Below are 225,289 nucleotides of genomic sequence, written 5' to 3'. Positions count from 1 at the left end.
GCGCGGTGCGCGGCGGCGGCCACGCGTGCGTGCAGCGCGGCGGCGGTCCGGAGCCTGACGGCCACCGGCTCCGGCTCACCGAGCGCGTACGTCGCCGCCTCCGCGACCGGCCCGGCGACCACGGCGCCGATCGCGGTCAGCAGGTCGAGGGTCCTGGCGTGCAGGGCGGCGCCGTACCCCGTGAGAGGGCAGCGGGCGACGGCGGCGGGCCAGCTCGCCGGGGTGTACGCCCCCGCCAGGTCGGCGAGGACGGTCACCTGGTCCGGGAACATTTCGGCGGGGCTGACGAACACCGTCTCCTGGGGGCGGTGCAGCGTGTCGCCCCAGGTCTCGTCGCTGATGATGTGCAGGCCCTCGGAAACCGCCGCCTCGCAGACCTCGTGCACGAGTTCGGGCGGGGCGACGGTGGCGGTCGGGTCGTCGGGGACGCACAGCAGCAGGAGGCGCGGGTCGCCGCCCTCGTCACGGACCCGTCGTACGGTCTCAAGGAGTGCGAACGGATCGGGTACGCCGCCGCACTCGGCCGGCGTGGGCGCGTGGTAGGCCGCCCGGCCGAGCATCGTGGCCTGCGGCACCCACCAGGCGGGGCAGGGCCGCGGCAGCAGGACGTCGCCGCCGACGGCCGCCATCAGCGCGAACAGCAGCGGCTGGGCGCCGGACGCGGCGGCCACGCAGCGCGCCTCGGCGTGCAGCCCGCGCCGCCACCAGTACGCGGCGGCGGCCCCGCGCAGGGCGGGCCCGCCGCCGGGGGGTTCGGCGTGGGTGCGCCCGGCGGCCGCGGCGAGGACGGCGGACAGCTCCGGCAGTACGGGCAGGCCGGGGCCGGGGGCGGGCGACCCGATACGCGGACCGGGCCGCGTCCTTCCTCGGCCGTCCGCTGCATGCGCTCACCTCCTGGCCGATCGGCTGGCCCTGAATACGGTTATACGGGTGGTTCGGGGGCGGCGCTTGCGGGCGCGGCCCAGCAGGCGACCCGCGCACCAGGCCGGCGGCCCTCAACCGCCGGAAGGACTTGATCTACGCGGGCAAGGGCACACTTTCCCCGGGGAAGGCGGTGCATGCCACCCACCGGTCAACCCGGCCGCCGCCCATGCGGCCCGTCCGGCGACTGAGGACACGCGCGCGGAAGAGGGCGCGTGAGCAGGCGCCGCGGTGGTGAGCCGCGCGGCTCGTCGGGCGTAAGGCCGGGCCGGGGGTTTGCGGGCGTACGGCACGGATGAGCGGTGCCGCTGCGGCGATACGTCGCCGGGCACGGCCGGGTACGACGAGACGGGCTCACCCCGCCGGGCGCCTTCACCGGCCTGTGGTCGTCCCCGCCCGGCAGAACGGGCGCAAGCCGCCCTAGCCGCCCTAGGGCTGCTGCGTGAGCCGGGCCAGGGTGCTTTCCAGGCCGCTCCCCTTGCCCGCGACGACCGTCTCCGCGACCTCCGCCAGCTTGCGGTTCGACCGCTGCGAGAGCTGCCGCAGCACCGCGAACGCCTCACCGCTGTCGCAGCACAGCACATGCATGACGATGCCGCAGGCCTGGTCGATGACAGCGCGCGAGCGCAGCGCCGTCTCCAGCTGGTCCACCTCGGCCAGGGCCTGGCGATAGCGCCGGTCCCGGACCAGACCGGCGGTCACCTGTTCGCCGAGGACGCCCACCGGGCCGTACGCCGCGCGCTCCAGGGCGCCGGGGCGGAAACTGTAGAGGCTGACGGTGACCTCGATGCCGGTCCGGCAGAAGGGAAGGGTCACACTGGCCCGTACGCCGGAATCGAGCGCCAGGGCCCGGTACTCGGGCCACCGCTCCTCATGCAGCAGGTCGTGCGCGTCCACGGGCTCGCCGCGGTCGATCGCGGTCGGGATCGGCCCGTCCCCCACGGCCAACTGGAGGGAGGCGAGTGCGGCCAGATCCGGGTGGGTCGCCGTGGCGCGCCGTTCCGTGCCGCCGTCGGCCATCGTCGCCACGGCGCCGCAACTGGCGGGGGCGCAGCGTGCGGACTGTTCCGCCAGCTCGGAGAGCCTGCGCACCGCGGATTCAGGCTCCAGTCCATGGACTTCCGGCTCGGGATGCATGTGGCGTCCTCCCTTCCTTGTGCGGCTTCCCACCACCCGGTCCGCAAAACGGCCGGACCCGTTAGCTTTCTCGTATGACGCAGACGGACGACTTCGGCGCGGAGCTGGCAGATTTCGTCAGACGGGTCGGCGAGTTGAGGGCAGCGCGTGCGCTGCCGCCCGACGAGCACCTCGCCGTCCTCGACGCGGCTCTCTTCGAACTCCGGCACGTGGCCGACACGTTGTGGCCCCGTTACGAGCGACTGAAGGCAGCCGCCCCCAACGCCTCCTCCCCCGACCGGCAGGAGCGACAGGAGCGGCAGTTGCTCAAGGCCCTGTTCCAGCGGCTGCCGATGGCGGTCGCCCTGGTGGACAGGGACACCGTCGTACGGCGGATGAACTTCGCCGCGACGGGACTCACCGGCGTACGCGCCGGGTACGCGACCGGGCGCCCGCTCGCGGCGCTCCTGAGCCCCGGTGACCGGGGCGCGTTCCGGTCCCAGGCCGCGGCCGTGGCGCGCGGTGAGGGCGACCGGAGCCTGTTCGTCCATCTCCAGCAGCGGCCGGACGAGCGGCTGCTGGCCACCCTCACCGCGCTGCGCCCGCCGGACGAGCCGCATCCGGCGGTGCTCGTCGTCTTCCAGACCGGGGTTTCCCCCGGCGCGGCTCTGCCCGGTGAGAGGTCGCGGCCCGCGGGCGCCGTCGCGGCGGTCCGGCGGCGCCCCGCGCTGCCGGACCTCGCCGAGACGACCCGGCACACGGAGCTCCTGGACCTGGTCGACGCGATGACGACGGAGCTGCTGTCCGTCGTGCCCGGGGACCAGGAAGCCGCCCTGGGAGGCGCGGCCCGAGTGCTGCACGAACGTTTCGCCGACTGGGTGATCGCCGACACCGTCGCCGGAAAGCCCCTCAAGCGCACGCTCGTGCTCGGCCCAGGTGGTCCGGGCGACGAGGCGCTCGTACAGGTACTGGCCGGGCAGGACCCGGCCGGCTGCCCGCTGGTGACGGAGGCCGCCCGCGGCGGCTCCGCGAGCCTCCAGGTGCGGCCGGAGGACACGGAAGGCTTTGGTCACGACCCGGCGGGTGATCCGGTGCTCGTACGGGCGGACGTCACCTCACTGCTGTGCGTGCCGCTGACGGCGCCGGGCGACGGCGGGGCCACCGGGCCCGTACAGGGAGTGCTCACCCTGTTCCGTACGGGCGCCCGCAGGGCGTTCTCCATGGCGGAGGGCCAGGTCATGGACCTGATGTCGCGCCACGCGGCGCTCGCTATGCGGCGTCCCGCAGAGCCTCGTCGCGCAGGCGGGTACAGCAGCGGCTGATCAGCCGGGAGACGTGCATCTGGGAGAGCCCGAGGTCCTCGGCGATGCTGCTCTGCGTCATGTCGCGGAAGAAGCGCATGTAGAGGATCTTCTTCTCGCGCTCGGGGAGCCTGTTGAGGGCCGGCTTGACGGCCTCGCGGTCGACGACGACGTCGAGTGCGCCGTCGGGGCCGCCGAGGGCGTCGCTGAGTGAGTACCCGTCGCCCGTACCGGGCAGCTGGGCGTCGAGGGACAGCGCGGTGAAGGAGTCGAGTGCCTCAAGGCCGGTGGCGGCCTCCTCCTCGGTCATGCCGGCCTTCTCGGCGATCTCCGCGACGGTGGGGGCATGGCCCGAGACGGTCGCGGACAGCTCCTGGCTGGCGGCGCGGACGCGGTTGCGCAGGTCCTGGACGCGGCGCGGCACGTGGAGGGTCCACATGTGGTCGCGGAAGTGGCGCTTGATCTCGCCGGTGATGGTCGGTACGGCGTAGCTCTCGAAGGCCGAGCCGTGGTCCGGGTCGTACCGGTCGACGGCCTTGACCAGGCCGAGCGCGGCCACCTGGCGCAGGTCCTCGATGGCCTCGCCGCGGTTGCGGAACCGGCCCGCGAGCCGGTCGGCCATCGGCAGCCAGGCGTTCACGATCTCCTGGCGCAGCGCGTCCCGCTCCTCGCCCTCGGGCATGGCACACAGGCGTCGGAAGGCCTCGGTGGTGTCGGGGGCGTCGTGGTGCGGGTGTGTCCTGCGGACGGTGGTGGTACGCATCTTCGTTGCAACTCCCTGAACGGTGCAGACGTCGGACGGTTGTCACCGCGGGGAGGGTTGCCGGGGCTCCAGGACGTGACACGCCCGGAGCGCCAGACTGCCGCTCCCACGGACGTGCCTCCGGTCCGAAGCACATGGAGCACGTGCCCCCGCTCATGGACCCCAAACGGGTCGGGTTTCGCGTGCGGCCGGTTTCCATCACCGCCTGCCTGGTACTCGGCAGAGTGCTGTCTTTGTCCACCCGCACCGCCCCGTAGGAGGCCCTCATATGAGCACCGACGTCGCCGACCGCATCCTGTCGCGCCTGCGCGAGTGGGGAGTCGAGTGCGTCTTCGGCTATCCGGGTGACGGCATCAACGGCCTGCTGGCGGCCTGGGGACGCGCCGACGACCAGCCGCGTTTCATCCAGTCCCGGCACGAGGAGATGTCCGCGTTCGAAGCGGTCGGGTACGCGAAGTTCGGGAACCGGCTCGGTGTGTGCGCCGCGACGTCCGGTCCCGGCGCGATCCACCTCCTCAACGGCCTGTACGACGCCAAGCTCGACCATGTGCCGGTGCTGGCCATCGTCGGGCAGACCGCCCGCAGCGCGATGGGCGGCTCGTACCAGCAGGAGGTCGATCTGCACTCGCTGTTCAAGGACGTCGCCTCCGACTTCGTCGAGACGGTGACCGTGCCGGAGCAGCTGCCGAACGTACTGGACCGGGCGATCCGTACGGCGTACGCCCGGCGCTGTCCCACCGCTGTCATCGTGCCGGCGGACGTCCAGGAGCTGGAGTACACGCCGCCGCCGCACGCCTTCAAGATGGTCCCCTCCAGCCTGGACCGCAGTAGCTGGACCGCGATGCCCTCGCCGGACGCGCTGCGGCGGGCGGCCGAGGTGCTCAACGCCGGCGACAAGGTGGCGATCCTGGCGGGTCAGGGCGCGGCGGGGGCGCGCGCGGAGGTCCAGGAGATCGCGGAACTGCTGGGGGCGGGCGTCGCGAAGGCGCTGCTCGGCAAGGACGTGCTGTCCGACGAGCTGCCGTACGTCACGGGCTCCATCGGGCTCCTCGGCACCCGTCCGTCGTACGAGATGATGCGGGACTGCGACACGCTGCTGACCATCGGCTCCAGCTTCCCGTACTCCCAGTTCCTGCCCGAGTTCGGCAAGGCGCGGGCCGTGCAGATCGACATCGACCCGCACATGATCGGGATGCGCTATCCCTACGAGGTGAACCTCGTCGGCGACGCGCGGGCGACGCTGCGCGAGCTGATCCCGCTGCTGCGGCGCAACGAAGCGCGCGACTGGTTCGACGAGATCTGCGCGGGCGTCGAGCGGTGGACGGAGATCATGGAGCGGCGGGCCGCCCTGTCCGCCGACCCCGTCAACCCGGAGTACGTGGCGGCGCAGCTGTCACCGCTGCTGCCGGACCACGCGATGGTGACGGCGGACTCGGGGTCGGCGACCAACTGGTACGCGCGCCATGTGCGGCTGCGCGGCGACATGCGGGCGTCGCTTTCGGGGACGCTGGCCACGATGGGGTGCGGTGTGCCGTACGCGATCGGGGCGAAGTTCGCGCATCCGAACCGTCCCGCGATCGCGCTCGTCGGTGACGGGGCGATGCAGATGAACGGCATGGCGGAGCTGATCTCGGTCGCGAAGTACCGGCACCTGTGGGAGGACCCGCGCCTGGTGGTCGCCGTCTGGAACAACCGGGATCTGAACCAGGTGACCTGGGAGCTGCGGGCGATGGGTGGCGCGCCGTCGTTCCTCCCGTCGCAGTCCATCCCCGATGTGTCGTACGCGGACTTCGCGCAGTCGATCGGCCTCACCGGGATCCGGGTGGAGAAGCCGGAGCAGGTGGAGAGCGCGTGGCGGACCGCGCTGGAGGCGCAGGGGCCGGTGGTACTGGACTTCGTCACCGACCCGTCGGTGCCGCCGATCCCGCCGCACGCGACGTGGGACCAGATCGAGGCGACGGCGTCGGCGCTCGTGAAGGGTGACGCGGAGGCCGGCGCGGTGATGAAGCAGGGCCTGAAGTCGAAGCTCCAGGAGTTCCTGCCGGGCAGCCCCCGGCCGGGCGCGGACGACTGAGAAATTCGCCGCTTCCGGGAAGTCCGCCGCTTCCGGCGCCGGAACCTCATTCGCCGGACGGGCTCACCACCGGGCCTGTCCGGCGATGGCGACGGCGATTGCCCTTCGCCTCTGTCGCTGCCGCTGTCGGCAGGATGAATTCCTCGTAACGGCCGAGCGCGATGATCACGCCCAGCATGAGAACCGGAATGAGTACCGGGATCAGCACGGCTAAGCCCACCATGGCCCTGTCCTTCCTTGGGACGGCCTGTGTGCCGGGTCACCAGCACGGCGGTGCGCAAACCCCCTGGAAGCAATGCTTTCGGGCACGGGAACGCTCCGGGCGCGGCCCGCACCGCCGCCGTTCGAAGCGGTGCGGGACGCGCCCGGAGACTCATCCCATTTCCCAGTGGCCGCTCAGCCGCGCACCGAGTCCCCCGTGCGAGGGGGCTCAAACACCACGGGCCGGCGAATGTTTGCCGCCCGCGCCACGGGTACCCGCGCCGTAGCCGACAGCGCGAGCGAAGACGCGAGTGAAGAGAGATGAGGCGGACAGCCATGGCTCAGTTCGTGAGGGAAGTCATGACGGCAGGTGTCGCAGCCGTACGGCCCGATGCCTCGCTCGTCGAAGCGGCGCAACTGATGCGCGCGCAGGACATCGGTGATGTGCTGGTGGCGCGGGACAACCAGCTGATCGGTGTGCTCACCGACCGGGACATCGCGTTGCGCGCGGTCGCGGACGGCGTCGATCCCCTCACGGTCAGCGCCCAGTCCGTATGCACCCCGGCGCCGGTGTGCGTCGGACCGGACGACGAGGTGTCGACGGCCGTCGCCCTGATGCGGCAGCACGCCATAAGGCGGCTTCCCGTCGTCGAGGACGGCCTGCCTCTCGGCGTGGTGAGCATCGGCGATCTCGCGGAGTTCCAGGACCCGCAGTCTGCGCTCGCCGACATCAGCCGGGCAGCGCCCAGCGCGGGCCCCGGCACCGGCGCCTGAGACACCGGCGGCACGGTACAGACAGCACGGCATGAACAGCACGGCATGAGACAGCACAACACCACGGAACGCAGTTCCGGGGAAGGAGCACGATGCGGATCGCGTTTCTCGTGGCGCCGGAAGGCGTCGAGCAGGTCGAACTCACCGAGCCCTGGCAGGCGGTGACCGACACGGGTGACACACCCCGGCTGATCTCCACGAAGCCGGGCAGGATCCAGGCGTTCAAGCACCTCGACAAGGCGGACACCTTCCCTGTCGACCAGGTGGTCGGCGACGCGTCCGTCGACGAGTACGGCGGCCTGGTGCTTCCCGGTGGCGTCGCCAACCCGGACTTCCTGCGCATGGACGAGAAGGCCGTGGCGTTCGTACGCGCCTTCTTCGACGCGGGCAAGCCGGTCGCGTCCATCTGCCACGGCCCCTGGACGCTCGTCGAGGCGGACGTCGTACGCGGCAGGACCCTGACCTCGTGGCCCAGTCTCCGTACCGACATCCGCAACGCGGGCGGCACCTGGGTCGACGAACAGGTGAAGGTCTGTGACGCGACCCCCGCCACCCTGATCACCAGCCGCAAGCCGGACGACCTCAAGGCGTTCTGCGCCACCTTCACCGAGGAGTTCGCCCGGTCGGCCAAGCCCTGACCCAGCCTTGACCGAGCCCCAGCCCCGGCCCGGACCCGGCGAGTCCGGGCCGAGCGGGCCCGGTGGCATGGCGCGGGCGTCAGACGCGGCGCCCCAGCAGCGAGAGCAGCTTGGTCTGCACGTCGGCTCCCGGCGGCGGCTCCACCGGAGCGGCGAACAGGCCGCTCTTCTCCAGCTCGGCGGAGTACGGCCCCACTTCGCGCACCGCGAAGTTCACCAGGTCGTCGGGCAGCCGCTCGTCCGCGCCGATCGCCCGCGCCAAATCCCAGGCGTGCACCACCAGGTCGGCCACCATCTGCGAGCAGTACGCCGAGCAGGGGGTCTCCCCGTACGACAGCCGCACGGTCCGCTCCAGCGCCCCCGGCGCCGTGAACGCCTCGCGAGCGCCCGCCGCCGCCCGGTCCCAGACAGCCACCGGGTCGTCGCCCAGCGCGTCGCCGTCGGGGTCGAAGCCGAAAGCGCCGCCGGCGCCCTCCTCGGTCGTGCGCTGGTCCGTCACCAGCGGGGGTACCCATAGCTGTTCCACGGTCAGGTGGTTGACGAGTTCGCGCACCGACCAGTCGGTGCAGGGGGTCGGTGCCTGCCACTGGTCCTCGCGTACGGCGTGCACGTGACCGCCGAAGAGGGCGAGCGCCTCGCCGTGACGCGTGAGGAGCGGATTCAGGTTCGAGTCCATAGTGTTCATGGTTCACCTTCGGGTACCCGGCGTGCACGTCCTGCCAGACATCCCGGAGGGAGAAATGGACCTCTCATTCCTCACCCCACTGTACGAACGTCCCGGCCCGTGGGCTTCCGTATACGCCGCTACGTCGACCGTCGACGAGGCCACACCGGAACAGCGCGAGCTCGCTCTCGCGGGTGAGGAGCCGGTGTGCCTGCTGGCGTACGTCGACCGCAAGGGCGCCGATTTCGAGTTGGAGGAGAGCCGGGCGGGTCTGGTGGTCCTGGCGGGCGACGAGCGCGAGCGTCGCGCCGTATACGACGCTCTTCCGCTGCGGCTTCAGCCGCTGACCGTCGAGACGGACCACGGCGGCCGGTCGGCCGGGGCGGACTCCCGGCTGCTGGACGAGGACGTGGAACGGGCCAGGCAGGAGCACGCGCGCCGGCGGGCCGCCGCCGAGCTGGAGCGCTTCCGGGCGGCACGCGACCCGTCGGCGGACGGCGGCATCGTCATCGCGGCCGAAGGGGTGCCGGCGCTCGTGGACGCGGCGCGTGAACACCGGATCTCGGAACTGCTGGTGGACCCCGACGGGCCGGACGCCGGCCGTGAGGTGTGGGTGGGCGACGAACCCCACCAGTTGGCGGTACGCCGCACGGACGCGCGCTACCTGAGCGACGGCGAGCCGCACACCGCCCGCGCCGACGACGCCCTGCTGCGCTCGGCGGCCATGACCGGCGCCGAGGCGATCCGGGTCCCGCCGGCCGACGGCACCGCCCCGGTCGCCGGACCCGCGGGCGGCCTCGGCGCGCTGCTGCGGTGGGCGTGGCCGGACGGGACGTAACAGCGGGGGCATAGCCGTGCCGGAGGGGTCGGCGGGCGTGGCGTTGATTCGGAAGGCTTCGCGCCGGGTACTCGCGTGCCATGTCTTCTGCGTATTCAGCACGCACGCATGTCCCGCCCCGGGCGCCGGGGCGGATCGCCGCCTGGCTGAGCGCCCGTGACCGGGCGCTCTTCCATGGCGTGGCCACCCATCACTGGCCGGGCGCCGACCGCGTCCTGCCGCGACTCAGCCATGGGGCGAACCACGGTCTGCTGTGGTTCGGTACGGCCGCCGGGATAGCGGCCGTCGGCGACAGCACCCGCGCCCGCCGGGCCGCCCTGCGCGGGGTCGCCTCGCTGGCACTGGCCTCGCTGGCCGTCAATACCGTGGGGAAGCGTTCGGTACGCCGGGTGCGGCCCGTCCTGGACGCGGTGCCGCTGATCCGGCAGCTCAAGCGCCAGCCGATCACGACCTCCTTCCCCTCCGGCCACTCGGCGTCCGCCGCCGCCTTCGCCACCGGTGTCGCGCTGGAGTCCAAGGGGTGGGGTGCGGTCGTGGCGCCGGTCGCCGCGTCGGTGGCCTTCTCCCGCATTTATACGGGCGCGCACTATCCGAGCGATGTACTGGCCGGCGTGGCGCTGGGCGTCGGAGCGGCGTTCGCAGTGCGCGGGCTCGTACCCACGCGGGCGCAGATCCCCGCGCCGGGGAGGCCGTACACCGAAGCGCCTTCTCTGCCCGGCGGGCAGGGCCTGATCGTCGTCGCCAACAAGCGGTCCGGTTCCTCGGCCGCGAAGGCGGCGATGGTGCGGGACGCCCTGCCGCGCGCCGAGGTCGTCGAGTGCGAGCCCGACGAGCTGTCGGCCGAGCTGGAGAAGGCCGCGCAGCAGGGCCGGGCGCTCGGAATCTGCGGCGGGGACGGCACGGTGAACCAGGCCGCGGTCGTCGCCGCCCGTCATCGGGTACCGCTCGCCGTGTTCCCCGGCGGCACGCTCAATCACTTCGCGTACGACCTGGGCATCGAGGAAGTCGACGACACCTGCCGGGCCCTGGCGTCCGGTGACGCGGTCAAGGTGGACCTGGGCCGGTTCACGCCAGGGCCGGGGCCGGGCGGGGAGCCGGGCTATTTCCTCAACACCTTCAGCCTGGGCGTCTACCCCGAACTCGTACGCATCAGGGAACACTGGGCCCCGCGCATCGGCGGCTGGCCCGCCGGCGTGCTGGCGGCGGCCGAAGTGCTGCGCGCCGAGCGGCCGCTGGAGGCGAACATCGGGCAGCACAAGGGCCGCCACCGCAAGTTGTGGATGCTGTTCGCCGGCAACGGCATGTACCAGCGCTTCGGCCCGACCCCCGGCCGGCGGCACAACCTGGCCGACGGGCTGCTCGACGTACGCGTGGTGCACGGCGGGCGGCTGCCCGGCCTGCGGCTGCTGGCCGCGGCGCTCGCCGGGCCGCTGAGCCGCTCTCCCGTGCACGCCGCCCAGCGGCTGCGCCGGGTGTGGATCTCGGGCCTGGCGCCGGGCACGCTGCTCGCCTACGACGGTGAAGTGGCCGAGGCTCCACGGGAGTTCGTCATCGACAAGGCCGACGAGGCGCTCACCGTATACCGTCCGCTACCTCTGTAACGGCTTCGGACGGGGCCTCCGTGACATCGAGAAAGACCTGGTCGGCATGCGGCCAGGTCTTTTTCACAGCCCGCTTGATGCGCACGCAGACGAGTTCCACCTCCTCGCTGTCCATCCCCGGCATCAGATCGACACGGGCCGCCACCAGCAGCGAGTCGAGCCCGAGCTGCATGGTCAGCAGCTCCGCGACGTTGTCGATCTCCGGCTGGGCCTCGATGAGTGCGCGGATGTCCGCGCGCAGTTCGGCGTCGGCGGCCTCCCCGATGAGCTGGGCACGGGCGTCCCGGCCGAGCAGGTAGGCGACGTACCCGAGGAGCAGGCCGATGGAGAACGACGCGACGGCCTCGTAGACCGCGTCCCCGGTCACCATGTGGAGTCCCATGCCGGCGGCGGCGAGGAGCACTCCGACCACCGCTGTGCCGTCCTCCGCGACGACCGTGCGCAGGGCGGGGTCCTTGCCGAGACCGGAGCCCGGCTGGCGCCGCGCCTGGTAGAGGGCTCGGACCAGGGACGCGCCCTCGGCGAGCAGGGCGACGCCGAGGACGGCGAGCCCGGCGACGTAACCGGTGTGCGACTCATTGCCGCCGGTCCCGCTGAGGGCTTCGAAGCCCTGGAAGAAGGAGAAGCAGCCGCCCATGAGGAAGATGCCGACGGCGGCGAGCAGGGACCAGAAGTAGCGCTCCTTGCCGTATCCGAAGGGGTGTTTCCGGTCGGCCGGACGGCGGCTGCGGCGCAGGGCGGCGAGCAGGAAGACTTCGTTGACGCTGTCCGCGACGGAGTGCGCGGCCTCGGAGAGCAGGGCGGGTGATCCCGATATGAGTCCGCCGACTGTCTTGGCGACGGCGATGACGAGGTTGGCGGCGAGTGCCACAAGCACGGTGTTCCGGGTCTTGCGGTCGGATTTTCCGGTCACATCAGCTCTCAGTGTGTGCAGTGTACGAGGACAAATTCCGGGCACTCGGAGCTCAGGAGGTGCACACAATGGTTCCTATTCTTCTGGTTCTTCTTCTCGCACTTATTCTCTTCGGTGCCGGTTTCGCGGTGAAGGTGCTCTGGTACGTCGCCATCGCGGTCCTTGTCATCTGGCTCCTCGGGTTCCTGATGCGAAGCACTTCGGCGTCGGGAGGCAGGTCGCGTTGGTACCGGTGGTAGAGAAGTCGAGATAAGTGGGGCGGCGGCCTTCGGGCCGCCGCCCCTTTCTTATTTGCTTATTATTTGCTTTCGCTCTATTCGCCTTTGGGCAGCAGCGGTCCCAGGGGGCCCAGGTCAATATTGAGGTCCTCGGGTTCGAGACCGAACCGGGTGCGCAGGACGTCCATCCGGTCCTCCAGGAGCATCAGTGTCATACCGATCCGCTCCTCCTGCTCCTCGCTGAGATCCCCGGTCTCCACACGGCGCAGCGCCTGGCGTTCCATCAGCTGGCGCAGCAGCTCCACGACCGTCAGGACGAGCTTGACGAGGTCGCGTTCGACGGTGTCGGCGTCGAGCTCGACACGGCGGCGCCCTTCGGTGGTTTCGGTGGTCACAGGGACTCCTCCTCCTCGAACGGGGACGGCACGTTGACGTTGACGGAGCTGATGAGGGCGTTGAGGTCGACCCGTACGAGATCGACGTCGGCGATACGCAGGGTCAGGTCGCCCGTGATCACGACTCCGCCGGCCAGCAGCCGGTCCAGCAGGTCCACGAGGGCAAGCTGGCGCTGGGCGAGGGGGCCCGTTCCGGTGACCGGCTGCGCCGTCATCGGGCCGCCCCTGCCTCTTCCTGCCCTGCCTGCCCTGCCTGCCCCGCGAAGGAGTACGGGGCCCAGGGGCCGGTGAGTTCCACCCGTACGCCCTGTTCCTCCGGCGCGAGCCGGCGGACCTGCGCCACGAACTCCTCGCTGTGCTCCCGTGGCACCAGGTACGCCGCGTTCAGGACGTTCTGTCCCCGCGCCTCGGAAAGCCGGGAGTCCTGCGGGCGGTGCAGGGCGGCGGCCTGTGCGCGCTGCGAGAGTTCCGCGTGGAGCGTGCGCGACAGGGCGTCGGCGCGCTCCCAGACGCTCTCGCGCGCCTGGCGCATGCTGAGGCGCCGGCGCAGGTAGTCACGGCCGGACGCCGGGGCGGCGGCCGGCGCCGCCTGCGGCGCCCCGGACGGAGCGGGCTGAGAGCTCGGGTCCGGTTCGGGATCGGCATACACCTTGACGCCCCACTCGACCCGTCCGTCCAGCCGCTCCAGTGTCTGTACGAACCGGTCGTGGCCCGCGTCGAGCAGCCTGCGTACGCCGCTGTCGTCCAGGCACACCGTGGCCAGACGCAGCGGCACGGGGCAGGTGACGGTGGTCATGGCGCCGATGACGGCCTCGTGGACGCGGGCCGTGGCGGTGAGCCAGTCGAGGTTCTCCAGGTGCGCCTTGAGCGGCGCCTCGGCGAAGTCCTCGGCAGGTACCGGGCTGACCACGGCGACGAGGTCGCCGTGGTGCAGCAGCCGGGGCGGCTCACCGTCGAGGCCGCACACACCCTGGGGGAGGACGCCGTCGAAGGGCCGGGTGACCGCGTACACGTAGCGCAGTTCGTTCATGCCTCGTCGTCCTTGCGCTCTGCGAGTGCGGGCGCCGCCTCCAGGTCGGCGATGCGCCGCTGCAACCGCTCGTTCTCCTCGGCGAGTTCACGGCGACGGGCGCCGGTGGAGAGAGACGGGTCGTCCTCCCACCAGTCGATGCCCATTTCCTTCGCCTTGTCGACAGAAGCGACGACGAGGCGCAGCTTGATGGTGAGAAGTTCGATGTCGAGGAGATTGATCTTGATGTCTCCCGCGATGACGACACCCTTGTCCAGTACCCGCTCAAGAATGTCGGCGAGATTCGCGCTTCCATTGGCGGCGTACGGGTCGGGAAGTCTGTTCGGCGTCGTCATCGGCGGCCCCGGATTCCGCTTTCCGCGGTGAGGACGCCCTGTGCGGGGTCATTGGCCGGCTTGTCGTTCATGGCGTCGGGTTCCTCTTCTCCAGCCGGTCCAGGAGTTCGTCCTCGCGGCGGTCGAATTCGGCCTCGTCGATCTCTCCGGCCTGCAATTGCCGTTCCAGTGCGGCGAGTTCGCGCTGGATGGCCGACGGGTCGTAGTACTGCCGTTCTGCCTCCGTGACCACCTGCCGCAGCACCCATGAGGTGCCGCGGACAGGGGCCAGCGGCAGGAGAAGCAGCTCTCCCAGGAGACCCATCGTCGCGTCACTCCACGAAGCTGTAGGGCGGCAGCGGGCCGTTGACCTGGAGTACGAGGTGGGGGTGCTCCTTGCGCAGCGCGTCCACCGCCTCCACGAAGTCCGCTGTGTGGTCGCGGTCGACGAGGAAGGAGACGTTCGCCAGCCAGCCGCTGCTCTCGGGCCCCGGACTGACGGCTTCCGCCGCCCCCTCCAGGGCCTGGCGCACCAGTTCGCCGTCGCGCTTCTCGCGCTGCTGCACCGCCGCCACGACACGTTCACCGAGCCGCAGCTTCTGCTCGTACGTGCCGCCGCCGGCTGCGCGGTTGGCTTCGTTGAGCGCCCGCAGTTCGGCGTCGTCCGCGAGTACCTGGTGCAGGACGGCCTCCTCGTCGTGCGAGGCCTTCACGTTGTACTCGACCTTCTTGTCGAGTGCGTCGAGCCGCTCCAGGTAGTGCTTCTCGCGTTCGGCGAGCACCGTGCGTACCGACTCGTCGTCGGTCGACAGGCTCCCGAAGCGCATCGGCAGCACGGCGCCCACGGCGCCGGCCTCCGCGAGCACGGTCTGGTGCGCCAGCAGATCGCGCCGCTTGGGCCGCAGGTCCTGGGGCGCGTCGCTCACCAGGGCGGTCAGCTCGCCGGTCCTGAGGGCGCGTACGGGCATCGGCGGGTCACCGACCCCGTTCGTGGGCTGGGGCAGTTCGGGGTGGTCGCCGCGTGCGATGCCGTAGACGTACGTACTCACTCCTGCTCCTCCTTCCGGCGGGACGTGGTGCTGCGCCGGGCGCGCGGCTTGGACTCGGACTGCTCGTCACCGCCGCCGCGGACCTGCTGGAACGCGTCGGAGATGGTCTCGGCGGCGCCGGACAGCGCCCCCTTGGACTTGCCCTTGGCGCCGGACTCGGTGACCTCGCCGACGATTTCGGGGAGGCCGGGGCTCTTGTTGGCGCCGGTTTCGAGGTCGAGGCGGTTACAGGCCTCCGCGAAGCGCAGGTACGTGTCGACGCTCGCCACCACGACCCGGATGTCGATCTTGAGGATCTCGATGCCGACCAGGGAGACGCGCACGAATGCGTCGATGACGAGCCCCCGGTCGAGGACGAGCTCCAGGACGTCGTAGAGGCCGCTGGTACCGCCGCCGCCTCCACCTTGCTGTGCCGGGACTACGGTCATGCCGACCGGCCCTCCTTAGTGTGGGAGTCTGGGTGTTTATGAACGGTCTGCCCTGCCGCGCTCGTAGCGGCGGACGCGCCGGTAGCCGGTGAGCGCCCCGTAGGCGTCGAGGGTGACTTCGTACGACGCGAGAAGGCTCATCGTGTCGGGGACCCGGGCCAGTTCGAGCACCTCGATCCGCAACATCCAGCCGTCGTCCTCCATGCGTTCGAAGGACGAGACCGATTCGGCCTCCATGCCGGTGAGCTCCGCCAGTTGTGCCCGCGCTCCGCGCAGCACATCCATCGGGCCCGGCAGACTTTCCGTCTTGCTGCTCTGTGTCTTGCTCGGTGAACTCTGGTTGTCTTTCGGCTCGTTCTCGGATTCCTCGGACGTATCTGACTTTCCGGATGTACCAGATGTATTTGCCATTGCAGCCTCCGACATCGGGTAACCCGTGACGCCGGGTCCAAACTCCGCGACGCCTGAACGTCGTTCGAAACCGCAAGACCGCGTGACGGGTCCGCTCAGCGCAGGCGGCCGGGGCCCGTCAACGACGAGCTGCGGGCGGCGAGTTCCTTGTACTGGCGAAGCGGCCGCGGGAGAGCGGCTCGTCGAGCTGGTCCGGGAGCGCGTGTACGCGGGGGCGATGACCAGCTTCAACCACTACGCCCTGGACTGGCTCTACAAGGTGGCGGCCGGGATCCGGCCGACCGAACCGCAGTTATGCGCGTATCCGTTTCACCCCGAAGCCCGGCCCCGGTCTGGCTGAGGCGTCACGCACGTCCGGTGCGGCGGGCGTAGGCGCGGGCGGCGCGGGCGCGGTCGCCGCAGCGGGTGGAGCACCAGTGGCGGCGGCCGTGGCGGAGCAGGTAGCGGTTGCAGGGCGCGGAGGCGCAGGCGGTGAGGCGCCCGGCTTCGGGGCCGGTGAGGAGGTCGGCGGCATCGGCGGCGAGCGCCGCCAAGGCGTGGTCGACGAGCTCCGAGGTGGGGTGGGGCATGGCGCGGTAGGGGCCGCTCTTGTCGTCCCAGGCCAGCAGCGGGGCGGTGGGAACGCGGGTCAGGGTGTCGTTGATCGCGGTGACGGCGGCGGGCAGGGCGGGGAGCCCCGCGACACGGGACGCGAACAGTGCCCGGACCTGCTCCCGCAGGGAGCGCAGTTGCGCGGCGCACATGTCGAGCATGCCCGCGTCGACCGGGGTGAGGCCTTGCTGCGTCAGCCACTGGTCGGCTCCGGCAGGCGTGCCGAGCTGGTCGACATAGTGCCCGCCCGGTAGCGCGATGGCGCTGTTGACCAGGGCGAGCGAGGGATGCCGCTCGGCCCCCGGCGCCGGCGGCAGCCCGGACTCGGTGATGAGGCTCTCTTCCATACCTCTCATGGTACGACTTGCCCGCAACCATGACTCACGGTTGAACTTGCCCACATCCGTGATGCCTGCTTATAGTCGCATCACGGTTCAAGCAAATCTATCCGTGAGGTTTTGGTGTCTGCTTCCCCTGCGACCACGCAGTTCCCCGTCCGCGTCTTCGGCGGCCCCACGGCCCTGTTCGAGTACGGCGGGCTGCGCTTTCTGACCGACCCGACCTTCGACGCCCCGTGCTCCTACCCGGCGCCCCCCGGCGCCCCGGCCCTGACCAAGACCGCCCCCTCCACCGGCACCCCCGCCGACCTCGGCCCTGTCGACGTCGTCCTGCTCTCCCACGACGAGCACGACGACAACCTCGACAACGCCGGCCGCGCTCTGCTCGCCGACATCCCGCTCACCCTCACCACCACCGGCGGCGGCGAGCGCCTCGGCCAGAAGGCCAAGGGGCTGGCCGACTGGGAGTCCATCGAGCTGGACCGCCCCGGCGGCGGCACGCTCACGGTGACCGCCGTCCCCGCCATCCACGGGCCCGGCACCCGCGAAGAGGTCGAACCGGTCTCCGGACAGGTCGTCGGCTTCGTCCTGACCGGCGAGGACCTGCCCACGGTCTACGTCAGCGGCGACAACGCGTCCCTCGACGCCGTCAGGGAGATCGCCGAACGCTTCGCCCCCATCGACACCGCGATCCTCTTCGCCGGCGCGCCCCGCTTCGCCGAAATCTTCGACGGCGGACTGATCGTCCTGGACAGCGCCCAGGCCGCCGAGGCCGCCCAGATCCTCGGCGCCCGCCGCGTGGTGCCCGTCCACTTCGACAGCTGGTCGCACTTCACCGAGGGCCGCGAGGAACTGGAGGCCGCCTTCACCGCCGCTGGTCTGGCCGACCGCCTGCAGCTGAGCTGAGCCAAACCAGCCCGCTTCCCTTCCTGTGGGGGGTACCCGGTTCGCCGGGTACCCCCCACAGGCCACAGAGCCGCATCCGACGCCGGCCTGGCGAACGCCCGCACGCAAGAGCGCGTCCTGACCGTGCTGTTCGCCTCCCAAGTGCTCAACGGCCTCGGGCTCGCCGCGGGCACCACCGTCGCCGCCCTGCTGCCCGTCATCATCGCCACCGTCCGCAAGCGGTGACACCTCACCAGAGCGGATCACCACCCCGCCGGACAGAAGGTCTCACAGCGGGCCCGCTCGTGGCGGGCCCGCACGGCGCGGGGAGGGTGGCGGGATGTTCAGGGCATCCCGCCACCCACTCCCCGCCGCGCTCTCACCGTACGATCACCTTCTCCGCAAGCAGCTTCACGGCGGCCGCGATCGAGTCGGCGTCGATCCCCGAGGCGCTCAGTTGTTCCTGCTCCGTGGCCGAGCCGGGCATGTTGCCCACGGCCAGGCGGACCAGTCGCGGCACGGGCCGTCCGTCGGAGAACACCTCGGCGACCGCGTCGCCGAGGCCGCCCTGCGGATGGTGGTCCTCCACCGTCACCAGGCAGCCGGTGCGTTCCGCCGCCTCCTGCACGGCGCGCTCGTCGACCGGCTTGACCGAGTACAGGTCGACGACCCTCACCGGCACACCGCCCTGCGCCAGCAGGTCCGCGGCACGCAGCGCCTCATGCACCGTAACGCCCGCTGCCAGCAGGGTCAGTTGGTCGTCGTCGCTCGCGCGCAGCAGCTTGCTTCCGCCGACGGGGAACTCCTCGTCGGGCCCGTAGATGACGGGCGTGGCGCCCCTGCTGGTGCGCAGGTAGCGTACGCCGCGGCTCTGCGCGTCGCCCTCCGCCATCGCGGCGACAAGCTTGGCGGTCTGGTTGGCGTCGCAGGGGTACAGGACGGTGCTGCCGTGTACGGCGCGGAACAGCGCGAGGTCTTCGAGTCCCATCTGGGAGGGGCCGTCCTCACCGATGGCGACTCCGGCGTGCGACCCGGCCAGGTTGATGCCGGCCCTGCTGACCGCCGCCATGCGTACGAAGTCGTGCGCGCGGGTCAGGAACGCGGCGAAGGTCGAGGCGTACGGGACGTAACCGCGTGTCTGCATCCCGACCGCCGCCGCGACCAGTTGCTGTTCGGCGATGTAGCACTCGAAGAACCGGTCCGGGTGCTCCTTGGCGAAGAACTGCGACCGGGTCGAGTCGCTCACCTCGCCGTCGAGGGCCACGATGTCGCCGCGCGCGGACCCGAGCGCGGCGAGCGCCTCGCCGTAGGCGTTGCGGGTGGCGACCTCGTCGCCCTTCTCGTAGCCCGGCAGCTTCAGCTTGCCGTTACGGGCGGCGCGCAGGCCGGAGCTGCGCGCCGCGGCCGGCTTCTCCACCTCCACGTGGACGAACCGGGGGCCGCCGAGCTCCTCGATCGCGCTCCCGGCGTCCTTCAGCGGCTTGCCGTGCATGCCTTCCTTGTCCTCCACGGCGGCGACACCGCGCCCCTTGCGGGTGCGCGCGATGACCGCGGTGGGCCGGCCCGTTGTCGAACGCGCCTCGTTGAAGGCGGTGTTGATGGCCTCGACGTCGTGGCCGTCGACCTCGATGGTGTGCCAGCCGAAAGCGTGCAGCCGGCGGCTGTAGGCCCCCAGGTCCCACTCGTGGCGGGTGGGACCGCGTTGCCCGAGCCGGTTGACGTCGATGACCAGGGTGAGGTTGTCGAGGTGCTCGTGGGCGGCGTGCTCGACGGCCTCCCACACCGATCCCTCGGCCATCTCGCTGTCGCCGCTGAGCACCCACACGCGGTACGGGACCCGATCCAGCCGCTTTCCCGCGAGCGCCACTCCGACGCCGACCGGCAGGCCCTGCCCGAGCGAGCCCGTCGCCACGTCCACCCAGGGCAGCCTGGGCGTGGGGTGCCCTTCGAGGCGGCTGCCGCGCCGCCGGTAGGTGAGGAGTTCCTCGTCGTCGATGGCGCCGGCCGCCCGGTACATGGCGTACAGCAGCGGGGAGGCGTGGCCCTTCGAGAGGATCAGCCGGTCGTTGCCGGGATGGTCGGGCCGGCCGAAGTCGTAGCGCAGGTGCCCGCCGAGGAGTACGGCCGCCAGGTCCGCCGCCGACATCGACGACGTCGGATGGCCCGACTGCGCGGCGTCGGCGGCCCGTACCGCGTCCACCCTGAGCTGCTGCCCGAGCTGGATGAGCTGTTCGCTGTCCATGTCACTCCCTGTGGTCACTCCTTGTGGTCATCGGTCGGGTTCACTCTGCTCCGCCCGGCCGCGCGCTCCGGGGACCCTGGCCAGTTCCGGTGACGCCGTGTCGAGCGGGACGGACCAGGACCGTACGAGTCCGAGCTGCACGGCCTGGCGCGGCAGTACGGCGTCGAGCATCCAGTCGGCGGCGACCCGCACCCGGTTGCCGGGCATGGCGGCGAGGTGGTAGCCGCGCGTGACCGCGCCCGCGACCGGGCCGGACAGGGGCACGCCGAGCGGGTTGGCGGCGGCCTTGACCCCGCCGAGGTCCACGACGAACCCCAGATCGTTGTGCCTGTACTGCTGCCGCTCCCCGTGTCCGAGGGAGGCGGCGACATTGCGGCCAGCCACCTTTCCCTGCCGGGCGGCGTGCTGCGCGGTCATCGGCGTGAACTCCCCCGGCCTGGTGAGGTCGGGCACGGCCGCCGCGTCGCCGCAGGCGAAGACCTCCGGATGGCCGGGCACTTCGAGTGTCGGCTCGACGAGCAGCCGCCCCCGTTCGACGGGCAGGCCGACCTCCGAGACCAGCGGATCGGGACGTACGCCGACACACCAGACCAGAGTCCGCGTGTCGACGAACTCCCCGTCGTCGAGCAGCACCCCCGCGCGGGTGGCCTCCTTGACGGACGTCCCCGTCCGTACGTCGACTCCGCGCCCGCGCAGTACCTTGTCGGCCGTCCGTGACAGGCGCCGGTCCAGCTCGGGCAGGACGCGCGGCGCGATGTCGAGGAGCAGCCAGCGCGGCTTGTGCCCGGCGTGCCGCCAGGCGCGCTGCTTGCGCACGAGGGCGTCGGTGAACATCTGGCCCTGGGCCGCGACCTCGGTCCCGGTGTAGCCGGCGCCGACGACGACGAAGGTGCAGCGCGCGGCGCACTCGTCCGGGTCGCCGGTGGCGGCGGCCAGTTCGATCTGGCGGGTCACGTGGTCGCGCAGGTAGAGGGCCTCGGGCAGGCCGCGGAACCCATGGGCGTGCTCGGCGACGCCGGGGACCGGCAGCAGTTTGTTGACGCTGCCGACGGCGAGCACGAGGCGGTCGTACTCCAGCTCACCCTTGTCGTCCTCGGGCCCGGTGTAGTGCACGCGCCGGGCCGCCAGGTCGATGTGGTCCGCCTCGCCGAGGACCAGCCGTACCCGCGGAAGCGTCGCGGGCAGCGAGACCGTGACGCGGCGCGGTTCGAGGATGCCGGCGGCGACCTGTGGCAGGAGGGGGAGGTAGAGGAAGTAGTCGGTGGGGTTGAGGAGGACGATCTCGGCGTTGTCCCTGAGCTGCCGGGAGAGGGTCTTCGCGGCCTGGTGGCCGGCGAAACCCGCTCCGACGATGACGATGCGGGGACGGTTACGGGTCACTGCGTTCACCTCGTAGGCGGGGCGGTTGCGGTGGACCTTCCCGGTGCCCCTGTCCCCCAGGGCCAAACACGGGGTGACGCGAGTTTCCCGGCTTACGCGCCGGATTACCCGCCGTACAGCAACCGCTCACCCGCGAGGCACCGCTCCTCATGACCGAGCACACATGCGCGTCTCGCATGCCGGGATTGCCGTCTCAGATCCCGGCATGGCGGCGTACCGTACGGCGTACCGCTTCCACCCGCTCGGACGCATTACGGAGAAGGAGTACGGCCATGCCGGAGGAGACAGCCGTCTACACCCACGGACACCACGAGTCGGTGCTGCGCTCGCACAGTTGGCGTACCGCCGCCAATTCCGCGGCGTACCTCCTGGGCGAACTGCGGCCGGGGCTCGGCGTCCTGGACGTGGGCTGCGGCCCCGGCACCATCACCGCTGACCTGGCCGCACTCGTCGCCCCCGGCCGGGTGACGGCGGTCGACGCGGAGCGGGACGTGCTCGGGCGGGCGCGTGAGGTCGCGGCGGAACGCGGTTTGGACAACGTGGAGTTCGCGGTGGCCGATGTCCACGCGCTCGACTTTCCCGACGACTCCTTCGACGTCGTCCACGCGCATCAGGTACTCCAGCACGTCGGCGATCCGGTGCGGGCGCTGCGGGAGATGCGCCGCGTGTGCCGTCCGGGTGGCGTCGTCGCGGCGCGCGACAGTGACTACGCCGCCATGACGTGGTTCCCGGAGGTGCCGCTGATGGACGACTGGCAGCAGTTGTACGGCCGGGTGGCCCGCGCGAACGGCGGCGAACCGGACGCGGGCCGCAGGCTCCTGTCCTGGGCGCGCCGGGCCGGCTTCACCGACGTGCGGGCGTCGGCGGCGACGTGGTGTTTCGCCACGCCGGAGGAGCGGACGTGGTGGAGCGGCCTGTGGGCGGACCGCACGACAGCGTCCGTGTACGCCGAACTGGCGGTGGCCGGCGGCCACGCGACGCGGGACGACCTGTCGGCGATCGCCGGGGCGTGGCGGGAGTGGGGCGGCCGGGAGGACGCGTGGTTCATGGTGCCGCACGGGGAAGTGCTGTGCCGCGCGTGAGGCGCTTGCACCGACTGCGTCGCGCCCGTTTGCGGCTCCGCCGCGTGAGCGGCGCTGCCCCACACCCCGCTCCTCAAGCGGCGGAGGGGGTGGGCGTGCCCGTGGCGCTGGAAGTGCGAATGGCGCTGGAGGTGCCAGAGGAGACGGGGGTGCCAGAGGAGACGGCGGTGACGCCCACGCGTCCTGGAAGGCGCCGAGACTTACGGGGGATGCCGTCGGGTGACCGATTTTCGCTGAGCGCGGCTCATCGAGCCGCGCTCAGCCGGGAATATCCAGCCCGTCCGGCGTTTGAGGACACGCCCGTAGGGCGTCCGGGGTCCGGGGCAGCGCCCCGGTTCGGGAAGGGGCGGGGTGGGGAAAGCCTCCGGCAGGGACCCTTGGCGTACCCCCATCGGCCCGGCACATGACCAACTACGCTGACCCCCATGGAGATCCTCGGAACCACGCTGCGCATCTGCGTCGACGACCTGGAGGCCCCGGTCGCCTTCTACGAACGCCTCACCGGGACCCGCGCGCTGCGCTTCGAGCGCGGCGGCGTATCCGTCGCCGCGGTCGGCTGCTTCCTCCTGATGAGCGGCCCCGAGTCCGAACTCGAAGTGCTGCGCAAGGTGTCGGCGACCATCGCCGTCAAGGACGTCGACGAGGCCAGCGCGGCCCTGACCGGGGCGGGGGCCCGCATCATCGCGGGCCCTGTCCCGACCCCAGTCGGCCGCAACCTGATCGCCGCGCACCCCGACGGCTCGGTCTTCGAGTACGTCGACCGGCGCCCGGCGGCCTGAGCCGGGCCTAACTTCGAGTACGTCGACCGGCGCCCGGCGGCCTGAGCCGGCCCTAATCCGCCGCCGGCCGCATCCGGTAGTCGTACGCGTCGGGCAACGGCTCGTCGCTGACGGCCGCCCACACTTCGCCGAGAATCTCCGCGCCCTCGCGCAGGTCCGGCACCTCGAACCCGGCGTCGAAGACCGCCCGCGCGCCCTCCTTGTCGCCCTCGGCGGCCAGGAGTTGCGCGTCGGCGAGCCGGAAGCGGCCGCTCGCGCGCAGGGCGGGCGGCAGCCCCTGCCAGACTCCGCGCGCCGCGTCCGGCCGCCCCGCCGCGAGCAGCGCGGCGATCGCCTCGCGCCCCAGCGCGGCCGTCGCCGCCGCCCACGCCTCACCCTCGCCCCGCTCGCGGCACAGGTCTTCGAACGCCTCGGCGTAATGATCGGCGGCGCGCCCCGCGTTGCCCGCGTCCCGGTCGGCGACGGCGAGGCAGCGCAGCAACGGCCAGCGCGACCGGGTGACTTTAAGGCCCCGCTCCCAGCTCCGCACCGCCTGCGCCACATCACCCGCGTGCCACTGGGCAACACCCAGGTGGTACTCGGTGAGGGGCTCGGCCGGCGCCGTCTCCAGCATGTCCCGCCAGTGCGGCGCGACCAGGGACGGGCCGGGCGGCGCCACCTCGTCCGACGACGGAAACGTTCCGGTGCGCAGCAACTCCAGCCAGGGCTCCTGCGGTTCGCCGAGCGTCGCCTCACCGAAGGGCGTGCCCGGCAGTTTGACTCCGGCGCGCAGGACTTCGAGGGCGCCCCACCCGGAGCCGGTGGCCAGGGACTCCCCCGGCTCGTGGTCGGCGTACGGCCGCCACGCCTCGTACGCCGACTCCACCCCTGCCCGTGGCAGCGCCTCCTCCAGGCGCGCCTCGGCCTCCGCGCGCGCCGCGGGCCAGTCCGCGCCGTGCACGGCGCCGGGGTCGGCGGCCAGCGGCCCGTACGCCTCCAGCCAGCTGAACTCGGCCCCGGCCTCCAGCGGTACGTGCTCCAGTTGGGTACGGGCGAGGCCGGCCTGGATCTCGGCGTAACCCGGTGTCCCCGGCTCGGTCAGCCACTGCTGCCAGCGCCGCCCGCCCCGTCCCGCGCCCCACAGGAACAGCTTGCGTCCGCGCAGCTCGTCGGTGGAGGTCTGGACGAGGCCCTGCCCGCCGGCGTCGAGTGAGGCGATCCACTTGCGGGCCTCGCGGGGCACTTCGTAGAAGTAGTCGGCGGGGTGTTCGCCGCGCAGCGGGTACGTACGGTCGACTCCGTCGCCGTGGGAATCCGGTACCGGTACGCGCCGCAGGCTGCGCTCGTACCCGAAGTGCCAGGCCTCGTCCGCCGGGGCGAGGACCCTGGTCCCCTCGTCCTCCGGGACCGCGATGTTGGACCACCAGTAGGTGGGGACGGTCCGCTCGTGCGGGTTGCGTATCCGTACGCCGGCGTACAGGAAGTCGGAGTCGGCCGGCAGCCACAGGTCCACCTGGAAGGGCAGGTCGCGCAGCCGTTCCCATTCCCAGAGCCTGACCATGTCGCCGCCGTCGGGGGCGGGGACGATCGCGGCGTGCAGCGGGGCGCAGGACAGCGTCGTGTGTCCGGTGGCGCCGATGTTCCACTCCAGTCCGCCGGAGAACCAGGCGCCGTTGAGCGCGAAGTCGGCGGGCTGGAAGACCGGGTTGCGGTAGAGGAGTTCGCGTCCTGACGGCTTGTGGAGCAGTGAATGCACGCGCCCGCCGAGCCCCGGCAGCACGGTCGCGCGCAGCCGGTCGTTCTCGATGACGATCGCGTCGAAGTCCGTCTCCCGGCGCTCGCGTCCGTACCCGTCCAGGACGCGGACGGGCAGGAGGGTGCGCAGCGGCTCGTATCCGACCTGCCGGGCCATGTCGCGCGGGAGCCTATCCCGCGAGCGCTCGTCGACAACGTGCTGCTCGTCGAGTGGCCGCAGGCCCGGAAGCGGGTTCTCCGGCCCCAAAGGGGCGGCGGGCAGGGTCAGTACGGCACGTCTCACGGTGGTGGCCAAGGCAGCCTCACTCCCTCACACGGGCCGCCGTCCACCGGCGCCCGGCGACCATCGGAACATGCCGGACGCCTCTGTGACCAGGGTGTCCTGCTCGGATCCGGCCACGCGGCACACGTCGTGGCACACGCTGACGCGCGGGACCGGGTCCGGGCGGCTCCCCGGTTTCGGTGGCGGTGGGGTCGGGGCACGGCTTTATTGGGGTGGGGGGTGACCGCCGGGGTTCAGTGCCGCATCTCCGTGGTAATCGCCCATCGCTCGTGGTCGCGCCAGGCGCCGTTGACGTAGATGAAGTCGGGCGAGTATCCCTCCAGCCGGAACCCGGCCCTGCGCACGAGCGCGATGGACGCCTTGTTCGCGGGCTGGATGTTGGCCTCCAGTCTGTGCAGGCCGAGGGGACCGAAGGCCTGGTCCATGACCAGGCCCAGGCCCTCGCTCATCAGGCCGCGGCCCGCCGCGTGCGCGAACGCCCCGTAGCCCAGGGCGCCGCACAGGAAGCCGCCCCCGACGATGTTGTTGATGTTGATGAAACCCGCGATGCGGCCGTCGGAGCGCTCGCACACCAGGTAGCCCGCCCTCGTCGGGTCGTCGATGAGCAGACCCGCGTAGGAGGCGTACGCCGCGGGCTGTTCCGGTGGGAAGAGCCACGGGTGGTGCAGGGTTCTACTCTCGCGCGCCCGCGCGGTGAACTCGTCGGCGTCGGCATGGCTGAAGTGCCGCAGGGCCACCCGCGGGCCCTCGGCGAGGTAGACAGCGCTCTCGGACATCCGGCCAGGCTACTTCCGCCCGCCCCTGAAGCAGCCACCGCCGCACAGCGCGCCGAAAGGGCGGTGGAGGGGGCCGTACAGGTGATACGCGCTGCCTGCCCGGCCCCCGGTGCGGCTCAGCCGAGCGAGCCCCTGACCACCGGGAGCTCCAGCACGCCGGTGTCCTCGGGGGCGCTGGTGATGGTGACCGGCTTGATGCCGCGGTTGCCGTAGTACGCGTCGTCGCTCGCCGCGACGACGAACTCCAGGCGGTGTCCCGCCGCGTACCGGTGCACGATGCCGGGCAGCGAGACCGTGAAGGGGCGGCGCACGTCGGGCACCCGGACCGGCGCGACCAGGCGCTGGACGAGGGTCTTCTCGCCGTCGGGGGCGACGTCGTACAGCTTGGCGAAGAGGACGAGCTTGTCGGCGGCGTCTGTGGAGTTCTGTACGCGCTCGGTCCGCGGGGAGACGACCTTGAGCGTCGCCTTCGGCGCGCCGACCACGTCCACGGGGGCCTTGAGCGGCCCGGTGGACCAGCCCAGGTAGGTGCCGGGGGCGTCGCCCGGCTCGCGGTCGGGCAGGCCGGTCAGGCCGGACAGCGAGTTCTCGGAGTGGCTGGTGGGAAACAGGCGGTTGCGGTATTCGCGGGCGCCGCGCACGACCTTGGAGCGGTTGTCGACGAGCTTGCCGTCGCCGGAGAGGTAGACCTTCCGCGAGAGCGCGGGCGGCGCGGCGGCCGTACCGTAACCGCTCTGCCAGTCGCGGTAGTACGCGAAGGCGGGGCCGGTGTCGGTGCCCTTCTTGCCGTGCAGGTAGCGGTCGAACCAGGCGAGGATGCGCTTGCCGACGTAACTGGTGTCCAGATTGCCCTGTCCGAGGTTGAGTTCACCTTCGGCGGGGTCGGTGAGACCGCCGCTGTGGCCCCAGGACTGCCAGATCATGCGGGTCTCGGTGCCCTGCGCCTTGAGGGTCTTGTACGTCGCCTCGGCCTCGTTGAGGTTGAAGAGGGTGTCGGCCTGGCCCTGGATGATCAGGGTCGGCGCCTTGACCCTGTGGAGGTACGAGGCCGGGGAGACGCTGCGCGCGTACGCCAGCATCTCGGCGGTGCGGTCGGCGGGGTAGCGGCCGGAGGCCAGGAGCCGGGTGGTCTCGCAGGCCTTGGTGACGAAGTGCAGACAGCCGCCGCCACCGGTCCGGGACGGGTCGAGGCCGGGGTTGAGCAGTCCCTGCGCCTCGCCCATGAGGAAGAAACCGGACGTCCACTGGTACTTGTACGCGCCGGGGGTGGCCGGGTCGTTCGCGTTGTTCGGGTCGAGGGAGTAGGCGAGGTCGTTCCAGGTGATGAGGGGCACGAGGGCGTCCAGGCGGCGGTCGTTCGCCGCCGTGGCCAGCTGGATCGTGCCACCGTAAGAGCCGCCGATCATCCCGAGACGCGGGTCGCCGGCGCCGTCCTTGACGACGTAGTCGGCGCGGGTGCCGTCGTCGGCGGCCCGTGTGCCGCCGAGGAAGTCGATGAGGCCCGACGCCGCCCGGCCGTCGATCTCCGGGTCGTTGAGCGAGATGGGGCAGCCGGACTTGCCGAAGCCGAGGCCGGAGTAGGCGAGGGCGACGTAACCGCGGGTGGCGAAGGCCTTGGCGATGACGTCGGTGGAGCCGTCGGCCTTGCTGCCGCCGAAGCCGTTGGTGGTGAGGACGGCGGGCGCGGGACGGGCCTTGTCGGCCCCGGCGGGACGGTAGAGGTCGGCGTCGACGACACACTTCCTGTCGCCCGCCTGCACGGTGAACTTCAGTGGGGTGACGGTGAATCCGGTGCTCGCGCCCGCCGGTCCGGAAGCGGCGAGGGCGAGGGGCGCGGCGAGTGCGGCGCCGGCGGCGAACACGATCGGTCTGCGGAACGCGGAGACGGGGTGGCGGCGACGGCGACGGCGACGGCGACGGGACATAGGGACCTCCACACTGAGGACACGACACCTTACCGACCAGTAATTATCGGCGCCGGTCATGCTGTGACACGTGTCTTACCACTGTCAATGGCTGCCGCGCGGATGATTGATGGAGAGTCAGTGAAGAGGGCGGCGGCTGGGCCGGACGGCGGAGCGCGGAAGGCGTTGTCAGACCCGGCTGTTACGTTCCGGGCATGACGAGGAGAAATGTTCCGTTCACAGGCGGCGAGAAGGAAAGCCTCCAGGTCAGCCTGGACCGGCACCGTGATGCCGTGCTGTGGAAGCTGGACGGGCTCGACGACGAGCGGCTGCGCCGGCCCATGACCCCGTCGGGGACGAGCCTGCTCGGCCTGGTGAAGCACCTGGCGAGCGTGGAATACGGATGGTTCTGCACCACGTTCGGGCGTGAGAGCGAGCCGCTCTGGTTCGATCCGTTCAAGGGCGAGGACATAGTGGTGGCCGACGGCGAGTCGACCTCGGACATCGTGGAGTTCTACGGGCGCGCGCGGGCAGCGGCCGACCGGGCCGTGGCCGAGCTCGACCTGGACACGCTGGGCACTTCGTGGTCGGGCAACACCGTGTCGATGCGCTGGGTGCTCATCCACATGCTGGAGGACACCGTGCGGCACGCGGGCCACATGGACATCCTGCGGGAGCTCATCGACGGGGCGACGGGAGACCACCCCGGCGCCTGAGCCCCGCCGGTCGCCTCAGCGCAGCGCGGGCACGTCGAGGGTGAGGGTGCGGGTGTCCGTGTCGAGTACGGCGGGCACACCCAGCGGCATGGTCAGGGCGGTCGCGCAGTGCCCGAAGCCCAGCTCCTCGACGACCGGCACCCCCAGGGGACCCAGCCGGTCGTACAGCAGCGTCCGTACCTCCTCCGCGTACGGGCCGCAGTCCTCCCACGAGCCGAGGGCGACGCCCGCCACACCGTCCAGCCAGCCGGAGCGCGACAGTTGCGTGAGGATCCGGTCTAGGCGGTACGCCTCCTCGCCGGTGTCCTCAATAAGCAGCAGCCCGCCGCGCGCGCCGGCGCGCGCGTCCGGGGTGCCGAGGCCGGCGGCGAGCAGGCTGACGCAGCCGCCGAGCGTGACGCCGCGCGCCCGGCCGGGGACCAGTACGCCCGCTGTCTCCAGCCCCAGCGTCATGACCGACTCCGGCTCGAACAGCGTGGCCCGCAGCGATTCCCGGGTGCGGGCGTCCTTGAGGAAGGACGTCGTGGCGGCCATCGGACCGTGCAGGGTGGCCAGCCCCAGCCGTACGGCGAACGCTTCGTGCAGCGCCGTGATGTCGCTGTACCCGACGAAGACCTTGGGCCCGGCCGCGCGCATCGCCGCCCAGTCGAGCAGGTCCACGATGCGCTGGACGCCGTAACCGCCCCGCGCGCAGATCACCGCGTCCACCGACGGGTCGCACCAGGCCTCCTCCAGGTCCCGGACCCGCCGCTGGTCCGCACCGGCGAGATAGCCCAAGTCCCGGTGCACGTCCAGCACATGGCGTCCCACCACCGGATCGAGGCCCCAGCCCCGCAGGATGTCCAGTCCCGTCTCCAGCCGTTCCCCGGGGACGGGCCCGCCGGGCGCCACGACGGCGACCCGCGCGCCCTGCCTCAGCCGCGCGGGCCGGGTCAGCGGCGCAAGGGTCATGTGGCGAACTCCAGAGGTGGTACGTCGCCCCGGTCGATGCCGAAGGCCTGCACGTACAGGGAGAGTTCGGCCTCCAGCGCGCGGGCCATGGTCTCGGCCCTGCGGAAGCCGTGCCCCTCCCCCTCGAAGGCGATGTACGCGTGCGGGACGCCGCGCCCCGCCATGCGCTCCAGGAACCGCTCGCACTGCACGGGCGGGCAGATCACGTCGTCGAGCCCCTGGAGCAGCAGGAAGGGCGCGGTGATCCGGTCCGCCCGGTGGGCGGGCGAACGGTCGCGGTAGCGGTCGGCGTAGGCGGGGAGCGGCCCGACGAGGCTCTCCAGGTAGCGGGATTCGAAGTCGTGGGTCTCGCCCGTCGCCCAGGCCGCCAGGTCCAGGATCGGGTAGATGACGGTGCCGCAGGCGTACACATCCGTGGCGGCCAGCGAGGCGGCCGCCGTCCAGCCGCCCGCGCTGCCGCCGCGGATCGCAAGCCTTCGCCGATCCGCGGTGCCCTCCTCGGCGAGGGCTACGGCGACGGCGGCGCAGTCCTCGACGTCCACGACGCCCCACTGTTCGCGCAGCCGGTTGCGGTACTCACGCCCGTACCCCGTCGATCCGCCGTAGTTGACCTCGGCCACCCCGATGCCGCGCGAGGTGAAGTAGGCGATTTCCAGGTCGAGTACGAGCGGTGCACGTTGTGTCGGCCCGCCGTGCGCCCACACGACGTACGGCGGCAGTTCGTCGGCGGGCGCGACGCGGCCCGGATTGTGCGGCGGGTAGATGTGGGCGTGCGTCTCACGGCCGTCGGGCCCGGTGAAGACGCGGATCTGCGGCTCGGGGTAGAAGGACGGGTCGACCGGGTCGTCGTGCGCGGAGCCGATGACCCGCGTGCGCCCGGTGCGGGTGTCGAGTTCCATGACCTCGTACGCGCTGCGCGGGCTCGCGGCGACGCCGACGACCCGGCTGCCGTGCACGGCGAGGGTGGGGGCCCATTCGGTCCAGGGCCCCGCGGAGTCGACGACTTCGCAGCTGGCCGGATCGAGGATGCCCAGCGTGGTGGAGCCGCTGCCGTGGATGACGGCGACAAGGCCGTTGTCCAGCGGGTGGAACCAGCGCAGGCCGGTCTTCCACAGCGGCCCGCCGAACTCCTCGTCACGGGAGCAGAGCGCCACCGTCTCCCCGTGCGTGTCCGCGCGGTAGAGGTTCCACCATCCGGTGCGGTCGCTGGAGAAGAGGAGCTGCCCGTCGGCGGTCCAGTCGACCTGGGCGACCGACTCGTCGGGCCCGCCGAGCAGGCGCCGCGGTTCCTGGAAGGTGCCGTCATCGGCGACGTCCGCCAGAATCACCTCCGTGCCGTCCCAGGGCATCCGCGGATGGTCCCAGGCGATCCAGGCGACGCGGCGCCCGTCCGGGGACACGCGCGGCCCGGTGACGAAGCGGTGCGCGCCGTCGGAGAGTTCGGTTACGGCGGCCCGGTCGCCGGCGGCCGATCCGTCGAGCGGTACGGCCGCGATGACACGCCGTACGTCGGTGGGCCCTTCGCCCGTGAACTCCTCCAGTACGCACCACACCTCACCCGCCGCGCCCCGGTCCATGCGGAGCTGCGGGTCGGCCCAGCGCAGCCCGCCGCCGACCGCCGACACGGGGGTGAGCGGGCGGGGCGCGGCGCCGGGCGCGTCGGGTTCGTACGCGTAGAGCCGCTGGTCGGGGAAGTGGACGAAGACGACGAGCGGCCCGCCCACCGCCCGCTGTGCCCCGGCCCAGGGCTGTCCGCCGTACTCGATGACCCTGCTGCGTACGTTCCAGGGGGCGGGCAGAACCGATTCCTCGCCGCCGTCCGCCCGCCGGCGCACCAGCGCGCGCCGGCCGCCCTCGGTGGGACGGGGAGCCGTCCACCACACCTCGTCGCCTATCACGCCGACGTACTCGGGGTGCCCGTCGTGCGAGGCGGCGAGCTCGGCGCCGATCGGCGACGGCCAGCTTCCGTACGTCCCTGTGGGCACCATGCCTGCCAACTCCCCCTGCCGGGCGGTCTTCCCGCTATGCGGTCTTCAGGTAATGGTCGAGCACGCGCACGCCGAAGTGGAGGGCCTCGACAGGTACGCGCTCGTCGACGCCGTGGAAGAGGGCGCCGTAGTGGAAGTCGACGGGCAGCTTCAGCGGCGAGAAACCGTAGCCGGTGATGCCGAGCCGTGAGAACTGCTTGGCGTCCGTGCCGCCCGACATGCAGTACGGCACGACATGCCCGCCGGGCGCGAAGTGCTCCACCGCCGCGCGCAGTTTCGCGTACGTCGGCGAGTCGGTCGGCGCCTCCAGGGCGGTCTCCCGGTGGTGGAACTCCCAGTCCACCTGATCGCCGGTGAGCCGGTCCAGGGTCCGGCGGAACTCCTCCTCGCCGCCCGGCAGGAACCGCCCGTCGACGTAGGCGGTCGCCCGCCCCGGAATGACGTTGACCTTGTACCCGGCGTCCAGCATCGTCGGGTTGGCGCTGCCCCGTACCGTCGCCTCGACCAGCTCGGCGGCCGGGCCCAGCTTGTTGAGCAGGGCGTCCACATCGAAACCGGGCGCATCGAAATCCGGTACGTCGAGCTGGTGCAGGGCCGCCAGCTCGGTGAGACAGGCCCGGACGGTCGGCGTGAGCCGCACCGGCCATTCGTACGCGCCGATCCGGGCGATGGCGGCGGCCAGCCTGCTCACGGCGTTGTCCCGGTTGACCTTGGAGCCGTGGCCGGCCGTGCCGACGCCGGTGAGCTTGAGCCAGCCGGTGCCCCGCTCCCCCGCGGCGATCGGGTAGATCTCCATGCCGGGGCCGGCGTGGAAGGTGTAGGCGCCGGATTCGCTGATGCCTTCCGTACAGCCTTCGAAGAGTTCCGGGTGAGCGTCGGCGAGGAAACCGGAGCCGTCGACCGCGCTGGCCTCCTCGTCGGCGGTGAAGGCGAGGACGATGTCGCGGCGCGGCCGGGTGCCGGAGCGCGCCCAGGCCCGTACGACCGCGAGAACCATCGCGTCCATGTTCTTCATGTCGATCGCGCCACGGCCCCAGACGACTCCGTCGCGGACTTCCCCCGAGAAGGGGTGCACGCTCCAGTCGGCGGGTTCGGCGGGTACGACGTCGAGGTGGCCGTGGACGAGGAGCGCGTCGGCGGACGGGTCCGTGCCGGCGATCCTGGCCACGACGTTGGTCCGGCCGGGGGTGCGTTCGAGCAGGAGGGGGGCCAGGCCGGCCTCAGCGAGCCGCTCCGCGACGTACTCGGCGGCAGGGCGCTCGCGGCAGTCGCCGCCGCCCCGGTTGGTGGTGTCGATGCGGATGAGCTCGGACGTGAAGGTCACCACCTCGTCGAGCGCGAGCGCGAGCGCGTCGGCCGGCTGCTGCTCACCCATACTGCTCCTCCACGGCGGACGAGACGATCGTCGTGACGGCCTTGAACGTACGAATGCCCTCATACATCGTCGTGCTGGTGTACGCGACACGCCGTTCTCCGGTCGCCTCCACCCCCGGTACCACGGTGGCGGCCCCCGCAAGGTGCTCCGCGTCGAATTCCAGCTCCACGGTGAACGGGCCGCCGCGCACCGGTTCGTGGCGTACGGCGAGAGCCGTCGCCTCCTTGGCCGCGGCCCTGATGTCCGCGGCGGTACGGGCCGGGGTGCGGCAGACGGCGGCGTACCGCGAGACGTGGTCCTTGACCGCGACCTTGCGGGCTCCGGGGGCGTACCCCTCGGCGTCCTGGCAGGTCAGGTCGTCGCCGGTGACGAGAACCACCGGTACGCCGTACTCCGCGACGACGTGTGAGTTGAGCAGGCCCTCACTGGCCCGTACGCCGTTCACCCACACGCCCGTGATGGAGTTGGCGAGGTACGTGTGGGCGAGGACGCCCTCGGTGCCGGCGCCGGTGTGGTAGCCGACGAACGCGATGCCGTCCACGTCCCCGTGCTGCACGCCCTCGACCATGCTGAGGGACTTGTGCCGGCCCGTCAGCATCTCGGCGCGCTCGTCGAACCGCTCCAGGAGGAGGTTGCGCATCGACCAGTGCGCCTCGTTGATGAGGACCTCGTCGGCGCCCCCGTCGAAGAACCCGAGGACGGCCGCATTCACGTCCGACGTGAACAGGGACCGGCAGCGCTCCCACTGCGCGGTCCCCGGCAGTACGTCGGCCGGCCAGGTGACACCGGTGGCGCCCTCCATGTCGGCGCTGATGAGGATCTTCATGCGGCCTCACGTTACGCGCCGGCGCGGGCCCCGGCCAGGACTGTCCAAATCTCCAGAGGTCTGGTCCAGACAAGCCCCGTCACCTTCCCAGCGCGCGGCGCCGCGCTCACGCCCCTGCCGCACCGGAGCCCGCGCCGCCCGGCAGCGTCTGGGTGATCCGCCACAGACGGCGCGGCAGGTCGCCCTCCTCGAAGACGTGGACCTCGCGCAGTTCCCACCCCTCGGCCAGCGCGTCGACCAGGGGGCGGTCGAAGAAGTGCACCGCGAACCCGCCGTGCTCGAAGATGTCGTCGCCGTGGGCGGTGCCCGCCCCGTAGTGGGCGTCGCCGGTGTGCCGGACGGTGTAGACGAACGTGCCGCCGGGGCGCAGTACCCGCCGTACCTCGCCCACCAACTGGCGGATCTCCTGGGTCGACAGGGCCATGCACATCAGCATGTGGGCGAAGACCGCGTCCACGGAGCCGTCCGGCAGCGGCAGCGGGCGCCGCACATCGTGGACCATGACGCTCAGCGAGGACCCGAGGTACGACTCCTCGGCCCTTTCCGTCAGTTGTTTCAGCCCGGCCGGGCTGAAATCCGTGGCGCGGACGGTGAAGCCGCAGCCGGCGAAGTACAGGGCGTCGCGCCCGTGCCCGGCTCCGAGCTCCAGTACGTCCTTGGCGCCCGCCACGCGGAACACGGCGGCGGCATGGACAGCGGCGGCCGAGGGAGCCTCGCCGTACATCCCCGGATGCTCGGCGTACGTCCGCTGCCAGTGCTCGCGCTGCGCGTCGGCCGCGTCCCGGCCCTGCTCCGGCATCGTTGCTCCCTGGGGTCCACCGGCGCCCCGCACCGGGGCCGGGCTCAGCGTAGGACCCGGCCGCGGCCGGGTCCGGCTCAGCGCGCCCGTACCGGCCCGCGAACCCGCGGCGTCACTCCGAACGGCCCACGGCGGGCCGCATGGGGCGGCGTCCCGAAGGGTCAGTCCTCGTGGCCGAGTTGGAGGTCGCGTTCGGTACGCCCGCCTCCCGCGACCTGGAGCACGGTGGCGACCGGCGGGTAGCCCGCGGCGATCACCGTGTACTCGCCGGACGACAGGTCGATGAAGCGGAACAGGCCGTCGGGCCCCGTGGTGAGCGTGTCCACCACGTTGCCCCCGGCGTCGAGCAGCGTCACCCGCGCGTCCTCGACGGGCCGGCCGCCGGTCGCCCGTACGGTGCCGCGCAGCACCGCGCCGCCCGCCAGCTCGATGTCCTGCCGGGTCTCCCGAGAGGCCTGCACGCTCACCGGAAGGGCGGCGGGCCGGAACGCGGGCGCGCTCCCGGCCAGGGTGTACTCCCCCGCCACCAGTTCCGTGATGACGTAGCCGCCCTCACGCCCGCTGCGGGTCGAGGCGACGACCTCTCCGCGTACGTCGGTGAGCATGACGGCGGCGTCCCGCACCGGCGTGCCGTCCGCGGTGTGTACGGTCCCGGCGAGGCGGCCCGCGCCGCCGAGCACCACGTCGAGTTCGACGGGGCGTTCGCCGACGGTGACGGTGACGGCCTGCGGCTGGTGCCCGCCGGCCGCCGCGATCATCACGTACGACCCGGATCCGGCCGCGCTCAGCGCGTACCGTCCGTCGTCGCCGCTCGCACCGCGCCCGACCTGCCGCCCCGATACGTCGATGAGGGTGAGGGCGGCGCGCGGCACGACGCTGCCGTCGTGGTGCTGGACGGTGCCGCAGACGGGAACCCCCGGCGCACCGGGGGAGGCGGCGCGGGCCGCGGGGATGGCGGAGGGCGCGGCTGCGGGGGCGTTGTGGGACACCAGCGGTTTCTCCTTGAGGAAGCAGGCGATGAGCAGGCCGAGTACGAGCACCGGCACGAGGTAGAGGAAGATCCGCGGCATGGTCTCGGCGTACGCCGCGATGTAGGCGTCGCGCAGCGTGGGCTCCATGGCGTGCACGAGCTGCGGGGTGACCGCCGCGGGACCGGGGAGTCCGGCGTCCCCGGACAGGCGCTCGGACAGGCGCTCGGACAGCGCGTCGTCGAGCCGGTTCGCGAGGAGGGTGCCGAAGACGGCGGCGCCGACGCTGCCGCCTACCTGGCGAAAAAGGTTGTTGGCGCTGGTGGCGGCGCCAAGGTCGGCCGGTGGCACGGAGTTCTGGACGGCGAGGATGAGGACGGGCATGACGAGTCCGATGCCGACGCCGAGTACGGCCATCCAGATGCTGTAGTGCAGCCGCGAGGTGTCGGCCTCCAACCGGGACAGCAGCCACATGCCGAGCACCGAGCACGCGCTGCCGACGACCGGGTAGAGGCGGTAGCGACCGGTGCGGCTGATGAGGTGCCCCGAGACGATCGAGGCGACGACGACCCCGCCCGTCATCGGCAGCATCAGCAGCCCGGACTCCGTCGCGCCGGTGCCTTCGACCATCTGGAGGAACGCCGGCAGAAGGCTGACGGCGCCGAAGAGCGCGACGCCGACGACCGCGCCGACGAGGCTGGTGAGGGTGAAGACCGAGTCGCGGAACAGCCCCATCGGCATCAGCGGTTCGGGCACGTAGTGCTCGACGACGATGAACAGCAGAGTCGTTCCGGCAGCCCCGGCGGCGAGTCCGAGGATCACCCGCGAGTCCCACGCGTGCTGCGTACCGCCCCAACTGGTCAGCAGGAGCAGGCAGGTGGACGCGGCGGTGAGCAGCAGCGCGCCGAGTACGTCGAGTCGCCGCCGTACGCCGGGCTTCGGGAGCTTCAGTACGACAGCGATGACGGCCATGGTGAGCAGGCCGAACGGAACGTTGAGGTAGAAACACCAGCGCCAGGACGCGTGGTCGGTGAGGAAGCCGCCGAGCAGCGGTCCCGCCACCGGGGCGAGACCGAAGGCGGCGACAGTGAGGCCAATGAAGCGGCCGCGGTTCCTGGACGGCACGATGTCGGCGGTGATCGCCTGGACGCCGGCCACGATGCCGCCGGCGCCGAGGCCCTGGATCGCGCGGAAGGCGATGAGCTGGTCCATGGTGCGGGACCAGCCGGCCAGCGCGGAGCCGACGACGAAGACGGCGAGCGCGAACTGGAAGATGCCTTTACGGCCGAAGAGGTCACCCAGTTTCCCGTGGACCGGGAGGCTGATCGTGGCGGTGAGCAGGTAGGCGGTGGTCACCCACGGCATCCGGTCCAGGCCCTGGATTTCGCCGGCGATCTCCGGGAGGGCGGTGGCGACGATCACCTGCTCCAGCGCCGCGAGGAGCAGCGCGAGCATCAGCCCGCAGAACACCAGCCGGACGCGGCGCGGACTGAGAGGGCGGCCCTGTGGCCTTTGCCCCACCGGGAGTTCGGCCGGCGGTGGCGACGGCGGCCGGGCGTCGCCCGCCGAGTCCGTCGTCACCAGAGTGCTCCCGCCCACGTACTGCTCCCCTCGTCGCACTGCGCCGCCCTTTTCTCGCATTACGCGACAACTGGGAGCAAGCGGGGCGATCGAGGCGGGAGGCGTACGCGGGCGGCTTCACCCCCGGTGGGAGCCCTGCGGCGCACCACCGGCGCGCCGGGAAGACCACTCGAACCGGTGAGGGCTACTTCTCCACGTGAGCGGCGAGGTTGGCGAGCAGGGCGTCGTAGATCCGGCCGAGTCCCTTGGGCGCGAACGTCTTCTCGAAGAAGCCGCCGATGCCGCCGGCGCCGTTCCACACCGTACTGACGACGGCCTTCGACTTGCCCTCACCGGCCGGGGTGACGATCCAGGTGGTGACCATGGACGAGTTGCGGTCCTTCTCGACGAGCTGCCCGTCGGTCGGCTCGGTCACCTCGAGCAGGCAGTCACGGACGCGCTTGCTGGTGGCCTGGAGCTTCCAGTGGACGAGGGTGCCCTCGCCGTCGCCGCCCTCGCGCACCTCGTACTCGGAGAAGTGCTCGGGCAGGAGCTTCTCACGCGCGCCGCTGTAGTCGGCCAGCGTGTCGAACACCGTCTCCGCATCCGCCGCGATGATCCGCTCTGTGGTGGCCTCGACCTGCGCCATGCCTGTTCCTCCAGCACTTGGGTTTTCAAGGGTGCGGCTTACCCAACCACCTCCGGTACGGCCGCCCAAAATCGGGGTTGCACAAAGGAAGGGGCTGCGACATAAAGGGAACGCATGTTCTATTCTGTGGTCAGTGCTACCGAGGAGGCGCACATGCGCTGGAACAATCTGGCCGAAAACCCCGCCACCACCGGGGAGGCCGCGCTCTTCGGAACGGACGCGGTGACCACCCGCACCTTCGACACCCCCGAGTTCCGGGGGATCACCTTCCACGAGGTGCGCGCCCGTTCGATCGTGAACCGGGTGCCGGGCGCGTCACGCATGCCGTTCGAATGGACGGTCAATCCGTACCGGGGCTGCACGCACGCGTGCGTCTACTGCTTCGCACGCAAGACCCACACCTATCTGGACCTCGACACCGGGCTGGACTTCGACTCGCAGATCATCGTCAAGATCAACGCGCCGGAGCTGCTGCGCGGCCGGCTCGCCTCCAGCCGCTGGCAGGGCGCGCACATCGCGATGGGCACGAACGTCGACTGCTACCAGCGGGCCGAGGGCCGCTACCGCCTCATGCCCGGCATCATCGCCGCCCTGCGCGACCACGCGAACCCCTTCTCGATCCTGACCAAGGGCACGCTCATCCTGCGCGACCTCGACCTGCTGGTGCAGGCCGCCGAGGTGACCGACATCGGCATCTCCGTCTCGGTCGGCTTCACCGACCCGGAGCTGTGGCGCACGGTCGAGCCGGGCACCCCCTCCCCCGAGCGCCGCCTGGACGTCGTACGGACGCTCACGGACCACGGCATCGGCTGCGGCGTGCTGATGGCCCCCGTCATCCCCTTCCTCGGAGACTCCCCCGACGAGCTGCGCGCCACCGTCCGGGCGATCGCCGCCTCGGGCGCGACCTCGGTCACCCCACTCGTGCTGCACCTGCGGCCGGGCGCGCGCGAATGGTTCATGGCGTGGCTCGGGAAGCACCATCCCCATCTGGTGCGGCGGTACGAGCGGCTGTACGCCGAAGTGGCGTACGCACCCAAGTGGTACCAGCGCCGGATCACCCGTCAGGTGCACGAGCTCGCGACGGAGTTCGGCATAGGCCCGTCGGGCCCGGGCGCGCGCCGACGCGTTCCTGCGGCCGCGGAACCGGAACCTCCTGGCCCCACGCAACTCACTCTGCTCTGACGCCACGCCAGTTATAAAACGTTCATATCATCTCCTTCCGGGCCCCTTTCCGGCACGATGCGGCGGGGGCTGTGTCACTCACAGCCACATTCCCCCAGCACGGGAGGCTCAGTGAAGAAACGCGCAGGAGTTCTGTTCGCCGTCGGAGCGACGGCGGCCGGACTGGTCACGGCCGTACCACCCGCGGTCTCGGCGGACGCCGGGGCCACTTCCGCCGCGGCGGGCAGCACGCTCACATGGACCGGCTGCGGCACCAAGAAATATCCGAAGCTCCAGTGTTCGTCGGTCGAGGTGCCCCTGAACCACGCCGATCCGCGCGGCAGGAAGATCACCCTCGCGCTGTCGCGCGTACGGCACACCGCCAAGAAATTCCAGGGACCGCTGCTCGTCAATCCGGGCGGCCCCGGCGGCAGCGGCCTGTCACTGGCCGGTTTCGTGGCCGGAGCGCTGCCGAAGAAGGTGGCGGCGCAGTACGACGTCATCGGCTTCGATCCACGCGGCGTGGGCGCGAGCACACCGGCCCTCGACTGCCGGCCCGGCCACTCCTCGCCCGTACGCCCGGATTCCGTACCGCGCGGCGAGCAGGACGAGCGGGCCAACCTCCGCCGGGCGCAGGCGTTCGCCAAGGCGTGCGGCGACAAGTACGGCGATGTGCTGCCGCACATCAACACCGTGAGCGCCGCCCGGGACCTGGACGTCGTCCGCCGGGCGCTCGGCGCGCGGCAGATCAGCTACTTCGGCTACTCGTACGGCACCTACCTCGGCGCCGTGTACGCGAAGCTCCATCCGCAGCGGGTGCGGCGGCTCGCCCTGGACAGCGTCGTCGACCCGACGGGCACCTGGTACCACAACAACATCGCGCAGAACTACGCGTTCGACGCGCGGCACAAGGCGTTCGCCGCCTGGGTCGCCAAGTACGACGCGACGTACGGGCTCGGCAGCGATCCGGCGGAGGTCGAGGCCAAGTGGTATGGGATGCGCGAGGCGCTGCGCAAGCGCCCCGCGGACAAGAAGGTCGGCCCGGCCGAGCTGGAGGACACGTACCTGTCCGGCGGCTACTTCAACGGCTACTGGCCCCACCTCGCCGAGGCGTTCGCGGCGTACGTGAACGAGAAGGACGCGCTGCCGCTGGTCGGGGCGTACAAGAACTTCGGTGCGACCGGCGTCGGCGACAACGGCTACAGCATCTATACCTCGGTGCTGTGCCGGGACGCCTCGTGGCCGCGCGACTGGGGCACCTGGCGCGAGGACAACTGGGACGTGCACGAGAAGGCACCCTTCTCGACCTGGAACAACGCCTGGTACAACGCGCCGTGCGCCTTCTGGCCCACCCGGTCGCTGAATCCGCCGGACGTCACGAACGACAAGCTGCCGCCGGTGCTCCTGCTCCAGGCGACGGAGGACGCCGCCACGCCGTACGGCGGCGGGGTCACCCTGCACCGGATGCTGTCCCGCTCGGCGCTCGTGGTCGAGGAAGGCGGCGGCAACCACGGCATCGCACTGACCGGAAACGCCTGCCTGAACCGGCATCTGGCGGACTATCTGGCGACCGGCAAGGTGCCGCGCGGTTCCGGCAGCGGTGACGCGGACGCGGTCTGCGACGCGTTGCCCGACCCGAAGCCGCTGCCGCCCGAGAGGGCGGCGATCCCGACCGAGGGCAGCACCCTGCACGGACTGCTCGGCTTCCGCGCCTGACCTACGGGCCGGGGGGCAGGTCGGACAGCAGCAGGGCCGTGCTGTCCGCGGCCAGTTGCTCGGCATGTGCGGGGAGGCTCTCTCCGCCCCGCACATGCCGGCGTACCAGCGCGAGGGGCAGGTCGACGAGCGCGAGGGAGAGGCGCTCCGCCTCGACGCCCCCGGTCACTCCGAGGGCCGGGCCGAGCGCGGAGATGGCCGCGAAGACCCGGCGATTGCCCTCGTCCGCGCGGGCGAGCTGCTCTCGCGGCCACTGGCTCCTGTTGAACGCCTCGGGGCCGTGCAGCAGGCGCCGTGCCCGAGACGCGTTACTTCAGGCGGCTGAGCGCGGCGGACGCGGCGGCGACCAGCCGCGGGTGACCCAGCGCCGCTTCGAGCACCGGCCGGGCCCGCGCGTCCCGCAGTTGCCCCAGGCCCTCGACGCAGGCGAGCGCCACCCGCCAGTGGGGGTTCGCCGGGGCGAGCAGCCCGCGCAGCGTGGTGATCAGCGCCGGTACGGTCTCGGGCGCCCGGAGCTCGGTGAGCAGCCGCACCGGATGCAGCGCGTACGCGGTACGCAGCGAGTTCGTGGCCAGCGCGGCCGCCGCGCGGGCGGTACGCGGGTCACCGAGGCGCGCCAGCGCGTATGCGGCGGCGGCGCACCGCTGCGGATCCCGGTGGTTGAGGAGCAGCACCAGCGTCTCGAAGGCCCTGCGGTCGCCGGCGCATCCCAGCCGGAAGGCGGCCATCTCGCGGGCCCACAGCGGGCGCTGCGTCTCGGTGAGCACCCTGGCCAGTTCGTCCGGGTCGTCGGTGGCGAGCAGCCGCTCGTACGCCGCGGCACCACCCGGCCCGGACCGGGCCTCACTCCGTACCCGGTCGGCGAGCGACCGCAGCTCCTCGTCCATGGCGCAAGCGTATGCAGCGCACAGGCGTCCTAGATCACATCCCGCCAGGTCTGGCGCGCTCGTTACTCGCCGGTTACTCTCAAGTGAGCGGGCCACCCCCCGCTGAATGATCACCTCATGGCGGCCTGGTGACGCAGCCGCCCCGAGTGTTCTGTCGGTTCGGTGTTTTCTTCCGCGACGTGACTCCGGGACAGAGTCCGTCGGCCCCGCAGCTCGACCGCTCCGCGCGTTCCGCGCAACCTCCGCACGCAACTCCCTTGCGCCGTGCGCCCCTTGGCGTACCCCGGCGCGGTGCGTGTGCCCCTCAGTCGTCACTCATCTCCTGGAGTCCCGTGATGGACACCCCTCTCAGTACCGTCGCCGTGGTCGGACTCGGCACCATGGGCACCGGCATCGCCGAGATCCTGGCCCGCGCCGGCCGTGAAGTGATCGGCATCGACATCAGCGAGGAGGCCGCCCGGCTGGCCGTCTCCTCGCTCGAAGCCTCCACCGCACGAGCCGTGGAGCGCGGGCGGATCACCGACGAGGAGCGGCGTGACGCCCTCGCCCGTTTCCGTACGTTCAGCGACCTCCAGGCCGCCGCGGACGCCGATCTCGTGATCGAGGTCGTGCATGAGTCGTACGAGGCCAAGCAGCAGGTCTTCCGCGCGCTCGACGCCATCGTGCGCCCCACGACGGTCCTGGCGACCGGCACGAACGCGCTGTCCGTGACCCGCCTCGCCGCCGACTCCGCGCACCCCGAGCGCGTCCTCGGGATGCACTTCTTCAACCCGGCGCCCGCGATGAAACTGGTCGAGATCGTCTCCTCGGTGCTCACCGCCCCGCAGGCCGTCGAAGCCGTCACCGCGCTCGCCCGCGACCTGGGCAAGGAGCCGGTCGCGGTCGGTGACCGGCCCGGTTTCGTAGCCGACGGGCTCCTCTTCGGCTACCTCAACCAGGCCGCCGCGATGTACGAGGCGAAGTACGCCTCCCGCGAGGACATCGACGCCGCGATGAAGCTCGGCTGCGGCCTGCCGATGGGTCCGCTCGCCCTGCTGGACCTGATCGGCATCGACACGGCCCGTACCGTCCTGGACGCGATGTACGCCGAGTCCCACGACCGGCTGCACGCCCCCGCCCCCATCCTCAAGCAGCTCAGTGAGGCGGGGCTGCGCGGCCGCAAGTCGGGGCGCGGCTTCTACACGTACGAGGCGGCCGGCAGCCAGACCGTGGTGCGTGACGCGCTCACCCCGCTGGAGTCCGCGGGCGTCACGCCCGGCCGGCCGGTGCGGTCGGTGGGAGTCGCCGGGTCCGGGACCATGGCGTCCGGTATCGCCGAGGTCTTCGCGAAGGCCGGTTACGAGGTGGTGCTCGCGGCCCGCAGCCAGGAGAAGGCGGACAAGGCGAAGGCCCGTATCGCCAAGTCCCTTTCGCGCTCTGTCGACAAGGGCCGGATGACGGCCGAGGCGCGCGACGAGACGCTGGACCGGGTTACTCCGGCGGGCTCGCTCGACGCGTTCTTCGACGTCGATCTGGCGGTGGAGGCGGTCGCGGAGGACCTGGAGGTCAAGCAGCAGCTCTTCGCGACGCTCGACAAGGTCTGCAAGCCGGGCGCGGTGCTCGCCACGACCACGTCCTCGCTGCCCGTCGTCGCCTGCGCCCGCGCGACCTCGCGCCCGCAGGACGTCATCGGGATGCACTTCTTCAACCCGGCGCCCGCGATGAAGCTGGTCGAGGTCGTCCGCACCGTCCTCACCTCCGACGCGGTCCAGGCGACCGTCCGCGAGGTGTGCGTGAAGATCCGCAAGCACCCGGTGGACTGCGGCGACCGGGCCGGGTTCATCGTGAACGCGCTCCTTTTCCCGTACCTCAACAACGCGGTCAAGATGGTCGAGCAGCACTACGCGACGCTGAACGACATCGACGCCGCGATGAAGCTGGGCGGCGGGTACCCGATGGGCCCCTTCGAGCTCCTCGACGTCGTGGGCCTGGACGTCTCCCTCGCCATCCAGAAGGTGCTGCACGGCGAGTTCCGCGATCCGGGCCTGGCCCCGGCCCCGCTGCTCGAACACCTGGTGGCGGCGGGGTGCCTCGGCCGCAAGACGGGGCGCGGCTTCCGGGAGTATGCCGGGCGCTGAGCAGGAGGGTGTGACCGGATGGGGCGGACTGCTGGAGCCGGCCGGCAGCCCGCACCCACAGGCGCGCTCTCCTGCGCGGATGCAGTACGTTCGGGGCATGTCCCAGCCCGCTGACTCCCCCCGCCGACCGTCACGTGTGAACCCCGCTTCCGACGCGCCCGAGAGCGCCGCGGGCAGCCGGGCGGCTGCCCAGCGGCTCAAGATGCGCCGGGAACTGTCGGCCGCGGCGATGGAGCTGTTCGCGACGAAGGGGTACGAGGCGACGACCGTCGACGAGATCGCCGCCGCGGGCGGGGTGGCCCGGCGGACCTTCTTCCGGCACTTCCGTTCCAAGGAAGAGGCGATCTTCCCGGACCACGACGACACGCTCGTGCGCGCGGAGGCGGTGCTCAACGCGGCGTCCCCGCACGAGCACCCGCTGGACACGGTCTGCCGGGGCATCAAGGAAGTCATGCGGATGTACGCGGCGTCCCCCGCGGTCTCCGTGGCCCGCTACAAGCTCACCCGCGAGGTCCCGACGCTCCGCGAGGCGGAGATCGCCTCGGTGGCCCGCTACGAGCGGCTGTTCACGCGCTATCTGCTGGGCCACTTCGACGAGCACGACCAGCACGACGGCAACGACGACCCGCTGCTGGCGGAGGTGGCGGCGTCGGCCGTGGTGACGGCACACAACCACGTACTGCGGCGCTGGCTGCGGGCGGGCGGCCAGGGCGACGTGGAGGCGCAGCTTGACCACGCGTTCTCGATCGTCCGCGACACCTTCGGCACGGGCATCGGCGCGGGGCGCTCCACGTCCGGGGAGCGCCGGAAGCCCGAGCAGTCGCCTTCCGCCTCGGCCTCGGTGAGCGGCGACGTGCTGGTGACCGTGGCCCGTACCGACGCGCCTCTGGACGAGGTCATGCGCACGATCGAACGCGCACTCAAGCAGAGCTGAACAGGCCGCGTTCCGCGCCGGCCGAAGACGCCGTCCGCCCCCGGATTTCCGGGAGGCGGGCGGCGTCTGCGCGTGCTCTCATGGAGCCATTCGATCGATCATCGCTCATGTGTGACGGCGAGGTGACAAGTGAGAGAAATTGTTGGCACTCAGTGTCTTGTCACGTGGCACGGGGTGTCATACGTTGATGTTGTCCGGGCGGCCGGCGTGCAGTGATCTTTCGTACGCCGGCTGTCCCCGCAAACCCACGTGTTTGTGCGCCCGGGCGCCTGCGTCACAGGCAACCTCCCGCGCTACCCGCGCTGCCGAACACCCGCACCACCGCCGAACCGACGGCACACCTCCACAGCAGCACCCCGACGTTCCCCTCAAAGCGTTCCCCTCAGAACGCATCCCCGAGCTCTCGGCTTCGCTCGAGCAGGGGAGACCCCATCCGCCGGAGGCACCCCGTGAAGGAAATCCTGGACGCGATCCAGTCGCAGGACAGTACGGCCGCAGACATCGCCGCCCTGTCCATCCCCGAGTCGTACCGCGCGGTGACCGTGCACAAGGACGAGGCCGAGATGTTCACCGGCGTCGCCAGCCGCGACAAGGACCCGCGCAAGTCCCTGCACGTCGAGGACGTGCCAGTGCCCGAGCTCGGGCCGGGCGAGGCCCTGGTGGCGGTCATGGCCAGCTCGGTGAACTACAACTCCGTCTGGACCTCGATCTTCGAGCCGGTCTCGACCTTCGGGTTCCTGGAGCGGTACGGCAGGCTCAGCGACCTCAGCAAGCGCCACGACCTCCCGTACCACGTCATCGGCTCGGACCTCGCGGGCGTCGTCCTGCGCACCGGCCCCGGCGTGAACGCCTGGAAGCCCGGTGACGAGGTCGTCGCGCACTGCCTGTCCGTCGAGCTGGAGTCGTCCGACGGCCACAACGACACGATGCTCGACCCCGAGCAGCGCATCTGGGGCTTCGAGACCAACTTCGGCGGCCTCGCCGAGATCGCGCTCGTGAAGTCCAACCAGCTGATGCCCAAGCCCGATCACCTGAGCTGGGAGGAGGCGGCGGCCCCCGGCCTGGTCAACTCCACCGCGTACCGCCAGCTCGTCTCGCGCAACGGCGCCGGCATGAAGCAGGGCGACAACGTGCTGATCTGGGGCGCGAGCGGCGGACTCGGTTCGTACGCCACCCAGTTCGCGCTCGCCGGTGGCGCCAACCCGATCTGTGTCGTCTCCAGCGACCAGAAGGCGGACATCTGCCGGTCCATGGGCGCCGAGGCGATCATCGACCGCAACGCCGAGGGCTACAAGTTCTGGAAGGACGAGCACACCCAGGACCCCAAGGAGTGGAAGCGCTTCGGCAAGCGCATCCGTGAACTCACCGGCGGCGAGGACATCGACATCGTCTTCGAGCACCCCGGCCGCGAGACCTTCGGCGCGTCCGTCTACGTCACCCGCAAGGGCGGCACGATCACCACCTGCGCCTCGACCTCGGGCTACATGCACGAGTACGACAACCGCTACCTGTGGATGTCGCTGAAGCGGATCATCGGCTCGCACTTCGCCAACTACCGCGAGGCGTGGGAGGCCAACCGGCTGATCGCCAAGGGCAAGATCCACCCGACGCTGTCCAAGGTGTACTCGCTGGAGGACACCGGCCAGGCCGCGTACGACGTCCACCGCAACCTCCACCAGGGCAAGGTCGGCGTCCTGGCGCTGGCGCCCCGCGAGGGAATGGGCGTCCGCAACCACGAGCTGCGCGAGCAGCACATCGACGCGATCAACCGCTTCAGGAACATCTGATGAGTGAGCGTCGGAAGGACCGGCCCTGGCTCATGCGGACGTACGCCGGTCACTCGACCGCCGAGGCGTCCAACGAGCTGTACCGCAACAACCTCGCCAAGGGCCAGACCGGCCTGTCGGTCGCGTTCGACCTTCCGACGCAGACCGGCTACGACCCCGACCACATCCTCGCCCGCGGCGAGGTCGGCCGGGTCGGGGTCCCGGTCTCCCATCTCGGTGACATGCGACGGCTGTTCCAGGACATCCCCCTGGAGCAGATGAACACCTCCATGACCATCAACGCCACGGCCATGTGGCTGCTGGCGATGTACCAGGTGGTCGCGGAGGAGCAGGGCGCCGACATCACCAAGCTCCAGGGGACGACGCAGAACGACATCGTCAAGGAGTACCTGTCGCGGGGTACGCACGTCTTCCCGCCGGTGCCGAGCCTGCGCCTGACGACGGACATGATCACCTACACGGTGAACCACATCCCCAAGTGGAACCCGATCAACATCTGCAGCTACCACCTCCAGGAGGCCGGCGCCACGCCGGTCCAGGAGATCGCGTACGCCATGAGCACGGCGATCGCCGTACTCGACGCCGTACGGGACAGCGGGCAGGTGGAGCCGGAGAAGTTCGGGGACGTGGTCGCCCGTATCTCCTTCTTCGTGAACGCGGGCGTCCGCTTCGTCGAGGAGATGTGCAAGATGCGCGCCTTCGGCCGCATCTGGGACAAGGTCACCCGCGAGCGGTACGGCATCGAGAACGAGAAGCAGCGCCGCTTCCGCTACGGCGTGCAGGTCAACTCGCTGGGTCTGACCGAGGCGCAGCCGGAGAACAACGTCCAGCGCATCGTCCTGGAGATGCTGGCCGTCACGCTCTCCAAGGACGCCCGCGCCCGCGCCGTGCAGCTCCCCGCCTGGAACGAGGCGCTGGGCCTGCCCCGGCCCTGGGACCAGCAGTGGTCGCTGCGGATCCAGCAGGTCCTCGCCCTGGAGAGCGACCTGCTGGAGTACGAGGACATCTTCGCGGGGTCGCACGTCATCGAGGCAAAGGTCGAGGCGCTGATCGCCGATTCCTTCGCCGAGATGGACCGCATCGCGGAGATGGGCGGCGCGATGGCCGCCGTCGAGTCCGGTTACCTCAAGTCGCAGCTGGTCTCGTCGCACGCGGAGCGGCGCGCCCGCATCGAGTCGGGCGAGGAGAAGATCGTCGGCGTCAACTGCTACGAATCGACGGCGCCCAGCCCGCTCACCGCGGACCTGGACGGCGCGATCATGACGGTCGACCCGGCCAACGAGGCACGCGTCGTCGCCAAGCTCCACGAGTGGCGCGACAACCGCGACGAGGCCCGCGCCTCCGAGGCCCTGGCGGCCCTCAAGAAGGCCGCGGCGGGCACCGAGAACCTGATGGGCCCCACCGTCGAGTGCGCCCGCGCGGGCGTCACCACCGGCGAGTGGTCCTGGGCACTGCGGGATGTCTTCGGCGAGTTCCGCGCGCCGACGGGCGTGAGCAGCGCACCGGTCGCGGTCACCGCGGAGGCGGGCACCCCGCTCGCCGTCGTACGGGAGAAGGTGGCCCGTACGGCGGAGGACCTCGGCTCGGGGCGGCTGCGCCTGCTGGTCGGCAAGCCCGGCCTTGACGGGCACTCCAACGGCGCCGAGCAGATCGCCGTACGCGCGCGCGACGCGGGCTTCGAGGTGGTCTACCAGGGCATCAGGCTGACGCCCGAGCAGATCGTGAGCGCCGCGCTCGCGGAGGACGTGCACTGCGTCGGCCTGTCGATCCTGTCCGGCTCGCACGCCGAGCTGGTGCCGGATGTTCTCGTACGCCTGCGGGAGGCCGGGGCCGCCGACATTCCGGTGATCGCGGGCGGAATCATTCCGCCGGCGGACGCCGCCGCGCTGCGTGCTGCCGGAGTGGCCGCAGTTTTCACCCCTAAGGACTTCGGTATCACGGAGATCATCGGCCGTATCGTCGACGAGATCCGGAAAGCGAACAAGCTCGACCCTCTGGAGGTCCCCGCATGACCGTCAACCGCCTGCGCCCGCGCCGCTCCTGCCTGGCCGTTCCCGGCTCGAACCCGCGCTTCCTGGAGAAGGCCCAGGGCCTGCCGGCCGACCAGGTCTTCCTGGACCTGGAGGACGCGTGCGCGCCGCTCGCCAAGCCGGAGGCCCGGCACACCATCGTGAAGTTCCTCAACGAGGGTGACTGGACGGGCAAGACCAGGGTCGTGCGCGTCAACGACTGGACCACCGAGTGGACGTACCGCGATGTCGTCACGGTGGTGGAGGGCGCGGGTCAGAACCTCGACTGCATCATGCTGCCGAAGGTCCAGGACGCGCAGCAGGTCGTGGCGCTGGACCTGCTGCTGACACAGATCGAGAAGACGATGGGCTTCGAGGTCGGCAAGATCGGCGTCGAGGCGCAGATCGAGAACGCCAAGGGCCTGGTGAACGTCGACGCGATCGCGGCCGCCTCGCCGCGCGTCGAGACGATCATCTTCGGCCCGGCCGACTTCATGGCGTCGATCAACATGAAGTCGCTGGTCGTCGGCGAGCAGCCGCCCGGCTACCCGGCGGACGCCTACCACTACATCCTGATGCGCATCCTGATGGCGGCCCGTACGCACAACCTCCAGGCCATCGACGGTCCCTACCTCCAGATCCGCAACCAGGAGGGCTACCGCGCGGTCGCGCAGCGCGCCGCCGCCCTCGGTTTCGACGGCAAGTGGGTGCTGCACCCGGACCAGGTCGCCGCCGCGAACGAGATCTTCTCGCCGTCGCAGGAGGACTTCGACCACGCGGAGCTGATCCTCGACGCGTACGAGTACTACACCTCCGAGGCGGGCGGCAAGAAGGGCTCCGCGATGCTCGGTGACGAGATGATCGACGAGGCGAGCCGCAAGATGGCGCTGGTGATCTCCGGCAAGGGACGCGCGGCGGGCATGCGGCGCACCTCCAAGTTCGAAGCGCCGGAGGCCTGATCATGCAGTTCGGACGCACTTTCGAGGAGTTCGAGGTCGGCGCCGTCTACAAGCACTGGCCCGGAAAGACGGTCACGGAGTACGACGACCATCTCTTCTGCCTGCTGACCATGAACCACCACCCGCTGCACATGGACAGCAACTACGCCGAGAAGACGACCGACTTCGGTAAGAACGTCGTCGTCGGCAACTACATCTACTCGCTGCTGCTCGGCATGTCGGTGCCGGACGTGTCCGGGAAGGCCATCGCCAACCTGGAGGTCGAGTCGCTCAAGCACATCGCGCCGACCTTCCACGGCGACACGATCTACGGCGAGACGACCGTCCTCGACAAGACGCCGTCGAAGTCCAAGAGCGACCGCGGCATCGTCTACGTCGAGACGAAGGGCTACAAGCAGGACGGCACCGTCGTCTGCGTGTTCCGGCGCAAGGTGATGGTTCCGACCGAGACGTACATCAAGGAGCGCGGCGGCGAGCAGCCGGGCCGCCCACAGCCGAAGACGCAGGAGAAGTAGCCATGGCCCGTCTCGCCCAGACCGCCGGTCTGACCGACATCCAGCAGGAAATCCTGGCCACCGTCAGGAACTTCGTCGACAAGGAGATCATCCCTGTCGCGACCGAGCTGGAGCACCGCGACGAGTACCCGACGGAGATCGTCGAGGGCCTCAAGGAGCTCGGGCTCTTCGGGCTGATGATCCCCGAGGAGTACGGGGGCCTGGGTGAGTCGCTTCTCACATACGCGCTGTGTGTCGAGGAGATAGCTCGTGGCTGGATGAGCGTCTCCGGGATCATCAACACCCACTTCATCGTGGCGTACATGCTCAAGCAGCACGGCACGCAGGAGCAGAAGGACACGTTCCTGCCGCGCATGGCGCTGGGCGAGGTGCGGGGCGCGTTCTCGATGTCGGAGCCGGCGCTCGGCTCGGACGTGTCGGCCATCACGTCGAAGGGCGTGAAGGACGGCGACGAGTACGTCCTCAACGGCCAGAAGATGTGGCTGACGAACGGCGGCTCGTCCACCCTCGTAGCGGTCCTGTGCCGCAGTGACGAGGGTCTCCCCGAGGGCACGGCCCCGCACAAGCAGATGACGACCTTCCTGGTGGAGAAGGAACCGGGCTTCGGCGAGGTCCGGCCCGGCCTGACCATCCCCGGAAAGATCGACAAGATGGGCTACAAGGGTGTCGACACCACCGAGCTCATCATGGACGGACTGCGCATTCCGGCCAATCGTGTACTCGGCGGGACGACCGGCCGAGGGTTTTACCAAATGATGGACGGCGTCGAGGTCGGCCGCGTCAATGTGGCCGCGCGTGGTTGCGGTGTCGCGCAGCGTGCGTTCGAGCTGGGTGTCTCGTATGCCCAGCAACGTCACACTTTCGGAAAGCCGATCGCTCAGCACCAGGCCATTCAGTTCAAGCTGGCCGAGATGGCTACCAAGGTCGAGGCCGCGCATGCGATGATGGTGAACGCAGCACGCAAAAAGGACTCCGGGGAACGAAACGACCTAGAGGCAGGGATGGCGAAGTACCTCGCCTCCGAGTACTGCAAGGAAGTCGTCGAGGACGCCTTCCGTATCCATGGCGGCTACGGGTTCTCGAAGGAGTACGAGATCGAGCGTCTCTACCGTGAGGCGCCGATGCTGCTCATCGGCGAAGGTACCGCCGAGATCCAGAAAATGATCATCGGTCGACGACTCCTCGAAGAGTACCGGTTGCAGGGCTGATTGCCCATTTCGCGGTGAAATGACCGCGAAAAGATCACACCCTGTCATCGGCTTCAGGCCGCCGACTCGGCTTCTGGCTTGCCCAGTTGCGCCCCGCAACCGCTACCATCGCCGGTAAGCCGCCGTCCCCCTGTTGCCAGCGCGGCATCATCCGCTACGAAGGTCATCCATGCCCCACAGCCAAACCTCTGCACCACGCGACGGCCTCCTCAAGGGACGCCTTGCTCGCGGAGCATCGCCGTGGCTTCTGCCGACCGTCGCCACTGCGGCGCTCAGCCTCGCCCGGGCCCGCAAGTCCGGCCGCTGGGCCGCCGTCGCCGTGCCCACCACCGCGCTCGCGGCGGGCATGCTGTGGTTCTTCCGCGACCCCGAGCGCGAGATCACTCAGGGCCGGGTCATCTCCCCGGCCGACGGAGTGGTGCAGAGCATCATGCCGTGGAAGGACGGACGTACCCGCGTCGCGATCTTCATGAGCCCGCTGAACGTCCACGTCAACCGTGCCCCCCTCGCGGGCACGGTGACGTCGGTCGAGCACATCCCCGGCGGGTTCGTCCCGGCGTTCAACAAGGAGAGCGAGAACAACGAGCGCGTTGTCTGGCACTTCGACACCGAGCTCGGTGACATCGAGATGATCCAGATCGCCGGCGCCGTCGCACGCCGCATCGTCCCGTACGTGCCGCAGGGCACGAAGGTCGAGCAGGGCGAGCGCATCGGCCTCATCCGCTTCGGCTCGCGCGTCGACATCTACCTTCCGGAGGGTGTCGAGGTCGATGTCGAGGTCGGCCAGGTCACCACAGCGGGGGTGACTCGAATTGACCGTGACTGATCCTGAGACACAGGCCGGCTGGGTGCCGGAGGCCGAGGACGAGAACACCGACGCCGAGGACATGCCGCTCTCTCTGCGGCTGTCAATAGCGGACACTCTCACCCTCGGCAACGCGACCTGCGGATTCATGGCGGTGTACTTCACCACCACGGGAATCCTCATCCCGCACCTCCAGGGCAGCGCGGAGACCGGCATGGCGCGGCACAGCGCCGCGACCGCCGTGATCCTGATGCTCCTCGCGGCGATCTTCGACCTCTGCGACGGGCTCGTGGCGCGCAAGCTCCGCAGCTCGCCCATGGGCGCCGAGCTGGACAACCTCTCCGACCTGATCAGCTTCGGGCTCGCCCCGGCCTACTTCGTGCTCGTGTACGGCATGGTCGCGGACGACGCCCACCAGCGGGTCTCCGCACTGGCGGCGATCGTGGTGCTGCTGGCGGTGGTCCTGCGGCTGGCCAGATTCTCCTGTGTGACGGTGAAGGACGGCATGTTCCAGGGCATGCCGAGCCCCTTCGGCGCGCTGACGGTCGTCTCGATCGTGCTGCTGGAGCTCCCCTTCATCCCCACGCTGCTCGCCATCATCGGCGTCGCGTGGCTGATGGTCAGCCGTGTCGAGTACCCGAAGCCGCGGGGTGTCCTCGCGGTGGCCATGCTCGCCTGGATCGTGGGCGCGATGGGGCTGCTGGCGGCCTGGGCGTTCGACGCTCCGGGCGGCCAGGTCCTGCTGGCGACCGGCTGCGCGCTCCAGGTCGTCATGGGCGCGGTCATCCCGCTCTTCGCGACGGCGCGGCGCGTGCACACGTTCCGCGACAACCGGCGCGAGGCGCGCGCGGCGCAGCTACCGTAGGCGTTTGACCGTACGTACGACCGAGGGCCCCGGGACAATCCCCGGGGCCCTCGGTCGTTTCGTCGTGTGGAGCCTGTCAGCGGGTGGCTCTCAGCCGCCCACGGTGAAGCTCTTGGCCGCCTCCGACATCTCCGCCTCGCGCACGACCTTCATGCCGCCGGTCACGTTCTTGTCCGGCCGCAGGATGACCGTCTCGCGCGCAGCGCGATGGCCGCGTTCTGTTCGTCCAGCAGTACGACCGTGCAGGCCGGCCCGCTGCCCGGCGCGGTCGGCCAGTACGGGGAACACCTCGTGGACCCGGCGCAGCGCGGCGGCCCGCGCCGCGCGCTTGCCGGTGGAGCCGAGGGCGCCCGCGCGCAGGTTGTCGGCGACGGTCATGCGCGCGAACACCTGGCACCCTTCCGGGACCTGGCACAGCCCGGCGGCGACCACCCGGTCGGGCGACAGCGTGCGGGAGATGGCGCGCAGGAGCGTGGACTTGCCCGCTCCGTTGCTCCCCAGTACGGCGACCACGGACCCTTCGGGCAGCGTGAGCGACACGTGTCGCAGCGCCCGCACGGGTCCGTATCCCGCCGACAGATCCCGTACTTCCAATGCGGCGCCGGACATGGCACCCCTTCCTCGGGCCGTTCGGTGGCGCTCACCTCAGCATCGGCGGGGCCCGCCGTCCACGGGTGGCGGCGTAAGCGCTGCCGGTGACCAGCCACACCCGCGACTGGTTGTGCACGCGCACAACACCGCGTGTCAGGGGGCTGTCACGGGGGCCCGGCCCGTGACACGCTCCGGCCATGAGTGGCCGCAGAGCACGGACGGGGCACGACTGGGCGGTGCTGACCGAGGCATGTACGGCGCTGCTCGACCGGCTGCCGGACCTGGTGGACCAGCACCTGCGCGAATTGCACGCGCACTCGCCGCTGTACACGCGGGTCCTGTCGCAGGACCAGCACTGGCAGGAGACCGAGAAGGCGATGCGGATCGGCATCGAGGCGATCTCCGCGCCGAAGTCGCAGCCGCGCCGCGATCTGGAGTACGCGGAGTGGACCGGCAGGCGGCGGGCCCAACAGGGCTTTCCGCTGGAGTTGCTGGTGCACTCCTACCGGCAGGCGGGCTACCTGATCTGGGACGCGCTCCTTGAGGGCGCGGAGGGCGGCGGTCCGGAGAAGCTGGCGGTACTGATGCGGGCGGCGACGACGGTGTTCGCGGCGGTGGACGCGGAGACGGCGACCGCGTCGGAGGCGTACCGCGCGACCGAGGCCGAGCTGCGCCACCGTACGGACGAACGGCTCCAGGCCCTGCTCGACGCCCTGCTGGAGGGCAAGGACTCACCGGGCCTCGCGGCTCGCGCGGCGGCCGGTCTCGACCTGCCGGAGCAGGGGCGGTACGCGGTGGTGGTGCTGCGGCTGGAGCGACGGGACGGGCGCGAGCCCTTCCACCGGCGCATCCAGGGCGCCGGGATGCGGTTCATCTGGCGGATGCGTACGGACTGCGAGGTCGGGGTCGTCTCGCTGGGCGAGGACACGACGCCGGCCGCCCTGTCGGAGCTGCTCGCCGCGCGCTGTCCGGGGCCCGGCGGCATCAGTCCGGTGGTGGAAGGCCTCGCGGCTCTGGGCCGGGCCCGGCGGCTGGCGGACCTGGCCCTGCGGACCTGCGCGCCGGACGCCACGGGGATCGTACGGCTCGACGAGCGGATGCCGACGGCGTTCGTGGTGAGCCAGCCGGAGCTGGCGGAGCGGCTGGTGGCGGACGTGTTCGGCAACCTGATGGGGCTGGACCCGGCGGACCGGGTGGTGCTGCTGGAGACGCTGGACGCGTGGCTGTCCTGCGAGGGGTCGGCGGGGCGGACGGCGGGGCGGCTCTACTGCCACCGCAACACGGTGTTCAACCGGCTGCGCCGACTTGAACAGCTGACGTCCCGTTCGCTGTCCCGGCCGCGCGATCTGATCGAGATGACGCTGGCTCTTGACGCGTTCCGGCTGTCCGGCGCGTGATGTGTGGTGTGTGGTGTGGCAGCTCGACCGCACCACATTGGGTGAAGCATTGGATACAGTGAGTTAATGATTTCTGCGAGGGGAAGGGGCTGACCATGGCGGCAGTGCAGAGGCCCGGCATTCCGACGGCGGCGGACGACGATGCCCGTACGCGGCCTGCGCACTACGCATGGTCGGCGCCATCGGTCACGACGGACGACGCAGCGGAACCGCTCGTTTCGCCGGTCAGCTCGCACAACGAGTGGGACCCGCTGGAGGAGATCATCGTCGGCCGCCTCGATGGCGCGACGATCCCCTCCAACCATCCGGTAGTGGCCTGCAACATCCCACCATGGGCGGCGCGGTTGCAGGGGCTTGCCGCGGGCGTCAGGTACCCACGCATGCTGATCGAGCCGGCGCAGCAGGAGCTCGATCAGTTCATCGCTCTCCTGCAGTCCCTCGGCATCACGGTCACGCGCCCGGACGTGGTCGACCACCGGCAACGCTTCGCCACCCCCGACTGGTCGTCGCGCGGTTTTTGCAACACCTGTCCGCGTGACAGCATGCTCGTGATCGGCGACGAGATCATCGAGACGCCGATGGCATGGCCGTGCCGATATTTCGAGACCCACTCCTATCGCGCGCTCCTCAAGGACTACTTCCGGCGCGGCGCGCGCTGGACGGCGGCGCCGAAGCCGCAGCTCACTGACGAACTGTTCGACGCGGATTTCCGTATCCCCGAGGCCGGCGAGCCCATGCGCTACATCCTCACCGAGTTCGAGCCGGTTTTCGACGCGGCGGATTTCGTACGCGCGGGACGCGACCTGTTCGTCACGCGGAGCAACGTCACCAACCGCATGGGCATCGACTGGCTGCGCCGCCATCTCGGACCCGGTTATCGCATCCACGAGATCGAGAGCCGCTGCCCCACGCCCATGCACATCGACACGACGTTCCTCTTGCTCGCGCCCGGCAAGGTACTGGTCAATCCCGAATACATCGATGTCGACCGCCTGCCCGACGTCCTGAGCTCGTGGGACATCCTGATCGCCCCGCAGCCCAACCCGATCGACGAGCGCTTGCTCAAGATGACCTCGATGTGCGGCAAGTGGCTCAGCATGAACCTTCTCATGATCGACGAAAAACGGGTGATCGCGGAGCGGCACCACACCGACATGCTGCGCGCGCTGGAAAAGTGGGGATTCGAGCCGATCCCGTGCGACCTGCTGCACTACGCGCCGTTCGGCGGCTCGTTCCACTGCGCGACGCTCGATGTCCGGCGTCGCGGCACGCTCGAATCGTATTTCCATTGATCCGCCACTGATCGTAAGTACCCGCCGGACACAGCTACTTGGCTACTTGGCTACTTGGCTACGACAGCGTGCCGGCGACCACGGATGCGGCTTCCGCGATCAGTTCATTGTCGTGGTCGGCGTTTTTTTCGCTGCGGTTCGACATGATCGCCACGACGATGGGTGCGGTGCCGGGGGGCCACACCACGGCGATGTCGTTGCGGGCGCCGTAGGTGCTCCCGGTTCCGGTCTTGTCGCCGACCACCCAGTCCTTGGGCATCCCGGCCCTGATGAGCTCTGCTCCGGTGGTGTTGGTCCGCAGCCACTTCGTGAGCTGCGCGCGTTCGCCCTTGCCGAGGGCGTCTCCGAGAACGAACGCGCGCAGGTCGCCGGCCAGCGCGCGCGGCGTGGTCGTGTCACGCGTGGAGCGTGGGTCCCATTGGCTCAGCTGCGGCTCCCGGCGCTCCATCCGGGTGACGTCGTCACCCAGCTCTTCGAGTACGGCGTCCATGCCCCGTGGGCCGCCCAGTTGGTCCAGCAGGAGGTTGGCCGCGGTGTTGTCGCTGAAGCGGACGGCGGCGTCACACAGCGCGCTCAGACTCATCCCCGTCTCGAGGTGCTTCTCGGTCACCGGGGAGTGGGCGATCAGATCGTCCCTGGAGTACTTGATCACCCGGCCCATGCCGCTCGGGGCGTACTCGCGCAGAACGGCTCCGGCGGCAAGCGCCTTGAACGTGGAGGCGTAGGGAAACCGCTCGCCATCGTTGTAGGCCACCTCGCGCCCGGTGCCCGTGTCGACGGCGTAGACACCCAGCCGCGCGTCGAACTCGCGCTCAAGCTCCTTCAACTCGCGAGCGTACGGCTTCGCAGCCGCACCCGGCCTCGCCGTCTCCTTCTGCAACGCGGACGCGGACGAGGACGAGGACGCAGCGGGAGACGGAGGCGACGAGGCCGAGGAGTCGCCTTGGCCGCAGGCGACGAGCGGGGCGAGGGAGAGCGCGGCAAGGGCACCAAGAACGGCGCGCCGGGCATGACTGTGCTGCATGCTTCAAACCTCCAGGGGCCCATACGTGGTGGTAAGTGCTGGGACCACCCTCGTGCCCGGCGGCCATGCGGTCCAATACGCTCACGCGTTGATCCATGCCCAACTGGCATAGAGGCAGGCTGCGGATCTGGCGGGAGCGTGTCGCGCGCGCTTCGGTGAGCCGTTGTTCGAGCGCACGTCGCGGCGGGCCGCTCACCCCTTCGCCGGAACATGCTGCCGACGGCCGGGCAGCTCGTGCAGGCCGGCCGATGTGCTGCTGCACGGGCGGAAGCCGCCGAGCGCAAGCCGTGGCGGTTCGCGGCCGGTCTCGCCCGCCTCGTCGCCGAGGCACGAGGGCACGGTGTCACCCTCGGCCTCCGTGTCGCGGCGCCCCGCGCAGCGCATGGAGCTCATCCACTCGCAGCAGGTGCGTGCCGCCTTGCTCGCGGTGCCCGCGGACGAGGCGACGGGGTCGGTGCCGCTCGGGCTTGCCGGTGCCCAGGATCCAGGCGGGCAGCGCCTCTACCTTGAAACGCTGCGGTTGGGAAGAGCCTCTCCCGGACCCGCCCCGCCGCACGCGGTGGGCCTGCGGCCCGCGCAACGCGTCACCGGGGCTGACGGCCCATCGGCTTCGCAGCGACGGCGGGCCCTGGGGCGCGGCCCGGAAGCTGAGCCGCACCCCGGAGATCAAGCCCGTCCGGCGATGGAGGACGACGCGCCCCTAAAGGCGCGCGGTCCCCCGCCGCCGCCACCCGCCCCCGGCGCCGTCAGGTCAGGAAGTCGCGGGCGATGTTCTCCGCCACTCGTTCCAGCAGCGGGCCCGCCTGGGCCATCGAGCGGGCCGGGTCCGGCTCCAGGTCGGCCAGGGCGTACGCGCGGCGGATGCCGGCCGTCCCGAGGACCTCCGGGGGGAGGGCCAGCCGGCCGCAAACCGCGATGACCTCGACGTTCTTGGCGCGCGCCGCCGCCGCCACGCCCGCCGGCGCCTTGCCGTGGAGCGTCTGCGCGTCGAGCGAGCCCTCGCCCGTGATGACCAGGGTCGCGCGGGACAGGGCATCGGCGAAGCCGAGCACGTCGAGCATGACCTCGATGCCGGGGCGGAAGCTCGCGCCGAGCGCGATCAGCGCGCCGTACCCGATGCCGCCCGCCGCACCCGCGCCGGGCGAGTCCGCGTACTGCGGCCCGAGTACGGAGGCGTAGTGGGCCAGCGCCGCGTCGAGCGTGGCCACGTCCTCCTCGGTGGCGCCCTTCTGGGGGCCGTACACCGCCGCCGCGCCCTTCGGGCCGGTCAGCGGGTTGTCGACGTCGCTGGCGAGGACCAGGTCCACGTCGGCGAGACGTGGGTCCAGGCCGGAAAGGTCGGCCGTCGCCAGGTCGCGCAGAGCCGCGCCGCCAGGACCGACCGGTTCGCCCGCCGCGTCCAGGAAGCGCGCGCCGAGCGCAGCCAGCATGCCCGCACCGCCGTCGGTGGTGGCGCTGCCGCCGACGCCGAAGACGATCGTGCGGGCGCCCGCGTCGAGTGCGGCGCGCAGCAGCTCACCGGAGCCGTACGTCGTCGCGGTGAGCGGCGCGAATACACCCTCGGGCAGGTGCTGGAGACCCGAGGCCTCCGCCATTTCGACCACGGCGGTGCCGTCGCGCAGCGCGAACGCCGCCGTGAGCTGCTCGCCGAGCGGTCCGGTGACCCGTACCTCCCGGCGCTCGAACCCGGCCGCGACCGCCGCGGCCACCGTGCCGTCGCCGCCGTCGGCGACAGGCAGTGCCTCGACGCTTACGCCGGGGACAACCCGCCGCAGCCCGGCCGTCACCCGCTCCGCGACCTGCACGGCCGTGAGCGAGCCCTTGAACTTGTCCGCCGCGACGAGCACGCGGGCGGTCTCAGTTACTGCTCCGTCCGTCACCTTGCTATCCCTTGCTTTCGAACAGGCAGTCGCGCCGCCCCGACCTTATCCGCAGGAAGGGGCCCCTGCCCATGGGCGTCCGGCGTGGCGCGGATCCCCCGAACGGCGCGCCAACCAGATCTTTCATATTTTTTACGCCCATAGTGGGTCGTTATGCGTACCTGCCCGATCGTCGAACGGGTTCACTCCATCGGCGGCGACCGGAGTGAAGTCGCCGCACCTCATCGCGCGCCGCGCGTCCCACCTCTCTCGCATACCAGTGAAAATCACACAAATCCCCCATGCTGGACCACCGGAAGCGGGTAGACCCGACGCATGACGCCACACAGCACGCACACGGCCGACCGGATCCTCGGTGGCTGGCTGGGCAGAATCGCGGGCAACATGCTCGGCAAGCCCGTGGAGCGCGGCGACTACTGGACGCGGGCACGCATCGACCGCTATCTGCGGCTGACCGGCGCACTCCCCCTCACCGACTACCTGCCCGAGCCCCCGTCCGCCACGACCGGTTTCGAACTGCGTCCCGAATGGCAGCACTGCGTACGCGGCCGGATCAGCGGCAGCTGCCGGGACGACGACGTCGACTACGCGATCCTCGGTCTGCACCTGCTGGAGACCCACGGCTTCGCTTTCACCACCGAGGAGGTCGGCGAACTGTGGCTGCTGCGCCTGCCGTACCTGCAGACGTTCACCGCCGAGCGGGTGACGTACCGCAATCTCGCGAACGGCCTGAGGCCGCCGCTGACCGCCACCTACGAGAACCCGTACCAGGAGTGGATCGGCGCCCTCATCCGCGCCGACATCTTCGGCTGGACCAATCCGGGCGACCCGCACCGGGCGGCCGCGCTGGCCCGCCGCGACGCCGTGCTGTCGCACACCGGCAATGGCGTGTACGGCGCGATGTGGGCGGCAGCGCTGATCGCCGCCGCTTTCACCGCGTCCGGGCCGCGCGCCGCTTTGGAGGCGGCGCTGGAGCGCGTACCGGCGAGCAGCCGCCTCGCCCGTACGGTCCGTCACACGCTCGCGCTGCACGCGGCCGGGGCGGCGTGGGAGGACACACTCACCGCGATGGACGAGGAGACGGGCCGGCTCGGCTGGATCCACGTCGTCCCGAACGCCGCGGTCATCACGGCCGGCCTGCTGTACGGCGACGGCGACTTCACCCGGACCATCGCACTCACCGTGCGCGGCGGGCTCGACACCGACTCCAACGGAGCGACGGCGGGCTCGGTGGCCGGGGTGCTGTCCGGGGCCGCCGGCATCGGACGGCAGTGGACCGAGCCGCTGGAGGACACGGTGCGCAGCGCGGTGTTCGGGTTCGACGGCGTACGGATCACCGAACTGGCCCACCGTACGGCGCGGCTGGTGCTCGGCTGAATCAAGCCTGTCCGTCAACCCCGGTGACCTCTACGGTCTGTTGCCTCAGTGCCTTCACCCGGTGTTGCACCGGAGTGCACCGAACGGACCACAGCGCGGCCTAACGTGCCTGGCATCCCCCACTCCTTCGTTCGCCCTCGTTCGCCTTCGTTCCGCTTTCGTTCCGCTTCGTTCCTCGACGAAACTTGGAGAGCCCATGCGACGCACATTCGCCGGCGGAGTCCTGACTGTCCTTGCTGCCGGGGCCCTTGTGGCCCAGGGCACCGTCGCGGCCGGAGCGGAGGAACCGTCCGAGCGGACGTCAACGGCCGCGGCGCCCAAGGGGAGACACCTGCCCGCCGAGATAAGGGGCGGCGCGTGGAAGTCCGGTCACGTCCAGGGCGTGGCGGTGGACCGCCGCAAGGGGTTCATGTACTTCTCCTTCACCAACCTCCTCGTCAAGACTGATTTGCGCGGAAATCCGGTGGGTTCCGTATCCGGATTCACCGGGCATCTCGGCGATCTGGACTACAACACGACGGACGGGCGGGTCTACGGCTCGCTGGAGTACAAGTCGGCGAAGGCCTTCTACATCGCGATTCTCGATGGGGACCGCATCAACCGCATGGGCATGGACGCGCGGACCAGCGACGTCGTGTCGACCGTCCACCTCCAGGAGGTCGTGGACGACTACACGGCCGACATGAACAGGGACGGGAAGTTCGACGGCGACACCGCCAACACCCCCGACCACCGGTACGGGTGCAGCGGGATCGACGGAGTCGCCTTCGGGCCCGAGCTCGACCGCGGCAGCCTCGTCAAGCGCGGCAAGCAGGTCCTGACGGTCGCGTACGGCATCTACTCGAACGTCAAGCGGCAGGACAACGACCATCAGGTCCTGCTCCAGTACGACGTACGGAAGTGGCGCAAGTACGAGCGACCGCTGCCGCAGAGCGCGCCGCACACCAGCGGTCCCCCGTACGTGGACGGCAAGTACTTCGTCCGCACCGGCAACACGCGTTACGGCGTACAGAATCTGGAGTACGACGCGCACACCGGCAACTGGCTGATGGCGGTCTACAAGGGCGCGAAGCCGCAGTTCCCCAACTACTCGCTCTTCATCGCCGACGGTTCGAAGCGGCCGGTCACCGGGCCGGTCACGGGTCAGCCGGAGCCGGAGGTCGGCGAGTTGCTGCCGTTGCTCCGCGCGGGGCTGCACCATGAGGCGTCGGGGACGTACGGGTGGGAGTCCGGCGGGCAGTACGGTCTGATCTCGCTCGACGACGGCCGCTTCTACCTCGTGGAGGCGGGCACGGTGGTGGAGGACGGCGTGACGAAGCAGACGGCGCGGGCGGTTCTGCACCGCTGGACGGGGCAGCCTCCGAACCCGTTCACCCCGGTCACCGACTAGACCGCCTGCGGCGGGGCTTTCCCCGGCCCCGCCGCAGCGGACCCGCCCAACCCGCACCAGCACCCGCATCCACCCGCACCCGTCCCTAAAAGAGCCGGCCGCCGGCCGTGCCGCCCGCCTCGAACGCCAGCAGCCTCCGCTTCCGCTCCAGGCCGCCGCCGTAGCCGGTGAGGCTCCCCGCCGCCCCGACCACCCGGTGGCAGGGCACGATGATGCCGACCGGGTTCCTGCCATTGGCCAGGCCCACCGCGCGGGACGCCGCCGGATTGCCGAGGCGCTCGGCCAGTTCGCCGTACGTCCAGGTCTCGCCGTACGGGATCTGCTGGAGCTGCGCCCAGACGCCGCGCTGGAACGGCGTGCCGTCGAGGCTCAGCTCCAGGTCGAACTCCTTCAGCTCGCCCGCGAAGTACGCGTCGAGCTGCCGGATGGCCTCCCGCAGGATCCCCGTCGCCCGTTCACCGAACGACTCCTCCGGCGGCCGGTGGCGCTGGTCGGTCATGTACAGGCCCGACAGCATGCCGTCCGTCGCGACCAGCGTCAGGGGACCGTACGGGCTGTCGATGACGCTGTGCTGCTTGGTGTGCGTGTGCATGTACGCGCTCCTCATACCGGGAGGTTGTTGATGGGGTGATCGTCGGTGGCCCAGAGGTACTGGACGGCGTACGCCCGCCACGGCCGCCAGGCCGACGCCCGCGCCGTGAACGCCGCCGGCGTCGACGGCAGCCCCAGCTCCCGCGCGGCCCGCCGGATCCCGAGGTCGGTCGGCAGGAACGCGTCCGGGTCTCCGAGGGCCCGCATCGCGATCACCTCGACCGTCCAGGGCCCGAAGCCCGGCAGCGCCATGAGCTGGGCGCGGGCCCGCTCCCAGTCGCTGTCGATGCCGAGCGTGAGACTGCCGTCGGCGAGCGAGGAGACCAGCGTCGTCAACGTCGTGCGGCGACTGCGCGGCAGGGCGAGCGACTCGGGGTCGAGCGCGGCCAGCCCGGCGGGGTCCGGGAAGAGGTGGGTCAGGCCGCCCCCCGGATCGTCGACCGGCGTGCCGTGCGCGGTGACCAGGCGGGCCGCGTGCGTGCGGGCGGCGGCCGTGGAAACCTGCTGGCCGAGCACCGCGCGTACCGCGAACTCGGCAGCGTCGGTCGTACGCGGCACCCTGCGCCCCGGCGCCTTGTCGACGAGCGGGGCGAGCAGCGGGTCGGTGCGCAGTTGGTCGTCGATGGCGACCGGGTCGGCGTCGAGGTCGAGCAGCCTGCGGCAGCGGCTGATGGCGATGGTCAGGTCGCGCAGGTCGGTGAGGGACAGCAGGCAGCCGATGTGGTCGGGACGCGGGGTCAGGGTCGCGATGCCGTGGCCGTACGGAAGGGTGAGCGTGCGCCGGTACGCTCCGTCGCGCCATTCCTCGACGCCCGGTACGGCGGTCGCGGCGAGGTGGCCGAAGAGGTTGGTGGGGTTGAGCGGGGCGCGGAACGGCAGCCGGAGCGAGATCGCGCCGGGGGTGTGCGGCTGCTTCCCGCCGCGGCTGCGCAGTTCGCTCGGTGACAGGGCGAAGACCTCGCGCACCGTGTCGTTGAATGTGCGTACCGACGAGAATCCGGCGGCGAAGGCCACGTCCGCCATGGGCAGCGGGGTCGTCTCGATCAGCAGGCGGGCGGTCTGGGCGCGCTGGGACCGGGCGAGGGCGAGCGGCCCCGCGCCGAGCTCGGCCAGTAGCTGGCGCTCGATCTGCCGGGTGCTGTAGCCGAGGCGCGCGGCGAGCCCCGGCACGCCCTCGCGGTCGACGACGCCGTCGCTGATCAGACGCATCGCGCGGGCGACGGCGTCGGCGCGGGCGTTCCACTCGGGGGAGCCGGGGCTCGTGTCGGGCCGGCAGCGCTTGCAGGCCCGGAAACCGGCCTGCTGGCAGGCGGCGGCGCTCGGGTAGAAGGTCATGTTCTCGACCTTGGGAGGCACCACCGGGCAGCTGGGGCGGCAGTAGATCCGGGTGGTCAGGACCGCGGTGAAGAACCAGCCGTCGAAGCGCGAGTCCTTGGACTGGACGGCGCGTACGCAACGCTCGGTGTCGGTGTGCATGGCTCAAGCATCGGGCACGCCGCGCACCCGGGGCTGGCGGGAATCCGACATCAAGGTGCGGCTGCCAGGGCTGTTTCGAACGCCTGGTACGCGGCCTCGTCGAAGAGCACGAACCGTACCTCGGTGACCGATCCGTCGGCCTCCTCCCGGACCGTACGGACGGCGATGCGCGCGCCGTCGTCCAGCGGCCACCGGAAAATACCGGTCGAGATGGCGGGGAACGCGACGGTCGCCGCCCCGAGCTCCCGCGCCACGCGCAGCGATTCGCGGTAGCAGGAGGCGAGCAGCCCGGACTGGTCCTGATCCGGCTGCCACACCGGACCCACCGTGTGGATCACCCACCGCGCGTCCAGCTCCCCCGCCGTCGTGGCGACCGCCCGCCCGGTCGGCAGCCCTTTTCCGTACTGGGAGGCGCGCAGGCGGCGGCAGTCGGCGAGGATGGCGGGGCCGCCCTTGCGGTGAATGGCGCCGTCGACGCCGCCGCCACCCAGCAGGGACGAGTTGGCGGCGTTGACGATGGCGTCGACGTGCTGCTCGGTGATGTCTCCGCGTACGAGAGTGATGGCCGTCATGGGCCCATCCTCTCCTCCCACGACTGGGTTTCAGGCCGCGCGCAGCCGCCGCCAGACCGCCTTCGCCGCGTTGTGCCCCGACATGCCGTGCACGCCGGGTCCCGGCGGAGTCGCGGACGAGCAGATGAAGACCGCCGGATGCTTGGTCGCGTACGGGAACAGGGTCACCTTCGGCCGCAGCATGAGCTGGAGTCCCGACGCCGCGCCGCACGCGATGTCCCCGCCGATGTAGTTCGCGTTGCGGGCGGCCAGTTCCGGCGGTCCCGCGGTGGCGCGGGCGAGCACGCGGTCGCGGAAGCCAGGCGCGAAGCGTTCGATCTGCCGCTCGATCGCGTCGGTCAGGTCGCCGTCCCAGGCGTGCGGGACATGACCGTACGCCCAGAAGACATGCTTGCCCTCGGGGGCGCGGGACGGGTCGACCAGGCTCGGCTGGGCGGTGATCAGGAACGGCGTCTCGGGTGCCGTACCGCCCGAGGCCAGGTTCAGCGCGGTGCCGATCTCGCCGCTGGTCGGGCCGATTTGGACGGTACCGGCCCGCCGGGCCTCCTCCGCCGCCCAGGGCACCGGCCCGTCAAGCGCGTAATCGATCTTGAATACGCTCGCGCCGTACCGGTACTTCTCGTACGCCTGCCCGAGTCCGGCGATCCGCGCCAGCGCGGTGGGCGAGGTGTCGAAGACGTACGCGCGCGCGGGCGGCAGGTCATCCAGCCGCTTGACCTCGAAGCCGGTGTGCACCACCCCGCCGAGATCACGCAGATACGCCGCGAGCGCGTCCGCGATCGACTGTGACCCGCCGCGCGGCATCGGCCAGCCGCCGGTGTGCGCGGCAAGGGCGAAGACCAGCCCGACGGCGCTCGTCGCGAGACCGCCCAGCGGCGCTATGACGTGTGCGACGAGCCCGGCGAACAGGGCGCGCGCCTTTTCGTCGCGGAAGCGGCGCATCAGCCACGTACTGGGCGGAAGTCCGTCGATACCGAACCGGGCCAGAGTGAGCGGGTCGCGTGGCAGGGCGCTGTACGGCAGCGACATGAAGTCGCGGGCCAGCGTGTCCCACTTCGTCACATAGGGGGCGACGAGCCGCCGGTACGTCCCGGCGTCCCGCGCGCCGAACGACGCGGCGGTCTCGGCGACCGACCGGGACAGGACAGCCGCGGTGCCGTCGTCCCAGGGATGGGCCATGGGCAGTTCGGGGTGCAGCCACTCCAGGCCGTACCGGCCGAGCGGCATGGCCTTGAAGGCCGGCGACCCCGCACCCAGCGGGTGCACGGCGGAACAGGGGTCGTGCCGGAACCCGGGGAGCGTGAGCTCCTCGGTTCTGGCGCCGCCCCCCACGGTGTCCAGGGCCTCGAACACCTCCACCGAGAAGCCCCGGCGGGCGAGTTCGACAGCGGCGGTCAGTCCGTTGGGCCCCGCCCCTACGACGACGGCATCGAGCATCGACGGCACCTTCGGACTCCTTCGTCAGCCGATGGCCAGGACCCTCAGGATATTCCTGGCCAGGGGACCACGGACGGCGGGAGGGGGCGGGTGGCCGGAAGTACACGCCACACCGCTACTGCCCCGCCCCGCCCTTACACCGCCCCGCCACCCAGCAGCGCGACCACCCGTGCGACCGTAGCCGCGTCCCGCGCGGCCGTGAACGGCAGTGCGTTGCCTCCCGTCAGCCGGAACCGCTCGCCCTCGACGGTCGCGTGCGAACCGCCCGCCTCCTCGACCAGCAGCAGTCCCGCCGCGTGGTCCCAGGCCAGCTCCCACGAGAACGCCACCGCGTCCAGATCGCCCCTGGCCACGGCCAGGTACTCAAGTCCGGCCGACCCGCAGGGGCGGGCCTCGACGCCCTTCACATTCAGGCCGAGCAGCGCCGCCTTCTGCCGCTCCGTCGTGAAGTCCGGATGGGACGTGGCGACCCGCAGCGTCGCGCCCGTACCCGGAACTCCCGCCCGCAGCACCTCACCGTTCAGCCGCGCCCCGCCCCCGCGCACGGCCACGGCCAGCTCGTCGAGCACGGGCGCGTACGTCCACGAGGCGAGTACGTCGCCCCGGTGCGCCAGGGCGACGAGCGTGCAGAAGCCCGCCTCGCCGCGCACGAACTGCCGGGTGCCGTCCACCGGGTCCACGATCCACACCGGCGCGTCGCCGCGCAGCGCCTCGTACACGGCCGGGTCCTCGTGGACCGCCTCCTCGCCCACGACCACCGACCCCGGCAGCAGCCGGGTCAGAGAGGCCGTGAGGTGCTCCTCCGCCTGGCGGTCGGCAATGGTGACCAGGTCGTGCGGCCCGGTCTTCTCGACGATCTCGTGCGCGGCGAGCTGGCGGTACCGCGGCAGGATCTCGGCGGCGGCCGCCTTGCGCAGGGCCTCTTCGACGTCGGACAACTTGTCATCGATCATGTATCCAGCAAAGCACGACCCGCTGACAACGCGGGCAACGCGCGGTGCCCTCACCGTCCGACCGCGTAACCCTGCATACCCCTGGGGTTCGCCGCGGCGGACAGCACACCCGTCCGCGGGTCCCGCGCGACCGCGCACAGCCGCCCCTCGGACCACGGTCCGCCGACCGTCACGTGGTGCCCCCGGCGCCGTAGCTCCCCGACGACTCCCGCGTCCATGCGCGACTCGACGGTGACGCTCCCCGGCCGCATCCCGCGCGGATGGAAGGAGCCGGGGAAGGAGTCGTTGTGCCAGTTGGGCGCGTCGATGGCCTCCTGCAGGGCGAGTGAGCCGCGCGCCGTCGCGCCGGCGAGCGCGACCGCGAGGAAGAAGTGCAACTGCCACTGGTCCTGCTGGTCACCGCCGGGCGTACCGAAGGCCATGACGGCCACTCCGTCCCGCAGCGCGAGCGACGGACTCAGGGTGGTGCGCGGCCGCCGTCCGGGCGTGAGCGTGTTCGCCAGCCCGTCGTCCAGCCACGCCATCTGCAGCCGCGTACCGAGCGGGAAGCCGAGCTCCGGAACCACCGGGTTGGACTGGAGCCAGCCGCCGCTCGGCGTGGCCGTGACCATGTTGCCCCAGCGGTCGACGACGTCCAGGTGGCAGGTGTCGCCGCGGGTCGCCCCGTTCCCGGCGACGGTCGGTTCACCGGCGCCGGGGGCCGGGTCCGCGGCCTCGGCTCCTGGCGCCCCGGCGGCGACGGCCGACGCGTGGGCGCTCAGCACGGGTGTGCGCCCCTCGGGGCTCCCTGGCCGCAGCTCCAGCGAGGCCCTGTCCCCCACGAGCGCCCGGCGCCCGGCGTTGTACGACGCCGAAAGCAGCGCGTCGACGGGCACATCGGCGGCGTCGCCGTACCAGACTTCCCGGTCCGCCATCGCCAGCTTGCACCCCTCGATCAGCAGGTGGACGTAGTCGGCGGAGCCGTACGCGGGCAGTTGCGGGGGCAGCAGCGCGAGCTGCTGGAGGAAGGCGGGCCCCTGGCTCCAGCCGCCCGCCTTGCACAGCGTCCAGCCGTTCCAGTCGTACGTGACGGGCGCCTCGTACGTCGCGGACCAGCCGGCCAGGTCGGCGGCGGACAGCGTGCCCGTGTGCCGGACGCCGCTGGTGTCCAAGGTGGGGCGGGCGGCCTGCCGTACCAGCGCCTGCGCGATGAACCCCTCGCGCCACACCCCACGCGCCGCGTCGATCTGCCGCACCCGGTCCCGGCCGCCCGCCGCCTCGGCCTCGGCGATCAGGCGGCGCCAGGTGGCGGCGAGCGCGGGGTTGCGCAGCAGCTCGCCGGGGACGGGGGCCCTGCCGCGCGAAAGGTACACCTCGGCGGACGAGGTCCACTCCTCCTCGAACAGGGCGCGCACCGTCTCCACGGTCTCGCCGACCCGCTCGACGGGCACGTGTCCGTCCTGCGCGTACCCGATGGCGTACCGCAGCACCTCGCTGAGCGACTTGGTGCCGTAATCCCGGAGCAGAAGCATCCACGCGTCGAACGCTCCCGGCACGGCGGCGGCCAGCGGCCCGGTGCCCGGCACGAGACCGAGTCCGAGCGCCCGGTAGTGACCGGCGCTCGCGCCGGCCGGTGCGGGCCCCTGCCCGCAGAGCACCCGCACCGGTGCACCTACCGGCGCGAGGATGACCGGCACCTCGCCCGCGGGCCCGTTGAGGTGCGGTTCGACGACGTGCAGGACGAATCCGGCGGCGACGGCGGCGTCGAAGGCGTTGCCGCCGTCCTCCAGGACCGCCATCGCGGACTGGGAGGCGAGCCAGTGGGTGGAGGACACCATGCCGAAGGTGCCCTGGAGGGTGGGGCGGGTGGTGAACATACGGCCTCTCCCCCCTGGCAGCTCGTCGGACTGTGCCTCAAAACGTGCGTCGCGTGTAACGCCCCCAGCGCACATAACCTGAACCCACCGCGAGACCCGGTGCCGAGGCACCGCGCAGTGGTCCATTCGGCAGCACCTTCGCCGGGCGCGGGTCTGTGGCGGCCCCCGGTGGGTAATCGCTCTCTGTGCAGCCGCTGGGTGCGCTGCTACGTGACCGCACGGGAACCACGACGAGGAAGAGGATCGATCGACCCATGCAGGAGAACACTCCATCACAGGCGGAAGGCGAACGCCCCGACGACGAGGCCAAGAAGTAGTGCCGGCAGCGTCACCCCGCCCCCGGCGGTCGATGGCGGTCTGCGCGCTGATCGGCGTGGGGATCATGGCCGGAGTCGACGAGATCGTCTTCCACCAGATTCTCGGCTGGCACCATTTCTACGACCGGTCGGTCGCCAGTATCGGTCTCCTGTCGGACGGATTGCTGCACACCGCCGAACTGCTCGCGCTGGTGGCCGGCTTCTTCCTCTTCGCCGACCTCCGCCGCCGTGACGCGCTCTCTCGCTCCCACGCCCGGGCCGGAGTGTTCCTGGGACTCGGCGGCTTCCAGTTGTTCGACGGCATCGTGGACCACAAGGTGCTGCGCCTGCATCAAATCCGGTACGGCGTCGATGTCACCCCCTATGACGTGCTGTGGAACATCGCCGGTCTCGTTCTGCTCCTCATCGGTATGGTTCTGGCCGTCCGTGCACAACGTCGCCACCGGTCCGCCTGACCATGCCGGTCCACGTCCACCCCGCGCCGGACCTCGTCGGCGTGGGTCCGTCGGAGTTGGTGACGGGCGCCGTCTCCCTGCTTGCGGCCGCCGCGTATCTCGCCGTCGCCGCGCGGCTGCGGCGACGGGGTGATCGATGGCCGGTACGCCGCGACATGTCGTTCCTGGCCGGAGCCGCCGCGTTGGCCGGCGCGATGCCGTCCGTCCTTCCGGGCGGACCGTTCACGGCCCACATGGCGCAGCACCTCCTGGGCGGTATGGCCGCACCGCTCCTGATGATGCTGGCAAGGCCGCTGACGCTGGCCCTCCGCGCACTGCCGCCGGGGGGCGTACGTCACCTGCTGGTACGCACAGCCCACTCCCGGCCTGTCACATGGCTCCTCTGTCCGCCGGTGGCGGCGGTGCTGAATGTCGGCGGACTGTTGCTGCTCTACCGGACCACCCTCCTGGCCGGCACGCACCATCAGGTGCTCCTCCATGCCGCAGTGCACGCGCATGTGCTCATGGCGGGGATACTGCTCACGGTCTCGTTGTGCCACCTGGAGCCCGTCCGGCAGCAGTGGAGCCTGTCGTGGCGGGGCGGCACGCTCCTGGCGATCGGTGCCGCGCATGCCGTCCTGGCGAAGTCGCTGTACGTGACGGCACCGCCCGGCACCTCCTACGCCCTGGCAGACCTGCGGACGGGCGCGCAGTTGATGTATTACGGCGGGGATCTGATCGAGATCGCCCTCGCCACTGTGATCGCCGCGCAGTGGTACGCCTCCACCGGGCGCGCTCTGCTGCGCTCGCGCCGCACGCCGCCGCCGCGAATGGTGTCAAAAGCGCTGTGACGGCGAGCCGGTGGCCTGCACCGCCCGGGCACACCGCCCGTCGAGCGAATGGCAGCCGATGTCGTTTCTTTGGGCGCCGAAAGGATACCTGTGGTTCATGACTGAAAGGCTTGAGCACGACGGTCGCGGCCCTGCGGACGGAGTTGTGCAGCGGGCACTGAAACGCGTACTGCCGCCGGCGTTGCGGCGAGCGAGCAAGGACTACTCCCCGCGGGAGGAGCGCCGACTCGGCGGGCACCTCGCGGCCGTAGTCGCGTTCAGTGCGTACACAGCCGCCTGGGGTGCGGCAGTCGGCATGCGGAAGACGAAATTGCCGGATCGCCACGACCCCTTGGACACGCTGTTCACGGCGGCGGCCACATTCCGGCTGGGGCGACTGCTCAGCAAAGGGTCCGTCACCAGCCCCCTCCGGGCGCCGTTCACGCGCTACAAGGAGGCGACCGGCCCAGCCGAGGTGAGCGAGAGCCCGCGCGGAGGCGACCTCAGGTCGACCGTGGGCGAGCTCGTCACCTGCCCGTTCTGCCTGAGCGTCTGGCTGACGACCACCATCACCGGTGCCCACCTGCTGTGGCCGCGTGCCACGCGAACCGTGACGGGCGCTCTCACCGCCCTTGCGGTCGCCGACACCATGCAACTGGGATACGACTGCCTGGTACAGAAGAACACCGAGTGAGCCGAGGCGGTGCCCTCAGCCAGTCGTGAGCTGCCTGAGGGCAGTGCTTACAGTTCAGCCGTCGTGGCCCATTGCTTTGCGTACGGCGTCCTTGGTGCGGTCCATCAGGGCGGCCACGGGTCCCAGCGCGACGTTCGCTGCGGCTGACTCCACTCCTGGGTGAGGCCGGGTGGGCGCCATGGCTTCGGCCGCCTTGACTCCTTTGGCCATCAAGGCGAGTTTGGCGGCGTCCGTGCTGCGGCGAATGTGGGTGAACTCGTAGCGTTCCTCGGCACGTGCGTGCGCCTGGACGTCTTCCCTCAGGGCCAGCAGCCGGGGCAGGAACTTCGGGTCGTCGATGTCCATGTCGTCGAGCGCCGACAGTGCTTCCTTGGCCGCCCGCTCCTCCGCCAGCCGGTCCTCGACGACCTGTTCACCGCCCGGAAGACTCCGGCGGGCGAAAGGATGCACCACCTCTTCCTCAGCCGTCTCGTGCACCGCCAGGAGACGCACGAGGCGACGGAAGGCGTCCTTCCTCCTGTCACCTGTCGACTGCTCGACTTCGTCGAAGAGGTTACGGATGTCTCCGTGCTGGCGCATGAGCAGCGCCACCACGTCGTTGTCGGCCGCGTGGTCGTCACCGGCCCGGTGGGTGTGGATCTCAGTCATGTGAATCCTTCCCGTCAGGTGTTCTCGCGCATGGCGGGGTCAGGGTGCTCGCCCTCGGTCTCCAGCCGGTACTCGCGGCCGAACATCTGGTCGTGCTGGGTCATCACCCGTTCGCTCGGCGGCTGTTCGCCTCCATGGATCTGCTCCTGCATCTGCTCGAAGCGCTCGTGCGCATCACGGACGTAGCCGGCACCGAGGGTCGTCAGGTCCATCTGCGTGTCGAGCAGCTCCCGCACGTACGCCTTGTTGGGTTCGAACGTCAGGACGTTGGGCAGCCGCGGCGCCAGCACTTCCTGGGGCTCGCGGCCGTCGTGGCGCCGCATGAGGTCACAGGCGATGTGCAGGTGCTCGAGCTCCATGTTCAGGTGCAGGTCCCAGATCGCCTTGACCTTGGGGTCGCTCTCCTGCTCCATGAACGAGTAGTACAAGTAGCACTCGTTGTACTCGTGATTGACCAACTGCTCCCACCACGTCTCACCCGGGTCGACGAGCGACTCGTAGTGAGTCACGTGCTCCTCCTCGATCAACCCGATCTCCTGGTAGAGCTGCCGGGCGATCGGCTCCATGTAGGTGGGGCCGGTGTTCATGTAGAAGTTCATCGTCTGCTGCTCGGCCGACAGGACCGTCAGCGCGTGCAGCTTGGACAGCGGATCGGTCCGCGTCCGGTCGTACGGGTCCCGGACGTTGTCCACCGGATTGCGGTGATGGAACTTGGTGGGCCTGCCGGGCATGACCTCCGTCAGACCGTCGACGATCGACTCCGCCTTGCGGTGCTCGATCATCTCGTACAGGTTCGCGTACCGGTACAGGTGATCGAAGTCCTCCAGCACACCGAACTGGTACGCCTGCTGCAGATACGGGTCCGGTTCCATCCGCGCGATCCACGCGGTCAGGTCTACCGCCACCTGCTCGTAGGCGATCGTCGTCTCCAGAACAGACGACACTCCGGGCAGCAGCCAGTTCACTGCCTTCTGCTGCTGCGCCTCGATGTAACGGGTCCTCGCGAGCTGCCTCTTGATCTCCGGATCGGCCGTATTACGGGCGAGCTGGTGGCTGAACATAATCGCCTCCACCTCGATACCGTTCATCGTGATGATCCGACACCGCGTGTACGGATCACAGTGATCAGGGTCGATCGGCTCTACATTCAGCTCACGCCAGTTCCTGAGCTGGCGGTCCAGCGGAATACCACGCTGCTCCAAGGGATTGAACGTCATCCGGGTCTCCTTGAGGAACCGAGGTTCGAACTGCCGGAGTACCCCGGTACGCCTTGTGCACACGGGGCACGACAGAACGTCGGCCATGCTCCGGGTCCCATGAGCGGCGACTGCGGCACCGCGCGCCGGGCAACCCCACTCTCACCCGTCCGTACCACCAATGAAGCGGCAGTGGGTTGGTGTGCAAGAGCTTGGACCAGGGGTGCCGAAGCCGCCTGCAGGAGAGAGAACCTGCTGGTCGGTGTCCTCGGATTCATTCCCGGATCGTTCGTTGGCGTATGGGAAAGGGAGGAAAGGGCATGACTCGTTCGATAGCCGAACAGAGCATCCAGGAACTCGGCGGCGAGGCCAGCGTCTTGGCACGACAGCGACGTGACCACGCCGAGCTCGACCGCCCGATGAACCTCTACGAGTCCGGCAGCGAAACGCAGGACGAGCAGCGACGGATACTGAAGCAGATCGTTCAGCTGACCTTCAGTCACGCCTTCGCCGAAGAGGTCGTCTTGTGGCCTGCGCTCCGGCGTCTCGCCCCGGACGGTCAGGAGCTCACTGCCCAGGTGGAGGAGGAGCACCAGGAGATCAACAATCTGGTCGCCGAGATGGAGCGCATGGAGCCCCAGGACGCCGGTCACGACCAGCTGGCCGGCCGGGCCTTCGCGTTGATCCGGCAGGACATCCGAGACGAGGAAGACCTCCTGCTGCCGCGGCTGCAGGAGGCGCTGGACCGTGCACGCCTGCGGAAGCTGGGATCCGCGTGGGAGACCGTTCGCCGTACGGCGCCCACCCACCCGCACCCAGCGGTGTCGCGTCGGCCTCCCGGCAACGCGGTGGCCGGTGTTCCGCTCAGCGCACTGGACCGCGCTCGCGATCTTCTGCCTGTCGGCACCCGCGCGCCGAACAGCCGGCGGCTGGTCCTGGCAGGGTGCGCCGTACTCGCAACGTGGCTGGTCGTCACTGCCGTACGACGCCGACACTGAGCGAGCTCCCGGCCGGCTGGGGGCCTGCTACCGCTGTCGGTCCCGAGCTCTCGGCCGGCGGCGCGGCGACCACCCACTTCAACGGGTAAAATTACCCCAAATAGGTGATCGCCTGGGTGCCTCTCCCCAGCGCAGGCCCGCTCGCTACGCACGAGCTTTTCTCAGAGGCGCGCCGTCACGCGCACGGGGCCCAGGGATGGTCGTCCAGCCACACCCGCACCGGCCGGGAGGCACGCAATGGATCCATGGCTGATCTGGTTGATCGTCGCAGCGGTGCTGGCTGTCGCAGAGATCTTCACTCTCACTGCTGCCCTCGGAATGCTGAGTGTGGCCGCGCTGGTGACGTCGGGATTCACCGCAGTCGGGCTTCCGCTGGTCTGGCAATTCCTGGTGTTCACCATCGTCGCAACCGTCAGCGTGCTGTTCGTGCGTCCCGTTGCGCTGCGCCACATGCTTCAGCCCCAGGCGGAGCGCTTCGGCATTGACGCACTGGTCGGCAGGGCCGCCTATGTGGTCTCCGAGGTGACGGCCCTCGGGGGAAGGGTTCGCATCGGCGGCGAGGAATGGACGGCCCGCGCCTACGACGAAACGCTGGTGATCCCTCCCGGAACGACCGTCGACGTCATAGAGATCAGCGGCACCACCGCACTCGTCTACCCACGGGAGTGAGCCATGGAAGCCTCGGCGTTCCTCGTCGCCGGACTGCTCGTCGCGCTCTTCGCAGTCTTCACCGTGCTGCGAGCGGTACGCATCGTGCCCCAAGCACGCGCACGCAACGTCGAAAGACTCGGCCGTTACCACCGCACACTGAAGCCCGGCCTCAACGTAGTCATCCCCTACATCGACCGCGTCCATCCCGTGATCGACCTGCGGGAACAGGTCGTCTCCTTCCAACCGCAACCGGTCATCACCGAGGACAACCTGGTCGTCGAGATCGACACCGTCCTGTACTTCCAGGTCACCGACCCACGAGCGGCTTTCTACGAGATCGCGAATTTCCTCCAGGCCGTCGAGCAGCTCACCGTCACCACCTTGCGCAACGTCGTGGGATCCATGGACCTGGAAAAAACTCTCACCTCACGCGACACCATCAACAACCAGCTCCGTGGCGTACTCGATGAGGCCACGGGCAAGTGGGGGCTGAGAGTCAACCGGGTGGAGATCAAGGCCATCGACCCCCCGCAGTCCATCAAAGACGCGATGCAGAAGCAGATGCGGGCCGAGCGGGACAAGCGGGCCGCGATCCTGGGGGCCGAAGGACAGCGCCAATCACAAATACTCACCGCTGAAGGCGACAAACAGTCCGCCGTCCTTCGGGCGGAGGGCAACCGCACCGCCGAGATCCTCAAGGCCGAGGGACAGTCGCGCGCCATCGACGAGGTGTTCCAGGCAGTACACCGCAACGACCCCGACCCCAAGCTGCTCGCCTACCAGTACCTCCAGATGCTGCCCCAACTCGCGCAAGGCCCGGGAAGCACATTCTGGGTGATCCCCAGCGAGGTCACCTCCGCGCTCCAGGAGGTCTCCCGCGCCTTCAGCGAGGTGCTGCCCCAGTCGCCGGCCACCCGTGAGAAAGCGTCGGACGACAGGGCTGCCCAGGCCGCCGACGACGCTGCTCAGGCGGCAGAAGCGGCCGCTGAGGCCCTCGCCGACGCAGCAAAAGCGGATGGGGTCACCTCCGGCAGCCTTCCCGGACCACCTCTCGCTGACCGCGGACGCAGCGGACCGGGCGAACCCTGAGGTGCAGACGCACCCGGCCACCGACGACGAACAGCACGGCCGGCGGCCGACTGCGGTGAGTCCCGGTCGCTCCCACGTGAGGTGCATGTCATGCCCGACCACCCGCCTGATGGCTTCGCGGAGATCTTGTTCATCGGCAACGCCACACTGCTCATCCGATACGGGCCGCTCACGCTGCTGACGGACCCGAACTTCCTTCATCGGGGCAGCTTCGCGTACCTCGGCAACGGGCTCTTCTCGCGCCGACTGACCGAACCCGCTGTCGGAGTCGGTGATCTGCCGTCCGACCTGGACGCCGTAGTCCTCTCCCACCTGCACGGCGACCACTGGGACCGGGTCGCCCGCCGGGGCCTCGACCGCGGTGTGCCCATCATCACCACACCACACGCGTCCCGCCGGCTGCAGGGGCTGCACGGCTTCACCCGCGCGGTGGGTCTGCGCACCTGGCAGTCCGAGCTGCTGACGCGCGACACGACGCAGGTACGCGTCACCGCCCTGCCGGGCCGGCACGGACCGCGTGGGGCGCAGGTGTTCCTGCCGCCGGTGATGGGCAGTCTGCTCGAGTTCGGCGCGGTGGGCGCTGCCCCGGCACTTCGGGTGTACGTAACCGGTGACACGACGGTGTTCCCCGGAATCGCGGAGATCGCCCGGCGCTTCCCAGCCCTGCACTGGCCGTGATCCACCTGGGCGGAACGACGCTGCCGGGCGGCCTGCTGGTCACCATGGACGCACGGCAAGGAGCAGACCTCGTCCGGGCCGTCCGCCCGCACCGGTTGCTTCCCGTGCACTACGAGGAGTACGGGGTCATGCGCTCCCCGCTGTCCGACTTCCTCGCGGAGGCGAGCAGCAGGGGCTTCGCCGCCGATGTGGTGCACTGCGAGCGGGGCCGAAGCGTCCTTGTCGGCCCCGGTGCCGAAGAGGTGACTCTGCTCCCGCGGCACGTGCGGCGATGACGCGGGGTCTCCGACGCGGGGGCTGTGCAGCGACTGCGCGGAGGCCAGAGCGATGCGGGTCTGTCTCATCCGGGAGGGTGGCCCCTGCCCAGCAGGACGCTTCCGGGTTCGTAGACCGCCCACGCCACTCCGACCATGTGGCGCCCGCCGACGAGCATGGGGTGCGTGCCGTCGGGCGGACAGACGCGGAAGTCCGCGCGGGGGATGGCAAAGACAGACAGGTACAGCTGCCCGCGCAGGTCCCACGGTTCCGGTGGATATCCGTGCGGTTCGGAAGGCCGTGCCCTGGCGATGTGTGGGTCAGCCATGTGTCTCAGCCCCGGACACGCCCTCCTCCTGGACGGGTGAGGCTGTTTCGGTGCCGCCGTGCCATTCGCACAGCAGGACGGTCGCGTCATCGGTGAGGTGTCCGTCGTGATGCTCGAGGACAGCGCGGACGAGTCGGCGCAGGGTTTCGGGGGCTGCGAGGCCGTCGGCCTGGTGGCGGATGACGAAGTCGACGAAGCGGTCGCGGCCGAACTCGTGCCCTTTGGCGTCGCGGGATTCGATGATGCCGTCTGTGTAAAGCAGCAACTGGTCGCCGGGCTCCAGTTGCTCGCGGCACAGGACCGCCGGTAGGCCCAGGTCGGTGCCCAGCGGGTGGCTGGGTGCGCAGTCGAGGTGGGCGGTCCAGCGTCGGCCACGGATCAGGACCGGTGGATGGTGCCCGCAGTTGACCCAAGTCAGCAGACCGGTGTTCAGGCCGAGGTCGGCCAGCACCGCTGTCGCGTAGCGGGAATGGGCGAACTGCTCCATCAATGTGGCTTCGATGGCGTCGCGGGCCTCGGGGAGGCCGCTGCCCTGGCGTCGCTGGTTGCGGCAAGTGGCCATGGCGAGATTGGCGGTCAGTCCCGCCGAGGTGTCGTGGCCCATGGCGTCGAAGACCGCCAGGTGGGCCGTGTCGCCGGCCAGGGCGTAGTCAAAGGCGTCACCCGCAGTGGCGTACGCGGGCTCCATCGCCGCGGCGATGGTCACCCGCTTGTTGGCGAAGGTCCGCGGCGGCATCAGCGTCCACTGCATCTCCGCGGACACCGACATGGGGCTGACGCGGGTCAGGCGGGCGTAGGAGTCGCTGTGGTGCCGTTTGGAGACCAGCAGCATCCCCACCAGCGACGCCAGATCTTCCATCGTTGCCTGCGTTTGCTCGTCCGGCTCATCATCAGTTACGACGCTCAGGGCACCGAGGCGTTCTGTACCGTCCAACACGGGCAGCCAGTGCTGGACACGACCGTCGACGGGTGCGGAGTGGGACTGCGCACTGCGGAAAACAAGACCCGCCAGCGTGGTGTCGATCCGCAGCTCCTGCCCACCGTGCCCGGCGTCCACGCCCCGCCCGGTGGCTTCCCGCAGCACTACTTCCTGAATATCGGCCACGTAGATACGCGCTCGGTGCAGCCCGGCCTCGCCCGCGTGTCGGTCAACGAGGGCCGGCAGCTCCTCGAATGCGGAGAGGTGGCTCATCCGCAACAAGGCGCGGAGCATGCGAGCGCAATCCTCGAGCGAAGCCATGTCGGTCAGCCTGTCGACAGGGACCGCCCGCATCCCCCTGCCGGCCCCATGGCCCCATGGCCCCAAGAGGCACTGTCTTGTTTCCGGCAGACGAACCGAGAAGCCCAAAACGGACGTCACAGCACGTATATCCCGACCGTGGGCATCCACACTCCAGCTCTGCCACCTGGTCGCGGGTGAATCCCGACGAGGGCGCATGAGTGACCAGAGGGAGAGGCCGCCTAAGTCGGCGAAGGGCTGGGACGAGCGTCGGGCTGTGGTCACTCGTGCCGGTGGACCCGTGAAAGGATCCGGAAGCAGCATCCCTGCAGGTCAGCGCCACGCGTCTCTGACCACGTTGCAGGTCAGGTCTGCGCGCCCTTCGGGGTCACCAGGCCCGACTCGTAGGCGAAGACCACGAGCTGGGCCCGGTCGCGGGCGCCCAGTTTGATCATCGCGCGGCTGACGTGGGTCTTGGCGGTGAAGGGGCTGATCACCATGTGACCGGCGATCTCCTCGTTCGTCAGGCCGTGGGCCACCAGCGCCGCGACCTCGCACTCGCGTCGCGTGAGCGTCTCGAAGCCGGGGGCCGTGCGGCGGTCCGGCGGGCGGGCGACGAACTCGGTGATGAGGCGGCGGGTCACGGACGGTGAGAGCAGGGCGTCTCCGCGGGCCGCGATGCGGATGGCCTGGAGCAGCTCGGCCGGTTCGGTGTCCTTGAGGAGGAACCCCGCGGCCCCGGCGCGCAGCGCGTCGAAGACGTACTCGTCCAGTCCGTAGTTGGTGAGGATGACGACGTGCACCCCGGCCAGCGCCGGGTCGGCGGCGATGTGGCGGGTCGTCTCGATGCCCGTCATCACCGGCATCTGCACGTCGACGAGCGCGACGTCCGGGACGTGCCGGCGGGCGAGTTCGAGCCCCTGGCGGCCGTCGGCGGCCTCGGCAACGACCTCGATGTCGTCCTCGGCTCCAAGCAGGGCGCGGAAACCTGCCCGCATGAGTGCCTGGTCGTCGACGATCAGCACCCGGATCACGTCGCTCACCGCACCCCCAGCGGCAGTTCGGCGCGTACGCAGAAGCCGCCGCCGGGGCGCGGAGCCGTGTGCAGGGTGCCGCCGAGGGCGGCGACGCGCTCTCGCATGCCGGTCAGGCCGGTGCCGGGGGCGGGGGGTGATCCGCCGAGGACGGCCGTGCCCTCGTCCTCGACGTGGATGGAGAAGTGGTCGGCGGCGTAGGCGAGTCGTACGGACGTCTTCGCGCGGCCCGCGTGCCGGGCGACATTGGTGAGTGCCTCCTGGACGATGCGGTACGCCGCCCGGTCGACGTCATCGGGCAGCGGGCGCTCGGTCCCGGTGACGCTCACCGAAGCCGTGAGGCCGGCCGTACGGGCCCGCTCGACCAGTTCGCCGAGCCTCGCCAGGCCGCTGCCCGGCGCCACGACGTCCGTACGCAGCACCTCCAGCGTCGCCCGCAGCTCGCGCATCGCCTCGCCGCTCGCCTCCTGGATGGCGAGCAGCGCCTCCGGCACATCCTCGCCCCGCTTGCGCGCGAGATGGACGGCCACTCCCGCCTGGAGCTTGACGATCGAGATGGAGTGGGTGAGCGAGTCGTGCAGCTCACGCGCGATCCGCAGCCGCTCCTCCCCCGCCCTGCGCAGCGCCGCTTCCTCCCTCGTACGTTCGGCCTCGGCCGCGCGCTGTTCGGTCTGGCGGAGGTACGCCTGCCAGTTCCTGTCGATGAGTCCGGTCACGCCGGCGCAGACGAACCAGCCGTGCAGCAGCAGCGTCCGCTCGATCCCGTCCCCCGACGGGCTCGCGAGGAAGAACCCCACGAGGAAGACGACGCTCACCCCGACCGCCGCCGCCCGGTGCCCGGCCCTGGTCACGACGTGCACCCCGGCGATGACCGGGAAGGCCGCCGAAGTGCCCGGATTCGCGTGGACGACGTAACCGAGCATGCAGGCGGCGGTGAAGACCAGGGACACCACCGGGGCCCTGCGGTGCACCGCGAGCGCGAGCGAACCGGCCGTGATCAGGACTACGTCGGCGGTACTGGGGCCGGGGCCCGACACGGCGAAGGCGGCGAGCAGGACGGCGCCGCCGATGACGGCCGCGAGTGCGGTGTCGACGAGCCCCGTTCGCCAGGCGCCGAGCTCCCGCATCTCCCGCTGCTCCCCCTGCTCCCCGCGCATGCCCGCACCCTAGACGCCGCTCGCGGTCCCGCGCCTCCTCCGGAGAGACGGCTTTCGCACTACTACCGGGGAAGTAGAGGCGGCGTGACAGTGGGGTGGCCGGCGCAGCCGGGAATGCCTCCGGCCGTACGACGACCGGGGCGGGGCCGGCGGGCGAGCATCGTCCCCATGACCGGACCCTTCCGCTACACCGATCCCGTACCTCCCAAGGCCGCGGCCGGCGTCACCGCCGAGGTGTACGCCCAACTGGCCACCGATTTCGGCATCAAGGACGCCACGACCTTCGTCGTACTCTCCCCCTCGCCGCCGCTGCTGACCGGCGCCTGGGCGCTGCTGCGCGAGTCCCTGCTGGCCGGGCAGGCTTCCCGTACGGCCAAGCAGGTCGTCGCGGCCGGGGTGTCGCTCGCCAACCGCTGCCCCTTCTGCGTCGACGCGCACACCGTGCTGCTGCACGCCACCGGCGACCACCACCTCGCCGAGGTCGTCGCACGCGGCGAGATCCCGGCGGACCCCGGGCACGCGGCGCTGCTCGCCTGGGCGAAGGCGACGCGGACGGGAGACGCGGGTGAACCGCCCGTCCCCGCCGCGCACGCACCCGAGTTCATCGGCACGGCGCTCGCCTTCCACTTCATCAACCGGATCGTGTCGTCACTGCTGACGGAGAACATGCTGCCGGGCAACGCCCAGCGGTACCGCCTCGTACGCTCCCTGGCCGGCCGGTCCCTGTCCCGCACGGTGCGCCGCCGGCTGACGCCCGGAGCCAGCCTTGGCCTGCTGGAAACGCCGGGTCCCGAACCGTCCTGGGCGGGCGGTTCCCCGGCCGGCACGGCCTATGCGGGCCTCCGGGAGGCAGCGCGCCTCGGCGGCGGGCTGCTGTCCGACGAGGACCGGGCATACGTACGGGACGCGGTCGCCGCGGCCGGCGGTGCGCATCCGCGGCTGACCGGCGACTGGCTGCCGGGCCGGGAGGAACGCCCCGGCGCGAGGCTCGCGCTGCTGGCCGCCGTCGCGCCGTACCGCATCACGGACGAGGACGTGGCGGCCTGGCGCGGCCCGCAGCACACCGACCACTGCCTGGTCCATCTGATTGCGTACGGCGCGATCACCGCCACCGAACACATCGAAGCCGCCCTCACGGCCCACCGGGAGCCCGCATGAGCGGCTGTACGGCGCGGGAGGCCGCCCGCCGGGCCGGGCGGGGGGGCGTGTTCTGGGCGTGGACGCCTTCCGCACTTCAGCCGCGAGTTGGCTTCGGCGGCCGGCTCGTCGGCTTCAGGGACCTCGCGGACCACATCAGCCCCACGTAAAGCACCGACGCGCACCCCAGTCCGACCGCCCACCCGTAATCCGCGAGCGGCCTCAGCAGCGGGATCAGCCCGTCGTCGGGGAACGGCCCCTTCCCCGGCGCCGAGTGCGAGCCGCCGACCGCCAGCACCCCGCCCACGACGAACGCCGCCACCGCCCGCCAGTTCCAGCCCGCCGTGTACCAGTACCGGCCCTGCGGCCGGTACAGGTCGGGCAGCTCCAGCACCGTCCGCCGGATGATCCAGTAGTCGGCGATCAGGATCCCGGCGACCGTACCGAGCAGACCGCCGACCACGCCCAGCCAGGTGAAGATGTACAGCTCCGGCGTGGCGGTCAGCTTCCACGGCATGATCAGTACACCCACCACACCCGTGATGAGCGCTCCCGTGCGGAAGTTGATGACCTTCGGGGCCAGGTTCGCCAGGTCGTACGCGGGGGACACGACATTCGCCGCCAGGTTCACCGACACCGTCGCGATCAGCACCGTCACCAGCGCGAACAGCAGCCCGAAGACGTTGTCCGTCTTTGCGGCCAGCGCGACCGGGTCCCAGAGCGGCACGCCGTACACCGCCTGCGAGCCCGACGTGACGAACACCGACAGCAGCGCGAACAGCGTCATCGTCGTCGGCAGGCCGAGCGACTGGCCCCAGATCTGGGCGCGTTGACCGGAGGCGAACCGCGTGAAGTCGGGAATGTTCAGGCTCAGCGTCGACCAGAAGGCGATCATGCCCATCAACGACGGGAAGAAGACGGGCCAGAAGCCGCTTCCCCACCCCAGCTTCGACGGCTGGTCGAGCAGCGGGCCGACGCCGCCCGCCTTCCAGGTGATCCACCCGAGCAGGACGAACGCGCCGACGATGACGAAGGGCGCGGCCCAGTTCTCGAAGCGCCGCAGCGCTTCCATCCCCCGGTAGATGATGGCGAGTTCGAGGGCCCAGAAGAGCACGAAACAGACCCACAGCGTCCAGGGCTGCCCGCCGATCCTCGACGCCTCCGCCCACCCGCCGAAGATCTTCCCGAGGAGTACGAAGATCCCCTGACCGCCGATCCAGGTCTGGATGCCGAACCACGCGCAGGCGACCCCCGCCCGGATCAGCGCGGGGAGATTGGCTCCGCGCAGCCCGAAGGACGCCCGCGCGAGTACCGGGAAGGGGATGCCGTACTTGGGTCCGGCATGCCCGGTGAGCAGCATCGGCAGCAGCACGATCACGTTGGCCAGGGCGATCGTCAGGACGGCCTGCTTCCAGTCCATGCCGAGGGCGACGAGGCCGGAAGCGAGCATCCAGGAGGGGATGTTGTGCGCCATCCCGACCCACAGGGCCGCGAAGTTGTACGTCGTCCACCGGCGCCGTTCCACGGGCACGGGCAGCAGGTCGTCGTTGACGAAGCGGCTGTCGGAGCCGGCCGCGCCGGGCGCGAGCTCGACGCGGCCCTCCGGGCCGGATATGGGAGGCGGGGGCGGGGAATCGCTGGGGACGGTCGCGGTCATGGCGGCGGAACCCTTCGTCCGGTGCGTCCGGTGACTCAGGAAGGCGGTGCGTCCGGTGACTCAGGAGGTGAGCGCGGGGATGATTTCGGCGCCGTACGCGTCGATCGTCTCCTCACGCGCGTCGTGCATGTCGTAGACGGCGAACTGGTCGACGCCGAGTCCGCGCAGTGACCTCAGCTTCTCGATGTGCGCCTCGGCCGGTCCCAGGAGGCAGAAGCGGTCGACGATCTCGTCGGGCACGAAGGCGGTGTCCGGGTTCCCGGCCCGCCCGTGGTGGCTGTAGTCGTAGCCCTGGCGCTGTTTGATGTACGCCGTCAGGGCCTCCGGTACCAGGCCGGAGTGGTCGCCGTACCGGGCGACCAGGTCGGCGACGTGGTTGCCGACCATGCCGCCGAACCACCGGCACTGGTCCCGCGCGTGGGTGAGGTCGTCGCTGACGTACGCCGGGGCCGCGACGCAGATCGTCACGGACGCCGGGTCCCGTCCGGCGTCCGACGCGGCGGTACGTACCGCCTTGATCATCCACTCCGTCAGGAACGGGTCCGCGAGCTGGAGGATGAACCCGTCGGCCTTCTGCCCGGCCAGTTCCAGCGCTTTGGGCCCGTACGCCGCCATCCACACCGGCAGCCGGCCGTCGCGCACCCACGGCAGCCGCAGCCGCTGCCCGCCGACGTCCGCCTCCCGCCCCTCGGCCAGGTCACGGATGACGTCGATCGCCTCGCCGAGCCGGGCCAGGGTGTTGGGTTTGCGGCCCGCGACGCGCATCGCGGAGTCGCCGCGCCCGATGCCGCACACGGTTCTGTTGCCGTACATCTCGTTGAGGGTGGCGAAGGTGGACGCAGTGACTTCCCAGGTGCGGGTGCCGGGGTTGGTCACCATCGGTCCGACGATCAGCCGATCGGTGTGTTCCAGGATGCGGCTGTAGATGACGAAGGGTTCCTGCCACAGCACGGCGGAGTCGAAGGTCCAGCCGTAGCGGAAGCCGTTGCGCTCCGCGCGCCGCATCAGGCCGACGACGGCCGATGCGGGCGGGTCGGTCTGCAGGACGAGTCCGAAGTCCATGACGTGGACCTCCCGGTGGCTTCAGGGTCAGTTCAGGGCCTGACACGTGGATCGGGGCGTGTAGCTGCCGTGGCCTGCCCGGCCGGTGAACTGCCGCTGGTCGATGACGAGTTCGCCGCGCGAGAGCACCGTCTCGACCTGACCGGTGATCCGCTTTCCCTCGTAGGCCGAGTAGTCGACGTTCATGTGGTGGGTGGCCGCCGAGATGGTCTGCTCGGCGTGCGGGTCGTAGATGACGAGGTCGGCATCGGCGCCCGGCGCGATCGTCCCCTTCTTCGGGTAGAGGCCGAACATGCGGGCCGGGGACGCGCAGGCGATCTCGATCCAGCGGCGGCGCGAGATGTGCCCGTCGACGACGGCCTGGTGGAGGAGGTCCATGCGGTTCTCGACGCCCGGCAGCCCGTTGGGGATCTTCGAGAAGTCCCCCCGTCCCAGCTCTTTCTGTCCCGAGAAGCAGAAGGGGCAGTGGTCCGTCGAGACGACCTGGAGGTCGTCGGTCCGCAGCCCCCGCCAGAGCGCGGCCTGGTGCTCGCGCGGCCGCAGCGGCGTACTGCACACGTACTTGGCGCCCTCGAAGTCCGGCTCCGCGAGGTTGTCGGTGGACAGGAAGAGGTACTGGGGGCAGGTCTCACCGAAGACGTTCAGCCCCTTGTCGCGGGCCGCGGCGATCTCGGCGACGGCCTCTTCCGCCGATACGTGAACGACGTACAGCGGGGCGTCCGCGACCCGCGCGAGCTGGATCGCGCGGTGGGTCGCCTCGGCTTCGAGGAGGACCTTGCGGACCTCTCCGTGGTGGCGGGGATCGGTGCGGCCCTCGGCCAGCGCCTGCTCGACGAGGACGTCGATGGCGATGCCGTTCTCGGCGTGCATCATGATCAGCCCGCCGTTCCGGGCGGACTGCTGCATGGCGCGGAGGATCTTGCCGTCGTCGCTGTAGAAGACACCGGGGTACGCCATGAACAGCTTGAAGGAGGTGATCCCCTCCCCCACCAGCAGGTCCATCTCCTTGAGCGAGTGCTCGTTGACGTCGGAGAGGATCATGTGGAAGGCGTAGTCGATCGCGCACTTGCCGTCGGCCTTCGCGTACCAGGCGTCGAGACCTTCGCGCACCGCGTGGCCGACGCTCTGCACCGCGAAGTCGATGATGGTCGTCGTACCGCCCCAGGCGGCCGCCCGCGTCCCGGTCTCGAAGGTGTCGGAGGCGAAGGTGCCGCCGAAGGGCAGCTCCATGTGGGTGTGCGCGTCGACGCCGCCCGGAATGACGTACTTCCCGGTGGCGTCGATCGTACGGCCGGCGGTCCAGGCACCGGACGCGCTGCTGCCGTGCGTGGCGAGGGCGGCGATGCGCCCGTCCTCGATCAGGACGTCGGCATGGATCTCGTCGGAGGCCGTGATGACGAGTCCGCCGCGGACGACGGTACGGTTCACGATTCCTGCTCCTTCCCAGGGAAGAGGGGGTCCAGCAGTGAGCGTGCTGCTCCGTGGGAACGTGCCGGGGGGAGCCACCCCCCGGCGGGGGCGGCTCCGTGGCTCACCCGGCGTTCCGCAGCGCCTTTTCCAGGATGCGCGCGCCCTCCTCCGCCTCCGTGACGTTCAGCGTCAGTGGCGGGGCGATGCGCAGCACGGCGGTGTTGTGGCCGCCGCCCTTGCCGATCAGCAGGCCGCCCTCGCGGGCGGCTTCCAGTACGGCCGCCGCCGTCTCGGGCGCCGCCTCGTCGGTACCGGGCTTGACCAGCTCGATGCCCGCCATCAGGCCGCGGCCGCGTACTTCGCGTACGCACGGCACGCCGGCGGTGACGGCGCGCAGCCGTTCCAGGAGCAGGCCGCCGACCCGGCGGGCGTTGCCCTGAAGGTCGTGCTCCAGGAGGTAGTTGAGGTTGGTGAGGCCTGCCGCCATCGTGATGGGGCTGCCGCCGAAGGTGGAGATGGAGTTGGCGTCGAGGCAGTTCATGACCTCGGCGCGGGCGACGACACCGCCGATGGACATGCCGTTGCCGATGCCCTTGGCGAAGGTGAGGATGTCCGGCGGCCCGTTCTGGGCGTGGGCCTGCCAGCCCCAGAAGTGCTCGCCCGTACGCCCCCATCCGGTCTGCACCTCGTCGGTGATCCACAGGATGCCGTGCCGGTCGAGGACTTCGCGGAACGCGGCGTACAGGCCGTCGGGCGGGGAGGTGAACCCGCCGACGCCCTGCACGGGTTCGGCGATGAGCGCGGCGACCTGGCCGCCGGCCTGCCCGAGGAGGTCTTCGAGGTCGGCGACGCACGCCTCGATGAACTGCGCGTCGGACAGTTGCGCGTACGGTCCCCGACTGCGGACGCCCCCGTGCACGTACAGCGTCTGGAGCGGGGACAGGCTGGTCGGGGACCAGGTGCGGTTGCCGGTGATGGACACGGCAGAGAAGGACCGGCCGTGGTAGCTGTTGCGCATCGCCAGGATCTGGTTCGAGCGGCGGTACGTCGTGGCGAGGAGCAGCGCCGTGTCGTTGGCCTCGGTGCCGGAGGTGGTGAAGAAGACGCGGGCGTTAGGGATGCCGGAGAGGGTGGCGACGCGCTCGGCCAGCTCGACCATGGGGCGGTTGAGGTAGAGCGTCGAGGAGTGGATGATCCGGCCGGCCTGCTCGCTGACGGCCTTGGTGACCTCGGGGAGCGCGTGGGCGGTCATGGTGGTGAGGATGCCGCCGAAGAAGTCGAGGTAGCGCTTGCCGTCGGCGTCGTATACGTACCGGCCCTCGCCGTGGGTGATCTCGATCGGGTGGCGGTAGTAGAGGGCGAGCCAGTCGGGCATGACGGACTGGTGGCGGCCGAGCAGGTTGTTCACGTGGTGGGTCACGGGTTCACCAGTCCTTCATACGCGTCGGGGCGGCGGTCCCGGTAGAACGCCCACTGCTGACGTACTTCCTCGATGAGGTCGAAGTCCAGGTCCCGGACGACGAGTTCCTCTTCCTTGTCGCTGGCCGGCTCGCCGACGAACTTGCCGCGCGGATCGACGAAGTAGCTGGTGCCGTAGAAGTCGTTGTCGCCGTACTCCTCCTGGCCGACCCGGTTGATGGCGGCGACGTAGTACTCGTTGGCGACGGCGGCGGCGGGCTGCTCAAGCTGCCAGAGGTGGGCCGACAGGCCGCGGTGGGTGGCGGAGGGGTTGTAGACGATCTGGGCTCCGTTGAGGCCGAGTTGGCGCCAGCCTTCGGGGAAGTGACGGTCGTAACAGATGTAGACGCCGACCTTGCCGACCGCCGTGTCGAAGACGGGCCAGCCCAGGTTGCCCGGCTTGAAGTAGAACTTCTCCCAGAAGCCCTTGACCTGGGGGATGTGGTGCTTGCGGTACTTGCCGAGGTAGCTGCCGTCGGCGTCGATCACGGCGGCGGTGTTGAAGTAGAAGCCGGACTGCTCGCGCTCGAAGACGGGGACGACGATCACCATGCCGGTCTCACGGGCGAGTTCCCGCATACGGCGTACGGTCGGCCCGTCCGGGACGGCCTCGGCCCATCGGTAGTGCTCGGCGTCCTGCACCTGACAGAAGTACGGGGCGTTGAAGACCTCCTGGAACCCTATGATCTTCGCGCCCTGCCGGGCCGCCCCGCGGGCGTGCTCCTCATGCTTGGCGATCATGGATTCGGTGTCGCCCGTCCAGGTCGCCTGGACGAGTGCGGCGCGTACGACGTTGGCCATGACTTGTCTCCTTCAACGGGACGTCAGAGACCTTCTACGCCCGTAGAGTCGGGACGTAGAGGGATGAACGTAAGCCCCGGCGGGGAGTGGGGCAAGACCATCGTCGTCAACCCGCAGAGTCGATCACGTTTCGCACCCGAGGGGGTGACACGGGGGCGTCGCGATGTTCACGCGCCTTGCGGCGGTTACGGCGCGGCGCCGGCCACGCGCAGGGCGTGGACGACGTCCCGGTACCGGCTCTGCGACACCTGTCGCGCGGCGTCGAGCAGCAGTGGGGAGAGGCGGCGGGGGTCGGTTCGCGCGACCTGGGCGACGTCCTCGGGCGTACGGACGCGCACCAACGCGTCGACCAGCGCCCGTACTTCGCTCTCGTGTCCGCCCGCGTCGTCGAGGGCGAGCAGCGCGGCGGCCAGCTCGGGAGCGGGGCGTACGACGCCCTGCCGCAGGAGCTGCCCGCCGTCCTCGCGGAGCCCTGCGGCAGCGAGCGTCGCGGCGACGCCGGCGACGCGGCCGGGCGGCAGCGACGCCACCTCCCACAGCAGGGTGGCCCAGTCGGCGCCGAGCCCTGCCCGGTGCAGGGCTTCGGCAAGCACGGGCAGCCGGCGCGCGTCGGGCCACCCGGCGGCCTCGCAGAGCAGCACGTGGGCCTCGCCGGTACGCCCCTGGGCACGAAGCTGGAGGAGTACGGCGACGGTGTCGGCGACGGCGCGGCGGTCCTCGGCGAGGTTCGCGGCGAGGTTCGCGGTGTCCTCGGCGAGGGGCAGCGGGGCCGGCTCCTCCGCCGCCACGCCTGCGTACCGGGCGCCTCGGGGGGCGGTCGCCCGTACGGGAGGCTCCGGCATGGCGGGCTCGGCGAACACGTCGCTGCCGTCGGCGTCGCCGTCGCCGTCGTCGAGCCCGGCATAACGGGCTCCGCGGGGCCGCCGCTTGGGCGCGGAAGCGCGGCGGGGAGGTGTCCGGGGGATCTCTCCCCCGCCCCACCCCTCCTCCCCACCGGGGCTCGGCCCCGGACCCCGGCCCTCGGGCGCCGGGCGGGCTGAACGCTGGTGCACCGGAATGTCCAGCCAGGCTGCCACCTCAAGCCCGTCCGGGGGGTTGGGGGCTTGCCCCCGGTTTCGGGAAGGGGCGGGGTGCGGAGGAGAAGGCGTCGGCGTGTGGCCGCTGCGCGACTGGCGGGGCCAGGGGCCGGTGGGGTTGGCGGGGTCGGTGGGGTTGGGCGACTCGCCCGGCCAGGGTCCGGTGGGGCCGGCAGGGCCGGTGGGGCTGGCGAGCCCGGACGCCCCCGCGGGCGTCGCCATGTGGCCGTTACGCGACTGGCCCGGCCAGGGCCCGGCGGGGTCGGTGGGGTTGGCGAGCCCGGTGGGGTCGGCGAGTCCGGGCGCCCCAGCGCGGAACCACGAGTCCGGGGCCGGTGGGCGTCCCTGAGCCGGGGGCGGCGCGTCCAGGGCGGCAAGTCGCGTGCTCAGCTCCGCGCAGCGGGCGGTGGCGCGTTCGTGGTCGTCCCGCGCCCAGGCGAGTTCGGCGTCGAGCCCCTGGCCCTCGGAACCGCCCGCCGAAGTCCGCAGGCGCCGCGTCAGGTCCCGCTCGCGTTCGGCGGCGTACTCCTGCTCGCGCCGCATCGCCCCGAGCCGCTCGGCCAGCGTCTCGCGCCCGCCCGGACGGCGGTCGTGCGCGGCGGCCGCCGCCCCGTGCAGGGCTAGCGCGCGTACGGTCTCACGCTCGGCGACGGCCGTTCCGTGCCTGGCGGCCACGTCCTGGAGCAGGGCCTCCAGTACGTCCCAGGGTGGGAGTTCGGTGCCGTCGAGACAGGCTTGCATGCCGTCGGGGTCACGCTGCCAGAAGACGCCGCACCAGCCGGCGCCCGTGTCGACGAGCGCCGTCAGCTCGCGCAGGTAGCGCGCGAAAGCCTCGGCCTCCGCCGGGAGTTGACTCACCGTCATAGCCGTCCCGCCCCTGCCGCCCGTCACCATCTGGAACCATCCGGTCCGCAGGCATTCGACCGCAGTTGTGTTACGGCGCGGCTACGGGCGGTTTTCATCCAAGGCGCAGACTCCTCCTGCTGAGCGCGACCACGGTCTGAGGCTGACGTCTCAGGTGCGGGTGGCACGTCGGTGAACCAGAACCGCCACGACGTGTACTTGCGGGTGAGCAGCTTGCGACCCACCGGTGCGTGCTGCTCACGCCGGCACCAGGGCGCAACGGGCAGCGACTTCGTCCATGGACAGTCCGAGTACGCCCGCCAGCGCGGCCACCGTGAAGAAGGCGGGGGTGGGGGCGCGGCCCGTCTCGATCTTACGGAGAGTTTCGGCGGAGAGGCCGGCCTGCGCCGCGACGTCCACCATGGTGCGGTCGCCGCGCGCCTGGCGGAGCAACTGGCCGAGGCGCTCGCCGCGTTCGCGTTCTTCGGGGGTGAGAGGGGTACGTACCATGCCGTCATTCTAATACCGCTCCGACCGGTATAATAATTGGCATGGTTGAGATCAAGACGGATTTGTCAGTGGACGCGATGCGGGAAGCGGGCCGGGTGGTCGCCCAAACCCTGGCCGCCGTCCAGGAGGCGGCGGGCATCGGCGTCAGTCTGCGCGAGCTGGACGAGGTGGCGCGGGCCGTGCTGCGGGAGGCGGGGGCGACGTCGCCCTTCCTGAACTACCACCCGGCGTGGGCCCCCATGCCCTTCCCCGCTGTCATCTGCGCGTCCGTCAATGACGCGATCGTGCACGGCATCCCGACCGGCTACCGCCTGCGCGACGGCGACCTCGTCAGCATCGACTGCGGCGCGACGCTGGACGGCTGGGTCGGCGACTCGGCCGTCACCTTCAGCGTCGGCGCGGCCCGCCCCGAGGACGTACGCCTGGCCGACACCGCCCGCGAGGCGCTGGACGCGGGCATCGCGGCGGCGGTGCCCGGCAACCGGATCGGGGACATCGCCCACGCGATCGGCAGCGTCTGCCGGTCCGCGGGCTACGGCATCCCGCAGGGCTTCGGCGGCCACGGCGTGGGACGCACGATGCACGAGGGCCCGGAGGTGCCGAACGAGGGGCGGGCGGGGCGCGGCCTCGTGCTGCGGCACGGCATGGTGCTGGCGATCGAGCCGATGTTGCTCGGGGGCGGCCGGGACGCGTTCTACGCGGACGCGGACGGGTGGACGCTGCGCACGTCCGACGGCAGCCGGGCCGCGCACGCGGAGCACACGGTGGCGGTCACGGATGCGGGGCCGCGCGTGCTGACCGTGGAGTGATGGTGGGGTGGGGCGCGGGCGGGGTGCGGGCGGGGTGCGGGTGGCCTGCGGCGCTGTCCCCTACCCGCCCCCTTCCCGAAACTGGGGGCAAGCCCCCAGACCCCCGGACGCCCTCCGGGCGTGTCCTCAAACGCCGGACGGGCTGGATATGCCGGGCGGGGGCGGGGTGTGCGGCCCTGGCCGTTGTGGTCACGGCCAGGGCCGCACACCCGCCCCCGCCCGCAAAACCCGTTACCCCGACCGGCACGTCTCCCCGCGGCCCGCTCATCCCGCTCCCCGGCCCGCCTCTCTCAACCCTGCCCGGCACACCCCCGGCCGGCGCATCTCCCCCACCCCCGCCCGGTACACCCCGCCCCGCCCGGCAAAACCCATTACCCGACCGGCACGTCTCTCTCCCGGCCAGCACACCCCACACCCCCCGCGGCCCACCCCTCTCGCCCCTGCCCGGCAAATCCAGTCCTCGGGCGCTTGAGGAGCGGGGCCCGGGGCGGAGCCCCGGTGCACCATCCCACTCCCCCGGCCCGCACCCCTCGCCCCTGCCCACCAAATCCAGCCCTCCGGCGCTTGAGGAGCGGGGTCCGGGGCGGAGCCCCGGCAGCACCCCCGGCGCACTCAGCCCGTCCGGCGCTTGAGGAGCGGGGGTCGGGGCGGAGCCACGGTGTGGGGCGGGGCGGGGTGGGGAAAGGCCCCCGCAGGGTTAGCTCGTGCTACCGGTCGGTGTTACCACCATCGCCGAGCCGCCGCCCCGCCGCTCGCGTTCCGCCACCGCCAGCCACCGCCCGTCCGGCAGCCGCTGCACACCCGTCGCCGCGCCGATCTCCGGGTTCAGCTTGAAGACGTGCCCGATCGCTTCGAGCTCCTCCCGCAACGGGCGGTTGTTCCACAGCCCCGGTTCGAGCTCCGTCGTCGCCGCGTTCCGCTGACTCGCGCGCGGCGCGGCGATCGCGTCGACCAGCGGAAGCCCACGGTCCAGGTGACCCGTCAGGGTCTGCAGAACGGTCGTGATGATGGTCGCGCCGCCCGGCGAACCGAGCGCGAGCAGCGGCCGCCCGTCCTCCAGCACGATCGTCGGGGACATCGACGACCGCGGACGCTTGCCGGGCCCCGGAAGGTTCGGGTCGTGCACCGCCGGGTTGGCGGGGGCGAAGGAGAAGTCCGTCAGCTCGTTGTTGAGGAGGAAGCCCCGCCCGGGAACGGTGATGCCGCTGCCGCCCGTCGACTCGATGGTCAGCGTGTACGCGACGACGTTGCCCCACTTGTCGGCGGCAGTCAGGTGCGTCGTGTTCTCGCCCTCGTACGTCGTCGGCGCCGCCGTCCCACCGGCCCCGCACCCGCCACCGGGCTTTCGCGGGTCACCGGGTGCGAGCGGACTCGTCAGCACCGCGTCGTCCCGGATGAGGCACTCCCGCGAGTCCGCGAACCTCTGCGACAGCAGGCCCTTGACCGGTACGTCCTCGAAGGCCGGGTCTCCGACCCACCGCCCCCGGTCCGCGAACGCGATCCGGCTCGCCTCGATGAACCGGTGCAGGTACTGCGCCTGACTGGTCGCATCGGGCGAGAGGTCGGTGCGCTCAAGGATGTTGAGCGCCTCCCCCACAGTCGTACCGCCCGAGGAGGACGGCGCCATGCCGTACACGTCGAGCCCCTGGTACGAGATCTTCGTCGGCGCCTGGCTCAGCGTGCCGTACTTCCGCAGGTCCTTCGCCGTCAGATCGCCGGCCCGCACCTCCCTCGTGGCGCCGGGGTCGACCGGAGGCTTGCGGACCGTACGGACGATGTCGCGGGCGATGTCACCCCGATACAGCTCGCCGACGCCGCCGCGGCCCAGTTTTGCGTACGTACGGGCCAGATCGGGGTTCTTCATCCGGGAACCCACCACCGGCAGCTTCCCGCCCTGCAGGAACAGCTTCGCCGTGTCCGGGAAGTCCCTGAACCTCGCCTCGTTCGCCGCGGTCTGCGAGCGGAACGTCGAGTCGACGGTGAAGCCGTCGCGCGCGAGTTTCTCCGCCGGCCGGAGCAGCGTACGCAGCGGCTTGGTGCCCCACGCGCCGAGCACCGTGTCCCAGGTGGCCGGAGTGCCTGGCGTGCCGACGCTCAGCCCGCTCGTCATCGCCTCGTCGAACGCGATGGGCTTGCCGTCCTCCAGGAAGAGGGACTTGTCGGCGCTCAGCGGCGCGGTCTCGCGTCCGTCGACCGTGCGTACGGTGCGGGACTTGGCGTCGTAATAGACGAAGTAGCCGCCACCGCCGATGCCCGCCGAGTAGGGCTCGGTGACCCCGAGCGCCGCGGCCGTCGCGACGGCCGCGTCCACCGCGTTGCCGCCCCGCCTCAGGACCTCGATGCCGGCGGCCGACGCGTCGGCGTCGACGCTCGCGATCGCTCCCCCGTACCCGGCGGCGACCGGTGTCTTGACGGGTGGCGGCGGCGATGACGGCGCGGGAGCGGGTGCCGGAGTGGGAGCGGGGGCGGGTGCGGCAACAGGCGCGGCGGAAGAGGCAGTGGCGCCCACTGACCCCACCACCGCCGCAACGGCCCAGAACGACAGCATTCGTACCGTGGAGCGGCGCATGCGTACCTCCAGTCAACACGTGTCCGCGCAGCGTAACTTCAGCACGCCACGTGCGTCAGGACCCCCTCGAACATCGGTGCGCCGCGTCGATTACCGATCGGAGGCGGCCGTGACGGTCGTGACCGTTGTCACATTGATCACGAGGCCGGGCCCGGTACGGCCGTACGCCCGGCCTTCCGGGCCATTGGCCCCTCCCCCCTCCCTTCTGCGGCATTTGTCACAGCGGATTTGGGAGAATTTCCCGTCATTCGCGCAACCGCTCCCTGTTCAATCGGCTCTTCGGGTCGACAGCAATCGCACCGGAGGTTTTCCAGTTGAGCCGCTCGAGCCGCACACGCAATCACACCCGCACCCTGCTGGCCGGCACCGCGACGCTCGCCGTCGCGCTCACCGCCTGCTCCGCCGGCGGGGCCGAGGAGGCAGGGGCGGCCGGCCTGACCGGGGCGGCCCCGCAGATCTCGGTGAACCTCCACGGGAAGCACGCCAAGGCCGGCGAGCCGGTGCGGGTGAAGATCGCCGACGGCACGCTGAACGACGTCACGGTGAGTGACTCCAAGGGCGGCAGGCTCGACGGGAAGGTGTCCGGGGACGGGAAGTCCTGGACCTCCGACCGCGAGACCACCCCTGGCACCGACTACTCCGTCCGCGCCGAGGACGACCACGGCGGCAGCGCGAAGGCCGACTTCACCACCGCGGCCCCCGACAAGGTCAACAAGCTCAACATGGTCCCCGGCAACAAGACCACCGTCGGCGTCGCCCAGCCCCTGTCGGTCGTCTTCGACCACCCGGTCAAGAACAAGGCCGCTGTCGAGAAGCGCCTCAAGGTGACCACCTCGAACGCCACGGAGGGCTCCTGGGGCTGGATGCAGGACTATTCCGGCAAGGACCGCGTCGACTGGCGCCCCAAGGAGTACTGGGAGCCGGGCACGAAGGTCTCCCTCAGGGCGGATCTCGACGGCGTCGACTCGGGCACCGGCGGCGGCTGGTTCGTACGCGATTACGCCACGCACTTCACCATCGGCGAGCAGCAGATCGTCAAGGTCGACCTCGACAACCACCGCCTCAGGCTGATGCGCGACGGGCAGCCGGTGAAGGACGTTCCGATGTCGGCGGGCACGCCCGGCGGCGACAAGGCCTCGTGGCGCGGTACGGCCGTCCTGATGTCCAAGGAGGGCACGATCAACATGCGCTCCGAGACCGTGGGCCTCGGTGACGCCTACGACAAGATGGTCGACTCCTCGATGCGGCTGACCTGGTCGGGGATGTACGCGCATGCCGCGCCCTGGAACAAGGCCTGGTTCGGCAAGGCCAACAAGAGCTCGGGCTGCGTCGGCATGAGCGACAAGGACGCCGCGTGGATCTACCGCCACGTCCAGGTCGGTGACCCGTTCGAGATGACCGGCGACGACGCCAAGGGCACGGTCGCGCCCAACAACGGCTTCGGCGAGTGGAACGTCTCCTGGGCGGACTGGCAGACGAAGAGCGCGCTGGGCTGACAGCTCGTCCAACAATTGTTACCCGGACGTAACTTACCGGGGAGTTACCAACGGTAAGCGCTGGCGGTTACCGTCGGGTCACTTTGCACTGACACGAGTGAGGAGTGACCCGTGAGACACCCCCACATGCCCCTGCGCGGCACTACGGCGGCCGCCACCACCGCCGCCGTACTGCTCGCCGGGACCGCCGCAGGCGTGGCTCCCACAGCACAGGCCACCGCTGCCCCCGCGCAGCAGCCCGCGGCCGCGACCGACGCTCTCCCCGGCGTACGGTTCGTCGACATCGCCGGTGACGGCGGGATCGTACTCAAAGCCAACGTCTTCACCCCGGCCGGCGCCGACGGCAGCCGCACGTACCCGGTGATCGTGCTGCCGACCAGCTGGGCCACGCCGCAGATCGAGTACGTCGCCCAGGCGAAGAAGCTCGCCGACTCCGGCTACGTCGTGGTCAGCTACAACTCCCGCGGCTTCTGGCAGTCGGGCGGCAACATCGAGGTCGCGGGCCCGCCGGACATCGCCGACGCCTCCAAGGTCATCGACTGGGCGCTCGCCAACACCCCGGCCGACCCGCGGAAGGTGGGCATGGCGGGCGTGTCGTACGGCGCCGGGATCAGCCTCCTCGCCGCCGGACACGACAAGCGGATCAAGGCGGTGGTCGCGCTGAGCGGCTGGGCCGACCTCATCGACTCGATCTACAGCGGCCGTACGCAGCACCTCCAGGCCGCGGCGCTGCTGAGCGGCGCGGGCGAGCTCACCGGCCGCCCGAGCCCCGAACTCCAGCAGACGATGAAGGACTTCCTCGGCTCCAACCTGGCCAAGGAGCAGGACATGATCGAGTGGGGGCGCAAGCGCTCCCCCGTCACCTACCTCGATCAGATCAACAAGAACGGCTCGGCGATCATGCTGGGCAACGCCTGGGGCGACACCGTCTTCCCGCCCAACCAGTACGCGGACTTCTACGAGAAGCTCACCGGTCCCAAGCGTCTGGAGCTGCGCCCCGGCGATCACGCCACCGCGGAGGCCACCGGCCTGCTCGGGCTGCCGAGCGACGTGTGGACCAATGCCCAGCGCTGGTTCGACCACCACCTGAACGGCGCGGCGAACGGCATCGACGGTGAGCAGCCGGTCCAGCTCAAGTCCCGGTCCACCGGCGCGTACGAGAGCTACCCCGACTGGAAGTCGGTGGGCGCCAACCAGCGGAAGATCGCCATGGGCGGCATCAAGACCATCCGGGCGAACGTCGACTCGGGTGCCAACGGCGGGATCGTCCTGCTGTCCAACGCCCTCGACCAGTTCCTGAAGCTGCCGCCGGTGGCGTCCGTACCGCTGCTGCCGCGAACCTACGCGTCGGTCTGGCAGTCGGAGCGGTACGCCGAGCCGCAGCGCGTGCGCGGCACCGCCAGGGTTCACACGACGCTCTCCAGCACCAAGTCGAGCGGCACCCTCGTCGCATACCTCTACGACGTGGGGCCGCTCGGCCTCGGCAAGCTGGTCAGCAATGCGCCGTACACCTTCCACGACCGGACACCCGGCCAGCCGTTCCCCGTCGACCTGGAGCTTTTCTCCACCGCCTACGACGTACCGGCAGGCCACCGGCTGGCCCTGGTGATCGACACCGTCGACCCGCTCTACATCGAACACAACCCGTCCGGCGCGCAGCTGACCTTCTCGTCGCCCGAGTCCGACCCGTCGTACGTGTCGGTCCCACTGCGCGACAAGTGATCTCCGGCTGCTGCCGGGCAGCACGTGCCCTTTTTCGCTCATGCACGCCCGGCAGCAGCGTGCCCGCGTCGGCCGGGCCCACTTCCACTGCCTCGGTCTTGGGACTGCGCTTCTCCCGCTTGGCCACCCACTGGGCGAACCAGGAGAGCAGCATGCACATCCCGATGCAGATCGGCGAGATCACCATCACTACGGGGATGAACGGCAAATCGTAGTCGAGATTCGACGCGATCACTTTGCCGGCGTGGAGGAACTCCTCATAGGTGATCAGCAAGCCGAGTGAAGTGTCCTTCAGAGCGACCACCAACTGGCTGATGATGGTCGGCAACATCGCGCATACGCCCTGCGGTACCAGGACGTACGCCATGACCTGCGTCTTGCGCATACCGAGTGAGTACGCCGCCTCCCGCTGCCCCCTTCGGTGGTCGGAGAGCCTGCCGGTCGCGAGGAGCGCGCCGAGTGCCAGAGAGAGCACGGCGGCGTACGCGAAGGCCTTGAGGGTGTTGTCGAGCCCGCGCAGGAGCCGCTCCTGGATGCCCTCGTACGCGAAAGGGGTCCACTTCGCGGACGTGAACTGGCCGGTGTCGAACAGCAGATACAGCACCCAGCCGGCGAGCGCGAGGATGAGGAGCGCCGACAGGACGCCGTAGCGGAAGTGCCGCTTGCGGGTCTGTGGCCCGGCGAGTGCGATGAGTGTGGAGCCGATCGGCGGGATGACGGTGCGGAAGGCCTGCGGCAGCACGACGGCGCTCAGCGTCTGATGGGACGTCATGCCGAGGCTGCGACCGTCTCCAGCCGGTTCACCGCCCGGCACAGCGTCGACTTGCCCGGACCCGACGGGCCGATGACCACCACCACCTCCCCGCGGCCGACGGTGAGACTGATGTCCTGCAGGACGTGCGACTTTCCGTAGTACTTGTTGACGTCACGCAGCTCGATCAACGGATCGACGGCCATACGCAGCCCTACCCACTCTCAGCTGTGTCGAGGTCAGCGCAAACTATCCAGCCCGGTAAGGGACTTCACAGACGACACGCTTAAATGGGGCATAAGGCGCACTAAAGAGTTCGGGTGGTCAGAGCTCCGAGACCTCGGCGTACACCTGGGACAGCTCGGGCGCCCCGTTGACCGCCCAGTCGAGACCGAACTCCACCACGTTGATCTCACGGCCCGAGGCCAGCCGGACCACCGGCTGGCCGCTCGGCCACAGCTGCCAGGCCGCGCCGGGGACCGTACGTACGATCACGGACCCGAGGTAGAGACCGGCGTCGTTGCCCAGCCAGGGCAGCTCCTCGGGGTCGTCGCGCCAGCGCGGTGTCAGCTGGTCGAGGGCCTCCAACGAGGCCGGGGAGTCGTCGAGTTCGAGGCCGGCATCCCCTGCCCGTGAGCGCAACAGCTCGCACTCGGCGAGCAGTTCCGCCAGGCCTTCCGTGTCGCTGTCTCCGTCGGCGCCGGGTCCGAACACGGCCGTACCGCGCGCCGCCGTGTCACGGCGCTTGAGCCAGTTGTTCAGGAAAGGGATGTTCTTCATATCGCTCAGCCTCGCATTCGTTCCGCCATGTTCACCACAGGCGCGCGGAGACCGGTTTCCGCCCGTATCCGTCAGATGTCGAGGTCGACCACGACCGGTGCGTGGTCGGACGCGCCCTTGCCCTTGCGCTCCTCGCGGTCCACGTAGCTGTCCTTGACGGCGGCCGCGAAGGGGGCGTTGCCGTAGACCAGGTCGATCCGCATGCCCTTGTTCTTCGGGAAGCCGAGCAGCCGGTAGTCCCAGTACGTATAAGGACGGTCGTACTTGAGGGGGCGCGGCACCACGTCCGAGAGCCCCGCGTCGCGCAGCGCGGCGAGCGCCGCCCGCTCGGCCGGGGTGACATGGGTGGCGCCCACGAAGAGCGCCGGGTCCCAGACGTCCTCGTCGGTCGGGGCGATGTTGAAGTCGCCGAGGACGGCGAACGGGCGCTCAGCGGCGGCGTCGTCGGCCACGGCCTTGTTGAGCGCCTCCAGCCAGCGCAGCTTGTACGCGTAGTGGTCGTGGCCGACCTCGCGGCCGTTCGGTACGTACACCGACCAGACGCGGACCGGGCCGCAGGTCGCGGAGATCGCGCGCGGCTCCTGCACGCCTTCGTAGTCCGGACCGCCGGGCAGGCCCACGACGACGTCCTCCAGGCCGGCCTTGGAGATCACGGCCACGCCGTTCCACCGGCCCGTGGCGTTGACCGCGCACTCGTAGCCCAGGTCGCGCAGCTCCGCGGCGGGGAAGCCCTCGGAGGTGGTCTTTGCCTCCTGGAGGCACAGCACGTCGGTGCCGGAGCTCTCCAGCCAAGCCAGCAGGCGGGGCAGCCGGGCGGTGATCGAGTTGACGTTCCAGGTGGCGATACGCATGTACGACAGCCTATCGGCGCGGTCTGACACTCGGGTTCCGGCTCAGAGCTCGGTCGAGTCTCCCGGCGTCAGCCGGCTGTGTTCCGCGCCGCACAGGCCGCCGATCTGGCGGTCGTAAATCGGCCGGGCGAGATCGGTGAGCAGCGCGTCGTGGATGTCGATGGCGCGCCGCGGCTTCACCTCGCGCACGTAGTCGATCACCTCGGAGATCTTCGACCACGGGGCCATCACCGGCAGCATCAGCGTCTCGACGGGCTGTCCGGGGACGGTGAGCGCGTCGCCGGGATGGAACACCGAACCGTCCACCAGGTAGCCGACATTGGTGATCCGCGGGATGTCCGGGTGGATCACGGCGTGCAGCTCGCCGTGGACCTGCACGTCGAAGCCGGCGGCGGAGAACGTGTCGCCGTGGCCGACGGTGTGCACACGGCCGGGGAAGGCCGCCGAGAGCTGGTCGGCGACACTGCGCAGCGTCCAGATCTCGGCCGCCGGGTTGGCCTCCAGGCCGGCCCGCAGCCGGTCCTCGGCGAAGTGGTCGGGGTGCTCGTGCGTCACCAGGACGACGTCGGCGCCGACCGCCGCGTCCTCCTCACTGAAGTTGCCGGGGTCGATGACGAGCGTGCGCCCGTCCTTCTCCAGCCGGACGCAGGCATGGGACTTCTTGGTCAGCTTCACTGGGTCGGCCTCCTCCTCGCCGTCTTGCTACGCCTGCGGTGTCGTCTCCTCCTGGATGACCGCCTGGGCCACCTTGAAGGCCGAGTTCGCCGCCGGGACGCCGCAGTAGACGGCAGTCTGGATCAGTACTTCCTTGATCTCGGCCGGGGTCAGTCCGTTGCGCAGGGCCGCACGGGTGTGGAACGCCAGCTCGTCCAGGTGACCACCCGCGACCAGTGCGGTCAGCGTGACACAGCTGCGCGTGCGCCGGTCGAGTCCGTCCCTGGTCCACACCTCGCCCCACGCGTAGCGCGTGATCAGCTCCTGGAAGTCACCGGTGAACGCGTCGGCCTCGCCGAGAGCGCGGTCCACATGGGCGTCGCCCAGGACCTCGCGGCGGACCTTGAGCCCGGCGTCGTACGGGTCGGGGCGGCCACCCTCCGCCGGTACGGCGACGGGCTGCGCGGTGGGGCCGATCTCGCCGACCGGGTTGATGGGCGCTGAGATCGCCGGCATCACGGGCGGGGCCTGGATCGCCTGCATGCCCGTCGTCGAGGCGGGCGTGGCCTGCCAGGCGGTGGAGAAGTGGCGTACGAGAAGATCCGTGACGGCGACGGGCTGTTCGACGGGGGCGAGGTGCGAGGCGCCGGGGACCAGCGCCAGGCGGGCGTCGGGGATGCCTGCGACCAGGGTGCGGGCCTCGGCGGGCCCGGTGACCTGGTCCTCGGAGCCGACCAGGACGAGGGTCGGGACGCCGATGCGGCGCAGGTCGACGCGGATGTCGAAGGCGGCCAGTGCCTCGCAGGCGGCGATGTAGCAGCCGGGGTCGGTGGTGCGGACCATCTGGACGGCCCACTCCACGATCGCGGGCTGCGCGGCGGCGAACCCGTGCGTGAACCAGCGGGCGGGCGCGGAGGCCGCCATCGGCTCCAGGCCGTTGGTCCGTACGATCACCCCGCGCTGGCGGAACTCGTCCGCGGTACCGAACCGGGGCGACGCCGCGACCAGGGCGAGCGAGGCGATCCGCTCCGGGTGGCGCAGCGCCAGCTCCGCGCCGATCGCGCCGCCGATGGAGCAGCCGGCGTAACCGAAGCGCTGTACGCCGAGGGTGTCGAGGGTCGCCAGCAGGCGCTCCGCGAGTTCGTTGACGGAGCTGGCGGGATGCGCGGGGGCGCCGCCGTGGCCCGGCAGGTCGAAGCGGAAAACGCGCCACTGACGGGTCAGGTCCGGTATCTGCCGGTCCCACATGTGCCACGTCGTGCCGAGGGACGGGCCGAGGATGAGGACCGGGGCCTCCTCAGGGCCGTCGAACCGGTACTGCAGAGGCTGCGGGGGCTTGTTTTCGGTCTCTTCGCTCACTCGCTCCAGATTAGCCATCGTGCGAAGGCACCAGCCCCAGGGGGTCAGGGGGTGGCGGTCGAGACGACGTAGACGAAGGGATGCGCCGGGTCGGTCTCGTCGACGGTGATGTCGACGGTCGGCTGCGGATCCTTCTGGTCGACCGTGGTACCGGACCACGCGCGGCCGGGGTCGAGGGTCCAGCCGGCGATCTCGGCGTCCCGGCCGCTGATCGTGATCCTGCCCTTCTTGAGGGCGGCCCGGTTGACGCCGAGGTCGTTCAGGAACCAGTCGAGGTCCGCCGGGACGGTCCTGAACTGGACGTACAGCCTGCTGGTCTTCCAGTTGTTCGTCTCGTAGAACGCGACGTCCTGGCCCGCGTTGGGGACGGGCACGTCGTAGATACGGCGTGTCATGCGGGACGGGAAGCCCTCGGTGAGGCCGGTTGCCGAGGCCACCTTCGCCTTGTCGCGGCCGCTGTCGCGGCTCTGCTCGGCGGAGATCAGCAGGTAGCCCGCCGGGATACCGATGAGCAGCACGATGATGACCGCCGTCAGCCAGCGGCGGAGGATCATGTGGCGGCGGTCCTCCGGCGGCTTGCCCCCGTCGTCCGGGGACGGGGACGGGGACGGGTCGGGGTGGGGGTGGGGGACGGACGGGGTCATTACTGGGGTCCCTGGGTGGTGGAGCGGATGGCCTGGGCGTAGCGCTCGTAGCGTTCGTAGCGCTCCAGACGGCGGCGGTTGGCGCGGCGGAAGCGGCGCGCGACGAGCCGGGCGAGGTCGGCGGCGCCGACCATGCCGGCCTCGGGGCCGAGCTGCGCCTTGGCGATACGGGCCTCGGGGCGGTAGCCGCGGCCGGTGAGGTGGCGCTTGAAGGCGTCGCGGGCCGGGCCGATGAGGAGGTCGTCGGCGGCGCTGACACCGCCGCCGATGACAAAGCAGGAGGGGTCGAGCGCGGCGGCGAGGTTGGCGATGCCGACGCCGAGCCACTGGCCGATGTCCTGGAGCAGCTCGACGCACATCGCGTCGCCCTCGCGGGCGAGCTCGGTGATGAGCGGCCCGGTGATCTCGGGGATGTTGCCGCCGACGCGCTCGATGAGGCCGTACGCGACCGGGGAGTCGGCGGCGGCGAGCTCACGGGCCTCGCGCACCAGGGCGTTGCCGGAGCTGTACTGCTCCCAGCAGCCTCGGTTGCCGCACGGGCAGCGGTGGCCGCCGGGGACGACCTGCATGTGGCCGAACTCGCCAGCGACGCCGTACTTGCCACGCTTGACCTGGCCGTCTTCGAGGATCGCGCCGCCGATGCCGGTGCCGAGCGTGATCATGACGAGGTGGTCCTCGCCGCGCCCGGCGCCGAAGCGCCACTCCGCCCAGGCGGCGGTGTTGGCGTCGTTGTCGACCAGGACGGGGACGGCGAGCCGGGCCGAGATCGCGTCGCGCAGGGGTTCGTTGCGCCAGGCCAGGTGGGGGGCGAAGAGGACGGTGGAGCGGTCGGCGTCGACCCAGCCGGCCGCGCCGATGCCCACCGCGTGGACGTCGTGGCGGTCGGAGAGGTCGAGGACCAGCTCGACGATGGTGTCCTCGACGACCTTGGGGCTCTTGGACTTGTCCGGCGTCTCGGTGCGGATCTTCTCCAGGATGACGCCGTCGGCGTCGACGACGCCGGCCATCACCTTCGTACCGCCGATGTCGATCCCGACGGTGGGCACGCGGGGCGCGCTGAGGTGCGATCGCCGCTCTCGGGTGCCGACGGTCCGCAGGACGGTGGCGCGGGCGGAGCCGCGGTGCGCGAAGTCTCGGTACGTGCTCATGTCCCCTGCGGGGTGTTGGGGGGCGGTGTCGGGTCAGGGGTCGATTCTGCCATCCGGCGGGAAACGGTGCGGGCCGACGGTGCGGGCGGGCCGCTGCGCGGGGCCTTTCCCCACCCCGCCCCTTCCCGAACTGGGGCGCTGCCCCAGACCCCGCTCCTCAAACGCCGGAGGGGCTGGAGGGTGCCGCTGAGCGGGGATGTGTCCGCTGCGCGGCTATCCAGCCCGTCCGGCGTTTGAGGACACGCCCGGAGGGCGTCCGGGGGTCTGGGGGCTTGCCCCCCCGCGGCGGAGCCGCACATGTCACAGCCGGGAAGGGGCGGGGAGGGGAACAGGCCCCGCGCAGCGGTGGCTAGCGCTCCAGTTCGTGGGTGAGCTGGTCGAGTTCGCTGCCGCCCGCCATCTCGCGCGTCAGCTCGTCGAGGGTGATCTCGTCACGGGCGTGGCTGCCCGACATCGCGCCGCGCTTGAGGAGCACGAAACGGTCACCGACGAGGTACGCGTGGTGCGGGTTGTGCGTGATGAGAACGACACCGAGACCGGCGTCACGCGCCGCCGCCACGTACTTCAGTACGACGCCCGACTGCTTGACCCCGAGCGCGGCGGTCGGCTCGTCCAGGACCAGTACCTTCGCCCCGAAGTAGACCGCTCGCGCGATCGCCACGCACTGGCGCTCGCCGCCCGAGAGCGTACCGATCGGCTGGTCGACGTCGCGCAAGTCGATACCCATGCGCAGCAGCTCGGAGCGGGTGGTGCGGCGCATGAGGTCGACGTCGAGGCGCTTGAAGGGGCCCGCGCCCTTCGTCGGCTCGGAGCCGAGGAAGAAGTTCCGCCAGACCGGCATCAGCGGTACGACGGCGAGGTCCTGGTAGACGGTCGCGATGCCCCGGTCCAGGGCGTCGCGGGGGTTCGCCAGCCGGGTTTCCCCGCCCTCGATCGAGAAGGTGCCCGCGTCGTGCTGGTGCAGACCCGCGATGATCTTGATGAGGGTGGACTTGCCGGCGCCGTTGTCGCCCAGTACGCAGCTGATCTGGCCCGCGTGGACTTCGAGGGAGACGCCTTCCAGGGCCTTGATGTTGCCGTAGAACTTGCTGACGTCGCGAAGCTCCACCAGAGGTGCGGTCATCGGGTCGCCTCCGCGCGCTTGCGTACCCATGCGTTGAGCAGGGTGGCCAGAAGGAGCATCGCTCCGAGGAAGAACTTGAACCAGTCGGGGTCCCACTCCGCGTACACGATGCCCTTGCTGGTCATGCCGAAGATGAAGGCGCCGACCGCCGAGCCGATCGCCGAACCGTACCCGCCGGTGATCAGGCAGCCGCCGATGACGGCCGCGATGATGTAGATCAGTTCGTTGCCGACGCCTTCGCCGGACTGCACGACGTCGAAGGAGAAGAGCAGGTGCTGGCCGGAGATCCAGGCGCCGAGACCGACGCCCATGTAGAGCCCGATCCGGGTCTTGTTGACCGGGACGCCGACCGCGCGGGCCGCCTCCGTCTCGCCGCCGACCGCGAAGATCCAGTTGCCGGCGCGGGTGCGCAGCAGGATCCAGGTCGCGACGGCCACCAGGGCCAGCCACCACAGGACGGTGATCTTGAGGTTCACGCCGCCGATGGTGACCTGTGAGGCGAAGAGCGCCTTGGCGGACTCGAAGCCCTCCATGTCGGCGATGCTCTTCGTCGACACCGTGCCGCTGATCATCTTGGTGAGGCCGAGGTTCAGGCCGGTCAGCATCAGGAACGTACCGAGCGTGATGATGAAGCTCGGCAGTTTCGTGCGGGTCAGCATGACGCCGTTGAACACGCCGATGGCCAGGGTCACCAGGAGCGAGACGAGGACGCCGACCCAGATGTTGGCGGTGAGCTGGTAGCTGAACATCGAGGAGACCAGCGCGGAGCTGGTCACCAGCACGCCGGCCGACAGGTCGAACTCGCCGCCGATCATCAGCAGCGCCACGGGTACGGCCATGATGCCGATCACGGACGCGGCGTACAGCACCGTGCCGAAGCTGGACGCGCGCAGGAAGCTGTCCGCGACGATCGCGAAGAAGAGGAAGACAGCGACGGCGCCGACCACCGAGCCGAGCTCGGGGCGGCCGAGCAGCCTGCGCAGCAGCGACGTCTTCAGCAGCCGTTCGTCGGCGGGCGCCTTGTCGCCGGGGGCCGGCGCCTGTGCCGGTGCGGTCGCGGTCATCGGGTCCCCCGCTTCGTGTAGGCCTCCAGCTCGGCGGCGTCCTGCTTGGTGATGACCTGGGGGCCGGTGAGGACCGGCTTTCCGCCGCCGAGCACGTCGGCGTTGTACTTGTAGAGCCACAGCAGGTCGACGGCCTCGTACCCCTGGAGGTACGGCTGCTGGTCGACGGCGAACCCGAGCGTGTCGTTCTGGAGGGCGGTGGCGACCTGGGCGTTGAGGTCGAACGTGTCGATCTCGGCCTTGCTGCCGGCCTGCTCCTTCGCCTTGACGGCGGCGTCCGCGAAGGGCGCGCCGAGGGTCACGACGGCGTCGATGTCCTTGCCCGTCTGGAGCTTCGCCTCGATGGACGCCTGTACGTCGGGCATGTTCGTACCGTCGACATAGAGGTTCTGCATCTCGCCGTCGAAGGTTTCCTTCGCTCCGGCACAGCGCTGTTCGTGGCCGACGTTGCCCTGCTCGTGCAGGACGCACAGCGCCTTCTTCTTCCCGCGCTTGCCGAGCTCCTCGCCGACGGCCTCGCCTGCGATCGTCTCGTCCTGCCCGATGTGGGCGAGGGCGCCGAAGTCCTTGGACTCGGCCGAGCCGGAGTTGACGGTGATCACGGGGATGCCGGCCTTGGTGGCCTTGGCGACGACGGCCTTCATGGCGTCGGGCTTGGCGAGGGTGACGATCAGCCCGTCGACCTTCTTGTCGATGTACGAGTCGACCAGCTGGGCCTGCTGCTGACCCTCGTCGCTGTGGGCGTACAGGAACTTGATGTTGTCCTTGACGGCGGCCTGTTCGGCGCCGTTCTGCACGATGTCCCAGAAGGTGTCGCCGTCGCCGGAGTGGGTGACCATGCCGACGGTCCAGCGGGGCGTGTTCACCGCCGCCCTGCCCTGCGCGGCGGCCTGTTCGGCCCGTTCCTCGGCGCGCTTTCCGCCCGTACTGCTGCAGCCCGCCAGGGAAGCCCCGAGCACCGCCGCCAGCACCGCGCCCAGTGCGCGTACCCCTGTCCGAACCCTTGCCACGACGCCGTGCCCTTCTCGTACTCCTCGGTGCGGCCGGGGATCATTCAGCCCGTCCCCGGCCGACCAAGTATCGGTTACGGGTGTTCGCACCGTATTCACCGGGTTCCGCGGGCCGTGTACTTCTCCAGCGCCGGCACGTCCTTGCCGGTGACGAGCGCCGGGCCGGTCAGAACGGGCTTTCCGCCGCCCAGGACGTTGCCGTTGGTCCGGTGGAGCCACAGTCCGTCGACGGCGAGGTAGCCCTGGAGGTACGGCTGCTGGTCGACGGCGAAGCCGATCTCCTTGGCCTTGAGCTGCCTCACCACTTCGGCGTTGAGGTCGAACGTGTTGACCTCGGCGTCGCTGCCCGCGCCCGCCTTCGCCTTGACGGTGGCGGCCGCGAAGGGCGCGCCGAGGGTCACGACCGTGTCGATGTCCTTGCCGGTCTGGAGCTTGGCTTCGATGGAGGAGGTCGACGCCGGCATGTTGGTGCCTTCGACGTTGAGGTTTTCGACCGTTCCCCGGAACGTCTTCTTCACGCCCGCGCAGCGCGCTTCGAGCGAGACGTTTCCCTGCTCGTGGATGACGCAGAGCGCCTTCTTCTTGCCGCGTGTGTTGAGTTCCTCGCCGACGGCCTCGCCCGCTACGGACTCCTCCTGGCCGATGTGGCTGAGCGCGCCCACCGCCTCGGAGTGTTCGCCGCCCGAGTTGATCGTGACGACGGGTATGCCGGCCGCGACGGCTTTCTGGACGGCGGCCTTCACCGCTTCGGGCTTTGCGAGGGTCACGACGATGCCGTCGACCTTCTTGGCGACGTACGAGTCGATGAGCTGCGCCTGTTCCTTGCCCTCCTTGTTGGCGGCGTACAGGAACTCGACGTTGTCCTTGGACGCGGCCTGTTTCGCGCCGCTCTGGACGATGTCCCAGAAGGTGTCGCCCTCTCCGGAGTGCGTCACCATGGCGATCTTCAGGCGGTCCGTGGTGACGGCCTTGCCGCCTGCGCCGCCTCCTTCGCCGTTCTTCTCCTCGGAGGCCTTGCCGCCCCCGGAGCTGCATCCGGCTGCGAGCGCGAGCGCGCATACGGCGAGGAGGGCTGCTGCCTTGCGGTGGGTACGCATCGTGGGTTCCGCCTTGTCTCCCGGCCGCCCCGTTGCGGCTGGGGGGAGTTCTAGCGGCGTACGCGATGCCCCGTCAATACTTTGTCCGAACATTCTTACGCGGACGGGGTCTCGGCCGGTGCACGCGGTCGCTTTACGGCCTTACGAGGAGCTGGAACTCGAAGGCGTACCGCGAGGCCCGGTAGATGTGCGAGCCGAACTCGACCGCCCGCCCGGTGTCGTCGAACGTCGTCCGCTGCATCGTCAGCAGCGGCGCCCCCTCCGCCTCCGCCAGTTGCCGCGCCTCGTCGGCCCCGGCCGCGCGCGCCCCGACCGACTGGCGCGCGCTGTGCAGCGTGATGCCGGCGGCGCGCATCATCCGGTAGAGGCCGGTGGCTTCGAGGTGCTCGGTGTCGAGGGCCAGCAGCCCGGTGGGCAGGTGGTTGCGCAGGACGGCCATGGGCTCGTTGTGCGCCAGGCGCAGCCGCTCCACCAGGTGTACGTCGGCGCCCTCCGCCACGCCGAGCGCCGCCGCGACCTCGGCGGTCGCCGGTTCGAGCGTGTTGCGCAGGACCGTGGTGGCGGGGAGCTGGCCCGCGGCTTCGAGGTCGTCGTACAGGCTGCTCAGTTCGAGGGGGCGCTTGACCTGGCTGTGCACGACCTGGGTGCCGACGCCGCGGCGGCGGACCAGCAGGCCCTTGTCGACGAGCGACTGGATGGCCTGGCGGACGGTGGGGCGGGACAGGCCGAGGCGCCCGGCCAGTTCGATCTCGTTGCCGAGGAGGCTGCCGGGAGAGAGCCGGCCCTTCTCGATCGCCGCCTCCAACTGCTGGGAAAGCTGGAAATACAGCGGGACCGGACTGTTGCGGTCCACGCCGAGCTGGAGGGAGATGGTGGGATCAGCGGCGGGTTTCGACACGCCTTTGAGCGTAACGCCAGGTAATGACTACTGGAAGTCCTGTAGTCACATTGTCAGGACATACCCTTGACACGGCGGCCCGCATGGCGACACTTTGGGGCATGCGCATCGGACTCATCGGCACGGGACGTATCGGTTCTTTCCACGCTGACGTGCTCAGCCGCCATCGCAAAGTGGGTGCTCTGCTCGTCGCGGACACCGATGCCGCGCGGGCCGCCGCGGTCGCCGACCGGATCGGCGCCACCGCCGCGCCGTCGGTCGACGAGATCTTCGCCTGGGGGGTCGACGCGGTGGTCATCGCCTCCGCCACCTCGGCGCACGCCGAGCTGATCGGCCGGGCGGCGCGGGCGGGGCTGCCGGCCTTCTGTGAGAAACCGATCGCACTGGATCTGCCCGGCACACTGGGCGCCCTGCGAGAGGTCGACGCGGCGGGGACCGTGCTCCAGCTCGGTTTCATGCGCCGCTTCGACGCCGGGTACACCACGGCGCGCGAGCTCGTACGGTCGGGGAGCCTCGGCCGGCTGCACACCGTACGGGCGATGACCTCCGACCCCGCGCCGCCGCCCGCCGCCTACCTGCCGCTCTCCGGCGGGCTCTACCGGGACTGCCTGGTCCACGACTTCGACATCCTGCGCTGGGTCACGGGGCGTGAGGTGGTCGAGGTGTACGCCGCCGGGTCCGGCGCGGGGCCGGCGATGTTCCGTGAGGCGGGCGACGTGGACACCGCCGCGGTGGTCCTCACCCTCGACGACGGCACGCTCGCCACCGCCACGGCCACGCGCTGCAACGGCGCGGGTTACGACGTACGGATGGAACTCGCCGGCGAGCTCGACCAGGTCTCCGTCGGCCTCGACGACCGTACGCCGATCACCTCGACCGAGCCGAAGGGGCCGCCGGCCTGCGAGCAGCCGTGGCCCGGCTTCCTGGAACGGTTCGCCCCGGCGTACGAGGCGGAGCTGGACGCGTTCGTACGGGTCGCGCTGGGCGAGCGGGACAACCCCTGCGACGGCCGGGAGGCGCTGCACGCGCTGCGGATCGCGGAGGCGTGCGAGCTGTCGCGCCGGGAGCGGCGGCCGGTGCGGCTGGGAGAGATCCCCTCGTCATGACGCTGACGACGGACGACGGGGCGAAGCTCTGGGCGGAGAGAACCGGCGAGGGCGATCCGGTGATCCTGTGCCACGGCGGCCCAGGACTGTGGGACATGTTCGACGACGTGGCCCGGCTGCTCACGGGCCGGGGGGCGGCCGTCCACCGCTGGGACCAGCGCGGCTGCGGGCGCTCCGAGCGGCGCGGTCCCTACTCGGTGGCCAGGTCGGTGGCCGATCTCGACGCCGTACGCAAGCACTTCGGTCTGGAGACGGTGACGCTGCTCGGCCATTCCTGGGGCGCGCGGCTCGCCCTGCACTACGCGCTCGCGCATCCGCGACGGGTGACGCGGCTGGTGTACGTGTCGGGCACCGGCATCGGCCCGGACTCCGGCTGGTACCCGGAGTTCACGGGGAACCTGCGGGCCGCGATCGGTGACCGGCTGCCCCGGTGGGAGGAGCTCAAGGCCCTGGAGCGGCGTACGGAGGCGCAGGAGCGCGAGATGTGTGTGCTCCAGTGGTCGGCGGACTTCGCGGGGCCGGACCGGGAGCGGGCGCTGCGGCTGGCCGAGCGGATGGCCACGCCCTGGTACGGCGTGAACCACGAGTGCAACGCGGAGATCAACGCCGAGACCAGGACGATGAGTGAGCATCAGCTCCATGCCGCCTGCGGGGGCTTGAGGATGCCGGTCCTCATCGTGGACGGCGAGCAGGACATCCGGCCGCGCGACGCGGTGGATTCGCTGGCGCAGGCCCTGCCGGATGTCTCGCGGGTGACGCTCGCGGGGGCGGGCCACATGCCGTGGGCGGAGTCCCCGGCCGAGTTCGCGGCGGCGGTCATGCCCGGCTGACGACACGGGCGGGCAGCTACCGAGCGGCCGGCTGTCGAGCGCTTCTGGGCCGTGGCCGGGCCGGACTCCCTCGCGCTCACCAGCGCACCGGCAGTCGTCGTACGCCGCGCATCAGCAGGCCGGGGAGCCATTCCAGCGGCCCGCCTTCGGGGTCGAGCGTCAGATCGGGGCAGCGTTCGAGGAGCGTACGGACGGCGATGCGGCCCTCCATGCGGGCCAGCGGCGCACCGAGGCAGAAATGCAGGCCGTGGCCGAAGGCGAGATGCCCCGGCCCCTTGCCCGCGACCGCTGTGCGCGTGATGTCGAAGCGGTCCGGATCCGGGAAACGGGCGGCGTCCCGGCCACCGGCCGCGAGCGAGACCAGGACCGGCTCACCGGCCGGAATGACGACGTCACCGACCTCGAAGGGCTCGCGGGTGAAACGGAAGGTGGCGTTCTCCACCGGGCCGTCATAGCGCAGCATCTCTTCGACGGCACTGTCGATCAGACCGAAGTCGGCGCGCAGGGCCGCCAGTTGACCGGGGTGGGCGAGAAGGGCCCGTACCCCGTTGGAGATCAGGTTGACGGTGGTCTCGTGGCCCGCGATGAGCAGCAGGAAGGCCATGCCGATGAGCTCGTCGGGGGCGAGCCGGTCCCCGTCCTCGGCCTGCGTCCGGATCAGCGCGCTCAGCAAGTCGTCGCCGGGCGCGGACGCGCGCTTGTCCTCGACGAGTTCGGCGAGATACGCCCCCATGGCCCGTACGGCCTCACCTTCCGCGTCGGCTCCGGTCGGCGCGACGATCTCGTTGGACCAGCCCCGGAAGGAGGCCCGGTCCAGGTCCGGCACGCCGAGGAGCTCGCAGATGACGGTCATGGGCAGCGGGAAGGCGAGCGCCTCGACGAGGTCCGCCGTACGGCTGCCTCCGGCCGTCATCGCGTCCAGCAGCTCGTCCGTGACGCGCTGGATCTGTGGCCGCAGCGCCTCGATCCGGCGGGAGGTGAACTCCCTGGCGACGAGCTTGCGCAGCCTGGTGTGGTGGGGCGGGTCGGTCTCCAGCATGTTGGCGTTGATCGGGTTGGCGGTCACGTCGTACAGGCCCGAGGTCCGCCAGTCCTTGCTGAGGCGCGGGTCGGCGAGCGCCCGCCGCGCCTCGTCGTGACCGACTATCAGCCACACCCGCTCGACGTCGGCCGTCCGGATCAGGTGGGCGGGACCGGCCCCGCGCAGTTTCGCGTAGTACGGGTACGGATCCGCCGCGAACTCCTCGGCGTGGTCGCTCAGATCGACGACTGTCATACTCCCCCACCTCTCCGCTGCCCCCTGGTCACTGCCCGGTCAGCCTACGTCGCCCTCCTCGTCGAGGAGGCCGGCGTCGTGCACCAACAGCGCGATCTGGACACGGTTGTTGAGCCCGAGCTTGGCCAGTACGCGTGACACATGGGTCTTTACGGTCGGCACGCTCATGTAGAGCGCCGCGGCGATCTCCGCGTTGGACTGTCCCCGGCCGACGGCGACCGCCACCTCCCGCTCCCGCTCGGCGAGTTGCCCGATCCGCCGCGTCGCCGAGCGTCCTCGGGGGTCGGCGGAGACCTCGGCGGCATGGGTCATCAGCTGGCGCGTGACCGCCGGCGAGAGGACCGGATCGCCCGCCGCCACCCGCCGTACCGACTCGACGATCTGCGCGGGCGGGGTGTCCTTGAGTACGAACCCGGCGGCACCGGCCCGCAGCGCGCGCAGCACCTGCTCGTCCGCGTGAAAGGTGGTGAGGACGACGACCTCGGGGGCGTCGGGGCGGCGGCGCAGTACCTCGGTCGCCGCGAGGCCGTCCATGACGGGCATCCGGATGTCCATGAGGACCACGTCGGGGCGGTGCAGTTCGGTCATCGCCGCGGCCTCGGAACCGTCCGCCGCCTCCCCCACGATCTCGATGTCCTCGGCCCCGCCGAGCATGAAGGTGAGCCCGGCCCGTACGAGCGGGTCGTCGTCGACGATGAGCAGCCTGATGGTCATGCGGCCCACGGTAGCCAGGCGCCGACCCTGAACCCGCCGTCGGGCGTCGGTCCGTGGTCGAGACGGCCGCCGGCGAGCGTGGCCCGTTCGGTCAGGCCGATGAGGCCCTGGCCCGATCCGGGGACGGGCGGGGTGTCGCCCTCGGGGGCCGGGTTGTGTACCTCGACGGTGAGGCCGTCGCCCGGTGCGCCGGTCAGCGTCACGGTGACTTCGGCGCCGGGTGCGTGTTTGCGGGCGTTGGTCAGGCCCTCCTGGGCGATGCGGTAGACGGTGCGGCCGATCGCGGCGGGCACGTCCCGCGGCCGGGCGATGCGGTGGTCGAGGGCGACCTTCATGCCGGCCTCGCGGGACTCGGCGACGAGCGCGTCGAGGGTGTCGAGGGTCGGCTGCGGCCGGTGCTCGTCCCCGGTGGCGGGTCCGTCACCGGCGGCGGGGGAGCGCAGTACGCCGATGACGTCGCGCAGGTCGTTGAGCGCCTCGTGCGCGCTGTCGCGGATCACTCCGGCGGCGCGGGCGACCTCGGCGGGCGGGGCGTCCGGGCGGAATTCGAGGGCGCCGGCGTGGACACTGAGCAGGGTGAGCCGGTGCGCGAGTACGTCGTGCATCTCGCGCGCGATGGCCTCGCGGGCCAGGCGCTGTGCCTGCTCGGCGCGGAGCGCGGCCTCGGCCTCGGCGCGGCGGGCCCGGTCGCGCAGCGATACGACGAGCTGCCGGCGGGAGCGTACGAACATGCCCCAGCCGACGATCAGCAGCACGATGACCACGGTCGCGACGACCGTAGCCCGGAAGGGGACGCTGGGGTCGGGGCGCAGCACCGCCTGGACCAGGCCGGCCGCGATGGCGGCGGAGCCGACCGCCGCGACCGTCTTGAACGGCCGGTGCACGGTGAGGGTGAACAGGGCGACGAGCGTGGCGCCGGACGCGACGGGCGCGATGACGGAGACGACGACCAGGGTGACGGCGAGGCCCACGGGCCACCGGCGCCGCAACCAGAGCGCGCAGCAGGCGGCCGCGCCCGCCAGTTGGTCCAGGACGACGACGAACTGCGGGTTGCCGACGCTGTCGGCGACGTCGGCCGCGCCGAGCCCGACGAGCGCGGCGAAGAGGAACATGACGATGTCGGCGAACCAGTCACGTGGAGTACGGCGCGGACGTCCGCGACCCCGGCCGGCCGGGGGGCCGGGATCGGGGTCGGCCATCGCCGAGGGCTGCAGCCAGCGGTACTCCTGATCGGTCATGCCGGCAAAGCTACGCACGCGGGGGCGGGGCCGGAGCGCCGCGACGGGTTTCAGCGACCAAAGTCGCGGAGTCCCAGACGTTCGGCACACCGGCCGATCCGGACGGCGGACGCGGTGGGGTGGCCGGCCACGCGACGATCGGCGCATGAAGAAGATTCTTGAAGTGGCCGGCTTCGTGCTGTTCGTGTCGGGCGGGTCCGGTCTGATCCATGAGGTGACCGGCTGGATGCCCAAGTTCTTCGGCTTTTTGCAGCTGTTGCCGTTCCTGCGGGGCCACGCGATCTACACGAACATCGTGCTGGCGGTCGCCGGCATAGCCCTGATGGCCTCCGCGGACCGCTTCCGGCGGGTGTAGGCGCCTGCGGCGCTGCCGCCCGGCCGTGCGGCCCTCACTGGTCGAGGTCGAAGGTGCCGTACGACGGCCTCCCCACCGGCCGGTAGGTGTGGATGGCGATGCCCGACTCGGTGGTGCTGCTGTCCGTCAGCTCGAACGAGGTCGGCAGACCGCCCTCCGCGAACAGCCGCTGCCCCGCGCCGAGGACGACGGGGAAGGTCAGCAGGTTGTACTCGTCGATGAGGTCGTGCCTCATCAGGGACCGGGCGAGCGTGCCGCTGCCGTGGATCTGGAGTTCCCGGCCGGGCTCCTGCTTCAGCCGTGCGACTTCTTGTGCGACATCGCCGGAGATGATGGTGGAGTTGTTCCAGTCGGCCTTGTCCAGGGTCGTGGAGGCGACGTACTTGGGGAGGGTGTTGAGGGGGCCGGCGATCGGGTCGTTCTCGTCGGTGACCTTCGGCCAGTAGGCCGCGAAGATCTCGTACGTACGCCGGCCGAGCAGGAACGCGTCGACGCGGCCGAACACGCCGTCGACGAACCGGCCCATGCCTTCGTCGGCGAAGGGAACCACCCAGCCGCCCTGTTCGAACCCGCCGCTGGTGTCCTCGTCGGGGCCGCCCGGAGCCTGCATCACACCGTCGAGGGTGAGGAAAGTGGTGAGCGTGATCTTCATGGTCCGAAGCCCTTCTTCAGTGACGTGTCACCAGCTCTGACTCCACGCTGCCACGGAACTCATCGGCCGACTCGGGCACGGCGTCCGTTTGCCGCCAGCGCCATCTCGCGGCCACCTGTTTCCTTGAATCCACAACCACTACTGCGGACCTACGGAAGAGGCAGCCGACATGGCTTCACTGAACGGCAGGACGGCTCTGGTCACCGGCGGCAGCCGGGGCATGGGCGCGGCGATCGCGCTCCGGCTCGCCCGCGACGGCGCGGATGTGGCCATCACGTACGTACGGGACGAGAAGGCCGCCCACGACGTCGTCCAGAAGATCGAGGCGGCCGGCCGGCGCGGCATCGCGCTGCGGGCCGACGCGGCGGACCCGGCGGCGGTCACCGCCGTCGTGGGCCGGGCCGCCGACGAGCTCGGCCGGCTCGACATCCTGGTCAACAACGCGGGCGTCGGCGTACTCGGCCCGATCGGCACGCTGGCGCTCGCGGAGGTCGACCAGGTGCTGGCCGTCAACGTACGGGCGGTCTTCCTGGCCTCACAGGCCGCGGCCGCCAGGATGGAACGCGGCGGCCGGATCATCTCGATGGGCAGTTGCATGACCGCGCGCGTGCCGGGCCCCGGCGGGACGCTGTACGCGACGAGCAAGGCCGCGCTGACCGGCCTGACGAAGGCCCTGGCGCGGGAGCTGGGCGGCCGGGGCATCACGGCCAACCTCGTCCAGCCGGGCCCGGTCGGCACGGACATGAATCCGGCGGACGGCCCGTACGCGGCGGCGCAGAGCGAGATGACGGCCCTCGGCCGCTTCGGCACTCCGGAGGAAGTCGCGTCGATGGTCGCGTTCCTGGCGAGCGAGGAGGCGGCGTACATGACGGGTTCGGAGGTGCTGGTCGACGGCGGCCACGCCGCGTGACGCCGGGGCGCACGGGCGGGAAGACGGACGGAGTGCGCCGGGGCCGTCGCGTCCCGGCGCACTCCGTGTCATGGGTGCCGCGGTGGCGTCAGCCGCCCAGCTCCTGGTGGCGGGCCGCCAGGCGCGACGCGCCCGCCTCCGTCAGGGAGCCGAAGAGGCGCAGGCGGGAGATGCCGCCGTCCGGGAAGATGTCCATCCGGACCTCGGTGGCCGCCGGTACCCCGCCCAGCACGAAGCGGTGGTTCGTGTCGGGCTGGAGCCGGGTCCGGGACAGGATCTCGGTCCAGTCGCCGTCCGCGCCGTCGCGTACGGAAAGCGCCGCCCAGCCCGCCGAGTTGCCCTTCAGGTACGCCGTGTCGATCTCGACGGCGCGGATCTCGGCCTGCTCCACGAGGTGGTAGTGGATCCAGTCGTTGCCCTTGTCGCGGCGGCGGCGGGTCTCCCAGCCGTCGTCCATCTTGTGCGAGCGGCCCGGCTGGATGGTGTTGGTGGCCGGGGAGTAGAAGCGGTCGGAGGCGTCCTCGACGCGGCCGCCGTTCTCCAGGGCGACGAGGTCGAACGTGCCGAGCGTGGCCAGCCAGGCCGGGTCGGGTGCGACCTCGCCGTAGACACGCAGGCGGGCGATGCCGCCGTCGGGGTGCTGGTTGATCCGCAGATGCGTGAAGCGCTGCTCGACGCCGACGGCGAAGCCGTTGGCCGCGTGGCCGCCGACTGCCGTACGGGGGACGAGAGTCACCCACTTCACGTCGCCGGACAGGAGGTCGTCGGGGGACGGCGATCCCGGCACGGAGGTGGCTTCGACGGAGACCGCCTGCGGGTAGTTGCCGCGGAAGTGGGCGGTGTCGATGACGATTCCGCGTACGACGCCGGGCGCTCCGAGGCGTACGAGAGCCCAGTCGTGGTCCTCGTCCGTCGGGTGCGGCTGCTGGGCGCTGACGCCACGGCGGCGGCGGGTCTCCCAGCCGTCCATGATCTTGCCCTTGTGGCCGAAGTGCTCCGGGTCGAACTCCGCCGCACCGGGCCGCAGCATGTTCTCGCGCTCGGCGAAGAACTCGTCGTTGGCGGCGATCACGCCCGCGCCGAGCCGCCGGTCGGCGAGGTCCGCGAAGTGCGTGAAGGGGAAGTCGGCGGTGCGGTAGTCGGCGTACGGGTCGCCGCCGCCGTACGGGTTCGCGTCACCGGTGAAGAAGGGGGTCGCCACGTCAGACACGTCAGTTGTTCCTTTCGAGCAGCCGGCCGGTCGGCTCGGCCAGGGTGCCGTTGTCGGCGATACGTACGCCGCGCAGCCACGTCGACTTGACGACGCCCTGCAGGGTCTTGCCCGCGTACGCCGTCACCTGGTTGCGGTGGTGCAGCCGGGCCGGGTCGACGGTGAAGCTCTCGTCGGGGGCGAGGACCGCGAAGTCGGCGTCGCGGCCGGGCTCGATGGCGCCCTTCTGCGACAGTCCGGCGAGCTCGGCGGGTGCGGCGGACATCCAGCGGACGACGTCCTCCAGCGAGTGGCCCCGGCGCCGGGCCTCGGTCCAGATCGCCGGGAGGCCGAGCTGGAGCGAGGAGATGCCGCCCCAGGCGGAGGCGAAGTCGGGGGTCTTGAGGTCCGTGGTGCACGGGGAGTGGTCCGAGACGATGCAGTCGATCGTTCCGTCCGCGAGCCCTTCCCACAGCGCGTCCTGGTTCTCGGCCTCGCGGATCGGCGGGCAGCACTTGAACTCCGTCGCCCCGTCCGGGACTTCCTCGGCCGTGAGGGTGAGGAAGTGCGGGCAGGACTCGACGGTGACGCGTACGCCCTCACGCCTGGCCGCGGCGATGAGCGGCAGCGCGTCCGAGGACGACAGGTGCAGGACGTGGACGCGGGCGCCGAGGCGCCTGGCGTGCGCGATCAGGCTCTCGATGGCGGTGTTCTCGGCGTCGCGCGGCCGGGAGGCGAGGAAGTCGGCGTACGCCGGACCGCTCTTCTGCGGGGCCGCCTCCAGGTGGTGCGGGTCCTCGGCGTGCACGATCAGCTGACCGCCGAAGCCGGAGATCTCGGCCATCGACCGGGCGAGCTGCTCCTGGTCGAGCTCGGGGAACTCCTCCACGCCCGACGGCGACAGGAAGCACTTGAAGCCGAACACGCCGGCGTCGTACAGCGGCCGCAGGTCCTTCACGTTGGACGGGATGGCACCGCCCCAGAAGCCGACGTCGATGTGCGCCTTGCTGCGGGCCACGTCCTGCTTGGTGCGCAGGTTGTCGACCGTGGTGGTCGGCGGCAGCGAGTTCAGCGGCATGTCGAGGAGTGTGGTGATGCCGCCGGCCGCGGCCGCGCGGGTGGCGGTCCAAAAGCCCTCCCACTCGGCGCGGCCGGGGTCGTTCACGTGGACGTGGGTGTCGACGAGGCCGGGGAGCAGGACGTCGTCCGCGAAGTCCTCCAGCCGGGCTCCGGCCGGCACCTCGGCGTCGTACGGCAGCACAGCCGTGATCTTCCCGTCGGCGACGGCCACCGATGCGGCGCGCGTCCCCTCGGGGGTGACGACGCGCGTCGAGCGCAGTACCAGGTCCACGTCGGGCACCCTGTCCCTCACTTCCATACAGAGAAATTCAACGAACTGTTGAAGGAGTCTTCACTTCGGGGTCCGGCCAGTCAAGACCCTCCCCGCCCCGTACGGCCTGCGCACCTCCAGGACGGGAACTCCTTAGAGCTTTCCACAAAGTGGAAGTAGAATTTCATGCAGCAGAACGTCGCAACACACAGGGGCAGGGCGGGACGGCCTTGGGAGTGACCGCCGACACAGGGACAAACACCCCTCTGACCGGCACAGACGTGCTGACGCAGGCCGTGTGCTCCACGCACGCGGCGGGTAGGCTGCTGCCTTGCCCATCCGCCTCGAAAGGACCGTTGACGTGCCGTCGTCCAACGCCACCACCGACGCTTCCAAAACCGCTGCGCCCACCGGTGGTGTGCAGTCCCTTGAGCGCGCCTTCGACCTGCTGGAGCGGATGGCCGACGCGGGCGGCGAGGTCGGCCTCAGCGAGCTCTCGGCCAGCAGCGGTCTGCCGCTGCCGACGATCCACCGCCTGATGCGCACCCTGGTCGCCTGCGGTTACGTACGCCAGCAGACGAACCGGCGCTACTCGCTCGGCCCGCGCCTGATCCGCCTCGGCGAGAGCGCGTCCCGACTGCTCGGCACCTGGGCCCGCCCGTACCTCGCGCGCCTGGTCGAGGAGACCGGCGAGACCGCGAACATGGCGCTGCTCGACGGCGACGAGATCGTGTACGTCGCGCAGGTGCCCTCGAAGCACTCGATGCGGATGTTCACCGAGGTCGGCCGCCGGGTCCTTCCGCACTCCACGGGCGTCGGCAAGGCGCTGCTCGCGCACACCCCGCCGGAGGAGGTGCGCGCACTGCTCGCCCGTACCGGCATGCCGACCGCCACCGAGAAGACGATCACCACGCCCGAGGGCTTCCTGGACGCCCTGGCGCAGGTCCGCAGGGCCGGTTACGCCGTGGACGACGGCGAGCAGGAGATCGGCGTCCGCTGCCTGGCGGTCCCGGTGCCCCACTCCCCGACCGCCGCGGCCATCTCCATCTCCGGGCCGGCGGGCCGCGTGACGGAGGCGGCGACCGAGAAGATCGTCCCGATACTCCAGGAAGTCGCCCAGGACCTGTCGGTCGTGCTCACCAACAACGGCACACAGGGCTGAGCGAGCAACGGCACGCAGGGCTGAGCGAGTACGCGGCCCCGCGTCAGACCGGTGGGGCGGCGGCCGAGAGGCGGCCGTCCGTCATCGTCACCACGGCGTCCATCCGCTCCAGGTGCGTGCGGTCGTGGGTGACCAGGACCGTCGCCGTGCCGCGCTCGCGCGTCAGCGTGACGAGCAGGTCGAGTACGGCCGCGCCCCGCTCGTGGTCGAGGGCGCTGGTCGGCTCGTCGACCAGCAGGACCGCCGGCTCGTTCATCAGCGCGCGGGCGATGTTGACCCGCTGGCGCTGACCGACGGACAGCTGGTGCGGGCGGCGGCCGGCCCGGTCCGCGAGTCCCACCGCGTCCAGCAACTCCCCCGCCCGGTCACGTGCCTGACGCGGCGCGCGTCCCGACAGGTGCGCCATCACCTGGAGCTGCTCGGCGGCGGTGAGGGACGGCAGCAGGTTCGGCTGCTGGAAGACGATGCCGATGCGCGTCCGCCGCAGCTCCGCTCTGGCGGCCCGGCTCAGGGGGCCCGTGTCCGTACCGTCGACGACGACCCTTCCCCGGTCCGGTGAGACGAGCGTCGCCGCGACCGCCAGCAGGCTGGACTTGCCGGAGCCGGACGGTCCGACGACGGCGGTCAGCGTGCCCGCGGCGACCTCCAGAGCGATGTCGTCGAGAGCGGTCAGGCAGGAGTCGCCGTCGGGATAGGTGAGGGTCACGCCGGTGAGGGACAGGGTCATCGGGCGCTCCCGAGTGCGACGAGGGGATCGACGGCGGTGATGCGCCGCACAGAGAGTGCGGCGCCGGCCGTCCCGAGGGCGACCATGACGGCGGCCGGGACGAGCAGCGTCGCCGGTTCGAGTACGAACGGGACCTCCCCGGCGACGACTGTGCCGATCAGCGTGGCGAGTGCGGTGCCCAGGAACGTACCGGCGCAGAGCATCAGGACGGCCTGGCCGAGCGCGTCGCGCAGCAGGTACGGCGTGGAGGCGCCCAGCGCCTTGAGGACCGCGATGTCACCGCTGCGCTGGATCGTCCAGACGGTGAAGAACGCACCGACGACGAGCGCCGAGATGACGAAGAGGGAGCCGCGCATCAGCTGGAGCGAGCTGTTCTCCGCCTCGTAGGCGGCGAGGGCGCTCAGCGAGCCGTCGATGGTGCGGACCTCGGTGCCCGCCGCCTCGTCGCCCGCCGCGAGGTCCGCGCCTTCGCCGGTGGTCAGGGCGACCACGGTGGCCTGCCGCTCCGTACCGGGGCCGACGGCGGCGAGCCGCTGCCAGTCGTCGAGCGAAGTCCACACCACCGGCGTGTGGCTGTACGAGTCCTCGCCTGCGACGGCGGCGACGGTCTCCTCCACGCCGCCGATCCTCACCTTGTCGCCGGGCCCCGCGCCCAGCTCCTCGGCCGCCCCCACGGACAGCACGGCCCGCCCGGACCGGAAGCCCTCGACGGCCGGCGCCGGCCCCGAACCGGGCTCGACGCCGAACACCGACACGGCGGCCGTCCGGTCCCCCGCCCGCGCGTTGGTCGTACGGATGCCCAGCGGCTCGGCGGCGGTGATGCCGGGCCGGCGGGCCCACTCCCGCCAGGCGCTCTCGGTGACCACGGAATTCGTGAACGACACCTCCTGCCCCTCGGGCGGCCGGTCAAAGGCCAGCCGGTCGGCCGGCAGCGAGGTGATGGCCGAGGTGTTGTCCCTGGCCAGTCCGGCGGTGAGGCCGGACAGCAGCCCGACGAGCAGCGTGATCAGCACCACGACCGTGCCCATGAGCGCGAACCGGCCCTTGGCGAACCGGAGGTCTCTCCATGCGACAAACATAATTCCAGCCTGGCCCCGGAGACGCACGAAAACATCGCGCCACGGAACGGCGCGACATCAATCTTTTGATTGACCGGGCAACGGCGCCGTAGCCCTACGCTGGCAACGCCATGGACCTCACCCCCTCTCTTCCCCGCTCCTCCCTGCCCGGTTCGCCCCCGCACGCTTCCTCTCCCGCCTCGCGTCCTCTCACTCCCGTGCTGCGCGCCCTGCGTCTGTGCCTGCACGCGCTGCTCGGCGGGCTGATCGCGCTCGCCGCCGTGAAGGCCGTGGCCGACGACGCCCCGCACGCGAGCGCCGTGGTGCTCGCGGCCCTCACGACGGCCGTCGTCTACACCGTCGGGGCCCTGAGCCCGGCCGTCGACCGCTCGCCCAGGGCTGCCGCCGTCTGGCTCGCCGCCCTGGGCCTCGCCTGGCTGATACTTCTGGGCCTGTCCCGCGACGGGCTGTGGGCGGCGTTCCCCCTCTACTTCCTCCAGCTGCATCTGCTGCCGATGCGCTGGGGCCTGACCGCGGTCGCCGCGACGGCGGCCGCCGCCATCGCCGGCTTCGTGCTGCACGGGCCGGCGGTGACGCCGGGCTCGTTCCTCGGGCCGCTGCTCGGCGCCGCCGTCGCCGTCGCGACGGTCCTCGGCTACCAGGCGCTGTACCGGGAGAGCGAACGGCGCCGCGAACTCATCGACGAGCTGCTCGCGGCCCGTGAGGATCTCGCCGCCGCCGAACGCACGGCCGGGACGCTGGCCGAGCGCGAGCGGCTGGCCCGCGAGATCCACGACACGCTCGCCCAGGGCCTGTCCAGCATCCAGCTCCTCCTGCGCGCCGCCGAACGGACGCTGCCCGTCGGCGCTCCGGCCGCCGCCCATGTCCGGCGGGCGCGGGAGGCGGCGCAGGACAACCTCGCCGAGGCACGCCGTTTCGTACAGGCGCTGACCCCGCCCGGCCTGGAGCAGGGCTCGCTGGCCGCCGCACTGGAGCGGTTGTGCGCGGCGACCCCGGCGCCCGCTGTGCGGTTCGGTGTGAGCGGTACGCCGGTGCCGTTGCCCACCGCGTACGAGGTGGCCCTGCTGCGCGTCGCCCAGTCCGCGCTCGCCAACACGGTGCGGCACGCGCGTGCGGCACGCGCCGAGATCACCCTCAGCTTCATGGAGACCTCGGTGGCGCTGGACGTCGTGGACGACGGCGAGGGCTTCGACCCCTTGGCCCCCGGCCTGCGCGAGGGCGGCGGTTTCGGCCTGCCCGCGATGCGCTCGCGGGCGCGTTCGCTCGGCGGCACGCTGAGCGTCGAGTCCGCGCCCGGACAGGGCACGGCCGTGGCGATCACCCTGCCCCTGCCGTCCGCGGACCCCGGAGACCGCGCGTGACCCGCCCCGGCGCGCCCGTGCGCCTGCTGCTGGCCGACGACCATCCCGTCGTACGGGCGGGTCTGCGCGCCGTACTCGATACCGAGGAGGACTTCGTCGTCGTCGCGGAGGCGGCGACGGCCGAGCGGGCGGTGGAGCTCGCGGCGGCGGACGACTTCGACGTCGTACTGATGGACCTGCAGTTCGGGCCGGGCCGGATGCACGGCTGCGAAGCGACCGCGGCGATCACCGCGCGGACCGGGGCACCCAGGGTGCTCGTCCTGACGACGTACGACACGGACGCCGACATCCTGGCGGCGGTGGAGGCGGGCGCGAGCGGCTATCTGCTCAAGGACGCGCCGCCGGAGGAGCTGTCGGGCGCCGTACGCACGGCCGCGGCCGGGCAGTCCGCGCTGGCGCCGGCCGTCGCGCACCGGCTGATGGACCGGATGCGGACACCCGCCCAGGCACTGACCCGGCGCGAACTGGAGGTACTCCAACTGGTCGGAGACGGTCTGTCGAACCAGCAGATCAGCAAACAGCTCTTCCTCAGCCAGGCGACGGTCAAGACCCATCTGGTGCACATCTACGCCAAGTTGGGCGTGGACTCGCGTACCTCCGCGGTCGCGGCGGCGACGGTCCGCCGGCTCATCCGGCGGTGACCGCCGCACACCGTCAGGCGCCGCTCACCGTCAGGCGCCGCGCCCGAAGAGCTCGACCGCCTTGCGTACCTGTGTCAGCGCTTCCGCCAGCGCGCTGACCGAGCCGACCGAACCCGCGACCAGCAGCAGCGAGCGCCGCAGCCGCATGATCTCGGGTGCGTCGCCGAGCGCCATGGCGTGCAGCGACGCCAGTTCGTCTTCCGCGACCCCCCGGTCGGGCAGTTCGGCGGGATGCGCGGCCAGTTCACGGCGCAGCCGCGAGACGGCAGCACGCAGCTCCGTCACTCGCGCATCCTCGCCGTTACCGGTCACGCACCTTTGTTCCACACTTCTCAACAAGGTCTCTCCCCCTCGCACGGCCACGTGCAGGTCCTGCCAGTGATTGAGCCCCGCACGCCGTTGGTCGGACGCCGTACACAGGAGCCGGGGCCAGTTAACGCCAATCGGAGGGCGCTCCGCCACTTGACCCCGGTTCAGCTGTTCGAGCGGGAGTTGACGGCGTTGCGCCAGACGGTCACGTCCAGCGTCAGGTACGTACTGGGCGAGTCCTCGGCCGAGAAACCCTGGACCGTCACGAGGCCCATGTGTCCGGTGCCCGTGGTGACGCAGACCTGCCGGCCCTTGGAAAGTTTGTTCACATAGACGGTTTCGGTGAACCGGGTATCCGCGCGGCAGGCGGCGAGCGAGCCCTGCTGGCCCGGATCGAGCAGCACCAGCGTTCCGCCCTCGGCCTCCGCGTCGAGATAGCCGCCGGTGTCGTAGGACAGCTCGTACGATCCGTCCTCGCCCACTTGTGGGCGGACCTCGTCGTCCCCCAAGGGTATCCGGCGGTGAGGTTGATGCCCTTGAAGCCGGCGGGCTCGGGGTCGGGTTTGGCCTCCGGCTTCGGGTCGGTGTCCTTCGGGTCGGTGTCCTTCGGGCCCAGTTCTGAGGGGAGTCCTCGCCCCCGCCGGACGTCCCGCCGCCCTGTGATGAGCCGCCGGCCGTCCGCTTCTCGTCATCGGCGAGCAGGGCGTACGCCATGCCGCCCCCCGCGAGGCCGAAGACCAGCACGGCGGCAAGAGCCACGAGCAGGCCCTTGCCCCGGCTCTTCGGGGGCTGGGGGTGTCCGGGGTACGTCGGGGCGTGCGCCGGCACGTGGGTGGGGGCGTAGGCGATGCCGAAGTCAATGACGCGGGGGCCGTCGGCGGCGAGCAGCACGTTGGAGGGTTTGAGGTCGGCAGCGCCCCGTGGGTGACGACCGCGTCGGCCAGCGAGGGTCCCGGCACGTAGCGGTGGCCAGCCACGGCCGCGTGCCGTTCGTGTGGTCTCCCACGCAGTGCTCCGATATCGAACGGCACCCTATCCAAGGAGACGGACCGCGGGCGCCGGTCCCGATGAGGTATGCAGAGCCCATGGCACATACAAGAGACGGCGGCGCCGCGGGCATCGCGGGGCTGCTGCTCGCGGCCGGCGCCGGGCGGCGGCTCGGCGGACGGCCGAAGGCGTTGCTGGAGTACCGGGGGCGGCCGCTGGTCGAGCACGCGGTACGGGTGCTGCGCGAGGGCGGCTGCGGCCCGGTGCACGTGGTGCTGGGCGCCTCTGCCGCCGAGGTGCGTGAGCGCGCCGACCTGAGCGGATGCGTGCTGGTCGACAACCCGGAGTGGGACGAGGGGATGGGTTCGTCGCTGCGGGCCGGTCTGGCGTCCCTGGCCGGTACGGGCACTGCGGCCGCGCTCGTCTCGCTGGTCGATCAGCCGGGGATCGGCCCGGCGGCGGTGGGCCGGGTGGTGGCGGCGTACCGCTCGCCTTCGAGCCTCGTGGCGGCGGCGTACGGCGGCAGGCGCGGGCATCCGGCGCTCTTCGGTGCCGAGCGGTGGGCGGACATCGTGAGGACTGCGAGGGGTGACCGGGGGGCACGCGCCTATCTGAAGGAGCACGAGGGCGCGGTCACGCTCGTCGAGTGCGGCGACGTGGCCGAGGCGTACGACATCGACACGCCGGAGGACCTGTTCCACTTGGAGTGACCGAGGTGGCACTGAGCGACAGTTTCTGTCGACTCAGAGAATCTCGATGTCAACAGACCGTTGAAGTTCCACCATGAGGAAACTACTATCCACACGTCAGAAGCGCCCTGCACCACACGGCGGCGCCCGCGACCGTACCTCGGAGCCATGGCACGCTGTGCCGTTCGCAGGCGACCCGGCGGCCGTAAGGCGCCGCCCGCCTAAGGAGTGACAGCTCATGTCCGCACCAGCGCCGTCCCCGCTGGCCATCGTCGATGCCGAGCCCCTGCCCAGGCAGGAAGAGGTCCTGACCGACGCGGCTCTCGCCTTCGTGGCCGAGCTGCACCGACTGTTCACGCCCCGCCGTGACGAGCTGCTCGCCCGCCGCGCCGAGCGCCGTGCCGAGATCGCCCGCACGTCGACGCTCGACTTCCTCCCGGAGACCGCACAGATCCGCGAGGGCGACTGGAAGGTCGCGCCGGCCCCGGCCGCGCTCAACGACCGCCGCGTGGAGATCACCGGTCCGACCGACCGCAAGATGACCATCAACGCCCTGAACTCGGGCGCGAAGGTCTGGCTCGCCGACTTCGAGGACGCGTCCGCTCCCACCTGGGAGAACGTCGTCCTCGGCCAGCGCAATCTGATCGACGCCTACGAGCGCCGTATCGACTTCACCGACCCGAAGTCGGGCAAGACGTACGCCCTGAAGCCGGCCGGGGAGCTGGCGACCGTCGTCATGCGGCCGCGCGGCTGGCACCTCGACGAGCGCCACCTCCAGTTCGACGGCCGCCCTGTGCCGGGTGCCCTGGTCGACTTCGGCCTGTACTTCTTCCACAACGCCAAGCGGCTCATCGAGCTCGGCAAGGGCCCGTACTTCTACCTCCCCAAGACCGAGTCGCACCTCGAAGCGCGCCTGTGGAACGAGATCTTCGTCTTCGCGCAGGACTACGTCGGGATCCCGCAGGGCACCGTCCGCGCGACCGTCCTGATCGAGACGATCACGGCGGCGTACGAGATGGAGGAGATCCTCTACGAGCTGCGCGACCACGCGGCGGGCCTCAACGCGGGCCGCTGGGACTACCTCTTCTCCATCGTCAAGAACTTCCGTGACGGCGGAGCCAGGTTCGTCCTCCCGGACCGCAACGCGGTGACGATGACGGCCCCGTTCATGCGCGCCTACACCGAGCTGCTCGTCCGTACGTGCCACAAGCGCGGCGCGCACGCCATCGGCGGCATGGCGGCGTTCATCCCGTCCCGCAAGGACCCCGAGGTCAACAAGGTCGCCTTCGAGAAGGTCAAGGCCGACAAGGACCGTGAGGCCGCCGACGGCTTCGACGGCTCCTGGGTCGCGCACCCCGACCTCGTCCCGATCGCGATGGCGTCCTTCGACGCGGTGCTCGGCGACAAGCCGAACCAGAAGGACCGCCTGCGCGAGGACGTCTCCGTGGCGCCCGGTGATCTGATCGCCATCGACTCGCTCGACGCCAGGCCCACCTATGAGGGCCTGCGCAACGCCGTCCAGGTCGGCACCCGCTACATCGAGGCGTGGCTGCGCGGCCTCGGCGCCGTCGCCATCTTCAACCTGATGGAGGACGCGGCCACGGCGGAGATCTCCCGCTCGCAGATCTGGCAGTGGATCAACGCGGGCGTCGTGTTCGAGAATGGCGAGAAGGCGACCCCGGAGCTGGCCCGCAAGGTCGCCGCCGAGGAACTGGCCGCCATCCGCGCGGAGATCGGCGAGGAGGCCTTCGCGGCCGGCAAGTGGCAGCAGGCCCACGACCTGCTGCTGCACGTCTCCCTCGACGCCGACTACGCGGACTTCCTGACCCTCCCCGCGTACGACCAGCTGGTCGGCTGACCCGCACAGCGGCCGAGCAGCACCCAGACGGCTCCGCCCCCGGTGAACGCACAGCACCGGGGGCGGAGCTCTTTCGCGTCCCGAGTCACCGGACCGGCTCGCTCAGCTCCCCCCGCAACCGCTGTGCCCGCAGCACCAGTTCGAGCTCGAAGCGGCGGTCCGGGTCGTCGACCTCGTCGCCCCACAGCTCCCGTATCTGCCGCATCCGGTAGCGCACGGTCTGCGGATGTACACCGAGCCTGGCCGCCACCTCCGGCGCCCCGCCGCGCGTCTCCAGCCAGGCCAGCAGCGTCTCGGCGAGCCGCCGCCCCTGCGTGGGGCCGCAGTCGGCGAGCGGCGCGAGGCAGCGGCGCGTCAGGTCCCCGATGAGCTCCTCGGGCGGCAGCAGTACCAGCGCCTCGGTGTACTCGGTGCAGTGCAGCAGCCGGCCGGAAGGCAGCAGCCCGCGCTCCATGAGACGTACGGCGGCCGCCGCCCAGCGCAGCGACTTCGCGGCCTCCGTCAGCGCGACGGCCGGCCCGATCGCCCCCGACCATCCCTTCATCGACCGGCGCAGCAGCTCGGGCCGCCCCGCCAGCGCCGGGTCGGGGACGATCATCAGCGGCTGCTCGCTCTCCAGGTCGAGGAGTACGCCCTGCCCCACGGCCGGTGCGACGAACTCGCGGGCCGGGCGCAGCAGCACCCCGACGGCGACCCGCTCCGGCAGCGCCCAGCCGATCCGGGCGGCGTGCTCGGCGAGCGAACGGGTGCGCGCGGGGCCGGCGGGCTCGGCGTACTCCGCGACCAGTTCCTGCGTCAGCTTCCGTTGCAGCCGCAGCCGTTCACCGGCCTGCCGGGCGGCGGCCTCGGCGTATCCCCGCACGGTCTGGTCCACCAGCCCGTCCAGGAAGGTGAACCCGGACTCGGCGAGCTCGTACATGGCGGGCGGCGGGATGGACACCTGCTGCCCGATCTCGGCGAAGCGCCGCCAGGCCAGCCGGACGCCGAGCCGGTACATGGCCTGGAGGGCGTCGAGAGAGCGGCCGTGCAGCCCCTCGCCGCGTCCGAACTCCTGGAAGACCTGGAGATGAACGTGCGGACGCTCCTCCGCCAGCACCAGGTGCTGCACGAAGTCCTCCAAGGCGCGCCGGATGCCGACGAGGGCGATCAGCTCGCCCGATTCGTCGACGAGCAGCGGCAGCTTGGGGTGTTCGCGGCAGATGCGGTCGAGGATCTCCCGGGCGAGCGAGGGCACCTCGCGCATGGCCCGGTCGGTGAACTGCCGTACCTGCAGGCGGGGCACGTCCTCCCATGCCGAGCAGTCGGCCATACGTCGCTCCCCGTCCACTGCGGTCGTTTCCACTGGGGTACTCCCACCGGGGTCGCTGGGGTCACTTCCGGGGTGTCGCCGACTCGTAGCTGATCAGCGGTACGTTCGGCTGCTCCGGGGTGGCGTTGAGCAGTGCCACGACGGCGAAGGCGGCCCCCACGGCGAGGGCGGCGGCCACAACGGTGGTCAGCGCTGCTGCAAGGAGTCTGGACATGGTCGGGTCAGCCTCTCTGACGCTGTGACCCCACCGGTACCCCCACCGGCCCTGTCCGGCAATGGCCCAGTGTCAACACTCCATTGACAGTCCGTCAAGAGGACGCCTACGGTTCCCGGCCCATACGCATGTGCACGTATCCGCCGAGCACCCCCCGCCGGCCCTCACTGGAGTCGCCCGTATGCGTCGCACCGCTTCCCCCCTGTCGCTGGCCCTCCTCGGCGCCGGCGTTTTCCTGCTGGTACTCGCCCCGATGCTGGCCTGGTACGTCGAGCCACGCGCGAAACGCACACCGGTCGACGTGGATGTCACCACGGTCTTCACCGGCAAGGGCAGCTACTTCGACACGACCGAGATCAGAACCGTCCCCGGCAGAAACCTCACGATCACCCGCCAGGTGCGGGGCGATGTGGCGGACAGCGAGAAGAGCGGCAGGGCCGTCTGGGACGTCTCGACGTCCGTGGACACCGACGCCACGCTCCCCGCCGCCGACACCCACGACTCGCTCCAGTGGACGCTGGAGCGCTGGGTGACCGACCGCCGCACCAACGAGCCCGTGCACTGCTGCGGCGAGAAACCGGCCTTCGACGGGGAGGCGTACCTCAAGTTCCCCTTCGACGTACAGAAGCGCTCCTATCGCTGGTGGGACAACACGCTCGGCTCGACCGTCCGCCTCCGCTTCGCCGGTACGCGCAAGATCCAGGGGTACGAGGGCTACCGCTTCACCGGCGCCGTGGAACCCGCCAGGACCGGCACCCGGCTGGTTCCGGGGCGGCTCGTCGGCCTGCCGGAGCGCAGCCAGGTGCTCGCCGAGGAGTGGTACGCGAACCACGGCATCGAGCTGGTCGTCGACCGGCGCACGGGCCGCATCGTGAACGCCGCGATCGGCCCGCGCAAGACGCTGCGCGCCCCCGGCGGGAAACGGGACAAGGTGGTCCTGCTGGACAGCCGCCGGCTGGAGTTCACCCCGTCGACGCAGCGCGCCCAGGTCGCGCTGGCCTCGTCCGACAGCAAGCGGCTGAGGCTGGTGGGCGAGACGCTGCCGATGGGCGGCGGCGGGGCGGGGGCGCTGCTGGCGGCGGCCGGAGTGGTGTTCGTCGTACGCGGGCGGGAACCACGAAGGCCCGCGCCTGTCATCACCTTGTGATGACACATCAGCTCGGACTGGGCCCGAAATTGTCACCGAGGTGAGTAGCCGCATCGAACAGCGTGCCGAAAACTGACCTCCCCACCCCGAGCACAGCCCCCACCGGTTCCGCACCCCCTGAAACGAGTTGGAGCTCGCATGCCCCAGCACGTGCCCCCCACCCTGCATGATGCGAAACCCCAAGAGACTCACCACACACTCCCCCATCCCACCTCCCGGCACCCCCGCCGGATCGTCTTCCTCTCCCGCCGCGACCTCGGCAATCCCGCCGCCGGCGGCTCCGAGCTCCTCGTCGACCGCCTCGCGGACGGCCTGACCGCTCTCGGTCACCAGGTGACACTGCTGTGCGGAGGCCCGGCGGCGTACCGCGACTACCGGGTCGTCTCCGCCGGCGGGGACCTCGGCCACTTCATCAAGGCACGCCACGCCTTCGCCCGGCAGGTGGGAGACTGCGACCTGCTGGTCGAGGTCTGCAACGGCCTGCCGTACCTCACCCCGCTCTGGCACCGAGGCCCCACCCTGTGCCTGGTCAACCACGTGCACACGGAACTGTGGGGCATGCGCTACCCGGCCCCGGCCGCCGGTCTCGGGCGCCGCCTGGAGCACTGGGCGCTGTCGGCGGCGCAGCGCGAGAACCTGCTGGTGGCCGTATCGACTTCGACGGCCGGCGCACTTCACGCATTAGGAGTGGACCCCGGCCGGATCCGGGTCGTGCACAACGGAGTGGAACAGCCGGCGGAGCGCACCCCGCGCTCGCCCGAGCCGCTCTTCCTGGCGATGGGCCGCCTGGTCGAGTACAAGCGCATCGACCTCCTCCTGCGCCTGTGGGAACGGGTCAGACCGGTCACCGGCGGCAAGCTGGTGATCATCGGCGACGGCCCGGAACGCCGCGGCCTGGAGGCCCTGGCCGGCCCCGACGTGATCTTCAAGGGGTACGTATCGGAAGCCGAGAAGCACGAACTCCTCTGCGCGGCGCACCTCCTGCTCCACCCCTCGGCCGTCGAGGGCTGGGGCCTGGTGGTCACCGAGGCGGCGACCCGCGGCACCCCCGCAATCGGCTTCGACGTACCGGGACTGCGGGATTCCATAGCCGACGGTGTGACGGGCGTACTGGCGCGCGGCGAGAGTTCGTTCGCCGCCGCCTGGTGCACGCTCGCCCTGAGCGCCGAGCGCCGCGAGACGATGGGCCGCGCGGCCGCCGCGCGGGCCGCGCACTACCGGTGGAGCAGTACGGTGCACCAGTTCCGGGCGGTGGCGGCGGAGGCGGCCCGCACCCACCGGCGGAGGTGACCACCGGTGAAGGACCCCTCCCTCCACAGGTCCGTCACCCTCTTCCGGGCCTTCCTGAACGAGCAGTCCGACCCCGACGCGTGCTACTCGCTGCTGGCCCGTGACGCGGCCGACCAACTGGAGCGGTACGGGCCCCTGGCCGGCCGGACCGTCGTCGACATCGGCGGCGGCAGCGGCCACTTCACCGAGGAGTTCCGCAGGCGCGGCGCGCACAGCTTCCTCTTCGAACCGGACGTACGGGAACTGCGGGACCGCGCCCCCGAAGGAACGGTGGTCGCCGACGGCTATCTGCTCCCCCTGGCGGACGGCGCGGCGGACATCTGCTTCTCCTCCAACGTCCTGGAGCACGTCGAGGACCCGCGGACCTTCATCAGCGAGCTGGTACGCGTCACAGCACCGGGCGGCCTCATCTACGTCGCGTTCACCAACTGGTACTCCCCGTGGGGCGGCCACGAGTGGGCGCCGTGGCACTACCTGGGGGCGGAACGGGCCCGCCGCCGCTACGAACGCCGTACCGGCCGCAGTGCCAAGCACACCCTGGGCGAGAACCTCTTCCGCATCCACATCGGTACCACCCTGCGCCATGTACGGTCCCGCACCGACGTCGAGCTGGTCACAGCCCGCGCCCGCTACTGGCCGTTCCTGCCCGGCGTCGTACCGAAGATCCCCTTGCTGCGCGAGTTCGCCACCTGGAATCTCCTACTCATCCTCCGGCGGTGTCCATGACGACGACCCTCCAGTCACCTCCCAGGACACCACCTCCCGCCCCTCACCCGCCCCAGGGACCGCGCTCACGCCGCTGGCTGCTGGGCTTCTGGGCGGCGACCCTCGTCGCGTTCCTGGCGGCCTCGCCGGGCAGGATGACGTTCGAGACGAAACTCGGCGTGGCACTGGACCCGTTCAGGTTCCTCTCCGACCTGGGCGAGCTGTGGCACAGCAGGGCGGGCTTCGGCGGGATCTTCGACCAGTACGTCGGGTACGCCTTCCCGATGCTGCCGTTCTACGCACTGGCCGACCTGGTGCACCTGCCGGTCTGGCTGGCGGAACGCCTGTGGCTCTCGATCGTCGTCACCACCGCCTTCTGGGGCGCGCTGCGCCTGGCCGAGCGCCTGCGCGTCGGCTCGCCCGCGACCCGCCTCCTGGGAGCGGCGGCGTACGCCCTGTGGCCGACGTACACGATCGTCATCGGGTCGACGTCGGCGGCCGCCCTGCCGGGAGCGCTCCTCCCCTGGGTCCTGCTGCCGCTCACGAACCCGCACACCGCCCCCCGCGTCGCCGCACTGCGCTCCGCGCTCCTGATCCCGTGCATGGGCGGCGTGAACGCGGCCTCGACGCTGGCGGCCCTCCTCCCCGTGGCGCTCTACCTCCTCAGCCGGCCCCCCACACCCCGCCGGCGCGCACTGATCGCGTGGTGGGTGCCAGGGGTGCTGCTGGCCACCGCCTGGTGGGTGGTCCCCCTTCTCCTCCTCGGCATCTACGGCGAGAATTTCCTCCCGTACGTAGAACAGTCCGAGACGACCACAGCGACCATGTCCGCCACGGAGCTGCTGCGCGGCGCGGGCAACTGGACGGCGTACCTGAACTTCGGCGAGGCGTGGCTGCCCGCGGGCTGGACGGTCGCCACGGCGGCCCCCGCCATCCTCGGCTCGGCCTTCGCCGCCGCTCTCGGCCTCGCGGGCCTGGCCCGCCGGGACATCCCCGAACGGCGCTGGCTGCTCCTCACCACACTCTCCATCGCCACGATCACCCTCGCCGGATACGGCGGCCCCTTCGGCGGCCCCTTCCATTCCACCGTCCAGGACTGGCTGAACGGCCCGCTGGTCCCCTTCCGCAACATCTACAAGTTCCAGCCGGGCCTGGCCCTTGCCCTGGCCCTGAGCCTGACGCACCTGACGGCAGCGGCCGCCCGCCCGTCCCCCCGCCTGGCCCCCCTCATCACCACCCTCCTGCTCCTCCCCACCCTCGCCCTCCCCTACCTCAACGGAAACGTTCTGCAACCAGGTTCCTTCGACAAGCTCCCCGCCCACTGGGAAGCGACGGCCGGCTGGCTGAAGAAGTACTCGCCCGACAGCCGCGCCCTGGTGGTGCCGGCCACGGCGCACGGGATCTACACCTGGGGCTCCCCCATCGACCAGCCGCTCGACGTGCTCGCCGAGTCGCGCTGGGCGCAGCGCGACTATGTGCCGTTCGGTACGCCCGGCAACCGCCGGGCGATGGACGCGGTGGAGCAAGCCCTCACCACAGGGTCCCAAGTCCCTGGCCTGAGCGACTACTTGAGCCGTGCGGGCCTGCACTACGTCGTCGTACGCAACGACCTCGATCCGGACCAGCTTGGCTACGTACCCCCGCAGACCGTGAAGCGCACGCTGGAGGAGTCCGGCTACCGCCGTGTCACCGGCTTCGGCCCGGTGCTCACCGGCGGCCGCATCCCGGACGACACCCCCGTACAGGTCGAGGGCCTCTACCCCAGGCAAAAAGCGATAGAAATCTACGAGCCGCCGCCCACCACCACCCGCCCCACCAGAGCAGACATCACCCCGGTCGTGGACACCGCGCTGGTCAGCGGCGGCCCGGAGGCCCTCCTCCGGCTCTCCGCCGACCCCACGATGCGCAGGCGTCCCGCCGTACTCACCGGCGACAGCCATCCGGGCCTGGCAGACCCGGCGATACGGGCGACCAGTGACGGCCTGCGCCGCGCCGACACCCGCTTCGGGCTGGTCAACTCCAATACGTCGTACACCTACACGGCCACCGAGAAGAACCACACCGGAAGCCTCCAGGATCCGGGCCGCGCTCCCCGCCAGATCCTCCCCACCGACGACATCAAGCGCCAGACCACAGCGGTGCTGCGGGGCGCGGAGTCGGTGACGGCGTCGAGCAGCGGCAACTGGCTGTTCCATCTGCCGCAGTACGACCCGGTGAACGCCTTCGACGGGAACCCCGACACGGCGTGGGCGGAAGGCAGCGCGGCAAAGCCGAAAGGCCAATGGCTGCGCATAGCCTTCACCTCCCCCACCACACTCCCCGACCGGATCCGGGTGACCCCCCTGCCGTCCGACGGAGTGAGGGCGGCGCCCACGGCCGTACGCGTGGAGACGGACAATGGCAGCAGGACGAGCCCTCTGCACCCCAACGGCTCACCCCAGCAGATCAACACACCGCCGGGCAAGACCACTTACCTCAAACTCACCATCACCAGCGCCCAGCAGGGCCGTCCGGGCCTGATGGGCGCGGGCTTCACCAGCATCGACATCCCCGGCGTCCAGGTGACCCGGCTCCTGTCCCTCCCCCGCGACGCGGACCCCGACGTGATCTCCCTGCACCGGGGCAGCGACCCGGGCGGTCTCTCGCCGGTATCGGCTGAGGTCGGCCTGCACCGCCAGTTCTCGACGGCCACAAAGGGCACGTACTCACTCCGGGCGACAGCCCTGCCGGTACCGGGCGACGAACTGGACAAGCTGCTCTACACCCTCGCCCCCGACCAGCGCCGCCGCCTGACGGCCACAGCGGACTCGACCTCCCGCCTGGGTGCGTCTCTCACCCCCCGCAACCTGGTCGACGGTGACCTCACGACGGCGTGGATAGCCGGTGCCAACCCGACGCTGCACCTGCGCTGGCCGGGAAAGAAGCCCATATCCGAGATCGTCTTCGCGGCAGCCGGCGGCCTGTCCACCCGTCCGGAACAGGTGGAGATCAGCTCCCCCGACGGAGCGACGACGGCCTCGGTCGACGAGAACGGCCTGGCCCGCTTCGAACCGATCAGGACCGACCGCCTGGACATCAAGATCACCCGTTCGTCTCCCCTTACGGTCCACAACCCGGTGGCGGACGCCGAGATGCAGCTCCCCGTGGGCCTGAGCGAGGTGTACGTACCCGCACTGGACGAATTCCGGATCCCCCAACCGGCACCGACCCGCACCTTCCAGCTCCCGTGCGGCCAGGGCCCGGTCCTCGCCATGGACGGCACCCTCCACGCCACCACCGCCGGCGGAAAGCTGAGCGATCTCACGGAACGCCGCCCCATCCAGGTCTCACTCTGCGCGGGCCCCCAGCGCAACGGCAAAGCAACCCTCTCCCCCGGTACCCATCGCATAGAGGCCGGCGACGCGGGCCCGTTGGCCCTGACCGACATCACCCTGACCAGGAACAAGGCCGCGCCCCCCGCGAAGGAGTCCCGCGAACTGACCGTCCGGGATGCCGCAGGCGACCGCCGCAGCATCACCGTGGGCGAGGGCGAAGCCTCGTACCTCCAGACCTACGAGAACGCGAACGAAGGCTGGCAGGCAACCCTCAACGGCCGAAAGCTGCCGTCCCTCCGCCTGGACGGCTGGCAGCAGGGCTGGCTGATCCCGGAGGGCGCGGGCGGCGAGGTGCGCATGGAGTACAAACCGGCGCGCCTGTACGAAGCGGGCCTGATAGCCGGAGGAGTCGCCCTGCTGGCCCTGGCGGCACTGACCCTCTACCGCCGAAAGGCGACCACAACCACACCGACCCGCACCCCTCCCCCTCCAGGACCGGTCCTGGGCCTGGCAGCCCTGACCCTGGCCCTGGCGGTCACGGCGGGCCCGCTGGCCCTCCTGGTCCCGGCCCTGGCCCTGCTGGCCCACTTCCGGCACACCCTCCTGCCCCCGGTAGCCCTGCTGGCCATGACAGCGGCGGGCATAACAGCGGCCCTCCAGCCAGGTGCCCCGCCGACGGCCTCGGAGGGCGCGTTCGGGCCCGCAGCCCAGTTCCTGGCCCTGACGGCCCTGACGGCGGCGCTGGTGACCACACGTGGCCGCGCCCAGCCCCCGCCGCCGCAATCCGAGGTGCCCGTCGGGGACGTGCCGGGGCGCTCCCCGCAGGGCGTGGAACGCGACCACCGCCAACGGAACAACGCGGTGTCCGAACGTTCGACGCCCGAGGAGACGCCCCGGCGCGGCACCGGCCCCGACGCCCCCGCGACCGCACCCCCGGAGCCCGGCACCCGGGACCAGGAAGCCAACCCCGGCGAGGAGAGAGCCAAGTGACCGCGCTTCACCATCCCGCCCGCCCCGGCAGCAGCAGCCACCCCCGCCGCGTTCCCTTCACCGTCGTGGACGAAGTCACCCGCCACTGCCTGCACCCACGGGTGCCCGAGACGGTGCACATCGAGGTCCACCTGCCCGCCCGCCCCGACCCCGCCCGTCTGCGCACCGCCTTCAACGAGGCCCTGCGACGCCACCCCCGCATCCTGATGCGGGAGGCCCCCGGCCCCTGGTACCGACGCCGGTACGAATGGGAACTGACCCCGCACCCCGACACCGAAGTCGTCACGTTCCCACCTCCCACCACCCACGCCCTCACCCAAGCCAGGGCCCGCGCCCTGTCCCTCGCGCCCCCGCTCGCCCTCTCCCCACCCGTACGCCTGGAAGTCATAGACCGCGTACTCCTCCTCACCGTCAACCACACCGCCCTGGACGGCCCCGCCTGCCTCCGCGTCCTGGCCACCGCCGCCGAGATCTACGGCGGCCGGGACAACTCCCCCACCACCACCGCCCCCACCCGCACCCCCGCGCACCCCACCGCACCCCACCCCACCAAGAACCGGACCCCCGCCCCCCGCACCGGCTTCGCCCCGGTGGCACGCGTAGCCCGAGGCAATCCCACGTCAGCCGCTCCCAACGGCATGCTGACAGCCGACCTCCCCGTCCCCAGCCGCCCGCGCGACGCGCCGTACACGGTCAACGACCAGCTCATGGTGGCGACCGCCCGCATGATCGCCGCCTGGAACCGCGAGCACGGCAGCCCGCCACGCCCCATGCGGATCACGATGCCGGTGGACGACCGCTCCCGTGGCCTGGACATGCCCATCGGCAACGGCACCCGCCTGGTGGAGGTCCCGTACGCCCCCGAAGAACTGCCCCCGTCCCCCGACATCCCGGACCTGCTGCGCCGCACGGCCGACCGCACCCGCGCCCTGAAATCACTCCCCCGTCCGCAACTGGGCCACGCAGCCGCCCTCCTGACAGCCCCGGTCCTACCGGTCGCCCTCCGAGCAGCGTTCACCCGCACCCTGCGCCGAACAGCGGCGCCGTGGACATCGACCACCCTCCTCAGCAACATCGGCCGGGTCCCGTACCCCCTGGACTTCGGTGAAGGTACGGGCCGGGCGACGGCCGTCTGGTTCTCGGCGCCCGCCCGCATGCCCCGCGGCCTGACGGTGACCACGGCGAGCACGGCGGGCCGCCTGCATCTGGCGCTGCGCTGGTCGGGCGTACTCCTCGGCGCCAGGGACGGCGAACGGCTGCGGGACCTTTTCGCGGAGTACCTGGACGCCACGTCCGGAGGCGGCAAATGACGGCGACAACCCCACCCACTCCCACCACGCCCACCACCCCCACCCACCTCCGCGACTTCTACGAGAACCCAGATGTCCCGGTGGCTTCCGGCACCCCAAGAACCCTCCGCCAGGCCCGCATCCTCGCCGCCGCCCTCCCCGGCCCGGGAGCGACCGTCCTGGACATCGGCTGCGGCGACGGCACAGCGGCGGCCACCGCCGCCCCCCTCCTGCGCGGCCACCGCCTCATCGGCGTCGACTGGTCCCAGGACGCACTGCGCCGGGCATCCGCACACCTGCCCCACCTGGTACGGGGCGAACTGACGGACAACGGCCTGCCGTTCACCACGGGAGCCGCCGACGCGATCCTCTTCAGCGAGGTGATAGAGCACCTGGTGGACCCCGACAGCGCGCTGGACGAGTTACGCCGCGTCCTGGCCCCCGGCGGTCACCTCATGCTGTCGACCCCCAACCTCGCCGCCTGGTACAACCGCGCCCTCCTGCTGACCGGCACCCAGCCGGTCTTCTCCGAGGTGAGCCTGCGCGCGATCCACGGCCGCCCCGGCACCGAGGTCGTGGGCCACCTACGCCTCTACACGGCCCGCGCCCTGCGCGCATTCCTGACCGCCTCGGGCTTCGACGTCGTGAGGATCACCGGCGCTCCCTTCCACGGCGTCCCCCGCCCCCTGCGCCCCCTGGACCGGCTGGTGTGCTCCGCCGCACCGACCGCTTCGTCGATCCTGCTGGCGCACGCCCGCCGCCGCGCCGGGAACTGAGCGCGATGTGGTGGGGTGTGGCGGCCGCGCTGCTGGCGAATGTCCTGTACAGCACGGGCTTCGTACTGGAGAAGCGTGCCCTGGCCGGTCTCCCGGCGCTGAATGTACGCCGCCCGGCCCGTCTCCTGCGCCACCTCCTCGGCAGCCCGCTGTGGATCGCCGGTTCCCTCGCTCTGGCCGGCGGCTTCGCCGCGCAGCTCATCGTGTACGCAACCCTGCCCATGGCGGCCGCCCAGGCCCTGTTCGTCTCAGGCCTGGTCCTGCTGCTCCTCCTGTCCAAGCTCTGCCTGGGCGAACGCACCACCACCCGCGAGCGTTACGCGACAGCGACCGTCCTGCTGGCGCTGCTCATGGTGGTCAGCTCCCTGCGCCACCACACGGACAGCGTCGGCCAGAGCTCCCCGGCCCCGCTGGTCCTGCTGATCAGCGCTCTCTCCCTCACCACCGGCCTGTGCCTGTACGTCGCCACCGAGCGCCGGGCGGCCCGCCGGCACCGCCTGCGCCCGCCCACCGCGGGCGTGGAATACGGCGTGGCCGTCGGCTTCGTCTACGGAGTGAGCTCCCTGGCGATCAAGGGCGTCTCCGCGCACCTCACGCCGGCCACCCTGGAGGACCCGGCCGCGGTGGCGCTCACGCTCCTGGCGAGCCCGTACCCGTACCTGCTCCTCATCACGGGAGCGACCGGCCTGCTCCTGTCCCAGACCGCACTGCAACGCTGCCGGGCGTCCCTGATCGTGCCCGTCTGCACGACAACGTCCTGCCTCTACACCGCGGTCGTCGGCACGTACGCCTTCGGCGAGTCCCTCCCCGACGACCCGCTGCGCCTGACCCTGCGCATCGCCGGCACCGCCCTCGCGGTGGTGGTCCTGCTGACCCTCACCGCCCACCAGAAGACACCCGCACCCGCCACTCCGGAGCTGAGCCGTGACCCCCGATGACCCACTGCTGAAGATCCTCGCCTGCCCCCTCGACAAGGGCCCCCTCACGCTCCTCGCGCCGGGGGACGCGCTGTACAACCCGCGCCTGCGCCGCCGCTACCCGATCGTCGACGGCATCCCCCAACTGCTCCCCTCATCGGGCGAACCGGTCCCGGAGGCCGAGCACAAGGACCTCCGGCACCTCTCGTAATCGGGCAACGGAGTTCAGCGCGTCACCACAGTCCGCTGCGCCGAGAAGTCGCCCCACTTCCCGTCCGGCAGCTTCGCCCGCAGCTTGATGCTGTAGCGCGTGCCAGGCGGCTCGCTGACGGTGAAGTGGTACGTCGCCGTACCCGTCGGCGGGGTCGTGCCCCACACGATGGTCGTGACCGGCCGGCCGTTGAGGAACAACTGGTGCTCGCGTATCTCTCCCCCGCCCCCGGCACGCGGCGGGGTCCACTTGAGGTCGATCCCCCGTACCCCCGCCTTCCTGACGGCGGTCGCCTCCAGGTCCGCGGGCGCCGTGGAAGGCCCGTCACCGGGCCCCGAAAGGGTCGTCAGGTCAAGGGCGTTGCTGTCACCGGAGGAGTTCTCTGCGGCGTCCCGCGCCCGGACGGTGAAGGTGTAGACGGTGCCGGGCCGCAGGCCGGACACCCGCGCCGTGGTGGTGGCACCGGGCACGCTGTGGACGCGGGAGTCCTCCTGGTAGATGTCGTACGACGTGACGGCCGTGTCGTCGGTGGCCGGCGCCCAGGACAGGCTCACCGCGCCGGTCCCCTCGACGCGCCCCCGCAGCTTCGCGGGCGTGGAAGGGGCCGTACGGTCGTCCGGCGTGGGGGCCGGGGTCGTCACCGGGACGGCGGCGCTGGGCGCGGAGAGGTTGCCCGCGGCGTCGCGGGCGCGGACGGTGAAGGTGTAGGCGGTCGAGGGGGTGAGCCGGTCGATGTCGACCATGTGCCGCGTCCCCGTCACGGTCCTGACCTTGGCGCCCTTCTCGTACACCTCGTAGCCGGCGACCGCCTTGTTGTCCGTCGACCGGTCCCACATCACATGGACCGACGTGGCACTGCCCGCCTGCGCCGTCACCCCGCCAGGCGTGGAGGGCCGCTCGGTGTCGCGGTCCGGTTCGGTCACGGCACAACCTGTCACCGTCACCACGAGCAGAGCAGCACAGGAGGTCAACACGGCGCGAACGGTGGGGCGTTGCACGGTCCGTCCCTTCATCCGAAGGCAATGGTCCAGACCTGTATGTCACGGGTGGCGGCGCCCGGCAAGAGTGCGCGCGAAGCCCGCTATTAGGCTGACGCCCCAGAACGGACCGGATCACGAAACAGGGGGCCGCCTGAATGGCGATCACGTACAGAATGCTCGACCCCCGCAGCCACACCCCGCGCGGCCGCGACAAGTCCCTCGACGTCAAGCCCGGCGCGCCGGTCATGGTCGTGACCGACGACGGTACGCCGCAGGGCCCGCGTCCGGTGGCGTATCTGCTGCGCAATACCTCCGCCGGCGGCCCGAACGCGTACCTTCCCGGCGCCCGGGAGATCCTGCTGTTCGGCGACGACCGGTGTCGCGAGGTGGTCGCCTCGGTGACGACGGAACACGGCACGGGTTTCGGTTTCGGCGGCCCGCGCTTCGGCTACCGGGTGCTGGACCCGGACGGCACGCTGATCGGGCGCGTCTCGCTGCGGCGCGGGCGGATCTTCCGGATCGGCCGTTCCCACTGGACCATGGAGCAGGCGGGGGTGCCCCCGGTGCGCGGCTCGGCCGGCCGGCTGATGTGGTGGGCGCTGTGGTGGACGGTGCTCCTGCCCGTCAACGTCGCTCTGCTCGTCGCCGCCTTCACCGGCATCGCGCAGGACCCGGTCACGACGCCGCGCCGCATCGTCTGGCGCGACAGCGCGGGCCGCGCCGTGATGTCCTACCGGGGCCTGGCGGGCGACTACCGCGTCGTGCGGGGCGACTGGGACCCCAGGTTGGTGGCGTCGCTGGTGGCGATCCATCAGACGTACGTCTCGATCGCCATCAGCGACAGCACGGACTGGTACCACCGCTGACAACGGCAGCACCTCGCAGACCCCGGCAGGAAGCAGGCGGCCCACGCGGGGCGTCTTGAGGATCAGCGCGGCGTCAGCTGGTCATGAACTCGGTCACCTCGTGCGCGAACGGGCGAGGGCGCTCCTCGTGCACGTAATGGCCGGCCGGGATGGTGATCAGCCGGCAGTCCGGGATGAGCGCGGCCATGTCCGGCATCCGGTCCTGGGGCATGGAGCTGTCCGGCCCGCCAGTGATGATCATGGTCGGTGCCACGATCTCGCCGAGAGCCTCCGCCCACTCCGGATCGGGGTCGGCGAGCTGGCCCGTGATGGCCGGCATGACGGGCCAGTCGTAGTCCAGCGGCTCGTCGGGGCGTACCACCTGCGCCGTGATGGCGCCGGGGAACGGCGGCGGGGTCTCCTCAAGGACGAGCCGCTCCACGCGGTCGGAGTTGTCCTGCGCCAGCAGGCGGGCGACGACACCGCCCATGCCGTGGCCGACCACGCCGACCCGGTCCAGTTCCAGTTCGTCGAGGAAGCCCAGTACGTCGTCCCGCATGAGCTCGACGGAGTACTCGTCGGGCCAGTCGCTCTCCCCGTGCCCCCGCAGGTCGATCGCGTAGACCCGCCATTCCTCACCGAGCGCCTGCCCGGCCTCTTCCCAGCTCGCCGACGACGAACCGAGTCCGTGCAGGAGCACGACCGGCGCCCCGTACGAGTCGCCCCAGGTCCGATAGGCCAGTCGTACGTCGCCGACATCAACTACAGCGTGCTCACTCATGCCCCCGACGCTACAGGCCGGGGCGCGGCACTTGGACCGCGCGGGCGCTCTGGCCTCGGGAAAGGCCGCCTACATGCGTCCGGGCCCCGCCACAAGAGCGTGCGCAGCGCACTCTCCGCCGGGGGCCGGGCTCCCGTGCGCCCGGTGACCGTCAGTACAGGTGACGATACTTTTAGTGACGAGCCACACCTCGTGCGCGGCACCCGCCGCGCACGAAGAAAGGGGACACCGTGACCACGACGTCACTTGCCGAACGCCTCGCCACCGATGGCCTGCAGCAGCACCTGTTCACCGCGCCCACGACGGTCGCGGCGGCGTGCGGGCTGTTCGGCGTCGCGTGCTGGGGCTCGTCCGAGTGCTGCGGCGAGTCGTGCGGCTGGACGTTCATCTGCGAGTAGGCGAGGCGCGTGTCGTGTCCCACCGCTCGTCACTGTGCTCGGGGAGGGCCTTTTTGTTGCTGGTGAAAGCGGCGCGCGGCGCGCGCCGGTTCGTGGAATCCGTCAAGGGCGAGGACGGTTCGTACCGCCTCGACCACTGGCCGCGCGTGCACACGCCAAGGCTCCGCCGTCCCGGACGGGGCTCCGGGCGCCGGGACACCGGTGCGGTCGTCACGCGGCTGCGGTTCGCGCAGCGTCTGACCATGGGGTTCCTGGACCCGGTGGACGACGCGCTCTTCCTGGTGGCCGGGTTACGGCGGATGGGCATCGCCGCCTCCTTCCACCTGGGGCGCGAGATGGTCCCGGTCACGCCGCCCTCGGGTTTCTACGCGTGGGTGCAGTGCGGGGAAGCGGTGGTGAGCACGTCGCTGCCGGTACGGGAGACCTATGTCGAGGTCCATCGATCGGAGCGGGACGGATGACGCGAACCATGGCGGGAACGATGGCGGGAACGGCCGGCGTACTGGGATGCGCGGCGGCGACGCGCGACGGGGTCCGCTGCACCGACCCGAGCCCGTGGACGGTTCCCGGCGGCGTACGGATCGAACGGCCGTCACCGGATGTGTTCCGGCTGAGCCGGGAAAGCGCGGGAAGCCGGTCCGTGTACTACAGAGTCGGTTACGGACGGGTCGAGTGGGGCGAGGACCTGAGGGCGTTCCTGACGGGTGAGCCCTACCAGACGCCCGATCCGGGCCAGTTGCTCGCACTGATCCACGGAACGGCGCCCTCGCCCGACGCCACTGTGCTGCCGGGCGTGCAACGGCTGGCGGTGGGAACCGCGGTACGGGTGGACTCGGCCGGGGTCACCGTCACGCGGCAGCGGCCGGAGCTGCCCGAGCCGGGGATAGGGGTGGCCGAGGCGGTGGGACGCGCCCTTGACGGTGTGAAAGGCGACTACGCCATCGCCTACAGCGGGGGGCTCGCCTCGGCGTTCCTCGCGGTCTGCGCTCTGGCGGCGGGGCACCGGCCCGTACTGCTGCACGCGGACTTCGGGGGCGCCTGGGGGGAGCGGCCTCCCGCCGCGCCGCCGCCGGTTCCCGGACTTGAGATCAGGTATGTCCCTGTCGATCCCGCCGAGTTGTTCGCTCACGAGCCGGTCAGTGGTCGTGAACCCGTTCCGCCGCTGCCCGACACACAGGTGCCACTGCGGCTGATGGACCGGCTGAGCGAGAGCTGCGGACTGCCGGTGGTGAGCGGAGGGCTGCTGAAGGACCTGGCGTCGGCCAGGCTGTCCGAGGCCGGTACGGGGTATCGCGGGTGGCGGCTGCTGGGCTGCGAACCGTTCCACATCACCGACACCTTGCGCGGTCTTGCCGAGGCCCGCCAACTCCTCAGCAGGAACGTGGTGTTCTCACCGGGTCCGGGTGGCCGGGAGGTCCCCGGCGAACGGCTGGTGGGCAAGCCGGCTCCGCCCAGACCGGCCGGTGCGGCTTCCCTGCCCGGGCTCACCCAGGAGGGTGAGGAGGCGCTCTCCTCCTCCCGGCACGGGATGCTGGCGCGGTGGAAGGACCATCTCGACTTCCTCGACCCGGTGTCGGGCCGGGTGGTCGCGGGTCTTGAGGAGCGGGGCGCGGGCGGGGCCCTGCTGCCCGCTCTGGACCCGCAGGTGATCGCGGCCGTGGCCGCGCTGCGCCCGGCCAGGCTGGGACGTATCCACCGCGGGGCCTTCCGCAACCACCTGCCGCTCGAACGCGCAGTCGCCAGGCGGCGGGTGTACGACGTCTGCCGCGCGCCGTCGGGGCACTGGCTGAGACTGGGCGCGGTGGCCCATCTGCACCGTGAGCGCGGACGCCTTCACGCCTGGCTGGAGCGGGAGAGCGCGCTGGCCGACCTCGGCGTGCTGGACGTGGGCCGGGTCCTGGCTGTCCTGCGCGACGGGCGCGAACTGGCGGAACACGCCCTTCCGATGTTGCGCCTGGTGTGGGTGTGTCAATGGCTGCGGGGGCTGCGATGACCACTCCCGGCCCCGTGCCCGTGCCCGGTCCCGTGCCCGTGTCCGTGCCGGCCGTCCTGCGGCTGGCGCCGGACGTGACGCTGACCCGGCTGCCGTACGGCGGATCCGTGCTGCTCAACGCGGTGACGCTGGCGCTCGCCGAGTGCGGCGAACCGCAGGCCTTCGTCATCGACCGGCTGCTGGCATCCGGCCTGTCCACCGCGGACCGGGACTCGCCGCCCGCGTACCTGGCCGCCGAGCTGGTCGCCAAGGGGTGGCTGACGGTGTGCCCGGCAACCGGGCAGGAGGTTCGCTGATCTGTGGCACGGGCAGCGCCACTCGTCCCGAGGCTGTCCCCCGTCCCACCCGTACGCCGACTCGCCGCCGGAGTCGGCGGCGAGTCGGGCAGCGTGGTCGGGCAGCGTGGTCGGGCAGCGCACTCGGGATGCGTCGGCCGGGTGATCCGGACGGCCGGCGATCCGGCTCAGTGGGCGGTGGCCGGAATCTGGTCCGGGATCTCCGGCTGGGTGGGGTTCTCGTCCTCGGTGTCCTTCTTGCCCAGGTGGTTGAAGGCGAGGTTGAGGACGATGGCCACCACGCATCCGGTGCTGATGCCCGAGTCGAGTACGACCAGCAGGTCCTCGGGGAACGCGTGGTAGAAGGTCGGCGCGGCGATCGGGATGAGGCCGATACCGAGGGCGGCCGCGACGATCAGGGCGTTCTCGCCCTTCTCCAGCGCGGCCGTGGCGAGGGTCTGGATGCCGCTGGCCGCGACCGTACCGAAGAGCACGATGCCCGCTCCGCCGAGTACCGGCAGCGGTACGAGGGCGATCACCGAGGCCAGGACCGGGCACAGGCCGAGCAGGATCAGGATGCCGCCGCCGACGGCGACGACGAACCGGCTGCGGACCTTCGTCATCGCGACCAGGCCGATGTTCTGCGCGAAGGCGCTGCACATGAAGCCGTTGAACAGCGGGCTGATCGCGCTGCCGAGGGTGTCGGCGCGCAGGCCGCCCTCGATGGTCTTCTCGTCGGCCGGGCGGCCGACGATCTTACCGAGGGCGAGCATGTCGGCGGTCGACTCGGTCATGCACACCAGCATCACGATGCACATGGAGATGATCGCGGCGATCTCGAACTGCGGGGCGCCGAAGTGGAGGGGGGTCGGGAAGCCCACCAGGTCGGCGTTCTTGATCGCGTCGAAGTTGGTGATGCCCACCGGGATGGCGATGAGCGTGCCCGCGACGAGACCGAGGAGGATCGCGATCTGCTGGAGGAAGCCGCGCAGGAACTTGCGCAGGGCCAGCACGATCACGAAGGTCAGGGCGGCCATGCCGATGTTGGTCATCGAGCCGTAGTCGTCGGCCTGGGAGTTGCCGCCCTGGGACCAGTTGAAGGCGACCGGCAGCAGGGAGACACCGATCAGGGTGATCACGGTGCCGGTGACGACGGGCGGGAAGAAGCGTACGAGCTTGCAGAAGTACGGGGCCGCGAAGAATCCCAGTACACCGGCAACGATGATGGCGCCGAAAATGATCGGTATCGCGTTGTCGCCCTCGCCCTTGCCGATGGCGATCATCGGAGTCACTCCGGCGAACGAGACGCCGTTGACGAAGGGAAGCTTCGCGCCGATCTTCCAGAGGCCGAGAGTCTGGAGGAGCGTGGCGATGCCCGCGGTGAAGAGGCTGGCCCCCATCAGGAAGGCCGTCTCCTTGGCGTCGAGCCCCACCGCGGGGCCGACGATCATGGGCGGGGCCACCACGCCGGCGTACATCGCGGCCACGTGCTGAAGGCCGCTGGTGAACATCTTGACGGGCGGGAGCTTCTCGTCGACCGGGTGCTTCTGATCGGAGCCGGACGGGGATCCGGGCTGGGACCCGGGCTGGGGGTCGGATTCGGCGGATGCGTCTTTGCGAAACCTGGGCTTGGCGGCCATGGCGGTTCCTCCGGTCGGTTGCACGTCCGCGAGGACGTGGGTGCATGGAGGTGGTGCGGAGTGGGGTGGGTGGTGCGGGGCGGTGACTTCGGTGATGGTTCGTCACTGTCCCCGGAGGTGCGGGCACTTGGGCGCGCACCTCCGGGCACAGCTGCCGTGGACCCCGCTCGGGTCCACGGCCGCCGGCTGAGGGCCGTCCCCCTCAGCCGGAGTTCCGGGGGGACTCTCAGCCCTGCGCGACGATCCGCGCGAGGCGCTGCGCCTCGGCCCGCGCGTCGCGGGCGATGGCGTCCTCGTCCGCCGTGACCAGGTGGTTGTCCTCGACGACGGGCTTGCCGTTGACGAGCGACAGGGTGACCGGGGCCGCCGCGCCGAAGACGATCGCGGTGACCGGGTCGGCGATGGTGGAGTGGCCGAGTCCGTCGACCTTCCACATCACCAGGTCGGCGAGCTTGCCGGCCTCCAGCGAACCGATCTGGTCGGCGCGGCCGAGCACCTGGGCTCCGCCGTACGTGCCGAGACGCAGCGCCTGGCGGGCGTTGAGGGCCGCCTCGCGGTGCGCGCCGAGGCGGTTGATCAGCAGCGCGTTGCGCAGCTCGGTGTGGAGCTCGCCCGACTCGTTGGACGCCGTACCGTCGACGCCGAGGCCGACCGGGACGCCGGCCTTCAGCATGTCGGGGACGCGGGCGATGCCTGCCGCGAGGCGGGCGTTGGAGGACGGGCAGTGGGCGACGCCCGTGCCCGTACGGGCGAAGGCGGCGATGTTGGAGTCGTTCATGTGGACGCAGTGGGCCATCCACACGTCGCTGCCGAGCCAGCCGGTCGACTCGAAGTAGTCGGTGGGGCCCATGCCGAACAGTTCCTTGCAGAACTGCTCCTCCTCGACCGTCTCGCTGCCGTGGGTGTGCAGCCGCACCCCGAGGCGGCGGGCCAGTTGGGCGCCCTGCTTCATCAGTTCGGTGGAGACCGAGAAAGGCGAGCAGGGGGCGACGGCCACCTGTGTCATCGCGTCGAAGGACGCGTCGTGGTGCTTCCTGACGGTCTCCTCGGTCGCGGCGAGCGCGCCTTCGAGGGTCTCGACGGCGAAGTCCGGCGGCAGACCCCCGTCCTTCTCGCTGCGGTCCATGGAGCCACGGGCGAGGGTGAAGCGTACGCCCATGTCGGAGGCGGCCCCGATGACCGCGCCGGACAGGTCGCCCGAGCCCTTGGGGAAGACGTAGTGGTGGTCCATCGCGGTGGTGACACCGCCGCGGGCCATCATGGCCAGCGAGCCCTGCGCCGCCACCTTCACCATGGGCTCGTCGATGCGCGCCCACGTCGGGTACAGCGCGACCAGCCAGTTGAAGAGGTTGTGGTCGGTGGCCATGCCACGGGTGAGCCACTGGTAGAAGTGGTGGTGCGTGTTGACCAGGCCGGGGGTGACCAGGTGGCCCGTGCCGTCGATCCGGCGTACGACGTTGTCGAGGCCGTCGGGGGCTTTGCCCGCGCCGACCGACTCGATGCGGTTGCCGGCGACCACGACGTAACCCGAGGCGTACTCGGTGTCGTTGGCGTCGACGGTTGCGATGGCACAGTTCTCGATGATGGTGCGCGCGGCTGCCGATGCTGCCATGGTGCGTCCTTTTCTCGGTGATGGGGGCACGGCAGGACCCTAGGAGGATTTGAGTGCCGCAGCCGCGTGGCTCCGGGTGCCGAGACGGTGAAAGAACACGTTGAGCAGGACCGCGACCAGGGTGAGAACGGCGGCGTTCTGGGCGAAGGCGCTGAAGGAACCGTGGACGCCGCTTGCCGGGATGCGGGGAACCAGCCGGCCCATGGCCGTTCGGGACGACCCGCCGGTGAGGAGCGCGCTCGCGCTCGGCGCCCAGGGAAGGGGTCGACGCCCGCTTGTTCCAGGGCGGAAAGTGAATGAGCGGCGCAGGCCGGCCGCGCGACCGGGGCCTGTGCTCACGGCGTGGACACAGGGGCCGCTGCCGGCCCGGCATGCAGGCGTTGCCATGGAGCTTCCCTCCGGTCCGGTACGCCCCCGCCCTGCCGCACTCGGGGCGGGCGGGGGACGTACCGGTCCCGCGTCAGAGGTTGGTCATGTCGACCGGGATCTTCGGCTCGACGCCGTCCCGCAGGATGGTGGCCTCGATGAGGCCGTACGGGCGGTCGGCGGCGAAGTAGACCTCGTTGTCGTTCTTCAGCCCGAAGGGCTCGAGGTCGACCAGGAAGTGGTGGTTGTTCGGCAGCGAGAAGCGGATCTCGTCGATCTCGCTCCGGCTGTTGATGACCCGCGAACCCATCTGGTACAGGGTCTGCTGGAGCGAGAGGGAGTACGTCTCGGCGAAGGCCTCGAGGATGTGCTTTTTGGCCTGCGCGTACGACTTCTCCCAGTTGGGCATCCGGTCCGCGTCGTTGGACCAGCTGTAGCGCCAGGCGGCGGAGACATCGGTGCACAGGATGCGGTCGTACGCCTCCTTGAGCGTCGTGTACCGGTCCTTGACGTAGCCCCAGAACTCCGAGTTGGTGGAGTTCATGACCGTGAGGTCCTTGAGGCCGGAGATGACCTCCCAGTTCTCACCGTCGAAGGTGATCTGCGTGATGCGCAGCTCCTGGCCCTTGCGGACGAAGGAGTGGTTGACCTCGTCCGATCCGATGAACTTGGAGTTGTTGTCCGAGGTCGCGATGCGGTCCCAGGCGTACTCCTCGATCCGGATCCGGGCGCGCTTGATCGGCTCCTGCGACGTCACGAAGTGGCGGGCGAGGTGGATGCCGAACTGCTCGGCGGACTCGATGCCGTACTCCTTGGCGAACGCGTACACCGTGTTCTTGGTGGTGTCCGTCGGCAGGCAGTTCGCGTTGGAGCCGGAGTAGTGCACGTCCTCCATGTCGCCGGAGAGGGCGACGGAGACGTTGAGGTCCTTGATGTGGTGGGTGTCGCCGTCCCGCGTGATCTTGACGACGCGGTTCTCTGCTTTGCCGTACTGGTTCTGGCCGAGAATCGTGGGCATGTCGGTGCTAGCTCCCTCGGTATACGGAGTAGCCGAACGGGTTGAGCAGCAGCGGTACGTGGAAGTGTTCGCCCGGTACGACGGCGAACGTGATCGCCACCTCCGGGAAGAACGCGCCGCTGTCCCTTACGCGGGGGGCGTCCTGCTGTGCCTCGGCTTGCTTCTTGGAACTGGGCTTGTTGGAGAAGTACGCCTCGGTCTCGAAGTCGAGACGTACGTGGGTCGTGCCTTCCGGCAAGGCCGGCAGGTCCTTGCAGCGCCCGTCCGCGTCGGTCGCGGACCCGCCGAGTGCCACCCACTCGGCGTCACTGCCGCTGCGGGCGGTGAGCGAGATGGCGACGCCCTCGGCGGGGCGTCCGATGCTGGTGTCCAGGATGTGCGTGGAAACCGAAGCAGTGGTCGCGGTGCTCATGGTGCTCAGTCCTCTTCTACGAGACGGGTCAGCCGGATTCGGTTGATCTTCCCGAGTTCGGTGCGCACGATCTCGCGCTCCGCCTCGGCGGTGTTGCCGATCCGGTCCCGCATCGCGTCACGCATCTGCTCACCGGTCGCACCGGTGGCGCAGATCAGAAAGACATGTCCGAACTTCTCCTGGTAGGCCAGGTTCAGTTCGAGCATCTCGGCTTTCAGTTCCTCGGACGCTCCGGCCATCCCCCGCTGTTCGCGGGAGGAGGTCGGGTCACCGGGCTTCGGCCGGCCGATCGGCGGGTGGCCCGCCATCGCCTCGGCCAGATCCTCCGCGGTCAGTTCGGCCATGGCGGCGTCACTGGCGAGGAAAAGGGCTTCGGCGTCGGCGTACGGGCGCCGGGCGAGCATCTTGCTCCCCCACGCCGAGCTGGCGCACACCTCGTGGAGCGCGGCCGAGGCCTCGCTGTCCGCCGAGGTGTTGAACCGGGTGAGGCCCGGTGTCGAACCTGAAGTCACGGGAGCCTCCGTGGCCTGTGTGCTGGACGGGCTGGGCATAGCTAACGCCCTCAAGAACAACTCGTCAACACTTTGTTGAAATCTTGCGGACGCAAAAGCCGCCGACCCGTTGCCCGGACGGCGGCCTCCACGAATGATCGATCAAATATGCCCGCTTAGTGGACAGCCGGTTAATCGCCCCTGGCGCTGTTTTCCCTGTTCAGGTAGTTGTAGACGGTGAAGCGGCTGACCCCCAGGGCGCTCGCCACCGTTTCCACGCCGTGCCGCACGGAGAAGGCGCCGCGCGCCTCCAGGATCCGTACGACCGACTGCTTCTCCTTACGGTCGAGCTCGGCCAGCGGCATACCGTGCCGGCGCTCCAGCGCGGCCAGGATGTGGTCCAGGGAGTCCGAGAGCTGCGGCAGCCGTACGGCGACCACGTCCCGGCCCTCCCAGGCCAGCACCACGTCGTCGCCGCCCGCCTGCTCCGGCACCATCATCACGCCGCCCATGGCGTCGACCAGCGGCTTGACCGCGGTGACGAGGGGGTGGTCGCCCGGCCCGCTGTGCTCCGTCACTTCTCGCCCTCCCCGATCACGTTGACCTGCAACGAGACCCGGGTGGCACCCGCGTCCAGGGACCTGCGCAGCAGCGCGTCGACCGCGGTCAGCACCGCGTCCGCGTCGCCCTCGGCGGTGTTCCCGAACGGGCCTACGTCCACAGCGTCCAGCTCGGCCACCTGGATGACCTCGCGAGCCGCCAGCGCGTGCGCCGGCGCCTCGTCGAGATCGAAGGGCTCGGTCGTGAACTCCACTCTCAATCGCACCATGCCCCCACGTTACTGGCGGGGGCCGGCAGTACGTCAGCCAGTGGCCAGCGCGGTCGTCGGCGAGACGCGCGCGGCGCGCATCGCCGGATAGAGCCCGGCCACCGCCCCGATCACCAGGGTGCCCGCCGCGCCGGCCAGCACCGCGCTCGCGGGCAGCGCGACCGGCCAGCCGCGATGTCCGGCGTACGCCGTGGTGATCAGCAGCCCGAGGGCCGCGCCGCCGCAGCCGCCGAGCCCGGAGAGCACCAGGGACTCGGTGAAGAACTGGTTGCGGACCTGGCCGCGAGTGGCGCCCAGGGCCCGGCGCAGGCCGATCTCGCCGCGCCGCTCCAGCACCGCGATGACCATGGTGTTGGCCACCCCGATCCCGCCGACCAGCAGCGCGACCGCTCCGATGCCCAGCAGCAGCCCGGTGAACACCTCGTCGGCGGCGAGCTTGGCGGCGAGCGCGTCGGAGGGCCGGGCGACCCGTACCGCGTCGGGCTGCTCCGGATTGACCGTACGGGCGAGCACGTCCCGTACGTCGGTCACCGCGTTCTCGTCGGCCCGGACGTAGACGGCGGTGGGGTGGCCGTCGAAGCCCAGGGTCCGCTCGGCGGCGCCGAAGCCGATCAGGGCCGCGCTGTTCAGCTCGGGTGCGAGGACGACCGGTTCGATGACCCCGATCACGGTGAAGTGGCGGCCGCCGATCAGGACCTGGACGTCGGGATGGGCCCGTACGACGCCCAGCCGGCGGGCCGTGGCGGAGCCGAGCACGACCGCCGGGTACTCGCCGGTGGCCCTATTGAGCCAGGTGCCGCTGGAGGTGCGTACGCCCAGGGTGTCCAGCAGGTCGGGGTGGGCCGCGTAGACCTCCAGGGCGTTGGTCTCCTCCTGGGGGATCAGGTCGGAGCGGTACACCTTGGCGTCGATCCTGCCGACGGCGCTCACGTCGTTCACCGGCGGGACGCGCCGCACCATCGCGGTCACGCCCGTGGGGAGTTTCGCCTCCCCGCCGGTGAGGGTCTCCCCCGCCTCGGCGTGCAGCAGGTTGGTGCCGAGGGTGTCGAGGGTGGCCTGGAGTTCGGCGCGGCTGGAGGTGGAGATGCCGACCACGGCCACCATGGCGGCGATGCCGATGGAGATGCCCGCCGCGGAGAGGACCGCGCGCAGCGGTTTCGCACGCAGCCCGGACAGGCTCAGCCGCAGGACGTCTAGCGGGCCGAGCCGGGCGGGGCGCAGCGGGGGACGGGACGGGGCGGCGGGCGGGGAGCCGGGCGGGGTCATCGGGTGGCCTCCTGGGCGGTACGGGGGGCCGCGCCGCCGTGGTCCTCGACCAGCCGCCCGTCGCACATGACGACCCGGCGCGGCAGCCGGGCGGCGAGTTCCGTGTCGTGGGTGATGACGACGACGGTGGTGCCGTCGGCGTTGAGTTCCCGCAGCAGTTCGACGACGCGCGCCCCGGACGCGGTGTCGAGCGACCCCGTCGGTTCGTCGGCGAGCAGCAGGGAGGGCCGGCCGGCCACCGCGCGGGCCAGGGCGACGCGCTGGCGCTCGCCGCCGGACAGCTCGTGCGGGCGGTGCCGCAGCCGGTGGCCGAGGCCGACCCGGCGCAGGCTCGCGGCGGCGGCCGCCGTTCTGGCCCGCCGGGACAGTCCGGCGTACAGCAGCCCTTCGGCCACGTTGTCGACCGCGCTCACTCCCTGGGTGAGGAAGAACTGCTGGAAGACGAACCCGATGTGCTCGGCCCGCAGCGCCGAAAGCTGGCGGTCGGAGAGCCGGTCCACGGGATGGCCGGCGATGCGTACGCGGCCGCCGGTCGGGCGGTCGAGGGTGCCGATGAGGTTGAGCAGCGTGGACTTGCCCGACCCGGAGGGGCCGACCACGGCGAGGAGTTCGCCGGGCAGGACCCGCAGGGAGAGGTCGCGGACGGCGTGCACGGGCGGGGCGCCGGGGTAGCTGCGGGTCACTGCGGTGAGTTCGATGACGGGCTCGGCCGTCCGCGGGTCCGGCTCGGCGGCGGGCGCGTTCGTCACCTCGCTGACGGCGTTCACAGCGCGGGCGTCCCGACCTTGAGGCCCTCGGTGATGCCGGCTCCCGACACCTCGACGCGGCCGCCGCTGAACAGCCCGGTCGTGACCGGGACGATGCGGTCGGGCTTGCCCGGACCGTCCCCGACGACCTGCACGCCGTACCCGCCTTCGCGCAGCGCGAGCAGCGCGGCTACGGGCACGGACAGGACGTCGCGGTGCCGCTCGTTCTCGGCCTCGACGCGGACCGGGGAGTAGGTCAGGGCCCCGGCCGCCTTCTGGTCGGCGAGGGCGATCCGTACGGTGACGGTCCGGTCGCCATCCCGGGGGTTCTGTCCGCCGCCCTGGCCGTTGTCGCCGCCGTCGTCGCCGCCGCCGTTCTTGTCGCCGCCGTCGCCGCCACCACCGCCACCGGCGACCACGGTGCCGACCGAGGTGACCTTGCCCGCGACCGGTTTGTCACGGCCGGGGATGGTGACGGTCACCTTCTTGCCGACGGGCAGCAGGCGCTGCTGGGACATGGTGGCCTTCACCGTCACGGTGCGTTCGGCCTTGGTCGTGTCCAGGACGGGGCTGCCGTTCTGCGCCTCGTCACCGGGTTTGCGGTCGGCCTCGCCCGCCCGCACGGACTGCGGGGCGAACAGGACGCGGCCGAGTTCGAGCTGCCCCGTACGCGGCAGGCCGAGGGCACGCTGCCAGCGTCTGACCGCGTACGCCGTTCCGTCGGTGTACGTCTCGTCCACCGTGAAGCCGGTGTAGCCGAGGGCGGCGAGGTTCTTCTCCAGCTGGCGTACGTCGCCTCCGTCGGCCATGCCGGGGGCGAAGGCGCGGTAGGCCGGGATGCGTCCGTACAGCAGCACGACGGGCTTCTCGTCGATCCGGTAGAGGACGCCGCCCCGCGAGACCGTCGCTCCGGGGCGGGCCGTCCAGGTCACGGTGCCGGTCAGGCGGTTGGGGAGGTACACCTCGTCGGCGTACTCCAGCGTCCCGTCCAGGGTTTCCTTCGCCGTCAGATCGCCGCGGGTCACCGGGGCGGTGGCCGCCGACGGCGGGAGCTTCGGCGGCGGTGCGCCGTCCGCGCGGTCGCGGACCACCACGACGGCCGCCGCACCGGCGGTCAGCACGACCACGCAGCAGACGATGAGCCTGCGGGCGCGGCGGGGGCGCGGCGGGAGGTCCTCGGCCTCGCTCACAGTGCGGGGCCCGGCCCCGTGATCGGTACCGGTCACTGTCCCGCACCCGGAACGGGACCGGCTTCCTTGTAGCACTCCTTCGAGGCCTTCTCGTGGGCTGCCCGCTCGCTCTCCGTGACGTTGCCCATCGTGAAGCCCTTGTCGCGCAGGCAGCGTTCGACCTTGAGCCGCCACACCTTCTGCTCCTCGGTCTCCTTGCCGCCGCCGGCCGCACCGCCGCCGCCGCTGCCGCCCTCGTCCATGTACTGCTTGCAGGCGTTCTGGGCCTTGCTGATCTTGGCCTGGTCCTGGGTGTCCGTGACCTGGATCGAGACATTCCCATTCGTCTCCGGGTCGTCGACCTCGATGTCGTTCTCGCGCAGGCACCGTACGAACTTGAGGACGTCGGCGTCCGGATCACCGGCGCCGGGCTTTTCGGTCGTGCTGCCGGCCGATGTCTTTCCGCCGGCGGACGGAACATCGCTTTTCTTGTCCGACGAGCAGCCGGTGAGCATCGTGAACGGAAGCAGTACGGCGAGGGAGGTCATCGCCAGTCGGCTTAACTGTTTCGGATTCATGACTCCATGAAAGCAATGACCGCCGAGAGATCACTGAGAGATTTATGAGATTTCCCTGAGAAGAAGAGGAGGCGATCATTCCCGCATATGTGAAAAGACCGAATCCAGGGACTGTCCGGACAGTCCCTGGATCGGCCTCAGTCAGTCGGGGTCCCGCGGCCGGAAATCAGCCGCCGATCGAGCCGCCCCAGATGGCGTTGGTGCCCGAGGGGCAGGTCAGCGTGTGGTTCCAGGTGCCGTAGTAGTACGTCCCGAAGGTGTACCGGTAGCCGTTGGAGCAGTCCACGTAGACCCGGTAGCCGTTGCCGGAGCAGGTCATGTAGAAGTTTCTGCCGGACGTGCGGCCGTTCCAGCAGCTCGCATTGATGTTCACGTCGCCCTCGGAGGCGGCTGCGGCGCCGCCCGCCTTGCTGAGGGACTTCGTGCCCACGCCGGACTTGACCTGCCCCTTCGACGACTGCGAGGTGGAAACCGCCTTGCCGTCCCCCGTTGAAGCCGCGCTCGCGGCGGGCGCGAGGCCCACCCCGGCACCCAGCATCAGCATGGCGCCGGCCCCGACGAGACCCAGGTTTTTGCGGATCGTCATCTTTCCCCCATCAACGCTTCTTGTAGAACCGTCACTCACTCGGTGAGCGAGCAACGCGATTCTGCTAAGAGCGATGCGGGCATGTCAATTCTCATTTCCTTCTCATGAAGGCACCCCGCACTGCGAATCAGTCATTCCGCAAAGGTCCAGGCCACGAACCGGAGGATGGACGCGAAATGCCATTCCGGCCGGTACACACCTTGGCCAGAAAAATGAACTATGCATTCCCTATGCATTTCCTGTGAGCCATGGCCGAATCTCGGCCATAAACAGACCGGACGTGGCGCGGGGCCGACCGTCACTCGTCAGCCATCCCCCCGGCCACCCCCTCCCCAGGGGCACCTTGGGCACCATCGGGCCGCCCGACCTGGCCACACCCTCTTGACAGGCCTCCGCACCACCATGCAACATTCCATCAGGCAGAAAATAACTTCCGCGATACGGAAGGAGCGCCGAAACCCTCATGGGCTACACGGACCACCGCTTCGATGTGAACCTCTCGATCCTCTTCACGGAACTCCCGCTCCTCGAGCGCCCGGCGGCCGCCGCCGCGGCAGGCTTCAAGGCGGTCGAGCTGTGGTGGCCCTGGATCGAGACCCCCACCCCCGACCAGGCCGAGCTCGACGCGCTCAAGAAGGCGCTCGACGAGGCCGGCACCCAGCTGGTCGGCCTCAACTTCTACGCCGGGCAGCTTCCCGGCCCGGACCGCGGCGCACTCTCCGTGCCCGGCGAGGAGTCGGACCGCTTCCGCGCCAACATCGATGTGGCGGCGGACTTCGCCGCCTCGGTCGGCTGCAAGGCGCTCAACGCGCTCTACGGCAACCGCGTGGACGGCGTCGACCCGGAGGTCCAGGACAAGCTTGCCCTGGAGAACCTGGTGGTGGCCGCCCGCGCCGCCGACCGGGTGGGCGCGATCCTGCTGATCGAGACCCTCAACAAGCCGGAGTCGCCGCGCTACCCGCTGGTCAGCGCACCGGCCGGCATCGCGGTCGTCGACCAGGTCAACGAGGCCACCGGACTCGGCAACGCCAAGTTCCTCCTGGACATCTACCACCTGTCGATGAACGGCGAGAACGTGTCCGACGTGATCGCGGAGTACGCCGGCAAGACCGGCCACGTGCAGATCGCCGACAACCCCGGCCGCGGCGCCCCCGGCACGGGAGACCTGCCGCTCGAAGAGCTGCTCAACCAGCTCAAGAACGCCGGTTACGACGGCTGGGTGGGCCTGGAGTACAAGCCCGGCGACCGCCCGAGCGCCGAAGCCTTCGGCTGGCTCTCGAACTGACCATTTTTACGCGTGTGTTGAAACGCGTGTGTTGAAAGAGGCACCCATCATGAGCAACCTCCCCAAGATCGGATTCATCGGCCTCGGCATCATGGGCTCCCCCATGTCCGAGAACCTGCTGAAGGCGGGTTACGACGTCACCGGCTACACCCTTGAGCAGCCCAAGATCGACCGCCTCGTCGCCGCCGGCGGCAAGGGCGCGTCCTCGATCGCCGAGGCCGTCAAGGACGCCGACGTCATCATCACGATGGTGCCCGCCTCCCCGCAGGTCGAGGCGATCGCGTACGGTCCGGACGGCATCCTGGAGAACGCCAAGCAGGGCGCCCTCCTGATCGACATGTCCTCGATCACCCCGCAGACCTCCGTCGACCTGGGCAAGGCCGGCGCCGAGAAGGGTCTGCGTGTCCTGGACGCCCCCGTCTCCGGCGGCGAGGCCGGCGCGATCGAGGCCGTACTGTCGATCATGGTCGGCGGTTCGCAGGAGGACTTCGACGCCGCCAAGCCGGTGCTCGAAGCGCTCGGCAAGACCATCGTCCTGTGCGGTCCGCACGGCTCCGGCCAGACGGTGAAGGCCGCGAACCAGCTCATTGTCGCGGTCAACATCCAGGCGTGCGCCGAGGCCGTGGTCTTCCTGGAGAAGTCCGGCGTGGACCTCACCGCGGCCCTCGACGTCCTCAACGGCGGACTGGCCGGCTCGACCGTCCTGACCCGCAAGAAGGACAACTTCCTCAACCGCGACTTCGCCCCCGGCTTCCGGATCGACCTGCACCACAAGGACATGGGCATCGTCACCGACGCCGCCCGCAATGTCGGTGCCGCTCTCCCCGTCGGCGCGGTGGTCGCCCAGCTCGTCGCCTCGCTGCGCGCCCAGGGTGACGGTGGCCTGGACCACTCCGCCCTGTTGCGCGCCGTCGAGCGCCTCTCCGGTCAGCCCGTCCAGAGCTGATCAGCTCCCTGACTTCCGGGCGGCGGCGGCGCTGACACCTGTCCTGTCGCGCCCAGGCGCCGCCGCCGCCCGGATTCCCAATTTTTTTCGCTTCAGTCCGCGCCGAACCCTCTCTTCAACTTCAACAAACTGTTGACGTCACGCTCGGTGCGTACTTACGCTCCTCACGCCGCCAGCAGATTTCCGCAGGAAGGTCCCCATGTCGAAGCGTGTGCTCACGACCGAGTCAGGCGCCCCGGTCGCCGACAACCAGAATTCCGCCTCCGCCGGTGTCGGCGGCCCGCTCCTCCTCCAGGACCAGCACCTGCTGGAGAAGCTGGCCCGGTTCAACCGTGAGCGCATCCCGGAGCGCGTCGTCCACGCCCGCGGCTCGGGCGCGTACGGCTACTTCGAGGTGACGGACGACGTCACCGGCTTCACCCGCGCGAACTTCCTCGGCGAGGTGGGCAAGCGGACCGAGACGTTCATCCGCTTCTCCACCGTCGCGGACAGCCTCGGCGGCGCGGACGCGGTCCGCGACCCGCGCGGTTTCGCGCTGAAGTTCTACACCGAAGAGGGCAACTACGACCTCGTCGGCAACAACACCCCGGTGTTCTTCATCAAGGACCCGATCAAGTTCCCCGACTTCATCCACTCCCAGAAGCGCGACCCCTTCACGGGCAAGCAGGAGCCGGACAACGTCTGGGACTTCTGGGCGCACGCCCCCGAGGCGACGCACCAGATCACCTGGCTGATGGGCGACCGCGGCATCCCCGCGTCGTACCGCCACATGAACGGCTACGGCTCGCACACCTACCAGTGGACGAACGCCGCGGGCGAGGCCTTCTTCGTCAAGTACCACTTCAAGACGAACCAGGGCATCCGCTGCCTCTCCTCCGAGCAGGCCGCCGAGCAGGTCGGCAAGGACGCCAACTCGCACCAGACGGACCTGCTCCAGGCCATCGAGCGCGGCGTCAACCCGTCCTGGACGCTGTACGTACAGATCATGCCGGCCGCCGAGGCCCCGGACTACCGCTTCAACCCGTTCGACCTCACGAAGGTGTGGCCGCACGCGGACTACCCGCTCCAGCGGGTCGGCCGCCTCGTCCTCGACCGGAACCCGGACAACGTCTTCGCCGAGGTCGAGCAGGCCGCGTTCTCCCCGAACAACTTCGTTCCGGGTATCGGCCCCTCGCCGGACAAGATGCTCCAGGGCCGGCTCTTCGCCTACGCGGACGCCCACCGCTACCGCCTCGGTGTGAACCACACCCAGCTCCCGGTGAACGCCCCGAAGGCGACGGTGGCCGACAACTACGGCCGCGACGGCGCCATGGCGACCCGCTACGGCTCGCGCTACGACAAGAACTACGAGCCCAACTCGTACGACGGTCCCGCGCAGACCGACTCGGCGCTCTCCGCCCCGCTGGCGATCGCCGGCTGGACCGGCACGCACGCCGCCGCCGTCCACGTCAAGGACGACGACTTCTTCCAGGCCGGTGAGCTCTACCGCCTGATGTCGGCCGAGGAGAAGTCCCGCCTCATCGCGAACATCGCCGGTGGCCTCTCGCAGGTCAGCCGCGACGACGTGATCGAGAAGAACCTCGCGCACTTCCACGCCGCGGACGCGGAGTACGGCAAGCGCGTCGAGGAAGCGGTCCGCGCCCTGCGCGAGGACTAGCACACCGAGACCGCACCGCGGGCCCGACGGGAGGTCGGGCCGGTGGTGCAGTCCGTACCGCCGGCCCGAATGAGGGGTGGCCGGAGGTCACGGACGGAAGGTGCCGCGGCGGCGAGCGAGCCAGTGCGGTGGTCAAGGCTCAAGGAACGTCCTCCTCGACCTGAGGGGAGGACGCCCGAAAGCTCATCGCCCACCGCCGCGGAACCCCTTCCCCATCAGCTCCGCCCGACGGCGCGAACGACCACTTCTTCGTGCGCACCTCGCACCGCTGCGCGGGCATCGGCACGCTGCGCCGGACTCCGTCCGGCCGGCCACTCACTCCGCCCGACGGCGCGAACGTCATGTCGCGCCAGTCTCGTGCCGTCGGGCGGCATCACCACCCCTGCCGGGGCGCGGGGTGGGTACGGACGGTCCCGTACCCACCCCGCGCCCCTCAGGCATGCTCAGACCTCCGGCGACCGCCGCCCCAGCGCCCGTGCTTCCTTCTCCGGAGCCAGACCGACCACCGGGCGGTCGGGCCGCTGCGGGGCCACCCCGCCCAACTGGACGAACTCCGTACCGCCCAGTATCAGTAGTCTCATGCGGCAACCCTGCCGAACCACGGCCTCTTTGGGAACGCGGGCTCGCTCTCGGCGCAACACCGGTCGGCCTGCCGCCCCGATGAGCCGGGGCGGCAGGCCGGTCGCGGGGGGGCTGCTCCGAGTCAGCCGACCGACACCGGCACCTCGGCGGCCATGGCGGCGGCCGGAGTCGCGCCCGCCCACCGGCCGATGGCTGTCTCGGCCGTGATGCCGGGCCCGAAACCGGCGATGAGCCCGCCGGCCCCGTTCTCGACGGTGCCCTCCTCGAACAGCCGGGCCAGCGCGTCGAAGACCACGGAACTGGCGATGTTCCCCCGCTCGGTGAGCGTGGCCCGGCTGAACCGGAACATCTCCGGCGGGAGGTCCAGGTAGTAGCACAGGTCGTCGAGGATGCGCGGCCCGCCCGCGTGAACGATGAAGAAGTCCATCTGCGCGACATCCCAATGGTGCTGTGCGACCAGCGCCTTCAGCGCCGGAGCCAGCATCTCCATGGTTCCGGGAACCCGCTTGTCGAGCAGGAAGTGGAACCCGGTGTCCCGTACGGCGTACGAGATCCAGTCCTCGGTGTTGGGCACGAGATGGGAGCCGTTGCGCTCGATCCGCATGCCGACGCCGCCCTCGCCGCGCACCACGGCCGCCGAGATCGCGTCGCCGAACAGCCCGTTGGAGAGCAGTGAGCCCACCCCCAGGTCGGTCGGCTGGTAGCAGAGCGAGCAGAACTCGCAGGACACGATCAGTACGTTGGCCTGCGGATAGGCGGTGCAGAAATCATGCGCGCGGTTGATCGCCGCACCACCCCCGGCGCATCCGAGCTGGGCGATGGGCAGTTGTCTGGTATCGGATCTGAAGCCCATCGTGTTGATCAGCCAGGCGGTCAGCGACGGCATCATGAAGCCGGTGCAGGAGACGTAGACGATCAGATCGATGTCTCCGGTCTCCACCTCGGCGTGGGCGAGCGCCTGGCGTACGACGGCGGGAACCCGCGCCTTGGCCTCGGCCTCGTAGAGCTGATTGCGGCGCTCCAGACCGGGATGCCGGAGGGTGTCCTCGATCGGCTGCACGATATGCCGGGTGCGGACACCCGTGTTGCGGATGAGGCGCAGGGCCAGCTCGCGCTGCGGATGGTCCGCGTGCTTCTCGCGGGCCAGTTCCAGCGTCTGCTCCATCGTGATGACATGGTCGGGTACGGCGACGGACGGTCGGCACAGTGTGGCCATGGGTTTTCCTTGTCTCATGCCCGGCAGCGGTATCGCCGGGCGGTCCTCACCACGGGCGGTCGTCCACACGGGCGGTCGTCCAGGTGGCGGTCATCACCACGCGACGGGCAGGCCGAGCGGATAGCGCCAGATCGATGTCGTGTTCCAGCGCACCTGTGACGGCTCCACCGCCAGCCGCAGGCCGGGAAAGCGGTCGAGGAGCGTGCCGAAGACGACCTCCAGCTCCATCGCGGCCAGGGGCGCCCCGAGGCAGTGGTGGGCTCCCCAGCCGAAGGTCATGTGGGGCACGGTGGGCCGGTCCACGTCCAGTTCGTCGGGCCGGTCGAACTTCCGCCCGTCCCGGTTGGCCGTGAGATACGAGACGTGGACGACGTCCCCGGCCCGGATCAGCACGCCGCTCAGCTCCACGTCCTCGGTGGCGATCCGCGGGATGCCGACGCCCTTGCGGAAGGGGATGAAGCGCAGGAGTTCCTCGATCGCCGCCGGAAGGGCCGAGGGACGCGCACGGAGCGTGTCGAGCACCTCGGGGCGGGTGAGCAGCGTGTACGCGATGTTGCCGATCTCGTACGTCGTGGTGTCCTGGCCCGTGATGAGCAGCACCATCGACATGACGGCCAGTTCGTCGTCGTCGAGCAGCTCGGCGCCGTCGCGGGCGGTGGCCAGCGTACTGATCAGGTCGTCGCCGGGTGCCCGGCGGCGCTCGGCGCTGAGCTCGGCGAAGTAGGCACGCAGGTCGGCCTTGGCGCGGACGGCCGCTTCCCGGTTGGCGGCACTGACGTTCATCATGGTGAACGCGTGTGCGCGCAGCCGGGGCCGGTCGTCCTCGGGGATGGCGAGGATCTCACAGATCGTCATGAGCGGCAGGGGCGCCGCCACATGCTCGACGAGGTCGGCCGGTGAGCCGAGGTCCGCCATCCGGTCGAGCATCAGGTCCACGACGCTCTGGGTCCGCTCTCGCATCCGCTCCACATGGCGCGGCGCGAAGCTCTTGGCGACCAGGCTGCGCAGCCGGCTGCTCGACGGCGGGTCCATCAGGTTGATCGACTCGGACTGCACGATCGGCTCCGGCGTCATCCGGGGGAAGTCGCGGCCCTTGACGGCGCTGCGGCTGAACCGCCGGTCGGTGGTCACGGTCCGCACGTCCTCGTAGCGCGTGACGAGCCAGGCCTCGCCGTCGCCGTACGGCATACGGATGCGTGCGACGGGGTCGGCCTCCAGCAGCTGCCGGAGCTGGGGGTCGAACTCGAGGGCCTCCGCGTAGTCGAAGGGACAGCTCCATACGGTGCCGGTGGTCTCGGTCTCCACGTCGCTCCAGACGGTGTGCGGTCGATGTCCGACACACATCCCCAACCGTGGGGACGATCATGTCCCCGTGCGGGTGAGTTAACCGATTAGAGGGAGATTCGGACTTCAGCGCGGACACTGCGGCAGAGCCGTGTGTGACGCCGGCGAGGCCTGCGACGCCGGAGCCGGCCGTGACCCCGGCGGCACGGCCTGGCGCAGTGGCCGGAAGTAGTGGGCGAGCGCCCAGTCTCCGATGCGCAGGCCCGCGTCGCACCCGGCGGTGTCCGCGCTGCGGAAGTGGATTCCGCCCCAGACCCGGGCGTCGATCATGTCCTTGTTGATCTGGTCGGCGTACTCGTAGCGGCGTTTGGTGGTGGTGGTCTCGGAGGCGACGTGGAGGCCGAGGCGTGAGGTGCCGAGAATCCCCGCCACGGTCCGCAGCACGGCGCCGGCGACGGCCGTGTGGCCGCTGATGTAGTCGGGGTGCGGAGGCGTGACGAGCAGCGGCTGCCAGCCGGGGTCCGCCGTGGTGTCGGGGTTGTCGTCGGTGTCGGCCAGGTGGACGGCGCTGATCGGCCGCCAAAAGCCGTAGTGGAGCTTGGAGTCCCAAGCGGTGATCACCGCGTCGGCCGCCGACGTGTTCGCCGCGGCGAACAGCCGGGCCGTGTCGGCGATGCCGAGGCCGTGCCTGACGGCGTAATCCCGGAAGGCTGTCTGGAACTGGGCGATCAGGTTGCCGCCGAAGAAGAGGGCGGTCTCGGTCTGGCGGGCGGTTCTGCTCGATCCCGTGCTTCCCCCCATGGCCTTGATCTCGTTCACGTCCCGGGCGTAGCGGGCCGAGGACAGGGCGGGCGGGGCGCCGGGACGGAACTGGTGCGGGGACTCGAGCAGCAGCGGACGCATGGTGCCGAGCCAGGCGTCGGTGAAGGGCTGATGGGCGGGCGGGGTGGGCCGCCAGAGACCGGGCTCGGGCGGCGCGGTGTACTCGACCAGCTCGTACCGGCCGTCGCCCTCCCGCAGCTTGACGATGTGGTCGGCGGCGCGCTCCCCGTAGGCCACGCCCTGCTTCTCGGCCCGGCCGTCGGGGATCTTGGCGAGGGACTTGGCGTACTCGGTGTCGAGCCGGGGCTGGGACGCGGGGAAGTAGGCGAGCAGTACGCGGTGGGCGGCGGTCACGGCCGCCGCCTCGGGTGACGCGGTGGCGGGCCCTCTCGCCTTCCACCGGTAGGGGGCGTACCGGCCCTGGATGCCGACGACGGCGTTGTAGACGGCGGCGGAGACGAAGCCGTGCCAGACGGCCACCTGCCCGGAGGGGTGCATCGCGCCGAGGTTGGCGCTGATCGTCTGGGTGGCGATGGTGTTCCAGTGGCGGAGCGCCGCGGGGTCTGCGGAAGGTGCCCGGCGGTTGTCGGCGGCGGTGGCGGTGGGGCCGGCTGTGCCGGGGACGGCGACGAGTGCGAGTGTCGCGAGGATGCCGAGGGCGGCTCGTACCCCCGGACGGGGCGAGCGGGACGGCACGGGGCGGTTCAGGCGCACAGGGGCACTCCCTCGAAGCGGTATGACCGGATGTGGCACCGGATGCGGTGCTGGGTCAAGATCAATCGCTGGGTCCGGGCCCCGCAAGCCGGGGGACGCAATGAGGTGTACGCGCGCCGAAGCGCCCGAGGCCCGGCCTGCGGAAGCAGACCGGGCCTCGGGACGGGAGGGCGGGCAGAGCCCTGGGGCGGGCTCTGGGGCGAGTCCTGGAGGGTCCGTCAGACGAGCGGACGGATCGCCGTCGGGGCGTGGCCCGGCTCGGTGGCCAGCTCTTCCCACTCGTTGACGCCGTCGATCTGAACGCCCATCGAGATGTTCGTGACGCGCTCCAGGATCGCCTCGACGACGACCGGGACGCGGTACTCGGCGGCGAGCTTCTTGGCCTCCTCGAAGGCGGGCAGCAGCTGGTCCGGCTCGGTGACGCGGATCGCCTTGCAGCCGAGGCCCTCGGCGACCTTGACGTGGTCCACGCCGTAGACGCCGAGCTCCGGGGAGTTGATGTTCTCGAACTCCAGGTTGACCTGGAAGTTGATGTCGAGGTTGCGCTGCGCCTGGCGGATCAGGCCGAGGTACGCGTTGTTCACCAGGACGTGGACGTACGGGATGTTGTGCTGCGCGCCGACGGCCAGCTCTTCGAGCATGAACTGGAAGTCGTAGTCGCCGGAGAGCGCGACGACCGGCGTCTCGGGGTCGGCGGTGGCGACACCGAGCGCGGCCGGGATCGTCCAGCCGAGCGGACCCGCCTGGCCGCAGTTGATCCAGTGGCGCGGCCGGTAGACGTGCAGCATCTGCGCGCCGGCGATCTGCGAGAGGCCGATGGTGGTGACGTACCGGGTCTCGGGGCCGAAGGCGCGGTTCATCTCCTCGTACACGCGCTGCGGCTTCATCGGCACGTTGTCGAAGTGCGTACGGCGCTGGAGGGTCGCCTTGCGCTCCTGCGCGGAGGCGGCCCACTCGGAGCGGTCCGGCAGCTTGCCGGCGGCCTTGAGCTCCTTCGCCACCTCGACGAAGAGCTCCAGCGCGGCCTTGGCGTCGGACGCGATCGCGTAGTCCGGGGCGAAGATCTTGCCGAGCTGGGTGGGCTCGATGTCGACGTGGACGAACGTGCGGCCCTTGGTGTAGACGTCCAGGCCACCGGTGTGGCGGTTGGCCCAGCGGTTGCCGATGCCGAGGACGAAGTCCGACTCCAGGAAGGTCGCGTTGCCGTAGCGGTGCGAGGTCTGGAGGCCGACCATGCCGGCGTTCAGCTCGTGGTCGTCGGCGAGGATGCCCCAGCCCATCAGGGTCGGGACGACGGGGACGCCGGTCACCTCGGCGAACTCGACGAGCAGCTCGGAGGCGTCGGCGTTGATGATGCCGCCGCCCGCGACGATCAGCGGCCGCTCGGACGCGACGAGCATCTGGACGGCCTTCTCGACCTGCTTGCGGGTGGCAGCGGGCTTGTAGACCGGCAGCGGCTCGTAGGTCTCGGGGTCGAACTCGATCTCGGTGAGCTGGACGTCGATCGGCAGGTCGATGAGGACCGGGCCGGGGCGGCCGGAGCGCATCAGGTGGAACGCCTGCTGGAAGACGCCGGGGACCTGCGCGGCCTCCAGGACGGTGGTCGCCCACTTGGTGACCGGCTTGGCGATCGACGCGATGTCGACGGCCTGGAAGTCCTCCTTGTGGATCACCGCGGTCGGCGCCTGGCCGGTGATGCACAGGATCGGGATGGAGTCACCGATCGCGGAGTAGAGGCCGGTGATCATGTCGGTGCCGGCGGGGCCGGACGTACCGATGCACACACCGATGTTGCCCGCCTTGGTGCGGGTGTAGCCCTCGGCCATGTGGGACGCGCCCTCGACATGGCGGGCGAGCGTGTGGTCGATGCCACCGCCCGCCTGGAGGGCCTTGTAGAACGGGTTGATCGCCGCGCCCGGCACACCGAACGCGTTCGTGACGCCTTCGCGCTTGAGGATCTCAACTGCGGCTCGGGCTGCGGTCATTCGAGGCATCGCGTACTCCTGCTCGGCCAGTCGGAGCGACCTCACCGCTGCGGATCGGTGAGCGCTCACGATGGTTTCCATAATGCGGAATTTCGATTCTGCTATACGGAAGCAATCTAAAGTGAGGTCGGGCGCGCGTCAAGAGCGGGCATTGGTTGAAGGCCCTCCCCAAGTCGTCGCTCTTGGTGGACGATGGGCACACGCACATGGACAGGACGACGGTCCGAGGGGGACGGTCATGGGACAGAACGTGCCGGTGCGCTGCCCGGCATGCCGTCGGCAGCACAGCTTCACGCCACCGGTCTTCCCTTGCGCGTGCGGAGAGCCGCTGGCCCCGCCGCTGTTACGGGGCGCCGCCCCCGAACGGATCACGCACCGCACCTGGACCGACGCCTGGGTGACGGTCCGGTGCGGCTCGTGCGGGCGCCAGGACCAGTGGCCGCAGCCCGAGCTGGGGTGCGCCTGCGGTGTCGTGCTGCGCATACCGGTACGTCCGGTGCCGCGCACCGCACCGCCCCCGGCCACCCCTGCCGCCGGACCTGGGACGGCCCCTGCCGCCGGCCGTCCGTCCCACATCCCGCTGCCGCGGACCGCCACTCCCCCGCGCCCGGCGTTCCGCCCGATGACGATCAGGACCGGGCGGGACGCGGTGACCGCGGCGGCGCTCTACCTCAAGTGGCTCGGATTCCGCGACATCATGCAGTCCCCCGAACGGCCGGCCTCCGGCATCGACCTGCGCGCACCGGGCCTGGTCGCCCAGGTCGACCCGACGACCCACCCCGCCGGCCTGCGCGACGTCGAGTGCCTGTGGCTCCACGGGCTCAGCGCGTCGGCGGTGAGCGTGTTCTTCTCCCTCGCCGGGTACGACGACGACGCGCGGGCCCGCGCCGACGCCCTCGACGTGCCGCTGTTCGTCATGGATCTCACGGGGACGCCGCAACCGGCCAACCGCCCGGCGGACGAGCTGATCACCACCGGCGCCTGAGCGACCCGCCCCTACCCCTGATACCGCTCCCGCAGTTCGATCTTCCTGACCTTCCCGCTGACCGTCATCGGGAAGGAGTCCATGATCTGCAGGCGGCGCGGGATCTTGTAGTGGGCCAGTCGGTCGCGGCAGTACGACGTGAGCTCGTCCAGCGTCGGCGGGTCGTCCCGGTCGCGCGGGATGACGCAGGCCAGGATCTCCTCGCCGTAACGGTCGTCGGGGACGCCGACCACCTGGACGTCGGTGATCTTGGGGTGGCTGTAGAGGAACTCCTCGATCTCGCGCGGATAGACGTTCTCACCACCCCTGATGATCATGTCCTTGATGCGGCCGACGATCTGGACGTAACCGTCCTCGCGGATCACCGCCAGGTCGCCCGTGTGCATCCAGCGGCCCGCGTCGATGACCTCCGCCGTCTTCTCCGGCTCGTTCCAGTAGCCGAGCATCACGCTGTAGCCGCGGGTGCACAGCTCACCCGCCTCGCCGCGCGGCAGCGTCACGCCCGTCACCGGGTCGACGACCTTGATCTCGACGTGCGGCATGACCCGGCCGACCGTGCCCGTACGGCGCTCCAGGTCGTCCTCGCGGCGGGTCTGGGTGGAGACCGGCGAGGTCTCCGTCATGCCGTAGCAGATGGACACCTCGGCCATGTGCATCTCGGTGACGACCCGCTTCATCACCTCCACGGGGCAGGGCGAGCCGGCCATGATGCCGGTGCGCAGGGAGGGCAGGTCGTACGAGGAGAAGTCAGCGAGGCCCAGCTCCGCGATGAACATCGTCGGAACGCCGTAGAGCGAGGTGCAGCGCTCCTCCTGCACGGCTCGCAGGGTCGCCGCCGGGTCGAAGGACGGGGCCGGGACGACGATGCACGCGCCGTGGGAGGTGGCCGCGAGGTTTCCCATCACCATGCCGAAGCAGTGGTAGAAGGGAACGGGCAGGCAGATCCGGTCCTGCTCGGTGTAGCCGGCCATCTCGCCCACGAAGTAGCCGTTGTTGAGGATGTTGTGGTGCGAGAGGGTGGCGCCCTTCGGGAAACCGGTCGTGCCCGAGGTGTACTGGATGTTCACCGGGTCGTCGCAGGACAACCCGGCAGCACGCTCGGCCAGTTGGCCGTCGGTCACCTGTCGCGCCGCGTCGAGCAGCACATCCCACGAACCGTCGTCGATGTAGTGCACCGCCCGCAGACCGGGGCAGTCGGGCCGCACCTGGTCGACCAGGGCGCGGTAGTCGCTCGTCTTGTGGGACTGCGAGGCGAAGAGGACCGAGACCCCGGCCTGTTCGAGCACGTACGCCAGCTCGTGCGCCCGGTACGCCGGGTTGATGTTCACCATGATCGCGCCGATCCGGGCCGTGGCGTACTGCACGAGCACCCATTGAGCGCAGTTCACCGCCCAGATCCCGACCCGGTCGCCCTTGGCGACCCCCGTCCCGAGCAGGCCGCGTGCCAACTGGTCGACGGCGCCACCGAATTCGGCGTACGTCCACCGGGTGCCCGCCGCCACATCGACCAGCGCCTCCCGTTCCGGGTACGCCGCGATCGCCCGGTCGAGGTTCTGGCCGATCGTGTCGCCGAGGAGCGGCGCGGTGCCGGTCCCATGCGTATAGGAGTTCGAGCTGTCCGCGTTCATCGCAGGTCCCCCTCGTGGTACTCCGCCGCCGAGCCCTTCGCCGTACGCTCACGCAGCTCGATCCGGCGGATCTTGCCGGACACCGTCTTCGGCAGCTCGGCGAATTCGATGCGCCTGATCCGCTGGTACGCCGCGAGCACCGACCGCGAGTGGGCGAAGAGCACCTTGGCCGTGTCGGGCCCCGGCTCCCACCCCTCGGCGAGTACGACGTACGCCTTGGGCACGGCCAGCCGCAGCGGGTCGGGCGCGGGCACGACCGCGGCCTCCGCCACCGCCTCGTGCTCCAGCAGCGCGCTCTCCAGCTCGAAGGGCGAGATCTTGTAGTCGGAGGCCTTGAACACGTCGTCACTGCGCCCGATGTACGTAATGTATCCATCGGCGTCCCGCGAACCGATGTCGCCGGTGCGGTAGTAGCCGCCCGCCATGGCCTCCGCCGTACGCTCCGGATCGCCGTGGTAGCCGGTCATCAGCCCGACCGGGTCCGCGGAGAGATCGAGGCAGATCTCGCCCTCGCTCACCCCCGCCTCCCCCGTGACCGGGTCGAGCAGCTCGATGACGAAGCCGGGACTGGGCCGCCCCATGGAACCGGCGAGGAGCCGCTGCCCCGGAGTGTTGGCGACCTGGACGGCCGTCTCCGTCTGCCCGAAGCCGTCCCTGATCGTCACGCCCCACTCGCGCCGCACGGTCTCGATGACCTCGGGGTTGAGCGGCTCCCCCGCCGCGAGGGCCTCGCGCGGCGGCGTGCGCAACTGGCCGAGGTCCGCCTGGATCAGCATGCGCCAGACGGTGGGCGGGGCGCAGAAGCTCGTGACTCCCGCGCGGTCCATCTCGGCCATCAGCCTGACCGGGTCGAAGCGGGTGTAGTTGTAGATGAAGACGGTCGCCTCGGCGTTCCACGGGGCGAAGAGATTCGACCAGGCGTGCTTGGCCCAGCCGGGCGAGGAGATGTTGAGATGGACGTCGCCGGGCTTGAGTCCGATCCAGTACATCGTGGCCAAATGGCCGATCGGGTACGACACATGGGTGTGCTCGACGAGCTTGGGCCGGGCGGTCGTACCTGAGGTGAAGTAGAGCATCAGCGGGTCGGTGGCGTGCGTAACACCGTCCGGCTCGAAGGCCGCGGGGCTGTAGCGGGCATCGGCGTACGACAGCCAGCCGTCACGACGGCCGGCCTCCCCCGCCTCGCTCGCCTCATCCGCCTCGCCTCCGACGACGATGCACGTGTAATCCCCGGGTACGTCGTCGAATTTCGCCGCGTCCTCGTCCCGCACGATCACATGCCGGGCCCTGCCGCGCTCGATCCGGTCGCGCAGGTCGGCGGGCCCGAGCAGCGGTGTCGCCGGAATGACCACGGCGCGCAGCTTCATCGCGGCGAGTGCGGTCTCCCAGAGCTCCACCTGATTGCCGAGCATGACGAGGATCCTGTCCCCGGCCGCGACCCCCTGCGCGCGCAGCCAGTTGGCGGTCTGCCCGGAGCGGGCAGACAGCGCCTCGAAGGAGATCTCCGTGCGCCGGCCGTCTTCCTCCACGATGTGCAGAGCGGTCCTGCCGTTGCCCTCGGCGATCCGGTCGAACCAGTCGAGCGCCCAGTTGAACCGCTCGGGGCGCGGCCAGACGAAGCCTTCGTACGCCGCCCTGTAGTCCTCCCGGTGCTGGAGCAGAAAGTCCCGGCCCGACCGGAATTGCTCCGTCGCGTCGCCTCGTGCCGTCATGCGTCCTCCTCCTTGCCCGACTCTTGCCCGGACGGTTGCCGGACCATTGCCGGTCCGCTCTCTGACATCGTGTAATCAGTGGCATGGGTCTCACTACCCCCGTACGGGGGTGAAGGGAAGCACGCGTGGGGGATGTCGCCGGGGTGGCGGAGATGCAAGCGGCTCTGTCGCGGATGCGCCGTGCCTCCGGGCTGCCGGTTGCCTTCGGGGGCCTGTTGCCCACCGACGGCCACGGCCGCCGGCTGCGTATCGCCGAGCTGAGCGGTGCCGCAACGCACGCACTGCACGGCCTCGTCGTCACGGCGGGCAGTGGACTCGGCGGAAAGTCCATGGCGCTGTCGCGCCCCTGCGCGGTCACCGACTACCACGCGTCGCGGCACATCAGCCACGAGTACGACGTGGCGGTCGCCGCCGAGGGCCTGCGCGCGGTGCTGGCGGTGCCGGTCGTCGTACACCGGAAAGTGCGCGGCGTACTGTACGCCGCCCTGCGCGAGGCGATGCCGCTCGGCGACCGCGCGCTGAACGCCGCGATGGCGGCGGCGCGCGACGTGGAGCAGTCTCTGGTCGTACAGGACGACGTACAACGGCTGCTGGCGGCGGCGCGCGAGCCGGTGGCGGGACCCGGCGCGTGGGAACTCGTCAGGGCCGCGCACAGCGAACTGCGCGCGCTGGCGCCGCGCGTCGTGGACCCGGCGCTGCGCGAGGAACTCGTCGCCGTCTGCGGCCGGCTGGCGGCTGCGGCGGGCGACGGCCGGGCGCCGCGACGGCAGCCACCCGTCCCCCTGACGCCGCGCGAGGTCGACGTACTGGCCTGCGTGGCGGCGGGCGCGACAAACGCGGCGGCGGGGGAACGGCTGGGCCTGCGCCCCGAGACGGTGAAAGGTTACTTGCGCTCCGCGATGCGGAAGCTGGGCGCGCACACCCGCCTGGAGGCGGTGGTCGCGGCCCGCGGCGCGGGCATGCTGCCGTGAGGGGTTGCGTACGCGCCGCAAAACACACCTGGCGCCCCGGCCAGCCCTACGCCGTACACGCACCACCGAAGCGCACGTCGCGTGCGCCCGCCGACGTCATGGTGGTGAGCATGCGCTCGCCTTCCTCCGCCAGCGCCGCCCGCTGCGCGCGGGTAAGCGCGCCGAAGGGCTCGATCGTCAGGGTCGCGGCGTCACCGCCCTTCGTCTCGTCCAGCCGCCAGACGCCCGCGAGGAACCCGTCCACCAGGAAGGTGGAGTGACTCTGACTGCCCGTCCAGGTCCGGTTCTTGTACTCCGCCGGTACGACCCGCGTGCGATCCGCGTGCGAGAGCAGCAGGTTGTCGTACTCCGGAAGGAACCTCGGCGGCGCCGGAGTGCCCTCGTCGGGCCGGGGCGCGTCCGGCAGGTCGAAGAGCTCGACGCCGTTCGCGTCCTGGAAGGTGACGAGCTGCGGCCGGAGCCGCTCGAAGGCGTCGCGCAGCCGCGTCAGCCCGCACCACGTCTGCATGTCCTTGACCGAGGCCGGGCCGAAGGCCGCGAGGTAGCGCAGTACGGTCGCGTCGGGCGCCGGAACCGGCGCGGACTCCCGTCCGAACCACCGCTCGGCGGTCGTCAGGGCCACCTGCCCGCTCTGCCCCCACAGCCCTCGCGGTGTCACCTGCACCAGCGGCAGCAGGCAGCGCGCCGCGACCCCGACGGCGAGCGGTTCCGCGTCGGGCCACTCCTTCAGCAGCGCCTCCCGGATCTCCTTCGGCGTCCTGGGCCGCTCTTCTACGAGCTCGCGAGTCATCGCCGCGAGCCGTTCCAGGTCCACGCCCGTCAGTCCCTTGCGGAACAGTCTGACCTCCCGCTCGCGCGCGGCCTGCACGAGCGGGCGCAGCGTGAGGCAGTCGTCCTCGGTGTGCGTGTGGAGGGTGGAGCGCAGGGTGACGATGCGTCCCACCTCGCGCGAGGCCATCAGCCCCGACAGCTCCTCCGGGTCGAAGCCGTCGAGGCGGGCGGCGAGCTGGTAGTACGGCGGCTTGGTGTTCTGCGCCTGGAGGCCGACCAGGTGCGCGACGGCGTCCTTGGCGGACATCGCGGCACGCCGGAGGAGGAGCTGGCGCGCAAGAGTGGCGCGATTGAGGGCGCGGGTGCTCAGCACGGCCGGTGCCGCCGGTCCCGGATCCGTCTTCCGCGAGGCCATGCTCCGCACGTTACCCACCCTCGCGGACAGGTCCATGCCGGAACACAGCCCGGCGACGGGCTGTGGAGGAGGCGTTTTTGCCTTGGATGTGTCCGAGGAGCTGTTCGAGGAGCGGTGCTCAGGAACGGGAATTGCGACCGAACCAGTCGAGGCACACGACCAACGCGTCGTCGTCAGCATCGGCGTCGAGGTACGCGGAAAGCTCCTGCAGGATCGCGCGTGGCACGGCGGCTGCCGGCAGAAGACTCGCGGACTGGATGGCGCGTGCCAGTTTCCGCTCGCCGTAAGCCTCTCCTACCTCGGTGGCGGCGGCATAGACGCCGTCGCTGACGAAGACCAATCGGTCACCCGGCAGGGTTTCGAACTCCTGCGCCACATATTCGGTCTCCTCGAACATCCCGAGGGGAAGTTGCGCTTCGAAGCTCACACGTTCCACCGTCTTGTCGCGTTGCCGCCAGAGCTGAGGTGAGCCGGCGTCCACGACCTTTGTGTGGCCCGTGGCCAGTTCGAAGGACAGCAGGAGCGTCGAGACGTACTCGTCGCCCTGGTGCTGCGCGTACAGGGCCTGGTCGGCGAGGGCTGCCTGATCGGCGATGCCGATGCCGGCCCTGCGGGCATTGCGCAGTGCGTTGACGGCAAGGTTGGTGAGAAGGGACGCCTGGATTCCTTCGCCCATGCCGTTGGTAACACTGAGGGTGAGCGTCTCTGACGTCGTGGCCCAGTCGAAGTTGTCGCCGTGAATGGCGTACGCCGGCTCCAGCTGCGCGCCGATGGCGTATTCCCGGCGGGTGCAGGCCCGCCCCGGCAGGAGCTGCCACTGCATTTCGGCAGCCAGGGTGAGGCGGCTGGCCCGGCGGGCCTGAAGGTAGAGATCGGTGTCCCGTTCGGCAACGATGATCTCGTGTCCGAGCAGTTCTGCGAGTTCGGTGAGCTCCTGCACGCTCTCAGGCGTGCATCTCTCTTCCGGGACCCGCACGGAAAGGATGCCGAGTCTGTCGCCGCGAACCGTCACCGGCAGGTGCAGGTCCACGGCGCCCCCAACGCTCGCGAGCCGCCCGTACGGCTCCTGGCTGCCGAACGCGCGGCCTTCAGGGCTGGCGTGGACGGGCAAGGGCTGGGAGGTGTGGGGCAGCTCGGTAACGGGTTGGAGAACGGTGAGGCTGTAATCGGCCATGAGCAGATCGACGTCGATGGCCTCGTACTGCTCGACCAGTGCGGCTCGTACCGTGTTCAGCAGGTTATGCGGTGCGGCCGTCCGCACGGCGCGTTCCACAGCCAGGAAATTCGTCACGGTGAGGCCTTCTTCATCAGTGGGTCGAGTGGTGCTGAGTGACTGATGGGCGGGGCAGGCCATCGAGTCGCCCACAGCCCCCGGAAGAACGCTCCTGGCGGTGTACGTCCTTCGCCGACCCGACCTCGTCCATGGTGCTCAGCGAAGCGCGGGCCGCTTAAGCCGAGCAGTTACTTCACAGCGCCGCGAATATTGCTATGCGGCAACTGTTGATTCTACCCGTCAGCCGTGGTCGAAGGGCGAGCGTCTCAGCAGAACACCGGACCACGGCCACGGCTGGGCCGGCGGACGCGGGCGGCCGGGACCTTGCACAAGGGATACTTTTGACAGAGCGGGCAGAAGAGCGTGTACGAGTCCGAGTCCCGACAGGCACGTGGCATGAAAGCCGTAGCTCGCGAGGGGTGCACATCTGCGCATGGGGAGTGACGGCCGTATGGACCGCGATGGACCACTGGGCGATTCCCTGCATGATTTGACCGAAGGAACGACCGAGGCTGTGGAAACGCTGGTGTCCCTCTGGGCGCGGGCATCGCAGACCGTCTCTCCCCGGCTGTCGGCCCTGCAGCTGGAAGCCTTGCTCATCACGCGTCGTAATCCGAGCATCAATCTCACCGGTTTGGCCGTAGAGGTCGGTGCCGCACCGCCCGCCGTCAGCAGACTGTGCGACCGGCTGGAAGCCGCAGGGCTTCTGCGTCGCCAACCGGTGCCCACCAGCCGGCGGGAGATCGGGCTGGTGCTGACGCTGCGGGGAAACGAGATAGTCGACGCCTTGTTCGCCCGGCGTTCCGAGCTGTTCGGCGACGTTCTGACCCGTATGCCGGCCGCCTCGCGACGCGAGTTCCTGGCGGGGTTGGAGGCCTTCTCGGAGGCCGCGCGGGCAAGCGACTTCAACAGCGGCGAACAAGCCTGACTTCTGGACCTCGACTTCTGGACCTCGACCTCTGGCCTCACACGACGCCAGAGCAGACGCGGGCACCGGTCACCGTCTGCCCCGCCAGTCCATGCAGACCACCGCGGCATCGCTGGGCAGGTCGCTGCCGCCGTGGTACTGCACCAACGCGTTGACGACCGCACGCGCTGTTTCATGCGTCGTGGAGTGCTGAGTCGCGGCAATCGTCTCGCGCAGGGCGGCTTCACCGAAGAGGCTGCCTCCGCGCGACTGGGCCCCATGCACGCCACTACTGACAATGACCAAGCGGTCGCCCGGTGCGACGCTCAGCGGCTGCTCGCGATATTCGGTCTCCTCGAACATGCCCAGCGGCATCTGAGCCTCGAGCTCCACCCGTTCCACCGAGTCATGCCGCAGGCGGAAGATCTGTGGGGACCCGGCGTCCACTGCGCCGGCTTGCCCGGTCTCCAGGTTGAAGCGCAACAGGAGTGTCGGCGAGTAGCGCCTGCCCCCGTACTCGCCATAGATGGCCTGGTCGGCCAGGCACGCCTGGTCGGCAAGAGAGATGCCTGCGCGACGTGCGTTGCGCAGGGCGCTGACCGTGAGGTTCGTCAGGAGAGCCGCTTCGATGCCGTGCCCGTTGCCATCGGTCACCGTGATGGTCAAGTGGTCGTCGCTGGTGCTCCAGTCGAAATTGTCCCCACCGATGGCATAGGCCGGCTCCAAGTGAGCACCGAGGGTGTATTCGGGCCGGGCGAACCCACGTCCCGGCAGGAGTTGCCACTGCATTTCCGCCGCCAGCGTCAGCCGCTGACGGCGGCGAGCTTGCAGGTAGAGGTCCGTATGCCGCTCGGCGACCAGGAGTTCGTGCCCGATCGCCGTGGCGAAGGCCGCTAGTTCCAAAACGGCTGGAGCTCCTTGGGCGGGTTCCGGGAGATATACGGAGAGGACGCCGATGCGGTCGCCGCGGACCGTGATGGGAAGGTGCAGCGTCACCATGCCGGCTTCCTCGGCGACCTCCATGACGGCGGCCTCCGCGGAAAAGGCGCGACCCGCCGGATCACCGTCGTGTACGGCTACAGCTCGGCCCGTGTAAGGCAGCCGCGTCACCGGCTGCAGCACGGTCAGACCATAGTCCGCCAGCAGCAGCGTCACGCTGCGGGCCTGCACGTGGGCAGCGAGCAAGTTCCGGGCCGTCGACAGCAACGCATTCGGTGGCGCCGACCGCAACGCGCTCTCCGCGGCACCGAGCCAGCCAGTTCCGTTGGCACTCATGATCTCTTCCTTCTCCACCCGCACCCGGTTTCCGGGCGGCCCGGAGCGACAGGAGACGCCCCTGCGCCCCTTTCATGGTCCCCCACCGCGTGCCGTCCGCCAGTCACCCATACGGTCCTCACAGGCTGGAAGGGCGCCGCGCAAAGGAGGGGCGTGCGGTGCGGGGCGATAACCGAAGGCTGGCGGCCTACGCCGTGGCCACAAAGGGGCCGTCGCCTGCGCTCGCCCCTCCTTGCGGCGAGCCGATGTGCGCAGCAGCAGCCGCTTGGAACAGCTCCAGCCCCTCGGCCAGCGTCGCCAAATGAGCCGGTGACATCGTCTGCAGCACCGCTTCGACCTCACGCGCTCGAAACGTACGGAACTCGTCGAGTACGGCAGACCCGCGACGGCTCAGGCGCAGATCGACTTCGCGGCGACTGGTGGTGCTGGGAATCCGCTCGACGAGGCCGGCGGCCTCCAAGCGGTCGCACAGACGGCTCACGGCCGACGGTCGCGACCCGAGAGCCTCACCAAGGGTCCGCTGGTTAACCTTCTGCTGCTCCTTGATCACTGTCAGTGCCCGGAACTGCGAAGGTGAAAGCGGCCCGGAGGGAGCGGCTTCCTGGCCGCGGCCCCACAGCACCTGCAGCAGTTCCGACACGCTGACCGCAGCATGTGCCACCTGCTCATGGCTGTGGGAAGGAAGGCTTCGGGGCGGCATCTGAACACTCTCTCACTACAAGGCGAGCTTGTCAGCCGCCGAGACTCGACGCCTCACCGGTCAGGTCCGCGCTTGCGCCGGGACGCGCGCCGAGCGTCAGCGCGGTGAGCCTGCCGGTCGTCCCGGCCAATTGGAGCAGGCCTAATACCATTACGGGCGCTATGGCGGGCAGTCGTGAGACGGGGGCATAAGTGCCGAAAGTGCGGGCAGCCGTTAAGACTTCAGCTTCGAGTGGAACAAGGAGCAAGAAGTGGCTGCTGACCGAGATCACTTGGAAGCCAGCCCGTTGACCGCTCTTAGCGTCGAACGGGTTTGGCACTTCCGGGGAGTGTTGAGCGACGTATCCGAGGCCCGCGACCGGGCCTCGGAATTCCTCTACAGAATTGCCCGCACACATCCGCCCGCGACTCCGGATGCGCACGATGACGCGTTGCTCGTTGTCACCGAGCTGGCTTCAAATGCGTTTTCTTTTGCCCCCGGCCCCTTCACCCTCAACCTGCGCGCGATGACGGGGGGAACTCTGCACGTCGGCCTGACCGATACCAACCCCACAGCGCCTCGGCCCAGAGCCGTCTCCCTCGCCGGCCGCGGAGGGGTGGGTTGGCATCTCATCAACACGCTCGCCGACCAGGTCATCACCGTTCCGGAGGGTGACGGCAAGACTGTGCACGTTTTCCTCCCTTGGTAGTGCGAGGGACGGTGAAGGGCTGCGGGTACGACCAACCCCTAACCCGGCTGCCGGGAAGGGGCCGCTGACTCCCCGGTCCATGCGGGGAGCGTACGCAGTATCGCGGCGCGCTCCCGGACGAAATCAATCTGCTGGCCCCCCCCCCGGAACTTTGAGGCTTGCTGGGAACCCTGCGCGCCGTGTCTTCGATAGCGCAACGTCGGCGCGTCGATCAGGACGCCGTCTGTCGCCGCGGATGCAGCCATGAGGAGTCCGGTGTCTTCCATGCCGTGAAGTGCGGACCAGCCGCCGAGGGCGAGCAGGAGAGAGCGCCGCCACATCACCCCCGCGGGGTGTACGGGGAGTCGGTGGCGGGGCGCGTCGGCGGTCCATCGGTCGAGCAGTACGCCGCGGCGCAGCACACCGGCGGGTACGGGCAGGGCATGGTCTTGCAGGTACCCGTCCGGCAGGAGGTCTCGGGCATGGCCCACCGCGAAGCCGGCGCTCGGATGACCGGTGAGCGCACCAACCAGGAGGGAGAGCGCGCCGGGCTCGAGTTCGTCGTCCGCGTCGACGTTCTGCACGAGGGGTGCTGTCGCCCTGCCGAGGGCAACGTTCCGCGTGATGGCCGGGCCCTCTGTAGTGCCGTGCGCGGAGATGAGCACGCGCTCGTCGTCAGCGGCGCCGCATGCGCGCAAGACGTCGATGACCGCCTGGGGCGGGCCGTCGATCTGCACCAGCCAGGTCCACGCGGAGTGACTTTGCTGTCGCAGAGACTGCCAGGCGAAGGGCAGGAATACGGCGTAGGGGTCATGCACCGCCGTCACCACATCTACCTGCATGATCGAATGATATGGCCGCGCAGCGAGCGGCGACGTGGTAGGCACATGTGGGAGGACCAAGCCTTGGGGGATCATCGTGGAAGCGGCGTCGCACATCGCACGGCTGGGGCACGTGTCGGCTTCTGACTCGCGTGAGCTGGACCGGGTCTGTGAGGAGGTCGCCACTGCGCTGTTCGAGGGCGGTGTGGAGCCCCCGTTCGCTGTGACATCCGCCGACTTTGCCGCGGACCCCGAGCTGATCTGCGCCGATCGCTATTGGCGGCTGCGCTTCCTTGACCGGCCGAGCATCCGCACCGCTGCCGCTTGCTCCACCTGGCTGGTCGGCCACGTCTCCCGTGACCACTGCACCGAGGTGCTGGAGAAGTGGAGCCTGGGGTACGCGTTCATCACAAAGGACAGCGTCGAGTCCGCCCTGGAGCTCTCCCAGGCAGTGGAGGAAATCGTCGGCCACGACACGGCCGCCGGTGACACCGCGTACTTCGCGACCCTGTACCACGCGGGCAAGCTGCGTTCGAACTTCTGGTTCGACGAGCTTCACCAATTCCTGGACGCCTCGCTCCTCGCTCTCGCGGCCGGCGTACACCGACAGGCGCCCCTTTTCACCGCGCTGCGTTCCTTCGCTGCCTTCGGCAGCCGGGCCATCACAGCGGAGCATGCGAGGGGACTCCTTGACCAGGCCTGGTCCTCCCCCGAGCGCACCCGCCACGTAGTGGACATCTGTCTCAACGGCATCCAGGCCGCATCTCCCTTCGCCGGCCACGGGGAACTGCTGCGCGACCGGGCCTCCGAAGCCGTGCGCGACCACCCGTTCGACCACATCTTCCACTTCCGCCTGGCTTCCGGGCAGCACATGGTCCGCGACCACGACGCCGCCCTCGACAGCATCAATACCGCCCTGCGGCACCTTCCTGCCCTGGGCAGCCGCGGCAGCCACAAGCTCCTTCAGGAGCAGTACCTCGCGAAGCGCGACGCGATCCTCGAAGGCCGCCTGCGCGCCGAGCTCGATGCCGAACACGCGCAGCGCCTGGCCGACCAGGAGGACCGGCACAGGCAACGCTGGGAACAGCTTGAAGGTGAACTGCGGCGCCGTGGTGAAGAGCAGGAGAAGGCGATGCGTGAGGGCCAGGAGACCGCACGCGCCAACCATGTCCGCTCAGTCGAGCTGGTCGCGGTCTTCACCTCCGCCATCGCCTTCGCCGTCGGCAGCCTCCAAGTCACCCTTACTGGCTCCTTCTCCCTACGCGACCGACTCGCCCTCATCGGCGCCTGGGGTGCGGGCCACGTGGCGTTCGCTCTCCTGGTCGTCGGTGGGACCTGGCTCATCACCCGCCCACGCCGGTAGTGCCGCGGCGGATGGCAAGGGCCAGCGTGTCGTCGGGGTGCAGCACCACGGTGTGCATGTCCGCGGCGATGGCGCTGGGGAGGTCTTCGAGAGGACTTCCCGCGTGCCGCCGGGCCGCTTCGACGAGCCGGAGCTCCCCTTCGCACGGGTCTCGGCGGCTTTCCGTGAGGCCGTCCGTGTAGAGGATGAGGAGGTCGCCGGGGTTGATTTCGGCGTTCAGCAGCTCCTCGCTGCCCGGCAGGGGGAAGCCGATGCCCCGGCCGCGTACTTCGAGGTATTCGTAAGTGCCGTCGGCCCGGAGCAGCAGTGCGGGAGGATGGCTTCCGTTGGCCAGTTGCAGCTTCCCGGTGGTCGGATCGAGGCGTGCCAGGAGCACGGTCGCCATGAGATCCGGTGCCAGCGGCATGAGGATTTCGTGGGTGCGCGCCAGGATCGACTCCAGTGCGTGCCCTTCGAGCGCCAGGGTACGTACGGCGTGCGTGACGTCGAGTGCGCTGCGGGTGCTGCGTACCCCGTGGCCGAGAGCGTCGACGACGGTGATGTGAAGCGTTCCGTCGGGCAGGGCGAACCAGTCGTAGAGGTCCCCGCCGGTCGGGGCGTTGGGGTCCGCGGGGGCGTAGTGGACGGCGAGTTCCAGGCCGTCGATCTCCAGCGGCTGGGGGCGCAGTGCGTCTTCGAGTTCGCGAAGTATCTGGCCGTGCGCCTTGCGGAGCTGTTCGTCACGCTCTTCGAGTTGCACATAGAGGGCGAGTACGCCGCCGTTCGTCTCGGCGAGCTCGTGCTTGAGGCGGCGGTACTCGGCCGTGAGCGCGTCGGCCCGGGCGACGGTGGCGCGCAGTTCCTCGTCGAGGGCGGCCTTTTCCGCTGTGGGGTCGGGGCGGGCGCCGGCGGTGCTCGGGCTCGGAGCGGGGAGTGACGGGCCCTCCGTTCTGGGCACGGGCAGGCGCCAGACGACTGAGTGGGGGCCGGTGTCCAGAGCGGGCAGCGGCAGGTCGGCGACGCTCAGCGGCCGACGTGCCCGCGGGGCTCGCAGGGCAATGGCCAGGACGGGCGAGTCGTCGTGCGAGCCGGTCTCGCGGGCCGTACTCAGCACAACAGGCCGGCCGGCGCTGAGCTCGTCGGCGGCGACATCGGTAACGGACAGGACCAGGCGCGCCCGGGCCTCGACAGGCAGTCCGTTCTCGTTGGCGACGCGGCGCACAGCGTGGCGGAGCTGCGGCAGAGCGTGGAAGAAGTTCTCAGTCATCGGTGCCTTTGGTGGGGCCTGGCGGCGAGTACGGCCGCATCGTCGCGGGTGGAGCGGTGGCCGTGAGCGACAGCGCCGACGAGCAGGGATGGAGGAAGACGCAGCAGGAAGCGCGAGGGAGTGTGCGTCCATCTGCTGTCGATCCCGTCGCTGTGGAGCACGGCGGTCGTACCCGCATCCAGGGGAAAGTAGTGGCTCTGCGGGGCTGGAATGTTCCAGCCGACGACGCCCGGCCGGCCGGTCAGCCGGTGGTGGACTTGGTGCGGGGACAGGGCCACGGCGCGTACGTTACCGACTCCGCAGTACTCGGCCCGCTCCGGCTCAAGGCGCAAGAGGCCCACGGCCGCGCCTCGGGTTCGGCGCAGGGACCGGTGAATCGCTGTCAGGACGTGCGGCAGCGGACGGTCCACGACAGCGTGGAAGGACCGCAAAGCGGTTTGCGCGGCTTCCGCGGCGTGCGGGCCGTGGCCGAGCCCGTCGATGACGATCGCGGTGCGGACCTCGTCCGTATCGACGACGGCGCAGGCGTCTCCGCAATGCAGCTCGCGGTCCGCGGGTAGGCAGACGAGACCGACCTCTTGCCGGGCTGCCTGTGCCCGGTCGGGCAGGGCGATCCTGGCGCAGGCGAGGGTGCCCGTCTCGGTGTTCGTCCCGGTGACCGTCCCGGTGTCGGCCCCGGTGTTCGTCCTGATGGTGAAGTCGGTCGCTATGCGGGTGACCGCGCCCAGGCCGGCGCCCATGGTGCCGGTGGTGGTGTAGCCGTCGGTGAGGCAGCGATGGAGTTCGTGCATGCCTGGGCCGCGGTCGACGGCCAGGATCTCCAGTCCGCCACCCAGCGGGAGCGGCTGGATGTACAACGCGCCGTCGCGTGCGTGCTTGTCGAGGTTGCTGGCCAGTTCCGAGGCGATGACCGCTGCCCGGTCCGGCATCGCTCCGGGCAGGCGGCACTGCTCGGCGAGCGAGCGGGTGGTCGCGGCGGCGAGGTGGACGGCGCTGTAGTGGTCGATGGGCACACGGGTGGTCGGCAGCGTGGTCAGGGACGTCACTGACGTGCCCAACGCGTGGCGATCACAGTCGTGCCCTTTCCCGGCGCGGTGTGCACCTCGAAGTCGTCCATGAGCCGGCGTGCCCCGCCCAGGCCGTGGCCGAGCCCGGCCCCGGTGGTGAAGCCGTCGGTCAGGGCGGCGTCCAGGTCCGGGATGCCCGGGCCGTCGTCCCTTATGGTCAGGCGCACTCCGGGCGTACCTTGCCGGCGTGGATACTCGATGGTGAGAGCTCCGCCGCCGCCATGGATGTACGCGTTGCGCGCCAATTCACTGGCCGCGGTCACCACCCGCGTCTGGTCGACGATGCCGAAGCCGAGCTTCAGCGTCGCGGCGCGCACCGCGTGGCGGACCGCCAGCAGGTCCTCCTCCGTACGCAACGCGATAACAGTGGCGGACTCGGAATCGGACTCGGTGAACGTGGAGTCGGCCGGAGAGCCGCCTTCGGCGCCGGCTGCCGCGGCGATGGAGCCCTTAGCGAGTTGTGTCACGTCGTACCCCTCCGGGGGCCGGACCTTGACGCCAGCCAAGGGCGGCCATGCCACGTTCCGCGTCCAGCGCGGTCTCCACACCGACCAGTTCGACGCCCAGTTCGACCAGGGTGATGGCCACCGGAGGCCGCATGCCCGCCACGATCACCCGCGCACCCAGCAGCCGTGCCATGGTGGTGAGTTCCATCAATGTACGCGCCACAAAGGAATCGATGATCTCAAGCCGTGAGACGTCGATAAGTACCCCTCGGATGCTCTCTGCCGAGATGCGTTCGGTGAGCTCATCTGTGAAGGCCAGGGCTGTCTTGTCGTCGAGTTCGTTGAGCAGTCCGGTGACCAGCACGTCGCCGAGCCGCAGTATGGGCACACCTGTTGTCGGACGGCCCGCCATCAATACGCCGACCCATGCGTCACGGGCGCGGTGCCACCGGTGAGTTTGATCGCCTCGGAGAGTGCGTCGGCGAGGGTGGCTCGCGTAAGGATCTTCGACAGATCGATGCCCAGTTGGGCGATGGTCTGCGCGATCGGCGGGCGGATGCCACTGATGACACAGTCCGCCCCCATCAGCCGCACCGCGTTGACGGTCTGCATCAGATGCTGCGCGACAGCGGTGTCCACTGTCGGTACGCCGGTGATGTCGATGATGGCGACCAGCGCCTCGTGGTCCTGGATTGCCTGGAGCAGGCTCTCCATGACGACCTGGGTACGGGCAGTGTCGAGAGTGCCGATCAGCGGGACAGCGAGGACCTGCTGCCACAGGCGTACAACGGGCGTCGACAGCTCCAGCAGTTGCCGGCTCTGCCGGCGGATGATCTCCTCCCGCCCTTCGACATAGGTGTCGAACGACAGGGCACCCGCCGCGTCCAGCAGCCGGTTGATCAGCAGAGCGGCGGGGAAGAGCTCCTCCGGCTCGTCGGTGCTCCGCCGCACGGCTTCGAGCACCGCCTCCTTGAGGGAGAGGACCGCCAGGGATGTGGCGGTGGGCGTCGCGCCCACCCGGGCCCGGCGCAGTGAGAAATCGCTGACCGCCCGCTTGAGATCGCTGTGGGAGTTCACGATTCTGCCCACCGGGAGGGAACTGTCCATCCCGGCGACCAGAGCGGCGACCAGGGCGTCCGCCTCTTCACGCAGCTCGCGCTCGGCGATGTCCGTCCCCAGCTCCGCCTGACTCTGCTGGAGCTCCACCCAGCGATCAGAGATCTCGTCAGCACGCCCGTGCAGCGCCTTCGTCACGCGCTGCCGAATGACGGCCTCACTGCTACTCAACTCGTAAGTCCCTTCGAAGAAGCTGACCAGGTACGACGGGCGCCGTGGCGGACCGCCCGTGCTGGAAGCCAGGGCACACCCGATCACCCAAACTGTTTCCCTGTGGCAAATATAAGCATGCTCGCCCCAGCAGGGGAAAGCCCCAGGCCCCCCTTCACACCTCCCCCACGCGACGGCGAAAGGGGCCCGCGGCGGTCAGGGCAAAGATGCAACGAGCCCTACGCTCAACGACCCCGCAGGGATATTTGCCAGATGGAAACTATCGCCGTACGGTGATAGTGCTTGCCATGGAAGCCGACTAACGACGCCCTCCATGGCGAGGAGGTCTCCCGAGCTCTGAAGAAGGGCCATGAACACCCCGCGTGGGGCCTCGGCCGGCTTTTGCTGCCACGATCCGAGGGGCCAGTTGTGCACACTCGTAGCACCGATCAGGCAATGCACCTCGTCAGCCAGGACGGAGAACACGCTTCCCTACTTGCCCTCAGGGGCGAAGTAGATCTGGAGACCGTCGAACCCCTGCGCCATGCACTTGCCACCCTGGCAGCGCGGCCGGGAGAAGCCCCGGTCGTGGTGGACCTGTCGGCCGTACGGTTCGCCGACACGGCGCTGATAAACGTGCTCCTCCAAGCACGTCTCAGGCTGGGAGACCGATTGCGTATCGCGGCGCCCTCCGCGCTCGTGGAGCGCCTGCTGTACGTACTCGGCCTGGACCACGTCTTCATCATCCGTGACTGCCGAGAGGCTGCCGCCCGAGGCTGACCGCGGATTACGGACGCCCTGTCCCGAGCGGCACTCGCCTGCCAGGAGCCACTCGCCCGATTACGAGTCGTGTTTGCTGACCGGGTTTCAGGTAACACTGGGTAGCGGAAGGTCGTAAGCGAGCCTCGGAGAAGGGCGGGATCCATGTCCGTGGGTATCGGCATCATCCTCGGTGCGGTGGTAGCGATCATGACCGCACTCGTGCTCGTCCCACCAGTGACACAGTCACGCTCCAGCAGCCTGAGGGCCCGGTTCGGGCCGGAGTTCGACCGGGTCGCCGCCCAGCACCATGGTGACGACAAAGCGGCAGCACGTGAACTGAACACCCGAGTACGCCGGTTCGGCAGGCTCCGCATTCAGGGTCTGACAGTACCGGCTCGGGAGCAGTACGCCGCCCAGTGGGCCGGCTTGCAGGAGCAGTTCGTCGACTGCCCCGGCGCGGCCGTCGCGAAGGCCAATCGCTTGCTGACGCACCTGGCAGCCGAGCGGGGCTACCCTGCCGAGTCACACGCGCTGCAAGTCGAGGCGCTGTCCGTCCATCACCCGCACCGCGTGGACGGCAGCCGGCAACTGCACAAGGCGGCGCAGAAAGCCGCCTCCGGAGAGGCCGAAGCCGAGAAGATGCGCCAGGCCATGGTGGCGGGCCGGCTGCTCTTCGAAGAGTTGCTCAGGGCGCAGCCCCAGGATGAAGGTGCGAGCAAAGCGCTGACGCGTCAGCCGATTTCACGGCGCTCAGGAAGCGTCCCGGCGCAGCGCACGGGCGGCCGGACGCAGACCAGCGGCTGAGCGGCCTGACCACACGTGAGACGGGGGCCACCAGTCTCGTTGTCTGGTCCCCGCCTCGTGCGGAGCTCATGAGACGCACGTGGCTGTTCTGTCATCACTCCATGCGTTTCCATCCCACACCTGGGTAGGCGAACTCACCACAGGCAGCGCGAGCCGCACGAGGAGTACCGACTTGATGGGGTGAAACCACGTGTACGAGCAGACTGTGGGTGAAGGCACCGCCATTCCGCAGATGCGATTCACCTGCCGACCGCTGCGTGCGGCACAAGCGCGGGACACAGCTGCGGCGTTCCTCGCGACCCTGCAACCTGCCCCGCCGGCGTACACCGAGGAGAATTTGTTCCTCCTGGTCTCGGAGCTGGTCACCAACGCCCTGCGACACGCGGGCGGCGTGACCGCCTTGCGCCTCACCGCTGACCGCCGGACCCTTCAGGTCCGGGTCGAAGACCCCAGCCCGGCTCATCCTCAGGACCGTACACCTGACCTGACCGGCCAGACGGGAGGCTTCGGCTGGCCCATGGTCCAGCGACTGGCCCGAACCGTCTCGGTTCACACCAAACCCAAGGGCGGCAAGGTCATCCTCGCCACCTTGCCCCGCTGACCTCCTCTAAGGCAGGGGTTTATCCACCCTGCGCTACGGCTGGCTCTTTCGTGTGCTGTTGAGGAACAGATACCCGCCACCCCAAGCGATGACAACGATTGCAAGCAGGACCCATCCCCCCTTGTTTCCCATGGCGATCAGCACCACGGAGAGGATCACCCCAAGAAGCGTGAAGAACGAAGCGAACGCGAAGTAGCGCTTGATCCCGGCTTGCTGTTCAACGGTCCATCCCAGACGGTTCATCCTGATCTCCACTCATGCTTCAGCCGGTGAACGCGACGGTTACGCGTGCCGTTGCGGCGCCAGGCCGAGTGGCCCCGCCGCCGCAACTGGGAAGTCGGTAGGGGTGGCGCCTACCTACAGGAGCCGCCCCTACCGCGTTCTACACCTGCCTTTTTGCCCTGGCTCGTGCGCTCACGACCGTGCCGCCCCAGAAGAGGACGGTCATAGCGAGAACAGTCAGTCCGCCAGCGATCATGCCCATGATCAGTAGCGCGGCTGAGAACGCGACGCCGAGCACACCGAAGACATGGGTGGTGATCAACAACCGCTTGGCCAGGGCTTGGCGCCGTAGGGATACTCCGACCTGACGCACCCTATGTCTCCTCTCACCACCACCGGGGTTGTACCGATGGACAACTCTTGCCCCCCGGCCGTCATGGAGTTCAGGGTGCCCCTGGGCTCCCGGTTGAATCCCATGTCCATACCCGCCGTGCTCTTGGCCGACAGGCCGAGCGGCCCGTAGTGGAAAAAGGTGTCGCCGAGCTTGATCCGCTCACTCCGGTCCGTGGACCCGTACTGCCCGTCGTACGTCCTTGCCGCCGACGGTCAGTGACGTGAGCTGGGAACGTCGAACCGGAGCCGGCAGGTGCCGGTGTCGGACTGGGAGGTGAGGTTGCCGGCCGCGTCGAAGCAGTAAACCCACGTCGCGACGATGTCCTGCTCAACACGACGGGCGCTCTATTGGGCTACCTTCAGACGGTGAGTCGGCCGATGTCCTGGGGGTCCAGGCCGGTCAACTGGACGATGCGCGGTGCGGGAACCCCCGCGGTCAGTGCCCGGTGTACGAGAGCCTCCCAGTCCTGAGTCTTCTCTCGGAATTCCAAGAGTTCACTTTCCATGTCCGTGATGGACTGAGGCGCGCACTCCTGCTGGACCCGCAGCGCTTCCTCCTCGCCCAACGGCACAGGCAGGCGCTCCGCGTCCTCAGGGATGAACGCCTCCGCCTCGGCGGGAAGGATCCGGACCTGCTCAGAGGAGGCCGAGACGTCGTGGGCCTGCAGCCAGCCGCGCACGGCTGGTGTTTCCGCGCACTCCAGGGCGCCGACGGCGGCCAGGGCTGCTCCCAGCCGAGGATGCCGGTCAGGAAGAAGGAACAGGTAAGCGTCATCGGCCATAGCGTGGAATCGCCTTCTCGATCGGACATCAGCGGCGCATCGATGCTAGCGCTCCCAGGCAACGCCGACTCCCACTCTCATCCAGTCGGCGATGCGACAACTTCGAGGTCTGCCTGCTGCGCGACCGGGTATCCGCACACACGATATCCACTGCGAACGGAGCAACCCGATGAGCGATGAACTCCAGATCACCTTCGACGCCCACGACCCGCGGGCACTGTCGTCCTTCTGGCGCGATGTACTGGGTTACGTCCACCCCGGCCCGCCCGGTGTCGACCTGCCCGAGGGCGCCGACCCGCTGGCCGCGTGGGACGACTTCCTCGCGGAGGCCGGCGTACCGGAGGAGCAGCGCAACACGAGGTCGGCCATCGAGGACCCGAAGGGGAACGGTCCACGGTTGTTCTTCCGGCAGGTACCGGAGGACAAGGTCGCCAAGAACCGCGTCCACATCGACGTCCGTGCGGCTCCGGGGCTGGAGGGCGACGAGCGGATGGCGGCGCTGGAGGCCGAGTGCGAGCGGCTCCTCGCGCTGGGAGCGACGCGGTTACGTCGGCAGGAGCCCACTCCTCCGCTGGGCGTCGGCCACATCGTGATGGCCGACCTCGAAGGCAACGAGTTCTGCCTGGACTGACGCAGCTCAGCCGTAGTCACCAAGTCGCGGCAGTCGGTGATGGTCGGGCTCGCCCGCGGCGTGGCAGGTGGAATGCCCGCCGCGCCGCGGGCGAGCCCTTCCCGTCGCGGTGCAGCCGCTGTGGTCCGTAACGCGGTTGGCTTCAGGAATGGGGGATGGGGAAGGTATTCAACTCGTGCTCGGGCAGGGGTGTTCCGCGCCATCCCAGGTGTACCGCGGCGTCCTGTATCCGTCTTCCGCCGAGAGCGGGGTACGCGGCCGGCGCCGTGCCGACCGTGCCGGGAACGATGACTCGTACGACCTTCATCCCTGCGGCCTCGGCTTCGGGGGCCGTCAGGTCCACGTACAGCACCTCGTGTCCGGCGGCCTCGATCCGTGCCCGCAGGGTGCTCAGCGAGGGTGAGGAGTCCGGTAGCGCGGGAACGTCGTTCCAGGTGCCGTCCGGTCCGGCGGCGGCCCAGGCGAGGGAGCGCTGTGCGGCGCGTTCGTCGAGATAGAGCTGCTGGTGGCAGAGGAGTTCTACGGCGTCCCGGCCGTCCGCGCGGTAGGCGTCCAGGTAGGAGGAGTCGGGGCGCCACGGCTTCAGTGGGTTGTTTCTGTCGCGGTAGCCGTCGGCGAGGCGTGTGAGGGCTTCGGGGGTGTTCAGGGTCCGGCAGGTGAGCTGGAGGGAGAATGCCTCCGCCAGGGCCTTGGATGCCGCGGCCTGTGCGCCTCCCGCCCGTGTCGCGAAGCCCATCGTGAGCCAGCCTTCGGGCTTGCTGCGGACGTACGCGCCGATCGTGGGCAGGCCGAACTGGTTCTCCAGGTACGTCAGATCGACGTCGAACCCGTCCAGCGCCGGGCCGAGGAGCTCGCGGAAGGAGTCGGTGACGGGGAGGCGGGGCCGCGGTACGGCGTTCGCCCACCACACGGCAACCGTGTCGCGTTCGATTACTTCTTCGAGTCCGGAGACGATCGCGTGTTCGTGGTCCGTGCTGGCCGCTATGCCGCCGATCACGGGGAAGGCGTGCCGTGCCTCCGCGTGCCGACGGGGCATACGGCGCCAGAGTGTGTAGGTGGCGAATGCCGGGACGTACACCTCCGCATTTCGCGTCAGGGACATGCCGCGGACCCAGTGGACCGGGGTGTCGGGCAGGAACGGGGCGAAGGGGAAGCCCTGGCGCTCGTACTGGGCCGGTGAGTAGAGCGTGAGCCGCGCCGGGTCCAGGGCGTTCAGGCCGCGGCGGAGCAGCTCCTGGTGGCTGCCGTGGACCAGCGCTCCGGGGTCCGGCGGGCAGGTGCCGCAGTAGCGTTCGACGGCTTCGCCCACCGCGGCGCGGCTCGCCTGACCCGGACTGGTCCACGACATGCCGAACGCCTGTCTGTCCGCCTGCCAGGGCATGGTCGGTGTGTGGTCCGCGATGTCCGCGACGGCCAGACGGAGAGTGGGGGGAGTCGGCCCCGGCCCGCTGAAGACTCGCAGGCGCGTGACGACATCAAGGGGCAGTTCGGGTGCGGGCGGTACGGGTGTCGCGACCGGGCCCGGCCGGGGCACCGCGAAGGTGCCCCGGCCGGTCGCCCGAAGGCGTTCTTCCGTCATTAGGACAGGTACGCCGCTACACAGTTGTCGACGACGAACTCCTCGTTGTCGTCGGCGAGGTACGCGGAGACGCAGTTGTTCAGAACAAACTGCTCGTCCTGGTCTTCCATCTCGAAAGCGTTCATGATGGCTGCCCTCTCAACTCGGTATTCGAATGACTCTCCCGGCAGGGAGAGCCGGCCGGGGGCGGGGAACCGTTCCCGGCACGCACGCCCGAGCGGAACTCGTGGCGTGCGAGCTTGGATAGCGGGCCTGTGATCCAGGCCCAGATGACACCGGCGACGACGGCCAGGGCGGCACACACGCCCCACAGGACGCCGGGGCCGCCGGAGTCGAGCAGGAGACCACCGCCTGCCGGTGCGAGGAAGGCGGCGGCGGTCCAGGCCGTCCCGTACAGGCCCTGGTATCGGCCGCGCAGTCGTTCCGGCGCACGGTCGGCAGCCACCGAGCTGCCCGCCGGTGCCTGCAGCATCTCGCCGAACGTCCAGACCACGACACACAGGGCGTACGCGACCACGCCGTCCGCGAAGGCCATCAGGCCGAATCCCACGGCCAGCAGGAGCGACGCGGCGAGCAGCGTCCCGGCCCTGGAGCGCTCACGGACCAGCCGTGTCAGGGCCACTTGCAGGGTGACGATGAGTACGCCGTTGAGGGCGTGCAGCCAGGTGAAGACTGTCGGGTCGTGGCCGTCCCGTGCCACCACGATCGGCAGCATCGTGCTCCCCTGCTGGAACACGCAGGCGAAGAGCAGGGCGGCGAAGCAGAAGGCGAGGAACGGGGGGTCCTTCCATACCGAGCCGCCGTTGGCGTCTTTCTGTTGTGGCCTCGCCTGCGCACTCCGGCTTCCCTTTGGCGCTGTGCGCGGCCGGGTCTCCGGGACCTTTGCCATGACCAGGACCGCGCACAGTGCTGTGGCCGCGGCGTCGGCGACGAAGACCAGCACGTAGCCGTGGGTAACCATGACTCCGGCCAGTACGGAGGACACCGCCACACCGAGATTCAGCGCCCAGTAGTTGAGAGCGAAGGCGCGCTGTCTGTCCTCGGGAGGTACGACGTCCGCCAGCGCCGCCTGCATGGCCGGGCGGGCGGCGGCGGCGCCGGCTCCCATCGCGAAAGCAGCGACCGCTATCGCCCAGCCGGCCTGGACCAGGCCGAGCGAGGTCATGCACACCGCCGTCCAGCAGTGCGCGGCGAACAGCGTGGTCCTGCGGCCGAAGCGGTCGGCCGCGATGCCGCCGCCGATCGTCCCCAGCACGCCGCCCAGTCCGATGAGCGAGATGACGGCACCGGCGTGCGCTGCCGAGTAGCCCCGCTCCGAGGTCATGTAGAGGGTGAGCAGTGGGCCGACGAAGCCGCCCGTCCAGTTGACCAGGATGCTGAGCCAGATCCACCAGAACGCGCTCGGCAGACCTCTCGCCGATGCCGGCAACAGCCGCCGGCCCCCCGTCGCCTTGGTCACCGGCGGTCACCCGGAACAAGTCGGCAGTGTGAATACCGGACGCCCTGGAGCATCTTCCCCTGCCTCTTTGCCCAACCGTTCCAGCAGACCCGGCTCCTGGACCGCCTCGACGAGCGTCGCCCGCAGTTCGGCGTACCACTGGTCTGCCGTCGCCGCGTCCGCGAACCGGGGCAGGTCCTGCCGGACCACCTGGCGCTCCGTGGCGAGTTGCCGCAGCAGATGCCGCAGCAGGTCCGCGGCGGAGGGCAGCCGGCTGCCCAGCGTGAGGTGCAGGGAAGGTCCGTCGGCCGCCCGGACCGTGTGCCACCAGCCACGGGGCAGGTAGAGGACATCGCCCTCGCTCAGCGTCCCGGACCAGCCGGCCTCCGAGGGTTGTGGCTTCGGCGGACTGGTGAGTTTGCCGACCGGGTGGGGAAGCGTCGGCGGGTGCAGGTCCCAGTTCTTCTTTCCCGCCACCTGAAGGATGATCACGTCGTGGTCGTCCCAGTGCGTGTCGAAGCCCTGCGGAGCCCCACCCACGTTCGCGTACAGATTGGCCTGTACGAGGTTGCGCAGGCTCTCCTCCACCCGGCCGACGAGCGCCCGCAGCGGAAGGTGCAACTCCTCGACCCCGTCCACGGCGAGCGTGGCACCGTCGGCCAGGGCGCCGGTCAGCACCTCGGGACGGAGCCTCAACGGCCGTCCCCGTGGGGCCAATTGCGGTACGGGCTCGGAGCACGAGGTCATGCTCATGCCGCGTGCCGCCCGGACCAGGTGCATACGGGAAGGGTCGACTCGGCTGGTTTCGAGAATGGCGTTCAGGTCGTCCCAGCCGAAGATGCCGTTGAACCGCCCCGGCTCACCGCGGCAGAGCAGCGGCCTCACTCCGAGGTGTCCGGCGAGGAAGGCTTCCTCCTCAAGGGGCCTGATCAGCCCTTTGAGTCCCTCTTCCGGGTCACAGCCGAAGGAGCCGGCGTCGTGGATGTCGGGACCAGTGGCACTTCTTGTGATCACGCGTCGCCCCCCTGCGCAAGGCCGATGAACCGCCAACGACCATAGGCCTGCTCGATCACCATGTCGCCTGTGTTGCCTTTTTGCTCTGAGGCAACACTAACTACAGAGTCTACAAGTGGCAACCCACCGGCCGCGATTCATCCCTGCGGGTGGCGCTACTGGCAGTAGTCGTGTGAGCACACACTGTTCTGAGTTGCTATCGTCTGGCGCAGTAACGACCGACTCAACAGGAGTGCTGGATGATCTGGCGTACCGAAGTGCTCGACCAGCTCGATCTGTACTGGGACCACCAGTTGATGCCCCGGCTGGCCGGTCTCACCGACGACGAATACCTGTGGGAGCCGGTGCCGGACTGCTGGACGATCCGGACCGGCGGGGACGGCAGGGCGATGTTCGACTGGCAGGATCCCGTCCCGGAGCCTCCTCCGGTGACCACGATCGCCTGGCGCCTGTGCCACATCGCCTTTCACGTACTGGGTATCCGAGCCAGCGCACACTTCGGCGACGGGTCCTTGACCATGGACACCGCGTCTTTGCCGGTCACTGCCGAGGACGGTCTCGCGGCACTGCACGAGCACTACCACACCTGGCGCAAAGGGGTGCTCTCACTCGACGACGCGGGGATGCAGCGGCCGATAGGAGACGTCGAAGGCCAATGGGGAGAGCGGCCCATGGCGACCCTGGTCCTGCACGTCAATCGTGAAGTCATGCATCACGGAGCGGAGATCGCCCTGCTGCGCGATCTCTACCGCGCCGACTTCAAGCGGGCGCGGTAGAGCATGCGCGATCAGGCAGGGTGATCAGACGACGCGGACCGGCAGCCGGCTCACTCCGCTCGCGCGCGCGACGTGCGCCGCTTCCTTCTCGACGGCTTTCAGCGGGAGACGGCCGGTGTCCGGGAACGGCGTCACCACCAGCTCCTGATCGAGGATCTCCCACACCCCGACGACCCGGCCGTCCTGCACGACGACCGGGGAGATCCATCCGGCGGCGCGGCTCACCGCGGAGCGGTGTTCTGCCGCGAGCATCACTTCGTCCTTGGTTCCAGGGCCCAGAAGGTACTGGTCGAAGCCGCCGAGCAGCCTGATGCCTTCGCACGGAGCAATGCCGGCGAGTTCCTCCGCGTGCTCCGTCAGGATCAATGTCTTGCGTCCCTCGACATCGACCTCGGTCAGCTTGTCGCCCATGTCCCCGAACCACTTGCGCAGCTTCGGCTTGCTCGTGCTGTTGAGCGACAGCCAGCGGTCGAAGGTCTCGATCGTGGCAGGACCGTACGCACCCAGGTACGCCTCGATCACCGTGGGGGCGGCCTCGTCGGGCTCGGGCATCTTGCCCCAGTCCGAGCCGAACTGGCTCGCCGGCAGGGTGAAGGTGATCTTGTTGTTCCGGTTCGGGCCGTGGCACAGGACACCTCGCCAGGCCAGCGGTTTGAGCACAGAGCCCCACCCCGACCGCAGCCGCTCCTCCATGCTCGCGAACCGCTTGTCGGCCACGAGCCGGGTAACCAGCTCGTCGCGGGTGAGCACCACCCCGTCGAGGATGCCTGCCACTTCTTCGGTCAACTCGTCGATCTGCTGCGGAGTAACGCCGGAGGCTCGCGTCCAGGAAGGCTTGAGCCAGCTTCCCGTGTTCGCCATGAGCGACAGGTAGGCGCCCGCTTCACTGGGTCGCAGCAGATGGAGGGTTCCGCGCATCGCCCAGGTCTTCATCAGTGAGCGATCGGCGACGTCCCGGTTGACGCTCTCCCGGTCGGGTGCCGACTGCCGAAGGGCGACGTTCAGCTCGGCGACACTCCAGACCTGCGCCTGTACGCCGCACAGTCTGCCGACAACTTCGCTCGCACTGGGCTGGGTACGCGGCTCCAGGAACTGCCGCCGCATCCGCCACGCAAAAACCTGCCTCCAGCTGACCTTCACGCCGTTCCTTTCAGCCACCAAACCACACACTGCACCAGACTCTGCATTTCAGCCTACACCGAGAGAGGTGGACTGCCGGCGGAACAGCTGAACGTCCGCCGACAGCAAGCCTCTTATGCAGGGCTCCAGTTGGCAGGTATCAGGTGTCAGGTGTCAGGTGTCAGGTGTCAGGTGCCGGGTGGTGGACGCGGCCTCCAGCCACAGGTCGGTGGGGGTTCCCAGGCGTACGGACTCCACGGCCACCATCCGGTATACGGACGCCGCCGTCGAGTGCGCGAGCATGCCCCGTACGCCGTGCAGCTGGAGTGCGGTGCGACTGGCGAGCTGCGCGTGTTCGCCCGCGACCGCCAGGACCGCGGCCGTGTTGGGATGATCGTCGCGGTCGAGCTCCCAGGCGGTCTTGTTCAGCACCAGTCGCCAGCCGTCCGCTTCGCCGATCAGGAGTGCCAGCCGGTGCGCGACCGTCTGCCGCTCGACGAGCGGTTTGCCGGACTGTGTACGGGTGTTGACGTGGGCGCGTGCCACATCGACGATCCGGTCCGCGATGCCCAGCAGCAGTGCCGCCTGGCGGACTCTCGCTGCCGCGAGGGCGCACTCCCAGTGGGCCGCGGTCACCGGCAGAGGCTGGGAGGCGGCTCCCTCGAACCTCAGCCGCGAGGCGGGCATGCCGAAATGGTCTATGGACTCGGTGACGCAGGTGCCGGGTTCCGGGACCACGAGCCGCCACTCACCGCCGCCGCCGTGGGCTGTCCGTACCACGCACAACCCGATGGCGCCGCGGGGCAGTGGCTCCGACTCACCCCACAGCCGCCCTCCCGGCTTCACTTGTATGCCGGCGGGGCCGCGCGCGCCCACCACCACCGCGTGCCGCGTGCCCTTGTACAGGTCGGCGAGGATCTCCGCCAGGTGCTCCGTCGGTACGTCGTCGCTGTCGAGCATGTCGAGCGCGAACGCGGTCTCCCGGTAGCAGCCGAGCGGTTCCAGTGCGTACCCCAGGCGTTCGTTCACGACGATGTCGGCGCTGAGTCCCAGCGCGAGCCCGCCGAGGCGTTCCGGTGCGTTGAGGGAGGGCACGCCGATGGTCGCCAGTTGAGCGGACAGTTCACCGGTGCGCGTGAGCACCGTGTCCACCGCGTCCCGCAGACGCTGCTGAAGCGGATCAGGTCGCAGGTCCATCGCAGTCAGTCCCCCCTCGGGGCGTGGTCGAATACCCGAGCGCTGCTCAGAATGTCCAGCATGACCTCCGACGCCCCGCCGGAAATGGTCATTCCGGGCGCCTCCCGGAATGCTGCTTCAAGGGTGCGGTCCCCGGCGTCGGCCCCGGGTTCCAGCATGTCCGGCCCCAGCGTCTCCAAGGCCCACCACGCGATGCGCTGGGCCGATTCACTGCAGTGCCATTTCGCGAACGAGGACTCCGCGATGTCGGCATTGCCGTCCTGGAGGTTCTGCATGACCTGGCAGCTCAGCAGCTTGCTGGCGGTGATCCTCGTTTCGTGGCGCGCCAGTTCGGCGCGTACGACGTCGGACGGTTGCCGGCCGTCTTCGCCGAGGCGTTCCGCGACCAGGTCCAGCCAGTGGCGTCCTCGCGCGTAGTAGTCCAGCCCCGTGCGTTCCGCGGCGAACATCTGGGTGATCAGCGACCACCCCTCGCCGACCTGGCCGAACAGCGCGTCCTCGGCCACATGCACATCGGTGAACCAGATGTCGTGGAACTGCTCGTTGGCCAGACTGGGGATGGGCCGGATGACGACGCCGGGTGCGTTCAGCGGGACGAGGAACAGGGTGAGTCCTTCGTACTGACTGCCCTGCGGGTCCGTGCGGACCGCGATGAGCGCGATGTCGGCGTAGGCGCTCTTGAGGTTGTAGGTCTTGCGTCCGTTGATGACCCATCCGGTGCCCTCCCGCACCGCGCTGGTGGTGATGCCGGCCAGGTCGGATCCGTTGCCCGGTTCTGTGAACAGAATGCACGACGTGAGTTCGGTGCTTGCCAGGGCCGGCAGCAGAGTCTTGCGCTGGTGCTCCGAGCCTGCCGCCAGAATCAGTGAACCGACGTTCTGCACCGAGATGCAGTACAGGTTCTGCGGTATCCGGTGGGCGACGAGCTTCTCCAGCAGCGCCACGGTCGCGGTGAAGTCGGCGCCTCTGCCGCCGTATTCGACCGGCCAGGAGGGTGCGAGAATGCCGGCGTCGCCCAGGTGCCGGTACAGCTCACGGGGGTTGCCGTCCATGCCGTCCTGCCGGGCAAAAACGTCCTGCAGCAGCCGCCCCGTCTCCGGCGCCGTCAGGATGTCCTCGACTTCGTCCGCGAAGTCGACGCTCTCCGGTGGCACATCGAAGTCCACGCTCTCACTCCTTGTCGGTAGTCATCGAACCCGGCGGATCGCGGCGTGCACCGTCCGCATGATTTCGGCCTGGTGCTCGGTGAGGAAGAAGTGCCCGCCCGGCAGCACGGAAAGGGTGAACTCCCCCGACGTCTGGTCGCCCCAACCGCGCATCGCTTCCACTGGCACCTCGGGGTCGGCGTCTCCGCACCAGGCGGATATCGGGCACGAGAGCAGCGGCTCCTGCCGGTACCGGTAGTTCTCGATCATTGCGAAGTCCGCCCGGATCATGGGCATGAGCAGGTCCAGCAGTTCGTCGTGCTCGAAGACCGTCTGGTCCGCGGCACCGTAGTCGCGCAGCATCTGGACGAACTCGGGGCGGGGCAGGTCGCTGACGGGAACCGGCGGACGGACGATCGTCGGTGTGGGGCGGCCACTCACGAACAGGTGCTGGACCGGCCGGCCAAGGGTCCTGAGACGCCTGGTGACCTCGAAGGCGAGAATCGCGCCCATGCTGTGCCCGTACAGGAGCACCTGGGTGGGTTCGGCAGCGATCGTGTCCGCGATTTCCTCGGCGAGTTGAACCATGTCCTTGGCCGACGGTTCGGCCATTCTGCCGCCCCGGCCGGGGAGCTGCACCGGCACCAGCTCGATGGGGCCGGTGCAGTGTTTCACCCAGTCGGCATAGTACGTCGCGGAGCCGCCCGCGAAGGGGAAGCAGTACAGACTGTGCGTCGCGGTGGCGGAGCGGAACCGGCGGTCGAACCACAGCCGTGCGTCGGGCCGGTGTATCGGGTAACTGCTCACCGCGCTTCCGTTTTCCGGGGTGTGAACCGCACCGGCATGCTCTTGTAGCCGGGCACGAAGTGGGAGGCGACATGCCGCACCTCGCCGGCGATCTCGACGGTTTCCACCCGGTCCAGGATCTCGTCGAGGAAGATTTCCAGTCCGACCTTGGCCAGGTTGGCGCCGATGCAGTAGTGCGGCCCCAGGCCGAACGCGAGGTGCTTGTTCGGCCGTCGCGTGACGTCGAAGGTGTACGGGTCGGCGAAGACCCGCTCGTCGCGGTTGGCGGCACCGATCCAGGCACTGACCGGCTCGCCCGCCCGGATGGTCTGTCCGTGCAGCTCCACGTCCTTGACGGCGTATCGCATGAGCGCGGTGACCGGTGACGACCAGCGCAGGAGCTCCTGGAGGCAGGACGCGCGAAGTTCCGGATTCTCCCGTACGGCCTGGAACTGCTCGGGGTGCTCGGCCATCACCGTCATCAGGGTGCACAGGGCGTGCGGCGTGGTGACGTTGGCGCCGATGAGCAGCACGAAGGCGTTCAGGAGGACTTGCTCCTGCGACATCGGCCCTTCCGACAGGTCCATCGCGAGCATCGCGCCGATCACATCGGGGTCGACGTCTTCGCGGGTACGTTGCGCGTACTCCTTCTGGAAGTACTCGAACAGCTCGTGCCGAGCCTGGCGCACGGTGGCCTGCGCGTTGCCGGTGGAGTAGTCGGGGTCGTCGTAGGCGATGGTCATCATGACCAGTTCCACGAGCCTTTCCCAGGACTCGGGGGGAAGGCCCATGAGGGTGCCGGTGACGGCCATCGGGAACATCATCGTCTTGTGGGCGATGTCGTACACATCGGCGTCGAGCGCCGACTGGATCAAATCCCGCGACAGGTCCCGCAGGAGCTTCTCCTGGGTGGCGACCACGGGCGGGGCGAACGCCTTGTTCAGCGGTTCCCTGAACTCCCTGTGCCGTGGCGGGTCGGTGTCCGCCATCATGTTGTCGGACGCGATGTCCGGTGTGTCGAGGTCGAGCACGCACAGGATCGTGCCCCGCCGGGAGGAGAACTCCCCGTGGCTGCGCAGGACCCGGCTGACGTCCTCGTGGCGGGTCACGACCCAGAACGGCTCCCGGCCACCGCCGGGTTCCGCCCGGTAGAGCGGCTGGTTCTCGCGCAGGTCGGCCCACAGCGCGTGCATGTCCGTCGAGGCGTGGAATCCGGAGTCGAGCAGGTCGGAATCCTGGAACCGCACGGGACAGAATGGCGGCTTTGAAATAATCATCTACCGTACCTCTCGGATTCAATCAGCCAGAGCGCGGAATTCATGTGCGAGTCGGTGTGAGGGGGTCAGGAAATCCGGAGTCGCCGCTCCCACAGGTGTTCGTAGAACGGCAGGTGGTGTTCGTAGAAGCGCCGCAACAGGAGGTCGTTGTCGATCGTCCTGTCGTACGTCCGCTCACGGCGTCGCACCGTGGTACTGGCACTGACGTCGGCGTGCCAGCGGGCGGACTGGCTCCATTCCGGTCGCTCCCCCGGCTGCCATCGCAGGGCGTCGGCGCGGAAGGGCAGATCCACCGCCGCGCAGTATTCCTGAACGGTCAGTTCCGGGTGGTCGACGAAGTCGTCGGAGTCCAGGACCACCGGCTTGCCGCCGGCTTCGAGCACCGCCTGGTAGATCCTGTACAGGTACTCGATGCCCACTTCATGGAGGCCCATGTCCGGTTTGATGGCCGCGAACGACGGAATGATCTCCTGCGGGTTTCGCAGCAGGAAGGCGTGCCGTCCGCTCTTCAGGAAATCCTGGTGTCCGAATATGGAGTCGTAGGTGCAGTCGGTGGTGTCCTTGAAAAACACGGTCTGCTCTGCGGAGAGCTCGATCAGCGTGTCCGTCAGGGCCTCCGTCGAATTCACCGCACGGCCGGCGACCTCTGTGCTGCCGTCATTGGCGATGTTGCAGAACGGTTCGTGCAGCGTGAGCAGGTCTTGGCGTTCCACCATCATCCGGAAGAACACCGTGGAGCGGGAGCGGGGCGCGCTCCACAGTGCGAGCAGCGAGGGGCGGCCGGCGGTCGCGCTCATTTCGCCTGCCTTTCCCGCGCCTCGATCTCGGCGACGGCCCACTCGACGATGGATCCCGCGACGTCGATGTGGGTCGCGTCGATGGCGCCATGGAACTCGGGGGTGTGGTTGACCTCATTCGCGTACAGCCGCTCCTGCTGGTCGATCAGCAGGTCGACGCCGAGGAATCCGCCCCCCACCGCGTCTGCCGCTGCCACAGCGATATCGGTGAGTTCGGGGGTGATCGGGCAGGGTGTGGCCGCGCCACCGATGGCGGTGTTGGTCCGCCAGTCGTCGACCGCGTTCTTGTAGATCGCGCAGATCACCCGGTCACCCGCGACATAGGCTTTGATGTCACGCCCGGGCTTGTCGATGTGCTCCTGGAGATAGAACACGTGCTGCTGTGGATTCGGCAGAGCGGCGCGGTGTTCGAGAATGGCCCGGCCCTGCTCCTCGTTCTGGACTCTCGCGGTCAGATGTCCCCACGATCCGGTGACCGGTTTGACCACCACGGGGTATCCGAGCTTGGGCATGGCGTCCAGGGCGGACTCGGTTCCCCAGGTGACCGCGGCCTGCGGCATCTGAAGTCCGGCGGTGTGGAAGGCGAGCGCGGTGCGGAGTTTGTCGCCGCAGATCTCCAGTACCGCCGGTTTGTTGTACGTGGGAACTCCGAGCGCTTCCAGCGTGGCAGCGACGGAGACGGCACGGCTGTGGCTCACTTCGCGCATGAGCGCCGCACGATAGGGCGGCCGGCCGTCGGCGAGCAGCACCCTCAGCTTCCGTGGATCGACGTGCTCGCAGCGCAGACCGAGCTTCTCGAACGACTCAAGGATCAGTCGCTCCTCCCGGCGGATCCGGGAGGCGACCACGGCTATGGGCATAGCAGTTCTGTCCACGATTGCCCTTCCCGATCTACGCCGTACGGCATTCGGTGCAGATCGCATTCGGTGCAGATCAATTTCGAGTGGTGGGGTGACTCGGCCGGCCTGCGCGTCAGGTGTGCCGGGACAGCGCGTCCGCCGCGAGTTCGAGCTGGTCGAGGGCGACTTCGAGGCGGCGGACGAGTTCGGTGCTGTGCCTGCGCAGCTCGTCGGGCCGGTGCCGCTCCCAGACCCGTGCGTGCGCGCCCGTCATACGCACTGCGGTCCAGCCGTGTGCGACGGCGTCCACGCCGGCCGCGGCCTCCGCGAGTTCGCGGATCCGCCATTTCGTCGACTGGGTACGCAGGAACTCCGCATGCAGGCCGGTCTGGGCCTGGATGTTCCAGCTGATGACGTACAGCTCGCTCAGGGCTTCGGACGCGGCGTCCGTGCCGGGAGTGAGGGCGCAGAGCTGGTCGAGGTAGTGACGCAGGCCCATCACGCCTGTCTGGGTCTGCGCGGTGGACTCCTGCCGGTAGCGGGCGACGTTTTCCCGGAGGACGTGGCCGACCCAGTCCAGGTCCGGTTCCGGAGCGGGTCCGGCCATGCGTGTGCGCAGCCAGCGCCGGCCGCTGGGGCTGGCGCTGAAGAACACGTCCGCGTCGTCCGGTGGGTTGAGCGAACCCCAGCTCGCCAGGAAGTCGGCGATGGGGATCGCGCCCTGGAATGCGGGCGGCTGGGCGTCGGAGACGTACACCTCAGTGTCAGTGATCCGGTAGACCACCAGGAGATGTGCGGCGTGCACGTCGTGGAAGGCGGGGCGGAACGGCAGATAGAAGTTGTCGACCGCGGCGATGGGCAGCACGCCTGCCGCCAGGGCCTCGCGCAGATCGTCCAGTCCGTCGCCGCCGCTGCGGTGCCAGGCCGACTCGAACGGGTGGAAGAGGGCGAGCCGTTTGGCCAGCGAGTCGGGTTCCGCGAAGAAGAAGTACTCCTCCGAGCTCCAGGCTCCGGGGTGGCGGCGGAACTCCCACGGTGCGCCCAGGACGGTGACCGGGTCATGGCCGTCGTGGATCAACGCCGTTGCCAGGGTGCCGTGCAGGCAACTGCCCAGATCGCGCGTCCAGAGCTGGACCGGCTGTGCGGTGGTGCCGGAGATGTCGGTGGTGCCGGAGATGCTCATATCGCCGCTCCCTCCGCGCGTCGCACGTCGATTCCCGTCACGAGGGTGAGGGCGAAGACGTGCATCGCGACCAGTCGCGGCAACCGCAGGGACCGCGCGATGCCGCGGCGTGGCATCCCTACGCGGGTCAGCCACATCGTGGTGGGCAGTCGCTCCTGGACGTGGTGCGGGTAGTGCATCCTGGAGGTGCGGAAGGCCGTGAGTTCACCGAAGGCCGGTGTGCCGTCCAGGAAATCCGAGACCCCGACCCGCAGCCGGTCGGCGTGCCCGTCCTCGTAGTGCGCCCAGATCGTGTCCTCGCTGCGCCGTTCGGAGGCGGCGAGCAGATAGATCCAGTCGTACTGGCCCGGCGGGATGTCGATGACCTGGCCCTCGCACCGTACGTTGTCTCCCTTCGCGTGAGCGTTCGCCCACGTGAAGGGGATGCCGGCCACCTCGATGAGGGCGCCGGGCGTGGGGAGCTCTTCCGCGGGGAAGGAGTTTCCCCAGGCATTCAGCCGCCCGGAATCGAGATCCGAGACGCTGGTCGTCGCCCGGTTGTTGAGCAGGTCGTCGATGCCGATCAGGCGGAATTCCGGTGCCGACGCCGCTGCGGGCAGCCTGTGCACGCGTGGGCCCGGCTCGTTGGCGGTGAGTACTGAATTGCCTGCCACTTGACTCATCAATCCCCCAGTCACTGGAGTGAGCTGTGCGTGCGTCCTGCCACTCCAGCGGGATCGGGCACAGTATTGAAGTCGACAATCATGGTGTCGCGCCAGCCCGACTCGGACAGCTCGTCGGGCCGGATCTCGCTGACGTCGTGCTCCATCGCCGTGTCGGACAGAATCAACGTCTCCAGTGGCTCGGTCATGGTGACCGAGTACTGCGCCTGCGACTCGTTGTTCCGGAACACTTGATTTCGTCCGCCGACACACTGGTGCCGGTCGATCAAATGTATGGCCACGTAGGCGTGACCGTCCGAGTGGCGGCCCTCCGGCGCGGGTTCCGAACCTTGGTCGGCGTCCGCGAAGACCCGGATGAAATGGATACCGAGTTCCCAGTCCTGCTTCCCCGCCACCTCGTTGACCAGGTCGACGGTCTCCCGCAGAATCCGGGGAAAATGGCTGCTGGCCAACACGGTGTCCGTCAGCGGCTCGAAGACGCGCAACTGATCGCCGAATGCGCGGTTGATCTCTTTGCTCTGGAAGAATTCGGTGCCGTGCAGCGGTTCCAGAGTGCCGTCGCGGTGAGCGAGCACCCGGCCGAACCGGCGATTTCGACGACACCGTTCCTTGCCGAGATAAGCATCGGGAACCAGTTCGTCCCATGACGCCGCGAACTGCTTCCAGTCGTGTCCTTCGGCCGGCAGGCGCAGGCGGCCGTGTGCCCAACCGTGCTGAGCGAAGTGATCGGCGCGTATACCTCCGGGCGTCGATCTGTCGATCAGCACTGAGTCCTGACCTGGCATGCGTGGCTTCCCCTCAGCGGTTCAACGTGAACGAGTGCCATCTGCAGCGCCTGTGTCGACGGTCTGCGTTGGCTGCAATACGTGCACCACAGAACCCACAGTCGTCGTAAGAATCGTACTACAGACACAACATGGCGTCTCATCGATTTTCTGCAGACTCTACAGCGGGCCGGGCCCGGGACGGATGGATCACACTGTCCCGGGCCCGGGTGGAGTGGGGTGGTGAGATCGTCACCACCCCGGTCGGACGGCCGGTCAGCCAGCGGCCACCGGAGTGGCTTCCCGCTGCCCCTGCGACTGCGATTCGCCGTCCACGGACAGGAGTTCGTCCGCGGCGGTCTCCTCGGCGTCCGCGTCGTCGCCCCCGACCTCGGTGGCGAGGAACTCCGCCAGCGCGCGGACCGTCGGGTTGCTCCACAGGATCGTCGGCGGCAGGTCCACCGCGAAGCACCTGTGCAGTCGTACCCGAAGCGCCACGGTGAGCACAGAGTCGACACCGAGTTCGAGCAGCGGCCGGTCGATCGCGATGTCGTCCACCGCGAGGTTGAGCTCGGCGGCCACCTGCTCGTGGGTCTCCTTCAGCACCAGCTCCGGCAGCTCCTGCGCCGGCACGGTGGCCCAGTCCACGCCGCCTCCGCCGGTGCTCTCCGCGCCGGCGTCGGTGACGGACAGGTGCGAGAACACCGGCAGCGTGTGGTCGGGCATGACCCGCATCACGGCTACGTACGGCAGGCCGAACCGGTCCGCGTACGCCCAACTGCGCAGCGCCTCGGAGACGGTGATCCCGCCGAGTCCGCGGGACTCGGCCTCCAGGATCGTCGCCCTGCCGGTGGTCTCACCCATGCCGCGGCCGATCCACTGCGCCCACCCGAAGCTGGTCGTGCCCAGCTCGCCCTGCGAGCGCCGCAGCGCGGCGAGCGCGTCCAGGAAGGAGTTCGCGGAGGCGTAGCTGACCTGGCCGGTGAGCCGTGCGAGCTGGCCACACGAGGAGAACATGGTGAAGAAGTCCAGCGTGCCGGCCGGGAAGAGCCGGTGCAGGACCATCGCGCCGTCGGCCTTCGGACCCATGGTGGTGTCCAGGTTCGACGCGCTGGTCTTCTCCACCAGCGCGTCGGACACCACACCGGCGCAGTGCACGATGCCGCGCACGGGCGGCATGTCCAGCGCACCGGGGTCGAGGGCACGGGCCGTCGCCTCGGCGTCGGAGATGTCCAGCCGCAGCACACGTACCGTGGCTCCGGCCGCCTCCAGGGCGACCACCTCGGCGATCTGCGCGGCCACGGCCGGGTCTTCCACCCGGTCCCACTCCGACCGGGACGGAAGGCCCCGGCGGCCGATGAGCACCAGTCGCCTGGCACCCTGCTCGACCAGGTGCCGTGCGGCCTCCAGGCCGAGCGCACCCAGGCCACCCGTGATCAGGTACGTGCCGTCAGGACGGCAGTCCACCGGCTCGCGCTCCGCGGGCCGCTCGACCTGCCGCAGCCGGGCCGCCGCGACACCCACGGGGGCGAGCGACAGCACGTCCTCGGTGGGCGGCAGGGCACCGATCAGCCAGGCCACCTGCTGCGGCTCGACGCCCTCCGCGACGTCGATCACGCCGCCCCACAGGTCGGGACGCTCACCGGCGACGATCCGTCCGGCGCCCCACAGCGGGGCGTGCGCGAGTGCGGCCTCCGTAAGGCCTGCCCGTACCTCCTGGGTGAGCGCCCATACCTTGGGCCGGTGCTGCTCGTCGGGGATCGCCGCCACCTGCTGTACGGCGTCGACGAGCGCCTGCGCGCACCGGCGGGCCGCCTGCTCGGGGGCCTCGCCGGGCAGCAGGGCCTCGGGCGCCACGATGACCACGTCGCCGGAGGTCAGCGAGCCGTCACCGATCGCGGTCGCGTCCGGCACCGCCCGGGCCTCCACGCCGCGCGCGGCCAGCGCCTCGACAAGTGCGGGACCGTCGGCGGGCCGGCCCACCAGCAGGGCCCTGGACGGCACCGGCGCGTCGGCCGGCACCTCCACGGGCTCCCAGACCAGCTCGTGCACCAGGTCGCGCGGGCCGACCGCACCGGACCCGATGTCCTGGACCTTGACGTAGCGCAGCCCGCGGGCCTCGCAGACCACCGTGCCGCCCTCGTCGGCCACCGTCATGCTGATGGTGTCCGGCGTGCGCGGGTCACGGACGGTGTGCACGTAGATCCGGGGCGGCGGGGCGCCGACGAAGGACAGCGACTCCAGGTGCGAACAGGTGCGCAGGACGTTCGAGTTCTCGTCCATCACCAGCACGCCACTGGCGGTCAGCGCGGCGTCGATGACCGCGGTCCAGCTTGACGGGTGCAGCTTCGGTGTGTGGTCCACGGTGATCGTGGAGAGCTGCTCGTCCTCGCCGCGCAGGAGCTCCTCCACGACCCAGGGGAAGGTGTAGCCGTCCACGCCCATGGTCCGGAAGATCCCGTCGACCTTGGCCCAGGTCCAGGACTCCGGGCAGCGTGCCCGGATGACGTCCGGATCCTCCATCGGGGTTGCCCCGACCTCCGGCTCGTGCACGACGGTGGCGGTGGTGTGGGTCAGCCACTCGTCGTCGCGGACGCCGCCGCTGTCCTGGTCGCGCTTGATGCGGCTGGCAATGCGTACCTTGTCCTGCTCCATCACCACCTGCACCACGCGCGTCGGGTGGGCGGCCAGCGGGATGCGGAAGACGATGTCGCGCAGTCCGCAGGCCGGTTCGCCCTCATTGGTGGCCGCGCCGATGAACGAGTTGAGCACCACGGAGGCGGGCACCGTCTCCACGCCGACGACCTTGTGCGACTGCGCGTAGGGGCGGTTCTCCATGTGCAGCTCGGTCTGCCAGACCCGCTGGACCGGGGCGCTGGCGACGGTGGTCCGGGCGCCGATGAGCGTGTGGGTCTGCGGGTCGTGGCCGAAGCCCGCGCCCTGCTCCGGTGCGGTGTCCGGGAAGATCCAGTACGGCCTGTGCTGCCAGCGCACCGCCGGGACGTCCACCAGGTCACCTTCGTACGACCAGGCGACCGGGCTGCCGAGGCTGTGCAGCCGGGCCAGGTTGGCCAGCATGGTGTGCTGTTCCGGCTGCTCCCTGCGCAGGGTGATCGCGACCCGGGCGTCGGAGACCCCGGCGTCCAGTGCGGTCTCGGTGATGGAGTGCGCCACCACCGGGTGCGAGGAGACCTCCAGGAAGACCCGCGTGCCGTCGTCGAGCGCGGCCCGTACGGCTTGGTGGAAGCGGACCGGGTCGGCCAGGTTGGTGGCCCAGTACTCGCCCTCGCGGGGTGCGTCGGAGCGCGGGTCCGGGAGGGCCGTGCTGTACAGCGTCACCTGCGGGGTGCCGGCGTGCAGTTCGGAGGCGGCCTGTCTGACCTCGTCGAGTACGTCCCGCACGTGCGGACTGTGGAAGGCGACGTCGGTGTTCACCCGGCGGGCCTGGATGCCGTCGGCCTCCAGGTCGGCCAGCAGGGCCTCGACCGCGTCGGTGTCACCGGACACCACGGTGGACAGGGGGCTGGCGGCGATCGCCGCGACCACGCCGTCCCGGCCGGCCACCCGCTGCTCGACGTCGGCGAAGGCCATCGGCACCATCGCCATCGCGCCGCGTCCCGCGACCTGCTCCAGGGCACGGGCCCGGCGGCAGGCAAAGCGTGCCGCCTCGGCCCGGTTCAGGCTTCCGGCCACCGTGGCGGCGGCGATCTCACCGACCGAGTGTCCGATGATCGCGCCCGGGCGCAGGCCCAGTTGCGACCACACCTCCGCGAGGGCGACCTGCATGGCGAAAGTCATCGCCTGGGTACGGGAGACCGTCCAGGGGCCGCCCGCCTCGATCGCCTCGCGCGGGGTCCATCCGAGCTCCTCGGCGAACACCGGGGCGAGTTCGTCGATGACCTCGGCGAACACGGGCTCGGTAGTGAGCAGTTCCTGGCCCATGCCGGACCACTGCGCGCCGTGCCCGGAGAACACCCAGACCGGTCCGGCGGCACCGCTGTCGCCGAACGTGGACGCCGACTCCAGGGCCACCGCGGGCGAGGTCTCGCCGTCGGCCAGCGCGTCCAGTCCTGCCACCAGTTCCCCGGTGGTGCCGGCCACTACGGCGGCGCGGCGGCTCAGGTGGGAGCGGCGGGCGGTCAGCGTGTGGGCGAGGTCGTCCAGGCCGGCCTCCGGGTGCGCGCGCACCCACTCGGCGACCGAACCGGCCAGTCCTCGTACGCCCTGCTCGGAGGCCGCGGACACGGGGAAGACCCAGGGGCGGGCCGTCTTCGCGGCGACAGCCGGGCGCTCGGCCGCGTCCGGGCGCGGCGGTGCCTGCTGCAGGATGGCGTGCGCGATCGAGCCGCCCACGCCGTAGCTGGAGACTCCGGCGCGCATGCCGTGTTCGCCCCCCGGCCACGGTGTCGGTTCGCCGACCAGGCGCATCCCCGCGGCCTCCAGGCCGAGTTCGGGGTCGGGCTCCTCGTGCGGGCTGGGCGGCAGTTCGCCGTGCCGCATCCCCAGCAGGACCTTGATCACGCCGGCGATGCCGGAGGCGGCCTCGACGTGGCCCACGTTGGGCTTGAGCGTGCCGATCAGCAGCGGGTTCTCGCTGTCCCGGCCGGGACCGAAGACGCTGCCGATGGCCCTGGCCTCCGCGGCGTCGCCGAGCTGGGTGCCGGTGCCGTGCGCCTCGACGTACTGCACCGTGCCCGGGTCGATGCCGGCCCGCTTGTAGACCTCTTCCAGCATGCGCTGCTGGGCGGCACCGTTCGGCGCCATCATTCCGTCGGAGCGGCCGTCCTGGAAGACGCCGCTGCCCATGATCAGCCCGTGCACCGGGTCGCCGTCGCGGACCGCGTCGGACAGGCGCTTGAGTACGACGACTCCGCCGCCCTCGCCGCGCCCGTAACCGTCGGCCGCCTTGTCGAACGACTTGCTGCGCCCGTCCGGAGACGTCGCGGAGGCCGCGTCCAGGGCGACCACCAGGGCCGGCGAGGCCATGATGTTGATGCCGCCGACGATGGCCACGCTGGTCTCACCGCTGTGCAGGGCCTGGCCGGCCACGTGCAGGGCGGTCAGCGAGCCGGCGCAGGCGGTGTCCACGGCCATGCTGGGGCCGTGTGCGTCCAGGAAGTACGAGATGCGGTTGGCTATGCCGTAGAAGGTGGTGCCGTTCACGGCCCAGGCGCCCGTACGGTCCAGGTCTTCCAGCAGACGGCGGCCGTAGTCGTTGGAGTTCGCCGCCACATAGACCCCGGCGTCGGTGCCCGCCAGCGAGGTCGGCGGCAGCCCGGCGTCGCACAGCGCTTCCCAGGCCATTTCGAGCATGATCCGCTGCTGCGGGTCGATGTACTCGGCCTCGCGCGGCGTGATCTGGAAGAACTCGGCGTCGAAGCCCTCGATGTCCTGCATGAACGAACCCTTGCGGGTGGTCTTGCGCAGGATGTCGCGGGTCCGGCTGTCCGTCTCGTACGGGTCCCAGCGCCGGTCGGGCATCTCGCCCACGGCGCTGCGTCCGGCACGCAGGAAGTCCCAGAGCTGTCCGGGGGTGTCGAGGTCGGGGGCGAACCGGCAGCTCATGCCGATCACCGCGAGCGGCTCCACGGACGGGTCCGGAGCCACGGATGGGTTCTGCACATTCTCAGCCAACGCGCACTGCTCCCTTGTCGACACCGGCGCGGCGCAGACTCAGCGGCCGCAAATCAGTCCACACCTCGGCGATATGCGCGAGGCAGTTGCTCTTGGGGCCTTCGAAGCCCTCCGCGGCCCAGCCGTCCGGGATGTCCTGCCCGGCGGGCCAGATCGAGTACTGATCCTCGTGGTTGCGCACCACGAGGTACGTGCGCTCGTCCGTACTCACTCCCACTCCCACTCTCATCGATCATGACGTGATGTGCGGTCCTGCTGGTTAGCCGCGCGAGGGCTGGGCATCCTCCCCGTCGGTTCCAGTCGCCAGAAAGGACGCTTCGAGCGTCCGGATGTACCCGGCCAGCTGGGCCGGGGAGTTCAGGGCCCGCGTGCGCAACAGCTCGTTCAGCTCGCCCGGTTCTCCGGGGGCGGTGAAGCGGCGCAGGGTGCGGGGAGCCGCGGCGGAAGGGTCCGCGGCCAGTTGGGCGGCGACCTGGCCGGCGATGCCGGCCACCCAGACCCGGCCGGGGTCCAGGTCGCCCACCGTGGCGTACCACTCGTGGTCCGGGCAGGGGCTCAGCGAGTGGCCGGCGGCGCGGATCGCCGCCACCAGGTCCCGGGTGGATCCGGCGGCCGCCGGGACGGCGTCCAGGTAGCGGGTGCCCGCCTCGGTGTGGTCGCGGTCGGCCAGCAGCACCGCACGGGCGGCGGCGTCGGCGGGCAGCGCCTGGAACAGCTCGTTGCCCTCCAGCGCGAAGCTCTCCGGGAAGCGGCCGGTCTCGATCATCGCCCGGCACCAGCTCCACACCGCGTCGGCGGGGTTGATCTGGAACCGCCGCTGGTCGCCGAAGACGCTGGGGATCCGGATCACCGCGGCGGGTACGTCCAGTTCGGCGGCCAGGTGGAGGTACTGCTCGGCCATCGCCTTGGAGCGTACGTATCCGTTGGCCGCGGACGGCAGGGCCCGCAGCGGACCGGGCGGCACGGTGGAACCGGGCGGGTGGGCGGCGGAGTCGGCCACCGAGCTGGTGGACACCAGGGTGAGGGCCGAGCGGCGGCCGGCGGCGGCCAGCTCCAGCAGGCCGGCCATGCAGTGCGTGTTCGCCGCGGCCAACTGCTCGTACGGGTAGACGTGGTTGACCCAGGCCGCGGTGTGGACGATGCGGCCGGCCTCTCGCGCCAGCCGGTCGTGGTCCGGTCCGGCGAGGCCGAGGCGGGGAGCGGCGATGTCGCCGTCCACCAGCTCCAGTCGTACGGCGTGCTCCTCGTGCCACAGCCCGAGGTCCGCCATCCCCGCCACCAGCTCCTCGCGGCGGGCGGCCCCGCCGCGTACCAGGCAGACCACCCGGGCGCCGTCGGCCAGCAGCTCGGCGAGCACGAACCGGCCGACGAAGCCGGTGGCCCCGGTGAGGAGTACGACGTCGCGGTCCGCGTCGGTACGTGACCCGGGGCGCGGTATCCCGGCGGTCCTGGCGGCCAGGTCCGCGCGCACCTCCGCCAGCTCGGCCGCCGCGTCCTTTCCCGGTCCCGGTGCCGAAGCGCTCGCCGTGGCGGCGCGCACCTCGTCCACCGCGTCGGCCAGCGGCTGCAGTTGGGGACAGCGGAAGAGGGTGTCCATCGGCATCTCGACGCCGAGCGCGGTGCGGATCCGGGCGACCATGTGCATCACCATCAGGGAGTGCCCGCCGAGCTCGAAGAAGCTGTCCTCGCCGCCCACCGCGGGTACGCCGAGCAACTCGCACCAGATGGCGGCCAGTTGCCGCGCGGTGTCGCCGCGCGGTGCCTCGCCGCGCGGCCCGGTCGGCGTTGCCCGGTCCCTGCGGTCGGCCAGTGCCTGGCGGTCCAGCTTGCCGTTGCGGGTCAGCGGCAGTTCGCCGACCACGGTGACCGAGGCGGGCACCATCCATTCCGGCAGCGAGCGAAGGAGCGCCCGGCGGATCGCGGTGCCACTGGTCCGGGCGCTCTCGGCGGGTACGACATATCCCGCCAGGGTGGCCGCGCCGACCCGGTCCCGCTCCAGCACCACGGCGGCGTGGGCGACGACGTCGAGCGCGTCGAGCGCCGCCTGTACCTCGCCCGGCTCGATCCGGTGCCCGCGTATCTTCACCTGGTCGTCGCCCCGCCCCAGGTAGACCAGCTCTCCGTCGCCGCGGCGCACCGCCAGGTCACCGCTGCGGTACATGCGGGCGCCGGGGCGTCCGGCGAACGGGTCGGGCAGCATGCGCTCCGCGGTCAGCGCGGTGTTGGCCACATAACCCAGGCTCACCCCGTCCCCGCCGACGAAGATCTCGCCGGGCACTCCGGTACCGACCGGGTGCAGCGACTCGTCCAGGAGGTACAGCGACAGGTCGGGCAGCGGGGGGCCGATCAGGGACGCCGGCTCCGCCAGGTCCTCCTCGCGGACCCGCCGCACGGTGACGTGCACGGTGGTCTCCGTGATCCCGTACATGTTGATCAGTTCCGGCTGCTGGTCGCCGTGGGCACGCATCCAGGGGCGCAGTGCGGTGTGGTTGAGTGCCTCGCCGCCGAATACGACGTAACGCAGTGCCGATGGACCGGAGTGCTTCAGCAGGGTCTCGCTCACCTGGCCGAACGCGGACGGGGTCTGGCTCAGTACGGTGACCTGTTCGTCCCGTACGAGTTCGGCGAACACGTCCGGGGCGCGGGTCGCCCACTGCGGGACGATCACCAGGCGGCCGCCGTGCAGCAGGGAGCCCCAGATCTCCCAGACGGAGAAGTCGAAGGCGTAGGAGTGGAACAGCGTCCACACGTCGTCCGGCCCCAGCCGCAGGTGCTCGTCGCAGGCGGCCAGCAGTCGCATGACGTTGCGGTGCGAGACGAGCACGCCCTTGGGGCGGCCCGTGGAGCCCGAGGTGTAGATGATGTAGGCGGGTGCGTCCGGGGGTACGTCGACGGCGGTCGGACCGGGTGCGCCGTCCGACCATGCCGGATCCTGCCAGTCCAGTACGACGACGTGCGGCGCACCGTCCGTGGCGCCCAGCGCGGACGCCGATGCCGTGGCCGGGGTGGCCAGCACGGTCCGTACCCGGCACTCGGCGAACTGGTCGGCGGTACGGTCGGCGGGGTTCTCGGGGTCCACGGGCAGGTAGGCGGCGCCCGCCCGGAGCACGCCGAGCACGGCGGCGGGCAGGTCCACGGTGCGGTCGAGGACCAGAGCGACGATGCTGCCCGGTCCTTCGCCGCGCGCCTGCAGGGCCGCGGCGATCCGGTCGGCGCGGGCGGACAGCTCCGCGTAGGTGAGCCGTTCGCGTTCGTCGCAGACGGCGACGGCGTCCGGCCGCGCGGCGGTCTGCGCGGCGAACGCGCCGTGCAGTGTCCCCTCCGACGGGGCGGTTTTCCCGGTCCGAGTCAGTCCTCGGGCGGAGAACACGGTGCGCTCGCCGGGCGCGAGTATCTCCAGGTCCGCGACCGGGGTGTCCGGTGCGGCCAGGCCGGCGCGCAGCAGCGCCTCCAGCCAGCGGGCCCAGCGGGCCACGGTCCGCGCGTCCAGCAGTTCGTCGTCGTACGGTACGTAGCCGACGACCTCTTCGCCCTCGCACCACAGTTCGGCCATCAGGTCGTAGTGGGTGGCGCCGCCGTCCAGTTCGGCGAAGGAGATCTCCAGACCGGGCATCGCGGGCGGGGTGGGGGCGCCGTCGCGCAGCGAGAAGGAGGTCTGGAAGACCGGCGTCTCACCCGGACGGCGGGAGGGCTGCAGCTCGCGCACCAGCATGTCGAACGGCACGTCCTGGTGGGTCATCGCCTCGGTCAGGGCGGCCCCGGTGCGACGTATCAGAGTGTGCAGGTCCGGCCGGTCACCGACCTGGACGTGGATCGGGAGCCAGTTGAGAAAGTACCCGATCATCTGCTGCATCTCCGCGCGTGGCCGGCCGGCCACCGGGACGCCGACCACCACGGACTCCGAGCGCACCAGCCGGGACAGCAGGGCGATGTATCCGGCGAGGAACGCCCCGAGCAGGGTGGTTTCGTGCTGCCGGGCCAGCTCGCGCAGCCCGGCGACCAGGTCGGCGCCGAACCGTATGTGGTGGAACCGTCCCTGGCTGCCGCGGATCGCGGGCCGGGGGCGGTCGGTGGGCAGGCCGAGGGTGTCCGGGGCGCCGTCCAGCTGCTTGCGCCAGTGGTCCAGGGTGCTGCGCATCGTCGCGCCGTCGACCGTGGCCCGCTGCCACTCGGCGAAGTCGGGGTAGTGCAGGTCGAGCGGGGCCAGTTCCACGGGCATCCCGAGCTCGCGGGCGTACAGCTTGCCGAGATCGTCCAGCAGGATTCCCAGCGACCAGTTGTCGGAGACGATGTGGTGCTGCACCACTGCCAGCAGGTGCTCGCGCTCCCCCGTCCGGTACAGCGTGCAGCGCACCAGCGGTCCCGCTGCCAGGTCGAAGTCCTCCGTGACCAGCGCGGAGGCCTGCTGCCGTGCGGCGGTGCCCGGGTCCGCGGCGGCGCGGCAGTCGATCTGTTCCAGCGGGAGCTTCATCTGCTCGCGTACGACCTGGTAGGGGCGGCCGTCGCGCTGCTGGAAGACGGTGCGTAACGCCTCGTGCCGCTGGGCGAGCCGCTGAAGTGCCCTCTCCAGGGCGGCGGGATCCAGTTCGCCGTCGAGCCGCAGGGCGACCGGGACGTGGAAGATCTCGCGCCGGGTCAGCAGTTCGTACATGAACCACAGCCGTTCCTGCTCGAAGGAGCAGGGGGCCTGTGCGGCGTTGCCGGCGCGGCGGGTGATGCCGAGGTCGGCGCCCTGGCGGGCCAGCAGCCGCTCCACCAACCGGCGTTTTTGCGGGCTCAGTTCTGCCAGCCGCGACCGCAGCGCGTCCAGGTCGGGCGGAACCGCGGCGGCCACCGGTGCGTCCGGCCGCCGGGTCTGCGGCTGCTCGGTGGGCAGATCCATGGCAGAAGACTCCTTGTCTGGTCGGTGGTTCGCGGGCCGGTGCGCGGTCCGAGCGGGTGGTTCGCGTGCGCGGTTCAGGTGCGCGGTTCAAGCGGGTGGTTCGCGTGCGCGGTTCAGGTGCGCGGTTCAAGCGGGTGGTTCGCGTGCGCGGTTCAGGTGCGCGGTTCAAGCGGGTGGTTCGCGTGCGCGGTTCAGGTGCGCGGTTCAAGCGGGTGGTTCGCGTGCGCGGTTCAGGTGCGCGGTTCAAGCGGGTGGTTCGCGTGCGCGGTTCAGGTGCGCGGTTCAAGCGGGTGGTTCGCGTGCGCGGTTCGAGCGGGCGGATCAGTGGGCGGTGAAGCCGCCGTCCACCACCAGCTCGGTGCCGGTGACCCCGCCGGAATGCGGGCCGGCCAGCCAGAGGCAGGCGGCCGAGACCTCGGCGGCGGTGACGAGCCGGCCGATCGGGTGCAGGGATGCGGAGGTGCGCTCGTAGTCGTGCAGTTCGGCGCCCATCGAGGCGGCGACCGCGCGGGTGCTCCGGGTGCTCAGTTCGGGGTCGTCGGCCACGGTGGTCGGGCAGACCGCGTTCGCGCGCACGCCGTGGCGCCCGTACTCCAGCGCGATGGACTTGGTCAGTCCGATCACGCCGTGCTTGGAGGCGACGTAGTTGGCGTACCTCTCGAAGCCGACCAGTCCGCCGGTGGACGCGGTGTTGATGATGCGTCCGCCGCCTTGTTCCACCATGTGCGGAAGGACCGCGCGGCAGCACCGCCAGGTGCCGCTCAGGTTGACGTCCAGGGCGAGCTGCCACTGCTCTTCGGTGAGCTCGTGCACCCGTACGCCGCCCGGCCCGAGCACGCCCGCGTTGTTCAGCAGTACGTCGATCCGGCCGAACTCGTCGAGCCCGGCGTTCACCACCTTGTCCACGTCCGCCTGGTGGCGTACGTCGGCGACTCCGGTCAGCACCCGGCTGCCGAGCTTGCGGCAGGCGTCCGCGGTCTCCTCCAGGTCGCGCCGGCCGGACATCGGGTAGGGGCCGCCGTCCGGGTCGCAGCGGTCGAGCAGGATCAGGTCCGCGCCCTCGCCGGCGAAGGCCAGCGCGTGCGAGCGGCCCAGCGCGCGGGCGGCGCCGGTGATCAGGGCAACGTTCCCGTCGAGCAGCATCAGGCCTCCAGGAGATCGGGCGAGGCCGTGGCCTGCGGCGACGCCGGGTTCTGCGGCGACGCCCCCGCAAGCTGGTTCGCGAGCCGGGGCAGGGCGAGTGCCAGGACGTCGATCGCACGGTAGAGATCGCCGAGCGGGATGTGTTCGTCGGTGGTGTGGTCCAGGTGGGCGTCGCCGGGCCCGTAGGCGGCCATCGGTACGCCCCAGGGGTCGAGGGTGTTCATGTCCGAGGTGCCGGCCTTGCGTTTGAGCGTCGGGCGGACGCCCTGGGCGGCGATCGCGGCGCGCAACTGGCTGACCACGGGGTCGGCCCGCGGCCGGGTCACTCCGGGGACCCGCTCGTCCACCCAGATCCGGGTGTGCGGTCTGCTGCGGGCGAAGCGTTCCAGTGCCGCGAAGTCGAACCCGGGCGGCACCCGGCAGGTCAGGAAGGCCTCTGCCTCGGCCAGGTCGCCGTGCAGCCGGATGAGCGTGCCGGCGGCGACACCGAACGCGATCGGGTCGTCCTGCTCCGGTGACAGCCCGCGCAGATAGTCCTGTACGTCGTGGGCGAAGCGGGCGGCCCGTTCCACGGCGGTCGGCTCCGGGCTGCTGGTGTGCAGGGGCGGCTGACTGATCTCGTAACCGATGCCGGTACGCCCCTTGTAGCCCAGGCAGACGCCGTCCCAGCCGCTCGGCTCACCGATCACCACCGCTGCCGGGGGCGGCACGGTGGCCAGCACGTGTCGGGCGCCGCGCGAGCCGGCCACTTCTTCGCCGACCGCGCCGATCAGGTGCACGCGCACTCCGCGGGTGCGGGCCGCGGCACAGATCATGGTGACGATGGAGCCCTTGGCGTCCACCGCACCGCGGCCGTAGAGCAGGTCGCCGACCTGGCACACGGGCACCTGTCCGGGGACGGTGTCGATGTGTCCGAACAGCATGACGGTGGGGCCGGTGCGCGGGCCGATCAGGCCGTGCGCGTTGCCGACCTCGTCGACGTACGAGTCGAAGCCGAGCTCGGCCATCTGTTCGGCGAGGAAGTGGGCGACGGGGAGTTCCTGACCGGACACCGAGGGGATGCCGAGTGCGGTCCGCAGCAGCCAGGCGGGGTAGTCCTCGTGGAGTACGCCGGGGCGGGCGCGGTCGGCGGTCCGCTGGCGGTTACTCATGCCGCTCCCCCTGCTCGCCTTCGCGCAGCCAGGTGCCTGTTCCGGACAGGGCCTGCTGGATCGGCCGGTGCTGGTGTGCGGAGCCGATGGTCACCTGCTGGACGGTCCTGCTGGCCCGCAGCCCGGCCCGCACCTTGTGCCGCATCCGGCCTCGTACGACGTCTCCGGTGAGGTGGTGCGGGCCCACCTCCGCGATCCGGGTGGACGGGTCGTCGGGGTCGGCCAGTACGCCGCACACGTCGGTGAGCAGGACCAGCGCCGATGCGCCGAGTGCCGCTGCCAGCCGGGCGGCGGCTTCGTCGGCGTCCACGTTGAGCAGGTTGCCCGCGGTGTCGCTGGCGGGCGGGGAGACCACGGGGACGTCCCCCCGGTCCAGCACCGCGCGCACCGGGGTGGGGTCGACGTGTTCGATCCGGCCGGATCTGTCGTCGCGGATGAGTACGGTCCGGCCGTCCTGTACGGACCGGAGCGCCGGTTTGCGCGTTGCGGTGAGCAGGGCGCCGTCCGCGCCGCTCAGACCGACCGCCCGTGCGCCACGTGCCCTCAGTCCGCTGACCAGCTGCGGTTTCACCCGGCCGAGCAGGGCGAGGGTGATGACGTCGAGCATGGCTTCGTCCGTACGGCGGCTGTGCGTGCCGTCCGGGGACTGGATCACCTGGCGCCGCACGCCGAGTTGTCCGGACAGCCGGTCGGCGACGGCGCCGCCGCCGTGCACCAGCACCACCGGCCGGCCGGCGGCGGCCAGCTCGGCCACCTCGTCCAGTACCGCCTGCGGGTCGCTCCCGCCGCCGATCTTGACCACGATCACTCCGCCGGGGGCGGAGTTGCCGACGAGCGTGTTCGGTCCTCTCCCCGTCAGGTCCTGGGTCAGGTCCTGTGCCATGTCCCCGCTCACCTCCCCGTTGTGTCGTGCCGCTGTTCGTGCCGCTCTGCTCTCACGGGCCTCTCACGTGCCGCGTTCGTGGACCGGGCGTCAGGCAGGGTGCAGTCCCGGAAATTCAAGTCCGGCGTCCTGCGGCATTCCGCAGGCCACGTTCAGGCTCTGCACCCCGCCGCCGGCTGCCCCCTTCACGAGGTTGTCCAGCGCGGCCACCAGCACGATCCGGCCGCCGTCCTCGTCGACGGCGCAACCGATGTCCACGAAGTTGGTGCCGCCGAGGAACTGCGGGTCGGGCATCCGGTGTACGCCGCGGCCACGGGCCACGATCCGGACGAACGGGTGGTCGCGGTATGCGCGTTGCAGCACCTGCAGCACCTGTCGGCGGGTGACCGGCTGCGGGGGTGTGACGTGGCACAGCACTTGCGCGCCGCGCACCGTCGGGACGGCCGTCACCGTCATCCGGGCCCGCACTCCGGCCAGCGCGGCGATCTCGGTCTCGTGCCGGTGTCCGGCGGGCTTGTACACCCGGAAGGCGTTCCCGCGTTCCGCGTGGTGTGAGGCCGGTCCCGGTTCCGCACCGGAGCCGGACGAGCCGGCCCGGGCGTCCACCACCACGTCGCCGGCCACCAGACCGGCCCGCTGCACGGGAGCCAGGGCCAGAATGGCCGCGGTGGCCATGCAACCGGGAACGCTGATCCTCGTGGCGCCGACAAGCTCGTCGGCGAACAGCTCGGGCAGACCGGTCCGGTACGCGGTGCCGTCCGCGGAGAGGCCTCCGCCCCGGAAGTCGGGACTCAGGTCCACTATCGTCTCGGCCCGCTCCCCGACCCCGGCCTCCACCTCGGCGGCGGCGCCGGCGGGCAGGGCCAGGAACGCGGTGTCCACCGGTTCCAGCTCCTGCGGCGCCCGGAAGGTCAGTGCGAGGTGATGCAGATTGGGGTGCACTTCCGCCACCGGCCGGCCCGCGTGCCGACGCGAGAGCGCCTGCACCAGTTCCAGCTTGGGGTGGGCATGCACCAGGCGCAGCAGTTCACCGCCGGTGTAGCCTGCCGCGCCGACAACACTCACCTTCACTGGCCCACTCCTCATCAGTTCGTGGTCTGCATCGGCTACGAACGACTACTCGCCCCAGTCCTCTTCGACCTCGGGGGCAAGGGCCAGTACCACGGGCCCGGTTGCCACGACTTCGAGCTCGCTGGAGCAGTTCTGGCAGATCACGATCTCGGCCGCGAGCACATCGGGACGCACCTCCAGCGCCCCTCCGCACTCGGGGCACTGCACGCTCAGTGCAGTAGTCATGTGTTGCCTCCTGAAGATTGTGTGACTACTGTCTTTCGAGAACACAGCAGAAGCTAACACACACTGCACAAGGGCACACCCCCGAGAGATCAGTTTTCCTCGCAGAACAGGGTTGGGAGGCCCGGCCGGTGAAGGTCGAGTCACGGATTTCCGCGAGTCGGGTGATACAGACTGTCGACAGTCACTCCATGGTCCGGCAACAATGCAATGACGAGTACGCAGACTCTGCATCGTGGGGCGTTGGACTTCCGGTACAACGGCATCCCCGTGCGGAACTCGCAGCCGTACAACCGGAGGTGCCCGCCCATGTCTGAGACCACCCGCGCCACGACCCGCACCCCGGCAGCAGGAACCAGCCTTGCCCTGCTCGGCGGGGACCGGGCCGTACCCAGGACCAGCACCGGCGGTACCTGGCCGCTCATCACCACGGCCGACGAGCAGGCCGTACTCCGGGTGCTGCGCGAGGGACCGCTGAACGCCGCCTCGCCGGGCGAACCCGAGGTCGGCCGCCTGGAGCAGGCGTGGGCAGAGGCCACCGGGACCCGGCACTGTGTCGCCGTCGCCTCCGGAACCGCCGCACTGCACCTGGCCCTGCGCGGCTGCGGGATCGGCCCCGGTGACGAGGTGATCGTCCCGGCACTGACGATGAACGCGACAGCCCATGCCGTGTGTGCGGCGGGAGCCACACCCGTATTCGCCGACGTGGAACCCGGCACCTACACACTCGACCCGCGGTCCGTCGCCGCCGTCGCCGGGCCACGCACCGCCGCACTGCTGCCCGTACACCTGCACGGACTGCCCGCCGACATGCCCGCGCTGGGCGAACTGGCGAACCAGTGGGGCATCCCGGTCGTGGAGGACGCGGCCCAGGCACACGGCGCGCGACTCGACGGCCGGCGGGCCGGCGCCCTGGGCAAGGCCGGCTGCTTCAGCCTGCACCCCCACAAGAACCTGCCGACCTGCGGGGAGGGCGGGCTCATCACCACCGACGACGACGATCTGCACGAGCAGTTGGTACGGCTGCGCAACTTCGGCGAGCTGGAGCCCACCGGGGCGCGCAGCTACATCGCCCACCGGCCCGCACTGAACGCCCGGATCACGCCGATGGCAGCGGCGTTCACCCATTCCCAGCTCTCCCGCTTCGACGACTACGCCCGCCGGCGCGAGCCCGGCATCCGCAGCTTCCTCGACCGGCTCGCGAGCCTGCCCGGACTGCGGGTGCCGCAGATCCCGGCCGGACGCACCCATGTGTGGCACATCCTTCGTCTGATGCCGGAGCCGGAGGCGCTCGGCCTGGGTCCGGAGCACCGGACCGGTCTGCGCGCCGCCCTGCACCGGGTCCTGCGGGCCGAGGGCGTGCCCGTGTCCCAGTACCAGGTCGCCCCGCTGTCCGCGCAACCCGCCTTCCGGCCGGACGGCTTGTCCACGGCGGACGCACTGGACCGGGTGGACGAGCTCTTCCCGGTGACCGCCGCCGTCGTCGACGGGTCGCTGTGCCTGCAGCGCCGGCACCTGGACCCGGCCGCCGGACCGCTGTTGCAGTCGTACGCCGACGCCTTCGAGAAGGTCTGGCAGCACCTCGGCCTGATCCGCCGGATGGCCACCTCCCGCCCCGCTCCCGGCTGGCGGGAGGCGCTGCGCCGGGGCTGACCGCTCGCCAGTCCGCCAGTCCGCCCGATCCGGGCCCCAGGTCCACGCCGGCGGGCCGACGCCCGTCCGAAGGGAGCCAGACATGGCCGTACCCACCACCAGCCCACCGCGCCCACCCGACCCCGCACACCCCGCCGTGGAAGCGGACCATTCCGCCGCCGTCCCCACAACGCCGCTCGACCCCGCGCAGATGGCCCGGCGGATCCGCGAGGACGCGGTCCGGATGGCGGGCGGTCCCGAGGGCGCCCACGTCGGCGGCAGTCTGTCCTGCGCCGATCTGATGGCCGTCCTGCACGCCCAACTGCTGCGACCGGGCGACTCGTTCGTACTCAGCAAGGGTCACGCGGCACCCGCGCTGTACAGCGTGCTGGTCCAGCTCGGCCGGCTCCCGGCGGAGGAGCTCGACGGCTACACCCGGCCCGGCAGCCGGCTGTTCGGTCATCCGTCGCACGACCTGCCCGGAGTCGAGTTCGCCACCGGTTCGCTGGGCCACGGGCTCGGCCTGTCGGTGGGACTGGCGATCGCCGAGCAGCTTCGCGGCGGTGACCGGCACGTCTACACCGTGCTCGGCGACGGCGAACTCCAGGAGGGCAGCGTCTGGGAGGCCGCTCTGCTCGCCGGCCACCGCAAGCTGCCCGGACTGGTCGCGGCGGTGGACCGCAACGGGCTGCAGATCACCGGCGGCACGGAGGGCTGCGTCGGGCTGGAACCGCTGGACGCCAAGTTCGCGGCCTTCGGCTGGGAGGCGCGGATCGTCGACGGGCACGACCTGTCCGCGCTGCACGAGGCCCTGCAGCCGTCCCCGGCCGGTCCGGTCGCCGTGATCGCCCGCACCGTGAAGGGCCGCGGGGTGCCGTTTCTGGAGGGCCGGGTGGCCGGACACTACGCCAAGCTCAAACCGGACCTGGTGCGCAGGGGCCTGGCCGCGCTCGGTCAGCCGGTGGCAGGAGGTACGTCGTGAGCCGCACCCCGACCGCCCCGCCCGCCGCAGCGCACCCCGTGGCAACGGGACAGCCGGCCGGGCAGGACCCGCAGCCGGCCCTCGGCCCGGACCCCCGGACCGCCTACCGCGAGGCCCTGCTGGAACTGGCCGCCGCCGACCACCGGGTGATCTGCCTGGACTCCGACACCGGCGGCCTGGAGAAGACCTTCGGGAAGCAGTTCCCGGACCGTTACATCAATGTCGGGATCGCGGAGGCGAACCTGATGACGGTGGCCGCCGGGCTCGCCCGCCGCGGTTTCGTCCCGTACGTGCACACGATGGCCACCTTCGCCACGATGCGCGCGGGCGAGTTCCTCAAGCTGGACGTGGTCGGCAACCGGCTGCCGGTACGGGTGATCGCCACACACGGTGGCCTCGCCGCCGCGCACTTCGGCACCAGCCACTTCGCCCTGGAGGATCTGGCGGTGACCCGCGCCCTGGCGGACCTGGCGGTCGTCGTACCGGGCGACCCACGCCACATCGGCGCCGCCACCCACCAGTTGCACGAGCTGTCCGGCCCCGGATACCTGAGGCTGGGCCGCTCCGCCACGCCGGTGCCGCCCGGCCCGGCGCCCGAGTTCCGGCTGGGCCGGGCCCGGGTACTGCGCGAGGGCGCGGACGTCACGCTGGTGGCGGCAGGGCCGCTGCCGCTGCTGTTCGCCCTGGAGGCCGCCGGGGAACTCGCGGCCGACGGCATCGAGGCGCAGGTCGTGGACCTGCACACCCTGCACCCGCTGGACCGGGAGGGCCTGCTGACCGCGTGCCGTGGCCGCGCCGGGGTGGTGACCGTGGAGGAACACCGGCCGCAGGGCGGTCTGGGTGACGCGGTCGCCGAGGTGGTCTCTGCCGAACTGGCCCTGCCGATACGCCGACTGGCCGTACGGGGCCGCCCCGGCCTGCGCGTGGCCGGCCAGCGCGCCGCGCTGGAGCAGCTCGGCGTGAGCACGGGTGCGGTGGTGGACGCGGCCCGGCACCTGCACGCCCGTACCACCGCTGCCCGCTGAGAACCCGCGTGCGGGCGAGCGGACACCCACAACACGACCCAAACGACCGGCGCACCACACTGCCGCCGACCAACCATGAGGTGATGACGATGACGAGCCCCGCCCTGGTCCGCGACGAGGACCGAATCCGTTACGTGCAGAGCGTGTTCCAGCGGGTGCTCGAGCTGGAGCAGGAGGCGTCCCCCGAAGACGACTTCTTCGCGCTCGGCGGCACCTCGCTGGCCGCCATGGAAGTGATCGACCTGATTGAGGCGGAGCAGGGTCTGCGCGTACCGGTACGGAACTTCTACCGGGCCACCGTGGTCCGCGAGCTGGCCCTTGAACTCGCCCCGTCCGGCGCCGAGTCCGACGGAGAATCCTGATGACGATCCACAGACCGGTCGCCACCCCGGATCTGCCCGGCGCCGTGCTCGTACAACGCGCCCAGAAGCTTCCGTCCCTGACCGGGCTGCGTTTCTTCGCCGCGTTCCTGGTGGTGCTCTCGCACGTCGGGGTCAATCTGCTGCCACGGGTGGCTCCGGACCAGGTATTCGCGATCCGGCTGCTGCACGAGGCCGGCGCTTTCGGGGTGTCGTTCTTCTTCATCCTGAGCGGATTCGTCCTGACCTGGGTGGCCCGTGACGACGACTCCGTAGGGCGGTTCTGGCGGCGCCGGTTCTTCAAGATCTATCCGAACCACCTGGTCACGGTCCTTGCCGCGCTGCTGCTGGCGGCAGCCGCGGGTCATGCGCTGACGGCCCGCGACGCGGGTGCGACGCTGCTGCTGGTGCAGACCTGGATCCCGGACATGAAGCTCCAGTTCAACCTGTGGTCGAACACGCCGACCTGGTCGCTCTCCTGCGAGCTGTTGTTCTACCTGGCGTTCCCGTGGCTGCTGAAGCTGCTGCGGAAGATCCCACCCGCCCGGCTGTGGCCGGCCTTCGTGGTGGTGTACGCCGCGATCTGGGCCGTTCCCCTGGTGGCCTCCTGGCTGCCGACGTCCGGGGGAATGCACCCGGGCACCGGCCAGAACTGGCTCTCCATGTGGTTCATGACGTTTTTCCCGCCGGTACGGATGCTGGAGTTCGTGCTGGGCATCGTGGTGGCGCTGATCGTCGTCAACGGGCGGTGGATCCGGCTGCCGCTCGCTGTGGCGCTCGTGTTTCCGCTGGTGCCGTTCGTCGCCACGGGTTACCTGCCGAACGAACTCGGCTTCGTGGCGCTCACGGCCCTTCCGCTCGCCTTCCTGGTCGCGGCCACCGCCGCCGCCGACATCAACAGCGGCAGCGGCAGGACCTGGCTCGGCGGCCGGACCATGGTGTTCCTGGGCGAGATCTCCTTCGCCCTGTATCTGGTGCACTGGCTGGTGGTGGCCTACGGCTGGATCGGCCGCACCTCCCCCACCTGGGGGGCGAAACCCGGTGCTCCCTCGACCTGGCCGGAGGTACTCGGTATGGCAGGCCTGACGATCGCCACCAGCCTGGTGCTCGCATGGCTGTTGTACGTGCTGGTGGAACGCCCCGTCATGCGGCGGTGGAGCCGTCCGCGCTCTCCACGGGCCGATGAGGTGCTCAGGCCCGCTCCGGACAGGGTTTGAGCCCTGTCCGGGCCGGGCGGTCTCGAAAAGTTGCTCCGGGTGGAGAGGGGCCACGCGGAGCCCGAGGAACTGGCCGCTCTCGTCGCGCTGTTGCTGGCCTGCGCCGCGGCCCGGCGGCGGGCCGCGCGTGTCCCCTCCCGCGGTCACTCCCCCGCCGGCTGGCGTCGCCCGGTGCGCGTTCCGGATTTCTCGGCGCCGCACAGCTGGCAGGGCTGAGGCTTTCCTTGCCTGTGGTGATGTCGCGGATCAGCGCAGGTTCTGGAGCCGGACCTGCCCGCGGGCGACCAGACTGCCCGCGGCGTCCACCGTCTCCACCGACCAGACCTGCTGGGTGGCACCCCGGTGGACCGGTTCCGCTGTCGAAGTGAGCCGGCCGTTGGCCACGGTCACCGGGGCGAAGAAGTCCGTGGTGTTGCTGACCCCGACCACGGTGCCCTTGTCACCGAGCCAGCGGTCAGCGGCCACACTGGCCACGGACTCGACCACCGCACAGTGCACCCCGCCGTGCAGTATCCCGTGAGGCTGCAGCAGGTCGCCGCGGGCCGACCAGCACGCCACCACCCGGTCGGGGCCGACCTGCTCGAAGTGCAGACCCAGGTGGTCGACGTAGGGTCCATGTCCCGTGTGTGGCTTGTCAGTTGCCGTCATGTGCCGAGTATTTCAGGTGTCGTGGCGAGTTCCTACCGCATCTAGAAGGAGGTCCGACCGACCATGGTGGTTAACCCCGGATCGTGTGACTGTGGTGTGACCGTCCTGCTGACCGGTCTGCCGAGTGCGGGCAAGACGACAATCGCGTTCTTGCTCGCCGAGAAGCTGCGTGACGCGGGACACCGCGTCGAGGTTCTGGACGGCGACGTGATGCGGAAGACTCTGTCGGCGGGTCTCGGATTCGACCGCGAGGACCGGCACGAGAATCTGCGGCGGATCGGCCTGATGGCCGAGGTGCTCGCCCGCAACGGTGTGATCGTCCTCGTGCCGGTCGTCGCGCCGTACGCCGACAGCCGTGACGCCGTACGGCGCCGGCACACCGAGAGCGGAACGGCCTTCTTCGAGGTCCATGTGGCCACGCCCGTCGAGGTCTGCGCGGAACGGGACGTCAAGGGCCTGTACGCCAAGCAGCGGGCCGGTGAGCTCACGGGCCTCACCGGGGTCGACGACCCGTACGAGGTGCCCAAGGAACCCGACCTTGTCATCCCGACGGTCCGGCAGTCGGCCGACGAAGCGGCCTCACTGCTCATGGACCTGCTCAAAGAGGAACGGTTCGTGGCATGACGGCGACAGAACCGCGGTCGTGTCCCCGGCTTGGTCACCTGGACTCGCTGGAGTCCGAGGCGGTGCACATCTTCCGCGAGGTGGCGGGTGAGTTCGAGCGGCCGGTGATTCTCTTCTCCGGTGGCAAGGACTCGATCGTCATGCTGCACCTGGCGCTGAAGGCGTTCGCACCCGCCTCACTTCCCTTCTCCCTGCTGCACGTCGACACCGGGCACAATTTCCCCGAGGTGCTGGAGTACCGGGACCGTGCGGTGGCCGAGCACCGCCTGAGACTGCATGTCGCCTCCGTGCAGGACTACATCGACCGCGGCGTGCTGCGTGAGCGCCCCGACGGGACGCGCAACCCGCTCCAGACGGTGCCGCTGACGGAGAAGATCCAGGCGGAGCGGTTCGACGCGGTCTTCGGCGGCGGGCGCCGGGACGAGGAGAAGGCGCGGGCCAAGGAGCGGGTGTTCAGCCTGCGCGACGAGTTCTCGCAGTGGGACCCGCGCCGCCAGCGCCCCGAGCTGTGGCAGCTCTACAACGGCCGCCACGCTCCCGGCGAGCATGTGCGCGTGTTCCCGCTGTCCAACTGGACCGAGCTGGACGTGTGGCAGTACATCGCCCGCGAGAAGATCGAACTCCCGCGGATCTACTACGCGCACGAGCGCGAGGTCTTCCGGCGCGACGGCATGTGGCTGACCGCCGGCGACTGGGGCGGTCCGCGGGGTGCGGAGAGTGTCGAGACCCGTCTGGTGCGCTACCGCACCGTGGGCGACATGTCCTGTACCGGCGCCGTCGACTCGGACGCGGTGACGCTGGACCAGGTCATCGCCGAGATCGCCGCGTCCCGGCTCACCGAGCGGGGCGCCACCCGCGCCGACGACAAGATGTCCGAGGCCGCGATGGAGGACCGCAAGCGTGAGGGGTACTTCTGAATGAACATGTTCACCGGGCAGCCGGCCGATCCGCCGGCCACCACGCTGCTGCGTTTCGCCACCGCCGGATCGGTCGACGACGGCAAGTCCACCCTGGTGGGCCGCCTCCTGTACGACTCCAAGTCGGTACTCACCGACCAACTGGAGGCCGTCGAGCACGCCTCCCGCAACCGCGGCCAGGACGCCCCCGACCTGGCGCTGCTCACCGACGGCCTGCGCGCCGAGCGCGAGCAGGGCATCACCATCGACGTGGCGTACCGCTACTTCACCACCGCCCGGCGCCGGTTCATCCTGGCCGACACCCCCGGACATGTGCAGTACACCCGGAACATGGTCACCGGCGCCTCCACCGCCGAGCTGGCCGTCGTCCTGGTCGACGCCCGCAACGGGGTCGTCGAACAGACCCGCAGGCACGCGGCCGTCGCCGCGCTGCTGCGCGTCCCGCACGTCGTGCTCGCCGTCAACAAGATGGACCTCGTCGACTACGCCGAGCCCGTCTTCGCCGTCATCGCCAGCGAATTCACCGCATACGCCCGCCAGTTGGGCGTAGTCGAGATCACCGCCATCCCCATCTCGGCACTCGTCGGAGACAACGTCGTCGAGCCGTCGGTGCACATGGACTGGTACGGCGGACCGACCGTACTGGAGCACCTGGAGACCGTCCCCGCCGACGACCACGACCTGTCCGGCCGCCCCGCACGCTTCCCGGTGCAGTACGTGATCCGGCCACAGACGGCGGAGCACCCCGACTACCGGGGATACGCGGGCCAGATCGCGGCCGGCGCCTTCCGGGTCGGTGAGCGGGTCACGGTCCTGCCCTCCGGCCGCACCTCGCGGATCAGCGGTATCGACCTGCTCGGCAAGCCGGTGGCCGAGGCGCGGGCCCCGCAGTCCGTCACGCTGCTGCTCGACGACGACATCGACATCTCGCGCGGCGACCTCCTGGTCCCGTCCGGGGACGCTCCGGCGATCAGCCAGGACGTCGAGGCGACCGTCTGCCATGTCGCCGACCGGCCGCTGGCCGTGGGTCAGCGGGTGCTGCTCAAGCACACCACCCGTACCGTCAAGGCCGTCGTCAGGCAGATCCCGTCCCGGCTCACCCTGGACGGCCTGTCCCCGCACCCGGAGCCGGGACGGCTGGTCGCCAACGACATCGGCCGGGTCCGCATCCGTACCGCGGAACCGCTCGCCCTCGACGGTTACGCCGACTCCCGGCGCACCGGTTCCTTCCTGCTGATCGACCCGGCCGACGGCACGACACTGAGCGCCGGCATGGCAGGCGCCGCCTTCGCCGCGGCGACCACGCCCCCCGCATGCGTCGGGGTCGTACGGTCCGAAGACCCCGACGCCGGCTGAGACGTCCGGTCAGTGACGGGCGGGCGCGGTGGTCTGGTGCCCGCTCGCTCCGGGCAGGTCCGCGATCGGTGTACGGGGTCCCTCCGCCGCCGCGGCGAGCAGCTCCAGTACCTGGTCGATCCGCCGGTAGCCGGTGGTCCGGTCCCACAGGTCGGTGTTCAGCTCCACCATCGCTGACAGCCCGGAGGGGCGCAGCAGCCCGTGGAAGGCCATGTCGTAGCGGGCGGTGCCGTGGGAGAGGAAGCGGTACTCGCAGTCGAGGCCGGCGAATTGTGCGGGCATCCAGGACTCCAGCTGCAGTTCGCAGGTGACCTGGTAGATCGGGTGCGTACCGGGCACCCGCTGCGGTTGGACGCTCTGCACGATCTCCGCGAAGGGCACCTGCTGGTGCTCGTAGGAGCGCAGCACCGCCGCGCTCACCCGCTGCACGAGTTCGTCGAAGCGGGGGTTGCCCGACAGGTCCAGCCGGACCGGAAC

213 protein-coding genes and 5 pseudogenes (2 of these 218 only partly in view) are annotated in these 225,289 nt (G+C 70.5%); 81 read left to right on the top strand and 137 right to left on the bottom strand.

All coding sequences use genetic code 11. The annotated features are described in order from the left end of the window. Positions 1 to 842, bottom strand: partial view of an aminotransferase class I/II-fold pyridoxal phosphate-dependent enzyme gene (locus tag G412_RS34725; RefSeq protein ID WP_106964106.1) — the 5' portion only. 337 nt of this gene lie to the left of the window's left edge; the window shows 842 of its 1,179 coding nt (coding positions 1–842); it begins with the start codon at positions 840 to 842; its stop codon lies off the left edge, out of view. A gap of 508 nt (positions 843 to 1,350) precedes the next feature. Continuing rightward, positions 1,351 to 2,058, bottom strand: a complete 708-nt coding sequence (locus tag G412_RS0116305; RefSeq protein ID WP_037648920.1) for an ANTAR domain-containing response regulator — start codon at positions 2,056 to 2,058, stop codon at positions 1,351 to 1,353. 74 nt (positions 2,059 to 2,132) lie between these two features. On the opposite strand from G412_RS0116305, the gene G412_RS0116300 reads away from it, so the two are divergent. Then, on the top strand, positions 2,133 to 3,359 hold the full coding sequence (locus G412_RS0116300) for a PAS domain-containing protein (RefSeq protein ID WP_028813018.1): 1,227 nt from the start codon (positions 2,133 to 2,135) through the stop codon (positions 3,357 to 3,359). On the opposite strand, the gene G412_RS0116295 is transcribed toward G412_RS0116300, so the two are convergent. Further along, positions 3,307 to 4,101 (bottom strand): RNA polymerase sigma factor SigF, encoded by a 795-nt coding sequence (locus G412_RS0116295; RefSeq protein WP_028813017.1) that lies wholly within the window; start codon positions 4,099 to 4,101, stop codon positions 3,307 to 3,309. The two genes, G412_RS0116300 and G412_RS0116295, sit on opposite strands and share 53 nt — an antisense overlap. A gap of 268 nt (positions 4,102 to 4,369) precedes the next feature. On the opposite strand from G412_RS0116295, the gene G412_RS0116290 reads away from it, so the two are divergent. Further along, positions 4,370 to 6,175 (top strand): thiamine pyrophosphate-requiring protein, encoded by a 1,806-nt coding sequence (locus tag G412_RS0116290; RefSeq protein WP_028813016.1) that lies wholly within the window; start codon positions 4,370 to 4,372, stop codon positions 6,173 to 6,175. 46 nt (positions 6,176 to 6,221) lie between these two features. On the opposite strand, the gene G412_RS39690 is transcribed toward G412_RS0116290, so the two are convergent. Next, positions 6,222 to 6,398 carry a hypothetical protein gene (locus G412_RS39690; RefSeq protein WP_157839110.1) on the bottom strand — a complete coding sequence of 59 codons (177 nt, stop codon included), beginning with the start codon at positions 6,396 to 6,398 and terminating at the stop codon, positions 6,222 to 6,224. A 314-nt stretch (positions 6,399 to 6,712) separates the two neighbouring features. On the opposite strand from G412_RS39690, the gene G412_RS0116280 reads away from it, so the two are divergent. Both G412_RS0116280 and G412_RS0116275 read left to right on the top strand, forming a co-directional pair. Continuing rightward, positions 6,713 to 7,150 (top strand): CBS domain-containing protein, encoded by a 438-nt coding sequence (locus G412_RS0116280; RefSeq protein WP_028813015.1) that lies wholly within the window; start codon positions 6,713 to 6,715, stop codon positions 7,148 to 7,150. Positions 7,151 to 7,242: 92 nt separating this feature from the next. Then, positions 7,243 to 7,788 (top strand): type 1 glutamine amidotransferase domain-containing protein, encoded by a 546-nt coding sequence (locus G412_RS0116275; protein ID WP_028813014.1) that lies wholly within the window; start codon positions 7,243 to 7,245, stop codon positions 7,786 to 7,788. Positions 7,789 to 7,867: 79 nt separating this feature from the next. On the opposite strand, the gene G412_RS0116270 is transcribed toward G412_RS0116275, so the two are convergent. After that, on the bottom strand, positions 7,868 to 8,473 hold the full coding sequence (locus G412_RS0116270; RefSeq protein WP_028813013.1) for a TIGR03086 family metal-binding protein: 606 nt from the start codon (positions 8,471 to 8,473) through the stop codon (positions 7,868 to 7,870). 55 nt (positions 8,474 to 8,528) lie between these two features. On the opposite strand from G412_RS0116270, the gene G412_RS0116265 reads away from it, so the two are divergent. Both G412_RS0116265 and G412_RS0116260 read left to right on the top strand, forming a co-directional pair. After that, a complete protein-coding gene (locus G412_RS0116265; RefSeq protein ID WP_028813012.1) occupies positions 8,529 to 9,290 on the top strand; it encodes a baeRF2 domain-containing protein in 762 nt (253 codons plus the stop codon). 80 nt (positions 9,291 to 9,370) lie between these two features. Beyond that, positions 9,371 to 10,891 (top strand): bifunctional phosphatase PAP2/diacylglycerol kinase family protein, encoded by a 1,521-nt coding sequence (locus tag G412_RS0116260; protein WP_078607032.1) that lies wholly within the window; start codon positions 9,371 to 9,373, stop codon positions 10,889 to 10,891. Here the strand turns inward: G412_RS0116260 and G412_RS34720 are convergent. After that, positions 10,863 to 11,804, bottom strand: a complete 942-nt coding sequence (locus tag G412_RS34720) for a cation diffusion facilitator family transporter (RefSeq protein WP_244283026.1) — start codon at positions 11,802 to 11,804, stop codon at positions 10,863 to 10,865. The two genes, G412_RS0116260 and G412_RS34720, sit on opposite strands and share 29 nt — an antisense overlap. A 68-nt stretch (positions 11,805 to 11,872) precedes the next feature. Between G412_RS34720 and G412_RS0116250 the strand changes: the two genes are divergently transcribed. Beyond that, the gene (locus G412_RS0116250; protein WP_028813010.1) at positions 11,873 to 12,043 is read left to right on the top strand and encodes a hypothetical protein; all 171 of its coding nucleotides are present in this window, start codon (positions 11,873 to 11,875) and stop codon (positions 12,041 to 12,043) included. Between the two features lie 74 nt (positions 12,044 to 12,117). Here the strand turns inward: G412_RS0116250 and G412_RS0116245 are convergent, their stop codons facing one another. The 9 genes from G412_RS0116245 to G412_RS0116200 all read right to left on the bottom strand — a co-directional run bounded on the left by G412_RS0116245 (position 12,118) and on the right by G412_RS0116200 (position 16,587). Then, positions 12,118 to 12,417: a gas vesicle protein K gene (locus tag G412_RS0116245; RefSeq protein WP_028813009.1), complete on the bottom strand. Its 300-nt coding sequence runs from the start codon at positions 12,415 to 12,417 to the stop codon at positions 12,118 to 12,120. Further along, positions 12,414 to 12,632, bottom strand: coding sequence for a gas vesicle protein (locus G412_RS0116240; protein WP_028813008.1), 219 nt, complete (start codon positions 12,630 to 12,632; stop codon positions 12,414 to 12,416). The genes G412_RS0116245 and G412_RS0116240 overlap by 4 nt, the downstream gene beginning before the upstream one ends. Beyond that, entirely contained in the window at positions 12,629 to 13,447 is an 819-nt protein-coding gene (locus G412_RS0116235; protein ID WP_028813007.1) for a GvpL/GvpF family gas vesicle protein, read from the bottom strand. Before G412_RS0116235 ends, G412_RS0116240 begins: the two co-directional genes overlap by 4 nt. Continuing rightward, on the bottom strand, positions 13,444 to 13,782 hold the full coding sequence (locus G412_RS0116230; protein WP_028813006.1) for a gas vesicle protein: 339 nt from the start codon (positions 13,780 to 13,782) through the stop codon (positions 13,444 to 13,446). Before G412_RS0116230 ends, G412_RS0116235 begins: the two co-directional genes overlap by 4 nt. Positions 13,783 to 13,849: 67 nt before the next feature. After that, the gene (locus G412_RS0116225; RefSeq protein WP_028813005.1) at positions 13,850 to 14,086 is read right to left on the bottom strand and encodes a gas vesicle protein GvpG; all 237 of its coding nucleotides are present in this window, start codon (positions 14,084 to 14,086) and stop codon (positions 13,850 to 13,852) included. Between the two features lie 7 nt (positions 14,087 to 14,093). Continuing rightward, positions 14,094 to 14,810 (bottom strand): GvpL/GvpF family gas vesicle protein, encoded by a 717-nt coding sequence (locus G412_RS0116220; protein ID WP_028813004.1) that lies wholly within the window; start codon positions 14,808 to 14,810, stop codon positions 14,094 to 14,096. Further along, entirely contained in the window at positions 14,807 to 15,238 is a 432-nt protein-coding gene (locus tag G412_RS0116215) for a gas vesicle structural protein GvpA (protein WP_028813003.1), read from the bottom strand. The genes G412_RS0116220 and G412_RS0116215 overlap by 4 nt, the downstream gene beginning before the upstream one ends. Before the next feature lie 36 nt (positions 15,239 to 15,274). Beyond that, positions 15,275 to 15,649 (bottom strand): gas vesicle protein GvpO, encoded by a 375-nt coding sequence (locus G412_RS34715; RefSeq protein ID WP_028813002.1) that lies wholly within the window; start codon positions 15,647 to 15,649, stop codon positions 15,275 to 15,277. Between the two features lie 344 nt (positions 15,650 to 15,993). Continuing rightward, the gene (locus G412_RS0116200) at positions 15,994 to 16,587 is read right to left on the bottom strand and encodes a CGNR zinc finger domain-containing protein (RefSeq protein ID WP_028813001.1); all 594 of its coding nucleotides are present in this window, start codon (positions 16,585 to 16,587) and stop codon (positions 15,994 to 15,996) included. A 114-nt stretch (positions 16,588 to 16,701) separates the two neighbouring features. On the opposite strand from G412_RS0116200, the gene G412_RS0116195 reads away from it, so the two are divergent. Next, complete coding sequence (locus tag G412_RS0116195; RefSeq protein ID WP_028813000.1) at positions 16,702 to 17,484, top strand: MBL fold metallo-hydrolase; 783 nt, start codon at positions 16,702 to 16,704, stop codon at positions 17,482 to 17,484. A 358-nt stretch (positions 17,485 to 17,842) separates the two neighbouring features. On the opposite strand, the gene G412_RS0116185 is transcribed toward G412_RS0116195, so the two are convergent. Then, positions 17,843 to 19,705, bottom strand: coding sequence for a transketolase (locus G412_RS0116185; RefSeq protein WP_028812999.1), 1,863 nt, complete (start codon positions 19,703 to 19,705; stop codon positions 17,843 to 17,845). A 27-nt stretch (positions 19,706 to 19,732) separates the two neighbouring features. Beyond that, positions 19,733 to 21,085, bottom strand: a complete 1,353-nt coding sequence (locus tag G412_RS0116180; RefSeq protein WP_208857889.1) for an NAD(P)/FAD-dependent oxidoreductase — start codon at positions 21,083 to 21,085, stop codon at positions 19,733 to 19,735. 272 nt (positions 21,086 to 21,357) lie between these two features. Between G412_RS0116180 and G412_RS0116175 the strand changes: the two genes are divergently transcribed. Next, positions 21,358 to 22,167 (top strand): methyltransferase domain-containing protein, encoded by an 810-nt coding sequence (locus G412_RS0116175; protein WP_028812997.1) that lies wholly within the window; start codon positions 21,358 to 21,360, stop codon positions 22,165 to 22,167. 425 nt (positions 22,168 to 22,592) lie between these two features. Then, positions 22,593 to 22,946 (top strand): VOC family protein, encoded by a 354-nt coding sequence (locus G412_RS0116170; RefSeq protein WP_028812996.1) that lies wholly within the window; start codon positions 22,593 to 22,595, stop codon positions 22,944 to 22,946. A gap of 52 nt (positions 22,947 to 22,998) precedes the next feature. Here G412_RS0116170 and G412_RS0116165 read toward each other — a convergent pair whose 3' ends face one another. The 3 genes from G412_RS0116165 to G412_RS0116155 form a co-directional block, all read right to left on the bottom strand. After that, positions 22,999 to 24,975: a DUF5107 domain-containing protein gene (locus tag G412_RS0116165; RefSeq protein ID WP_028812995.1), complete on the bottom strand. Its 1,977-nt coding sequence runs from the start codon at positions 24,973 to 24,975 to the stop codon at positions 22,999 to 23,001. A gap of 221 nt (positions 24,976 to 25,196) precedes the next feature. Beyond that, positions 25,197 to 25,739, bottom strand: coding sequence for a GNAT family N-acetyltransferase (locus G412_RS0116160; protein ID WP_028812994.1), 543 nt, complete (start codon positions 25,737 to 25,739; stop codon positions 25,197 to 25,199). 116 nt (positions 25,740 to 25,855) lie between these two features. Next, positions 25,856 to 27,664, bottom strand: coding sequence for an alpha/beta fold hydrolase (locus G412_RS0116155; protein WP_051338393.1), 1,809 nt, complete (start codon positions 27,662 to 27,664; stop codon positions 25,856 to 25,858). A gap of 194 nt (positions 27,665 to 27,858) precedes the next feature. Here G412_RS0116155 and G412_RS0116150 point away from each other — a divergent pair, with 194 nt between their 5' ends. Beyond that, entirely contained in the window at positions 27,859 to 28,359 is a 501-nt protein-coding gene (locus G412_RS0116150) for a DinB family protein (protein WP_028812992.1), read from the top strand. 15 nt (positions 28,360 to 28,374) lie between these two features. Here G412_RS0116150 and G412_RS0116145 read toward each other — a convergent pair whose 3' ends face one another. The 7 genes from G412_RS0116145 to G412_RS0116115 all read right to left on the bottom strand — a co-directional run bounded on the left by G412_RS0116145 (position 28,375) and on the right by G412_RS0116115 (position 37,475). Continuing rightward, on the bottom strand, positions 28,375 to 29,310 hold the full coding sequence (locus G412_RS0116145) for a S66 peptidase family protein (protein ID WP_028812991.1): 936 nt from the start codon (positions 29,308 to 29,310) through the stop codon (positions 28,375 to 28,377). Further along, a complete protein-coding gene (locus G412_RS0116140; protein WP_028812990.1) occupies positions 29,307 to 31,298 on the bottom strand; it encodes an LpqB family beta-propeller domain-containing protein in 1,992 nt (663 codons plus the stop codon). The genes G412_RS0116145 and G412_RS0116140 overlap by 4 nt, the downstream gene beginning before the upstream one ends. 34 nt (positions 31,299 to 31,332) lie before the next feature. Then, positions 31,333 to 32,673: a M20/M25/M40 family metallo-hydrolase gene (locus G412_RS0116135; RefSeq protein ID WP_028812989.1), complete on the bottom strand. Its 1,341-nt coding sequence runs from the start codon at positions 32,671 to 32,673 to the stop codon at positions 31,333 to 31,335. Beyond that, complete coding sequence (locus tag G412_RS0116130; RefSeq protein ID WP_028812988.1) at positions 32,666 to 33,499, bottom strand: M55 family metallopeptidase; 834 nt, start codon at positions 33,497 to 33,499, stop codon at positions 32,666 to 32,668. Before G412_RS0116130 ends, G412_RS0116135 begins: the two co-directional genes overlap by 8 nt. 106 nt (positions 33,500 to 33,605) lie before the next feature. Next, on the bottom strand, positions 33,606 to 34,298 hold the full coding sequence (locus G412_RS0116125; protein ID WP_028812987.1) for a class I SAM-dependent methyltransferase: 693 nt from the start codon (positions 34,296 to 34,298) through the stop codon (positions 33,606 to 33,608). A 161-nt stretch (positions 34,299 to 34,459) separates the two neighbouring features. Continuing rightward, positions 34,460 to 36,865: an MFS transporter gene (locus G412_RS0116120; RefSeq protein WP_028812986.1), complete on the bottom strand. Its 2,406-nt coding sequence runs from the start codon at positions 36,863 to 36,865 to the stop codon at positions 34,460 to 34,462. Between the two features lie 166 nt (positions 36,866 to 37,031). After that, positions 37,032 to 37,475 (bottom strand): SRPBCC family protein, encoded by a 444-nt coding sequence (locus tag G412_RS0116115; protein WP_028812985.1) that lies wholly within the window; start codon positions 37,473 to 37,475, stop codon positions 37,032 to 37,034. Positions 37,476 to 37,628: 153 nt separating this feature from the next. Between G412_RS0116115 and G412_RS0116110 the strand changes: the two genes are divergently transcribed. Both G412_RS0116110 and G412_RS0116105 read left to right on the top strand, forming a co-directional pair. Next, complete coding sequence (locus tag G412_RS0116110) at positions 37,629 to 38,657, top strand: Rv2578c family radical SAM protein (protein ID WP_028812984.1); 1,029 nt, start codon at positions 37,629 to 37,631, stop codon at positions 38,655 to 38,657. A 111-nt stretch (positions 38,658 to 38,768) separates the two neighbouring features. Continuing rightward, positions 38,769 to 40,352, top strand: coding sequence for an alpha/beta hydrolase (locus G412_RS0116105; protein ID WP_028812983.1), 1,584 nt, complete (start codon positions 38,769 to 38,771; stop codon positions 40,350 to 40,352). A 1-nt stretch (position 40,353) separates the two neighbouring features. Here the strand turns inward: G412_RS0116105 and G412_RS39685 are convergent, their stop codons facing one another. Continuing rightward, positions 40,354 to 40,521: a hypothetical protein gene (locus tag G412_RS39685; protein WP_157839109.1), complete on the bottom strand. Its 168-nt coding sequence runs from the start codon at positions 40,519 to 40,521 to the stop codon at positions 40,354 to 40,356. 139 nt (positions 40,522 to 40,660) lie between these two features. Further along, entirely contained in the window at positions 40,661 to 41,239 is a 579-nt protein-coding gene (locus tag G412_RS0116095) for an adenylosuccinate lyase (RefSeq protein WP_028812982.1), read from the bottom strand. Positions 41,240 to 41,574: 335 nt separating this feature from the next. On the opposite strand from G412_RS0116095, the gene G412_RS0116090 reads away from it, so the two are divergent. The 9 genes from G412_RS0116090 (at position 41,575) to pssA (ending at position 52,438) form a co-directional block, all read left to right on the top strand. After that, on the top strand, positions 41,575 to 43,356 hold the full coding sequence (locus G412_RS0116090; protein ID WP_028812981.1) for a 3-hydroxyacyl-CoA dehydrogenase family protein: 1,782 nt from the start codon (positions 41,575 to 41,577) through the stop codon (positions 43,354 to 43,356). A gap of 97 nt (positions 43,357 to 43,453) precedes the next feature. Beyond that, positions 43,454 to 44,290, top strand: a complete 837-nt coding sequence (locus G412_RS0116085) for a TetR family transcriptional regulator (protein ID WP_028812980.1) — start codon at positions 43,454 to 43,456, stop codon at positions 44,288 to 44,290. Positions 44,291 to 44,739: 449 nt separating this feature from the next. After that, positions 44,740 to 46,077, top strand: coding sequence for a crotonyl-CoA carboxylase/reductase (gene ccrA, locus G412_RS0116080; RefSeq protein WP_028812979.1), 1,338 nt, complete (start codon positions 44,740 to 44,742; stop codon positions 46,075 to 46,077). Beyond that, on the top strand, positions 46,077 to 48,089 hold the full coding sequence (locus tag G412_RS0116075) for a protein meaA (RefSeq protein ID WP_028812978.1): 2,013 nt from the start codon (positions 46,077 to 46,079) through the stop codon (positions 48,087 to 48,089). The genes ccrA and G412_RS0116075 overlap by 1 nt, the downstream gene beginning before the upstream one ends. Next, positions 48,086 to 49,045, top strand: a complete 960-nt coding sequence (locus G412_RS0116070) for an HpcH/HpaI aldolase/citrate lyase family protein (RefSeq protein ID WP_028812977.1) — start codon at positions 48,086 to 48,088, stop codon at positions 49,043 to 49,045. Before G412_RS0116075 ends, G412_RS0116070 begins: the two co-directional genes overlap by 4 nt. A gap of 2 nt (positions 49,046 to 49,047) precedes the next feature. Then, positions 49,048 to 49,560 carry a MaoC family dehydratase gene (locus tag G412_RS0116065; protein ID WP_028812976.1) on the top strand — a complete coding sequence of 171 codons (513 nt, stop codon included), beginning with the start codon at positions 49,048 to 49,050 and terminating at the stop codon, positions 49,558 to 49,560. Positions 49,561 to 49,562: 2 nt separating this feature from the next. Further along, positions 49,563 to 50,768, top strand: a complete 1,206-nt coding sequence (locus tag G412_RS0116060) for an acyl-CoA dehydrogenase family protein (protein ID WP_028812975.1) — start codon at positions 49,563 to 49,565, stop codon at positions 50,766 to 50,768. A gap of 169 nt (positions 50,769 to 50,937) precedes the next feature. Further along, the gene (locus tag G412_RS0116055; protein ID WP_028812974.1) at positions 50,938 to 51,594 is read left to right on the top strand and encodes a phosphatidylserine decarboxylase; all 657 of its coding nucleotides are present in this window, start codon (positions 50,938 to 50,940) and stop codon (positions 51,592 to 51,594) included. Beyond that, positions 51,581 to 52,438: a CDP-diacylglycerol--serine O-phosphatidyltransferase gene (gene pssA, locus G412_RS0116050; RefSeq protein WP_244283022.1), complete on the top strand. Its 858-nt coding sequence runs from the start codon at positions 51,581 to 51,583 to the stop codon at positions 52,436 to 52,438. The genes G412_RS0116055 and pssA overlap by 14 nt, the downstream gene beginning before the upstream one ends. Positions 52,439 to 52,681: 243 nt before the next feature. Here the strand turns inward: pssA and G412_RS41430 are convergent. Continuing rightward, positions 52,682 to 53,047 (bottom strand): annotated as a pseudogene (locus tag G412_RS41430) (ATP-binding cassette domain-containing protein); the annotation flags it as partial. A 179-nt stretch (positions 53,048 to 53,226) separates the two neighbouring features. Between G412_RS41430 and G412_RS0116040 the strand changes: the two are divergent. Further along, positions 53,227 to 54,426, top strand: a complete 1,200-nt coding sequence (locus G412_RS0116040; protein WP_028812972.1) for a PucR family transcriptional regulator — start codon at positions 53,227 to 53,229, stop codon at positions 54,424 to 54,426. 95 nt (positions 54,427 to 54,521) lie between these two features. Further along, positions 54,522 to 55,718, top strand: coding sequence for an amidinotransferase (locus tag G412_RS34700; RefSeq protein WP_078607025.1), 1,197 nt, complete (start codon positions 54,522 to 54,524; stop codon positions 55,716 to 55,718). 58 nt (positions 55,719 to 55,776) lie between these two features. Here G412_RS34700 and bla read toward each other — a convergent pair whose 3' ends face one another. The 3 genes from bla to G412_RS0116020 form a co-directional block, all read right to left on the bottom strand. Continuing rightward, on the bottom strand, positions 55,777 to 56,742 hold the full coding sequence (bla, locus tag G412_RS0116030) for a class A beta-lactamase (protein WP_028812971.1): 966 nt from the start codon (positions 56,740 to 56,742) through the stop codon (positions 55,777 to 55,779). A 192-nt stretch (positions 56,743 to 56,934) separates the two neighbouring features. Next, complete coding sequence (locus G412_RS39680; protein WP_157839108.1) at positions 56,935 to 57,135, bottom strand: hypothetical protein; 201 nt, start codon at positions 57,133 to 57,135, stop codon at positions 56,935 to 56,937. A 353-nt stretch (positions 57,136 to 57,488) separates the two neighbouring features. Continuing rightward, complete coding sequence (locus tag G412_RS0116020; RefSeq protein WP_028812969.1) at positions 57,489 to 58,622, bottom strand: glycerate kinase; 1,134 nt, start codon at positions 58,620 to 58,622, stop codon at positions 57,489 to 57,491. Between the two features lie 315 nt (positions 58,623 to 58,937). Here G412_RS0116020 and G412_RS0116015 point away from each other — a divergent pair, with 315 nt between their 5' ends. Next, positions 58,938 to 59,999 carry an ADP-ribosylglycohydrolase family protein gene (locus G412_RS0116015; RefSeq protein WP_028812968.1) on the top strand — a complete coding sequence of 354 codons (1,062 nt, stop codon included), beginning with the start codon at positions 58,938 to 58,940 and terminating at the stop codon, positions 59,997 to 59,999. A gap of 196 nt (positions 60,000 to 60,195) precedes the next feature. After that, entirely contained in the window at positions 60,196 to 61,389 is a 1,194-nt protein-coding gene (locus G412_RS0116010; RefSeq protein WP_028812967.1) for a hypothetical protein, read from the top strand. A gap of 85 nt (positions 61,390 to 61,474) precedes the next feature. Here the strand turns inward: G412_RS0116010 and G412_RS0116005 are convergent, their stop codons facing one another. The 6 genes from G412_RS0116005 to G412_RS0115980 all read right to left on the bottom strand — a co-directional run bounded on the left by G412_RS0116005 (position 61,475) and on the right by G412_RS0115980 (position 68,274). Next, entirely contained in the window at positions 61,475 to 61,981 is a 507-nt protein-coding gene (locus tag G412_RS0116005) for a methylated-DNA--[protein]-cysteine S-methyltransferase (RefSeq protein ID WP_244283020.1), read from the bottom strand. Positions 61,982 to 61,992: 11 nt separating this feature from the next. Next, positions 61,993 to 63,456: an AlkA N-terminal domain-containing protein gene (locus tag G412_RS0116000; protein ID WP_028812965.1), complete on the bottom strand. Its 1,464-nt coding sequence runs from the start codon at positions 63,454 to 63,456 to the stop codon at positions 61,993 to 61,995. 50 nt (positions 63,457 to 63,506) lie between these two features. Continuing rightward, positions 63,507 to 64,028: an O-acetyl-ADP-ribose deacetylase gene (locus G412_RS0115995; RefSeq protein WP_028812964.1), complete on the bottom strand. Its 522-nt coding sequence runs from the start codon at positions 64,026 to 64,028 to the stop codon at positions 63,507 to 63,509. 30 nt (positions 64,029 to 64,058) lie between these two features. Further along, positions 64,059 to 65,474 (bottom strand): phytoene desaturase family protein, encoded by a 1,416-nt coding sequence (locus tag G412_RS0115990; protein WP_028812963.1) that lies wholly within the window; start codon positions 65,472 to 65,474, stop codon positions 64,059 to 64,061. Positions 65,475 to 65,599: 125 nt separating this feature from the next. Continuing rightward, complete coding sequence (locus G412_RS0115985; protein WP_028812962.1) at positions 65,600 to 66,418, bottom strand: inositol monophosphatase family protein; 819 nt, start codon at positions 66,416 to 66,418, stop codon at positions 65,600 to 65,602. Positions 66,419 to 66,468: 50 nt separating this feature from the next. Continuing rightward, entirely contained in the window at positions 66,469 to 68,274 is a 1,806-nt protein-coding gene (locus G412_RS0115980; RefSeq protein ID WP_028812961.1) for a gamma-glutamyltransferase family protein, read from the bottom strand. A 349-nt stretch (positions 68,275 to 68,623) separates the two neighbouring features. Here G412_RS0115980 and G412_RS0115975 point away from each other — a divergent pair, with 349 nt between their 5' ends. The 3 genes from G412_RS0115975 to G412_RS0115965 all read left to right on the top strand — a co-directional run bounded on the left by G412_RS0115975 (position 68,624) and on the right by G412_RS0115965 (position 70,549). Then, positions 68,624 to 69,046: a DUF2243 domain-containing protein gene (locus G412_RS0115975; protein ID WP_051338392.1), complete on the top strand. Its 423-nt coding sequence runs from the start codon at positions 68,624 to 68,626 to the stop codon at positions 69,044 to 69,046. Positions 69,047 to 69,048: 2 nt separating this feature from the next. Further along, complete coding sequence (locus tag G412_RS0115970; RefSeq protein ID WP_078607023.1) at positions 69,049 to 69,876, top strand: cytochrome c oxidase assembly protein; 828 nt, start codon at positions 69,049 to 69,051, stop codon at positions 69,874 to 69,876. A 97-nt stretch (positions 69,877 to 69,973) separates the two neighbouring features. Continuing rightward, entirely contained in the window at positions 69,974 to 70,549 is a 576-nt protein-coding gene (locus tag G412_RS0115965) for a DUF1360 domain-containing protein (RefSeq protein ID WP_078607021.1), read from the top strand. Positions 70,550 to 70,603: 54 nt separating this feature from the next. On the opposite strand, the gene G412_RS0115960 is transcribed toward G412_RS0115965, so the two are convergent. Both G412_RS0115960 and G412_RS0115955 read right to left on the bottom strand, forming a co-directional pair. Then, the gene (locus G412_RS0115960; RefSeq protein ID WP_028812957.1) at positions 70,604 to 71,197 is read right to left on the bottom strand and encodes a hemerythrin domain-containing protein; all 594 of its coding nucleotides are present in this window, start codon (positions 71,195 to 71,197) and stop codon (positions 70,604 to 70,606) included. Between the two features lie 14 nt (positions 71,198 to 71,211). Next, a complete protein-coding gene (locus tag G412_RS0115955) occupies positions 71,212 to 72,414 on the bottom strand; it encodes a hypothetical protein (RefSeq protein ID WP_028812956.1) in 1,203 nt (400 codons plus the stop codon). 299 nt (positions 72,415 to 72,713) lie between these two features. Here G412_RS0115955 and G412_RS0115950 point away from each other — a divergent pair, with 299 nt between their 5' ends. The 4 genes and pseudogenes from G412_RS0115950 (at position 72,714) to G412_RS34695 (ending at position 76,084) form a co-directional block, all read left to right on the top strand. Continuing rightward, the gene (locus tag G412_RS0115950) at positions 72,714 to 73,391 is read left to right on the top strand and encodes a hemerythrin domain-containing protein (RefSeq protein ID WP_028812955.1); all 678 of its coding nucleotides are present in this window, start codon (positions 72,714 to 72,716) and stop codon (positions 73,389 to 73,391) included. 237 nt (positions 73,392 to 73,628) lie between these two features. Next, entirely contained in the window at positions 73,629 to 74,060 is a 432-nt protein-coding gene (locus G412_RS0115945) for an NfeD family protein (protein ID WP_028812954.1), read from the top strand. A gap of 3 nt (positions 74,061 to 74,063) precedes the next feature. Next, positions 74,064 to 75,131, top strand: a complete 1,068-nt coding sequence (locus tag G412_RS0115940) for an SPFH domain-containing protein (RefSeq protein WP_028812953.1) — start codon at positions 74,064 to 74,066, stop codon at positions 75,129 to 75,131. Between the two features lie 90 nt (positions 75,132 to 75,221). Further along, a pseudogene (locus G412_RS34695) lies at positions 75,222 to 76,084 on the top strand (MBL fold metallo-hydrolase). Between the two features lie 65 nt (positions 76,085 to 76,149). On the opposite strand, the gene G412_RS0115930 reads toward G412_RS34695, so the two are convergent. The 4 genes from G412_RS0115930 to G412_RS0115915 form a co-directional block, all read right to left on the bottom strand. Then, entirely contained in the window at positions 76,150 to 76,392 is a 243-nt protein-coding gene (locus G412_RS0115930; protein ID WP_028812952.1) for a hypothetical protein, read from the bottom strand. After that, entirely contained in the window at positions 76,385 to 77,632 is a 1,248-nt protein-coding gene (locus G412_RS0115925) for a PP2C family protein-serine/threonine phosphatase (protein WP_028812951.1), read from the bottom strand. The genes G412_RS0115930 and G412_RS0115925 overlap by 8 nt, the downstream gene beginning before the upstream one ends. Positions 77,633 to 77,976: 344 nt before the next feature. Beyond that, positions 77,977 to 78,645: a response regulator gene (locus G412_RS0115920; protein WP_051338405.1), complete on the bottom strand. Its 669-nt coding sequence runs from the start codon at positions 78,643 to 78,645 to the stop codon at positions 77,977 to 77,979. A gap of 5 nt (positions 78,646 to 78,650) precedes the next feature. Next, positions 78,651 to 79,802 carry a sensor histidine kinase gene (locus G412_RS0115915; protein ID WP_244283018.1) on the bottom strand — a complete coding sequence of 384 codons (1,152 nt, stop codon included), beginning with the start codon at positions 79,800 to 79,802 and terminating at the stop codon, positions 78,651 to 78,653. Positions 79,803 to 79,970: 168 nt separating this feature from the next. Between G412_RS0115915 and G412_RS0115910 the strand changes: the two genes are divergently transcribed. After that, a complete protein-coding gene (locus G412_RS0115910) occupies positions 79,971 to 80,960 on the top strand; it encodes a carboxymuconolactone decarboxylase family protein (RefSeq protein WP_028812948.1) in 990 nt (329 codons plus the stop codon). A 76-nt stretch (positions 80,961 to 81,036) separates the two neighbouring features. On the opposite strand, the gene G412_RS0115905 is transcribed toward G412_RS0115910, so the two are convergent. The 7 genes from G412_RS0115905 to G412_RS0115875 all read right to left on the bottom strand — a co-directional run bounded on the left by G412_RS0115905 (position 81,037) and on the right by G412_RS0115875 (position 89,756). Beyond that, positions 81,037 to 82,596 carry an NCS1 family nucleobase:cation symporter-1 gene (locus tag G412_RS0115905; RefSeq protein WP_028812947.1) on the bottom strand — a complete coding sequence of 520 codons (1,560 nt, stop codon included), beginning with the start codon at positions 82,594 to 82,596 and terminating at the stop codon, positions 81,037 to 81,039. A 60-nt stretch (positions 82,597 to 82,656) separates the two neighbouring features. After that, the gene (locus tag G412_RS0115900; protein ID WP_028812946.1) at positions 82,657 to 83,658 is read right to left on the bottom strand and encodes a TIGR03842 family LLM class F420-dependent oxidoreductase; all 1,002 of its coding nucleotides are present in this window, start codon (positions 83,656 to 83,658) and stop codon (positions 82,657 to 82,659) included. Positions 83,659 to 83,685: 27 nt separating this feature from the next. Further along, positions 83,686 to 85,089 (bottom strand): dihydropyrimidinase, encoded by a 1,404-nt coding sequence (gene hydA / locus G412_RS0115895; protein WP_028812945.1) that lies wholly within the window; start codon positions 85,087 to 85,089, stop codon positions 83,686 to 83,688. Between the two features lie 100 nt (positions 85,090 to 85,189). Continuing rightward, positions 85,190 to 86,443: an aspartate aminotransferase family protein gene (locus G412_RS0115890; RefSeq protein ID WP_425274480.1), complete on the bottom strand. Its 1,254-nt coding sequence runs from the start codon at positions 86,441 to 86,443 to the stop codon at positions 85,190 to 85,192. Positions 86,444 to 86,484: 41 nt separating this feature from the next. Further along, positions 86,485 to 87,327: a nitrilase-related carbon-nitrogen hydrolase gene (locus G412_RS0115885; RefSeq protein ID WP_028812943.1), complete on the bottom strand. Its 843-nt coding sequence runs from the start codon at positions 87,325 to 87,327 to the stop codon at positions 86,485 to 86,487. Positions 87,328 to 87,512: 185 nt separating this feature from the next. Next, positions 87,513 to 89,267 (bottom strand): hypothetical protein, encoded by a 1,755-nt coding sequence (locus G412_RS0115880; RefSeq protein ID WP_028812942.1) that lies wholly within the window; start codon positions 89,265 to 89,267, stop codon positions 87,513 to 87,515. Positions 89,268 to 89,504: 237 nt separating this feature from the next. Then, the gene (locus tag G412_RS0115875; protein ID WP_028812941.1) at positions 89,505 to 89,756 is read right to left on the bottom strand and encodes a helix-turn-helix domain-containing protein; all 252 of its coding nucleotides are present in this window, start codon (positions 89,754 to 89,756) and stop codon (positions 89,505 to 89,507) included. A gap of 41 nt (positions 89,757 to 89,797) precedes the next feature. Here G412_RS0115875 and map point away from each other — a divergent pair, with 41 nt between their 5' ends. Then, positions 89,798 to 90,565 carry a type I methionyl aminopeptidase gene (gene map, locus G412_RS0115870; RefSeq protein WP_028812940.1) on the top strand — a complete coding sequence of 256 codons (768 nt, stop codon included), beginning with the start codon at positions 89,798 to 89,800 and terminating at the stop codon, positions 90,563 to 90,565. A 697-nt stretch (positions 90,566 to 91,262) separates the two neighbouring features. On the opposite strand, the gene ggt is transcribed toward map, so the two are convergent. Then, on the bottom strand, positions 91,263 to 93,134 hold the full coding sequence (ggt, locus tag G412_RS0115865) for a gamma-glutamyltransferase (protein WP_028812939.1): 1,872 nt from the start codon (positions 93,132 to 93,134) through the stop codon (positions 91,263 to 91,265). A 314-nt stretch (positions 93,135 to 93,448) separates the two neighbouring features. Here ggt and G412_RS0115860 point away from each other — a divergent pair, with 314 nt between their 5' ends. Together G412_RS0115860 and G412_RS0115855 are read left to right on the top strand one after the other, a co-directional pair. Then, positions 93,449 to 94,630, top strand: coding sequence for a L,D-transpeptidase (locus tag G412_RS0115860; protein ID WP_028812938.1), 1,182 nt, complete (start codon positions 93,449 to 93,451; stop codon positions 94,628 to 94,630). Positions 94,631 to 94,756: 126 nt separating this feature from the next. Next, positions 94,757 to 96,352: an alpha/beta fold hydrolase gene (locus G412_RS0115855; protein ID WP_208857895.1), complete on the top strand. Its 1,596-nt coding sequence runs from the start codon at positions 94,757 to 94,759 to the stop codon at positions 96,350 to 96,352. Between the two features lie 40 nt (positions 96,353 to 96,392). Here G412_RS0115855 and G412_RS40915 read toward each other — a convergent pair. The 13 genes and pseudogenes from G412_RS40915 to G412_RS0115785 form a co-directional block, all read right to left on the bottom strand. After that, positions 96,393 to 97,124, bottom strand: a pseudogene (locus G412_RS40915) (amino acid ABC transporter permease); the annotation flags it as partial. An 11-nt stretch (positions 97,125 to 97,135) separates the two neighbouring features. Then, positions 97,136 to 97,309 (bottom strand): annotated as a pseudogene (locus tag G412_RS0115840) (ATP-binding cassette domain-containing protein); the annotation flags it as partial. Positions 97,310 to 97,427: 118 nt separating this feature from the next. Further along, a complete protein-coding gene (locus G412_RS0115835) occupies positions 97,428 to 97,883 on the bottom strand; it encodes a DUF6278 family protein (protein WP_037648916.1) in 456 nt (151 codons plus the stop codon). Between the two features lie 71 nt (positions 97,884 to 97,954). Beyond that, entirely contained in the window at positions 97,955 to 98,734 is a 780-nt protein-coding gene (locus G412_RS0115830; RefSeq protein ID WP_028812933.1) for an exodeoxyribonuclease III, read from the bottom strand. Between the two features lie 42 nt (positions 98,735 to 98,776). After that, positions 98,777 to 99,409 carry an MBL fold metallo-hydrolase gene (locus G412_RS0115825; RefSeq protein ID WP_028812932.1) on the bottom strand — a complete coding sequence of 211 codons (633 nt, stop codon included), beginning with the start codon at positions 99,407 to 99,409 and terminating at the stop codon, positions 98,777 to 98,779. Positions 99,410 to 99,436: 27 nt separating this feature from the next. Next, positions 99,437 to 100,747 carry a bifunctional 3-oxoadipate enol-lactonase/4-carboxymuconolactone decarboxylase PcaDC gene (pcaDC, locus tag G412_RS0115820; protein ID WP_244283016.1) on the bottom strand — a complete coding sequence of 437 codons (1,311 nt, stop codon included), beginning with the start codon at positions 100,745 to 100,747 and terminating at the stop codon, positions 99,437 to 99,439. A 44-nt stretch (positions 100,748 to 100,791) separates the two neighbouring features. Beyond that, positions 100,792 to 101,391: a hypothetical protein gene (locus G412_RS0115815; RefSeq protein WP_028812930.1), complete on the bottom strand. Its 600-nt coding sequence runs from the start codon at positions 101,389 to 101,391 to the stop codon at positions 100,792 to 100,794. Beyond that, positions 101,391 to 102,539, bottom strand: coding sequence for an ROK family glucokinase (locus tag G412_RS0115810; protein WP_028812929.1), 1,149 nt, complete (start codon positions 102,537 to 102,539; stop codon positions 101,391 to 101,393). Before G412_RS0115810 ends, G412_RS0115815 begins: the two co-directional genes overlap by 1 nt. A 349-nt stretch (positions 102,540 to 102,888) precedes the next feature. Next, positions 102,889 to 103,662, bottom strand: coding sequence for an ATP-binding cassette domain-containing protein (locus G412_RS0115805; RefSeq protein WP_028812928.1), 774 nt, complete (start codon positions 103,660 to 103,662; stop codon positions 102,889 to 102,891). Further along, complete coding sequence (locus G412_RS0115800; protein ID WP_028812927.1) at positions 103,659 to 104,726, bottom strand: ABC transporter permease; 1,068 nt, start codon at positions 104,724 to 104,726, stop codon at positions 103,659 to 103,661. The genes G412_RS0115805 and G412_RS0115800 overlap by 4 nt, the downstream gene beginning before the upstream one ends. After that, complete coding sequence (locus G412_RS0115795; RefSeq protein WP_078607019.1) at positions 104,723 to 105,736, bottom strand: sugar ABC transporter substrate-binding protein; 1,014 nt, start codon at positions 105,734 to 105,736, stop codon at positions 104,723 to 104,725. The genes G412_RS0115800 and G412_RS0115795 overlap by 4 nt, the downstream gene beginning before the upstream one ends. 95 nt (positions 105,737 to 105,831) lie before the next feature. Beyond that, positions 105,832 to 106,833 (bottom strand): substrate-binding domain-containing protein, encoded by a 1,002-nt coding sequence (locus tag G412_RS0115790; RefSeq protein WP_028812925.1) that lies wholly within the window; start codon positions 106,831 to 106,833, stop codon positions 105,832 to 105,834. A gap of 133 nt (positions 106,834 to 106,966) precedes the next feature. Continuing rightward, entirely contained in the window at positions 106,967 to 107,686 is a 720-nt protein-coding gene (locus tag G412_RS0115785) for a GntR family transcriptional regulator (RefSeq protein WP_037648993.1), read from the bottom strand. A 146-nt stretch (positions 107,687 to 107,832) separates the two neighbouring features. Between G412_RS0115785 and G412_RS0115780 the strand changes: the two genes are divergently transcribed. Next, the gene (locus G412_RS0115780) at positions 107,833 to 108,837 is read left to right on the top strand and encodes a Gfo/Idh/MocA family protein (protein ID WP_028812923.1); all 1,005 of its coding nucleotides are present in this window, start codon (positions 107,833 to 107,835) and stop codon (positions 108,835 to 108,837) included. Beyond that, on the top strand, positions 108,834 to 109,667 hold the full coding sequence (locus G412_RS0115775) for an alpha/beta fold hydrolase (protein WP_028812922.1): 834 nt from the start codon (positions 108,834 to 108,836) through the stop codon (positions 109,665 to 109,667). Before G412_RS0115780 ends, G412_RS0115775 begins: the two co-directional genes overlap by 4 nt. 76 nt (positions 109,668 to 109,743) lie before the next feature. Here the strand turns inward: G412_RS0115775 and G412_RS0115770 are convergent, their stop codons facing one another. Genes G412_RS0115770 through G412_RS0115760 form a run of 3 tightly spaced genes read right to left on the bottom strand, consistent with a single transcriptional unit; the run spans position 109,744 to position 112,895 of the window. Further along, positions 109,744 to 110,943: a cytochrome P450 family protein gene (locus G412_RS0115770; RefSeq protein WP_028812921.1), complete on the bottom strand. Its 1,200-nt coding sequence runs from the start codon at positions 110,941 to 110,943 to the stop codon at positions 109,744 to 109,746. A gap of 39 nt (positions 110,944 to 110,982) precedes the next feature. Further along, the gene (locus G412_RS0115765; protein WP_028812920.1) at positions 110,983 to 111,657 is read right to left on the bottom strand and encodes a response regulator; all 675 of its coding nucleotides are present in this window, start codon (positions 111,655 to 111,657) and stop codon (positions 110,983 to 110,985) included. Continuing rightward, positions 111,654 to 112,895, bottom strand: a complete 1,242-nt coding sequence (locus G412_RS0115760) for a sensor histidine kinase (RefSeq protein WP_028812919.1) — start codon at positions 112,893 to 112,895, stop codon at positions 111,654 to 111,656. The genes G412_RS0115765 and G412_RS0115760 overlap by 4 nt, the downstream gene beginning before the upstream one ends. Positions 112,896 to 113,040: 145 nt before the next feature. Here G412_RS0115760 and G412_RS0115755 point away from each other — a divergent pair, with 145 nt between their 5' ends. Further along, positions 113,041 to 113,250 carry a hypothetical protein gene (locus G412_RS0115755; RefSeq protein ID WP_028812918.1) on the top strand — a complete coding sequence of 70 codons (210 nt, stop codon included), beginning with the start codon at positions 113,041 to 113,043 and terminating at the stop codon, positions 113,248 to 113,250. 34 nt (positions 113,251 to 113,284) lie between these two features. On the opposite strand, the gene G412_RS0115750 is transcribed toward G412_RS0115755, so the two are convergent. Next, entirely contained in the window at positions 113,285 to 113,902 is a 618-nt protein-coding gene (locus G412_RS0115750; protein WP_028812917.1) for a dihydrofolate reductase family protein, read from the bottom strand. A gap of 169 nt (positions 113,903 to 114,071) precedes the next feature. On the opposite strand from G412_RS0115750, the gene G412_RS0115745 reads away from it, so the two are divergent. After that, positions 114,072 to 114,812, top strand: a complete 741-nt coding sequence (locus tag G412_RS0115745) for an SDR family NAD(P)-dependent oxidoreductase (RefSeq protein ID WP_028812916.1) — start codon at positions 114,072 to 114,074, stop codon at positions 114,810 to 114,812. An 88-nt stretch (positions 114,813 to 114,900) separates the two neighbouring features. Here G412_RS0115745 and alc read toward each other — a convergent pair whose 3' ends face one another. Continuing rightward, on the bottom strand, positions 114,901 to 116,022 hold the full coding sequence (alc, locus tag G412_RS0115740; RefSeq protein ID WP_028812915.1) for an allantoicase: 1,122 nt from the start codon (positions 116,020 to 116,022) through the stop codon (positions 114,901 to 114,903). A gap of 1 nt (position 116,023) precedes the next feature. After that, the gene (allB, locus tag G412_RS0115735) at positions 116,024 to 117,379 is read right to left on the bottom strand and encodes an allantoinase AllB (protein WP_037648913.1); all 1,356 of its coding nucleotides are present in this window, start codon (positions 117,377 to 117,379) and stop codon (positions 116,024 to 116,026) included. 313 nt (positions 117,380 to 117,692) lie between these two features. Here allB and G412_RS0115730 point away from each other — a divergent pair, with 313 nt between their 5' ends. Continuing rightward, a complete protein-coding gene (locus G412_RS0115730) occupies positions 117,693 to 118,493 on the top strand; it encodes an IclR family transcriptional regulator (RefSeq protein ID WP_028812913.1) in 801 nt (266 codons plus the stop codon). A gap of 43 nt (positions 118,494 to 118,536) precedes the next feature. On the opposite strand, the gene G412_RS0115725 is transcribed toward G412_RS0115730, so the two are convergent. Together G412_RS0115725 and G412_RS0115720 are read right to left on the bottom strand one after the other, a co-directional pair. Then, positions 118,537 to 119,220: an ABC transporter ATP-binding protein gene (locus tag G412_RS0115725; RefSeq protein ID WP_028812912.1), complete on the bottom strand. Its 684-nt coding sequence runs from the start codon at positions 119,218 to 119,220 to the stop codon at positions 118,537 to 118,539. Continuing rightward, positions 119,217 to 120,299 carry an ABC transporter permease gene (locus tag G412_RS0115720; protein WP_028812911.1) on the bottom strand — a complete coding sequence of 361 codons (1,083 nt, stop codon included), beginning with the start codon at positions 120,297 to 120,299 and terminating at the stop codon, positions 119,217 to 119,219. The genes G412_RS0115725 and G412_RS0115720 overlap by 4 nt, the downstream gene beginning before the upstream one ends. Before the next feature lie 110 nt (positions 120,300 to 120,409). Between G412_RS0115720 and G412_RS0115715 the strand changes: the two genes are divergently transcribed. Both G412_RS0115715 and G412_RS0115710 read left to right on the top strand, forming a co-directional pair. Beyond that, positions 120,410 to 121,660 carry a sensor histidine kinase gene (locus G412_RS0115715; RefSeq protein ID WP_078607017.1) on the top strand — a complete coding sequence of 417 codons (1,251 nt, stop codon included), beginning with the start codon at positions 120,410 to 120,412 and terminating at the stop codon, positions 121,658 to 121,660. After that, positions 121,657 to 122,301 carry a response regulator gene (locus G412_RS0115710; protein ID WP_028812909.1) on the top strand — a complete coding sequence of 215 codons (645 nt, stop codon included), beginning with the start codon at positions 121,657 to 121,659 and terminating at the stop codon, positions 122,299 to 122,301. Before G412_RS0115715 ends, G412_RS0115710 begins: the two co-directional genes overlap by 4 nt. 30 nt (positions 122,302 to 122,331) lie before the next feature. Here G412_RS0115710 and G412_RS0115705 read toward each other — a convergent pair whose 3' ends face one another. Continuing rightward, the gene (locus G412_RS0115705) at positions 122,332 to 122,640 is read right to left on the bottom strand and encodes a DUF5955 family protein (RefSeq protein WP_028812908.1); all 309 of its coding nucleotides are present in this window, start codon (positions 122,638 to 122,640) and stop codon (positions 122,332 to 122,334) included. 134 nt (positions 122,641 to 122,774) lie between these two features. Further along, positions 122,775 to 123,092, bottom strand: coding sequence for a hypothetical protein (locus G412_RS40505; RefSeq protein WP_028812907.1), 318 nt, complete (start codon positions 123,090 to 123,092; stop codon positions 122,775 to 122,777). Positions 123,093 to 123,695: 603 nt separating this feature from the next. Between G412_RS40505 and G412_RS0115695 the strand changes: the two genes are divergently transcribed. Further along, positions 123,696 to 124,307, top strand: a complete 612-nt coding sequence (locus G412_RS0115695) for a nucleotidyltransferase family protein (protein WP_028812906.1) — start codon at positions 123,696 to 123,698, stop codon at positions 124,305 to 124,307. Positions 124,308 to 124,524: 217 nt separating this feature from the next. Continuing rightward, positions 124,525 to 126,144, top strand: a complete 1,620-nt coding sequence (gene aceB, locus G412_RS0115690; protein ID WP_028812905.1) for a malate synthase A — start codon at positions 124,525 to 124,527, stop codon at positions 126,142 to 126,144. An 85-nt stretch (positions 126,145 to 126,229) separates the two neighbouring features. On the opposite strand, the gene G412_RS0115685 is transcribed toward aceB, so the two are convergent. Beyond that, on the bottom strand, positions 126,230 to 127,453 hold the full coding sequence (locus G412_RS0115685; protein WP_028812904.1) for a PucR-like N-terminal domain-containing protein: 1,224 nt from the start codon (positions 127,451 to 127,453) through the stop codon (positions 126,230 to 126,232). 61 nt (positions 127,454 to 127,514) lie between these two features. Then, the gene (locus G412_RS40170) at positions 127,515 to 127,667 is read right to left on the bottom strand and encodes a hypothetical protein (protein WP_167546466.1); all 153 of its coding nucleotides are present in this window, start codon (positions 127,665 to 127,667) and stop codon (positions 127,515 to 127,517) included. 181 nt (positions 127,668 to 127,848) lie between these two features. Here G412_RS40170 and pgfA point away from each other — a divergent pair, with 181 nt between their 5' ends. From pgfA to G412_RS0115640, 8 genes are all read left to right on the top strand, one after another. Beyond that, positions 127,849 to 128,814, top strand: a complete 966-nt coding sequence (gene pgfA, locus G412_RS0115675; RefSeq protein WP_028812903.1) for a cell envelope lipid trafficking protein PgfA — start codon at positions 127,849 to 127,851, stop codon at positions 128,812 to 128,814. 138 nt (positions 128,815 to 128,952) lie between these two features. Next, positions 128,953 to 130,104 carry a glycosyltransferase family 4 protein gene (locus G412_RS0115670; protein ID WP_028812902.1) on the top strand — a complete coding sequence of 384 codons (1,152 nt, stop codon included), beginning with the start codon at positions 128,953 to 128,955 and terminating at the stop codon, positions 130,102 to 130,104. A 6-nt stretch (positions 130,105 to 130,110) separates the two neighbouring features. Continuing rightward, on the top strand, positions 130,111 to 130,830 hold the full coding sequence (locus G412_RS0115665) for a class I SAM-dependent methyltransferase (RefSeq protein ID WP_028812901.1): 720 nt from the start codon (positions 130,111 to 130,113) through the stop codon (positions 130,828 to 130,830). Then, positions 130,827 to 135,113, top strand: a complete 4,287-nt coding sequence (locus G412_RS34685; RefSeq protein ID WP_051338389.1) for an alpha-(1->3)-arabinofuranosyltransferase domain-containing protein — start codon at positions 130,827 to 130,829, stop codon at positions 135,111 to 135,113. The genes G412_RS0115665 and G412_RS34685 overlap by 4 nt, the downstream gene beginning before the upstream one ends. Then, positions 135,110 to 136,423: a condensation protein gene (locus tag G412_RS0115655; RefSeq protein WP_037648908.1), complete on the top strand. Its 1,314-nt coding sequence runs from the start codon at positions 135,110 to 135,112 to the stop codon at positions 136,421 to 136,423. Before G412_RS34685 ends, G412_RS0115655 begins: the two co-directional genes overlap by 4 nt. Continuing rightward, complete coding sequence (locus G412_RS0115650; protein WP_028812900.1) at positions 136,420 to 137,178, top strand: class I SAM-dependent methyltransferase; 759 nt, start codon at positions 136,420 to 136,422, stop codon at positions 137,176 to 137,178. Before G412_RS0115655 ends, G412_RS0115650 begins: the two co-directional genes overlap by 4 nt. Before the next feature lie 5 nt (positions 137,179 to 137,183). Continuing rightward, complete coding sequence (locus tag G412_RS0115645) at positions 137,184 to 138,116, top strand: hypothetical protein (protein ID WP_028812899.1); 933 nt, start codon at positions 137,184 to 137,186, stop codon at positions 138,114 to 138,116. Beyond that, the gene (locus tag G412_RS0115640; protein WP_028812898.1) at positions 138,103 to 138,306 is read left to right on the top strand and encodes a Trm112 family protein; all 204 of its coding nucleotides are present in this window, start codon (positions 138,103 to 138,105) and stop codon (positions 138,304 to 138,306) included. Before G412_RS0115645 ends, G412_RS0115640 begins: the two co-directional genes overlap by 14 nt. 14 nt (positions 138,307 to 138,320) lie before the next feature. Here the strand turns inward: G412_RS0115640 and G412_RS0115635 are convergent, their stop codons facing one another. Further along, positions 138,321 to 139,319: a fibronectin type III domain-containing protein gene (locus G412_RS0115635; protein ID WP_037648906.1), complete on the bottom strand. Its 999-nt coding sequence runs from the start codon at positions 139,317 to 139,319 to the stop codon at positions 138,321 to 138,323. A 122-nt stretch (positions 139,320 to 139,441) separates the two neighbouring features. On the opposite strand from G412_RS0115635, the gene G412_RS0115630 reads away from it, so the two are divergent. After that, positions 139,442 to 140,152: a hypothetical protein gene (locus tag G412_RS0115630; RefSeq protein ID WP_028812896.1), complete on the top strand. Its 711-nt coding sequence runs from the start codon at positions 139,442 to 139,444 to the stop codon at positions 140,150 to 140,152. 73 nt (positions 140,153 to 140,225) lie between these two features. On the opposite strand, the gene G412_RS0115625 is transcribed toward G412_RS0115630, so the two are convergent. Next, a complete protein-coding gene (locus G412_RS0115625; RefSeq protein ID WP_028812895.1) occupies positions 140,226 to 140,912 on the bottom strand; it encodes an alpha/beta fold hydrolase in 687 nt (228 codons plus the stop codon). A gap of 230 nt (positions 140,913 to 141,142) precedes the next feature. Between G412_RS0115625 and G412_RS39675 the strand changes: the two genes are divergently transcribed. The 4 genes from G412_RS39675 to adfB are packed head-to-tail and all read left to right on the top strand — an operon-like array spanning position 141,143 to position 143,599. After that, a complete protein-coding gene (locus G412_RS39675; protein WP_157839107.1) occupies positions 141,143 to 141,310 on the top strand; it encodes a hypothetical protein in 168 nt (55 codons plus the stop codon). A gap of 53 nt (positions 141,311 to 141,363) precedes the next feature. Next, positions 141,364 to 141,771 carry a lasso peptide biosynthesis protein gene (locus tag G412_RS0115615; protein ID WP_028812894.1) on the top strand — a complete coding sequence of 136 codons (408 nt, stop codon included), beginning with the start codon at positions 141,364 to 141,366 and terminating at the stop codon, positions 141,769 to 141,771. Beyond that, positions 141,768 to 143,303, top strand: a complete 1,536-nt coding sequence (locus G412_RS0115610; protein ID WP_157839106.1) for a hypothetical protein — start codon at positions 141,768 to 141,770, stop codon at positions 143,301 to 143,303. The genes G412_RS0115615 and G412_RS0115610 overlap by 4 nt, the downstream gene beginning before the upstream one ends. Further along, entirely contained in the window at positions 143,300 to 143,599 is a 300-nt protein-coding gene (gene adfB / locus G412_RS0115605) for an actinodefensin-associated protein B (RefSeq protein WP_028812892.1), read from the top strand. Before G412_RS0115610 ends, adfB begins: the two co-directional genes overlap by 4 nt. 167 nt (positions 143,600 to 143,766) lie before the next feature. On the opposite strand, the gene G412_RS0115600 is transcribed toward adfB, so the two are convergent. From G412_RS0115600 to G412_RS0115540, 12 genes are all read right to left on the bottom strand, one after another. Beyond that, positions 143,767 to 145,218, bottom strand: a complete 1,452-nt coding sequence (locus tag G412_RS0115600) for a nucleobase:cation symporter-2 family protein (RefSeq protein ID WP_028812891.1) — start codon at positions 145,216 to 145,218, stop codon at positions 143,767 to 143,769. A gap of 226 nt (positions 145,219 to 145,444) precedes the next feature. Beyond that, positions 145,445 to 146,830, bottom strand: a complete 1,386-nt coding sequence (locus G412_RS0115595; protein WP_028812890.1) for an 8-oxoguanine deaminase — start codon at positions 146,828 to 146,830, stop codon at positions 145,445 to 145,447. Between the two features lie 460 nt (positions 146,831 to 147,290). Beyond that, positions 147,291 to 148,214, bottom strand: a complete 924-nt coding sequence (pucL, locus tag G412_RS0115585; protein WP_028812889.1) for a factor-independent urate hydroxylase — start codon at positions 148,212 to 148,214, stop codon at positions 147,291 to 147,293. 7 nt (positions 148,215 to 148,221) lie between these two features. Then, complete coding sequence (gene uraH / locus G412_RS0115580) at positions 148,222 to 148,626, bottom strand: hydroxyisourate hydrolase (RefSeq protein WP_028812888.1); 405 nt, start codon at positions 148,624 to 148,626, stop codon at positions 148,222 to 148,224. 5 nt (positions 148,627 to 148,631) lie between these two features. Further along, positions 148,632 to 149,138, bottom strand: a complete 507-nt coding sequence (gene uraD / locus G412_RS0115575) for a 2-oxo-4-hydroxy-4-carboxy-5-ureidoimidazoline decarboxylase (protein WP_028812887.1) — start codon at positions 149,136 to 149,138, stop codon at positions 148,632 to 148,634. A 170-nt stretch (positions 149,139 to 149,308) separates the two neighbouring features. Then, entirely contained in the window at positions 149,309 to 149,629 is a 321-nt protein-coding gene (locus tag G412_RS0115570; protein WP_208857893.1) for a helix-turn-helix domain-containing protein, read from the bottom strand. A gap of 62 nt (positions 149,630 to 149,691) precedes the next feature. After that, entirely contained in the window at positions 149,692 to 149,943 is a 252-nt protein-coding gene (locus G412_RS0115565) for a YkoF family thiamine-binding protein (RefSeq protein WP_078607047.1), read from the bottom strand. 36 nt (positions 149,944 to 149,979) lie between these two features. Continuing rightward, positions 149,980 to 151,212: an ABC transporter permease gene (locus G412_RS0115560; protein ID WP_028812884.1), complete on the bottom strand. Its 1,233-nt coding sequence runs from the start codon at positions 151,210 to 151,212 to the stop codon at positions 149,980 to 149,982. Beyond that, on the bottom strand, positions 151,209 to 151,979 hold the full coding sequence (locus G412_RS0115555; protein WP_078607015.1) for an ABC transporter ATP-binding protein: 771 nt from the start codon (positions 151,977 to 151,979) through the stop codon (positions 151,209 to 151,211). The genes G412_RS0115560 and G412_RS0115555 overlap by 4 nt, the downstream gene beginning before the upstream one ends. Next, entirely contained in the window at positions 151,976 to 153,184 is a 1,209-nt protein-coding gene (locus G412_RS34680) for a peptidoglycan-binding protein (RefSeq protein WP_051338388.1), read from the bottom strand. Before G412_RS34680 ends, G412_RS0115555 begins: the two co-directional genes overlap by 4 nt. After that, positions 153,181 to 153,705 (bottom strand): hypothetical protein, encoded by a 525-nt coding sequence (locus G412_RS37180; protein ID WP_157839104.1) that lies wholly within the window; start codon positions 153,703 to 153,705, stop codon positions 153,181 to 153,183. Before G412_RS37180 ends, G412_RS34680 begins: the two co-directional genes overlap by 4 nt. Before the next feature lie 166 nt (positions 153,706 to 153,871). Continuing rightward, positions 153,872 to 154,291, bottom strand: coding sequence for a hypothetical protein (locus G412_RS0115540; protein WP_028812882.1), 420 nt, complete (start codon positions 154,289 to 154,291; stop codon positions 153,872 to 153,874). Between the two features lie 463 nt (positions 154,292 to 154,754). On the opposite strand from G412_RS0115540, the gene G412_RS0115535 reads away from it, so the two are divergent. The 3 genes from G412_RS0115535 to G412_RS0115525 all read left to right on the top strand — a co-directional run bounded on the left by G412_RS0115535 (position 154,755) and on the right by G412_RS0115525 (position 158,179). After that, a complete protein-coding gene (locus G412_RS0115535; RefSeq protein WP_028812881.1) occupies positions 154,755 to 155,576 on the top strand; it encodes a TIM barrel protein in 822 nt (273 codons plus the stop codon). 46 nt (positions 155,577 to 155,622) lie between these two features. Then, positions 155,623 to 156,522 carry a 2-hydroxy-3-oxopropionate reductase gene (locus G412_RS0115530; protein ID WP_028812880.1) on the top strand — a complete coding sequence of 300 codons (900 nt, stop codon included), beginning with the start codon at positions 155,623 to 155,625 and terminating at the stop codon, positions 156,520 to 156,522. Between the two features lie 199 nt (positions 156,523 to 156,721). Further along, positions 156,722 to 158,179, top strand: coding sequence for a catalase (locus tag G412_RS0115525; RefSeq protein ID WP_028812879.1), 1,458 nt, complete (start codon positions 156,722 to 156,724; stop codon positions 158,177 to 158,179). A gap of 443 nt (positions 158,180 to 158,622) precedes the next feature. Here G412_RS0115525 and G412_RS39665 read toward each other — a convergent pair whose 3' ends face one another. The 5 genes from G412_RS39665 to gcl form a co-directional block, all read right to left on the bottom strand. Beyond that, positions 158,623 to 158,760 carry a hypothetical protein gene (locus G412_RS39665; protein WP_157839103.1) on the bottom strand — a complete coding sequence of 46 codons (138 nt, stop codon included), beginning with the start codon at positions 158,758 to 158,760 and terminating at the stop codon, positions 158,623 to 158,625. 122 nt (positions 158,761 to 158,882) lie between these two features. After that, positions 158,883 to 159,977, bottom strand: coding sequence for a type III polyketide synthase (locus tag G412_RS0115515; RefSeq protein WP_028812878.1), 1,095 nt, complete (start codon positions 159,975 to 159,977; stop codon positions 158,883 to 158,885). Between the two features lie 93 nt (positions 159,978 to 160,070). Further along, complete coding sequence (locus G412_RS0115510) at positions 160,071 to 161,282, bottom strand: cytochrome P450 (RefSeq protein ID WP_028812877.1); 1,212 nt, start codon at positions 161,280 to 161,282, stop codon at positions 160,071 to 160,073. A 105-nt stretch (positions 161,283 to 161,387) separates the two neighbouring features. Then, positions 161,388 to 162,797 (bottom strand): vanadium-dependent haloperoxidase, encoded by a 1,410-nt coding sequence (locus tag G412_RS34670; RefSeq protein ID WP_208857888.1) that lies wholly within the window; start codon positions 162,795 to 162,797, stop codon positions 161,388 to 161,390. Positions 162,798 to 163,015: 218 nt separating this feature from the next. Continuing rightward, positions 163,016 to 164,791 carry a glyoxylate carboligase gene (gcl, locus tag G412_RS0115500; RefSeq protein ID WP_028812876.1) on the bottom strand — a complete coding sequence of 592 codons (1,776 nt, stop codon included), beginning with the start codon at positions 164,789 to 164,791 and terminating at the stop codon, positions 163,016 to 163,018. 229 nt (positions 164,792 to 165,020) lie between these two features. Here gcl and G412_RS0115495 point away from each other — a divergent pair, with 229 nt between their 5' ends. Then, positions 165,021 to 165,767, top strand: coding sequence for a hypothetical protein (locus tag G412_RS0115495; RefSeq protein ID WP_028812875.1), 747 nt, complete (start codon positions 165,021 to 165,023; stop codon positions 165,765 to 165,767). An 11-nt stretch (positions 165,768 to 165,778) separates the two neighbouring features. On the opposite strand, the gene G412_RS0115490 is transcribed toward G412_RS0115495, so the two are convergent. Together G412_RS0115490 and G412_RS0115485 are read right to left on the bottom strand one after the other, a co-directional pair. Then, positions 165,779 to 167,395 (bottom strand): AMP-binding protein, encoded by a 1,617-nt coding sequence (locus tag G412_RS0115490; RefSeq protein WP_028812874.1) that lies wholly within the window; start codon positions 167,393 to 167,395, stop codon positions 165,779 to 165,781. Further along, on the bottom strand, positions 167,392 to 169,107 hold the full coding sequence (locus G412_RS0115485; RefSeq protein WP_028812873.1) for an AMP-binding protein: 1,716 nt from the start codon (positions 169,105 to 169,107) through the stop codon (positions 167,392 to 167,394). Before G412_RS0115485 ends, G412_RS0115490 begins: the two co-directional genes overlap by 4 nt. A gap of 152 nt (positions 169,108 to 169,259) precedes the next feature. Here G412_RS0115485 and G412_RS0115480 point away from each other — a divergent pair, with 152 nt between their 5' ends. Continuing rightward, positions 169,260 to 170,078, top strand: a complete 819-nt coding sequence (locus G412_RS0115480; protein ID WP_028812872.1) for a LuxR C-terminal-related transcriptional regulator — start codon at positions 169,260 to 169,262, stop codon at positions 170,076 to 170,078. Positions 170,079 to 170,124: 46 nt separating this feature from the next. Here G412_RS0115480 and G412_RS0115475 read toward each other — a convergent pair whose 3' ends face one another. Then, on the bottom strand, positions 170,125 to 171,264 hold the full coding sequence (locus G412_RS0115475) for a winged helix DNA-binding domain-containing protein (protein ID WP_028812871.1): 1,140 nt from the start codon (positions 171,262 to 171,264) through the stop codon (positions 170,125 to 170,127). A gap of 118 nt (positions 171,265 to 171,382) precedes the next feature. After that, positions 171,383 to 172,555 (bottom strand): PP2C family protein-serine/threonine phosphatase, encoded by a 1,173-nt coding sequence (locus G412_RS0115470; RefSeq protein WP_028812870.1) that lies wholly within the window; start codon positions 172,553 to 172,555, stop codon positions 171,383 to 171,385. Positions 172,556 to 172,988: 433 nt separating this feature from the next. Here G412_RS0115470 and G412_RS0115465 point away from each other — a divergent pair, with 433 nt between their 5' ends. Beyond that, positions 172,989 to 173,465 carry a MarR family winged helix-turn-helix transcriptional regulator gene (locus tag G412_RS0115465; RefSeq protein ID WP_078607011.1) on the top strand — a complete coding sequence of 159 codons (477 nt, stop codon included), beginning with the start codon at positions 172,989 to 172,991 and terminating at the stop codon, positions 173,463 to 173,465. Positions 173,466 to 173,534: 69 nt separating this feature from the next. On the opposite strand, the gene G412_RS0115460 is transcribed toward G412_RS0115465, so the two are convergent. Both G412_RS0115460 and G412_RS0115455 read right to left on the bottom strand, forming a co-directional pair. Beyond that, positions 173,535 to 174,719, bottom strand: coding sequence for a PP2C family protein-serine/threonine phosphatase (locus G412_RS0115460; protein ID WP_028812868.1), 1,185 nt, complete (start codon positions 174,717 to 174,719; stop codon positions 173,535 to 173,537). A 187-nt stretch (positions 174,720 to 174,906) separates the two neighbouring features. Next, entirely contained in the window at positions 174,907 to 175,419 is a 513-nt protein-coding gene (locus G412_RS0115455) for a MarR family winged helix-turn-helix transcriptional regulator (RefSeq protein WP_028812867.1), read from the bottom strand. Between the two features lie 250 nt (positions 175,420 to 175,669). Between G412_RS0115455 and G412_RS0115445 the strand changes: the two genes are divergently transcribed. Then, the gene (locus G412_RS0115445) at positions 175,670 to 176,107 is read left to right on the top strand and encodes an ATP-binding protein (RefSeq protein ID WP_244283012.1); all 438 of its coding nucleotides are present in this window, start codon (positions 175,670 to 175,672) and stop codon (positions 176,105 to 176,107) included. 38 nt (positions 176,108 to 176,145) lie between these two features. Here G412_RS0115445 and G412_RS34665 read toward each other — a convergent pair whose 3' ends face one another. Then, complete coding sequence (locus G412_RS34665; protein WP_037648982.1) at positions 176,146 to 176,928, bottom strand: glycosyltransferase; 783 nt, start codon at positions 176,926 to 176,928, stop codon at positions 176,146 to 176,148. A 112-nt stretch (positions 176,929 to 177,040) separates the two neighbouring features. Here G412_RS34665 and G412_RS0115435 point away from each other — a divergent pair, with 112 nt between their 5' ends. After that, a complete protein-coding gene (locus tag G412_RS0115435) occupies positions 177,041 to 178,270 on the top strand; it encodes a hypothetical protein (RefSeq protein WP_208857887.1) in 1,230 nt (409 codons plus the stop codon). Here the strand turns inward: G412_RS0115435 and G412_RS0115430 are convergent. From G412_RS0115430 to G412_RS0115410, 5 genes are read right to left on the bottom strand one after another with little or no spacing between them, the layout of a single operon-like run. After that, positions 178,251 to 179,516 (bottom strand): PP2C family protein-serine/threonine phosphatase, encoded by a 1,266-nt coding sequence (locus G412_RS0115430; protein WP_028812864.1) that lies wholly within the window; start codon positions 179,514 to 179,516, stop codon positions 178,251 to 178,253. The genes G412_RS0115435 and G412_RS0115430 overlap by 20 nt on opposite strands. Beyond that, entirely contained in the window at positions 179,513 to 180,562 is a 1,050-nt protein-coding gene (locus G412_RS0115425) for a SpoIIE family protein phosphatase (protein ID WP_028812863.1), read from the bottom strand. The genes G412_RS0115430 and G412_RS0115425 overlap by 4 nt, the downstream gene beginning before the upstream one ends. Further along, positions 180,559 to 181,050 carry an anti-sigma regulatory factor gene (locus tag G412_RS0115420; protein ID WP_244283011.1) on the bottom strand — a complete coding sequence of 164 codons (492 nt, stop codon included), beginning with the start codon at positions 181,048 to 181,050 and terminating at the stop codon, positions 180,559 to 180,561. The genes G412_RS0115425 and G412_RS0115420 overlap by 4 nt, the downstream gene beginning before the upstream one ends. Beyond that, complete coding sequence (locus G412_RS0115415) at positions 181,034 to 181,441, bottom strand: STAS domain-containing protein (RefSeq protein ID WP_028812861.1); 408 nt, start codon at positions 181,439 to 181,441, stop codon at positions 181,034 to 181,036. The genes G412_RS0115420 and G412_RS0115415 overlap by 17 nt, the downstream gene beginning before the upstream one ends. After that, on the bottom strand, positions 181,441 to 182,316 hold the full coding sequence (locus G412_RS0115410; protein ID WP_028812860.1) for an STAS domain-containing protein: 876 nt from the start codon (positions 182,314 to 182,316) through the stop codon (positions 181,441 to 181,443). Before G412_RS0115410 ends, G412_RS0115415 begins: the two co-directional genes overlap by 1 nt. Before the next feature lie 435 nt (positions 182,317 to 182,751). Between G412_RS0115410 and G412_RS38090 the strand changes: the two genes are divergently transcribed. The 3 genes from G412_RS38090 (at position 182,752) to G412_RS0115395 (ending at position 184,462) form a co-directional block, all read left to right on the top strand. Further along, positions 182,752 to 183,075: an STAS domain-containing protein gene (locus G412_RS38090; RefSeq protein ID WP_078607007.1), complete on the top strand. Its 324-nt coding sequence runs from the start codon at positions 182,752 to 182,754 to the stop codon at positions 183,073 to 183,075. A gap of 144 nt (positions 183,076 to 183,219) precedes the next feature. Then, entirely contained in the window at positions 183,220 to 183,861 is a 642-nt protein-coding gene (locus G412_RS34660; RefSeq protein WP_051338385.1) for a hypothetical protein, read from the top strand. Between the two features lie 232 nt (positions 183,862 to 184,093). After that, entirely contained in the window at positions 184,094 to 184,462 is a 369-nt protein-coding gene (locus G412_RS0115395; RefSeq protein ID WP_037648979.1) for an ATP-binding protein, read from the top strand. Positions 184,463 to 184,495: 33 nt separating this feature from the next. Here G412_RS0115395 and G412_RS34655 read toward each other — a convergent pair whose 3' ends face one another. From G412_RS34655 to G412_RS0115380, 4 genes and pseudogenes are all read right to left on the bottom strand, one after another. Beyond that, positions 184,496 to 184,705 carry a hypothetical protein gene (locus G412_RS34655; RefSeq protein WP_037648977.1) on the bottom strand — a complete coding sequence of 70 codons (210 nt, stop codon included), beginning with the start codon at positions 184,703 to 184,705 and terminating at the stop codon, positions 184,496 to 184,498. Positions 184,706 to 184,844: 139 nt separating this feature from the next. After that, a complete protein-coding gene (locus tag G412_RS39660; RefSeq protein ID WP_028812857.1) occupies positions 184,845 to 185,057 on the bottom strand; it encodes a hypothetical protein in 213 nt (70 codons plus the stop codon). Between the two features lie 47 nt (positions 185,058 to 185,104). Then, positions 185,105 to 185,309 (bottom strand): annotated as a pseudogene (locus G412_RS41775) (hypothetical protein); the annotation flags it as partial. Between the two features lie 127 nt (positions 185,310 to 185,436). Further along, positions 185,437 to 185,859, bottom strand: a complete 423-nt coding sequence (locus G412_RS0115380; RefSeq protein WP_028812856.1) for a DUF6003 family protein — start codon at positions 185,857 to 185,859, stop codon at positions 185,437 to 185,439. 169 nt (positions 185,860 to 186,028) lie between these two features. Here G412_RS0115380 and G412_RS0115375 point away from each other — a divergent pair, with 169 nt between their 5' ends. After that, positions 186,029 to 186,490, top strand: a complete 462-nt coding sequence (locus G412_RS0115375; RefSeq protein WP_028812855.1) for a VOC family protein — start codon at positions 186,029 to 186,031, stop codon at positions 186,488 to 186,490. A gap of 142 nt (positions 186,491 to 186,632) precedes the next feature. Here the strand turns inward: G412_RS0115375 and G412_RS34650 are convergent, their stop codons facing one another. The 4 genes from G412_RS34650 to G412_RS34640 are packed head-to-tail and all read right to left on the bottom strand — an operon-like array spanning position 186,633 to position 190,521. Further along, positions 186,633 to 188,069, bottom strand: a complete 1,437-nt coding sequence (locus G412_RS34650; protein ID WP_051338384.1) for a YcaO-like family protein — start codon at positions 188,067 to 188,069, stop codon at positions 186,633 to 186,635. Continuing rightward, positions 188,069 to 188,194, bottom strand: a complete 126-nt coding sequence (locus tag G412_RS41425) for a hypothetical protein (protein WP_279626780.1) — start codon at positions 188,192 to 188,194, stop codon at positions 188,069 to 188,071. The genes G412_RS34650 and G412_RS41425 overlap by 1 nt, the downstream gene beginning before the upstream one ends. Continuing rightward, the gene (locus tag G412_RS34645; RefSeq protein ID WP_051338383.1) at positions 188,191 to 189,528 is read right to left on the bottom strand and encodes an MDR family MFS transporter; all 1,338 of its coding nucleotides are present in this window, start codon (positions 189,526 to 189,528) and stop codon (positions 188,191 to 188,193) included. The genes G412_RS41425 and G412_RS34645 overlap by 4 nt, the downstream gene beginning before the upstream one ends. Positions 189,529 to 189,534: 6 nt before the next feature. Then, positions 189,535 to 190,521 carry a JmjC domain-containing protein gene (locus G412_RS34640; protein ID WP_051338382.1) on the bottom strand — a complete coding sequence of 329 codons (987 nt, stop codon included), beginning with the start codon at positions 190,519 to 190,521 and terminating at the stop codon, positions 189,535 to 189,537. Between the two features lie 239 nt (positions 190,522 to 190,760). On the opposite strand from G412_RS34640, the gene G412_RS0115350 reads away from it, so the two are divergent. Continuing rightward, on the top strand, positions 190,761 to 191,297 hold the full coding sequence (locus tag G412_RS0115350) for a DinB family protein (protein ID WP_028812854.1): 537 nt from the start codon (positions 190,761 to 190,763) through the stop codon (positions 191,295 to 191,297). Between the two features lie 24 nt (positions 191,298 to 191,321). Here G412_RS0115350 and G412_RS0115345 read toward each other — a convergent pair whose 3' ends face one another. From G412_RS0115345 to lysW, 18 genes are all read right to left on the bottom strand, one after another. Beyond that, positions 191,322 to 192,455, bottom strand: a complete 1,134-nt coding sequence (locus tag G412_RS0115345) for a winged helix DNA-binding domain-containing protein (protein WP_208857886.1) — start codon at positions 192,453 to 192,455, stop codon at positions 191,322 to 191,324. A 135-nt stretch (positions 192,456 to 192,590) separates the two neighbouring features. After that, positions 192,591 to 193,613, bottom strand: coding sequence for an acyl-CoA dehydrogenase family protein (locus G412_RS0115340; RefSeq protein ID WP_028812852.1), 1,023 nt, complete (start codon positions 193,611 to 193,613; stop codon positions 192,591 to 192,593). A 5-nt stretch (positions 193,614 to 193,618) separates the two neighbouring features. Next, positions 193,619 to 194,779, bottom strand: a complete 1,161-nt coding sequence (locus G412_RS0115335) for an acyl-CoA dehydrogenase family protein (RefSeq protein WP_028812851.1) — start codon at positions 194,777 to 194,779, stop codon at positions 193,619 to 193,621. Between the two features lie 21 nt (positions 194,780 to 194,800). Then, a complete protein-coding gene (locus G412_RS0115330; protein WP_208857885.1) occupies positions 194,801 to 195,565 on the bottom strand; it encodes a thioesterase II family protein in 765 nt (254 codons plus the stop codon). After that, positions 195,562 to 196,791, bottom strand: coding sequence for a cytochrome P450 (locus tag G412_RS0115325; protein WP_208857884.1), 1,230 nt, complete (start codon positions 196,789 to 196,791; stop codon positions 195,562 to 195,564). The genes G412_RS0115330 and G412_RS0115325 overlap by 4 nt, the downstream gene beginning before the upstream one ends. Before the next feature lie 95 nt (positions 196,792 to 196,886). Next, a complete protein-coding gene (locus G412_RS0115320; protein WP_028812848.1) occupies positions 196,887 to 197,618 on the bottom strand; it encodes a sulfotransferase-like domain-containing protein in 732 nt (243 codons plus the stop codon). Next, positions 197,615 to 198,493 (bottom strand): lysine biosynthesis protein LysX, encoded by an 879-nt coding sequence (lysX, locus tag G412_RS34635; RefSeq protein WP_157839101.1) that lies wholly within the window; start codon positions 198,491 to 198,493, stop codon positions 197,615 to 197,617. The genes G412_RS0115320 and lysX overlap by 4 nt, the downstream gene beginning before the upstream one ends. A 97-nt stretch (positions 198,494 to 198,590) precedes the next feature. Further along, complete coding sequence (locus G412_RS34630; protein ID WP_051338380.1) at positions 198,591 to 199,640, bottom strand: BtrH N-terminal domain-containing protein; 1,050 nt, start codon at positions 199,638 to 199,640, stop codon at positions 198,591 to 198,593. Beyond that, the gene (locus tag G412_RS34625; RefSeq protein WP_051338379.1) at positions 199,637 to 200,293 is read right to left on the bottom strand and encodes a hypothetical protein; all 657 of its coding nucleotides are present in this window, start codon (positions 200,291 to 200,293) and stop codon (positions 199,637 to 199,639) included. The genes G412_RS34630 and G412_RS34625 overlap by 4 nt, the downstream gene beginning before the upstream one ends. A 20-nt stretch (positions 200,294 to 200,313) precedes the next feature. Next, the gene (locus G412_RS0115300; RefSeq protein ID WP_157839100.1) at positions 200,314 to 201,069 is read right to left on the bottom strand and encodes a 2OG-Fe dioxygenase family protein; all 756 of its coding nucleotides are present in this window, start codon (positions 201,067 to 201,069) and stop codon (positions 200,314 to 200,316) included. A gap of 273 nt (positions 201,070 to 201,342) precedes the next feature. Continuing rightward, entirely contained in the window at positions 201,343 to 206,700 is a 5,358-nt protein-coding gene (locus tag G412_RS34620) for a type I polyketide synthase (protein ID WP_208857883.1), read from the bottom strand. Continuing rightward, positions 206,693 to 206,929 carry an MbtH family protein gene (locus G412_RS34615; protein WP_037648899.1) on the bottom strand — a complete coding sequence of 79 codons (237 nt, stop codon included), beginning with the start codon at positions 206,927 to 206,929 and terminating at the stop codon, positions 206,693 to 206,695. Before G412_RS34615 ends, G412_RS34620 begins: the two co-directional genes overlap by 8 nt. 30 nt (positions 206,930 to 206,959) lie before the next feature. Beyond that, positions 206,960 to 211,582 (bottom strand): non-ribosomal peptide synthetase, encoded by a 4,623-nt coding sequence (locus G412_RS34610; RefSeq protein ID WP_078607000.1) that lies wholly within the window; start codon positions 211,580 to 211,582, stop codon positions 206,960 to 206,962. Positions 211,583 to 211,903: 321 nt separating this feature from the next. Continuing rightward, a complete protein-coding gene (locus tag G412_RS0115280; protein ID WP_028812846.1) occupies positions 211,904 to 212,725 on the bottom strand; it encodes a mycofactocin-coupled SDR family oxidoreductase in 822 nt (273 codons plus the stop codon). Beyond that, positions 212,725 to 213,876, bottom strand: a complete 1,152-nt coding sequence (locus tag G412_RS34605) for a M20/M25/M40 family metallo-hydrolase (protein WP_051338378.1) — start codon at positions 213,874 to 213,876, stop codon at positions 212,725 to 212,727. The genes G412_RS0115280 and G412_RS34605 overlap by 1 nt, the downstream gene beginning before the upstream one ends. After that, a complete protein-coding gene (gene argB, locus G412_RS0115270) occupies positions 213,869 to 214,759 on the bottom strand; it encodes an acetylglutamate kinase (RefSeq protein WP_078606999.1) in 891 nt (296 codons plus the stop codon). The genes G412_RS34605 and argB overlap by 8 nt, the downstream gene beginning before the upstream one ends. Before the next feature lie 90 nt (positions 214,760 to 214,849). Beyond that, complete coding sequence (gene argC, locus G412_RS0115265; protein ID WP_028812844.1) at positions 214,850 to 215,830, bottom strand: N-acetyl-gamma-glutamyl-phosphate reductase; 981 nt, start codon at positions 215,828 to 215,830, stop codon at positions 214,850 to 214,852. Positions 215,831 to 215,875: 45 nt separating this feature from the next. Continuing rightward, positions 215,876 to 216,055, bottom strand: coding sequence for a lysine biosynthesis protein LysW (gene lysW, locus G412_RS0115260; RefSeq protein ID WP_028812843.1), 180 nt, complete (start codon positions 216,053 to 216,055; stop codon positions 215,876 to 215,878). A gap of 306 nt (positions 216,056 to 216,361) precedes the next feature. Between lysW and G412_RS0115255 the strand changes: the two genes are divergently transcribed. The 6 genes from G412_RS0115255 to G412_RS38085 all read left to right on the top strand — a co-directional run bounded on the left by G412_RS0115255 (position 216,362) and on the right by G412_RS38085 (position 221,483). After that, positions 216,362 to 217,705, top strand: a complete 1,344-nt coding sequence (locus tag G412_RS0115255) for a DegT/DnrJ/EryC1/StrS family aminotransferase (RefSeq protein WP_051338400.1) — start codon at positions 216,362 to 216,364, stop codon at positions 217,703 to 217,705. Between the two features lie 82 nt (positions 217,706 to 217,787). Then, a complete protein-coding gene (locus G412_RS0115250) occupies positions 217,788 to 218,666 on the top strand; it encodes a transketolase (RefSeq protein ID WP_244283010.1) in 879 nt (292 codons plus the stop codon). Continuing rightward, complete coding sequence (locus G412_RS34600) at positions 218,663 to 219,691, top strand: transketolase family protein (protein ID WP_208857882.1); 1,029 nt, start codon at positions 218,663 to 218,665, stop codon at positions 219,689 to 219,691. The genes G412_RS0115250 and G412_RS34600 overlap by 4 nt, the downstream gene beginning before the upstream one ends. Positions 219,692 to 219,774: 83 nt before the next feature. Continuing rightward, a complete protein-coding gene (locus G412_RS0115240; protein WP_028812840.1) occupies positions 219,775 to 220,053 on the top strand; it encodes an acyl carrier protein in 279 nt (92 codons plus the stop codon). Next, on the top strand, positions 220,053 to 221,267 hold the full coding sequence (locus G412_RS0115235; RefSeq protein WP_051338377.1) for an acyltransferase family protein: 1,215 nt from the start codon (positions 220,053 to 220,055) through the stop codon (positions 221,265 to 221,267). The genes G412_RS0115240 and G412_RS0115235 overlap by 1 nt, the downstream gene beginning before the upstream one ends. A gap of 39 nt (positions 221,268 to 221,306) precedes the next feature. Then, positions 221,307 to 221,483 (top strand): acyl-CoA carboxylase epsilon subunit, encoded by a 177-nt coding sequence (locus G412_RS38085; protein WP_425274478.1) that lies wholly within the window; start codon positions 221,307 to 221,309, stop codon positions 221,481 to 221,483. A gap of 30 nt (positions 221,484 to 221,513) precedes the next feature. On the opposite strand, the gene G412_RS0115230 is transcribed toward G412_RS38085, so the two are convergent. Continuing rightward, the gene (locus tag G412_RS0115230) at positions 221,514 to 221,915 is read right to left on the bottom strand and encodes a PaaI family thioesterase (protein ID WP_028812838.1); all 402 of its coding nucleotides are present in this window, start codon (positions 221,913 to 221,915) and stop codon (positions 221,514 to 221,516) included. Positions 221,916 to 221,978: 63 nt separating this feature from the next. Here G412_RS0115230 and cysC point away from each other — a divergent pair, with 63 nt between their 5' ends. From cysC to G412_RS34595, 3 genes are read left to right on the top strand one after another with little or no spacing between them, the layout of a single operon-like run. Continuing rightward, positions 221,979 to 222,539: an adenylyl-sulfate kinase gene (gene cysC, locus G412_RS0115225; protein ID WP_028812837.1), complete on the top strand. Its 561-nt coding sequence runs from the start codon at positions 221,979 to 221,981 to the stop codon at positions 222,537 to 222,539. Further along, positions 222,536 to 223,456, top strand: coding sequence for a sulfate adenylyltransferase subunit CysD (cysD, locus tag G412_RS0115220; RefSeq protein WP_028812836.1), 921 nt, complete (start codon positions 222,536 to 222,538; stop codon positions 223,454 to 223,456). Before cysC ends, cysD begins: the two co-directional genes overlap by 4 nt. Continuing rightward, a complete protein-coding gene (locus tag G412_RS34595; protein WP_051338376.1) occupies positions 223,457 to 224,812 on the top strand; it encodes a sulfate adenylyltransferase subunit 1 in 1,356 nt (451 codons plus the stop codon). A 9-nt stretch (positions 224,813 to 224,821) separates the two neighbouring features. Here the strand turns inward: G412_RS34595 and G412_RS34590 are convergent, their stop codons facing one another. Further along, positions 224,822 to 225,289, bottom strand: the 3' end of a protein-coding gene (locus G412_RS34590) for a condensation domain-containing protein (protein WP_051338375.1). It continues 2,916 nt past the right edge of the window; the window shows 468 of its 3,384 coding nt (coding positions 2,917–3,384); the start codon falls outside the window, past its right edge; the stop codon is at positions 224,822 to 224,824.

This window comes from Streptomyces flavidovirens DSM 40150, from assembly GCF_000429085.1.
GTDB lineage: Bacteria > Actinomycetota > Actinomycetes > Streptomycetales > Streptomycetaceae > Streptomyces > Streptomyces flavidovirens.
Note: the sequence above shows the minus strand (reverse complement) of the source record. Positions and strands in the feature narration are given on the sequence as shown.

Excerpts from the sequence above, each read along its gene's own strand:
- G412_RS0115475 (WP_028812871.1), bottom strand. The coding sequence starts at position 171,264 with ATGGCCTCGCGGAAGACGGATCCGGGACCGGCGGCACCGGCCGTGCTG.
- G412_RS40170 (WP_167546466.1), bottom strand. The coding sequence starts at position 127,667 with ATGTCCAGACTCCTTGCAGCAGCGCTGACCACCGTTGTGGCCGCCGCC.
- G412_RS34665 (WP_037648982.1), bottom strand. The coding sequence starts at position 176,928 with ATGCAGGTAGATGTGGTGACGGCGGTGCATGACCCCTACGCCGTATTC.
- G412_RS0115980 (WP_028812961.1), bottom strand. The coding sequence starts at position 68,274 with ATGTTCACCACCCGCCCCACCCTCCAGGGCACCTTCGGCATGGTGTCC.
- G412_RS0115670 (WP_028812902.1), top strand. The coding sequence starts at position 128,953 with ATGCCCCAGCACGTGCCCCCCACCCTGCATGATGCGAAACCCCAAGAG.
- G412_RS0115485 (WP_028812873.1), bottom strand. The coding sequence starts at position 169,107 with ATGACGGCACGAGGCGACGCGACGGAGCAATTCCGGTCGGGCCGGGAC.
- G412_RS0116140 (WP_028812990.1), bottom strand. The coding sequence starts at position 31,298 with ATGGTGCCCACAGGGACGTACGGAAGCTGGCCGTCGCCGATCGGCGCC.
- G412_RS34700 (WP_078607025.1), top strand. The coding sequence starts at position 54,522 with ATGGCGGCAGTGCAGAGGCCCGGCATTCCGACGGCGGCGGACGACGAT.
- G412_RS0115750 (WP_028812917.1), bottom strand. The coding sequence starts at position 113,902 with ATGAAGATCACGCTCACCACTTTCCTCACCCTCGACGGTGTGATGCAG.
- G412_RS0115685 (WP_028812904.1), bottom strand. The coding sequence starts at position 127,453 with ATGGCCGACTGCTCGGCATGGGAGGACGTGCCCCGCCTGCAGGTACGG.
- G412_RS0116085 (WP_028812980.1), top strand. The coding sequence starts at position 43,454 with ATGTCCCAGCCCGCTGACTCCCCCCGCCGACCGTCACGTGTGAACCCC.
- G412_RS0116295 (WP_028813017.1), bottom strand. The coding sequence starts at position 4,101 with ATGCGTACCACCACCGTCCGCAGGACACACCCGCACCACGACGCCCCC.
- G412_RS0116060 (WP_028812975.1), top strand. The coding sequence starts at position 49,563 with ATGGCCCGTCTCGCCCAGACCGCCGGTCTGACCGACATCCAGCAGGAA.
- G412_RS39680 (WP_157839108.1), bottom strand. The coding sequence starts at position 57,135 with ATGAGCTCCATGCGCTGCGCGGGGCGCCGCGACACGGAGGCCGAGGGT.
- aceB (WP_028812905.1), top strand. The coding sequence starts at position 124,525 with ATGTCCGCACCAGCGCCGTCCCCGCTGGCCATCGTCGATGCCGAGCCC.
- G412_RS0116200 (WP_028813001.1), bottom strand. The coding sequence starts at position 16,587 with ATGGAAGAGAGCCTCATCACCGAGTCCGGGCTGCCGCCGGCGCCGGGG.
- G412_RS0115415 (WP_028812861.1), bottom strand. The coding sequence starts at position 181,441 with ATGGCGGGCCGTCCGACAACAGGTGTGCCCATACTGCGGCTCGGCGAC.
- G412_RS0115480 (WP_028812872.1), top strand. The coding sequence starts at position 169,260 with ATGCAAGCGGCTCTGTCGCGGATGCGCCGTGCCTCCGGGCTGCCGGTT.
- G412_RS34595 (WP_051338376.1), top strand. The coding sequence starts at position 223,457 with ATGAACATGTTCACCGGGCAGCCGGCCGATCCGCCGGCCACCACGCTG.
- G412_RS0115250 (WP_244283010.1), top strand. The coding sequence starts at position 217,788 with ATGGCCGTACCCACCACCAGCCCACCGCGCCCACCCGACCCCGCACAC.
- G412_RS0115650 (WP_028812900.1), top strand. The coding sequence starts at position 136,420 with ATGACGGCGACAACCCCACCCACTCCCACCACGCCCACCACCCCCACC.
- G412_RS0116150 (WP_028812992.1), top strand. The coding sequence starts at position 27,859 with ATGACGAGGAGAAATGTTCCGTTCACAGGCGGCGAGAAGGAAAGCCTC.
- G412_RS0115340 (WP_028812852.1), bottom strand. The coding sequence starts at position 193,613 with ATGGACCTGCGACCTGATCCGCTTCAGCAGCGTCTGCGGGACGCGGTG.
- G412_RS0115780 (WP_028812923.1), top strand. The coding sequence starts at position 107,833 with ATGCGCATCGGACTCATCGGCACGGGACGTATCGGTTCTTTCCACGCT.
- G412_RS0115760 (WP_028812919.1), bottom strand. The coding sequence starts at position 112,895 with ATGACCGATCAGGAGTACCGCTGGCTGCAGCCCTCGGCGATGGCCGAC.
- G412_RS0115645 (WP_028812899.1), top strand. The coding sequence starts at position 137,184 with ATGTGGTGGGGTGTGGCGGCCGCGCTGCTGGCGAATGTCCTGTACAGC.
- map (WP_028812940.1), top strand. The coding sequence starts at position 89,798 with ATGGTTGAGATCAAGACGGATTTGTCAGTGGACGCGATGCGGGAAGCG.
- G412_RS0115630 (WP_028812896.1), top strand. The coding sequence starts at position 139,442 with ATGGCGATCACGTACAGAATGCTCGACCCCCGCAGCCACACCCCGCGC.
- G412_RS0115770 (WP_028812921.1), bottom strand. The coding sequence starts at position 110,943 with ATGACAGTCGTCGATCTGAGCGACCACGCCGAGGAGTTCGCGGCGGAT.
- G412_RS0115900 (WP_028812946.1), bottom strand. The coding sequence starts at position 83,658 with ATGGACTTCGGACTCGTCCTGCAGACCGACCCGCCCGCATCGGCCGTC.
- G412_RS0116125 (WP_028812987.1), bottom strand. The coding sequence starts at position 34,298 with ATGCCGGAGCAGGGCCGGGACGCGGCCGACGCGCAGCGCGAGCACTGG.
- G412_RS0116215 (WP_028813003.1), bottom strand. The coding sequence starts at position 15,238 with ATGACCGTAGTCCCGGCACAGCAAGGTGGAGGCGGCGGCGGTACCAGC.
- G412_RS0115875 (WP_028812941.1), bottom strand. The coding sequence starts at position 89,756 with ATGGTACGTACCCCTCTCACCCCCGAAGAACGCGAACGCGGCGAGCGC.
- G412_RS0115490 (WP_028812874.1), bottom strand. The coding sequence starts at position 167,395 with ATGAACGCGGACAGCTCGAACTCCTATACGCATGGGACCGGCACCGCG.
- G412_RS0115925 (WP_028812951.1), bottom strand. The coding sequence starts at position 77,632 with ATGGCTTCGCTCGAGGATTGCGCTCGCATGCTCCGCGCCTTGTTGCGG.
- G412_RS0115775 (WP_028812922.1), top strand. The coding sequence starts at position 108,834 with ATGACGCTGACGACGGACGACGGGGCGAAGCTCTGGGCGGAGAGAACC.
- G412_RS0115945 (WP_028812954.1), top strand. The coding sequence starts at position 73,629 with ATGGATCCATGGCTGATCTGGTTGATCGTCGCAGCGGTGCTGGCTGTC.
- G412_RS0115430 (WP_028812864.1), bottom strand. The coding sequence starts at position 179,516 with ATGACTGAGAACTTCTTCCACGCTCTGCCGCAGCTCCGCCACGCTGTG.
- G412_RS0115955 (WP_028812956.1), bottom strand. The coding sequence starts at position 72,414 with ATGACGTTCAATCCCTTGGAGCAGCGTGGTATTCCGCTGGACCGCCAG.
- G412_RS0115455 (WP_028812867.1), bottom strand. The coding sequence starts at position 175,419 with ATGCCGCCCCGAAGCCTTCCTTCCCACAGCCATGAGCAGGTGGCACAT.
- G412_RS37180 (WP_157839104.1), bottom strand. The coding sequence starts at position 153,705 with ATGAATCCGAAACAGTTAAGCCGACTGGCGATGACCTCCCTCGCCGTA.
- G412_RS0115320 (WP_028812848.1), bottom strand. The coding sequence starts at position 197,618 with ATGAGCGCGACCGCCGGCCGCCCCTCGCTGCTCGCACTGTGGAGCGCG.
- bla (WP_028812971.1), bottom strand. The coding sequence starts at position 56,742 with ATGCAGCACAGTCATGCCCGGCGCGCCGTTCTTGGTGCCCTTGCCGCG.
- G412_RS0116055 (WP_028812974.1), top strand. The coding sequence starts at position 50,938 with ATGCCCCACAGCCAAACCTCTGCACCACGCGACGGCCTCCTCAAGGGA.
- G412_RS0115350 (WP_028812854.1), top strand. The coding sequence starts at position 190,761 with ATGATCTGGCGTACCGAAGTGCTCGACCAGCTCGATCTGTACTGGGAC.
- G412_RS0115235 (WP_051338377.1), top strand. The coding sequence starts at position 220,053 with ATGACGATCCACAGACCGGTCGCCACCCCGGATCTGCCCGGCGCCGTG.
- uraH (WP_028812888.1), bottom strand. The coding sequence starts at position 148,626 with ATGAGCACCGCGACCACTGCTTCGGTTTCCACGCACATCCTGGACACC.
- G412_RS0115625 (WP_028812895.1), bottom strand. The coding sequence starts at position 140,912 with ATGAGTGAGCACGCTGTAGTTGATGTCGGCGACGTACGACTGGCCTAT.
- G412_RS0115905 (WP_028812947.1), bottom strand. The coding sequence starts at position 82,596 with ATGACCGCGACCGTCCCCAGCGATTCCCCGCCCCCGCCTCCCATATCC.
- G412_RS0115540 (WP_028812882.1), bottom strand. The coding sequence starts at position 154,291 with ATGACGATCCGCAAAAACCTGGGTCTCGTCGGGGCCGGCGCCATGCTG.
- G412_RS0116065 (WP_028812976.1), top strand. The coding sequence starts at position 49,048 with ATGCAGTTCGGACGCACTTTCGAGGAGTTCGAGGTCGGCGCCGTCTAC.
- G412_RS39690 (WP_157839110.1), bottom strand. The coding sequence starts at position 6,398 with ATGGTGGGCTTAGCCGTGCTGATCCCGGTACTCATTCCGGTTCTCATG.
- G412_RS0116300 (WP_028813018.1), top strand. The coding sequence starts at position 2,133 with ATGACGCAGACGGACGACTTCGGCGCGGAGCTGGCAGATTTCGTCAGA.
- pgfA (WP_028812903.1), top strand. The coding sequence starts at position 127,849 with ATGCGTCGCACCGCTTCCCCCCTGTCGCTGGCCCTCCTCGGCGCCGGC.
- G412_RS0116135 (WP_028812989.1), bottom strand. The coding sequence starts at position 32,673 with ATGGGTGAGCAGCAGCCGGCCGACGCGCTCGCGCTCGCGCTCGACGAG.
- G412_RS34655 (WP_037648977.1), bottom strand. The coding sequence starts at position 184,705 with ATGAACCGTCTGGGATGGACCGTTGAACAGCAAGCCGGGATCAAGCGC.
- gcl (WP_028812876.1), bottom strand. The coding sequence starts at position 164,791 with ATGCCTCGAATGACCGCAGCCCGAGCCGCAGTTGAGATCCTCAAGCGC.
- G412_RS0115965 (WP_078607021.1), top strand. The coding sequence starts at position 69,974 with ATGACTGAAAGGCTTGAGCACGACGGTCGCGGCCCTGCGGACGGAGTT.
- G412_RS0115800 (WP_028812927.1), bottom strand. The coding sequence starts at position 104,726 with ATGACCGCGACCGCACCGGCACAGGCGCCGGCCCCCGGCGACAAGGCG.
- G412_RS0116040 (WP_028812972.1), top strand. The coding sequence starts at position 53,227 with ATGAGTGGCCGCAGAGCACGGACGGGGCACGACTGGGCGGTGCTGACC.
- G412_RS0116185 (WP_028812999.1), bottom strand. The coding sequence starts at position 19,705 with ATGGACAGCGAACAGCTCATCCAGCTCGGGCAGCAGCTCAGGGTGGAC.
- G412_RS0116070 (WP_028812977.1), top strand. The coding sequence starts at position 48,086 with ATGACCGTCAACCGCCTGCGCCCGCGCCGCTCCTGCCTGGCCGTTCCC.
- G412_RS0115465 (WP_078607011.1), top strand. The coding sequence starts at position 172,989 with ATGGACCGCGATGGACCACTGGGCGATTCCCTGCATGATTTGACCGAA.
- G412_RS0115995 (WP_028812964.1), bottom strand. The coding sequence starts at position 64,028 with ATGACGGCCATCACTCTCGTACGCGGAGACATCACCGAGCAGCACGTC.
- ggt (WP_028812939.1), bottom strand. The coding sequence starts at position 93,134 with ATGCGCCGCTCCACGGTACGAATGCTGTCGTTCTGGGCCGTTGCGGCG.
- cysD (WP_028812836.1), top strand. The coding sequence starts at position 222,536 with ATGACGGCGACAGAACCGCGGTCGTGTCCCCGGCTTGGTCACCTGGAC.
- G412_RS0115835 (WP_037648916.1), bottom strand. The coding sequence starts at position 97,883 with ATGAAGAACATCCCTTTCCTGAACAACTGGCTCAAGCGCCGTGACACG.
- G412_RS34605 (WP_051338378.1), bottom strand. The coding sequence starts at position 213,876 with ATGAGTAACCGCCAGCGGACCGCCGACCGCGCCCGCCCCGGCGTACTC.
- G412_RS0116095 (WP_028812982.1), bottom strand. The coding sequence starts at position 41,239 with ATGGACGAGGAGCTGCGGTCGCTCGCCGACCGGGTACGGAGTGAGGCC.
- G412_RS0115950 (WP_028812955.1), top strand. The coding sequence starts at position 72,714 with ATGACTCGTTCGATAGCCGAACAGAGCATCCAGGAACTCGGCGGCGAG.
- G412_RS0116160 (WP_028812994.1), bottom strand. The coding sequence starts at position 25,739 with ATGTCCGAGAGCGCTGTCTACCTCGCCGAGGGCCCGCGGGTGGCCCTG.
- G412_RS0115930 (WP_028812952.1), bottom strand. The coding sequence starts at position 76,392 with ATGGCTGACCCACACATCGCCAGGGCACGGCCTTCCGAACCGCACGGA.
- G412_RS0115635 (WP_037648906.1), bottom strand. The coding sequence starts at position 139,319 with ATGAAGGGACGGACCGTGCAACGCCCCACCGTTCGCGCCGTGTTGACC.
- G412_RS0115910 (WP_028812948.1), top strand. The coding sequence starts at position 79,971 with ATGACCGGACCCTTCCGCTACACCGATCCCGTACCTCCCAAGGCCGCG.
- G412_RS0116235 (WP_028813007.1), bottom strand. The coding sequence starts at position 13,447 with ATGAACGAACTGCGCTACGTGTACGCGGTCACCCGGCCCTTCGACGGC.
- G412_RS0115725 (WP_028812912.1), bottom strand. The coding sequence starts at position 119,220 with ATGACCCTGTCCCTCACCGGCGTGACCCTCACCTATCCCGACGGCGAC.
- G412_RS0115715 (WP_078607017.1), top strand. The coding sequence starts at position 120,410 with ATGGACCTCACCCCCTCTCTTCCCCGCTCCTCCCTGCCCGGTTCGCCC.
- G412_RS34715 (WP_028813002.1), bottom strand. The coding sequence starts at position 15,649 with ATGGCAAATACATCTGGTACATCCGGAAAGTCAGATACGTCCGAGGAA.
- G412_RS41425 (WP_279626780.1), bottom strand. The coding sequence starts at position 188,194 with ATGAACGCTTTCGAGATGGAAGACCAGGACGAGCAGTTTGTTCTGAAC.
- G412_RS0115240 (WP_028812840.1), top strand. The coding sequence starts at position 219,775 with ATGACGATGACGAGCCCCGCCCTGGTCCGCGACGAGGACCGAATCCGT.
- G412_RS0115280 (WP_028812846.1), bottom strand. The coding sequence starts at position 212,725 with ATGCTGCTCGACGGGAACGTTGCCCTGATCACCGGCGCCGCCCGCGCG.
- G412_RS38090 (WP_078607007.1), top strand. The coding sequence starts at position 182,752 with ATGCACCTCGTCAGCCAGGACGGAGAACACGCTTCCCTACTTGCCCTC.
- lysW (WP_028812843.1), bottom strand. The coding sequence starts at position 216,055 with ATGACTACTGCACTGAGCGTGCAGTGCCCCGAGTGCGGAGGGGCGCTG.
- G412_RS0115600 (WP_028812891.1), bottom strand. The coding sequence starts at position 145,218 with ATGGCCGCCAAGCCCAGGTTTCGCAAAGACGCATCCGCCGAATCCGAC.
- G412_RS0116280 (WP_028813015.1), top strand. The coding sequence starts at position 6,713 with ATGGCTCAGTTCGTGAGGGAAGTCATGACGGCAGGTGTCGCAGCCGTA.
- G412_RS0115815 (WP_028812930.1), bottom strand. The coding sequence starts at position 101,391 with ATGACCCCGTCCGTCCCCCACCCCCACCCCGACCCGTCCCCGTCCCCG.
- G412_RS0116170 (WP_028812996.1), top strand. The coding sequence starts at position 22,593 with ATGGAGATCCTCGGAACCACGCTGCGCATCTGCGTCGACGACCTGGAG.
- G412_RS0115745 (WP_028812916.1), top strand. The coding sequence starts at position 114,072 with ATGGCTTCACTGAACGGCAGGACGGCTCTGGTCACCGGCGGCAGCCGG.
- G412_RS0115915 (WP_244283018.1), bottom strand. The coding sequence starts at position 79,802 with ATGCGCGGGGAGCAGGGGGAGCAGCGGGAGATGCGGGAGCTCGGCGCC.
- G412_RS0115525 (WP_028812879.1), top strand. The coding sequence starts at position 156,722 with ATGTCGAAGCGTGTGCTCACGACCGAGTCAGGCGCCCCGGTCGCCGAC.
- G412_RS0116010 (WP_028812967.1), top strand. The coding sequence starts at position 60,196 with ATGCGACGCACATTCGCCGGCGGAGTCCTGACTGTCCTTGCTGCCGGG.
- G412_RS0115975 (WP_051338392.1), top strand. The coding sequence starts at position 68,624 with ATGGCGGTCTGCGCGCTGATCGGCGTGGGGATCATGGCCGGAGTCGAC.
- G412_RS39665 (WP_157839103.1), bottom strand. The coding sequence starts at position 158,760 with ATGAGACTACTGATACTGGGCGGTACGGAGTTCGTCCAGTTGGGCGGG.
- G412_RS0115395 (WP_037648979.1), top strand. The coding sequence starts at position 184,094 with ATGCGATTCACCTGCCGACCGCTGCGTGCGGCACAAGCGCGGGACACA.
- G412_RS0116275 (WP_028813014.1), top strand. The coding sequence starts at position 7,243 with ATGCGGATCGCGTTTCTCGTGGCGCCGGAAGGCGTCGAGCAGGTCGAA.
- G412_RS0115695 (WP_028812906.1), top strand. The coding sequence starts at position 123,696 with ATGGCACATACAAGAGACGGCGGCGCCGCGGGCATCGCGGGGCTGCTG.
- adfB (WP_028812892.1), top strand. The coding sequence starts at position 143,300 with ATGACCACTCCCGGCCCCGTGCCCGTGCCCGGTCCCGTGCCCGTGTCC.
- G412_RS34610 (WP_078607000.1), bottom strand. The coding sequence starts at position 211,582 with ATGGATCTGCCCACCGAGCAGCCGCAGACCCGGCGGCCGGACGCACCG.
- G412_RS0116015 (WP_028812968.1), top strand. The coding sequence starts at position 58,938 with ATGACGCCACACAGCACGCACACGGCCGACCGGATCCTCGGTGGCTGG.
- G412_RS0116130 (WP_028812988.1), bottom strand. The coding sequence starts at position 33,499 with ATGAAGATCCTCATCAGCGCCGACATGGAGGGCGCCACCGGTGTCACC.
- G412_RS0115560 (WP_028812884.1), bottom strand. The coding sequence starts at position 151,212 with ATGACCCCGCCCGGCTCCCCGCCCGCCGCCCCGTCCCGTCCCCCGCTG.
- G412_RS0116005 (WP_244283020.1), bottom strand. The coding sequence starts at position 61,981 with ATGCACACGCACACCAAGCAGCACAGCGTCATCGACAGCCCGTACGGT.
- G412_RS0115230 (WP_028812838.1), bottom strand. The coding sequence starts at position 221,915 with ATGACGGCAACTGACAAGCCACACACGGGACATGGACCCTACGTCGAC.
- G412_RS0116115 (WP_028812985.1), bottom strand. The coding sequence starts at position 37,475 with ATGGCGCAGGTCGAGGCCACCACAGAGCGGATCATCGCGGCGGATGCG.
- G412_RS0116090 (WP_028812981.1), top strand. The coding sequence starts at position 41,575 with ATGGACACCCCTCTCAGTACCGTCGCCGTGGTCGGACTCGGCACCATG.
- G412_RS0115880 (WP_028812942.1), bottom strand. The coding sequence starts at position 89,267 with ATGACGGTGAGTCAACTCCCGGCGGAGGCCGAGGCTTTCGCGCGCTAC.
- G412_RS0116260 (WP_078607032.1), top strand. The coding sequence starts at position 9,371 with ATGTCTTCTGCGTATTCAGCACGCACGCATGTCCCGCCCCGGGCGCCG.
- G412_RS34630 (WP_051338380.1), bottom strand. The coding sequence starts at position 199,640 with ATGAGCATCTCCGGCACCACCGACATCTCCGGCACCACCGCACAGCCG.
- G412_RS0115940 (WP_028812953.1), top strand. The coding sequence starts at position 74,064 with ATGGAAGCCTCGGCGTTCCTCGTCGCCGGACTGCTCGTCGCGCTCTTC.
- G412_RS0115960 (WP_028812957.1), bottom strand. The coding sequence starts at position 71,197 with ATGACTGAGATCCACACCCACCGGGCCGGTGACGACCACGCGGCCGAC.
- G412_RS0115720 (WP_028812911.1), bottom strand. The coding sequence starts at position 120,299 with ATGTTTGTCGCATGGAGAGACCTCCGGTTCGCCAAGGGCCGGTTCGCG.
- G412_RS0116075 (WP_028812978.1), top strand. The coding sequence starts at position 46,077 with ATGAGTGAGCGTCGGAAGGACCGGCCCTGGCTCATGCGGACGTACGCC.
- G412_RS34650 (WP_051338384.1), bottom strand. The coding sequence starts at position 188,069 with ATGACGGAAGAACGCCTTCGGGCGACCGGCCGGGGCACCTTCGCGGTG.
- G412_RS0115595 (WP_028812890.1), bottom strand. The coding sequence starts at position 146,830 with ATGGCAGCATCGGCAGCCGCGCGCACCATCATCGAGAACTGTGCCATC.
- G412_RS34685 (WP_051338389.1), top strand. The coding sequence starts at position 130,827 with ATGACGACGACCCTCCAGTCACCTCCCAGGACACCACCTCCCGCCCCT.
- G412_RS0115790 (WP_028812925.1), bottom strand. The coding sequence starts at position 106,833 with ATGCGTACCCACCGCAAGGCAGCAGCCCTCCTCGCCGTATGCGCGCTC.
- G412_RS0115985 (WP_028812962.1), bottom strand. The coding sequence starts at position 66,418 with ATGATCGATGACAAGTTGTCCGACGTCGAAGAGGCCCTGCGCAAGGCG.
- G412_RS0116155 (WP_051338393.1), bottom strand. The coding sequence starts at position 27,664 with ATGTCCCGTCGCCGTCGCCGTCGCCGTCGCCGCCACCCCGTCTCCGCG.
- G412_RS0115855 (WP_208857895.1), top strand. The coding sequence starts at position 94,757 with ATGCCCCTGCGCGGCACTACGGCGGCCGCCACCACCGCCGCCGTACTG.
- G412_RS0115495 (WP_028812875.1), top strand. The coding sequence starts at position 165,021 with ATGGGACAGAACGTGCCGGTGCGCTGCCCGGCATGCCGTCGGCAGCAC.
- G412_RS0116290 (WP_028813016.1), top strand. The coding sequence starts at position 4,370 with ATGAGCACCGACGTCGCCGACCGCATCCTGTCGCGCCTGCGCGAGTGG.
- argB (WP_078606999.1), bottom strand. The coding sequence starts at position 214,759 with ATGGCACAGGACCTGACCCAGGACCTGACGGGGAGAGGACCGAACACG.
- G412_RS34660 (WP_051338385.1), top strand. The coding sequence starts at position 183,220 with ATGTCCGTGGGTATCGGCATCATCCTCGGTGCGGTGGTAGCGATCATG.
- G412_RS0116265 (WP_028813012.1), top strand. The coding sequence starts at position 8,529 with ATGGACCTCTCATTCCTCACCCCACTGTACGAACGTCCCGGCCCGTGG.
- G412_RS0116270 (WP_028813013.1), bottom strand. The coding sequence starts at position 8,473 with ATGAACACTATGGACTCGAACCTGAATCCGCTCCTCACGCGTCACGGC.
- G412_RS0116230 (WP_028813006.1), bottom strand. The coding sequence starts at position 13,782 with ATGACGACGCCGAACAGACTTCCCGACCCGTACGCCGCCAATGGAAGC.
- G412_RS0116240 (WP_028813008.1), bottom strand. The coding sequence starts at position 12,632 with ATGACGGCGCAGCCGGTCACCGGAACGGGCCCCCTCGCCCAGCGCCAG.
- G412_RS0115570 (WP_208857893.1), bottom strand. The coding sequence starts at position 149,629 with ATGGGCGGCGTGATGATGGTGCCGGAGCAGGCGGGCGGCGACGACGTG.
- G412_RS0115830 (WP_028812933.1), bottom strand. The coding sequence starts at position 98,734 with ATGCGTATCGCCACCTGGAACGTCAACTCGATCACCGCCCGGCTGCCC.
- G412_RS0115765 (WP_028812920.1), bottom strand. The coding sequence starts at position 111,657 with ATGACCATCAGGCTGCTCATCGTCGACGACGACCCGCTCGTACGGGCC.
- G412_RS0115375 (WP_028812855.1), top strand. The coding sequence starts at position 186,029 with ATGAGCGATGAACTCCAGATCACCTTCGACGCCCACGACCCGCGGGCA.
- G412_RS0116225 (WP_028813005.1), bottom strand. The coding sequence starts at position 14,086 with ATGGGTCTCCTGGGAGAGCTGCTTCTCCTGCCGCTGGCCCCTGTCCGC.
- G412_RS0115890 (WP_425274480.1), bottom strand. The coding sequence starts at position 86,443 with ATGCCCGACTGGCTCGCCCTCTACTACCGCCACCCGATCGAGATCACC.
- pucL (WP_028812889.1), bottom strand. The coding sequence starts at position 148,214 with ATGCCCACGATTCTCGGCCAGAACCAGTACGGCAAAGCAGAGAACCGC.
- G412_RS0116145 (WP_028812991.1), bottom strand. The coding sequence starts at position 29,310 with ATGACCCTTGCGCCGCTGACCCGGCCCGCGCGGCTGAGGCAGGGCGCG.
- G412_RS0115755 (WP_028812918.1), top strand. The coding sequence starts at position 113,041 with ATGAAGAAGATTCTTGAAGTGGCCGGCTTCGTGCTGTTCGTGTCGGGC.
- G412_RS0116305 (WP_037648920.1), bottom strand. The coding sequence starts at position 2,058 with ATGCATCCCGAGCCGGAAGTCCATGGACTGGAGCCTGAATCCGCGGTG.
- G412_RS0115970 (WP_078607023.1), top strand. The coding sequence starts at position 69,049 with ATGCCGGTCCACGTCCACCCCGCGCCGGACCTCGTCGGCGTGGGTCCG.
- G412_RS0116250 (WP_028813010.1), top strand. The coding sequence starts at position 11,873 with ATGGTTCCTATTCTTCTGGTTCTTCTTCTCGCACTTATTCTCTTCGGT.
- G412_RS0115255 (WP_051338400.1), top strand. The coding sequence starts at position 216,362 with ATGTCTGAGACCACCCGCGCCACGACCCGCACCCCGGCAGCAGGAACC.
- cysC (WP_028812837.1), top strand. The coding sequence starts at position 221,979 with ATGGTGGTTAACCCCGGATCGTGTGACTGTGGTGTGACCGTCCTGCTG.
- G412_RS0115885 (WP_028812943.1), bottom strand. The coding sequence starts at position 87,327 with ATGGCCAACGTCGTACGCGCCGCACTCGTCCAGGCGACCTGGACGGGC.
- G412_RS0115460 (WP_028812868.1), bottom strand. The coding sequence starts at position 174,719 with ATGAGTGCCAACGGAACTGGCTGGCTCGGTGCCGCGGAGAGCGCGTTG.
- G412_RS0116175 (WP_028812997.1), top strand. The coding sequence starts at position 21,358 with ATGCCGGAGGAGACAGCCGTCTACACCCACGGACACCACGAGTCGGTG.
- G412_RS0115805 (WP_028812928.1), bottom strand. The coding sequence starts at position 103,662 with ATGACCGCACCTCTGGTGGAGCTTCGCGACGTCAGCAAGTTCTACGGC.
- G412_RS0115380 (WP_028812856.1), bottom strand. The coding sequence starts at position 185,859 with ATGGCCGATGACGCTTACCTGTTCCTTCTTCCTGACCGGCATCCTCGG.
- allB (WP_037648913.1), bottom strand. The coding sequence starts at position 117,379 with ATGGAAGTGAGGGACAGGGTGCCCGACGTGGACCTGGTACTGCGCTCG.
- G412_RS0116000 (WP_028812965.1), bottom strand. The coding sequence starts at position 63,456 with ATGCACACCGACACCGAGCGTTGCGTACGCGCCGTCCAGTCCAAGGAC.
- G412_RS0115535 (WP_028812881.1), top strand. The coding sequence starts at position 154,755 with ATGGGCTACACGGACCACCGCTTCGATGTGAACCTCTCGATCCTCTTC.
- G412_RS0115515 (WP_028812878.1), bottom strand. The coding sequence starts at position 159,977 with ATGGCCACACTGTGCCGACCGTCCGTCGCCGTACCCGACCATGTCATC.
- G412_RS0115610 (WP_157839106.1), top strand. The coding sequence starts at position 141,768 with ATGACGCGAACCATGGCGGGAACGATGGCGGGAACGGCCGGCGTACTG.
- G412_RS34615 (WP_037648899.1), bottom strand. The coding sequence starts at position 206,929 with ATGAGAGTGGGAGTGGGAGTGAGTACGGACGAGCGCACGTACCTCGTG.
- G412_RS0115810 (WP_028812929.1), bottom strand. The coding sequence starts at position 102,539 with ATGAGCACGTACCGAGACTTCGCGCACCGCGGCTCCGCCCGCGCCACC.
- G412_RS0116110 (WP_028812984.1), top strand. The coding sequence starts at position 37,629 with ATGCGCTGGAACAATCTGGCCGAAAACCCCGCCACCACCGGGGAGGCC.